This window comes from Cupriavidus sp. 30B13 (assembly GCF_049059565.2).
Taxonomy (GTDB): Bacteria; Pseudomonadota; Gammaproteobacteria; order Burkholderiales; family Burkholderiaceae; genus Cupriavidus.
The window spans coordinates 904,481-1,132,818 of sequence record NZ_CP188224.1 but is presented as its reverse complement, the minus strand read 5'-3'; the positions used below and the strand labels follow the sequence as shown (position 1 = coordinate 1,132,818).

The 228,338-nt window shown below is 66.1% G+C and carries 192 protein-coding genes, 3 tRNA genes and 5 pseudogenes (2 of these 200 running past the window's edge); 88 read left to right on the top strand and 112 right to left on the bottom strand.

Annotated elements, in window-relative coordinates; genetic code table 11:
- Positions 1-819, bottom strand: partial view of a LysR family transcriptional regulator gene (locus tag ACKI2N_RS24340; RefSeq protein WP_420997629.1) — the 5' portion only. The gene continues 96 nt to the left of window position 1, outside the view; only the first 819 of its 915 coding nucleotides appear in the window; it begins with the start codon at positions 817-819; its stop codon lies beyond the left edge, outside the window.
- Between the two features lie 307 nt (positions 820-1,126).
- Between ACKI2N_RS24340 and ACKI2N_RS24335 the strand changes: the two genes are divergently transcribed.
- The 3 genes from ACKI2N_RS24335 to ACKI2N_RS24325 all read left to right on the top strand — a co-directional run bounded on the left by ACKI2N_RS24335 (position 1,127) and on the right by ACKI2N_RS24325 (position 6,402).
- The gene (locus tag ACKI2N_RS24335) at positions 1,127-4,318 is read left to right on the top strand and encodes an efflux RND transporter permease subunit (protein WP_420997630.1); all 3,192 of its coding nucleotides are present in this window, start codon (positions 1,127-1,129) and stop codon (positions 4,316-4,318) included.
- Between the two features lie 74 nt (positions 4,319-4,392).
- The gene (locus ACKI2N_RS24330) at positions 4,393-5,613 is read left to right on the top strand and encodes an efflux RND transporter periplasmic adaptor subunit (RefSeq protein WP_420997631.1); all 1,221 of its coding nucleotides are present in this window, start codon (positions 4,393-4,395) and stop codon (positions 5,611-5,613) included.
- 126 nt (positions 5,614-5,739) lie between these two features.
- Positions 5,740-6,402 (top strand): gamma-glutamylcyclotransferase, encoded by a 663-nt coding sequence (locus ACKI2N_RS24325; RefSeq protein WP_420997632.1) that lies wholly within the window; start codon positions 5,740-5,742, stop codon positions 6,400-6,402.
- Positions 6,403-6,428: 26 nt separating this feature from the next.
- On the opposite strand, the gene ACKI2N_RS24320 is transcribed toward ACKI2N_RS24325, so the two are convergent.
- Positions 6,429-7,205, bottom strand: coding sequence for an IclR family transcriptional regulator (locus ACKI2N_RS24320; protein WP_420997633.1), 777 nt, complete (start codon positions 7,203-7,205; stop codon positions 6,429-6,431).
- Between the two features lie 245 nt (positions 7,206-7,450).
- Between ACKI2N_RS24320 and ACKI2N_RS24315 the strand changes: the two genes are divergently transcribed.
- The 4 genes from ACKI2N_RS24315 (at position 7,451) to ACKI2N_RS24300 (ending at position 11,864) form a co-directional block, all read left to right on the top strand.
- Positions 7,451-9,010: an MFS transporter gene (locus ACKI2N_RS24315; RefSeq protein ID WP_420997634.1), complete on the top strand. Its 1,560-nt coding sequence runs from the start codon at positions 7,451-7,453 to the stop codon at positions 9,008-9,010.
- Between the two features lie 11 nt (positions 9,011-9,021).
- Complete coding sequence (locus ACKI2N_RS24310) at positions 9,022-10,065, top strand: HlyD family efflux transporter periplasmic adaptor subunit (RefSeq protein WP_420997635.1); 1,044 nt, start codon at positions 9,022-9,024, stop codon at positions 10,063-10,065.
- Between the two features lie 3 nt (positions 10,066-10,068).
- Positions 10,069-11,610 (top strand): efflux transporter outer membrane subunit, encoded by a 1,542-nt coding sequence (locus tag ACKI2N_RS24305; RefSeq protein ID WP_420997636.1) that lies wholly within the window; start codon positions 10,069-10,071, stop codon positions 11,608-11,610.
- Between the two features lie 119 nt (positions 11,611-11,729).
- Complete coding sequence (locus ACKI2N_RS24300) at positions 11,730-11,864, top strand: hypothetical protein (RefSeq protein ID WP_420997637.1); 135 nt, start codon at positions 11,730-11,732, stop codon at positions 11,862-11,864.
- Between the two features lie 40 nt (positions 11,865-11,904).
- Here the strand turns inward: ACKI2N_RS24300 and ACKI2N_RS24295 are convergent, their stop codons facing one another.
- Positions 11,905-12,594, bottom strand: a complete 690-nt coding sequence (locus ACKI2N_RS24295) for a GntR family transcriptional regulator (RefSeq protein ID WP_420997638.1) — start codon at positions 12,592-12,594, stop codon at positions 11,905-11,907.
- A 195-nt stretch (positions 12,595-12,789) separates the two neighbouring features.
- Between ACKI2N_RS24295 and ACKI2N_RS24290 the strand changes: the two genes are divergently transcribed.
- From ACKI2N_RS24290 to ACKI2N_RS24280, 3 genes are all read left to right on the top strand, one after another.
- Positions 12,790-14,214: an amidase gene (locus ACKI2N_RS24290; RefSeq protein ID WP_420997639.1), complete on the top strand. Its 1,425-nt coding sequence runs from the start codon at positions 12,790-12,792 to the stop codon at positions 14,212-14,214.
- Positions 14,215-14,267: 53 nt separating this feature from the next.
- Positions 14,268-15,266, top strand: coding sequence for a Bug family tripartite tricarboxylate transporter substrate binding protein (locus tag ACKI2N_RS24285; RefSeq protein ID WP_420997640.1), 999 nt, complete (start codon positions 14,268-14,270; stop codon positions 15,264-15,266).
- Positions 15,267-15,384: 118 nt separating this feature from the next.
- Complete coding sequence (locus ACKI2N_RS24280) at positions 15,385-16,011, top strand: trimeric intracellular cation channel family protein (RefSeq protein ID WP_420997641.1); 627 nt, start codon at positions 15,385-15,387, stop codon at positions 16,009-16,011.
- Between the two features lie 12 nt (positions 16,012-16,023).
- Here ACKI2N_RS24280 and ACKI2N_RS24275 read toward each other — a convergent pair whose 3' ends face one another.
- Complete coding sequence (locus ACKI2N_RS24275) at positions 16,024-17,115, bottom strand: MBL fold metallo-hydrolase (protein WP_420997642.1); 1,092 nt, start codon at positions 17,113-17,115, stop codon at positions 16,024-16,026.
- Between the two features lie 303 nt (positions 17,116-17,418).
- Here ACKI2N_RS24275 and ACKI2N_RS24270 point away from each other — a divergent pair, with 303 nt between their 5' ends.
- Both ACKI2N_RS24270 and ACKI2N_RS24265 read left to right on the top strand, forming a co-directional pair.
- Positions 17,419-19,152 carry a dipeptidase gene (locus ACKI2N_RS24270; RefSeq protein ID WP_420997643.1) on the top strand — a complete coding sequence of 578 codons (1,734 nt, stop codon included), beginning with the start codon at positions 17,419-17,421 and terminating at the stop codon, positions 19,150-19,152.
- Positions 19,153-19,211: 59 nt separating this feature from the next.
- Positions 19,212-19,628, top strand: a complete 417-nt coding sequence (locus ACKI2N_RS24265; protein ID WP_420997644.1) for a hypothetical protein — start codon at positions 19,212-19,214, stop codon at positions 19,626-19,628.
- 25 nt (positions 19,629-19,653) lie between these two features.
- Here the strand turns inward: ACKI2N_RS24265 and ACKI2N_RS24260 are convergent, their stop codons facing one another.
- The gene (locus ACKI2N_RS24260) at positions 19,654-19,866 is read right to left on the bottom strand and encodes a hypothetical protein (protein WP_420997697.1); all 213 of its coding nucleotides are present in this window, start codon (positions 19,864-19,866) and stop codon (positions 19,654-19,656) included.
- A 7-nt stretch (positions 19,867-19,873) separates the two neighbouring features.
- Here ACKI2N_RS24260 and ACKI2N_RS24255 point away from each other — a divergent pair, with 7 nt between their 5' ends.
- Positions 19,874-20,059 (top strand): helix-turn-helix domain-containing protein, encoded by a 186-nt coding sequence (locus tag ACKI2N_RS24255; protein WP_426990960.1) that lies wholly within the window; start codon positions 19,874-19,876, stop codon positions 20,057-20,059.
- Positions 20,060-20,146: 87 nt separating this feature from the next.
- Here ACKI2N_RS24255 and ACKI2N_RS24250 read toward each other — a convergent pair.
- Positions 20,147-20,221 (bottom strand) — tRNA-Thr (locus tag ACKI2N_RS24250).
- A 267-nt stretch (positions 20,222-20,488) separates the two neighbouring features.
- Between ACKI2N_RS24250 and ACKI2N_RS24245 the strand changes: the two are divergent.
- The 3 genes and pseudogenes from ACKI2N_RS24245 to ACKI2N_RS24235 all read left to right on the top strand — a co-directional run.
- Positions 20,489-20,692, top strand: a pseudogene (locus ACKI2N_RS24245) (TIGR03759 family integrating conjugative element protein); the annotation flags it as partial.
- Positions 20,693-20,795: 103 nt separating this feature from the next.
- Positions 20,796-21,192 (top strand): annotated as a pseudogene (locus ACKI2N_RS24240) (conjugal transfer nickase/helicase domain-containing protein); the annotation flags it as partial.
- A gap of 236 nt (positions 21,193-21,428) precedes the next feature.
- Positions 21,429-22,352 (top strand): AraC family transcriptional regulator N-terminal domain-containing protein, encoded by a 924-nt coding sequence (locus tag ACKI2N_RS24235; RefSeq protein WP_420997645.1) that lies wholly within the window; start codon positions 21,429-21,431, stop codon positions 22,350-22,352.
- A gap of 334 nt (positions 22,353-22,686) precedes the next feature.
- On the opposite strand, the gene ACKI2N_RS24230 is transcribed toward ACKI2N_RS24235, so the two are convergent.
- From ACKI2N_RS24230 to ACKI2N_RS24210, 5 genes are all read right to left on the bottom strand, one after another.
- Positions 22,687-23,667: an aldo/keto reductase gene (locus ACKI2N_RS24230; RefSeq protein ID WP_420997646.1), complete on the bottom strand. Its 981-nt coding sequence runs from the start codon at positions 23,665-23,667 to the stop codon at positions 22,687-22,689.
- A 269-nt stretch (positions 23,668-23,936) separates the two neighbouring features.
- Complete coding sequence (locus ACKI2N_RS24225) at positions 23,937-25,079, bottom strand: NADH:flavin oxidoreductase/NADH oxidase (protein ID WP_420997694.1); 1,143 nt, start codon at positions 25,077-25,079, stop codon at positions 23,937-23,939.
- 30 nt (positions 25,080-25,109) lie between these two features.
- Complete coding sequence (locus tag ACKI2N_RS24220) at positions 25,110-25,457, bottom strand: putative quinol monooxygenase (RefSeq protein WP_420997647.1); 348 nt, start codon at positions 25,455-25,457, stop codon at positions 25,110-25,112.
- 122 nt (positions 25,458-25,579) lie between these two features.
- Entirely contained in the window at positions 25,580-26,047 is a 468-nt protein-coding gene (locus ACKI2N_RS24215; RefSeq protein WP_420997648.1) for a putative quinol monooxygenase, read from the bottom strand.
- A gap of 104 nt (positions 26,048-26,151) precedes the next feature.
- Positions 26,152-26,925 carry an SDR family NAD(P)-dependent oxidoreductase gene (locus ACKI2N_RS24210; RefSeq protein WP_420997649.1) on the bottom strand — a complete coding sequence of 258 codons (774 nt, stop codon included), beginning with the start codon at positions 26,923-26,925 and terminating at the stop codon, positions 26,152-26,154.
- 142 nt (positions 26,926-27,067) lie between these two features.
- Here ACKI2N_RS24210 and ACKI2N_RS24205 point away from each other — a divergent pair, with 142 nt between their 5' ends.
- Together ACKI2N_RS24205 and ACKI2N_RS24200 are read left to right on the top strand one after the other, a co-directional pair.
- Entirely contained in the window at positions 27,068-27,949 is an 882-nt protein-coding gene (locus ACKI2N_RS24205) for a LysR family transcriptional regulator (RefSeq protein ID WP_420997650.1), read from the top strand.
- Positions 27,950-28,073: 124 nt separating this feature from the next.
- Positions 28,074-28,994, top strand: a complete 921-nt coding sequence (locus tag ACKI2N_RS24200) for a LysR substrate-binding domain-containing protein (protein WP_420997651.1) — start codon at positions 28,074-28,076, stop codon at positions 28,992-28,994.
- 123 nt (positions 28,995-29,117) lie between these two features.
- Here the strand turns inward: ACKI2N_RS24200 and ACKI2N_RS24195 are convergent, their stop codons facing one another.
- The 3 genes from ACKI2N_RS24195 to ACKI2N_RS24185 form a co-directional block, all read right to left on the bottom strand.
- The gene (locus ACKI2N_RS24195) at positions 29,118-30,095 is read right to left on the bottom strand and encodes an NAD(P)H-dependent flavin oxidoreductase (protein WP_420997652.1); all 978 of its coding nucleotides are present in this window, start codon (positions 30,093-30,095) and stop codon (positions 29,118-29,120) included.
- A gap of 634 nt (positions 30,096-30,729) precedes the next feature.
- Entirely contained in the window at positions 30,730-32,229 is a 1,500-nt protein-coding gene (locus ACKI2N_RS24190; RefSeq protein WP_420997653.1) for an aldehyde dehydrogenase family protein, read from the bottom strand.
- A 242-nt stretch (positions 32,230-32,471) separates the two neighbouring features.
- Complete coding sequence (locus tag ACKI2N_RS24185; RefSeq protein ID WP_420997654.1) at positions 32,472-33,320, bottom strand: SDR family NAD(P)-dependent oxidoreductase; 849 nt, start codon at positions 33,318-33,320, stop codon at positions 32,472-32,474.
- Positions 33,321-33,745: 425 nt separating this feature from the next.
- Between ACKI2N_RS24185 and ACKI2N_RS24180 the strand changes: the two genes are divergently transcribed.
- From ACKI2N_RS24180 to ACKI2N_RS24160, 5 genes are all read left to right on the top strand, one after another.
- Positions 33,746-34,399 (top strand): NAD(P)H-dependent oxidoreductase, encoded by a 654-nt coding sequence (locus tag ACKI2N_RS24180; protein WP_420997655.1) that lies wholly within the window; start codon positions 33,746-33,748, stop codon positions 34,397-34,399.
- Positions 34,377-34,970 (top strand): flavin reductase family protein, encoded by a 594-nt coding sequence (locus ACKI2N_RS24175; protein ID WP_420997656.1) that lies wholly within the window; start codon positions 34,377-34,379, stop codon positions 34,968-34,970. The genes ACKI2N_RS24180 and ACKI2N_RS24175 overlap by 23 nt, the downstream gene beginning before the upstream one ends.
- A gap of 26 nt (positions 34,971-34,996) precedes the next feature.
- Complete coding sequence (locus ACKI2N_RS24170; RefSeq protein ID WP_420997657.1) at positions 34,997-35,257, top strand: DUF6506 family protein; 261 nt, start codon at positions 34,997-34,999, stop codon at positions 35,255-35,257.
- A gap of 58 nt (positions 35,258-35,315) precedes the next feature.
- A complete protein-coding gene (locus tag ACKI2N_RS24165; protein ID WP_420997658.1) occupies positions 35,316-36,371 on the top strand; it encodes an aldo/keto reductase in 1,056 nt (351 codons plus the stop codon).
- Between the two features lie 87 nt (positions 36,372-36,458).
- A complete protein-coding gene (locus ACKI2N_RS24160; protein WP_420997659.1) occupies positions 36,459-36,752 on the top strand; it encodes an SDR family NAD(P)-dependent oxidoreductase in 294 nt (97 codons plus the stop codon).
- 67 nt (positions 36,753-36,819) lie between these two features.
- On the opposite strand, the gene ACKI2N_RS24155 is transcribed toward ACKI2N_RS24160, so the two are convergent.
- Positions 36,820-36,895, bottom strand: a tRNA-Gly gene (locus ACKI2N_RS24155).
- 185 nt (positions 36,896-37,080) lie between these two features.
- Positions 37,081-38,484 carry a PLP-dependent aminotransferase family protein gene (locus tag ACKI2N_RS24150; RefSeq protein WP_420997660.1) on the bottom strand — a complete coding sequence of 468 codons (1,404 nt, stop codon included), beginning with the start codon at positions 38,482-38,484 and terminating at the stop codon, positions 37,081-37,083.
- A 136-nt stretch (positions 38,485-38,620) separates the two neighbouring features.
- Between ACKI2N_RS24150 and ACKI2N_RS24145 the strand changes: the two genes are divergently transcribed.
- Both ACKI2N_RS24145 and dapA read left to right on the top strand, forming a co-directional pair.
- Complete coding sequence (locus ACKI2N_RS24145; RefSeq protein ID WP_420997661.1) at positions 38,621-38,773, top strand: hypothetical protein; 153 nt, start codon at positions 38,621-38,623, stop codon at positions 38,771-38,773.
- Position 38,774: 1 nt separating this feature from the next.
- Positions 38,775-39,710, top strand: a complete 936-nt coding sequence (gene dapA / locus ACKI2N_RS24140; protein ID WP_420997662.1) for a 4-hydroxy-tetrahydrodipicolinate synthase — start codon at positions 38,775-38,777, stop codon at positions 39,708-39,710.
- 34 nt (positions 39,711-39,744) lie between these two features.
- Here dapA and ACKI2N_RS24135 read toward each other — a convergent pair whose 3' ends face one another.
- Both ACKI2N_RS24135 and ACKI2N_RS24130 read right to left on the bottom strand, forming a co-directional pair.
- Complete coding sequence (locus tag ACKI2N_RS24135) at positions 39,745-40,722, bottom strand: carbon-nitrogen hydrolase family protein (RefSeq protein WP_420997663.1); 978 nt, start codon at positions 40,720-40,722, stop codon at positions 39,745-39,747.
- A 212-nt stretch (positions 40,723-40,934) separates the two neighbouring features.
- Entirely contained in the window at positions 40,935-42,479 is a 1,545-nt protein-coding gene (locus tag ACKI2N_RS24130; protein WP_420997664.1) for a methyl-accepting chemotaxis protein, read from the bottom strand.
- 706 nt (positions 42,480-43,185) lie between these two features.
- On the opposite strand from ACKI2N_RS24130, the gene fdnG reads away from it, so the two are divergent.
- From fdnG to fdhE, 4 genes are read left to right on the top strand one after another with little or no spacing between them, the layout of a single operon-like run.
- Positions 43,186-46,236, top strand: a complete 3,051-nt coding sequence (gene fdnG / locus ACKI2N_RS24125) for a formate dehydrogenase-N subunit alpha (protein ID WP_420997665.1) — start codon at positions 43,186-43,188, stop codon at positions 46,234-46,236.
- Positions 46,237-46,241: 5 nt separating this feature from the next.
- Positions 46,242-47,165: a formate dehydrogenase subunit beta gene (fdxH, locus tag ACKI2N_RS24120; RefSeq protein ID WP_420997666.1), complete on the top strand. Its 924-nt coding sequence runs from the start codon at positions 46,242-46,244 to the stop codon at positions 47,163-47,165.
- Positions 47,166-47,169: 4 nt separating this feature from the next.
- Positions 47,170-47,820 carry a formate dehydrogenase subunit gamma gene (locus ACKI2N_RS24115; RefSeq protein WP_420997667.1) on the top strand — a complete coding sequence of 217 codons (651 nt, stop codon included), beginning with the start codon at positions 47,170-47,172 and terminating at the stop codon, positions 47,818-47,820.
- A complete protein-coding gene (gene fdhE, locus ACKI2N_RS24110) occupies positions 47,817-48,734 on the top strand; it encodes a formate dehydrogenase accessory protein FdhE (RefSeq protein ID WP_420997668.1) in 918 nt (305 codons plus the stop codon). The genes ACKI2N_RS24115 and fdhE overlap by 4 nt, the downstream gene beginning before the upstream one ends.
- Before the next feature lie 342 nt (positions 48,735-49,076).
- Here the strand turns inward: fdhE and ACKI2N_RS24105 are convergent.
- Positions 49,077-49,152, bottom strand: a tRNA-Asn gene (locus ACKI2N_RS24105).
- A gap of 264 nt (positions 49,153-49,416) precedes the next feature.
- Between ACKI2N_RS24105 and ACKI2N_RS24100 the strand changes: the two genes are divergently transcribed.
- Complete coding sequence (locus tag ACKI2N_RS24100) at positions 49,417-50,628, top strand: alkene reductase (protein ID WP_420997669.1); 1,212 nt, start codon at positions 49,417-49,419, stop codon at positions 50,626-50,628.
- Positions 50,629-50,638: 10 nt separating this feature from the next.
- Here the strand turns inward: ACKI2N_RS24100 and ACKI2N_RS24095 are convergent, their stop codons facing one another.
- From ACKI2N_RS24095 to ACKI2N_RS24060, 8 genes are all read right to left on the bottom strand, one after another.
- A complete protein-coding gene (locus ACKI2N_RS24095; RefSeq protein ID WP_420997670.1) occupies positions 50,639-53,758 on the bottom strand; it encodes an efflux RND transporter permease subunit in 3,120 nt (1,039 codons plus the stop codon).
- Between the two features lie 6 nt (positions 53,759-53,764).
- Positions 53,765-54,925 carry an efflux RND transporter periplasmic adaptor subunit gene (locus ACKI2N_RS24090; RefSeq protein WP_420997671.1) on the bottom strand — a complete coding sequence of 387 codons (1,161 nt, stop codon included), beginning with the start codon at positions 54,923-54,925 and terminating at the stop codon, positions 53,765-53,767.
- 2 nt (positions 54,926-54,927) lie between these two features.
- Positions 54,928-56,208, bottom strand: a complete 1,281-nt coding sequence (locus ACKI2N_RS24085; protein ID WP_420997695.1) for a TolC family protein — start codon at positions 56,206-56,208, stop codon at positions 54,928-54,930.
- A gap of 219 nt (positions 56,209-56,427) precedes the next feature.
- The gene (locus tag ACKI2N_RS24080; protein ID WP_420997672.1) at positions 56,428-56,880 is read right to left on the bottom strand and encodes a cobalt-zinc-cadmium resistance protein; all 453 of its coding nucleotides are present in this window, start codon (positions 56,878-56,880) and stop codon (positions 56,428-56,430) included.
- Between the two features lie 186 nt (positions 56,881-57,066).
- Positions 57,067-58,002 (bottom strand): isocitrate lyase/PEP mutase family protein, encoded by a 936-nt coding sequence (locus tag ACKI2N_RS24075; protein ID WP_420997673.1) that lies wholly within the window; start codon positions 58,000-58,002, stop codon positions 57,067-57,069.
- Complete coding sequence (locus ACKI2N_RS24070) at positions 57,999-58,856, bottom strand: HpcH/HpaI aldolase/citrate lyase family protein (protein ID WP_420997674.1); 858 nt, start codon at positions 58,854-58,856, stop codon at positions 57,999-58,001. The genes ACKI2N_RS24075 and ACKI2N_RS24070 overlap by 4 nt, the downstream gene beginning before the upstream one ends.
- Before the next feature lie 21 nt (positions 58,857-58,877).
- The gene (locus ACKI2N_RS24065; protein WP_420997675.1) at positions 58,878-59,873 is read right to left on the bottom strand and encodes a Bug family tripartite tricarboxylate transporter substrate binding protein; all 996 of its coding nucleotides are present in this window, start codon (positions 59,871-59,873) and stop codon (positions 58,878-58,880) included.
- 81 nt (positions 59,874-59,954) lie between these two features.
- Positions 59,955-60,872, bottom strand: coding sequence for a tripartite tricarboxylate transporter substrate binding protein (locus ACKI2N_RS24060; protein WP_420997676.1), 918 nt, complete (start codon positions 60,870-60,872; stop codon positions 59,955-59,957).
- Between the two features lie 184 nt (positions 60,873-61,056).
- On the opposite strand from ACKI2N_RS24060, the gene ACKI2N_RS24055 reads away from it, so the two are divergent.
- Together ACKI2N_RS24055 and ACKI2N_RS24050 are read left to right on the top strand one after the other, a co-directional pair.
- On the top strand, positions 61,057-61,968 hold the full coding sequence (locus tag ACKI2N_RS24055) for a LysR family transcriptional regulator (RefSeq protein ID WP_420997677.1): 912 nt from the start codon (positions 61,057-61,059) through the stop codon (positions 61,966-61,968).
- Positions 61,969-62,808: 840 nt separating this feature from the next.
- Complete coding sequence (locus ACKI2N_RS24050) at positions 62,809-71,769, top strand: autotransporter-associated beta strand repeat-containing protein (protein ID WP_420997678.1); 8,961 nt, start codon at positions 62,809-62,811, stop codon at positions 71,767-71,769.
- A gap of 96 nt (positions 71,770-71,865) precedes the next feature.
- Here ACKI2N_RS24050 and ACKI2N_RS24045 read toward each other — a convergent pair whose 3' ends face one another.
- On the bottom strand, positions 71,866-72,723 hold the full coding sequence (locus tag ACKI2N_RS24045) for a LysR substrate-binding domain-containing protein (RefSeq protein ID WP_426990942.1): 858 nt from the start codon (positions 72,721-72,723) through the stop codon (positions 71,866-71,868).
- A 184-nt stretch (positions 72,724-72,907) separates the two neighbouring features.
- Here ACKI2N_RS24045 and ACKI2N_RS24040 point away from each other — a divergent pair, with 184 nt between their 5' ends.
- The 4 genes from ACKI2N_RS24040 (at position 72,908) to ACKI2N_RS24025 (ending at position 77,862) form a co-directional block, all read left to right on the top strand.
- Positions 72,908-73,924 carry a TRAP transporter substrate-binding protein gene (locus tag ACKI2N_RS24040; protein ID WP_420997680.1) on the top strand — a complete coding sequence of 339 codons (1,017 nt, stop codon included), beginning with the start codon at positions 72,908-72,910 and terminating at the stop codon, positions 73,922-73,924.
- On the top strand, positions 73,921-75,798 hold the full coding sequence (locus tag ACKI2N_RS24035; RefSeq protein ID WP_420997681.1) for a TRAP transporter large permease subunit: 1,878 nt from the start codon (positions 73,921-73,923) through the stop codon (positions 75,796-75,798). The genes ACKI2N_RS24040 and ACKI2N_RS24035 overlap by 4 nt, the downstream gene beginning before the upstream one ends.
- A 58-nt stretch (positions 75,799-75,856) precedes the next feature.
- Entirely contained in the window at positions 75,857-76,711 is an 855-nt protein-coding gene (locus ACKI2N_RS24030) for an isocitrate lyase/PEP mutase family protein (RefSeq protein WP_420997682.1), read from the top strand.
- Between the two features lie 185 nt (positions 76,712-76,896).
- Positions 76,897-77,862 (top strand): LysR substrate-binding domain-containing protein, encoded by a 966-nt coding sequence (locus ACKI2N_RS24025; protein WP_420997683.1) that lies wholly within the window; start codon positions 76,897-76,899, stop codon positions 77,860-77,862.
- Between the two features lie 29 nt (positions 77,863-77,891).
- On the opposite strand, the gene ACKI2N_RS24020 is transcribed toward ACKI2N_RS24025, so the two are convergent.
- The 6 genes from ACKI2N_RS24020 to ACKI2N_RS23995 form a co-directional block, all read right to left on the bottom strand.
- Complete coding sequence (locus ACKI2N_RS24020; RefSeq protein WP_420997684.1) at positions 77,892-79,031, bottom strand: enolase C-terminal domain-like protein; 1,140 nt, start codon at positions 79,029-79,031, stop codon at positions 77,892-77,894.
- A gap of 2 nt (positions 79,032-79,033) precedes the next feature.
- Positions 79,034-80,008, bottom strand: a complete 975-nt coding sequence (locus ACKI2N_RS24015; protein ID WP_420997685.1) for an ABC transporter substrate-binding protein — start codon at positions 80,006-80,008, stop codon at positions 79,034-79,036.
- Positions 80,009-80,064: 56 nt separating this feature from the next.
- Complete coding sequence (locus tag ACKI2N_RS24010) at positions 80,065-81,123, bottom strand: carbon-nitrogen hydrolase family protein (protein WP_420997686.1); 1,059 nt, start codon at positions 81,121-81,123, stop codon at positions 80,065-80,067.
- A 92-nt stretch (positions 81,124-81,215) separates the two neighbouring features.
- A complete protein-coding gene (locus ACKI2N_RS24005; RefSeq protein WP_420997687.1) occupies positions 81,216-82,214 on the bottom strand; it encodes an ABC transporter substrate-binding protein in 999 nt (332 codons plus the stop codon).
- Positions 82,215-82,282: 68 nt separating this feature from the next.
- Positions 82,283-83,137, bottom strand: coding sequence for an ABC transporter permease (locus ACKI2N_RS24000; protein ID WP_420997688.1), 855 nt, complete (start codon positions 83,135-83,137; stop codon positions 82,283-82,285).
- A 20-nt stretch (positions 83,138-83,157) separates the two neighbouring features.
- Positions 83,158-83,928 (bottom strand): ABC transporter ATP-binding protein, encoded by a 771-nt coding sequence (locus tag ACKI2N_RS23995; RefSeq protein ID WP_420997689.1) that lies wholly within the window; start codon positions 83,926-83,928, stop codon positions 83,158-83,160.
- A gap of 329 nt (positions 83,929-84,257) precedes the next feature.
- On the opposite strand from ACKI2N_RS23995, the gene ACKI2N_RS23990 reads away from it, so the two are divergent.
- The 9 genes from ACKI2N_RS23990 (at position 84,258) to ACKI2N_RS23950 (ending at position 95,211) form a co-directional block, all read left to right on the top strand.
- Positions 84,258-84,728 carry a DUF305 domain-containing protein gene (locus ACKI2N_RS23990; RefSeq protein WP_420997690.1) on the top strand — a complete coding sequence of 157 codons (471 nt, stop codon included), beginning with the start codon at positions 84,258-84,260 and terminating at the stop codon, positions 84,726-84,728.
- Between the two features lie 81 nt (positions 84,729-84,809).
- On the top strand, positions 84,810-86,228 hold the full coding sequence (locus ACKI2N_RS23985; protein ID WP_420997696.1) for a YncE family protein: 1,419 nt from the start codon (positions 84,810-84,812) through the stop codon (positions 86,226-86,228).
- 88 nt (positions 86,229-86,316) lie between these two features.
- On the top strand, positions 86,317-86,856 hold the full coding sequence (locus ACKI2N_RS23980; protein WP_420997691.1) for an RNA polymerase sigma factor: 540 nt from the start codon (positions 86,317-86,319) through the stop codon (positions 86,854-86,856).
- Positions 86,853-87,686 (top strand): anti-sigma factor family protein, encoded by an 834-nt coding sequence (locus tag ACKI2N_RS23975; RefSeq protein ID WP_420997692.1) that lies wholly within the window; start codon positions 86,853-86,855, stop codon positions 87,684-87,686. The genes ACKI2N_RS23980 and ACKI2N_RS23975 overlap by 4 nt, the downstream gene beginning before the upstream one ends.
- Positions 87,687-87,844: 158 nt before the next feature.
- Complete coding sequence (locus ACKI2N_RS23970) at positions 87,845-90,154, top strand: NADP-dependent malic enzyme (RefSeq protein WP_426990941.1); 2,310 nt, start codon at positions 87,845-87,847, stop codon at positions 90,152-90,154.
- Positions 90,155-90,170: 16 nt separating this feature from the next.
- Positions 90,171-90,866, top strand: coding sequence for an HAD family hydrolase (locus ACKI2N_RS23965; protein ID WP_420998213.1), 696 nt, complete (start codon positions 90,171-90,173; stop codon positions 90,864-90,866).
- A 269-nt stretch (positions 90,867-91,135) separates the two neighbouring features.
- Positions 91,136-92,218: an enolase C-terminal domain-like protein gene (locus ACKI2N_RS23960; RefSeq protein WP_420998215.1), complete on the top strand. Its 1,083-nt coding sequence runs from the start codon at positions 91,136-91,138 to the stop codon at positions 92,216-92,218.
- 113 nt (positions 92,219-92,331) lie between these two features.
- Positions 92,332-93,381 (top strand): carbon-nitrogen hydrolase family protein, encoded by a 1,050-nt coding sequence (locus ACKI2N_RS23955; RefSeq protein WP_420998216.1) that lies wholly within the window; start codon positions 92,332-92,334, stop codon positions 93,379-93,381.
- A 147-nt stretch (positions 93,382-93,528) separates the two neighbouring features.
- Positions 93,529-95,211: an L-lactate permease gene (locus ACKI2N_RS23950; protein ID WP_420998217.1), complete on the top strand. Its 1,683-nt coding sequence runs from the start codon at positions 93,529-93,531 to the stop codon at positions 95,209-95,211.
- Here the strand turns inward: ACKI2N_RS23950 and ACKI2N_RS23945 are convergent.
- The 3 genes from ACKI2N_RS23945 to ACKI2N_RS23935 form a co-directional block, all read right to left on the bottom strand.
- The gene (locus ACKI2N_RS23945) at positions 95,162-96,142 is read right to left on the bottom strand and encodes a LysR substrate-binding domain-containing protein (protein ID WP_420998218.1); all 981 of its coding nucleotides are present in this window, start codon (positions 96,140-96,142) and stop codon (positions 95,162-95,164) included. The two genes, ACKI2N_RS23950 and ACKI2N_RS23945, sit on opposite strands and share 50 nt — an antisense overlap.
- Before the next feature lie 112 nt (positions 96,143-96,254).
- Positions 96,255-99,302: an FAD-binding and (Fe-S)-binding domain-containing protein gene (locus ACKI2N_RS23940; RefSeq protein ID WP_420998219.1), complete on the bottom strand. Its 3,048-nt coding sequence runs from the start codon at positions 99,300-99,302 to the stop codon at positions 96,255-96,257.
- 243 nt (positions 99,303-99,545) lie between these two features.
- Entirely contained in the window at positions 99,546-100,760 is a 1,215-nt protein-coding gene (locus ACKI2N_RS23935; protein ID WP_420998220.1) for a pyridoxal-phosphate-dependent aminotransferase family protein, read from the bottom strand.
- A gap of 225 nt (positions 100,761-100,985) precedes the next feature.
- Here ACKI2N_RS23935 and ACKI2N_RS23930 point away from each other — a divergent pair, with 225 nt between their 5' ends.
- The 4 genes from ACKI2N_RS23930 to ACKI2N_RS23915 all read left to right on the top strand — a co-directional run bounded on the left by ACKI2N_RS23930 (position 100,986) and on the right by ACKI2N_RS23915 (position 106,658).
- Positions 100,986-101,705 carry a GntR family transcriptional regulator gene (locus ACKI2N_RS23930; protein WP_420998221.1) on the top strand — a complete coding sequence of 240 codons (720 nt, stop codon included), beginning with the start codon at positions 100,986-100,988 and terminating at the stop codon, positions 101,703-101,705.
- 233 nt (positions 101,706-101,938) lie between these two features.
- The gene (locus ACKI2N_RS23925; protein WP_420998223.1) at positions 101,939-103,138 is read left to right on the top strand and encodes an efflux RND transporter periplasmic adaptor subunit; all 1,200 of its coding nucleotides are present in this window, start codon (positions 101,939-101,941) and stop codon (positions 103,136-103,138) included.
- Entirely contained in the window at positions 103,132-105,189 is a 2,058-nt protein-coding gene (locus tag ACKI2N_RS23920; protein ID WP_420998224.1) for a MacB family efflux pump subunit, read from the top strand. The genes ACKI2N_RS23925 and ACKI2N_RS23920 overlap by 7 nt, the downstream gene beginning before the upstream one ends.
- A gap of 44 nt (positions 105,190-105,233) precedes the next feature.
- Positions 105,234-106,658, top strand: a complete 1,425-nt coding sequence (locus tag ACKI2N_RS23915) for an efflux transporter outer membrane subunit (protein ID WP_420998225.1) — start codon at positions 105,234-105,236, stop codon at positions 106,656-106,658.
- Between the two features lie 27 nt (positions 106,659-106,685).
- Here the strand turns inward: ACKI2N_RS23915 and ACKI2N_RS23910 are convergent, their stop codons facing one another.
- Positions 106,686-107,207, bottom strand: coding sequence for a hypothetical protein (locus tag ACKI2N_RS23910; RefSeq protein WP_420998226.1), 522 nt, complete (start codon positions 107,205-107,207; stop codon positions 106,686-106,688).
- Between the two features lie 385 nt (positions 107,208-107,592).
- On the opposite strand from ACKI2N_RS23910, the gene ACKI2N_RS23905 reads away from it, so the two are divergent.
- A complete protein-coding gene (locus tag ACKI2N_RS23905; RefSeq protein WP_420998227.1) occupies positions 107,593-108,654 on the top strand; it encodes a porin in 1,062 nt (353 codons plus the stop codon).
- Positions 108,655-108,750: 96 nt separating this feature from the next.
- Here ACKI2N_RS23905 and ACKI2N_RS23900 read toward each other — a convergent pair whose 3' ends face one another.
- Together ACKI2N_RS23900 and ACKI2N_RS23895 are read right to left on the bottom strand one after the other, a co-directional pair.
- A complete protein-coding gene (locus ACKI2N_RS23900; RefSeq protein ID WP_420998228.1) occupies positions 108,751-109,665 on the bottom strand; it encodes a 3-hydroxyacyl-CoA dehydrogenase family protein in 915 nt (304 codons plus the stop codon).
- A 298-nt stretch (positions 109,666-109,963) separates the two neighbouring features.
- Entirely contained in the window at positions 109,964-110,350 is a 387-nt protein-coding gene (locus ACKI2N_RS23895) for a nuclear transport factor 2 family protein (protein ID WP_420998229.1), read from the bottom strand.
- A gap of 145 nt (positions 110,351-110,495) precedes the next feature.
- Between ACKI2N_RS23895 and ACKI2N_RS23890 the strand changes: the two genes are divergently transcribed.
- On the top strand, positions 110,496-111,116 hold the full coding sequence (locus ACKI2N_RS23890; RefSeq protein WP_420998230.1) for a TetR/AcrR family transcriptional regulator: 621 nt from the start codon (positions 110,496-110,498) through the stop codon (positions 111,114-111,116).
- Positions 111,117-111,201: 85 nt separating this feature from the next.
- Positions 111,202-112,026, top strand: coding sequence for an IclR family transcriptional regulator (locus tag ACKI2N_RS23885; protein WP_420998231.1), 825 nt, complete (start codon positions 111,202-111,204; stop codon positions 112,024-112,026).
- Between the two features lie 6 nt (positions 112,027-112,032).
- Here ACKI2N_RS23885 and ACKI2N_RS23880 read toward each other — a convergent pair whose 3' ends face one another.
- The 11 genes from ACKI2N_RS23880 to ACKI2N_RS23830 form a co-directional block, all read right to left on the bottom strand.
- Positions 112,033-112,752, bottom strand: a complete 720-nt coding sequence (locus ACKI2N_RS23880) for an SDR family NAD(P)-dependent oxidoreductase (RefSeq protein WP_420998232.1) — start codon at positions 112,750-112,752, stop codon at positions 112,033-112,035.
- A gap of 89 nt (positions 112,753-112,841) precedes the next feature.
- Positions 112,842-113,831, bottom strand: coding sequence for a tripartite tricarboxylate transporter substrate binding protein (locus tag ACKI2N_RS23875; RefSeq protein ID WP_426990940.1), 990 nt, complete (start codon positions 113,829-113,831; stop codon positions 112,842-112,844).
- Between the two features lie 103 nt (positions 113,832-113,934).
- Entirely contained in the window at positions 113,935-114,462 is a 528-nt protein-coding gene (locus tag ACKI2N_RS23870) for a 2,4'-dihydroxyacetophenone dioxygenase family protein (protein WP_420998234.1), read from the bottom strand.
- A gap of 110 nt (positions 114,463-114,572) precedes the next feature.
- Positions 114,573-115,025, bottom strand: a complete 453-nt coding sequence (locus ACKI2N_RS23865; RefSeq protein ID WP_420998235.1) for a DUF2000 domain-containing protein — start codon at positions 115,023-115,025, stop codon at positions 114,573-114,575.
- Positions 115,026-115,129: 104 nt separating this feature from the next.
- Positions 115,130-115,966, bottom strand: a complete 837-nt coding sequence (locus ACKI2N_RS23860; protein ID WP_420998236.1) for a helix-turn-helix domain-containing protein — start codon at positions 115,964-115,966, stop codon at positions 115,130-115,132.
- A gap of 82 nt (positions 115,967-116,048) precedes the next feature.
- Positions 116,049-117,602: an AAA family ATPase gene (locus ACKI2N_RS23855; RefSeq protein WP_420998237.1), complete on the bottom strand. Its 1,554-nt coding sequence runs from the start codon at positions 117,600-117,602 to the stop codon at positions 116,049-116,051.
- Between the two features lie 2 nt (positions 117,603-117,604).
- A complete protein-coding gene (locus ACKI2N_RS23850; RefSeq protein WP_420998238.1) occupies positions 117,605-118,165 on the bottom strand; it encodes a hypothetical protein in 561 nt (186 codons plus the stop codon).
- 45 nt (positions 118,166-118,210) lie between these two features.
- Positions 118,211-118,411, bottom strand: coding sequence for a hypothetical protein (locus ACKI2N_RS23845; protein ID WP_420998239.1), 201 nt, complete (start codon positions 118,409-118,411; stop codon positions 118,211-118,213).
- 11 nt (positions 118,412-118,422) lie between these two features.
- Positions 118,423-120,144 carry a hypothetical protein gene (locus ACKI2N_RS23840; protein WP_420998240.1) on the bottom strand — a complete coding sequence of 574 codons (1,722 nt, stop codon included), beginning with the start codon at positions 120,142-120,144 and terminating at the stop codon, positions 118,423-118,425.
- A 1-nt stretch (position 120,145) separates the two neighbouring features.
- Positions 120,146-120,571: a hypothetical protein gene (locus tag ACKI2N_RS23835; protein WP_420998241.1), complete on the bottom strand. Its 426-nt coding sequence runs from the start codon at positions 120,569-120,571 to the stop codon at positions 120,146-120,148.
- Positions 120,572-120,733: 162 nt separating this feature from the next.
- A complete protein-coding gene (locus ACKI2N_RS23830) occupies positions 120,734-121,660 on the bottom strand; it encodes a LysR family transcriptional regulator (RefSeq protein ID WP_420998242.1) in 927 nt (308 codons plus the stop codon).
- Between the two features lie 102 nt (positions 121,661-121,762).
- Between ACKI2N_RS23830 and ACKI2N_RS23825 the strand changes: the two genes are divergently transcribed.
- Entirely contained in the window at positions 121,763-123,754 is a 1,992-nt protein-coding gene (locus tag ACKI2N_RS23825; RefSeq protein ID WP_420998243.1) for an alkyl/aryl-sulfatase, read from the top strand.
- 51 nt (positions 123,755-123,805) lie between these two features.
- On the opposite strand, the gene ACKI2N_RS23820 is transcribed toward ACKI2N_RS23825, so the two are convergent.
- The 9 genes from ACKI2N_RS23820 to ACKI2N_RS23780 all read right to left on the bottom strand — a co-directional run bounded on the left by ACKI2N_RS23820 (position 123,806) and on the right by ACKI2N_RS23780 (position 133,768).
- Positions 123,806-124,495, bottom strand: coding sequence for a TetR/AcrR family transcriptional regulator (locus ACKI2N_RS23820; protein ID WP_420998244.1), 690 nt, complete (start codon positions 124,493-124,495; stop codon positions 123,806-123,808).
- Positions 124,496-124,783: 288 nt separating this feature from the next.
- Positions 124,784-126,052 (bottom strand): MFS transporter, encoded by a 1,269-nt coding sequence (locus tag ACKI2N_RS23815; RefSeq protein ID WP_420998245.1) that lies wholly within the window; start codon positions 126,050-126,052, stop codon positions 124,784-124,786.
- Between the two features lie 77 nt (positions 126,053-126,129).
- Positions 126,130-126,885, bottom strand: a complete 756-nt coding sequence (locus tag ACKI2N_RS23810; RefSeq protein WP_420998246.1) for a maleate cis-trans isomerase family protein — start codon at positions 126,883-126,885, stop codon at positions 126,130-126,132.
- Positions 126,886-126,940: 55 nt separating this feature from the next.
- Positions 126,941-127,408 carry an acyl-CoA thioesterase gene (locus ACKI2N_RS23805; protein WP_420998247.1) on the bottom strand — a complete coding sequence of 156 codons (468 nt, stop codon included), beginning with the start codon at positions 127,406-127,408 and terminating at the stop codon, positions 126,941-126,943.
- On the bottom strand, positions 127,405-128,589 hold the full coding sequence (locus tag ACKI2N_RS23800; RefSeq protein WP_420998264.1) for an FAD-dependent monooxygenase: 1,185 nt from the start codon (positions 128,587-128,589) through the stop codon (positions 127,405-127,407). The genes ACKI2N_RS23805 and ACKI2N_RS23800 overlap by 4 nt, the downstream gene beginning before the upstream one ends.
- A complete protein-coding gene (locus ACKI2N_RS23795) occupies positions 128,589-129,449 on the bottom strand; it encodes a VOC family protein (protein WP_420998248.1) in 861 nt (286 codons plus the stop codon). The genes ACKI2N_RS23800 and ACKI2N_RS23795 overlap by 1 nt, the downstream gene beginning before the upstream one ends.
- Position 129,450: 1 nt before the next feature.
- A complete protein-coding gene (locus tag ACKI2N_RS23790) occupies positions 129,451-131,178 on the bottom strand; it encodes an AMP-binding protein (RefSeq protein ID WP_420998249.1) in 1,728 nt (575 codons plus the stop codon).
- Between the two features lie 78 nt (positions 131,179-131,256).
- Positions 131,257-132,444 carry an alpha/beta hydrolase gene (locus tag ACKI2N_RS23785; RefSeq protein WP_420998265.1) on the bottom strand — a complete coding sequence of 396 codons (1,188 nt, stop codon included), beginning with the start codon at positions 132,442-132,444 and terminating at the stop codon, positions 131,257-131,259.
- Positions 132,445-132,619: 175 nt separating this feature from the next.
- The gene (locus ACKI2N_RS23780; protein ID WP_420998250.1) at positions 132,620-133,768 is read right to left on the bottom strand and encodes a porin; all 1,149 of its coding nucleotides are present in this window, start codon (positions 133,766-133,768) and stop codon (positions 132,620-132,622) included.
- A gap of 369 nt (positions 133,769-134,137) precedes the next feature.
- Here ACKI2N_RS23780 and ACKI2N_RS23775 point away from each other — a divergent pair, with 369 nt between their 5' ends.
- A complete protein-coding gene (locus tag ACKI2N_RS23775; RefSeq protein ID WP_420998251.1) occupies positions 134,138-134,338 on the top strand; it encodes a DUF3606 domain-containing protein in 201 nt (66 codons plus the stop codon).
- Positions 134,339-134,372: 34 nt separating this feature from the next.
- On the opposite strand, the gene ACKI2N_RS23770 is transcribed toward ACKI2N_RS23775, so the two are convergent.
- Positions 134,373-134,654: a hypothetical protein gene (locus ACKI2N_RS23770; RefSeq protein ID WP_420998252.1), complete on the bottom strand. Its 282-nt coding sequence runs from the start codon at positions 134,652-134,654 to the stop codon at positions 134,373-134,375.
- 298 nt (positions 134,655-134,952) lie between these two features.
- On the opposite strand from ACKI2N_RS23770, the gene ACKI2N_RS23765 reads away from it, so the two are divergent.
- Together ACKI2N_RS23765 and ACKI2N_RS23760 are read left to right on the top strand one after the other, a co-directional pair.
- Entirely contained in the window at positions 134,953-135,288 is a 336-nt protein-coding gene (locus ACKI2N_RS23765) for a hypothetical protein (RefSeq protein ID WP_420998253.1), read from the top strand.
- 329 nt (positions 135,289-135,617) lie between these two features.
- On the top strand, positions 135,618-137,789 hold the full coding sequence (locus ACKI2N_RS23760; RefSeq protein WP_420998254.1) for a KAP family P-loop NTPase fold protein: 2,172 nt from the start codon (positions 135,618-135,620) through the stop codon (positions 137,787-137,789).
- 629 nt (positions 137,790-138,418) lie between these two features.
- Here ACKI2N_RS23760 and ACKI2N_RS23755 read toward each other — a convergent pair.
- Positions 138,419-139,153 carry an HNH endonuclease gene (locus ACKI2N_RS23755; protein WP_420998255.1) on the bottom strand — a complete coding sequence of 245 codons (735 nt, stop codon included), beginning with the start codon at positions 139,151-139,153 and terminating at the stop codon, positions 138,419-138,421.
- Positions 139,154-139,669: 516 nt separating this feature from the next.
- A complete protein-coding gene (locus ACKI2N_RS23750; RefSeq protein ID WP_420998256.1) occupies positions 139,670-140,107 on the bottom strand; it encodes an Rrf2 family transcriptional regulator in 438 nt (145 codons plus the stop codon).
- Between the two features lie 83 nt (positions 140,108-140,190).
- Here ACKI2N_RS23750 and ACKI2N_RS23745 point away from each other — a divergent pair, with 83 nt between their 5' ends.
- The 4 genes from ACKI2N_RS23745 to ACKI2N_RS23730 all read left to right on the top strand — a co-directional run bounded on the left by ACKI2N_RS23745 (position 140,191) and on the right by ACKI2N_RS23730 (position 143,939).
- Positions 140,191-141,165, top strand: coding sequence for an alpha/beta fold hydrolase (locus ACKI2N_RS23745; protein ID WP_420998257.1), 975 nt, complete (start codon positions 140,191-140,193; stop codon positions 141,163-141,165).
- Positions 141,166-141,715: 550 nt separating this feature from the next.
- On the top strand, positions 141,716-142,144 hold the full coding sequence (locus ACKI2N_RS23740) for a hypothetical protein (RefSeq protein WP_420998258.1): 429 nt from the start codon (positions 141,716-141,718) through the stop codon (positions 142,142-142,144).
- A 382-nt stretch (positions 142,145-142,526) separates the two neighbouring features.
- Complete coding sequence (locus tag ACKI2N_RS23735) at positions 142,527-143,303, top strand: hypothetical protein (RefSeq protein ID WP_420998260.1); 777 nt, start codon at positions 142,527-142,529, stop codon at positions 143,301-143,303.
- Positions 143,304-143,615: 312 nt separating this feature from the next.
- Entirely contained in the window at positions 143,616-143,939 is a 324-nt protein-coding gene (locus ACKI2N_RS23730; RefSeq protein ID WP_420998261.1) for a hypothetical protein, read from the top strand.
- A 281-nt stretch (positions 143,940-144,220) separates the two neighbouring features.
- Here the strand turns inward: ACKI2N_RS23730 and ACKI2N_RS23725 are convergent, their stop codons facing one another.
- Positions 144,221-144,706, bottom strand: coding sequence for a MerR family transcriptional regulator (locus ACKI2N_RS23725; protein ID WP_420998262.1), 486 nt, complete (start codon positions 144,704-144,706; stop codon positions 144,221-144,223).
- An 82-nt stretch (positions 144,707-144,788) separates the two neighbouring features.
- Between ACKI2N_RS23725 and ACKI2N_RS23720 the strand changes: the two genes are divergently transcribed.
- Complete coding sequence (locus ACKI2N_RS23720) at positions 144,789-146,084, top strand: NADH:flavin oxidoreductase/NADH oxidase family protein (protein ID WP_426990939.1); 1,296 nt, start codon at positions 144,789-144,791, stop codon at positions 146,082-146,084.
- 121 nt (positions 146,085-146,205) lie between these two features.
- Here the strand turns inward: ACKI2N_RS23720 and ACKI2N_RS23715 are convergent, their stop codons facing one another.
- The 3 genes and pseudogenes from ACKI2N_RS23715 to ACKI2N_RS23705 form a co-directional block, all read right to left on the bottom strand.
- Positions 146,206-146,865 (bottom strand): nucleotidyl transferase AbiEii/AbiGii toxin family protein, encoded by a 660-nt coding sequence (locus ACKI2N_RS23715; RefSeq protein WP_420998550.1) that lies wholly within the window; start codon positions 146,863-146,865, stop codon positions 146,206-146,208.
- The gene (locus ACKI2N_RS23710) at positions 146,862-147,365 is read right to left on the bottom strand and encodes a helix-turn-helix domain-containing protein (RefSeq protein ID WP_420998549.1); all 504 of its coding nucleotides are present in this window, start codon (positions 147,363-147,365) and stop codon (positions 146,862-146,864) included. Before ACKI2N_RS23710 ends, ACKI2N_RS23715 begins: the two co-directional genes overlap by 4 nt.
- Positions 147,366-147,634: 269 nt before the next feature.
- A pseudogene (locus tag ACKI2N_RS23705) lies at positions 147,635-147,853 on the bottom strand (IS30 family transposase); the annotation flags it as partial.
- Between the two features lie 378 nt (positions 147,854-148,231).
- Between ACKI2N_RS23705 and ACKI2N_RS23700 the strand changes: the two are divergent.
- From ACKI2N_RS23700 to ACKI2N_RS23690, 3 genes are read left to right on the top strand one after another with little or no spacing between them, the layout of a single operon-like run.
- On the top strand, positions 148,232-149,158 hold the full coding sequence (locus ACKI2N_RS23700) for a hypothetical protein (protein ID WP_420998548.1): 927 nt from the start codon (positions 148,232-148,234) through the stop codon (positions 149,156-149,158).
- Complete coding sequence (locus ACKI2N_RS23695; protein ID WP_420998547.1) at positions 149,151-149,621, top strand: hypothetical protein; 471 nt, start codon at positions 149,151-149,153, stop codon at positions 149,619-149,621. Before ACKI2N_RS23700 ends, ACKI2N_RS23695 begins: the two co-directional genes overlap by 8 nt.
- Entirely contained in the window at positions 149,618-151,669 is a 2,052-nt protein-coding gene (locus tag ACKI2N_RS23690; RefSeq protein WP_420998546.1) for an AAA family ATPase, read from the top strand. Before ACKI2N_RS23695 ends, ACKI2N_RS23690 begins: the two co-directional genes overlap by 4 nt.
- 77 nt (positions 151,670-151,746) lie before the next feature.
- Here ACKI2N_RS23690 and ACKI2N_RS23685 read toward each other — a convergent pair whose 3' ends face one another.
- Both ACKI2N_RS23685 and ACKI2N_RS23680 read right to left on the bottom strand, forming a co-directional pair.
- Positions 151,747-152,091, bottom strand: coding sequence for a DCL family protein (locus ACKI2N_RS23685; RefSeq protein ID WP_420998544.1), 345 nt, complete (start codon positions 152,089-152,091; stop codon positions 151,747-151,749).
- A 352-nt stretch (positions 152,092-152,443) separates the two neighbouring features.
- On the bottom strand, positions 152,444-152,842 hold the full coding sequence (locus ACKI2N_RS23680) for a hypothetical protein (RefSeq protein WP_420998543.1): 399 nt from the start codon (positions 152,840-152,842) through the stop codon (positions 152,444-152,446).
- A gap of 316 nt (positions 152,843-153,158) precedes the next feature.
- On the opposite strand from ACKI2N_RS23680, the gene ACKI2N_RS23675 reads away from it, so the two are divergent.
- On the top strand, positions 153,159-153,587 hold the full coding sequence (locus tag ACKI2N_RS23675) for a hypothetical protein (RefSeq protein WP_420998542.1): 429 nt from the start codon (positions 153,159-153,161) through the stop codon (positions 153,585-153,587).
- A 222-nt stretch (positions 153,588-153,809) separates the two neighbouring features.
- Here the strand turns inward: ACKI2N_RS23675 and ACKI2N_RS23670 are convergent, their stop codons facing one another.
- Entirely contained in the window at positions 153,810-154,295 is a 486-nt protein-coding gene (locus ACKI2N_RS23670; protein WP_420998540.1) for a MerR family transcriptional regulator, read from the bottom strand.
- Between the two features lie 82 nt (positions 154,296-154,377).
- Between ACKI2N_RS23670 and ACKI2N_RS23665 the strand changes: the two genes are divergently transcribed.
- A complete protein-coding gene (locus tag ACKI2N_RS23665) occupies positions 154,378-155,673 on the top strand; it encodes an NADH:flavin oxidoreductase/NADH oxidase family protein (protein WP_426990939.1) in 1,296 nt (431 codons plus the stop codon).
- Positions 155,674-155,718: 45 nt separating this feature from the next.
- Here the strand turns inward: ACKI2N_RS23665 and ACKI2N_RS23660 are convergent, their stop codons facing one another.
- Positions 155,719-156,213 (bottom strand): hypothetical protein, encoded by a 495-nt coding sequence (locus ACKI2N_RS23660; RefSeq protein WP_420993183.1) that lies wholly within the window; start codon positions 156,211-156,213, stop codon positions 155,719-155,721.
- A 262-nt stretch (positions 156,214-156,475) separates the two neighbouring features.
- Between ACKI2N_RS23660 and ACKI2N_RS23655 the strand changes: the two genes are divergently transcribed.
- Positions 156,476-158,155 (top strand): ABC-F family ATP-binding cassette domain-containing protein, encoded by a 1,680-nt coding sequence (locus ACKI2N_RS23655; protein ID WP_420993182.1) that lies wholly within the window; start codon positions 156,476-156,478, stop codon positions 158,153-158,155.
- Positions 158,156-158,538: 383 nt separating this feature from the next.
- Positions 158,539-160,743, top strand: a complete 2,205-nt coding sequence (locus ACKI2N_RS23650; RefSeq protein ID WP_420993181.1) for an OsmC domain/YcaO domain-containing protein — start codon at positions 158,539-158,541, stop codon at positions 160,741-160,743.
- 113 nt (positions 160,744-160,856) lie between these two features.
- On the opposite strand, the gene ACKI2N_RS23645 is transcribed toward ACKI2N_RS23650, so the two are convergent.
- The gene (locus ACKI2N_RS23645) at positions 160,857-161,693 is read right to left on the bottom strand and encodes a helix-turn-helix transcriptional regulator (RefSeq protein WP_420993180.1); all 837 of its coding nucleotides are present in this window, start codon (positions 161,691-161,693) and stop codon (positions 160,857-160,859) included.
- Between the two features lie 138 nt (positions 161,694-161,831).
- On the opposite strand from ACKI2N_RS23645, the gene ACKI2N_RS23640 reads away from it, so the two are divergent.
- Complete coding sequence (locus tag ACKI2N_RS23640) at positions 161,832-165,350, top strand: autotransporter domain-containing protein (protein WP_420993179.1); 3,519 nt, start codon at positions 161,832-161,834, stop codon at positions 165,348-165,350.
- Between the two features lie 26 nt (positions 165,351-165,376).
- On the opposite strand, the gene ACKI2N_RS23635 is transcribed toward ACKI2N_RS23640, so the two are convergent.
- The 3 genes from ACKI2N_RS23635 to ACKI2N_RS23625 all read right to left on the bottom strand — a co-directional run bounded on the left by ACKI2N_RS23635 (position 165,377) and on the right by ACKI2N_RS23625 (position 169,119).
- Positions 165,377-166,888: an aldehyde dehydrogenase gene (locus ACKI2N_RS23635; protein ID WP_420993178.1), complete on the bottom strand. Its 1,512-nt coding sequence runs from the start codon at positions 166,886-166,888 to the stop codon at positions 165,377-165,379.
- A 15-nt stretch (positions 166,889-166,903) separates the two neighbouring features.
- Entirely contained in the window at positions 166,904-168,307 is a 1,404-nt protein-coding gene (locus ACKI2N_RS23630; protein WP_420993177.1) for an MFS transporter, read from the bottom strand.
- A gap of 80 nt (positions 168,308-168,387) precedes the next feature.
- Positions 168,388-169,119: an enoyl-CoA hydratase/isomerase family protein gene (locus tag ACKI2N_RS23625; RefSeq protein ID WP_420993176.1), complete on the bottom strand. Its 732-nt coding sequence runs from the start codon at positions 169,117-169,119 to the stop codon at positions 168,388-168,390.
- A gap of 66 nt (positions 169,120-169,185) precedes the next feature.
- Between ACKI2N_RS23625 and ACKI2N_RS23620 the strand changes: the two genes are divergently transcribed.
- Positions 169,186-169,947, top strand: a complete 762-nt coding sequence (locus ACKI2N_RS23620; RefSeq protein ID WP_420993175.1) for a GntR family transcriptional regulator — start codon at positions 169,186-169,188, stop codon at positions 169,945-169,947.
- 82 nt (positions 169,948-170,029) lie between these two features.
- Here the strand turns inward: ACKI2N_RS23620 and argC are convergent, their stop codons facing one another.
- Positions 170,030-170,959 (bottom strand): N-acetyl-gamma-glutamyl-phosphate reductase, encoded by a 930-nt coding sequence (gene argC / locus ACKI2N_RS23615; RefSeq protein WP_420993174.1) that lies wholly within the window; start codon positions 170,957-170,959, stop codon positions 170,030-170,032.
- Positions 170,960-171,087: 128 nt separating this feature from the next.
- Between argC and ACKI2N_RS23610 the strand changes: the two genes are divergently transcribed.
- Positions 171,088-171,972 (top strand): LysR family transcriptional regulator, encoded by an 885-nt coding sequence (locus tag ACKI2N_RS23610; protein WP_420993173.1) that lies wholly within the window; start codon positions 171,088-171,090, stop codon positions 171,970-171,972.
- A gap of 53 nt (positions 171,973-172,025) precedes the next feature.
- Here the strand turns inward: ACKI2N_RS23610 and ACKI2N_RS23605 are convergent, their stop codons facing one another.
- The 5 genes from ACKI2N_RS23605 to ACKI2N_RS23585 all read right to left on the bottom strand — a co-directional run bounded on the left by ACKI2N_RS23605 (position 172,026) and on the right by ACKI2N_RS23585 (position 176,136).
- The gene (locus tag ACKI2N_RS23605) at positions 172,026-173,522 is read right to left on the bottom strand and encodes a carotenoid oxygenase family protein (RefSeq protein WP_420993172.1); all 1,497 of its coding nucleotides are present in this window, start codon (positions 173,520-173,522) and stop codon (positions 172,026-172,028) included.
- Between the two features lie 237 nt (positions 173,523-173,759).
- Entirely contained in the window at positions 173,760-174,797 is a 1,038-nt protein-coding gene (locus tag ACKI2N_RS23600) for a helix-turn-helix domain-containing protein (RefSeq protein WP_420993171.1), read from the bottom strand.
- A gap of 13 nt (positions 174,798-174,810) precedes the next feature.
- Entirely contained in the window at positions 174,811-175,002 is a 192-nt protein-coding gene (locus tag ACKI2N_RS23595; protein WP_420993170.1) for a hypothetical protein, read from the bottom strand.
- Positions 175,003-175,220: 218 nt separating this feature from the next.
- On the bottom strand, positions 175,221-175,637 hold the full coding sequence (locus tag ACKI2N_RS23590; RefSeq protein WP_420993169.1) for a DUF1398 domain-containing protein: 417 nt from the start codon (positions 175,635-175,637) through the stop codon (positions 175,221-175,223).
- Positions 175,638-175,665: 28 nt separating this feature from the next.
- Positions 175,666-176,136, bottom strand: coding sequence for a MarR family winged helix-turn-helix transcriptional regulator (locus tag ACKI2N_RS23585; RefSeq protein ID WP_420993168.1), 471 nt, complete (start codon positions 176,134-176,136; stop codon positions 175,666-175,668).
- 207 nt (positions 176,137-176,343) lie between these two features.
- Between ACKI2N_RS23585 and ACKI2N_RS23580 the strand changes: the two genes are divergently transcribed.
- Positions 176,344-176,787 (top strand): hypothetical protein, encoded by a 444-nt coding sequence (locus tag ACKI2N_RS23580; protein WP_420993167.1) that lies wholly within the window; start codon positions 176,344-176,346, stop codon positions 176,785-176,787.
- Between the two features lie 53 nt (positions 176,788-176,840).
- Here ACKI2N_RS23580 and ACKI2N_RS23575 read toward each other — a convergent pair whose 3' ends face one another.
- Positions 176,841-179,048 (bottom strand): multicopper oxidase family protein, encoded by a 2,208-nt coding sequence (locus ACKI2N_RS23575; protein ID WP_420993166.1) that lies wholly within the window; start codon positions 179,046-179,048, stop codon positions 176,841-176,843.
- A 419-nt stretch (positions 179,049-179,467) separates the two neighbouring features.
- Positions 179,468-180,379 carry an AraC family transcriptional regulator N-terminal domain-containing protein gene (locus tag ACKI2N_RS23570; protein ID WP_420993165.1) on the bottom strand — a complete coding sequence of 304 codons (912 nt, stop codon included), beginning with the start codon at positions 180,377-180,379 and terminating at the stop codon, positions 179,468-179,470.
- 154 nt (positions 180,380-180,533) lie between these two features.
- On the opposite strand from ACKI2N_RS23570, the gene ACKI2N_RS23565 reads away from it, so the two are divergent.
- On the top strand, positions 180,534-181,367 hold the full coding sequence (locus ACKI2N_RS23565; RefSeq protein WP_420993164.1) for an oxidoreductase: 834 nt from the start codon (positions 180,534-180,536) through the stop codon (positions 181,365-181,367).
- Positions 181,334-181,612: pseudogene (locus ACKI2N_RS23560) on the top strand (hypothetical protein); the annotation flags it as partial. The gene ACKI2N_RS23565 and the pseudogene ACKI2N_RS23560, both read left to right, overlap by 34 nt.
- Before the next feature lie 278 nt (positions 181,613-181,890).
- On the opposite strand, the pseudogene ACKI2N_RS23555 reads toward ACKI2N_RS23560, so the two are convergent.
- The 6 genes and pseudogenes from ACKI2N_RS23555 to ACKI2N_RS23530 form a co-directional block, all read right to left on the bottom strand.
- Positions 181,891-183,557 (bottom strand): annotated as a pseudogene (locus ACKI2N_RS23555) (ShlB/FhaC/HecB family hemolysin secretion/activation protein); the annotation flags it as partial.
- A gap of 667 nt (positions 183,558-184,224) precedes the next feature.
- Positions 184,225-184,617 carry a hypothetical protein gene (locus ACKI2N_RS23550; RefSeq protein WP_420993163.1) on the bottom strand — a complete coding sequence of 131 codons (393 nt, stop codon included), beginning with the start codon at positions 184,615-184,617 and terminating at the stop codon, positions 184,225-184,227.
- A gap of 135 nt (positions 184,618-184,752) precedes the next feature.
- A complete protein-coding gene (locus ACKI2N_RS23545; protein WP_420993162.1) occupies positions 184,753-185,127 on the bottom strand; it encodes a hypothetical protein in 375 nt (124 codons plus the stop codon).
- A 463-nt stretch (positions 185,128-185,590) separates the two neighbouring features.
- Entirely contained in the window at positions 185,591-186,097 is a 507-nt protein-coding gene (locus ACKI2N_RS23540; protein ID WP_420993161.1) for a hypothetical protein, read from the bottom strand.
- Positions 186,098-186,380: 283 nt separating this feature from the next.
- The gene (locus tag ACKI2N_RS23535; protein WP_420993160.1) at positions 186,381-186,827 is read right to left on the bottom strand and encodes a hypothetical protein; all 447 of its coding nucleotides are present in this window, start codon (positions 186,825-186,827) and stop codon (positions 186,381-186,383) included.
- Between the two features lie 322 nt (positions 186,828-187,149).
- The gene (locus ACKI2N_RS23530) at positions 187,150-188,142 is read right to left on the bottom strand and encodes a LysR family transcriptional regulator (RefSeq protein WP_420993159.1); all 993 of its coding nucleotides are present in this window, start codon (positions 188,140-188,142) and stop codon (positions 187,150-187,152) included.
- 96 nt (positions 188,143-188,238) lie between these two features.
- On the opposite strand from ACKI2N_RS23530, the gene ACKI2N_RS23525 reads away from it, so the two are divergent.
- From ACKI2N_RS23525 to ACKI2N_RS23515, 3 genes are read left to right on the top strand one after another with little or no spacing between them, the layout of a single operon-like run.
- A complete protein-coding gene (locus ACKI2N_RS23525; protein WP_420993158.1) occupies positions 188,239-188,928 on the top strand; it encodes an HAD family hydrolase in 690 nt (229 codons plus the stop codon).
- Positions 188,915-190,048: an alanine racemase gene (locus tag ACKI2N_RS23520; RefSeq protein WP_420993157.1), complete on the top strand. Its 1,134-nt coding sequence runs from the start codon at positions 188,915-188,917 to the stop codon at positions 190,046-190,048. The genes ACKI2N_RS23525 and ACKI2N_RS23520 overlap by 14 nt, the downstream gene beginning before the upstream one ends.
- Before the next feature lie 5 nt (positions 190,049-190,053).
- Complete coding sequence (locus tag ACKI2N_RS23515; protein WP_420993156.1) at positions 190,054-190,509, top strand: RidA family protein; 456 nt, start codon at positions 190,054-190,056, stop codon at positions 190,507-190,509.
- 343 nt (positions 190,510-190,852) lie between these two features.
- Here the strand turns inward: ACKI2N_RS23515 and ACKI2N_RS23510 are convergent, their stop codons facing one another.
- Both ACKI2N_RS23510 and ACKI2N_RS23505 read right to left on the bottom strand, forming a co-directional pair.
- Positions 190,853-191,494, bottom strand: coding sequence for a DUF1109 domain-containing protein (locus ACKI2N_RS23510; protein ID WP_420993155.1), 642 nt, complete (start codon positions 191,492-191,494; stop codon positions 190,853-190,855).
- On the bottom strand, positions 191,491-192,063 hold the full coding sequence (locus ACKI2N_RS23505; RefSeq protein WP_420993154.1) for a sigma-70 family RNA polymerase sigma factor: 573 nt from the start codon (positions 192,061-192,063) through the stop codon (positions 191,491-191,493). Before ACKI2N_RS23505 ends, ACKI2N_RS23510 begins: the two co-directional genes overlap by 4 nt.
- Positions 192,064-192,374: 311 nt before the next feature.
- Between ACKI2N_RS23505 and ACKI2N_RS23500 the strand changes: the two genes are divergently transcribed.
- The 3 genes from ACKI2N_RS23500 to ACKI2N_RS23490 all read left to right on the top strand — a co-directional run bounded on the left by ACKI2N_RS23500 (position 192,375) and on the right by ACKI2N_RS23490 (position 194,159).
- On the top strand, positions 192,375-192,647 hold the full coding sequence (locus tag ACKI2N_RS23500; protein WP_420993153.1) for a pentapeptide MXKDX repeat protein: 273 nt from the start codon (positions 192,375-192,377) through the stop codon (positions 192,645-192,647).
- Between the two features lie 73 nt (positions 192,648-192,720).
- Positions 192,721-193,347, top strand: coding sequence for a cytochrome b/b6 domain-containing protein (locus ACKI2N_RS23495; RefSeq protein WP_420993152.1), 627 nt, complete (start codon positions 192,721-192,723; stop codon positions 193,345-193,347).
- A 59-nt stretch (positions 193,348-193,406) separates the two neighbouring features.
- Entirely contained in the window at positions 193,407-194,159 is a 753-nt protein-coding gene (locus ACKI2N_RS23490; protein ID WP_420993197.1) for a molybdopterin-dependent oxidoreductase, read from the top strand.
- Between the two features lie 108 nt (positions 194,160-194,267).
- Here ACKI2N_RS23490 and ACKI2N_RS23485 read toward each other — a convergent pair whose 3' ends face one another.
- Together ACKI2N_RS23485 and ACKI2N_RS23480 are read right to left on the bottom strand one after the other, a co-directional pair.
- Positions 194,268-194,789 (bottom strand): glycine zipper 2TM domain-containing protein, encoded by a 522-nt coding sequence (locus ACKI2N_RS23485; RefSeq protein WP_420993151.1) that lies wholly within the window; start codon positions 194,787-194,789, stop codon positions 194,268-194,270.
- 79 nt (positions 194,790-194,868) lie between these two features.
- Positions 194,869-195,936, bottom strand: a complete 1,068-nt coding sequence (locus ACKI2N_RS23480) for an alkene reductase (RefSeq protein ID WP_420993150.1) — start codon at positions 195,934-195,936, stop codon at positions 194,869-194,871.
- Between the two features lie 274 nt (positions 195,937-196,210).
- Here ACKI2N_RS23480 and ACKI2N_RS23475 point away from each other — a divergent pair, with 274 nt between their 5' ends.
- Positions 196,211-196,660 (top strand): Rrf2 family transcriptional regulator, encoded by a 450-nt coding sequence (locus ACKI2N_RS23475; protein WP_420993149.1) that lies wholly within the window; start codon positions 196,211-196,213, stop codon positions 196,658-196,660.
- A 75-nt stretch (positions 196,661-196,735) separates the two neighbouring features.
- On the opposite strand, the gene ACKI2N_RS23470 is transcribed toward ACKI2N_RS23475, so the two are convergent.
- Complete coding sequence (locus ACKI2N_RS23470; protein WP_420993148.1) at positions 196,736-197,611, bottom strand: LysR family transcriptional regulator; 876 nt, start codon at positions 197,609-197,611, stop codon at positions 196,736-196,738.
- Positions 197,612-197,762: 151 nt separating this feature from the next.
- On the opposite strand from ACKI2N_RS23470, the gene ACKI2N_RS23465 reads away from it, so the two are divergent.
- The 3 genes from ACKI2N_RS23465 to ACKI2N_RS23455 all read left to right on the top strand — a co-directional run bounded on the left by ACKI2N_RS23465 (position 197,763) and on the right by ACKI2N_RS23455 (position 201,370).
- On the top strand, positions 197,763-198,611 hold the full coding sequence (locus ACKI2N_RS23465; RefSeq protein ID WP_426990959.1) for an NAD(P)-dependent oxidoreductase: 849 nt from the start codon (positions 197,763-197,765) through the stop codon (positions 198,609-198,611).
- A gap of 201 nt (positions 198,612-198,812) precedes the next feature.
- Positions 198,813-199,988: a diguanylate cyclase gene (locus tag ACKI2N_RS23460; protein ID WP_420993146.1), complete on the top strand. Its 1,176-nt coding sequence runs from the start codon at positions 198,813-198,815 to the stop codon at positions 199,986-199,988.
- Between the two features lie 257 nt (positions 199,989-200,245).
- On the top strand, positions 200,246-201,370 hold the full coding sequence (locus ACKI2N_RS23455) for an FUSC family protein (protein WP_420993196.1): 1,125 nt from the start codon (positions 200,246-200,248) through the stop codon (positions 201,368-201,370).
- Between the two features lie 20 nt (positions 201,371-201,390).
- Here the strand turns inward: ACKI2N_RS23455 and ACKI2N_RS23450 are convergent, their stop codons facing one another.
- The 4 genes from ACKI2N_RS23450 to ACKI2N_RS23435 form a co-directional block, all read right to left on the bottom strand.
- Positions 201,391-202,356: a LysR substrate-binding domain-containing protein gene (locus tag ACKI2N_RS23450; RefSeq protein WP_420993145.1), complete on the bottom strand. Its 966-nt coding sequence runs from the start codon at positions 202,354-202,356 to the stop codon at positions 201,391-201,393.
- Positions 202,357-202,391: 35 nt separating this feature from the next.
- Positions 202,392-203,126: a glutathione S-transferase family protein gene (locus ACKI2N_RS23445; protein WP_420993144.1), complete on the bottom strand. Its 735-nt coding sequence runs from the start codon at positions 203,124-203,126 to the stop codon at positions 202,392-202,394.
- A 402-nt stretch (positions 203,127-203,528) separates the two neighbouring features.
- Positions 203,529-204,302: a hypothetical protein gene (locus ACKI2N_RS23440; RefSeq protein ID WP_420993143.1), complete on the bottom strand. Its 774-nt coding sequence runs from the start codon at positions 204,300-204,302 to the stop codon at positions 203,529-203,531.
- 64 nt (positions 204,303-204,366) lie between these two features.
- Positions 204,367-205,167, bottom strand: a complete 801-nt coding sequence (locus ACKI2N_RS23435; RefSeq protein WP_420993195.1) for an AraC family transcriptional regulator — start codon at positions 205,165-205,167, stop codon at positions 204,367-204,369.
- A gap of 97 nt (positions 205,168-205,264) precedes the next feature.
- On the opposite strand from ACKI2N_RS23435, the gene ACKI2N_RS23430 reads away from it, so the two are divergent.
- Positions 205,265-206,236 (top strand): quinone oxidoreductase family protein, encoded by a 972-nt coding sequence (locus ACKI2N_RS23430; protein ID WP_420993142.1) that lies wholly within the window; start codon positions 205,265-205,267, stop codon positions 206,234-206,236.
- A gap of 55 nt (positions 206,237-206,291) precedes the next feature.
- Here the strand turns inward: ACKI2N_RS23430 and ACKI2N_RS23425 are convergent, their stop codons facing one another.
- The 8 genes from ACKI2N_RS23425 to ACKI2N_RS23390 all read right to left on the bottom strand — a co-directional run bounded on the left by ACKI2N_RS23425 (position 206,292) and on the right by ACKI2N_RS23390 (position 218,275).
- Positions 206,292-209,615, bottom strand: coding sequence for an efflux RND transporter permease subunit (locus tag ACKI2N_RS23425; RefSeq protein WP_420993141.1), 3,324 nt, complete (start codon positions 209,613-209,615; stop codon positions 206,292-206,294).
- Positions 209,616-209,625: 10 nt separating this feature from the next.
- On the bottom strand, positions 209,626-210,822 hold the full coding sequence (locus ACKI2N_RS23420) for an efflux RND transporter periplasmic adaptor subunit (protein ID WP_420993140.1): 1,197 nt from the start codon (positions 210,820-210,822) through the stop codon (positions 209,626-209,628).
- A 122-nt stretch (positions 210,823-210,944) separates the two neighbouring features.
- Positions 210,945-212,600 carry an efflux transporter outer membrane subunit gene (locus ACKI2N_RS23415; RefSeq protein WP_420993139.1) on the bottom strand — a complete coding sequence of 552 codons (1,656 nt, stop codon included), beginning with the start codon at positions 212,598-212,600 and terminating at the stop codon, positions 210,945-210,947.
- Between the two features lie 315 nt (positions 212,601-212,915).
- On the bottom strand, positions 212,916-214,553 hold the full coding sequence (locus tag ACKI2N_RS23410) for an NADP-dependent glyceraldehyde-3-phosphate dehydrogenase (protein ID WP_420993138.1): 1,638 nt from the start codon (positions 214,551-214,553) through the stop codon (positions 212,916-212,918).
- Between the two features lie 280 nt (positions 214,554-214,833).
- On the bottom strand, positions 214,834-215,127 hold the full coding sequence (locus ACKI2N_RS23405) for a putative quinol monooxygenase (protein ID WP_420993137.1): 294 nt from the start codon (positions 215,125-215,127) through the stop codon (positions 214,834-214,836).
- 100 nt (positions 215,128-215,227) lie between these two features.
- The gene (locus ACKI2N_RS23400) at positions 215,228-216,292 is read right to left on the bottom strand and encodes an Ldh family oxidoreductase (RefSeq protein ID WP_420993136.1); all 1,065 of its coding nucleotides are present in this window, start codon (positions 216,290-216,292) and stop codon (positions 215,228-215,230) included.
- A 104-nt stretch (positions 216,293-216,396) separates the two neighbouring features.
- The gene (locus tag ACKI2N_RS23395; RefSeq protein WP_420993135.1) at positions 216,397-217,362 is read right to left on the bottom strand and encodes a Bug family tripartite tricarboxylate transporter substrate binding protein; all 966 of its coding nucleotides are present in this window, start codon (positions 217,360-217,362) and stop codon (positions 216,397-216,399) included.
- A 31-nt stretch (positions 217,363-217,393) separates the two neighbouring features.
- Positions 217,394-218,275: a 3-keto-5-aminohexanoate cleavage protein gene (locus ACKI2N_RS23390; protein WP_420993134.1), complete on the bottom strand. Its 882-nt coding sequence runs from the start codon at positions 218,273-218,275 to the stop codon at positions 217,394-217,396.
- Positions 218,276-218,541: 266 nt separating this feature from the next.
- On the opposite strand from ACKI2N_RS23390, the gene nanR reads away from it, so the two are divergent.
- Positions 218,542-219,261 (top strand): transcriptional regulator NanR, encoded by a 720-nt coding sequence (gene nanR, locus ACKI2N_RS23385; protein ID WP_420993133.1) that lies wholly within the window; start codon positions 218,542-218,544, stop codon positions 219,259-219,261.
- A 271-nt stretch (positions 219,262-219,532) separates the two neighbouring features.
- The gene (locus ACKI2N_RS23380; protein ID WP_420993132.1) at positions 219,533-220,600 is read left to right on the top strand and encodes a retroviral-like aspartic protease family protein; all 1,068 of its coding nucleotides are present in this window, start codon (positions 219,533-219,535) and stop codon (positions 220,598-220,600) included.
- Between the two features lie 77 nt (positions 220,601-220,677).
- Here the strand turns inward: ACKI2N_RS23380 and ACKI2N_RS23375 are convergent, their stop codons facing one another.
- The 4 genes from ACKI2N_RS23375 to ACKI2N_RS23360 all read right to left on the bottom strand — a co-directional run bounded on the left by ACKI2N_RS23375 (position 220,678) and on the right by ACKI2N_RS23360 (position 224,561).
- Positions 220,678-221,895: an MFS transporter gene (locus tag ACKI2N_RS23375; RefSeq protein WP_420993131.1), complete on the bottom strand. Its 1,218-nt coding sequence runs from the start codon at positions 221,893-221,895 to the stop codon at positions 220,678-220,680.
- 138 nt (positions 221,896-222,033) lie between these two features.
- A complete protein-coding gene (locus tag ACKI2N_RS23370) occupies positions 222,034-222,672 on the bottom strand; it encodes an NAD(P)H-dependent oxidoreductase (protein WP_420993130.1) in 639 nt (212 codons plus the stop codon).
- Positions 222,673-222,712: 40 nt separating this feature from the next.
- Positions 222,713-223,501: an SDR family NAD(P)-dependent oxidoreductase gene (locus ACKI2N_RS23365; RefSeq protein ID WP_420993129.1), complete on the bottom strand. Its 789-nt coding sequence runs from the start codon at positions 223,499-223,501 to the stop codon at positions 222,713-222,715.
- Between the two features lie 175 nt (positions 223,502-223,676).
- Entirely contained in the window at positions 223,677-224,561 is an 885-nt protein-coding gene (locus ACKI2N_RS23360) for a LysR family transcriptional regulator (protein ID WP_420993128.1), read from the bottom strand.
- 97 nt (positions 224,562-224,658) lie between these two features.
- Between ACKI2N_RS23360 and ACKI2N_RS23355 the strand changes: the two genes are divergently transcribed.
- Positions 224,659-225,471: an aldo/keto reductase gene (locus ACKI2N_RS23355; protein WP_420993127.1), complete on the top strand. Its 813-nt coding sequence runs from the start codon at positions 224,659-224,661 to the stop codon at positions 225,469-225,471.
- 11 nt (positions 225,472-225,482) lie between these two features.
- Here ACKI2N_RS23355 and katG read toward each other — a convergent pair whose 3' ends face one another.
- Together katG and ACKI2N_RS23345 are read right to left on the bottom strand one after the other, a co-directional pair.
- A complete protein-coding gene (gene katG / locus ACKI2N_RS23350; protein WP_420993126.1) occupies positions 225,483-227,666 on the bottom strand; it encodes a catalase/peroxidase HPI in 2,184 nt (727 codons plus the stop codon).
- A gap of 168 nt (positions 227,667-227,834) precedes the next feature.
- Positions 227,835-228,338 carry the 3' portion of an SDR family oxidoreductase gene (locus ACKI2N_RS23345; protein WP_420993125.1) on the bottom strand. It continues 240 nt past the right edge of the window, so only the last 504 of its 744 coding nucleotides appear in the window; its start codon lies off the right edge, out of view; its stop codon occupies positions 227,835-227,837.

Below are 228,338 nucleotides of genomic sequence, written 5' to 3'. Positions count from 1 at the left end.
GCCCGACGGCCACATGATCCGGTACACGCTGCTCTCGGTGTAGTCGTCCAGCACGGCGACCAGCTTGCCCGCCGCCAGCCACTCGCGGATGGCGAAATCGGGCAGGTAGGCAATGCCCACGCCCTGGACCGCGAAGCAGATGCGCGCCTCCAGGTTGTTGCAGACCATCGAGGTGGGCAACTGGATATCGGCCACGTCGTCGTCGCGGTGCAGGCCCCAGGCCTGCAGTTTGCCGGTGTTGGGAAAGCGGAACTGGATGCAGGCATGGTTCACCAGGTCCCGGGGCCGCGCGGGCTTGCCGTGTTGCGCGAAGTAATCCGGCGCACCGACGATCAGCATGCGGTACGCGCCGAGCCGGCGCGCGGTCAGGCGGGAATCGTCGGAGTCGCCGCTGCGCAGCACCGCGTCGAAGCCCTCCTCGATCACGTCGACCTTGCGGTCGGAGAAATCCAGGTCGAGGTCGACGCTCGGGTATGCCTTCTTGAATTGCGCCAGCACCGGCAGGAAGGGCTCGCTGACCAGCGGCAGGCTCACCCGCAGGCGCCCTTGCGGCGTCACCACGGTCTGCGACAGCTCCTGCTCCGCGGCTTCGATCTCAGCCAGGATGCGCCGGCTGCGCTCCAGGAACAAGGCGCCTTCCGCGGTGAGCGTGACGCTGCGCGTGTTGCGGTTGAACAGGCGCACGCCCAGCCGTTCCTCCAGGCGCACGATGCTCTTGCCGACCGCAGACGCCGACACGCCCAGCACCCGCCCGGCCGCCACGAAGCTCCGGGCCTCCGCGACCTGAACGAAGACGTTGAAGCTGCTGACGCTATCCATTGGCTGCTCCATTGCGGACTGTCTTGTCCGCGTTGTGCTGAACTATAGCCCAGCCACGCAAAGCGCGCAGCGGACTCCACGCGGCCCGCGTCGATCCGCACCATCCCGCACGAAAAACATTACGGAACTCGGCGTCCGTAGTGTGCGGACCGCCTCCCCCCTTTTTCCCGGCCGCGGGCACGCCTATCTTCTGCCCGTGATCCGATCCGACCGAACAGGATGCAGCCATGACCCATGTCACAACCCGGAGGCCGGGAACGCGCGCCGAGGCCCGCGCCGTCCCTGCCTCGCGCAGCAAGGCAATACCGTGAATATCTCCAAGTTCTTCATCGACCGGCCGATCTTCGCCGGCGTGCTGTCGCTGCTCATCGTGCTGGTGGGGGCGGTGGCGATCTTCCGGCTACCCGTGGCCGAATACCCGGAGGTGGTCCCCGTCTCCGTGGTGGTCCACGCGCAGTATCCCGGCGCCAACGCCAGGACCGTGGCCGAGACGGTGGCGGCGCCCATCGAGGAATCCGTCAACGGCGTGGAAAACATGCTGTACATGCAGTCCCAGGCCAACGGTGACGGGCACCTGTACCTGACCGTGACGTTCCGCCTCGGCACCGATCCGGACAAGGCCCAGCAGCTCGTGCAGAACCGCGTCTCGCAAGCGCTGCCGCGCCTGCCCGAGGACGTGCAGCGCCTGGGCGTGACCACCACCAAGAGCGCGCCCAACATCACGCTCGCGGTGCAGCTGACCTCGCCCGGCGGCAAGTACGACGTCAACTACCTCAGCAACTACGCCATCCTCAACGTGCGCGACCGCCTGCAACGCGTGCAGGGCGTGGGCCAGGTGCGCCTGTGGGGTCCGGGCGGCTACGCCATGCGCGTGTGGCTCGACCCGCAGGCCGTGGCGCAGCGCAACCTCACCGCCACCGAGGTGGTGGAGGCGGTGCGCAAGCAGAACATCCAGGTCTCGGCCGGCGCCATCGGCTCCGCGCCGGCGCCCCGGGACACGGCGATGCAGTTCTCGGTGACCGCGCAGGGCCGCCTGCGCACGCCGGAAGAGTTCGGCAACATCGTGCTCAAGACCTCCGACGACGGCGGCGTGGTGCGGCTGAGCCACGTCGCCCGCGTCGAGCTGGCGGCGGAGGACTACGGCATCCGCGCGCTGCTCGACAACAAGGCGGTGCTGCCCATCGCCATCATGGAAGCGCCGGGCGCCAACGCGCTGGACATCGAGAAGAACGTCCGACTGACCATGGAAGAGCTGAAGAAGAACTTCCCCGAAGGCATCGAATACGGCATGACCTTCAACCCCACCAAGGCCGTGCGCGACAGCATCGACTCCGTGATCCACACGCTGTTCGAGGCGATCGCGCTGGTGGTGCTGGTGGTGTTTCTGTTCCTGCATACCTGGCGCGCGTCGATCATCCCGTTGCTGGCGGTGCCGGTGTCCATCATCGGCACCTTCGGCTGCCTGCTGGCGCTGGGCTTCTCGGTCAACACGCTGTCGCTGTTCGGCATGGTGCTGGCCATCGGCATCGTGGTGGACGACGCCATCGTGGTGGTGGAAAACGTCGAGCGCAACATCGCCGCCGGCCTGTCGGCCAAGGAAGCGACCTACGCGGCCATGCGCGAGGTCAGCGGCCCCATCATCGCCATCGCGCTGACGCTGTCGGCGGTATTCGTGCCGCTGGCCTTCATCAGCGGCCTGACCGGGCAGTTCTACAAGCAGTTCGCGGTAACGATCTCGGTCTCCACCATCATCTCGGCGATCAACTCGCTGACGCTCTCGCCGGCGCTGGCGGCGCTGCTGCTCAAGGGCGAAGGCGCGCGGCCGGACCGGCTCACGCAGCTCATGGAGCGCGTGTTCGGCCGCTACTTCCATGCCTTCAACCGCTTCTTCGAGCGCGGCTCGAACCGCTACGGCGGTGTGGTGTCGTCGCTGCTTGGCCGCAAGGCCGTCACCATGGCGCTGTACGCCGTGCTGGTGGGCCTGACCGTGCTGCTCACGCGCACCGTGCCGGGAGGCTTCGTGCCGATCCAGGACAAGAGCTACCTGGTGATGTACGGGCAGTTGCCCGCGGGCGCGTCGCTGGACCGCACCGAGGCCGTGGCGCGCGAGATGACGCGCATCGCGCTGGACACGCCGGGCGTGTCGAACGTGTTCATCTATCCGGGGCTGTCGCTCAACGGCTCGACCACCAGCTCGAGCGCGGCCATCGGCCATGTGCTGCTCAAGCCGTACGGCGAGCGCAAGTCCGGCGATCTGAGCGCCGACGCCATCGCGGCCGAGCTGAACCGCCGCTTCGGCGCCATCAAGGAGGCCGCGCCGGTGGTGTTCGCCGCGCCGCCGGTGATGGGGCTGGGCACGCTGGGCGGCTTCAAGCTGCAGCTCGAAGACCGCGCCTCGCTGGGCTACGACGCGCTCGACAAGGCGCGCCAGGCCTTCATGGAGAAAGCCGCCAAGGCGCCGGAACTGGCCTCGCTGTTCTCGACCTACCAGATCAGCTTCCCGCAACTGGCCGTCAATGTGGACCGCGTCAAGGCCGAGCAGCTCGGCCTGGCCGTGGCCGACATCTACGACACCATGCAGATCTACCTGGGCTCGCTCTACGTCAACGACTTCAACGAGTTCGGCCGGGTCTACCAGGTGCGCGTGCAGGCCGACGGCAGCGCGCGCGCCTCGCCCGACGACATACTCAGGCTCAAGGCGCGCAGCCGCAACGGCGAGATGATCCCGCTGGCCGCCGTGGCCACCATCGCGCAGGGCTATGGCCCCGAACTGGTGGTCCGCTACAACGGCTATACCGCCGCCGACGTCAGCGGCAGCCCCGCGCCCGGCTATTCGTCGGGCCAGGCCAAGGAAGCCATCGAGCGCATCGCCGCCGAGACGCTGCCGCCCGGCATTTCGTACGAATGGACCGACCTGGCCTACCAGCAGATCATCGCCGGCAATTCGGGGCTGATCGTGTTCCCGATCTGCGTGCTGCTGGTGTTCCTGGTGCTGGCCGCGCAGTACGAGAGCCTGACGCTGCCGCTGTCGGTCATCCTGATCGTGCCGATGAGCATCTTCGCGGCGCTGGCCGGGGTGTGGCTCACGCGCGGCGACAACAACATCTTCACGCAGATCGGCCTGATCGTGCTGGTGGGGTTGTCGTCCAAGAACGCCATCCTGATCGTGGAGTTCGCCCGGCACCTCGAGTTGCAGGGCCGCTCCGTGGCCGAAGCCGTGGTGGAAGCCTGCAAGCTGCGCCTGCGCCCGATCCTGATGACGTCGATCGCCTTCATCATGGGCGTGGTGCCGCTGGTGCTGGCCACCGGCGCCGGCGCCGAAATGCGCCGCGCCATGGGCATCTCGGTGTTCTTCGGCATGCTGGGCGTGACGCTGTTCGGCCTGCTGCTCACGCCGGTGTTCTACGTCGTGGTGCGCAAGCTGAGCAACCGCCCGCTGCACGCCGTGGTGGCGCCCGAGGCCGTGCACGTGCCGCTGGAGAAGGCGGCCCGGCACTAGGCGACATCCTCCCCCGTTTTTCCCGCGGTGCCGCCGGTCGGCGCCGCGGGACACAACCGATACGACACCCCATCATGTACGAACAAGCCCGACGCAAGCGGATCGCGCTCGCCGTTCTCGTCCTGGCCGGCGCCGCCCTGGCCACATCCCTGAACCACGTCCGGCACGCCGGCGAAGCGCAAGCCGTGACGGCGCCGCCCGCGGCGCCGGTGGAAGTGGCCACCGTGGTCAGCCAGACCATCACCGAGTGGGACGAATTCTCCGGCCGCCTCGAAGCGGTCGACCGCGTGGAGATCCGCCCGCGCGTGAGCGGCACCATCGACGCCGTGCACTTCCGCGAAGGTACGCTGGTCAGGAAGGGCGACCCGCTCTTCACCATCGACCCGCGCCCCTACGCCGCCGAAGTCGCGCGCGCCGATGCGGCACTGGCCGCCGCGCAGGTGCGCGCCTCGCACGCCCTGACGGAACAGACGCGCGCGCAGCGCCTGCTGCAGGACAACGCCGTCTCGCGGCGCGAGTTCGACGAGCGCGACAACGCCGCGCGCGAAGCCGCCGCCAACGTGCGCGCGGCCCGGGCCACGCTGGAAGCGGCCAGGCTGAACCTGGCCTATACCCACATCACGGCGCCGGTTTCCGGCCGGGTTTCGCGCGCGGAGATCACGGTCGGCAATCTGGTGGCGGCGGGCGCGAGCTCGCCGCCACTGACCTCGGTGGTGTCGGTGTCGCCGGTGTACGGCAGCTTCGAGATCGACGAGCATGCCTACCTGCGCTATACCGCGCCCGGTGCCGGCGGCGGCAATGCGGACGCGCCGGTCTTCCTCGGCCTGAGCGACGAGAAGGGCCATCCGCACCGGGGCCGCATCCAGTCGGTCGACAACCGGCTCGACACGCGCAGCGGCACCATCCACGTGCGCGCGGTGTTCGACAACCCGGACGGTCGCCTGCTGCCGGGCCTGTACGCGCGCGTCAAGCTCGGCGGCGGCCCGCCCCACGCGGCGGTGCTGGTCAGCGATATCGCCGTCGGCACCGACCAGGGCAAGAAGTTCGTGCTGGCGCTGGACGGCGCCAACAAGCTGGCCTATCGCGAAGTCACGCTCGGGCCGTCGTACGGAGGCCTGCGCGTGGTCCGCGCGGGCCTCGAGCCCGGCGAGCGAATCGTGGTGAACGGCCTGCAGCGCGTGCGCCCCGGCGACACCGTGGCGCCCCGGCAGGTGACGATGGCGCTCCGGCCCGAGGCGGCCACGCCCGCCGCGCCCGCGGACGGCAAGCCGGCTACCGCCGGGAAGGGCGCGTGATGAAACGGCAAGGACGCTCGCGGGCGCCCGCCTACCAGGCGCCCGAGGCATCCAGCGCCTCGGCCTTCAAGGAAGCCGCGGTCGAGCGGCGCCGCGCCACATCAACCACGACCATGAGGACAGGCGATGCTGACCAGGGACCTGATGAACCGGGGCGACTACGCCGAAAGCCTGAACCTGCCTGAAGAGATGCTGTGGAGCCAGGACGCGCTCGACGGTTCGCTCGCCGCCATCATGGCGCGGCGCCCGCGCGGCGGCGTGTGGCTGTTCTGCTACGGCTCGCTGATGTGGAACCCGCTGCTGCACTTCGAGCAGCGGCAGGTGGCGACGCTGGACGGCTGGCACCGCAGCTTCTGCCTGCGCATGACCGCCGGCCGAGGCAGCCCGGGCACGCCCGGGCGGATGCTCTCGCTGGAGCCCGGCGGCTCGACGCTGGGCGTGGCGCTCAGGCTGCCCGAGGCCACCGCCGAGGCGGAGCTGCGCCTGGTGTGGATCCGCGAGATGGTCACCGGTGCCTACCTGCCGTCCTGGCAGACGGTCACGCTGGCGGACGGCACGCGGGCCCGGGCGATCGCCTTCGTCGCCAACCCGCGCCATCCCGAGCACGAGACGGATGCGAGCGTGGCGCGCGTCGCGCCGATCGTGGCCGCCGCGGCCGGCCCGTTCGGCAGCAACGCGGACTATGTGCACCGGCTGGAGGCCGCGCTGGCCGCGTGCGGCGCGGCGGACGCCTACGTCAGCGCGCTCGCCGCCGCGCTCAGGCGCCTGCCCGCGGCAACTGCCCGCTGAACCACCGGCGCCGCCCCGCGCGCGCTTCAGCGCCCGGCGGAGAGCCGGCCGATCTCGCCGTGCAGGATGTCCTTGCACTTGAGCAGTTGCTTCGAGATGCGCGCCTGCTGCCCCTCGAAGCGCGCGCTCGGCACCACCACCGAGACCGCATAGCGCCCCAGGATCGTGTCGATCGCCACCGCGACCGCGGAGATGCCGATGGCGGTCTCCTCCCTGTCGACCGCATAGCCGTCCTTGCGCACCTTGCGCAGCTCGCGCAGCAGCGCCGCCGACGTATGCAGCGTGTGCGGCGTCACGCGCTCGTAGTTGTCGCCGAGCATCGCCACCACCTCCTCGTCGGTGCTCATGGCCAGCAGCGCCCTGCCGGTGCACGTGCTGTGCAGCGGCAGGTTGGTGCCCACGCGCGGCACCACGCGCAGTTCCCGCTCCGCCACGATCACGTGCACGAAGACCAGTTGCTGGCCACTGATGCGGGTGAGCACCACGGTCTCCCCCACCTCTTCGCTCAATGCCTGCAGATGCGGCGTGACGACCGCGACCACGTCGGTGTGCTGCCGGCCCACCAGGCGCAGCAGCGCGGGCCCCAGCCGCACGCCGTCCGAGCGCTCGGCGCGGACCAGTTCCTCGGTGCCGAGCGCATTGACGATGCGCTGCACGGTGGAGCGCGGCAGGTCCACCGCGCGGGCGATCTCGCCCAGGCTCATGCCGGCCGACGAGCCGCCCAGCACGTCGAGAATCCTCGCCGCGCGGGCGATCACCTGGATGCCGTTGCCGCGTTCGTCGTCACCTGGCGTTTGGGTCATGTCGTTCCTTGCTTCATCCGATGGGCCGGGGCGAAGTGTACCGCACCGGCATGTCTTCCCCCGACAAAAACCCGCAATACGGTACGACGAATCGTATGGTAGACTTCGCCCGGATTCGAAATCTGTACCGTATAACGATATATTGAATCGTATTACGGTAGCACAAGCCAGCAGCATCGAAGGCGGGCGCGAGCGCGGCGATGCGTGGCCGCGCGCTGTCCGTCGCGATGCCCAGCGAGAGAAACATGACCCAGACACCCCCGCCGGCGCCAGCCGGCCCACCCGTACCGCCGCCGTTCGACCGGCGCCTGGCCATCGGCCTGTCCGGCGTGCTGATCGCCGCGCTGGCCTCCGGCCTGAACAACCGCGTGACGGATATCGCGCTGGCCGACGTGCGCGGCGTGCTCGGCATGGGCTACGACGAAGGCACGTGGATCCACAGCGCGTATGCCGCTGCCGAGGTCTGCGCCATGATGGTCGCCGCGTGGTGCGCGATGACCTTCTCGCTGCGGCGCTTCGCGGTATGCGTGGTGCTGGGGTTCGCCTTGCTCGGCGCGGTCTTCCCGTTCGTGCGGGATGTCGATGCGCTCGTCGCGCTGCGCATCGCGCAGGGGCTGCTGGGCGGCGCGCTGCCGCCGCTGCTGATGACGGTGGCGCTGCGCTTCCTGCCGCCCGGCATCAAGCTGTATGGCCTCGGCGCATACGCCTTGACGGCGACCTTCGGCCCCAACCTGGCGACGCCGCTGGCGGCGCTGTGGACCGACCACGCCGGCTGGCAGTTCGTCTACTGGCAGATCATCCCGCCGAGCCTGCTGGCCGCGCTGATGATCGCCCACGGCATCCCGCAGGACCCGGTGCGGCTGGAGCGGTTCCGGCAGTTCGACTGGATCGGCGTGCTGACCGGCTGCGGCGGCATGGCCGCGCTGGTGGTCGCGCTCAGCCAGGGCGAGCGGCTGGACTGGTTCCACTCGCCGCTGGTCTCGGCGCTGCTGGCCGGTGCCGCGGTGTCGCTCGCCATCTTCTGCGTCAACGAGTGGCACCATCCGCTGCCGCTGTTCAAGCTGCAGATACTGGCGCGGCGCAATTTCTCCCACGGCCTGCTCGCGCTGGCCGGGCTGCTGATCGTGTTCATGTCGGGCTCGATGCTGCCGTCGCTGTACCTGATGGAAGTGCGCGATTTCCGCGCGCCGGAGATCGGGCCGCTCGCGCTGAGCATCGCCATCCCCCAGTTGCTGGCGGCGCCGGCGGCGGCCGCGCTGTGCAATATCCGCGGCCTCGACAGCCGCATCGTCATGGCGACGGGCCTCGGCCTGCTGGCGGCTTCGTGCCTGGGCGGGTCGTTCCTGACCTCGGCGTGGGGGCGCGACAGTTTCTACCTGCTGCAAGCCATGCAGGCGCTGGGGCAGCCGCTTGCGGTGCTGCCGATCCTGATGGGCGCCACCGGCGCGGTGCAGCCGATGGAGGGGCCGTTCGCCTCGGCCATGTTCAATACCGTGCGGGGCTTGAGCACGGTGGTCGGCGGCGCGCTGATCGAGACCTTCCTCGCGCACCGCGGGCATTTCCACTCGAACATGCTGCTCGACCGCGCCGGCAACATGGCGCGCCTGCTGCCCGCCGGCCCGGACGGCACAGCCGGCACGCCGGCGCATTTCGGCGCGCTGCTGCGCGAGCAGGTGCTGGTGTTGAGCCTGGCCGACGCCTACCTGCTGCTCATGGGCATCGCCCTCGCCCTGATCCTGCTCCTGGCGGTGCTGCCGGTGCGCGCCTTCCCTCCCCAACCCCCATCCCTTCAGCCCTCGAAGTGAGGTCAACGCTCATGAAAAAGAATCTTGTCCGCATTGCCGCCATCGCCGCGGCGATCCTGGCCGCCGGCGGCACCGTGCTGGCCGTGACCGGCGGGCGCACCGGCGAGCAGTCCACCGACGACGCCTACGTATTCGCCGACTACACGCTGGTGGCGCCCAAGGTGTCCGGCCACATCGCCCAGGTACTGGCCGAGGACAACCAGGCCGTGCGCGCGGGCGACGTGGTGGCGCGCATCGACGACCGCGACTTCCGGACCGGCCTGCGCACGGCACAGGCCGAACTGGCCGCCATCGAGGCTCGCCTCGCCAGCGTGGACGCGCAACTGCAGAAGCAGCAGTCCGTGATCGGCCAGGCCAGCGCGACGCTTTCCGCGGACGAGGCGGCCGTGACCTTCGCGCAGCAGAACGCCCGCCGCTACGAGCGCCTGTCGGAAGACGGCGCCGGCACCATCGAGCAACAGCAGCAGGCCCGCTTCACGCTGCGTCAGCAAATGGCCGTGCGCGAGCGCGACACCGCGGGCCTGTCGGCCGCCCGGCGGGAAGTCACGGTCCTCGCGGCCCAGCGCACCGAGCTGGCCGCCGCGGCGGCCCGTGCCCAGGCCGCGGTCGAGCAGGCGCAGCTCAACCTCTCCTACACGCGCGTCACCGCGCCGGTCGACGGCGTGGTGGGCCAGCGCTCGGTGCGGGTCGGCGCCTTCGTCAACGCGGGCACCGCGCTGCTCGCCGTGGTGCCGCTGAAAAACGCCTACGTGATCGGCAACTTCCGCGAAACCCAGCTCACCCACGTGCGGCCCGGCCAGCGCGTCAGCATCGAGGTCGACGCCTATCCGGACATGGCGCTGCACGGCCACGTGGACAGCGTGGCGCCCGCCACCGGCCTGACCTTCTCGCCGGTCGCGCGGGACAACGCCACCGGCAACTTCACCAAGGTGGTCCAGCGCATGCCGGTGAAGATCGTGCTCGACCCGGGCCAGCAGCATCTGGACCGGCTGCGGGTCGGCATGTCGGTGGTATCGCGCATCGATACCGCCAGCGTGAAAACCAGCGCGGAGTAAGCCATGACACGCAGGCATCATCCACACCACAAGACATGGCGGCCGGCGGTGCGGACCGCCGCCGCCGGCACGCTCGCGCTGCTGCTCGCGGGCTGCGCGGTCGGACCCGATTTCGTGCCGCCCGGCGCGCAGGTCCCGCACCGATGGGCCACGCATGCGAGCGCCGGCGCGGACAGCCGTGCGCTTGACCAGCCGGCCGACGCGCAATGGTGGCGCCTGTTCGGCGACCCGCAGCTGACCGCGCTGGTGCAGCGCGCGGTGGCCAGCAACCTGGACATCCGGGCCGCCGCCGCGCGGCTGCTGCAAAGCCGCTGGGAGCGCCGCATCGTGAGCGCCGCGGGCCTGCCTTCGGTGGGCGCCAATGCCGGCTACCAGCGCTCGGGCGCCAGCGACACCGGCCTGATGAGCCTGCAGGGCGTGTCGTCGGCCGGCGTGCCGGCCGCGGCAATGGCCGACGGCACCGGGACCGGCAATGCCGGCATTCCCGGCGCGGACGCCAGCGCGCCCTTCAACCTGTACCAGGCCGGCTTCGATGCCTCGTGGGAACTGGATCTGTGGGGCCGCAACCGCCGCGCGGTGGAATCCGCCGAGGCGATGGCCGCGGCCGCCGACGAAATGCGGCACGGCGTGATCCTCGCCGTGCTGACCGAGACCGCCACCGACTATATCCAGCTGCGCGAAACCCAGGCCACCATCGCCACCGTGAACGCCTCGCTCGCGCTGGCGCGCCACAGCCTGGCGCTGACGCAGAAACGCCGCGCGGAGGGCGTGGCCACTGACCTGGAGGTATCCGAGGCCTCGGCGCTGACGGCTTCCATCGAGGCGCGGCTGCCCATGCTGGAAGAACGGCAAGGGCGCCTGGTCAATGCGCTGAGCCTGCTGGTCGCGCAGCCGCCGGGCGCGCTGGCCGGCGAACTCGACATGGCCCGGCCCGTGCCGCCGGTGCCGGCGCAGGTGCCGGTCGGCGTGCCCTCCGAGCTGGCCCGGCGCCGGCCCGACATCCGCCAGGCCGAAGCGCGCCTGCATTCGGCCACGGCCAATATCGGCATGGCGCAGGCGGACTTCTATCCGCAGGTGTCGCTGTCGGGCAGCTTCGGCCTGCAATCGCTGTCCTTCGCCTCGGTCGGCTCGTGGGCCTCGCGCCAGTTCGCCATCGGCCCCACGCTGAGCCTGCCGATCTTCGAAGGCGGGCGACTGCGCGGCACCCTGAAGCTGCGCGAGGCGCAGCAGCAGGAAGCGGCGCTGCTGTACCAGAAGACCGTGCTCAATGCCTGGCACGAGATCGACGATGTGCTGCTGGCCTACGATGCCCAGCAGCGCCGGCGCAAGAGCCTGGCCACCACGGTGGAGCACAGCCAGGCGGCGTACCGCGCCGCGCTGTCGCGCTACCGGGCCGGCGCCACCACCTTCCTCGACGTGCTGGTGGTGCAGCGCGCGCTGCTGGAGGCCGAGACCGAATTCGTGCGCAGCAACGCGGAGGTGTCGCTCACGGCGATCCGCCTCTACAAGGCGCTCGGCGGCGGCTGGGAAGAGCAGCCGGCCTGAGCGCGGGGGCCAGGGCCGGCGCCGGAAAGCCCCCCACCACTGTGTGGTAGCGCGCCGGCCGCCCCAATGCGCATACTCCACGCTCGACAGAACAACAACATCAACAAGTGGGGTCGAACATGGAAGCCATCACCTTTGCGGCATATATCCTGGTCTTTCTCCTTGCGCTGGTGATCGGTGCGCGCAGCGTGAGCCGGCACCACCCGGCTTTCCGCCAGGATGCCTCCCCCTCGCTGAAGAGCCGGCGGTCCTGACGCCGCACGCCTGACGCCGCCTGGCGCGGCGCTGGCCTCCTCAGGCCTGCGCCGCGCCCTCGTCCGCGGCGGACTGCGCCATCACCCTGAGGCGCGCCATCGAATTGCGGATGTGCAGCCGCGCCACCTGCTCGGCGTGGTCGCCGTCGGCGCTCTCGATGGCGGCCACGATCTGCTCGTGCTCGCCGATGGCCGCCAGCGCCCGGTCCTGCGGGAACACGTTGCGCGGCGCGAATACCTGCGACGTCATATGGACGATGGGCACCTGCCGCGCCAGGTATTCGTTCGACGCCAGGCCGATGATCCTGGTGTGGAATTCCACGTTGGCAGCCGTGTATGTCTCTGGCCGCCACGGCGCCAGGCTGCCTCGCTGGGCCTCGACGATGGCGCGCAGCGGCGCGCCCGCCAGCTTGCCCGCGCGCTCGGCGGCCAGCCGCGCGGCCAGGCCGTCGATGACTTCGCGCAAGGCGTAGGCATCCATCAGCTGCCGGAAATCGGCGCTGACCACGGTGACGCCGCGCGCGGTCTCGGCGCTGACCAGCCCTTCGCGCTCCAGCATGCGCAACGCTTCGCGCAACGGCGTGCGGCTGATCTTCAGGTCTTCGGAAATCTCCACCTGGCGCAGCGCCTTGCCCGGCGGATAGACGCCGCGGTAGATGCGCTGGCGCAGCACCTGCGCCACTTCTTCCACCAGCCGCACCCGCCCCTGCCATTCGAACGTTTCTGCCATTTGCCTCTCTGAGCGCCGCGGCGCAGTGGAAGTGCTGATTTTGTCGGCGCAGTTTACAAGCGCATGACACACGTCTACTATAGCCGCAAAGAATGGATTCTGGATCCAAAAACCAATGACGTGGGCGCCCCGGCGCGGCCACGCCATGGCGGCGCCTCCGATCCGCTCCGAGACGTTTTCTGGAGAAGCCCGCCGATGAGCGATGCGCTTTGCTTCCTGTCCGCCACCGAACTCCAGAGCCGCATCGCGCGCCGCGAGATCTCCCCGGTGGAACTCATGCAGGCGGTGCTGGACCGCGCGGCGCGCCTGCAGCCCGAACTGAACTGCTTCATCACGCTGTGCGCGGAACAGGCCATGGACGCCGCCCGCGCGGCCGAGCAGGCCGTCATGGACGGCAGGCCGCTGGGGCTGCTGCACGGCATTCCGTTCAGCGCCAAGGACCTGGTCAACACGCAAGGCGTGCGCACCACCTTCGGCGTGGCGCCCTACCGCGACAACATCCCCGACACCGACGCCGTTTCCGTGGCGCGCCTGCGCGAACAGGGCGCCATCCTGATCGGCAAGACCACCACGCCGGAGTTCGGCTCCAAGTGCCTGACCGACTCGCCGCTGTTCGGCCGCACGCGCAATGCCTGGAGCGCGGCGCGCACCAGCGGCGGCTCCAGCGGCGGCGCGGCGGTGGCGGTGGCCAGCGGCATCGCCCCGCTGGCGGTGGCCACCGACGGCGGCGGCTCCACGCGCATCCCGGCCGCGTGCAACGGCGTGGTCGGCATCAAGCAGAGCAACGGCGTGATCCCGCACAGCCAGGCGCAGGACCTGTTCGGCAACCAGACCTACGTCACGCCGACCACGCGCACGGTGGCCGACACCGGCCTGATGATGCAGGCCATGGCCGGCGAGCACGCCTGCGACCCGTGGTCCATCGGCGTGCCCAAACCCGATTACGCCGAGGCGGCGCAGGCGCGCGGCGACCTGCGCGGCAAGCGCATCCTGTATTGCCTGGCGCCGCCGGGGCGGCCCGTGGCGGCCGAGGTGGCGCGCGCGTTCGAGGCCAGCCTGGCCAGGCTGGCCGGCATGGGCGCGGAGCTCGAGGCATTCACGGGCGAAGGCTTCGACGTGGAGCCGATCTGGCGCGCCATCAACCATACGGTATGGCGCGCGCGCTTCGCGGCCATCGCCGCCGAGCACGGCGAGCAGCTCAGCGCCACCTTCCTGCGGCAGGTGGCCTCGGCCGCGCAGGTCAGCGGCGTGGAATACCAGCAGGCCATGTTCGACCGCTCGAAGCTGTTCCAGCGCGTGCAGGCGCTGCTCGCGCGCGCGGATTTCCTCGCCATGCCCACGCTCACGCGCACCGCGCTGCCGATCGGGCAGGACCTGTTCGGCACCATCGACATCGACGGCCGGCAGTACGAGAACGTGCGCGCGCACTGGTTCCCGTGGACCATGCTGTTCAACATGACCGGCCACCCCGCCATCAGCCTGAACTGCGGCCTTGCCGGCGACGGCCTGCCGGTCGGCTTCCAGCTGGTGGGCCAGTTCCGCGGCGACGCGGCGCTGCTGCGCGCCGCCGCGCTGTTCGAGTCCGCGCACGGCCTGCTGGACCAGTGGCCACAAGCCTGACGCTTCCTCCCCCACCCACGGCCCGCCCGTCCCTATCCCTACCTGCCCGCGCCATGATCCAAGCTTCCCGCCGCAAACTCGTGCTCCACCTCCTGGCGCTGCCGGCCTGCGCCGCCGTGCTCGCCCTGCCCCGGCCGGCATCCGCCGCGGACCCGGGCGAGCCGATCCGCATCATCGTCGGCTACGCGCCCGGCGGCGCGGCCGACAGCCTGGCGCGCCTCTACGCCGAGCAACTGCGCCAGGACGGGCAAGGCACCGTGATCGTGGAAAACCGCCCGGGCGCCTCGGCGCGGCTGGCGCTGGACTACGTCAAGCGCGCGAAGCCGGACGGCAAGACCGTCTTCATCGGCCCGTCGCCGCTGTTCACCATCTTCCCGCTGACGTACAAGAAGCTCGGCTACGATCCCGACAAGGACCTCGTGCCGGCCGCCGTGCTGACCGACGTGCCCACCGTGGTGGCCGCCGGCGCGCAGCAGCCGTACAAGAACATGAAGGAATACGTGGAGTGGGCGCGCCGCAACCCGGCCGGCGCCAGCCTGGGCCTGGCCACCATCGGCAGCGCCGGCCACCTCGGCACCGTGGCGCTGGGCAAGTCGGCCGGCATCGCCATCACGCCGGCGGCCTACCGCGGCGCCTCGCCGATGCTGGTGGACGTGATCAGCGGCAATGTCTCGATCGGCTGGGACGCGGTGGCCAGCATGATGACGCTCTACAAGGGCGGCAAGCTGCAGTTCCTGGGCGTGAGCGGCACGCACCGCGCCAAGGCGCTGCCCGAGGTACCCACGCTCAAGGAACAGGGCTTCAGCCAGTACGAGTACGCCACCAGCTGGTACGGCGCCTTCCTGCCGGGCGGCACGCCGCCGGACGTGGTGGCCAGGGTGGAGAAGATGTTCGTCGCCGCCTCGGGCAATGCCGCCACCGCCGCCAAGCTCGAAGCGCTGGGGCTGGAAGTCGCGCCCAGGTCCGGGCAGGAAGCGCGCCACCGCATCCAGGTCGAGCGCGCCGCGTGGAAACCGATCGTGGAGGCCACCGGCTTCGTGGCCGAGGACTGAGCGAGGGCGCCGCCGGGCGTCGGCGCCAAACCACACCGCGCGCCTGCCGCGCTCATACGCTGGCGCGCCGGCGCGGGGGCCAGTATGCTCTATGCGCTACCTTCGCCAAGCGCCCTCAATGAGAACAAAAGCCGAAGTCGTCGTGCTGGCAGCCGATCTGGCCGGAACCACCGTGTTTGCGCTGGAAGGCGCCATCGTCGGCATGCGGCACGGGCTCGACCTGCTGGGCGTGCTGGTGGTGTCGCTGGTCACCGCGGTGGGCGGCGGCATCCTGCGCGACCTGCTGATCGGCGCGGCCCCGCCCAATGCCATCCGCGACTGGCGCTACCCCGCGCTGGCCATGCTGACCGGGGTGGCAGCCTTCGTCTTCCACGCGGCGGCGCGCGATTTCGCCGGGATGCTGCCAACGATGCTGGACGCGGCCGGCCTGTCGCTGTTCGCCGTGGCCGGCGCGCAGAAGGCCCGGCTCTACGGCGTGCGCCCGTTCATCGCCACCCTGATGGGCGCCGTCACCGGCGTGGGCGGCGGCGCGGTGCGCGACATGCTGCTGGCACAAGTGCCCGTGGTGCTGCATGCGGACGTCTACGCCACCGCGGCGTGGCTCGGCGCGGCGGTGGCGGTCGGCACGCGCTCACTGGGCCTGCCGCCGGTGGCGGCCGCCGTGGCCGGCGGCGGCGCCTGCTTCGTGCTGCGGCTGCTGGCGGTCTGGAACGACTGGCACCTGCCCACGGTGCCGGTCTGGTAGCCGCGTGCCGCGTCAGGCGGCGCGGTACCAGGCGATGCCGGCGTCGTCCGTCTCGGCCACGGCTTCGCCCCGCTGCAGCAGGTAGTTCAGGTGCGCGATGCTCTCGCCGGTGGCCATGCCCAGCAGCCCCGGCTCCGCGCCGATGGGCCGCGAGAACAGTTCGCCGAACACGTCCACCGCCCGCTTCGGCGTGCCCAGCGCCAGGCGCAGCCGGTCCAGCGCCGCGTGCTGGCTGCGCGCCAGGTAGTCGATGCGGGCATGCAGGCCGCGGAACGGCTCGTTGTGGGCCGGCAGCACCAGCACGTCGTCCGGCACCTCGCGCCGCAGCTTGGCCAGCGAGGCCAGCCAGTCGCCCATCGGGTCGGCATCGGGCTCGGTCGGGAACACCGACACGTTGGACGAGATGCGCGGCAGGATCTGGTCGCCGCTGATGAGGATCTTCAGCGCTTCGCTGTAGAAGCAGGCATGCTCCGGCGAATGGCCGTTGCCCACCACCACGCGCCACTCGTGCTCGCCGATCCGCAGCGACTCGCCGTCGCGCAGGCGCCGGTAGCTGTCCGGCAGCGCGTGCACGAACTTGCCGAAACCGCCGAAGCGCGCGCGATAGGCCTCGATGGCCTTGTCGTCCCAGCCGGCGCGGCGGTAGAAGCGCACGCCGTCCTGCGGCGCCTCGCGCCCGGTGTCGGCCGCCAGCACGCGGCAGTTCAGGTATTCCAGCCGCGTCATCCACAGCCGGCAGCCGAACTTGCGGGTCAGCCAGCCGGCCATGCCGATATGGTCGGGATGCATGTGGGTGACGAACAGGCGGGTCAGCCCGTCGGACAGCGCGCCCTGCGCGGCGAACAGATCATGCCAGGCGGTGGCGGTCTCGGTGGTCTGCAGGCCCGCGTCGAAGCCGGCCCAGCCGCTGCCGTCGCGCGCCGCCCACAGGTTGATATGGCTCAGCGCGAACGGCATCGGCATGCGGATCCACAGCAGGCCGGGCACGATCTCGCGCACGGTGCCGGGCGCGGGCGCGTCGCCGCAGGGGTATTCGAGCACGGGCCTGGCGTCCGCCGGGGCGGACGGCGCGGGGGTGGCTGCGGGGGCGGGCTGGCTGCTCATCTTGTCTCGTTCCTTTGGTGCCGCGGGCATGCCGGCACCGGGGCCGCCGCGCTTGTGGGGTTGATGGATTCTACCGAGGTCCGGCGGTTCGCATCGGCCGATGCGGGCCGCGCGGCCAGCGTTGTGTGCGGTAGCCGCCTGGACAGCATTTGCCGCCCTGCGGACCGCCGCGCATGGGCCGCGGGTGACGTGCCGGCCCCAGCGCCGGGCCGGCTGGCGGGGCGGGGAAAACCGCATTTGCGCCCGGGCACCGGCTTGTGCGAATATCGCGCGTTTCACGCCATACCCCGACAGGCCACGTCCATGAAACGCTCGTCTTTCCGCCCGTCCTTCCTCGCGCCGCTGCTCCTGCTATCGCTGGCCGCCGCGCCGCAAGCCTTCGCCGACACGCTGAAGAAACCCGGGCTCGACGCGCTGGTGGCCGCCGGGGCGGCGAGCGCGCCGGCCAGCCTCGACGCCTTTCTCGACCAGGCGGTCAAGGCCGAGCCGATGCTGGCGCGCAGCGTGGCCGCCTATCGCCGGCACCAGCCGCTGCGCGGCGACGACCTCGTCAACGTCGGCCGCCTGCTCGGCGTGTACAACCGCCTGCACAACCATGACGCCGTGCTGGGCGCCATCGGCCGCATGGTGGCACTGCGTACCGTGCGCGACGACAAGGTGCCCCAGCACGAGAACCCGGCCATCGTCGCCTTCGGCAAGCTGGTGGAAGACATGGCGCGCGACTTCGGCCTGCAGTTCCGCAACGTGGACAACCGCGTGTTCGAAGTCACGCTGCCGGGCCGCGGCAAGGAAGCGTTCGGCCTGCTGACGCACGCCGACGTGGTGCCCGCGGCGGCCGGCGAATGGGTGCTCGACGACGGCACCCGGCTCGACCCGTTCAAGGCCACGCGCGTGGGCGACTACCTCTACGGCCGCGGCACCATCGACGACAAGGGCTCGATCGCCACCGTGCTGTACGCGATGAAGACCGTGAAGGACAGCGGCCTCAGGCTCGACCGCACCATCCGCCTGATGATCGAGACCACCGAGGAAACCGGCGGCGACGGCATGAAGTACTACCAGCAGCGCACCACGCTGCCCGCCTACAACATCGTGCTCGACAGCAAATACCCCGCCGTGGTCGCCGAAAAAGGCTCGGGCGCGCTGAAGGTGTCGTTCCCGCTGCGGCCCGCCGACGGCAAGGCCACCGCCATCGTCGCCATGAGCGGCGCGGCGGCCGCCAACGCCGTGCCGCAGACCGCCACCGCGCTGCTCAAGGGCGGCGACCTGGCGGCCGCGCGCACGCGCCTGGAAGCCGCGCGCGGCGCCTTCGTCGCCAGGTACGCGGCGCAGGGCAAGTTCAGCATCGACATCGCCCAGTCCGGCGACGGCCTCGAAGTGAAGGTCACCGGCACCTCCGCCCACGGCTCGCGCCCCGAGGAAGGCGTCAACCCGCTGCCGCGCCTGGCGCTGTTCCTGCGCCAGTCCGGCGTGCCGCTGGCCGACAACCACTACGCCCGCGCCGCCTGGTACCTGGAAGACCTGTACGGCCTGGACTATCTCGGCCAGAACATGGGCGTGGCCTACCAGGACGACTTCATGGGCCCGCTCACCGTCTCGCCCAACCTGGTGCGCGAGAAGGACGGCCAGCTGGAAGTCACCGCCAACGTGCGCATGCCGCGCGGCAGCACGCCCGAGGCGCTGCGCGCGGCGGTGGCGTCCAAGATCGACGCCTGGGCCGCCGCCACTCACACCACCCTGGCCGTCAGCCATGAACAGGGCAACTGGATGGCGCGCGACCCCAAGGGCGCATGGCTGTCCACGCTGCTGGACATCTTCGGCGACACCACCGGCCTGCCGGCGCAGCCGGTGTCCACCGCGGGCAGCACCACGGCCAAGCTGATGCCCAACGCCATCAACTTCGGCCCCGCCATGCCGGGCAAGAAATACACCGCGCACAACGCCAGCGAGTACAAGGAAGTGGCCGACCTCGACCTGGACATGCAGATGTTCACCGAGATGCTGGTGCGCGTCGGCGACCTCAAGGCCATGCAATGAGCAGGGCCATGGACCGGTACAACCGGCCAGCCGCGAGGCAGGGTAAAGTAGCGGCCATCATGAGATATCCGCTACTCGCGGCACTGCTGGCCGCCATGCCGGCGCTGGGCAGCGCCGCCTCGTTCGACGCCTTGCTGGCCTGCGGCGACACCGCCCACCAGTTCGTCGCCGGCCTGCAGCAGCAGCGCCTGATCGACGCCAGCCCGATGCGGGTGGAAGACAACTCCGTCAACGCCTTCTGGCCCAAGAGCGACGCCGGCATGACCGTGCTCGGCCGCAGCGTGTTCGCCGTGTTCGGCTACCAGCCCGGCGACGCGCTGTTCAAGGCCGGCAAGGGCACGCCGCTGGACAAGCCGCTCTACGGCGTCGCCGTGGTCGGCAGCACGGAGGCCATCGCCAAGACGCTGTCCACCTCGGGCAGCAAGGCGCGCGCCGAGCATGCGGCGCCGTTCATCACCGCGATCATCTGCGACTGACCCCGCGCCCCGGGAAGCCCCTGCTTCAGCCGCGCTCGATCACCACCTCCAGGTATTCGGACGGCAGCACCAGCGTGTGATCGTCCGAGCGGTTGCGCTCGTGCATCAGCACGCGCAGGTCCTCGGTAAGGGCAGCCTGCCCGGCGGCGTCCAGCGCGCCGAAGGCCTGTCGCGCTCCGCGCTCGCGCAGCGCTTTACCGACCTGCTCGACCAGCCGCCCATGCAATACCTCGCGCACTAGCGGCCTGCAGATCGCCGCCAAGGAACTGCTCGGCAGCGGCCGCCCGCTCGCCGCGGTCGCCGAGCAGGTTGGCTACGATTCGGAAGCGGCGTTCAACCGCGCATTCAAGCGCGAATTCGGCATGCCGCCGGCAAGCTGGAAGCGCAGCCGCGGCGCTGGCGCCGCGGCCCGGACAACCGGGCCGTCATGAACACACGAACGCAGTGGCGCCGGACATGCGCAACCCATGCCGGCGGCACGATTTCTGCCACGGCACCGCGTGAAGCGTAAAGGGAAATGGTGCCCATGGGCAGGATCGAACTGCCGACCTCTCCCTTACCAAGGGAGTGCTCTACCACTGAGCCACATGGGCGATCTTGCTGCTGTCGTGCTGACGCACTGGCGGGTGAGAGGGACATGGCTTTCCATCCCGACTCATTGATTTCCCGGGGAGTTTTCATACCGCCCCGGCAAATCGATGGGCCGAATAATGGACTAATCCACTCGCCTTGGCAACTTCTTTATCAAGAAAATGGCTGGGGAATGCTGGGTTGCCTGATTTGTAATCAGGGCAAGCGCAGGCCTGCCAAGACAAGCAGTTGCTGGTTGATGCTCATCAAGACGGCCTGCCGGGCTTCGCCGCGTGGCGAGCGACTGGGAACTGCAACCGCAGGAATGGGCGCGCTACCGCGAACTGATGGAGGGACCGCTGGGCACCTATTCGCCCAACCTGGACCCGCTTTCCGCGCTGGGCGTCGAAGCCCGGTCGGACGAAGAACGGCGTCGCTACGACGAATTGCAGGTGAAGGCCGAAGCGCGCCGCGTCGAGAAGCTGCTCGCCTACTGGACGGATTGCGCTACCTGCCCAAGGAAGAGCACTAACCGGGGATGCGACGCAGCACATTGTTGTTCCGGAGCAGAAGGTCACTGTTCCGAACAAAGCCCAAGTGTCTGGTGAACACTTCATGGATTGGCTCAAGAGGCCATCCAAAGCCGCAAACTCATCATCAACGACGCGCGTGCGCTGGTGCATACCGTGGACGGTACGGCCTTTCTAGTCAGTCCTGGGCTGTTTCATCGGTATGCCCGGGAACATCCGCAGGTCGCCAGCCTGGCAGGGCTGGAGAACGTGGTTGACTGGCAGTGGGTTCAGAAACAGTTCGAGCGGGTGCATCTGCATCGCAAGCAGGCGAGCGGCCTCAACATCTGGACGTGCGATGTGACCGGCCCGCGCAAGGCGCGCCGCTTGCACGGCTACTCCTGGATGCCCCTTCGGGGCTGTTTGAGGAACTTCCGTCAGACAACCCATACCTGTCGGTGCAAGTACGTTCGTCGGCTATCTGACCCGCTTCCAGAGCGCCATCGGTGAAGGCTTCGAGGCGGCACGGAAGCATCTCCGCCCGAGGAGTAGCGGAAGTCGACGGCAGCTCCGCGCACACAGAATTCTCGATCCGAAGCCGTCAAATGAAACTCCACGATCCTCCGAGAATTAAGTACTATTTTCCGAATTTGTAAACTTCCTGGAGCATGGATAGCCAGTATTGTGTAAATTGTGATGGCACATTCCTAGGCTAAATAGTATGGATCTACTAGATCATAAAACGCCGCTGACCTCCCGGGAGACCATCTCCAGCGAGCTCGCCTCGATCGTGGAGCGCTTCTCGCCCATCGATGGCGAGCATCGCGTTGCGATCCCATCTCTGACGTTCTGGCGCTTCTCCGCACCGTCCAAGGAAGAGTCAGCCTTCAGCAAAGTGGCACTTATCTTCGCCGCGCAAGGAGCAAAGACTGTTACTGCGGGCGATATGAGTTACGACTACGACTCTGAACGGTGTTTGGTCACATCGATTGACATCCCGATCATCGGACGAGTGACCAAAGCGAGCCGCGAAAAACCTTACCTGTGTTTCTCCTTTGAGATTGACATGGAAAAGGTCGCACATCTGGTTGCCACACGTGAACTACCACCTCCCGATGAGACCCCGCTCGGGCTCGGCATCAGCGTAGGGGATCTATCGCTGGATTTGCTGGATGCCGCATACCGGCTGGCGAGGCTCCTTGACACGCCCAAGCACATCCCAGTATTGGCGCCGTTGATTGAGCAGGAAATCATTTATCGGCTGCTGATGAGCAGTCAGGGGATGCGCCTGCGCCATGCTCTAGTGGCCGACAGCCGCGCGTTCAAAGTGGCCAAGGCTGTCGAGTGGATTAAGGCTCACTTTGATGTGCCTATGAGGATCGACGATCTGGCAGAGCACGTAAACATGAGCGTTTCCTCATTGCATCAACATTTCAAAGAAGCGACGGCACTGAGTCCTCTGCAATATCAGAAACGGTTGCGACTCTTCGAAGCGCGCCGTCTTATGCTTAAGCGCGCAAGCGATGTGGGGGTCGTTGCTTCGATGGTGGGCTATGACAACCAGTCGCAGTTCCATCGTGAATATAAGAGGCTGTTCGGTGCGCCCCCTATGCAGGATGCGATGAGACTCCGAGCGGAGTCTTGAAACATGTCGCGCCAACGTGCCATTTAGTCAACGACTTCTCCCTGGCGAACTCTCGCGGGGGCTGGACTGGTTGACTACACGTGAGGCGTCCACCGATAGCGCCACGTAGAGACAGGCACTCAGCGGGATGCGCCACGCCCGCGAGGACATGGACAACATGTTGGCAAAGAATTTCACATTCGGCTCGCATCTGCGCGATGGCAAGACCTACTACGGGATGCTGTTCGGGGCGGCAGCGCCCTGCCCATAGATCCCAGCAGCCACAGGCCGCACAGCAGCCAGCTGGCAGAATCCATGTCCTTAGTTAGCTAGCTGCCTCGTCCTCGCTCGTAGATTACCTGATCACCGTAATGCCGCTGACTTCATGAGGTGTATATGGCGCCTCCAGGTCCTTGATCTCTTCATCGGTCAGTTTCACCGACAGCGCGGCGACGGCATCCACCAGGTGTTGCGCGCGAGTGGCGCCGATGATAGGTCCCGTGACACCCGGTTTCTGGAGTAGCCAGGCGAGCGCGACCTGAGCTCGAGAAATTCCGCGCGCCTGCGCGATTGCTCCGACTCTCTCAACGATCTGAGCGTCGCTTTCGACATAGAGTGATCGTCCGATCTTGTCGGTCTCCAGTCGACTGGTGGTCTCGTCCCATGCCCGAGTGAGCCGACCGCGCGCCAAGGGACTCCATGGGATTACCGCCAGCTCCTGGTCGCGGCAGAACGGCAGCATTTCGCGCTCCTCCTCGCGGTACAACAGGTTCAGGTGATTCTGCATGCTGACGAAGGGCGTCCATCCATGGAGGCGAGAAGTGTAGACTGCCTTGGCAAATTGCCATGTCGCCATGGAAGACGCCCCAATGTATCGAGCTTTACCTGCTTTCACCACATCGTGCAGGGCCTCCAGCGTTTCTTCGATCGGCGTATCGAAATCCCAGCGATGGATCTGGTACAGATCCACGTAATCAGTGCCCAGCCGTCGCAGGCTGTTGTCGATTTCCGCGAAGATCGCCTTACGTGACAGTCCGGCACCGTTCGGGCCAGCGTGCATGCGCATGAACACCTTCGTTGCCAGTACGATCTCGTCGCGCCGAGCGTAGTCCTTGATCGCCCGGCCAACGATTTCCTCCGACGTACCGTCGGAGTAGGCATTCGCCGTATCCAGAAAATTTATGCCAGCCTCCAGCGCTTGTTTAATGATCTCCCGGCTAGCGGCTTCGTCCAGTGTCCAGGCGTGATCGCCGCGCGAGGCGTCGCCAAAGCTCATGCAGCCGAGCACCAAGCGCGACACATCCATTCCCGTCCTGCCGAATTTCACGTATTCCACGTCTGTATCCTTAAAGATGTGTGGCGCCTTAGATGGCTAGTCAGGCCGTACCTGGACGCCAGGGTTGATCAAGCGCAGTTCCCGAAAGGGGCGCGCGAAAAGTGCTCAAAGACTTCGCGCACCAGATCGACCGAGTGGACATGATCCGCTCCTGGACGAATACGGTGTTCGTCTACGAACGGTTTCATGCAATCGACGGGGATGGCAGCGCAGCCACGATACTTCGCAAGGCAGTACTCGTATCGGCCGTAGTGCGCTCGTGCCGTTGCTCACGACCGCCCACTGAATGTCTGGATCTGTACCGCCCGCCCCTGAAGCCACCAGGCAACCTGTGTGGGCCACGAGGCGAATGGGGCTTTGGGATCAACAGTGCCAAGTTCGGCTTCGGCATGTAGAGCGAAGTTCGGATCGGCCAGCGCCTCTCGGCCGATCGCGACAAGATCTGCCTGGCCGCTTTCCACGATAGCTTCCGCTTGACGACCATTGACGATCAGACCGACCGCAGCGGTGCCGATGCCTACTTCGCTGCGCACCTTCTGAGCGTAGGGCACCTGGTAGCCATAGCTCGACGGGTACTCGTAGCGCGGGGCGATACCGCCCGACGAGCAGTCGACGATGTCTACGCTGAGTGCTTTGAGACGACGGGCAAAGACTATCGTGTCCTCGATAGACATGCCCTCACGCAGGCCATCGACGGCAGAGACCCGCACGAAGAGCGGCTTATCCTGCGGCCAGATCGCCCGCACTGCTTGTATGACCTCCAGGGGAAAACGCATTCTGCCTTCGAGATCGCCGCCGTACTCATCCTTTCGGTCGTTGGTCACGGGCGACAGAAAACTGTTGAGCAGGTAGCCGTGCGCGCAATGCACCTCGATCACATCGAAGCCGGCTGCGTCGGCGCGTCGCGCCGCGTCGACGAAAGCCTGTTTAACCTCAGCCATTGTCGCGCTTGTCAAAGCCGTAGGCTTTAACCAGCCATCGGCATACGGCTTGTTGGAGGCAGAGACCACAGGCCACGGCTGCTCGCCGCGCTGGAAGTCGCTGTCATCGAGGGCCCCGTTGCCTTGCCAAGGCCGCTGGCTGGCCGCCTTCGGTCCGGCATGCGCGATCTGGATGCCTGCCACGGCGCCGTACATCTTGAGCGCCTCCGCAATGCGCCGCAGGCCGGGGATGTGATCGTCCGACCAGAGGCCGAGATCGCCATGGGTGATACGGCCCCCGGGAACGACCGCCGTCGCTTCGACCATGATCAGGCCAAAGCCCCCCATAGCGAATCGCCCGAGATTGATGAGGTGGTGATCGTTGACATGGCCCCCCTGCGCCGAGTATTGGCACATCGGGGAAACGATCAAACGGTTGCGCAGTGTCACGTCGCGCAGCGCAACAGGTTCGAAGAGCTTCACTTTTCCGATCCTTTTTAATGAGGTTCTAAGTTGCGTTGGTTATCCGGCGATATTGGTGACCATTGCGCAACGGCGCAGATCCATTTCACCTTCCAGCACTTCGGGAAGTGCCGCGACGAATGCCTTCATGTAGGGCTGCTCGAAATGCAACGTCAGATCAGCTTCTGCCTTCCAGTTTTCGTAGAGCACCCAGACATCCGGATCGTCATTCGAACGATGCAGGTCGTAATTGATGTTGCCAGCCTCGGCGCGCGAGGGTTCGACCAGGGTGCCGAGACGGCGTCCCAGTTCGTCACCGAGACCGGGCTTGGCTCGAATGAATGCGATGAGCGTGAGTTGTGCGCCGTATGTCGGCGCCGGCGTGGCGAGCGTGGATTGTGCGGTCATGATCTTCTTCCGAATCAGTAGAATTACGCTGCGTGCCTCCAAGTAGCGGCATCCTGCAGCCTTTAGTCAGGGCAACGCGCGTGGGTGTATCCAGCTTCCCGGGTGCGCTCCGCCCCCTGGGCTCAACGGCATTCGGCGGCAGAGGTGGGGTCCGTCGTCGCGGGCGCTGGGCGCGGCGCCGGGGCGAGGTCGGCGACGAAGTGCAGGCCGCCCGCGCCTTCCGTGAGCGGACGCGCCAGGTTCCGCTCGAACATCGCAAAGAGCGCCTTGGTATAGGGACGCTCGAAGTGGCTGTCCAGAGCCTCCTTGTTGCGCCAGATTTCGTAGAGAACATAGCTGCGCTCGGCGCCGAGGACCTTGTGGACATTGAAAGTCACGTTGCCAGGTTCCAGGCGGGAGCAAGTGACTGAGCGCTGGAAAACCTTCTCGAACTCGGCTTCGGCGCCCGGCTTCACGTCGAAGTTGACGACGAGGGCAACTTCGCCGGTAGGCCCTGCCTTGATGTCAATTTGGGCCGACGCGCTTTGCGACGAAATGATTGCCGTTGCGGCGACGAAAGCGCCCAGGATGTACTTCTTGAAGTGATTCATCAGATTCTCCTAGAAGGTTTTTGAGTATTCAGCGGCTTATCCCGGCACGGGATGACGTTGTAATCGGGACGAGCACCGCCGGATGTCTGGCAGGTCGTCTTCGATCAGGCGATCGAATAGCCGGCGTCGACCAGCAGGCCGTGGCCCGACACGAACGACGCATCATCGGAAGCAAGGAACGCCACCACGGTCGCTACCTCTTCCGGCAAGCCTGCCCGACCGGGGACGGTCGAGGCCGCGAAAGCGTCCTTCGCTTCAGTGCTCGGCCAGATGCGGTCCTGGAACGGCGTGTCGATGATTCCGGGATTAACGGCGTTGACGCGCACGCCTTGCTTGAACAGTTCGATCGATGCGGTCTTGGTCAGCCCCAGTACTGCATGCTTGCTGGCGATGTAGAGACCGGCGTTGGCAAAGCCGATCACGCCGCCCATCGACGCGTTGTTGATGATGGTGCCGCCGCCTTGCGCCAGCATGGCCTTCGCCTCGTGCTTCATCGACCAGAAGACGCCACGGACGTTGGCATTGAAAATCGTGTCGTAGACCTCGTTCGACTGCTCCACGAACGGCGTGAACTCGCCTTCAGTACCAGCATTGTTGAAAGCGACGTCGATCCGGCCATAGGTCGAGATCGTCGTGGCGACCAGATCGATCACGTCCTGCTCGATGTTGATGTCGGCAACAGCGGCCGTCGCTTCACCGCCTTCGTTCCGGATCTCGGCGGCGAGCGCTTCGATTTCAGGACGACGGCGTGCACTGACGACCACTTTGGCGCCACGGCCGGCGAGCTCGATGGCAGTAGCTCGGCCGATGCCGGAGCTTGCGCCGGTGATCAGCGCGACCTTCCCGGAAAGCGTCCGGGGCGAGACTTGAATGCTCATTTTTTTCTCCAGATTCAAATGGTTAGACCGTCAAGAAGCGAGATATAGGATTCCTGCTCATTTCTTTGACGATATTCTGGAGCGTTTTGATTGATATGATAAAGTCGTCAATATTTGTTACGATGATGAATGAGGCTCACCAATGGAGAACGCAGAACTCGCCGAGCTGGCTGTATTTGCGTCAGTCGCAAGGCACCTGAGTTTCCGCCAAGCAGCCACGGAACGGGGGACGTCCGCTTCGGCGGTAAGTCATTCGATACGCAGCCTCGAGGGCCGCGTGGGCGTGCGCCTTTTTCATCGCACCACGCGCAGCGTGTCTCTGACGGAAGCGGGCGAAGCGCTGCATGCCCGGTTGCAGCCAGCACTAGCTGACATGCGGAGCGCCCTGGATGGGTTGAACTCGTTCCGTGCCACACCGTTCGGCACTATCAGATTAAATGTCCCAAACTCGATCGCGCCCTATGTGTTGGGTGATGCAATGGAACTCTTGGCCGCCAACTCTGGGCTGAAGTTGGAGGTCGTTGCTACCGACGCACTAGTCGATATCGTGCAGGAAGGTTTCGATGCAGGTATTCGCTTCGGTGAGCGCCTGTCGCAGGACATGATCGCGGTGCGAATCAAGCCAAAGTTCCGATTTACCGTCGTCGGTTCACCAAGCTATTTCGAGAGGAAGCCACCTCCCATGGCACCTCACGATCTGCATGACCATGATTGCATTCGATATGCTTTTCCTAGCGGGACTACCTTTAACTGGGAATTCGCCAGGGACGGCGAGATAGTGAAGGTCGAGGTCGCTGGTCCCCTGACGGTCGATAGCCAGGAATTGATGGCGGATGCGGCGGCAAGGGGGCTGGGCCTCGCATACATATGGGAGGATCGCGCCGCACCGTATCTGCACGATGGCCGACTGCGACGCTGCCTCGAAGACTGGTGCACCGTCGACGAAAGCGTGTTTCTCTATTTCCCCAGCCGCAAACATCAATCAGCGGGGCTTAGAGCGTTGGTTGAGATCATGAAGGCGTGAGGTAACACCGGATTCGATCGGCAAATGCAGGAGTCGATACCGCGGGATGGAACAGTTCAAGCAATCCAATGGAATCGGGTGCCGCAGATCACCTTGTTTCGCTCCAGAAAAAAGCGAGAGATGAATGGAATTTATTCAACTAATGCGTGTGTTCTCGAAATTGGCAGAGCTCGGAAGTTTCACAAAGGTCTCCGATGCGATGGAAATTGGTCGCCCTCAAGTGACGATTGCCATTCAAGAGCTTGAAACGAAGCTCGGCGTCCGACTTTTCCAGAGAACGACAAGAAAGGTCAGCCTCACTCAAGAGGGAGAAAGTTTTTACCAACGAGCCGAAGAGATTCTTCGTAGCGTATCAGAGATTTCGACGATGTTCGGTACTTCCGGAGCACCGCCTACAGGTAGGGTGCGCTTAAATATATCTGCCGCACTCGCACAGCAGAAGTTCATAGATTTATTAATGCAATTTCACAAAATCCACCCTGGTATTGAGCTCATCCTGGGCGTCACTGACCGTGCGGTCGATTTGATTTCCGAAGGGGTGGACTGTGCATTGAGGATTGGCGAACTACGAGACTCCAGCATGGTGGCGCGGAGGATCGGCAACGCGGTAATGGTGACTTGCGCGTCGCCAAGCTATCTTGCGGAGTTCGGAAACCCTAGTTCGATCGAGGATCTTCCCACCCATCGAAGCGTAAGTTTCGTGTCTGGTATGAGCAACCGCCCTTTGCCATGGCACTTCAGCATCAACGGAGAAGATCGTACCTATACCGGCCGCGGAAGCATAAGCGCCAACGAGTCGAAAGCGTATATTCGGTGTGGTTTAGCGGGATTCGGCATTATCCAGGCCCCCGGCATAGCCGTCGATGAACATCTTGCCAGCGGGGCACTAGTTGCGATTCTTGAGGATATTAAACCGGCGCCCCGCCCTATATCGCTTATCTATCCGACACGTAGCCATTTAGCACCTCACATTCAAATTTTCTTCGACTGGTTAGTGGAGAGATTTGTGAGCATCGACGATACTTGGATAGAAAGCCAAACTTAGCCGCTCTGCACTCTTAGACTTGTTCTCGCGACATCCATCGCAGACAGGGTCTTCCAGGACAGCGTCACTCATAGCGATGACTGGCGCGGCTACCAGGGTTTGATTTATATGCGCGATGATGAATTATACGGCTAACTCATCCACAACTTCGGCAACAGTCTTGATGCGACGAATGTTTCCAATACCTGTTCCGAGCGAAATATAGCCATCGTCAGTATTGCCTTCCAGCATACCAATTCGCAAACCACGCAGCCCGCCCATCAGCTTGCCAAGCTCTTCGTTGCTGGCGCCCGCTTTATCCAACTCTACTAATTTATGCGCCAGCTTTCCGGGCAGGGATCGGTAGTAATCAGGCATTGTGCGGAAGAGAAGCAAATCAAGCCCGTTGGAAGAGACAATCTTGTCCTTTACAGATTGAGGAACGCGGCTTTCCACGGTGCCGATAAACGCGGAACCCACGGAAACTCCACTGGCACCCAAGGCGTGCGCTGCCCGAGCCGTGCGCTTGTCGGAGATTCCACCGGCGGCCAAGACGGGTACATCTCTTGCCGCATCGACGATCAGTGGAACAATAGAGAAAGTGCCCAGGGCCGTGCCAGGCAGAGTACCACCTTCGTCAAAACCAGTAGCGACAATAATATCAGCACCGGCATTCTCGGCGAGTCGAGTGTTTTCTGGCGTAGGGTTAAGGTCGCGGTAGATGATTTTGATCCCCGCATCCTTCAATTCGTCAAACAATTTTTGAATTACCGCTCCTGCACCGTAGCCGGTGTATAGGGTCGCTTTGACACCCTCTTCCTTCATCACTTTGAGGATATGCGGAGTCCAAATGTCGTTCTCCGGTGCCGGGATCAAGTTAACGCCAAACGGCTTATCTGTGAGTGCTTTTGTTTTTCTGATTTCGTCGCGCATCTTTTCGGCGGTCTCTTCCGGTGTCGATACTGCGGTCTCGGCAGTTAGTCCAGCGTTGGGGCCGAGGACTCCCAGGCCACCAGCATTGCCAACAGCCGCGACTAGACGCGCGTCAGTCAACCAAGAGAGAGGAGCCTGAATAACCGGCTTTTCGATTCCGAGAATTTTACAGATGCGATTGATATGCATGGCGACGTTCCAGTGTAGATTCAGTCAAAGCAAAAAATTGGGCGCTTCGGATGATCGATGAGCCTTGAACGAGAGGCTACGCCAAGTGGGGACGGAAAAAATTAGCCTGTCGGATAAAAGACTGTTATTGATTTTCTTAACAAGTGGCTTCTCGATATCCAATACGATCTTTCTTCCTTCGACTGAACCTGCCTGGGGTGCAAGCGGCTCTGATGCGTCTTAAGTAAGTCGTTTATGACCAAATGAAATCTAGATAGGAGAATCTCGGCCGAGAAGTGCCCAGCACGTCAGCACGCTCAAGTATGGCGACCGCGCGACCACCATTCCGCACACCTGCACGGATGGGACGGCCTTCGCGGCGTATCAGCAAGTCTGGAGTGCGTGTGGGGGATGACCGCTGGCCCGCAACACACAGGCGCTCACGGTGCGGTACGCGGTCTACAATCCGCATAGGCTGGCGTGGTTGGTCAAAAGCACACGTGTGTCTGCGGAGACTGTGAAAAAAATACCCACCGCGAGGAGCTGCGGCGGGTTCGATAACGACAGCAGCCTGCGGATCTATCCGTGGTTGCCGCCCTCCATGCATCAGGTCTGCCAGCGGACTTGAGGAAGTCCCTATAGACCGAATCACTTGTCAGAACGGGTAAGTTCCCTTGTTGTGCTGGATCGTGACCCAGTGGTCTCGTGTTAGTTCATGGAGAATCCACTCACCACCGAAGCGCCCAAGACCGCTGTTCTTTTCGCCGCCAAAGGGGCCTGAGCGTGAATCGTCAACACTATGATCGTTGATGTGCGTCATTCCTGCTTCGACGCCCAGCGCGAACCGGATTCCTCGATCTTGGTCTTGGGTAAACACTGCGGACGATAATCCGAATTCCGTCTCGTTGGCGACGCGCAAAGCTTCCTCGTCACCGACAACTTTGATAATCGGCGCGATTGGGCCGAACATTTCACTTTGAGCGAAGGAGGAGTCATTATTGACATCGACGAATACATGGGGTGGCAGCACCAGACCTTGAGCATCTCCTCCCAGTAGCTGCTTAGCGCCGGTATCTTGGGCGAGCTTCAGCATGGCGAGATGCGCGGTGAGCTGCTTTTGGCTAATCACCGGCCCAATCGCCACAGCCGGGTCGCGCGGGTCGCCATATTTGAGCGTCCGGACGTGCTCGACAAATCGCTCCACGAATTCATCATGCACCCTTGCGTCGACAATGATTCGATTCGAGCTCATGCATATCTGACCTTGATGCAAGAATCGCCCGACGACAGCGCTACGAACAGCATGCTCCAAGTCGGCATCATCAAGCACAACGAGCGGCGCGTTACCGCCTAGCTCAAGCGCAACGCGCTTTATCCGTGGTCCAGTCATAGCGAGAGACCCGACCCGCCTGCCAACCTGCGTCGAGCCAGTAAACGAGATCATTCTGGGTACGGGATGCAAAGTAAAAGCATCTCCAATCTCTTCGGATGGACCAATGACGACGTTGAGCAGCCCGCCAGGTAATCCTGCTTCCTCAAAGATCTTCGCCAGCAGCAAAGCCCCAGTGACAGGGGTATATTCGGCAGGCTTGACAACAACAGCGTTTCCCAGCGCCAACGCGGGCGCCACCGACCGCTGGGTTAGATAGAGAGGGAAGTTCCAAGGGCTGATCACTCCCACCACGCCGAGAGGCTGACGATACGCGCGACTCTCTTTGCCAGGCGCATCAATGGGCAACAGACGTCCCTCGGTCCTGTATGGGAAGGTCGCAGCTTCTTGGGTGATTCCAACAGAGACCTGCCACTCCATTTCAGCCTTGGTTCGGGTGCTGCCCGCCTCGCTGATAAGCCAATCCACGATTTCTTCATGCCGGGAAATCATGATGTCGGCAGCGCGGGTCAGGACTCGGGCCCGCTCGTGCGGCGCTGCGGTGCCCCATTGACGTTGGGCCTGCTCTGCTGCGCGATAGGCCTCGTCCAGATCGCTGGCGTTGGCGTTTGGGATTTCAACCAAGGTCTCGCCTGTATAAGGATCGGTATCCATCCGCACAGTGCCAAGCCTTCCCGTTCGCCAATGGCCTGAGATGTACTGATCCGCAAACCCTTCATAGCGCCGCGGTGCGGCCGCCGCAGCGGAAAATTCGACATGAGACATGATGTTTTTCTCCGGTTAAGAACCAGCCAGTGGGTGCGGCAAGGTTGGGGATAGCACCTGGCACAACTCGAACCGACGGGATGGCCTAGATGACAAGACTGATGGCACAAGACTGATGGCGCAACGCGCCATTGGAGATGGGTTGGCGCTAGAGATGTCGCCGCATCTTCAGCGGCCTTGGGAAGGGGCATATTACCCTTCGACTCGCCAATAGGCCTGCCCGCCCCTCGTATGCACCGCACTTAATCAGGGAAGTCAGTTGCGTCAGATACTTCGCGCCAAGCCGTTAGATCCTTTTCCACTGCTGCCAATTTCTGGAGTGCAAGATCGTTTGCAATCTTTCCTGCGAACAGATGCAGGGGAGGCTCAGCCGCACCTGCGGCTTGGATGACCAAGGAAGCGAGCTTGTTCGGGTCGCCCGCTTGCTTTCCGGCCATTTCATCCAGATGCACGTCGAGCAATGCTTGTGCGGCGGTGTATTCCCCGATGCCGTGCCGTGCGACTACCAGCGAACCGGACGACAGGAACTCGGTACGAACAGGCCCCGGATAGACCAAGGTTGCCTTGATACCGAATTCCGCGATTTCGGCCGCGAGAGCTTCCGTAAGCCCTGCAAGTGCGAATTTGGTAGCCGCGTAGATGCCCCACCCTGCATACCCGCCCTGAAAGCCGGCAATCGAACCGACATTGAAGACGTGTCCACTGCGCTGCTGACGCATATGAGGTAGCACGTGGCGGAGGACATGTGCTGGTGCAAAGACGTTCACTTCGAAGTTGCGACGCAGTTCTTCGTCGGATATCCCCTCTATGGTGCCCTGCAGACCATAGCCTGCGTTGTTGACGATCACATCGATTCGCCCGAATTGGGCGATGGCTTGAGCAACACAGGCCTGCACGCTGCGCTCATCGACGAGATCGACTTGTACGGGCAAGAACGTATCGGACGCAGGCCCAATCAGATCGACGAGCGAAGCCAATGTACGCGACGTAGCGACCACGTTGGCGCCGCTTTTCAGAAGCTCGCGCACAAGCGCCAGACCGATGCCCTTTGAAGCGCCGGTGACAAGCCATGTTTTCTCGTTCTTACTCATGATGATCCTCTAAGCGGATGGATAAAAGCGATGCAAGCCGCAATGGTCATCGTGCGGCAGTGTCGCTGCTGGCCGCACTCGCGGCGCGGGCTGATTCATTATCTTCTCCACCACATCCACCGGGATGCACGATCAGGGATTAATGATGCATAAAAGTCCAAATCTTCCCTAAGGCCGCACCTGACGCTCGTAGCAGACGATAGTCTTCACTGGCTTGTTCGCATCGACCTATCTGCCAGGTCAAAAATTCGGATTTTTATGCACTAACTGTGGAAGAACAGACAGCCCAACTTCGCTGCTTTACCCGATAGTAAACACGGCTACTGGGGTTGGAGACACCACATGTCGAGTCCACTTGGGCGACTAATGGTGATACTTCTCCCGCGCACGCTCCGGTTCGACTAACACGTCTATCGAGGATTGATATGAAGCATGCCTTAATTATTAATGCATTTCAGTTGTATGAAGGATTCTCCAAGGGAGAGCTCAATAAGACGATGGCCGGCGTAATTCAAGAAGAGTTGGAGCGCAGGGGCTACGAGGTCCGAACGACGAATGTCGAGCAGGGCTACGTCGTACAAGAAGAAGTCGAAAAGCATCTGTGGGCGGACGTAATCATCCTGCAGACCCCAATCCATTGGTTTGGCGCCCCTTGGATCTACAAGAAGTATGCCGACGAGATATTTACGGCAGGACTGCTGCAGAAAGTTCTGATCGTGAACGATGGTCGTGTCCTGGGCGATCCCTCCAAACAGTACGGCACTGGCGGCTTGATGCAAGGCAAGAAGTACATGCTGTCCTTGACCTGGAATGCCCCGCGCGCCGCTTTTGACGATAAAGGTCAGTACCTCTTCGAGGGAAAGTCCGTCGACGACGTCATGGTCGCCAACACCGCCAACTACCGGTTCTGCGGCGCGGAGGTTCTCCCCTCCTTCTCGTCCTTCAATGTCATCAAGGATCCGCATGTGGCCGATGACATCGTGCGGCTTCGCGAACACCTGGCGCAGCTCTTCCCGATCCCTGCGGCGGACAGCGGCGAAGAGACGGCGGCATGGCATGCGCAAGCAGCAGCTGCCTGAGCGGGGGGCCACGATGCGCCGGCTTGAAGCGTCCAAGACTTACCGGATACTTGAATCCGGCCCCATCGTCATGGTCTGCACAAACGATGGCGCACGCTCCAACATCATGACCATGGGTTTCCACATGATGGTTCAGCACGCCCCACCGTTGATCGGATGCATCATCGGCCCCTGGGACCACAGCTTCACCGCGCTCCGCGCGACCGGCGAATGCGTTCTCGCGGTGCCCGGTGCCGACCTGGCGCGCACCGTCGTTGACATCGGAAACTGCAGTGGTGCGGAAGTGGACAAGTTCGAACACTTTGGCTTGGCCACCTCCAAACCTGCGAAGGTCAAAGCTCCGCTATTGGGCGACTGCCTCTACAACATCGAGTGCGTCGTGCACGACGACACACTGGTCGACAAGTATCAGCTTTTCATCCTCGAAGCCGTTGCTGCCTGGTCCAACGATTCGCGCAAGGAACGCCGCTTCTTGCATCACCACGGCGACGGCACGTTCACTGCCGACGGGGAGCGCTTCGATTTGCGAGATCGCATGACGCTTTGGAAGCAATTCCAAGTTGACCTGTAAATGCCTACACCTTTGGAGTTTCGGATATGGACCAGACCAAGTACGCCTTCATCATCAAGGCGCCCGGCTACCGCCGGAACACGCACAAAGCACACATGAAATCGCCTGCGTTCGACGCGAAATTCATCGGTGTGGACGACTTTGACGAAGCGCTGGCTGCCATCGAAGACCTTGCCGGTGCAGGTACGCAGGTTGTCGAACTTTGCGGCGGCTTCTCGGCGCAGGAGGCGACAAAGCTGCGTCGCCGTTTCCCCGACTGTGAGATCGGGCGCGTGACGTACCCGTAGGAGATCCCACCCTACGGGCAGCTTTTTTCATCCACTTCATTCCTATTGGAGTTCCATCATGAAATACAAGACTCTAGGCAACACCGGCCTTCTCGTTTCCCAACTGTGTCTCGGCACCATGACGTTCGGTGACGGTAGCGGAATCTACAAGCACATCGGCGCCGCGGGACAGAAAGACGCCGACGATCTCGTCAAGGCTGCGCTGGACGCAGGCGTCAACTTCTTCGATACCGCCGATGTCTACTCCGCCGGCGCCAGCGAACAGGTGCTGGGCCAGGCCTTCAAAAATCTTGGCATCGCGCGCAAAGATTTCGTTCTCGCGACCAAGGTTTACAGTCGAATGGGCGAAGGCCGCAACGACGTGGGCGCGTCGCGTGGGCACATCATGGACGCCGTGGAGGCCAGCCTGAAGCGCCTGCAGACCGATCATATCGACCTGTACCAGATTCACGCCAACGACACGGTGACGCCGGTGGAGGAAACGCTGCGCGCCCTTGATGACCTGGTCCGGCAAGGCAAAGTCCGCTACATCGGCGTCTCGAACTGGCAAGCCTGGAAGATCGCTCGTTCGCTGGGGACCTCCGAACATCGGAATCTGGCGCGCTTCGAAACGTTGCAGGCTTACTATTCGCTGGCCGGACGAGACCTCGAACGGGAGCTCGGCCCACTGCTGGAAGCGGAAAAGATGGGCCTGCTGGTATGGAGCCCGCTTGCCGGCGGCCTACTCTCGGGAAAATTCACTCGCAACAATCAGAAGCCCGGCGATTCGCGTCGCTCTGAGTTCGACTTCCCGATCGTCAATCGAGATCGCGCCTGGAACATCATTGACGTTCTGCTGCCTATCGCAAAAGCCCACGGTTGCAGCCCGGCGCGCGTCGCCTTGGCGTGGCTGCTGTCCCGGCCAGTCGTCACCTCGGTGATCATGGGGGCCAAGCGCCTGGACCAACTCCAGGACAACCTCGCAGCTATCGACCTAATCCTGACCGAGGATGAATTGCGCCAGCTCGACGAAGTCAGCGCACTTCCGCCTGAGTACCCGGGCTGGATGTTGAATACCCAGGGTGCCGACAGGCTAGGCCCAGTCGATCTGTGGTCGGCAGCTAGCACTTCCTGAGACCGGTAACGAGCATCTCGCCTATATCTTCTGTCGTGTCCGAGTCGCCTGCGGTTCGGGCACGGCTGCGGCAAGGGAATCCGAATCATGACCTCTATACAAGGCAAGATCATTTTTGTTACTGGCGCAGCCAACCGCATCGGACAAGCGGAAGCCGATCTGCTCGCGCAGTCGGGTGCGAACGTCGTCTTCACCGACCTCGACGAGGTCAACGGCACATCGGCAGCCGAAGCATTTAGCGGCCACGCAATTTTTGTCCGCCACGATGTTTCCTCCGCGTCGGATTGGGAGCGAGTGATCGCTGCTACCATTGAACGCTTCGGCCGCCTGGATGGACTGATCAACAATGCTGGCATCTACCGGCCAGGATCGCTGGAATGAAAAAAGGAGCCGAAGCTCCTTTTTTCAACGACTTACAGACGTCGGTGGAAGTCTGTAGATCAAAACCTGGAGCGGGAGACGAGTCTCGAACTCGCGACCTCAACCTTGGCAAGGTTGCGCTCTACCAACTGAGCTACTCCCGCATCTTTGACGCCCGGCCTGGACTCTGACCGATGGGCCGCGGACCGACTGTCCGCAAGCCCTTGTGGCTTGAACCCCAAGCGCAAAGGAGCGCGGAGTATAGCAGAAAAGCCTGCCATTGCCAGCGTTCTTCGCGACCATCGGCGCCGCGGCTTCGGCGAGGCTACCCAACCACACAGGCCGCCGGCTAGACAATGGGCCGGGCGCCGCGCCGGCGATCCTCCTGCAGCAGATGGCTGATCTGCTGCAATGCATTGCGCAGTTGCGGCTGGCTTGCCGCCCCGCCCACGGAAATCCTCACCGCATTGCCGAGATCCGGCTCCGTGCCGAACGCATCCGAGCCCGCCACGATGATGCCGCGCTGTTCCAGCGTATCGACGAACAGCTGCGAATTCCATTGCGGCGGCAAGGGCAGCCAGATATGAAGCCCGGACGGATGTGCGCTGGCGGACTTCGGCAGTAGCGACCGCGCCAACGTCTGCCGGGCGCGCGCCTCCCGCTGGATCTCGACGAGAAGCTGCCGCGCCATCCCCGTCCGTATCCATTGTTCCGACAGCCCGAAAAGCAGCGGCGATCCCCCCATGCCCGAGGCGCGCAGATTCTCCTGCACCGCCGCGCCGTCACCATCCTCGGGCATCAGCACAAACGCGGTCCGCAGGCTTGGCCACAGGCATTTCGACAGGGATGCCATGTAATACGTGCGCTCGCCGCCCGTAAACGTGGCCAGTGGCGGTGGCGCATCGTTTAGCAGGAACCCATACGGATCGTCTTCGATCAGCGTCATTTTCAGCTTGCGCAGCATGGCGGCAATGTCCTCGCGCCGCCCCGCCGGCATTGTCCGCGTCGTGGGATTGTGCAGGGTCGGGTTCAGGTAGACGATGCCGGCGCCCGTGGAGCGCTGGGCGCTCTCGAGGGCATCCGGCATGATGCCCTCGTCGTCGGTCTGCACGGCCACGACGCGCAGGTCGAGCTTGCGGGCCGCCAGGAGGAAGCCCGGATATGTCAGCGGCTCGCACAGCACCGTGTCGCCCCTGCGGGTGACGGACAGGAGAATGGCAAAGATCGCCGCCTGCGTCCCCGCGGACATGACCAGCTTGCCGTGCGCGAGATCCCCCAGCGCGGGTCCGAGCCATGCCCGGCCCGCCTGGATCGCGGACGAATTCAGGCCGCCGGTATCGTAGGCCGACAGCCGCTCGCTGCTCTGGCGCAGGAACAGTTCGTCGACCCCCGTACGGACGAAATCGCCGAGGCTGCGTCCCGAGGGCTGGGGCGGCACGTTCATGCTGAGGTCGATCCGCGCCGCGCCGGCCGCGTTGCTCGGCGTGGCGACGAACGACCCCCGGCCACCGAACGATTCGATAAGGCCCCGGTTGCGCGCCTCGGTGTAGGCCCTCGTCACCGTGGTCAGGTCGACGCCCAGCGCGGCCGCAAGCGATCGCTGGGGAGGAACCTGGTCGCCGGGAGCGAGCTTGTCCTGCCGGATGGCATCGGCGATGAGATCGACGATCTGCAGATAGCGGGGGCCGGCGCCGGCCACCAGCGGCCTGATCCACGCCAACGGACGGGACGCCTTCGAATCAAGTTCCGGCATTCGGGCAGACTCCATTGTCAAACCATACAACAAGATTTATATTCGACATACATTATATGTATAAATCCATACATAAATCAAGTGTATGCATAAAATCGGATCCCCCAATCCACGCCGCGATCCCGCGCCTGGCGCCATGGTGCTGCAGGCCGGCCCCGTCGTCATCCGCCCGGAGCCGGGCCTGGTCATCGAGCGCGATGGAATCGACGACGGCGCGGCGCGCCCGGACAGGCCCGCGGCGCAGCACGCCGCGGAACGCACGGGACAACTTCAAGCAGAGGAGCAATGAAATGGCAGGGAAAGACCTGAATATCCGCGGCAGCCTCGTCGCCCTGGTGACGCCGATGTTTCCGGATGGCGCCATCGACTGGGCGGCTTACCGCGAACTCATCGACTGGCACATCGAGGCGCGGACCAGCGCGCTGGTCATCATGGGCTCCACGGGCGAGACCCCCACCATTCCGCCAGCCGAGCACATCGACCTCATCCGCGTGGCCGTGGCGCACGCCGCCGGCCGCATCCCGGTCATCGGCGGCACCGGCGCGAACTCCACCAGCGAGGCGATCGAGCTCACCCTGGCGGCGCAGGACGCCGGCGTCGCGGCTTGCCTGTCGGTGGTGCCCTACTACAACAAGCCGACGCAGGCCGGCCTCTACGCGCATTTCCGCGCCGTGGCCGAACGCAGCGCGGTGCCCATCATCCTGTACGACGTGCCGAGCCGGACCATCGCCAAGATGACCGTGGAGACGATTCTGGCGCTGGCCGAGGTCGACGGCATCGTCGGCCTGAAGGACGCGACCGGCGACCTCGCGCGCGCAAGCGAACTGTTCCACCGGCTGCCGCCGGGATTCTCCGTGTACAGCGGAGACGATGCCACCGCCGCGGCGCTGATCCTGATGGGCGCCTGCGGCAATATCTCGGTGACGGCCAACATCCTGCCGGGCACGATGCGCGAGCTCTGCGATGCCGCCCTCGCCGCCGACGTGCCCGCCGTGCGCCGGCTGAGCCGCCGCCTGGCCGCGATCAACCAGGCGCTTTTCGTCGAATCGAACCCGATACCGGTCAAGTGGGCCATGCAGCGGATGGGCCTGATCCGCGAAGGCATCCGGCTCCCGCTCACGCCGTTGTCACCCGAACATGCCGACAGGGTGGCGGCAGCCATGCGCGAAGCCGGCATCGTGCTGCCGGATATGGGCGGCTCGCCCGGCCTTGCCGCGCGAGCCTGAGCCATCGGGCTTCGGCTCGCTCAAGACCCGGCGCTCAGGCAGGCCGGGCAAACGGCGCTGCCTCGTGCCCCGCCTCGCCGAGGAAGGAAACCGGGGACTGGGGCGCGCGATTGACGCTCAACTGGAAGATGTCCGGCCGCGCATAGTGCCCGACCACGTCCAGGTCATATTTGCCGCGCGCGATTTCGCCCAGATCGATCTCCGCGAGAAAGATGCCTTCGCCCTCGAAGGACGGGGAAACCAGGACCTTGCCGAGCGGATCCACGATGCACGAGCCGCCGCGAATCAGCACGCTTTGCTCCGCGCCCGCCGCGCGTGCCGGATGGCCGGCGGGAAAATCCGACGACGTCATGTACTGGCACGCGGAGACGACGAAGCAGCGGCCCTCGAGCGCGATGGTCTGCATGGTCGGCAGCCAGGTGTCGCGCGCATCGACGGTGGGGGCGCAGTACACCTGCACGCCCTGCGCATACATGGCCGTGCGCAGCAGCGGCATGTAGTTCTCCCAGCAGATCACCGCGCCGATCTTCCCCAGCCCGGAATCCAGCACCGGCAGCGTGGAGCCGTCGCCGAATCCCCATACCAGGCGCTCCAGCGCCGTCGGCATCAACTTGCGGTGCTTGCCGAGCAGGCTGCCGTCGGGGCCATGGAAAAAGACGCTGCAGTACAGCGTGCCGCCGGCGCGCTCGATCACGCCGACGACGAGGTACACGCCGTTCGCGCGCGCGGCCTCGGCAATGAGCGAACACGCCGGACCGCCCTCCTCGATGGCGCCCTCGTAATAACGGCGGAATTCGTCACGCCCTTCGTCGCTGCGCGTGCCTAGCCGGGCGCCGAAATCGAGCCCCTTGGGGTATCCGCCGACGAACGCCTCCGGAAAGACCACGAGCTTCGCGCCGCGCCTGGCCGCGTCGCCGGTCAGGTCGGCCAGCTTGGCCAGCGTGGCCGGCGTGTCGTAGATCAACGATCCGGCCTGAACGACGGCGGCGCGGTACGGCGCTGGATGGGACATGGCGGGCTCTCCTTGGTTTGGGAGGTGATGGCAGGATCCATACAAGACAAACAATGTATGGCATATGAAATCACTTGTATGGCCAGCATCATACCCAAGCGAAAGCGCGGCGCCTACCCGGCATGGCCTCCGCGCACTCTTGATCCGGCCCCTGCAGCATCACGACACAAACACATACACGCGAGTGGATCGCATGGACGACCGTCCGGCCGCTATGCCGCGGCCGCCAGCGGCCGGCTACCGAGCTTGAACACGCTCACGACTTCCGCCAGATGCGCTGCCTGGTGCCTGAGCCCGTCGACGGCGCTGGCGCTTTGCTCGACGAGCACCGCGTTCTCCTGAGTCACCTGATCGAGCTGGGTCACGGCGTCGTTGACCTGCGCGATGCCTTCGGTCTGCTCGCTGGTCGCGGCGCTGATTTCCGCGATGAGCGCGGCAACCCGCTGAACCTGGCTCACGATGTCGGCCATCGTCATGCCGGTGGCGCCGACCAGGCCGGAGCCTGCCTCGACTCTGGAGACACTTGCATCGATCTGGGCCTTGATCTCCCTGGCCGCGCCCGCGCAACGCTGCGCGAGCCGGCGCACCTCTGCCGCCACCACGGCGAATCCGCGCCCCTGTTCGCCCGCGCGCGCCGCTTCCACCGCCGCGTTCAGCGCGAGCAGATTGGTCTGGAAGGCGATTTCGTCGATCACGCCGATGATGTCCGCGATCTTTTTCGAGCTCGCCGCGATCTCGCTCATGGTCGAGACGACCTGCCCGACGGCCTCGCCGCCCTTCTGCGCCGCCTCGTTCGCGGCAACCGCAAGCTGGGCCGCCTGCCGGGCGGATTCCGCATTGTTGCGGACGATGCCCGTCATCTGGTTCATCGACGCGGCCGTCTGCTGCAGGCTTGCGGCCTGCGCCTCGGTGCGCCGCATCAGGCCGCTGTTGCCTTCCACGATGCCGGTCGAATCCGTGGCCAGCACATCGGATGCCGAGCGCACGTCGCCGACCACGCCGGCCAGGCTCTCACGCATGATCGACAGCGACGCCAGCACGCTGCCCGCCGGTGCTTGCCTGCCGTCGGCATAGGGACTGAGGTCTCCCTCCGAGACATTCCGGGCGACTTCGGCCAGCGCGCTCGGCTCCGCGCCCAGTTGACGCAGGATGCTGCGCGATACCCGCCACGCCACCAACGCGCTGATTACCAGTGCAAGCGCCAGCGCGGCAAGCATCAGATTCAGGAAACCCCTGGCCTCGGACAATGCCGTGTCATTTTCCTGGCGGATGCGCTTTTCCTCGAAATCGATCAGCTTGTTGATGGTGGCCAGCCATTGCTCGTATTGCGGTTTTGCGCGCTCCCACAATAGTTCGCGAATGGCGGTCTGCGAAAGCGCATCGGCGGTCGTTCCCGCGATGATGGCATTGGTGGTGGCGACCGCGGCAGCCTCGGCCTGGCGAATATCGCGATACAGCGCCAGCACCTCCTGCGATGTCCTCGCGGATGCCAGCAACGACTCGAGGCCCGCGGTCGAATCGGCATAGAGGCGGGCTCTGGCCGCGATGAACTCGACCTGCTTCTGACGCTCGGCGGGCGTTGCGGCCAGGACCACGTCACGCACCGCGATCGACCGGTCATGCGCGGAGCCGCGGAAATCGATCGCATAGCGCTGTATCACGGCATGGCGCTCGCTATTGGCGTGCAACGCGCTCTTGATGACATCGACCTTGACCATCGCCACCGCAGTTACCGCGACGAGGACGGCGAAGATCAAACCGAATCCAGCGTAAAGCCGCGTGCTTACGCGCATTCTAGAAAACAGCATAGCGAACCCCTTGCGATCTGGTTATTTTTTTCGATTATTTCACGGGCCAATTTTTGCGCAATGAAAAATAACTTTTATCCCAATAGGCCAAATCAATTCCGTGCCGGATTAATTGCGACATTTGGACGCACCGCCGCGAATCGGATGGCCGGACCTGCCCTCGCATTCACGCATTCGCACAAGCAAGCACCGGCCCCGGGGCCACAGCGGCCCGGCAGTCATGCAAGGGAAAACGCCTGACGTCGATCGACACAGACCGGCGCGGCGGAGGCCCGATTTACACCCATACAGTGACAATATGTATGTAAAAATAGGCTATCGAGCGTAGCATTGCCTCCAATGCATGGAAATTAAACGAGTAGATGACTTGACAAAGCCAGCAACTCTCCACTCGTCTTTCCTCGGCGCGCGGGCTGATCGATAAAACCTCCCGGGCCTGCCAATATGTTCTTTATGCCATATTTCCGTAAAAAGACACGAAATATGTGTTTTTCACGCCATAAAACATCTTCACCAAGGTCTACCTCTGGCAATCCAGAGAAATTTGATCTACAGTTCTCGCAACTTTTATAGATCCATACATACGAATTTTTGTATGGATACAATTCCAATGCCAAACGAAGCCCCCAAAACACGCGCGAACACACGCGGAAACGTGCATCCAGGACGAAGGCAGTTTCTCAAGCTATGCGGCGCAGGGGCGGCCACCGCCACGGCAACGGCCCTGGGGTTCGCGCCCACTCCGGCAACGGCGGCCGAAGTCAGGCAATACAAGCTGCTGCGCGCCAAGGAAACACGCAACAACTGCACCTATTGCTCGGTCGGCTGCGGCATCCTGATGTACAGCGTGGGCGACGGTGCCAAGAATGCAAAGGCCAGCATTTTCCACATCGAAGGCGACCCCGACCATCCGGTCAGCCGCGGCTCGCTGTGCCCCAAGGGGGCCGGCCTGGTGGATTTCATTCATAGCGAGAACCGCCTGAAATACCCGGAATATCGGGCCCCGGGCTCCAACGAATGGAAGCGCATCAGCTGGGACGAGGCCACCACGCGCATCGCCCGCCTGCTCAAGGACGACCGCGACCAGAACTTCATCGTCCGCAACGAGAAAGGCGAGCTGGTCAACCGCTGGCTGTCGAGCGGCATGCTGGCCTCGTCGGCGGCGAGCAACGAGACCGGCATACTCGATTTCAAGTTCGCGCGGGCGCTGGGCATCCTGGGCCTGGATTGCCAGGCGCGCGTTTGCCACGCCCCCACCGTATCGGCGCTGGCGCCGACGTTCGGCCGCGGCTCGATGACGAACAACTGGGTCGACATCAAGAACGCCAACGTCATTCTGATCATGGGCGGCAACCCCGCCGAAGCGCACCCGGTCGGCTTCAAGTGGGTCATCGAGGCCAAGATCCGCAACGGCGCCAAGGTGATCGTGGTGGACCCGCGCTTCAACCGCAGCGCGTCGGTCGCCGACATCTACGCGCCGATCCGGGCCGGCTCGGACGTGGCCTTCCTGATGGGCATGGTCAAGTACCTGCTCGACCACGACAAGATCCAGCACGATTACGTCAAGGCCTATACCAACGCCAGCCTGATCGTCAGCGAAGGCTACCGCTTCGACGAGGGCCTGTTCAGCGGCTTCGACAGCGCCACCGGGAAATACGACAACCGCACGTGGCTCTACGAGCTGGACGCCAACGGCCATGCCCTCCAGGACCCGACACTCACGCATCCCCGCTGCGTATTCAACCTGCTGAAGGCGCACGTCTCGCGCTACACGCCGGAAATGGTCTCGGCGATCTGCGGCACGCCGCGGGAAGACTTCCTGCGGATCTGCGAGATCATGGCCTCGACCAGCGCCCCCAACCGCACCGCCACGTTCCTCTATGCGCTGGGCTGGACGCACCACAGCAGCGGCGCGCAGATCATCCGCGGCTCGGGGATGATCCAGTTGCTGCTCGGCAACATCGGCATGGTGGGCGGCGGCGTGAACGCGCTGCGCGGCCACTCGAACATCCAGGGCTACACCGACCTGGGCCTGCTGTCGCTGCGCCTGCCGGGCTACCTCAACCTGCCGTCGGACGGCCAGCAGACGCTGGCCCAGTATCTCGAGGCCAGCACCCCCGCCGAGCAGTTGCCCGGCCAGGTGAACTACTACAAGAACACGCCCAAGTTCTTCGTCAGCCTGATGAAAAGCCTCTACGGCGAGCATGCCACGCGCGCCAACGACTGGGGCTACGACTGGCTGCCCAAGTGGGACAAGAGCTACGACATGCTGGCCTTCTTCGACCGCATGTACGAAGGCAAGGTCAACGGGTACATTGCGCAGGGTTTCAATCCCATCGCCGCCATGCCGGATTCGAACAAGATCCGCGCCTCGCTGGCGAAGCTCAAGTTCCTCGTCATCATCGACCCGCTGCAGACCGAGACGTCGACGTTCTGGCGCAACTACGGCGAGTTCAACGACGTCGACACGTCCGCGATCCAGACCGAAGTCTTCCGCCTGCCCTCTTCCTGCTTCGCCGAGGAAAACGGCGCGATCGTCAATTCCGGCCGCTGGCTGCAGTGGCATTTCGCCGGCGCCGAGCCCCCCGCCGAAGCGCGCCACGACGGCCGCATCCTCGGCGGCATCTTCATGAAGCTGCGCGAGCTCTATGCCCGGGAAGGCGGCGCCTGCCCGGAGCCCGTGCTGAACATGACGTGGGACTACCGCGACCCGTACAACCCGGAGCCGGAAGAAGTCGCCAAGGAAGCGAACGGCTACGCGCTCGAAGACCTGCGCGACGACCGCGGCCAGGTCTTCGCGCGCAAGGGCGAGCTGCTGTCCGAATTCGCGCAACTGCGCGACGACGGCTCCACTGCCAGCTTCAACTGGATCTTCTGCGGCTCCTGGACCGAGGCCGGCAACCAGATGGCCCGGCGCGACAACACCGATACCGGCCACGGCGCGACACCGGGCTGGGCCTGGGCGTGGCCGGCCAACCGCCGCATCCTGTACAACCGCGCCTCGCTCGATCCGATGGGAAAGCCGTGGGACCCGGAGCGCGTCATCGTGTCCTGGGATGGCCGGCGCTGGTCCGGCAGCGACGTGCCCGACTACCCGCTCACGGCGGCGCCGGGCAGCGGCGTCAGCCCCTTCATCATGCTGCCTGAGGGCGTGGGACGCCTGTTCTCGGTCGGCGGGATGGTCGATGGCCCCTTCCCCGAGCACTACGAGCCGACCGAGAGTCCGCTCGTGAGCAACCCGCTGCATCCGGCGGTGACGTACAACCCGACCGCGCGGGTCCTGCCCAATGACCGCAAGCGCATGGGCACGCGCGACGAGTTCCCGTACGTGGCCACCACCTATGGCCTGACCGAGCTGTTCCGCCACTGGACCAAGCATTCCCGCCTGAACGCCATCATGCAGCCGGAGCAGTTCGTGGAGATCGGCACCGCGCTCGCGGCCCGCAAGGGCATCGCCCACGGCGACATGGTCAAGATCACGACCAAGCGCGGGTACATCAAGGCCAAGGCCGTGGTCACCAAGCGGGTGAAAACGCTGAAGGTCGCCGGCCAGGACCTCGAGCAGATCGGCATCCCCTGCAACTGGGGCTACGAGGGCGCGACGCGCAAGGGCTTCCTGGCCAACACGCTCAGCCCCAGCGTCGGCGATGCCAATTCGCAAACCCCCGAGTACAAAGCCTTCCTGGTCAACATCGAAAAAGCCTGATCGCCATGTCAATGCAATCCCAGAACATCATCCGGCGCTCGGCGACCAGCAACTTCACGCCGGCGCCCCGCGCCCGCGAGCACCAGACCGAGGTGGCCAAGCTCATCGACGTCTCCGTGTGCATCGGCTGCAAGGCTTGCCAGGTCGCCTGCTCCGAATGGAACGACCTGCGCGACGAGGTCGGACACAACGTCGGCGTCTACGACAACCCCGCCGACCTCGGCCCGCAGACCTGGACGCTGATGCGCTTCGACGAGGTCGAGCACGAGAACGGCAAGCTGGAATGGCTGATCCGCAAGGACGGCTGCATGCACTGCGAGGACCCCGGCTGCCTGAAGGCCTGCCCGAGCCCCGGCGCGATCGTCCAGTACGCCAACGGCATCGTCGACTTCCAGTCGGAACACTGCATCGGCTGCGGATACTGCGTGGCGGGCTGCCCGTTCGACGTGCCGCGCATCAGCAAGCAGGACAACAAGGCCTACAAATGCACGCTGTGCTCCGACCGCGTCGGCGTGGGACAGGAGCCCTCCTGCGTGAAGACCTGCCCTACCGGCGCCATCAGCTTCGGCAGCAAGGAAGACATGAAGGTGCTCGGCGCGAGCCGCGTCGAAGAACTGAAGACCCGCGGCTACGGCGGCGCCGGGCTCTATGACCCGCAAGGCGTCGGCGGCACGCACGTCATGTACGTGCTCCAGCATGCGGACAAGCCCGAGCTGTACCACAAGCTGCCGCGGGACCCGAAGATCAGCGCGGTGGTCCGGGGCTGGAAGGACTGGCTCAAGCCCGTGGCCGGCCTGGCCTTCGCGGCGACCGTGGCAGGCTTCCTCACGCACTACGTGGGCGTGGGGCCCAACGTCCCCAAGGCGCCGGACGACGAGCCGGACGACCCGCAGGCGGCCAGCCGCAAGACCGCGGCGACGGAGGAGTGACGCCATGACCGAAAAAGAACCGATCCTGCGCACCGGGTTCGCCGAGCGCCTGTGCCACTGGCTGATGGTGGCCTGCTTCATTCCCGTGGCGCTGTCCGGCCTGTCGTGGTTCTTCCCCAGCATGAGCTGGCTGGCGGGCGTGCTCGGCACCCCGCAGCTGGCGCGGGTGCTGCACCCGTTCCTGGGCATCCTGGTGTTCATCCTGCTCGCCTTCATGTTCGCGCGCTTCGCCCGCCACAACGTGCTGGTCAAGAGCGACCGCCTCTGGTTCCGCAACGTGAAGGCGGTCTTGCTCAACACCTCCGGCGCGCACAAGCTGCGGATCGGCAAGTACAACGCCGGCCAGAAGATCCTGTTCTGGCTCATCATGCTGGCCATCGCCGCGCTGCTGGCCAGCGGCCTGGTCATCTGGCGCCGCTACTTTTCCGAGTTCTTCCCGATTCCCGTCATCCGCCTGGCGCTGCTGCTGCACGCGGTGGCGGGCATCGGGCTGGTGCTCCTGATCGTCGGCCACGTGTATCTGGCGATCTGGGTGCGCGGCTCCATTTCCGGCATGCTGACCGGCTACGTGTCGCGTGCGTGGGCGCGGCATCACCATGACCGCTGGTACGACGAAGTCGCCGGCGCCGGCAAATCCAACGGGCGCCAGCCATGAACCGGCTCGTTACGGACACCGTCGCGCTGGACAAGCGCAGCCCTGGCGTCAAGGACATCGAGCCGCTGCTGCGCCCGGCACTGGACGTTCTCTACGCCCACCGCTCCGCCCGCCTGCGGCACCTGGCCAAGGACCATCCGGAAGCCGGCTACCTGCTCTTCGTCGCGGCGCTGGTCGACCGGCAGCGCGACCTGCTTCTCGGCGAGCCGCTGCAACGGCCGGCAGGCCCCGGCCCGCGCGGCGACACCACCCGCCCGGTACGCGCCGGCCTGGGCGAGGAGCCCGCGCGGGCATACTGGCTGGCCGCGCTCGGCCAGTTGCTCGACCACGCGCGCGCGGCCGCGCCGCAGAGCGTGCTTGACGCGCTCGAGCCGCTGCGCCGCGCCGGTGACGCGGCCCTGGAGCAGATGGCGGCGAAGCTGCTTGACGGAAAGTCCGCCGGGATCGGCGCGGGGGCCGCGCTGTTCCTCTGGACCGCGCTGTCGCTCACCGCGGCGCAGTATGCCGACTTCGTCCTGGACGGATCTCAGGAGCCGGGCCCGCGGCAGGAGAGCCACGTCTGCCCGCTTTGCGGCAGTGCCCCGGCCGGCAGCCTCATCCTGAACGGCGACCGCGCCGGCCTGCGGTACCTTCACTGCTCGCTCTGCGAGACCCGCTGGCACATGGTGCGGGCAAAGTGCTCCAACTGCGCCAGCGCCGCCAGGCTGGACTACTGGAGCCTCGATGACCTCAAGGCGCCGGTCAAGGCCGAAAGCTGCGGCGACTGCCTGGGGTTCCTCAAGGCGTTCTATCGCGAGCATGACGAGCACGTGGAGGTCTGCGCGGACGACCTTGCCACGCTCGCGCTCGACGCCGCCGTCGCGCAACAGGGATATGGGCGGACCGGCGTCAGCCCTTTCGCCTTCGAGGCTTAGAAGTCGTTTCGAAAAGATCCTGGCGGGCTGGTCCGGCTGCTTCCGGACTGGTATGCGGATGCCGGCGCGATAGCGCTCTACTACGCATCGCGGACGCCCATGTCGGCCAAGACGCGCGTGTTCGCCGATTTCGTCGTGGACGCCTTCAGGCGGGAGCGGCTGGATCTTCGGTTCGCCGGCAGCGTGGGCTGAACAGGCACCCGAAGGAGATGGAAAGGGAAAGGGAAAGGAAAGCCGGATCCGGAAGGATCAGGACCGGCGGGAACCGTATCCTTGGCGTGTCCCTGAATCCGCAAATGGAAAAGGGCTTACAGCGAAAACGCTGTAAGCCCTTGAATTTCTTGGCTCCCCGACCTGGGCTCGAACCAGGGACCTACGGATTAACAGTCCGGCGCTCTACCGACTGAGCTATCGGGGAACTGGAGCCGATACAACGGCGATACAACGGAGGCCGGATTGTACAACAACCGTGGCAATTGTCCAGAGGTTTTGTGAGCCCGGCGGCTTCGCCGCCCCGGCAACGGCGCCTGCGCAGTGCCCGCCATGCCGCCAGGCATTCGACCTGGCAGACCTGCAGGACGGACACTAATCTTTAGCGGTGGCCACCCGCCGCGGTTCCGTTCGCAGCGCCGACCCGCGCCGCAGGCAGTCCAGTGCGTCACATCACACAAGGAGTGAAGTCATGCCGGATACAGATACCGCCGCCGGGGCCGCCGCGCGCGCTCAGGAGCAGCGTCCGCTCAAGCTGTCCGAACCGCTCAAGGTCGGCCCTTACACGCTGCGCCACCGCGTCGTCATGGCACCGCTGACACGTTCGCGCGCGGGCCAGCCGGGCAACGTGCCGGCGCCGCTCAATGCCTGCTACTACGCGCAGCGCGCCTCGGCCGCGCTGATCATCACGGAGGCCACTCAGGTGTCGCTGCAGGGCCAGGGCTACGCCTGGACGCCCGGCATCCACAGCCGCGAGCAGGTGGAGGGCTGGCGCCGCGTGGCCGATGCCGTGCATGAGGCCAGCGGACTGATGTTCATGCAACTGTGGCATGTGGGCCGCATTTCCCACCCGTCGCTGCAGCCTGACCAGATGCCGCCCGTCGCGCCGTCGCCCGTCAAGCCCAATGCCGAGACCTTCATCGAGAACGAGCGCGGCGAGGGCGAGCTCGCGCCCTGCGTCACGCCGCGCGCGCTGCAGCTCGAAGAGATGCCCTACCTGGTGCGGCAGTACTGGCGGGGCGCCCGCAACGCGATGAAAGCCGGCATGGACGGCATCGAAGTGCACGCCGCCAACGGCTACCTGCTCGACCAGTTCATCTCGTCGGGCACCAACCGGCGCACGGACGAATACGGCGGCGCGCCGGCGCAGCGCGCCCGGCTGCTGTTCGAGGTGCTCGACAGCGTGTGCGAAGCCTGCGGGCCACAGAAGGTCGGCGTGCGCCTGTCGCCGCTGAGCACGTTCAACGACATGCACGACGACGATCCCGAGGCGACCTTCGCCTATATCGCCGGCAAGCTCAACGACTACGGGCTTGCCTACCTGCATATCGTCAATCCGGCGACGGCGTCGGTCGAGCGCGGCGTGCCGCCCGAGGAACGCGCGCAGCGCATGATCGACCTGATCCGGCGCACCTACCGCGGCGTGCTGATGATCGCGGGCGGCTTCAACGGGCAGTCCGCCGAGCACTGGCTGGAAGCCGGCACGGCGGACCTGATCGCCTTCGGGCGGCCGTTCATCGCCAACCCCGACCTGCCGGCGCGCCTGTTCGCGCAAGCGCCGCTGAATACGCCGGACCCCGCCACGTTCTACGGCGGCGGGGAACGCGGCTACACCGATTACCCGTCGCTGGCGCAGGAACGCGGCGAGGCGCCCAAGGCGGTCATCGACGACCGCTGGCGCTAGGCGCCGGGCTTCAGACCGGCGCGTCCTTGCTCGGGTCCGGCTTGCGGTTGTCGAACCAGCGGTACAGCGTCGGCACCATCACCAGCGTCAGCAGGGTGGAGGTGATCAGTCCGCCGATCACCACCACCGCCAGCGGGCGCTGCACCTCCGAGCCCGGCCCCGTGGAGAACAGGAACGGCACCAGCCCCAGCATGGCGATGGTGGCCGTCATCATGACCGGGCGGAAGCGCTGGGTCGCGCCCTGCACCACCGCGTCGTCCAGCGACAGGCCGGAGTCGCGCAGCGTGCGGATGTACGACACCAGCACCACGCCGTTGAGCACGGCCATGCCCCACAGCGCGATGAAGCCCACCGAGGCCGGCACCGACAGGTACTCGCCGGTGACGAACAGCCCGATGATGCCGCCGATGGAGGCGAACGGCAGCACGGTGATGATCAGCGTGGCGAAGCGCACCGAGTTGAACAGCAGGAACAGCAGGAAGAAGATCGCGGCGATGGTGACCGGCACGATGATCTTCAGGTGGCCCATGGCGCGTTCCATGTTCTGGAACTGGCCGCCCCACTCGAGGTAATAGCCTTCCGGCAGCTTGACCTTGCTGCCGGCCGCCTGCTGCAGCTCGGCGACGAAACCGCCCAGGTCGCGGTCCTTGACGTTGATCATCACCACCACGCGGCGCTTGGCCATTTCGCGGCTGATCTGCGCGGGGCCGTCGGTGACCTCGATCTTCGCCACGCTCTGCAGCGGCACCTGGATGCCGTTGGGCGTGGCCACCAGCAGCTGGCGGATGGCCTGCACGTTGTCGCGGAAGTCCTCCGGCAGGCGCACGGCCGCGGCAAAGCGGCGCTCGCCCTCGAAGATGTCGGTGGCGCGCTTGCCGCCGATGGCGATCTCGATGATGTCGTGGATGTCGGACACGTTGAGCCCGTAGCGGGCAATGGCCTGGCGGTCGATCTCGATCGACAGGTATTGCTGCCCGGAAATCCGCTCGATGCGGATGTCCTGCGAGCCCTGGATGCCGCCGGCCACGCGCGCGATCTCGCCGGCCAGGTCGCGCAGCTTGTCGAGGTCGTCGCCGAACACCTTCACCGCCACGTCCGAGCGCACGCCGCTGACCATTTCGTCGACGCGGTCGGAGATCGGCTGCGCCATCACGATCTGCACGCCGGGAATGGCCTTGAGCTTTTCGCGGATGCCGTTGGCGATGTCGTCCTGGGTCCAGCCGTCGGGCCACTCGTCGCGGTCCTTGAGGCTGGCGATCGGCGTGGACTCGTTCTGGCCCTGCGGGTCGGCCGGGCTTTCGCCGCGGCCCACGCCGGACACCACCGACTTCACGCCGGGCACGGACAGCACCAGCTTGTTGGCGGCCATCTCCAGCTTGATGGATTCCTCCAGCGAGATGTTCGGCACGCGGTCCAGCGCCGGCACGATGGAGCCTTCCTTCATCTCGGGGATGAAGGACGTGCCGAGCAGCGGCACGATGCCGACGGTGGCCATGAACGCCAGCACCGCGCCGGTCACCGTCTTGCGGCTGTTGGCCAGCGCCCAGTGCAGCATGCGCAGGTAATGGCGCTTCATGAACGCGATCAGGCGCGTGTCGTGCTCGGCGCCGCCCTTGAGCAGATAGGACGACAGCACCGGCGACAGCGTGAGCGACAGGAACAGCGAGATCGCCAGCGCGATCGAGATGGTGAACGCCAGCGGCGCGAACATCTTGCCTTCCATGCCGGTGAGCGTCATCAGCGGCAGGAACACCAGGATGATGATGCCCACGCCCACGATCACCGGCGTGGCCACCTCCTGCACCGCCTTGACCAGGATCTCGGTCTTGGTCAGGCCGGACTGCCCGCGGTGCCCGAGCCGCTCGAACGCGTTCTCCACCACCACCACCGAGCCGTCCACCATCAGGCCGATGGCGATGGCCAGGCCGCCCAGCGACATCAGGTTGGCCGACAGCCCCACCTGGTTCATCACCATGAAGGTCAGCAGCGGCGTGAGCACCAGCGTGGCCAGCACGATCACCGACGAGCGCACGTCGCCCAGGAACAGGAACAGCACGATCACCACCAGCACCACGCCTTCGAGCAGCACCTTGGTCACCGTCCACAGCGCGGAGTCCACCAGCTCGCTGCGGTCGTAGTACGGCACGATCTGCAGCTTGCCGGGCAGCATGCCGCGCTCGTTGATCTCGGCCACGCGGGCCTTGACCCGGCTTACCACTTCCTTGGCGTTGCCGCCGCGCATCATCATCACGATGCCGCCCACCGACTCGGTCTCGCCGTTCTTGACCAGCGCGCCCTGGCGCACCTCGTGGCCGATGGTCACCTCGGCCACGTCGCGCACGTAGACCGGCGTGCCGGCGACTTCCTTGAGCACGATGCTGCCGATGTCGTCCACTCCCTTGGCCAGGCCCACGCCGCGGATCAGGTACTGCTCGGCATAGTGCGGCAGCACGCCGCCGCCGGAGTTGGCGTTGTTGCGCGCAAGCGACTGGTAGACCTGCTGCAGCGTGATCTGGTAATGCCGCATGCGGTCCGGATTGACCAGCACCTGGTACTGCTTGACGAAGCCGCCCTGCGAGTTGATCTCGGCCACGCCGGGAATCGAGCGCAGCAGCGGGCGCACCACCCAGTCCTGGGCGATGCGGCGCTCGGAAAGCTCTTCCGTGGTCAGCGCGCGGCCGCCGTCGTCGGCGCGGTCGAGCGTGTACTGGTAGACCTCGCCCAGGCCGGTGGAGACCGGGCCCAGCACCGGTGTCACGCCCTCGGGCATGCGCCCGCCCACCTCGATCAGGCGCTCCATCACCAGCTGGCGGGCGAAGTACACGTCCGTCGCATCGGTGAAGACCAGCGTGATCAGCGACAGGCCCGCCTTGTTGAGCGAGCGCATTTCCTCCAGGCCCGGCAGGCCGGTCATGGCCATCTCGATCGGCACGGTGACGAAGCGCTCCACTTCCTCCGGCGAGCGGCCGGTGGCCTCGGTGGCGATCTGCACCTGCACGTTGGTCACGTCGGGGAAGGCATCCACCGACAATTTGGTGGCCGCGCGCAGGCCGAAGAAGAACAGCACCACCGCCAGCACGCACACCACCAGCCGCTGCTTGATGGCGGCTTCCACAAGGGATTTCATCATGGCCGCTTACCCCTGTTCCAGGCGCTTGCGCTCGTTGTCGAGATGGAAGGCGCCGTCCACCACGATGCGGTCGCCCGCCTTCACGCCGCCATGCACCACGCGCATGCCGTCGCTCTCCGCGCCGAGCTTGACCTTGGCCAGGCGGTACAGGCCGCCGGCCTGCTCCACGTAGACCAGCTCGTCGTTGCCGTCGCGCACGATGGCGGATTCGGGGATCACCAGCTGCTCGGTGGGCGCGCTGTTGATCAGCATGCTGGCCAGCATGGCGGGCTTGAGGCGCCCCTCCTTGTTTTCCAGCTCGGTGCGCACGAGCACAGTGCGCGTCTGCGGGTTGACGGTGCGGCCCACGTAGATCAGCTTGCCGGTGATCTGCTTCTGGCCGGCGCCGTTGCCCAGCGACGGCACCTCGATGTCCACGCTCTGGCCTTCGGCCACCAGCGCGGCCTGCTGCTCGGGCACCTCCGCCACCACCCACACGCGCGACAGGTCGGCCACGGTGTAGAGCGCGTCGGCCGGCTGCACCACCTGGCCCTGCGCCACGTTGCGCTCCACCACCGTGCCGCTGATGCTGGAGAACACCGGCGAGTAGGAATCGATGCTGCCGCTCCTGGCCAGCTGCGCCACCGCCGCGGCCGACATGCCCAGCACGCGCAGCTGGTCGCGGTAGGCGCGCATCTCGGCCGAGGCGATCGCCAGCTCGCTCTCGCGCCGCTGCAGCTCGCCGCGGCCGATCACGTCGGCGGCGAACAACTGGCGCGCGCGCTCGGCGTTGCGGGCCTGCAGATCGGTCTGCGACTCGGCCTTGAGGAAGGCGAGCTGCGCGGTGCCCAGCTCGCTGCTGTGCAGGCGCGCCAGCACCTGCCCGGCCTTGACCTCCTGGCCGAGGATGCCGTAGAGGTCGGTCACGCGGCCGGTCACGCTGGCGCCGATGCGAGCCACGCGCTGTTCGTCGAAATCGATGCGGCCGGCCACGCGCAGCACCTCGCTGAAGGCGCTGGTGGCGACCGGCGCCACCTTCAGCGTCTGCTGCAGGCCGGGCTCGGGCTTGACCACGCCCGGCGGCGGCTTGGGCGCCTCGGCGGCGGGCGCGGGATCGTCGGAGCAGCCGGCCAGGGAAAACAGCAAGGCTGCGGTTGCCGTCAGGGAAAGAAGGAAATGGGGACGCATGCTTAGTTGTGTTCCGTAGGTGCCGTGGGAGCAGGAGAAACCGCGGGAGCCGCGGGAGCCGTCGGTGCCTCGGCATGGCCGGGCACGCTCGACAGCAGCTTCTCGATCTGGATGGTGGCGGTCTGCAGTTCGTACTGGGCCGCGATCAGGTCGCTGCGCGCGCCGCGCAGCACGCGCTGGGCGTCCAGGTAGTCGAGGATGCCGCGCTCGCCGAAGCGGTAGGCCGACTCGGCAACCGCCAGCGCGGACTCCGCCTGGCGCACGATGCCGCCTTCCAGCGCGCTGACCTGCGCCTGCGTGATCTCGTACTGGCGGTAGGCGGTCTCCAGCTCCTGCATCAGCTCGAACTCGCGCAGCTCCAGCGCGGTGCGCGCCTGGATCGCCTGCGCGGTGGCTTCGCCCACCGGGCCCTGGCGGCGGTCCCACAGCGGGATGGTCAGGGTCACGCCGACCTGCGACACGGTGTTGTCGGGCTCGCGCGCGGCGCTGGCGCGCAGCGCCAGCTCGGGCAGCCGCAGCGAGCGCTGGTAGTCCACCGCCAGGCTGGCGCGGTCCGCCTCGAGGCGGCGCTGCGCCAGTTCGGCATTGGTGCCGCCCAGCGCATCGCGCAGCACCGGCAGGGCCGGCAGCGGCGCCTGCACGCCCAGGCTGCCGGCCACCGCATAGTCGGCCGGCATGGCGCCGCCGACCTGCTGGCGCAGCGCCGCCTTGGCCTGCTTGACCCGCAGATGGGCGCTCTGCAGCGTCTTCTGCGCGCTCAGCAGCTCGGTCTCGGCCTTGATCAGCTCATAGCGCGGCGCCTCGCCCACTTCCACGCGGAGGCGCGCGCGGTCATGGATCTGCCGCATCATGGCGAGGTCGTCCTGCGCCGCGGCCTGCTCGGTCTCGCGGCGCAGCACCTCGAAATACGCGGTCTTGACGCGCGCGGCCAGCTCGGCCTTGAAGGCCTGGCGGCCCGCTTCGGTGGCTTCCAGGCTGCGCCCGGCCATGTCCGCGCGCAGCCTGCGCTGCTGCGGATAATCCAGCTTCTGGGTGATCGCCACCGTCGGCGCGGGGCCGCCGGCCACGCCGGCGCTGCGCGGCGACAGCCGGCCGTACAGCACTTCCACCTGCGGGTTGGGATAGGCCCGCGCGCTGGTCACGGCGGCGCTGGCGGCATCGACGCCGGCCTGGGCCGCCTCGACGCCCTTGTTGGTGGACTGCGACAAGGACAGCAGTTCGGGCAGGGTGAACGTCTGCGCCGCCAGGGCCGGCAAGGCGCCGAGCGACAGCCACGCCACCATGGAATACATGGCGATGCGTCGGATGTGTTTGATTTGTTTGATCTGTTTGATCTGCATGACAAAGGGGGGCAGGCAAGACGGCTGCGCACCCGCCGCCGGCGCGCAGACGGCGCGCGCCGGCAGTCGGCCCGCGATCGCAAGCGCGACCGGGCCCGGGCGCCCAGGCAATGGGAATGCATCCCGGGCGCGCGCGATGCGCGCCCGGGACTGCCGGGGCTGTCAGATCAGGGAGATGGGGGGCTTGAAGAACGCCGCCGGCAACGGTGCCGGGTGTGGGGGGAGCTGCTGCGCGCGCTCGGTGGGCGGCAGCGAAACGCGCACGGCGGGCAGCGCGAACAGCGCGCTGGATTCCTCGATCTCGTCGAGCAGGTCGAGCGGATCGAGCAGGTCGGCGGACCAGATCTCGCAGTAGCCGGGCGGATCGTCCTGCGCCACCGCGTCAGGTTCGGCCTCGGCCATCAGGCCGTCGTCGCCGGGCGCCACCACGCGGCCCAGGTCGGCGCCGGCGTCCAGTCCGTCGAGCGCGCGCGGCAGTGCCTGGGCATGCGCCTGCGCGCGGGCCGCCGCACCGGCTGCCTCGAGTTGCGCGCTGCCCGCGTGCACGTTCGCCGCCGCCCCGAAGGACAGCAGAGACAGGCAAAACACGGTCAGCAGGAGCAGCAGGGGTCGCATGGATCGGGGGCGGAACGGAGGCGGTTCAGGTGGCGCGGCAGCCGCTCGATGCGGGCCGCGCACCAATGGTGCGCGGCAGCATTGTAACGCGGATGCACTGCATAGACAGGCAACGGCACCCGGCGTTCCCTGGGAAATGGATAAGAGTGAATTTCCCGGGAACGGCGCTATGCCGCCCGCGCAAGCCTACCGTTGCAGCAGCTCGTCTTCGAACGCCGCCTGAGCCGCCGCTGCGAACAAGGCATCGAAGCGACGCACGCCGCGCGTGGCCAGTTCGCGCTCGGGGTCGAGGATTTCCCCGTTCAGGGACCGGGTCAGCGCTTGCAGGCCCTCGGCCATGCCCTGGGCGGCGGCGCCGGGCAGCAAGGTGGTCAGGCTGACCCGGCGCACGCCGAGGCTGCGAATCCGCTCCAGCGGCAGGTTGGCCGACGACGGGCTGGGCGCCAGCCCGGTCCCGATGCTGAGCGTGACCGGGATCTCCAGCGCCCGGACCAGTTGTTCGACGTGCTCCCCGCTGCGCGGCGCAATCGGCAAGATCAGGTCCGCGCCGGCCTGCTCATAGGCCTGCGCGCGCGCGACCACCTGCGCGGCGGACTCGCATGCGAAGGCGTCCGTCCTGGCAATGATGAGGAAATTGCCGTCGCGCCGGGCCGCGCACGCCGCGCGGATCTTGGACACCATCTCCGCCACGCAGACGACTTCCTTCGCGGCCTGCGCGCCCCAGCGCCTGGGCACCACCTGGTCCTCGAGGTTGAGGCCGGCGGCGCCCGCTTCCTCGAACAGCTCCACCGCGTAATGGACGCCCCTGGCATTGCCGAAGCCGGCGTCGCCGTCCGCGGTGACGGGGATGGATGACGCCCTGGCCAGGCGGCGGCAGTGCTCGACCGTTTCGCTGAGCGTCAGCAGGCCGATGTCCGGCACGCCAAGCAGCCCGTAGGACAGCATGGCGCCGCTGATGCAGGCGCTCCGGTAGCCGGCCTGCTCGACCAGGCGGAGACTGAAGACGTCGTGCACGGCGGGCGCGACGATGAACGGCTCGTCGCGCAGCATATCGCGCAGGGACGCGCGCAGCGCGGCTGGTGTGGCCGCGCGCGCGGCCGCGGGTGGATTCGTGGCGGTCATCGGTTCCGGCTCCCGCGCGCAAGGAGCATCTCCGACCGCCTCAGTTCGAACGCCAGTTCCTGCGGCAAGGCGCCATGGTCGTCGCCCGCCACGCCCGCGCGGCGGCTGGCGGCCACGGCGCTGGCCAGTTCGATTTCGTGCGGCGCGGGCGCGTACGCGTCGTTGACGATGGCGACCTGCTCGGCGTTGACGCAGGTGGCCGCCTGGAAGCCGAAGGCCCTGGAGCGCTTCACCATGGCCGCGAATTCGGCCGGGCTCCTGTAGTCGACCACGCTCGCCAGATACCCCATCGGCACGATGCCGGCGGCCACGGCGGCGAAGATCATCTGCTGCTTCGGCAGCCGCAGCGTGTCTTCCGAGGACACCATCGCGCATTCCTTGGCGATGTCCTCGCCCCCCAGCCCGACCGCGGCGAGGCGGGGCGTTGCCCCGCAGATCTCCTGCATCCGGCCGATGGCGGCGGCCGTTTCCACCAGCGCGATCAGCCGGATGCTGCCGGCCGCGCGCCGGCCGCGCTGCTCCCACGCGCCGACCAGCTCGTCGATGAGCTGCAGGTGCTGGGCGCCCATCGTCTTGGTCACCATGATGGCGTCCACGTCCGCGCCGGCGGCGTGCTCGATGTCGAGCACGGCGAGGTCGATGCGGCGGTTGATGCGCACCACCACGCCCATGCCGGCAGCCTTGCAGGCCGCCGCGGCGGCGGGCAGGTTCGCCCTGGCCTCGGCCTTGCGCGGGTATGGGACGAAATCCTCGAGATCCAGGATGGCGGCGTGGGCACCGCTGCGCACGGCCGCCTCGGTCTTGCGCGCATCATGGACAGGCACGTACAGCAGCGATAGCCAGGAGGTTGGCATGGCGTTTCCAGGCATCTCGGGTCAGTCGGCGGTAATGTGCTGCGACACCACGATCTTCTCGCGCAGCTTGTATTCACGATGAATGATCTCGACGAATTTTTCCGTGGTGAGCGGCTGCGGCACCGCGCCGTTGCGCTGGAGCACGGCAACGAATTCCGGGCTGCGCAGCGCGTTCGTGACCGCGTCGCCCAGGATCTTCCGCACCTCGGGCGGGAGATTCCTGGGACCGACCAGGCCGAACCACGCCATATTGTTCATTTCCGGCAGGCCGGCCTCCGCATAGGTCGGGACATCCGGCAACTCGGGGATCCGCCTGGTCGACGCCACCGCCAGCGCGCGCAGCTTGCCCGACTTGATGAAAGCCAGCGAGGAAGTCACGTTGTCGAACTGCGCCGCCACCTGCCCGGCGACGGTATCGCTGAGCGCGGGCCCGGAGCCGCGGTACGGCACGTGCGTCATCTGCGTCTGGGTCAGCCGCTTGAACAGCTCCCCGTCCAGGTGGGCAATGCTGCCGACGCCGGAAGTCGCGTACGAGTACTTGCCGGGATTCGCCTTGAGCAGGGCGATGAACTCGGCCATCGAGCGGGCGGGAACGCCGGGGTTCACCGTCAGCACGTTCGGCACGAACGCGATGAGCGAGATCGGCGTGAAATCGGTCATGGCGTCGTAGCTTGGCTTGCGGGAAGTCAGCGGCGCGGTCGCCAGCGTGCTCACCGTCGCGATGCCGAGCGTGTAGCCGTCCGGGTCGGCGCGCGCCACCGCCGCGGCGCCGATCATGCCGCCGGCGCCGCCGCGGTTGTCCACCACCACCGGCTGGCCCAGCCGCTTGCCCAGTTCCAGCGCCATCGCGCGGCCGACGATATCCGTGGTGCCGCCGGAAGCGTAGGGCACGATGAGATGGATCGGCTTGGCGGGAAAGGTCTCGGCCGCGGCAACCGTGGCCGCGCAGAAGAGGAACAGGCCGAGGAACAGCCGGTGTCGCGCGGTTGCGCCGGTGGGTGCGGTCAGCTCAGGCATTTCAGGGCACATGTCGTTGCTATCGTGGAAGGGGAAAAAAAGGCTGCGGGCAAGCGCCGGCCAGGTGGCGCCATTGCGCCATTACTCTTTGGGCATGCTGCCGGCCAGCTTGCGCAGGACCGCCTGGCGCCCGGCAATCTCCCTGGCCCATTCGTCGCCCTTGAGATAGGCGAGCACAGGCGCGTCGTTGCCCGCTTTCTTCAGGTATTCGGGGTCCTTCAGCGTGGCCTCGATGGCCGCCGCCAGCCTGGCGACCGCCGGCCCGGCAACGCCCGCCGGCACCGCGATGCCGCGCTCCGCCGGCATGACGTCGTCGATGCCCTGCTCTCTCGCGGTGGGCACATTGGGCAGCGAAGCGGCACGCCGGTCGCTCATCTGGGCCAGGATCTTGAGCGGCACCGCTTCCTTGCCGGCGTCCTGCATCTCGCCCGTGGTGACGGCGGCGAAATCGATATGCCCGCCGAAGAGCGCCGTCTTCGACTGGGATGTGCCGTTGAACGGGATGTCGGTCAGCTTCACGCCGCCGGCGTTCTGCAGTTGCAGCAAGGCGAGGTGGCCGTTGGTGCCGACGCCGTTGTGGCCGAACGTCAGCGCGCCGGGGCGCTTCTTCAGCGCCGCCACGACATCGCCCAGTGTGCTGTACGGGCTGTCCTTGCGGGCCACGAGAATGGTCGGGTCGCTCAGCACGCGCGCCACCAGGCGAAGCGCGCCGGGGTCGAACTGCGTCTTGCGGTACAGCGGGCCGAATGCCATGGCAGGCAGGTTCACGACGCCGATGGTGTAGCCGTCCGCCGGCGCATGCATCAAGCCGATATTCGCGATCTCCCCCGCGGCGCCCGGCTTGTTCTGCACGACCAGCGTCGCGCGGCCGCCGAGGTACTTCTGGATATACGGGGCCATGGTGCGGGCCATGGTGTCGGTGCCGCCGCCGGCGGCAAAACCGACGTACACCTGGATGGGCCGGTCGTCAGGCCACGCGGCGACAGCCGCCGAAGACAAGCCTGTCGTCGCAAGGCACACAAGAAAGGCACGCAGACCGAATTTCATCGCAGTTCCACATTAGGCATGGCCAGATAACCGGCAAACGATACGCAGCATCCCGACATGAAGAAAGCGATAAATATTCACGGCCACTCATGAACAAAATGAATATAATCGCCATGTGCTCTTTCCGGTGGCCGTGATGACGCTGAAGCAATTGGAAGCCTTCTTCTGGGCTGCGAAGCTGGGCAGCTTTTCCGTGGCGGCGACACGCCTCAATGTGACGCAGTCCACCCTCTCGAAGCGCATCGCGGAACTGGAGGCGGACCTGGAAAAGCCCCTGTTCGACCGCACCGGGCAGCGCGCCGTCCTGACGGACGCGGGCGAGCAACTGCTCGGCCACGCCACGCAAATGCTCGAGATCGAAAGCCGCATCCGCGCCGACCTCGACGTGGTCGCGTCCCTGCGCGGCACCACGCGATTCGGCATCAGCGAGCTGGTCGCCTCGACATGGTTTCCCCGCTTCGTGGCCCGTGTCCGCGACCTGCACCCGCACCTGGTGCTGGAACCGCAGGTCGAGCTGACCAAGAACCTCGAGCGGCGCCTCGAGCGCGGCGAACTGGACTTTGCCATCGTGCCGGGCCCGATCGCCTCCACCGCCCTGTCCCACGAGGTCCTGGGCGAGCTGGAATACCGCTGGATGGCCGCCCCCCAGCGGCTCGCGCCGGGCACCCGCCTCACCCCCAGGCACTTCGAAGAGAACCCCGTCATCATGCTGAGCGCCGAAGCGGGCCTGTCCCGCGCGCTGGAAAGCTGGGCGGACAACCAGCAGATCGTGATCTCGCGCGCGGTCGTGTGCAACAGCCTCTCCGCCCTGATCGCGCTGGTCATCGCCGGCGTCGGCATCAGCCTGTTTCCGCGCACCTACGTCACGCCGTTCATCCAGGCCGGCAAGCTGGGCGAACTCGCCAGCACGCCCACACCGCAGAACCTCAGGTACTGCTTCCACTCGCGCAGCGGAGATGCGAGATCGCTGGTGTCCAACCTGAGAGCGATCGCGCGCGAAGAGGCCGACTTCTCGGTCGGCTCGGCGCTGTGGCCGGTTACGCTCTAGCCGGTTACTAGCCGGCCCCGGCAACCACGGCGCCCGCTATCGCCGGGTGCCCGCGGCAGCGGCCCGGCAACATCGCCCGGATTCCGTCCCCGCATGGCGCGCAGGCCGCGCCGACTCCGCGGCGGCTACCGTGCCGGCGCATTTTGGTTCCCCCCATTTCGGGGTCCCCCGCTTCTGAGGGGATCGGAAAACATCGCAGTACAGCAGAATTGCGACTTGTGGTTTCTGACCGGAAATCATGCCCTGGAAGGAGAAAGGGACAGCCTGCTGCCCATCCCCTGCCTTCGGAATTACGCGCAAGCTATGGCAATCGGTTTTCTATGATTTCTGCTATTCGAGACTCCGTGGTTCTTCCCCTCCATCCAGGTCTTTCCGGCCGCTCCCTCCAGCGGCCATGGCGCCGGCATGGCATTGCCGCCACCGGCCGGCCCGCTCCCTTGCGCCTTGATCGTTGCTGCCCTTCACCGGCCCGCGGCCCTGAAGACAACGTCGGCTCTGAACTGCCGGAACCCTGACGGGTAGCCGGTCTCCACGCGTTGGCGAACGGCGCGGAAACAGCCGCCGGGACGGCGCGCGTTCGTCGATCGAGAAACGGAAATGCGCGGCACCGCCGGCGCCGGCGCCAATCGGCAGGCGGGAAGACCCGAGCGCCCCGTTGATAAACCCCAGCAAGAGGAAAAACTATCGCGGGATTCCCTATTCAAGCCATCACATCAAAAAAATAAATAAATAAAAACAGCCGCGGGTACATTTTTTGATATTCCACGCATATAACGGCCGCGCCATCCAACATCTTGCGCGACAGGCCCCGGGAATATCAAGATCAATTGGGGTTTAGGAATGAACAAGATTTATCGCCTGATCTGGAACAAGGCCACGCAAATGCGGGTTGCGGTTTCCGAATGCACCAGCTCGAACGGAAAAAGCGCCGGGGAGGGCACGGTCGGGACGGGGCGGCGCCAGGGCGGCGCACCGGCCGCGCGGCTGGCCGCACGGGCGGCGACAAGCCAGCGTGCCGGACTGCGCGCGACGCCGGTCGCGCTGGTCGCCTTTCTCTATGCCGGCTGCAGCTGGGCGGCCGACTCCGTGGTCGATTTCTCCAATGGCCTGACCGGCTGGACCACCGGCGGCAACGTTCAGCTGCTTACCACCACCCAGTCCTTCGACATCAACGGAAAACCCTTCTCGCTCACGCCGGCGGAAGGCGAAACGATGGCCCGCATCGCCCCCACCGGCAGCTCGGTCATGGCGGCCCAGGCCGCCAGCCTGCTGGGACTCAACGCCTCGACCTTCCAGTCGTATCTGGGCGGCAGCGCGACCAACTTCGGTGTCCTGAGCGAATCGCTCAATCTCGCGGCCGGCACCTATTCCTTCGCCTGGGCGTATGCGGCACAGGACTACCAGCCTTACAACGACGGCGTCATGTTCTCCGTGTCGGGCAACGGCACGGAATCGGTGGACGTCCTCGCCCGCAACGGCACGGGCCAGCCGGGCGACAAGTCCGGCCCCTCGTCGGACACGCTGATCCTCGGCAGCTACGGCTCCACCACCTGGATCACCACCAGCTTCACCATTCCCGTGTCGGGCGTCTATACGCTGGGCTTTGCCTCCTATAACTGGAGCGACACCGGCGTGGATCCCGTGCTCTACGTCAGCGGCGTCGCCGGCAGCTTTACCGGAACGCCGGTCGGCACGCCGACCTCGACGGTCTTCGACACGACCAGCGGCGACGTCTCGCCCTCCGTGTTCAGCACCAGCAGCGGCGCCTATTCGCAGTCCTCGCTGTCGTTCGCCGGCGGGACGCTGCAGTATGGCGCGGACACCACCACCAGCAAGAACATCGCGCTGCAGGACGCCGGCGGCGCCCTCGACAGCAATGGCCACAACGTCTCGCTGACCGGCACCGTCTCCGGCACCGGCCCGCTGGAAGTCAAGGGCGCGGGCCAGGTCACCAGCAGCGCCGCGAACACCTACACCGGCGCCACCACCATCGACGACGGCGCCACGCTGGCCCTGTCCGGCAACGGCAGCGTCGCCGGCTCCAGCAAGGTCACCGACAACGGCACCCTCGACATCTCCGGCACCACCAATGGCGCGTCGATCCAGTCGCTGGCCGGCAGCGGCGACGTCGCGCTCGGCAGCAAGGACCTGACGCTGACCAATGCCAACGACACGTTCTCCGGGGTTATCGCAGGCTCGGGTGGCGTCAATGTCAACGGCGGGACGGAAACGCTGTCGGGCACCAATACCTACACCGGCGCGACGACCATCGGCAGCGAGGGCACGCTGGCGCTCTCGGGCAACGGCAGCATCGCCAGTTCGAGCAAGGTCACCGACAACGGCACCTTCGACATCTCGGACACCACCAATGGCGCCTCGATTCAGTCGCTCGCCGGTTCCGGCAATGTGGCCCTCGGCAGCAAGGACCTCACGCTGACCAACGCCGGCGACACGTTCTCCGGGGTTATCGCAGGCTCGGGCGGCGTCAATGTCAACGGCGGCACCGAAACGCTGTCGGGCACCAATACCTACACCGGCGCGACGACCATCGGCAGCGAGGGCACGCTGGCGCTCTCGGGCAACGGCAGCATCGCCAGTTCGAGCAAGGTCACCGACAACGGCACCTTCGACATCTCGGACACCACCAATGGCGCCTCGATTCAGTCGCTCGCCGGTTCCGGCAATGTGGCCCTCGGCAGCAAGGACCTCACGCTGACCAATGCTGGCGACACGTTCTCCGGCACCATCGCCGGCAGCGGCGGTGTCAATGTCAACGGCGGGACCGAAACGCTGTCGGGCACCAACACCTACACTGGCGCCACCACCATCGGCAGCGAAGGCACGCTCGCGCTGTCTGGCAACGGCAGCATCGCCAGTTCGAGCAAGGTCACCGACAACGGCACCTTCGATATCTCGGGCACCAATAATGGCGCGTCGATCCAGTCGCTAGCCGGCACCGGCGACGTCGCGCTCGGCAGCAAGGACCTCACCCTGACCAATGCCAACGACACGTTCTCCGGGGTTATCGCAGGCTCGGGTGGCGTCAATGTCAACGGCGGGACGGAAACGCTGTCGGGCACCAACACCTACACGGGCGCCACCACCATCGGCAGTGAAGGGACGCTGGCGCTCTCGGGCAACGGCAGCATCGCCAGTTCGAGCAAGGTCACCGACAACGGCACCTTCGATATCTCCGGCACCAATAATGGCGCCTCGATCCAGTCGCTGGCCGGTTCCGGCAACGTGGCCCTCGGCAGCAAGGACCTCACGCTGACCAATGCCGCCGACACGTTCTCCGGCACCATCGCCGGCAGCGGAGGTGTCAATGTCAACGGCGGTACCGAAACGCTGTCGGGCAACAATACCTACACCGGCGTCACCACCATCGGCAGCGAAGGCACGCTGGCCCTCTCGGGCAACGGCAGCATCGCCAGTTCCAGCAAGGTGACGGATAACGGCACCTTCGACATCTCCGGCACCACCAGCGGCGCCTCGATCCAGTCGCTCGCCGGCACCGGCAACGTGGCCCTCGGCAGCAAGGACCTCACGCTGACCAATGCCGCCGACACGTTCTCCGGCACCATCGCCGGCAGCGGCGGTGTCAATGTCAACGGCGGTACCGAAACGCTGTCGGGCACCAACACCTACACTGGCGCCACCACCATCGGCAGCGAAGGCACGCTCGCGCTGTCTGGCAACGGCAGCATCGCCAGTTCGAGCAAGGTCACCGACAACGGCACCTTCGATATCTCGGGCACCAATAATGGCGCGTCGATCCAGTCGCTCGCTGGCACCGGCAATGTGGCCCTCGGCGGCAAGGACCTGACGCTGACCAATGCCGCCGACACCTTCTCCGGCACCATCGCCGGCAGCGGCGGTGTCAATGTCACCGGCGGCACCGAAACCCTGTCAGGCACCAATACCTACACGGGCGCGACCACCATCGGCAGCGAGGGCACGCTTGCCCTCTCGGGCAACGGCAGTATCGCCAGTTCGAGCAAGGTGACGGATAACGGCACCTTCGATATCTCGGGCACCAATAACGGCGCGTCGATCCAGTCGCTGGCCGGCACCGGCAACGTGGCCCTGGGCGGCAAGGACCTGACGCTGACCAATGCGAATGACACGTTCTCCGGGGTTATCGCAGGCAGCGGCAGCATCAACGTCAACGGCGGGACCGAAACGCTGTCGGGCACCAACACCTACACCGGCTCGACCACCATCGGCAGCGAAGGGACGCTGGCCCTTTCGGGCAACGGCAGCATCGCCACTTCCAGCAAGGTGACGGACAACGGCACGCTCGACATCTCGGGCACGAACAGCGGCGCCTCGATCCAGTCGCTGGCCGGTTCCGGCAATGTGGCCCTGGGTAGCAAGGACCTCACGCTGACCAATGCCAGCGACACGTTCTCCGGCACCATCGCAGGCTCGGGTGGCGTCAATGTCAGCGGCGGCACCGAAACGCTGTCGGGCACCAACACTTACACCGGTGCCACCACGATCGACAGCGAAGGCACGCTCGCCTTGTCCGGCAACGGCAGCATCGCCAGTTCGAGCAAGGTCACCGACAACGGCACCTTCGATATCTCGGGCACGAACAGCGGCGCCTCGATCCAGTCGCTGGCCGGTTCCGGCAACGTGAGCCTGGGCAGCAAGGACCTCACGCTGACCAATGCTGGCGACACGTTCTCCGGCACCATCGCGGGCAGCAGCGGTGTCAATGTCAACGGTGGCACCGAAACGCTCTCCGGCACCAACACCTACACCGGCGCGACGACCATCGGCAGCGAGGGCACGCTCGCCTTGTCCGGCAACGGCAGCATCGCCAGCTCCAGCAAGGTCACCGACAACGGCACCTTCGATATCTCGGGCACCAATAACGGCGCGTCGATCCAGTCGCTGGCCGGTTCCGGCAATGTGGCCCTGGGTGGCAAGGACCTCACGCTGACCAATGCTGGCGACACGTTCTCCGGCACCATCGCCGGCAGCGGCGGCGTCAATGTCAGCGGCGGCACCGAAACCTTGTCGGGCACCAACACTTACACCGGTGCCACCACGATCGACAGCGAAGGCACGCTCGCCTTGTCCGGCAACGGCAACATCGCCAGTTCCAGCAAGGTCACCGACAACGGCACCTTCGACATCTCGGGCACCACCAATGGCGCCTCGATCCAGTCGCTGGCCGGTTCCGGCAATGTGGCCCTGGGCACCAAGGACCTGACGCTGACCAACGCTGGCGACACCTTCTCCGGCGCCATCGCAGGCAGCGGCGGTGTCAATGTCAATGGCGGCACCGAGACGCTCACGGGCACCAATACCTACACGGGCGCCACCACCATTGGCAGCGGCGCCAGGCTGGCGCTCTCGGGCAGCGGCAGCGTTGCCAGTTCGAGCAAGGTCACCGACAACGGTACCTTCGACATCTCGGACACCACCAATGGCGCCTCGATCCAGTCGCTGGCCGGTTCCGGCAACGTGGCCCTCGGCAGCAAGGACCTCACGCTGACCAACGCCGGCGACACGTTCTCCGGGGTTATCGCAGGCTCGGGCGGCGTCAACGTCAACGGCGGGACGGAAATGCTGTCGGGCAACAATACCTATACCGGCGCGACGACCATCGGCAGCGAGGGCACGCTGGCCCTCTCGGGCAACGGCAGCATCGCCAGTTCCAGCAAGGTCACCGACAACGGCACGCTCGATATCTCCGGCACCACCAGCGGCGCCTCGATCCAGTCGCTGGCCGGTTCCGGCAATGTGACCCTGGGCAGCAAGGACCTCACGCTGACCAATGCGAATGACACGTTCTCCGGGGTCATCGCAGGCAGCGGTGGTGTCAATGTCAACGGCGGGACGGAAACGCTGTCGGGCACCAATACCTACACTGGCGCCACCACCATCGGCAGCGAAGGCTCGCTCGCGCTGTCCGGCAGTGGCAGCATCGCCAGCTCCAGCAAGGTCACCGACAACGGCACGCTCGATATCTCCGGCACCACCAGCGGTGCATCGATCCAGTCGCTGGCCGGCACCGGCAATGTGGCCCTCGGCAGCAAGGACCTCACGCTGACCAACGCTGGCGACACGTTCTCCGGGGTCATCGCAGGCAGCGGTGGTGTCAATGTCAACGGCGGGACGGAAACGCTGTCGGGCACCAACACCTACACGGGTGCCACCACCATCGGCAGCGAAAGCACGCTCGCGTTGTCCGGCAATGGCAGCATCGCCAACTCCAGTAAGGTCACCGACAACGGCACGCTCGATATTTCGGCCACCACCAGCGGCGCGTCGATCCAGTCGCTGGCCGGTTCCGGCAATGTGGCCCTGGGTAGCAAGGACCTCACACTGACCAATGCCAGCGACACGTTCTCCGGCACCATCGCTGGCAGCGGCGGCGTCAACGTCACCGGTGGCACCGAGACGCTGTCGGGCACCAATACCTACACGGGCGCCACCACCATCGGCAGCGAAGGCACGCTCGCGCTGTCCGGCAGCGGCAGCATCGCCAGCTCCAGCAAGGTCACCGACAACGGCACCTTCGATATCTCGGGCACCAGCAACGGCGCCTCGATTCAGTCGCTCGCCGGTTCCGGCAATGTGGCCCTGGGCGGCAAGGACCTGACGCTGACCAACGCTGCCGATACCTTCTCCGGCATCGTCGCCGGCAGCGGTGGTGTCAATGTCACCGGTGGTACCGAAACGCTGACCGGCACCAATACCTACACGGGCGCAACCACCATCGGCAGCGAGGGCACGCTCGCGCTGTCCGGCAGCGGCAGCATCGCCAGCTCCAGCAAGGTGACGGACAACGGCACCTTCGACATCTCGGGCACCACCAATGGCGCCTCGATCCAGTCGCTCGCCGGTTCGGGCAACCTCGCGCTCGGCGGCAAGAGCCTGACGCTGACCAACGCCAGCGATACCTTCTCCGGCATCGTCGCCGGCAGCGGTGGTGTCAATGTCACCGGTGGTACCGAAACGCTGACCGGCACTAACACCTACACGGGCGCCACCACCATCGGCAGCGGCGCCAGGCTGGCGCTCTCGGGCAGCGGCAGCGTTGCCAGCTCCAGCAAGGTCACCGACAACGGCACGCTCGATATTTCGGGCACCACCAACGGCGCTTCAATCCAGTCGCTGGCCGGCTCGGGCAATGTCGCGCTCGGCGGCAAGAGCCTGACGCTGACCAACGCCAGCGACACCTTCTCCGGCATCGTCGCCGGCAGCGGTGGCGTCAATGTCACCGGCGGCACCGAGACCCTCTCTGGCACCAACGCCTACACGGGCGTCACCAACATCGGCAGCGGCGCCAGGCTGGCGCTGTCCGGCACCGGCAGCATCGCGGCCTCGAGCGGGGTGGTCGACAACGGCACCTTCGACATCGCCGGCAGCAGCGGGGGCGCGGCGATCCGGTCGCTGACCGGCAATGGCGCGGTGGCGCTCGGCGGCAATGCGCTGGTGCTGACCCAGGCCGCCGGCACCTTCTCCGGCACCATCGGCGGCACCGGCATGCTGGCGGTGACGGGCGGCACGCAGACGCTGGCGGGCAATAACACCTACTCGGGCGGCACCTCGGTCAGCGGCGGCGCCACGGTGAAGGTGGCGGCCGACGCCAACCTCGGCACCGGCACGCTGGCGCTGAACGGCGGCACGCTGCAGAGCACGGGCACGTTCGCCAGCGGCCGCGGCATCGCGCTGGGCAGCGGCGGCGGCACCTTCGACACCGACAGCGGCACCACGCTGACGCTGAACGGCAGCATCGCCGGCGGCGGCATGCTGACCAAGGCGGGCACCGGCACGCTGGTGCTGGCCGGCGACAACGCGGGGGCCCCGGCGCACACGCCGAATACCGGCTGGACCGGCGGCATGACCATCAACGCCGGCCTGGTCGAGGTGACCAACCCGTGGGGCCTGGGCTGGGGCAACGTCATCCTCAACGGCGGCACCATCAACACCACCGTCGACATCCTGACCGGCCAGACCATCGCGCTGGGCGGCGGCACCACGGTCAACACCGACGCGGGCACGACCACCACCTTGTCGGGCAGCATCGGCACCGCCTCGGCCGGCGGCTGCTTCGTCAAGAACGGCCAGGGCACGCTGAACCTCACCGGCTCGGCCACGCTGTCGAACGGCACCTGCGTGCAGCAAGGCACGCTGCTGGCCAACGGGCTGCTCAACGGCGACGTGGGCGTGAACGCCGGCGCCGTGCTCGGCGGCTCGGGCACCATCAACGGCACGGTCAACGTGCAGGGCACGCTGTCGCCCGGCAACTCGCCCGGCTTCCTGACCATCACGTCGAACGTCAACATGCTCGCGGGCAGCAGCTACCAGGAGGACATCTCGGGCACGCTGCAGGCCGGCGCGGCCACGCCGGTCGGCACGCCGGGCTACTACTCGTACCTGCACGTGGCCAACGGCGGACAATTCGCCATCGGCGCCAACACCACGCTGTCGCCGCGCCTGAACAACCTGTTCACGCCGAGCGAAGCCGGCTATGGCAGCCCGGCGTTCACGCCGGCGCTGGGCGACACGTTCCGCATCGTCACGGCCGACGGCGGCATCACCGGGCGCTTCGCCAGCCTGGCCCAGCCCGACGGGCTGGCCAACGGCACGCGCTTCGCGGTGTTCTACAACGTGTTCGGCAGCAACAGCATCGACCTGAAGGTGCTGCCGACCTCGTACAGCCAGTGGCTGGCGGGCGGCACGCAGAACACGCGCAGCGCCGCCGGCGTGGTGGACCGCATCCTGGCCAGCGACCAGGCCGGGACCGCCACCGTCGCGCAGGACCAGTTGCTGTACGTGACCGCCAGCCAGACCGCGGCACAGTTGCCCGGCTTCGTGCAGGCGCTGGCCGGCGAGGTGCACGGCGCCATGGCGGCGGCCGCGCCGCAGGCCGGCCAGCGCCTGAACAATACGGTGGTCCGGCAACTGGCGGACGCCGGCGCGCAGACCGTGCCCGGCCCCACCGGCGAGCCGCAGCGCCGGCAGGCGCTGTGGGTCGACATCGGCGTCGACCACGGCCGCTGGGACGGCGACCGCAGCGCCTCGCAGTTCACCACCAACCGCTCGCAGTTCGTGCTGGGCGCGGACATGCTGCGCGGCGAGTCGATGCAGTTCGGCATGGGCTTCTCGTACAGCAACACGAACGTCGGCGCCAGCGCGGGTTCGGGCTCCATCGAGGAGTACATGGGCTTTGCCTACGGCCAGGCCAGCGTCGGCCCGGTGCAGTTCGACGGCATGGCCGGCTACGGCACCAATACCTGGGACACCCAGCGCAGCGACCCGACCGGCCTGTCCTCGGGCGCGCTCAAGACCGACGCGAGCGGGCACAGCACGCAAGTGGGCCTGGGACTGCGCACGCCGCTGACGCTGGGCAGCGCCGTGGTCGAGCCGTTCGCCCGCGTGCTGTGGCAGAAGAGCACGCGCGGCGGCACCGACGAAGGCAACGCCTCGCCGGCCGCGCTGAGCCTGAGCCAGTACTCCGCCACCGGCAACCGCGTCACGCTGGGCCTGAGCACGCGCTCGAACAATCGCAATCCGCTGTCCGACACGCTGACCTACCAGTTCAGCGCCGGCCTCGGCCGCGATAACGGCAACCTGGTGCAGTCGACCGTGCAGGCCAACCTGGCCGGCATCGGCATGGGCATCGTCTCGCCCAGCGTGGGCAGGCTGTTCGGCCTGGCCAGCTTCACCGGCACGCTGCGGCTCGGCAAGCAGGCCTATGCCTACCTCGGCCTGAACGGCGAAGTGCGCAGGGGCAAGAACGACGTCGGCGTCAACGGCGGCGTGCGCGTGAGCTTCTGAGCACGCCCGCGCTGCCCTGAGCCCGGCCATGCCGTGGCTCGCCCGCCCGCCGGCCTCCCGGACCGGCGGGCGGGCAGCCTTCCTGCCGCGGCCGGCTCACGCGGCCGCGGCCTTGCTGCGGTCGCGCACCTGCCGGATGAACGCGCGCACCGCCGGCGCCTTCTCGTGGCGCCGGTGCGCCACCGCGATCTCGGTTGGCACCACGCCGCCGTGAATCTCCCGGTAGACCACGTCGGGAATCACGATGTGGTCCACCACCGAATGCGGCACCACCGCCACCCCCGCCCCCAGCGACACCATCGTGACCACCGCCACCAGGCGGCCCGGACGCGTCACGATCTGCGGATGGAACTGGCCGCGCCGCCCGATCTCCAGCGTGCCCGACTCCTGCTCCGGCAGGATGAAGCGCTCGTCGCGCAGTTGCGCCGGATGCACCACGTCCAGCCTGGCCAGCGGCGACTCCGCATGCAGCGCCAGCACGAAGCGTTCCCTGGCGATCACGATGCCGTCGATGCCGACCGGATAGGTCACGGGCGGGCGCAGGAACGCCACGTCCAGCGTGCCCGCCTCGATCAGCTGCGGCAGCCGCGCCAGCGCGCCCTCGCGCAGGTTGACCTCGAGGTCGGGATAGTGCTTGCGGTAGATCGACAGTTCCGCCTGCAGCACGCCGGAATACGCCGTCGAGGCGATGTAGCCCACCTCGATGCGCCCGATCTCCCCGCGCCCGGCGCGGCGCACCGATTCCTCGGCCTGGGCGAACTGCTCCAGCGCGCGCCGCGCTTCGATCTGGAACACCTCGCCGGCCGACGTCAGCGAGACCGAACGCGTGGTCCGGTTGAACAGCCGCACGCCCAGCATGCGCTCGGCTTCCTGGATCTGCTTGGTCAGCGCCGGCGGCGAGATGTGCAGCAACTCCGCCGCGCGCACGAAATGCAGGCAATCAGCCACGGCCATGAAGCAACGAAAATGGCGCAATTCCATGATTTACAAAGGATTTTTCTATTAACCAGACGGAAATTATTTAGCGGTACATTGATAATAGCCGCCGTCTTCCGACGGTCTAGACTTGCAACGCTGAAGCGCCCGGGCACCGCCTGCGCGCACGGCATTCCAACGAGACCAAGCGAGACAGACCGTCATGACGACACGGAGAACCTTCCTCAAGACCGCAGCCGTAGCTACCACCGCACTTTCCCCGGTAGCTTACATCCGCGGCGCCAGCGCCGCGCCGGAATACAAGCTGCGCTTCGGCAGCTACCAGCCGCCCTCCCATCCGGTGAATATTCGCGCCAAGGAAATGGCCGACAAGATCCGCACCGAATCGGGCGGGCGCGTGGACTTCCAGGTCTACCCGAACTCGCAGCTCGGCAGCGATACCGACATGCTGTCGCAGCTGCGCGCCGGCTCCATCGACTTCCTCGCCTTGTCGCCGCTGACGCTCGGCACGCTGCTGCCGGTGGTGCAGATCAGCGGCATCGGCTTCGCCTTCAAGGACTACGCGGCGGTCTGGGCGGCCATGGACGGCGAGCTCGGCGCCCACCTGCGCAACGAGATCGGCAAGACCTCGCTGTTCGCCTTCGACCGGATCTGGGACAACGGCTACCGGCAGATCACCACCAGCAGCCGCCCGATCGCCACCCCGGACGACCTCAAGGGCATGAAGATGCGCGTGCCGCCGGCGCCGATCTGGACGTCGATGTTCAAGGCGTTCAATGCCTCGCCCACCACCATCAGCATGCAGGACGTCTACACCTCGCTGCAGACCAAGGTGGTCGACGGCCAGGAGAATCCGCTGGTGCTGATCGAGGCGTCCAAGATCTACGAAGTGCAGAAGTACTGCTCGCTGACCAACCACATGTGGGACGGCTTCTGGTTCCTCGGCAACAAGGCCAAGTTCGGCAAGCTGCCGGCCGACCTGCAGCAGATCGTCACGCGCAACGTCAACGAGGCGGCCCTCAAGCAGCGCGCCGATACCAGGAAGACCAACGACGCGCTCGTCGACGACCTGCGCGGGCGCGGCCTCAAGTTCAACAACGTGGAGCAGGAAGCCTTCCGCGCCAGGCTCCGCGCCGCCGGCTTCTACGCCGAATGGCACCGCCGCTTCGGCGACGAGGCCTGGAGCCTCCTGGAGAAGTTCGGAGGAAAGATCTCGTGATCGAACGGCCCCTGATCCCGGCGGCCGCGCTGCATCCGTCGGCCACGCCCCTGCTCGGGGCGCACCGGCTGCTGATGCGCTGCGTGGGCGCGCTGGCCGCGTGCCTGGTGGTGGCGGAAACCTGCATCCTGCTGGCCGGCGTGGTGTCCCGCTACGTGTTCGACAATCCCCTGGACTGGACCGACGAGCTGGCCTCCACGCTGTTCATCTGGCTCACCATGCTGGGCGCGGTGCTGGCGCTCGACAAGGGCGAGCACATGCGCCTGACGGCGCTGGTGAACCGCCTGTCGCCGCGCTGGCAGGCGTGGCTGCAGACCATGGCGGCACTGGTGGTGTGCGCCTTCGTGATGCTCATCATCGCGCCCGCCATCGGCCACGCGCACGACGAGATGGAGATCACCACGCCCGCGCTGGGCATGCCGGCCGGCTACCGCGCCGCCGCGCTGCCCGCCGGCGCGGTGCTGATGGCGCTGACCTCGCTCGCGGGCCTGCTCAAGCGCGCCTCGCTGCGCGACGCGCTACAGGCGCTGGCCGTGCTCGCGGTGGTGGCCGGCCTGCTGTGGCTGGCCGGGCCGCTGCTGCTGTCGATCGGCAACTACAACCTGCTGATCTTCTTCGTGCTGCTGCTCGGCGCGGCCATCGCCGCCGGCCAGCCGATCGCCTTCGCGTTCGGCGTGGCCACGCTGGCCTACATCGGGCTGGCCACCGATTCGCCGTACTCGGTCGTGGTGAGCCGCATCGACGAAGGCATGTCGCACATGATCCTGCTATCGGTGCCGCTGTTCGTGCTGCTCGGCGCATTGCTGGAAATCAGCGGCATGGCCAGGTCGCTGATCGACTTCATGGCCGCGCTGATCGGCCACACGCGCGGCGGGCTGCAGTTCACGCTGCTCGGCGCCATGTTCCTGGTCTCGGGCATCTCCGGCTCCAAGGTGGCGGACATGGCCGCCATCGCGCCGGCGCTGTTCCCGGAGATGAAGAAGCGGGGCTGCAAGCCGGAAGACCTCGTGGCGCTGCTGTCGTCGACCGGCGCGATGACCGAGACCATCCCACCGAGCATCGTGCTGATCACCATCGGCGCCGTGTGCAGCGTCTCCATCACGGCGCTGTTCACCGGCGGGCTGATGCCGGCCGTGGTCGCCACGCTGGCCATCGCGGCGGTGTGCTGGGCGCGCGCGCGCCGCGAGCCCGCGCCGGGGCTGGCGCGCGCGCCGCTGCGCGTGGTGCTGCGCACGCTGCTGTTCGCCGTGCCCGCGCTGGCCTTGCCGGTGCTGATCCGCTACGCGGTGGTCATGGGCGCGGCCACCGCCACCGAGGTGGCGACCGTGGGCGTGGCCTACATCGTGCTGGTCGGCATGATCGGGTATTTCCTGTACCGCAACATCGACCTGCGCCGGCTTTATCCGATGCTGGTCGAGACCGCGACGCTGTCCGGCGCGATCCTGCTCACCATCGGCATGGCCACCGCCATGTCGTGGGCGCTGACCCAGTCCGGCTTCTCCGCCGACGTGGTGGACCTGATGGTGCGCGCCTCCGGCGGCGCGCCGGGCTTCCTGCTCATCACCATCCTGGCCTTCGTCATCCTCGGCAGCGTGCTGGAAGGCATCCCGGCGATCGTGCTGTTCGCTCCCCTGCTCTTTCCCGTGGCCAAGACGCTCGGCATCAACGAGGTGCACTACTCGATGGTGGTGATCCTGGCGATGGGCATGGGCATGTTCTCGCCGCCGTTCGGCGTGGGCTTCTATGCGGCCTGCTCGATCGGGCGCGTCTCCGCGGACGCCGTGTTCGGGCGCGTGTGGGGCTACCTGGGCGCGCTGCTGCTGGCGCTGCTGGTGGTGGCCTTCGTGCCGTGGCTGTCGGTCGGCTTTCTCTGACCCCGCACCGGGGCCCCGCGCGGCGGCCCCGGGCTTTTCTCCTCCTGATCCCATTCCCATGACTTCCAAAGCAGAACTGCGCCTGCGCTTCAAGGCGCTCTTCGACACCGGCGCCACCATCCCCGCGGTCGGCGCCTTCGATCCGCTCAGCGCCTTGCTGGTGCAAAAGGCGGGCTTTCCCGTGGTCTACGTCGGCAGCTACGGCGTGGCGTCCTCGCGCGGGCTGCCGGACGTCGGCCTGCTCACCATGGACGAACTGGTGGCGGCCGTGCGCGCGGTGGCGGACGCGGTCGACCTGCCGGTGGTCGCCGATGCCGAGAACGGCTTCTACAACCCCGCCAACATCTGGCGCGCCGTGCGCCTGTACGAACAAGCGGGCGCCTGCGCGATCCACATCGACGACCATGAAAGCGGCAAGCACTCCGACCTGCCGCGCCGCCTGCTGGCGCTCGACGAGATGCTCGCGCGGCTGCGCGCCGCGCTGGACGCGCGGCGGGACCCGAACTTCACCATCATCGCCCGCACGGACGCGGCCTGGGCCACCGGCAACATCGAAGACGCCGTGACGCGCATGGCGGCCTTCGCCAAGGCCGGCGCGGAAGTGGTGTTCGCCACCGGCATCAGCGCCACGCAACTGGGCGCGGTGCGTTCCCGCATTCCCGCCCACGTGGTGCTGGTCAACACGCCGCCCGAGACGCTGGCCCAGGAGCGCGCCGCCCGCGTGCAGATGGCGATCTATCACAACTTCTGCCTGAACGCCGCGACCCACGGCGTGGCGCGCGCGCTGGCGCAGTTCCACGCATCGCTCGACGTCTCGGCCGCGGCGGGCGTGATGGACAAGGTCGATGACGTCGAGGCGCTGCTGGACTACCAGGGCTACAACCAGCGCGGCGCCCACTACGGCATGCGCTAGCCGCGGCGGCCGGCGCGCGCGGACTTCACCTCGCGGCGCCCGTCCCGGCACGACGACACCGTGCCGGGACGGCGCGGCGCGAAGCGCGCCGCCGGCCACATGCGCCATGGTTTCCGGCAGCTTACGGCACGCTTCTTGCTAGTTACGAGGAGCCTTTCCACCGCCTGCCTCTGCGCGCATTTCCCGTGTCGACCATCTCCTCCCGCCTGCCGCCCATCCACTGCCTGCTGGCATTCGAGGCCCGCGCGCGCCTCAAGAGCGGCGTGCTGGTGGCGCAGGAGCTGGCCATCACCCCCAGCGCGGTCAGCCACCGCATACGGCAGCTCGAGGACTTCACGCGGCTGACGCTGTTTACCAAGGTCAACGGCGAGATCATCCTCACGCCGGACGGCCAGTCTTATCTCGAAACGGTGCGCAGCGCGCTCTATGCGCTGAGCTACTTCCCGACCTCGCGCGGCAGGACGATCAAGCCGCGCGCCAAGCTCAGGCTGAGCTCGCCGCCGACCTTCGCCACGCAAGTGCTGCTGCCGCGCCTGGGCCTGATCAAGGAGCAGTTCCCGCAACTGGAGATCGACATCCAGCTCTCGGTGCCGCTGATCGGCGCCAAGGCCGAGCCGGCCGACATCGAGATCCGCTTCGGCGACGGGCGCTACACCGGCCGCAAGGTGGTGCGGATACTCGACGAGCAGGTCACCGCCGCGTGCAGCCCCGCCTACGCAGAACGGCACGGGCCGTTCACGACGTACCCGGACCTGCTGCGCGCGGACCTGCTGCGCTGCTCGATCGAGCCGTGGCGCCCGTGGTTCCAGGCTGCCGGCCTCGACTGGGAGGAACCGAACAGCATGTTCCAGTTCTCCGACGTGGGCCTGTTCGTCGACGCGGCCGCCCACGGCATGGGCATCGCGCTGGCCCGCCCCGCGCTGATCCAGTCCCACCTGGCGAGCGGGCGCCTGATCACGCTTTACCCGGCCACCACCGCCACGCCCTACTACGCTTATTACGCCACCTGCCCGCCGGAAGCCTACGAACGCCCCGAGGTGGAAGGCTTCATCGAATGGCTGGAGAAAGAGCTCCACACCACCGCGCCCGGCGCATACGGCGGCGCGGGCAAGCCCAGGCGGCGCGCGCGGCCGGGCGAGCCGCGGGCGTAGCGCCGCCCGCATGGCCGCCCGGGAACCGCTCACACCAGGTACCGGCGCACCTGCTCTTCATTCCACGCCATGCCGTGGCCGGGCCGGCGCGGCACGCGCACGTAGCCGTCCGCGACCTCGACCGGCTCCGCCAGCACCGGCTCGGCCATGCGGAAATACTCGAGCAGGTGCGCGCCCGGCGTCACCGTCATCAGGTGGGCGCTGGCCTCCTGGTAGAAATGGTTGGAGACCGGCACGTTGCGCGCGCCGCACAGCGCGGCGGCATCGAGCCAGCCGCTCACGCCGCCCACCTTGCCGAGGTCCGGCATCATCAGGTCGGAGGCGCCGGCGCGCAGGCTCTCGCCGACCTGCGCCGGGCCCCACAGGTTTTCGCCAAGCTGGATCGGCGTGTCGACGGCGGCGGCGATCTGCGCGTGGCCTTGCAGGTCGTCGTAGCGCGTGGGCTCCTCGATCCACGCCAGGCCGTAGCTATCGAGCGCCTTGCAGCGGACCACGGCCTCGGCCACGGACAAGCTCTGGTTGTAGTCGACCAGCAGCGCCGCGTGTCCCTGCATCGCCGCCAGCGCGGCTTCCACGATCTCCAGGTCCGTGGCCAGCGACGGATGGCCGATCTTGATCTTGACGAAACGGAAGCCCTGCTCGACCGCCGTGCCCACATGGCGCACGATCTGCTCGCGGTCTTCCATGCCGAAGCTGGCATAGGCGCGCACGCGGTCGCTTGCCGACAGGTCCGCGCCCAGCAGCGCGGCCAGCGGCTGGCCGAGGAACTTTGCCCAGGCGTCCCACAGCGCCATGTCGATCGCGGACAGCACCATGTCGAGCAGGCCGACGCTGCCCAGCAGCGTGAACCTCGCGCGCAGGCCGGCCATGACCCGGCGCGGCGCCAGCGCGGCGCCGGCAAGCTGCGCCGTCACGTCCTCGCACAGCGCGGCCACGGCGCGCAGCACGGCGGGCGTGTAGGTGAACAGGTAGGCGTGGCCGGTCACGCCGGCACTGGTGTGCAGGTCGAGCAGGATCATCGGCGCGGCCTGCATCGTGCCGCTGGCCGTGCGCAGCGGCTGCGCGAACGGCACCACGAGCTGGCGCACGCGGCAGGCCCGGATCGTCGGCAGGTCCGCGCCGCCCGCCATGCGCTCGCCCATGATGGCTCCCCAGAAGGCATCGGCCATGGTCAGTTCCCCAGCGCGGCCTGGATGTATTTGCGCGAGACCACCTTGGCGTAGTCCGGCATGGCCTTGAGGTTGCCTAGCTCGACCTGCGTCGCCATGGCGTTCTCGAACGCCTTGGGGGAAATATCCACCGAGGTCGAATAGATCTGGCCCTGGATCATGCGGCGCACGGCGGCGTCGATGACCTTGGGCTCCAGCGACGGGAATTCCGCCCTGGCGATGGCGATGGTGCCCTCCACGTCCTTCTGCATGTAGACCACGGCCTGCTGGAGCGCCTTGACGAAGCGCGTGGCGGTGTCCGGGTCCACGCCGCGGCGGGTGCTGATGGCGGCCACCGTGTACTCGCTGGCCATGCTGGAAAAGCCGTACACCACCTTCATGCCCTTGGCCGCGACCTGGTCCAGGCCGGGCTGGTACAGCACCCCGAACCTGGCCTGCCCGGCCAGCAGCGGCCCCGGCTCGGAGCCGATCTGGACCTGCGATATCCTGACGTCCTTGCCGGGCGTGAGGCCGTTCTGCCTGAGCAGCTTCATGAACAGCGACGTGCTGGTGGTGGGCATCTGGCCCGTCACCACGGTCTGGCCCTTGAGGTCGGCAACCGAGTCGAACTTCGCGTCGGGCGCCGCGGCGATCCAGAACGACGGCCGGCTCACCACGCTGGCGATCACCTGCACGTCGGCGCCCTTCTCCGCGGCGATGGCGCTCCATTCGGGGCCATGCAGCGAGAAATCGGCCTCGCCTGCCAGCAGCGCCGACAAGGCCGCGTTGGCCGAGCCCGCGGTCTGCTTGGCCACGCTCAGGCCCTGCTTGTCGAAGAAACCGCCGTCGATGGCCACGTAGACCGGCAGCAGCTGGATGGACTGGAACAGCTGCGACAGTACGACTTTCCTGTTCTGCGCGAGCGCAAGCTGGCTCGCGCCGAGCAGGCAGGCCAGCGCGACGAGGCGGGGCAGGAAACGCTTGAGGCGAAAAATCATGATGACGCTCCGGATGGCGGGATTGGCTGGCGCGGCGCGCGGCGCGCGCCCGCGCCTCAGTTGACGGCTTCGGCTTCGGGCAAGCCCTTCCAGGCGCGCTCGCCGTACTCTCCGTTGGCGCCATTGGCGCCATCGCCGCCAGCGCCGCCGAAGTCCGCCGGCGCGTGCGCGTGGCGGCGCACCTTGAGGTCGAAGACGTCGAAGCGGTTGTAGTAGCCCACCACGTCCTGGAACTGCTTCGGCACCACGCAGCGGGCGATGTCGATGTCCGCGTAGGCAATGCCCTCCTCGTCGCGCAGCACCTCGCTGATGGGCGCGCCGTCCGGGCCGAGGATCATCGAGACGCTCCTGGACGCTTCGTCGATCATGCGGTGCACGGCGGGGTTGCCGCGCGCGACCATGTCGATCACGGCGGGCTGCAGGTAGCTCGACGACACCACGTTGAACAGCTTGCCCTCGAAGGCATGGGCGCCGGCGCGCAGCTTGATCGACGCTTCCAGATCGTAGGCGGGCTGCCCCGCCGGATGCGTGGGGAAGCGCGGCGAGAAGCTGGACACATGCACGTTCTCGCCCTGCGACATCAGCGCGAAGCGCGCCAGCGCATTGGTGTTCTCGCCGCAGATCAGCGCGCCGATGCGGCCGATGCGGGTGTCCACCACGCGCAGGCCGCTGCCGTCGCCCATGGCCCAGACCAGCTTCTCGTAATAGGTCGGCATCAGCTTGCGGTGGCGGTTGAGGATGCTGCCGTCGTCGCCGACCAGCACGTTGGTGTCCCACACGCAACCGACGCTGTTGGGCGTCGACTCGTTGATGCCGATCGAGACGAACACGCCGTGCTCTTTCGCGGCGCGGCGGATCCTCGCCATCTCGGGGCCGTCGATGTCCACCGAGGACGCCGCGAGCTTGACGAAGAACTCGTGGGTCTCCACCGGCGCCCACACGCCGGCCCAGACCGGAAAGGCCGAGACGAAGGCCTCGGGAAACGCGACCAGCGAGGCGCCGTTGCGCGCGGCCTCGGCGATCCAGTCGCAGGCCTTGTCGATGCAGGCATCGCGGTCGAAGTAGACCGAGGAGATGTGGCAGGCCGCGGCCTTGAAGGAGGGATAGGTTCTCATGATCGTTCTTGCAGGCAACAGAAGAGGTAAGCGGTGGCGCGAAGCGCCATCGCGGCTGGAAACAGGTCAGGGGTGAAGGAAACCGCGCCGGCCTAGCGGGCGGCGTCCGCGCGCGCGATGCCGCCGTCGATCAGCTTCCTGGCGATCAGCGTGTCGTAGTCGGGCTGGCTTTTCAGGTTGCCCAGCGCGATCTGCGTGTCCATGGCGATGCGCAGCGCGTCCGGCGAGATGGCGACCGTGGTGGCATAGACCTGCTCGGCCAGCATGCGCTTGACGGCGGCCTCGACCACGGCGGGATCGATGGAAGGAAACTCCGCCCGGGCGATGGCGACGGTCTCGGCCGGATGGGTGTTCATGAAACGCAGGGCGGACTCCATCGCCGCGACGAAACGCTGGGCGGTGTCGGCGTCGACGGACTTGCGCGCGGTGATGGCCGACAGCAGGTAAGGGCCATACTGCCGGGGAAAGCTGTGGACGACCTTGAAGCCCTTGGCCACCGCCTGCTCCAGCGCCGGCTGGTAGAACACGCCCACGGTGGCCTGCCCGGCCAGCAGCGGGCCCAGCTCGGCGCCGGCCTGCACCTGCTTGACGGTGATGCCGGCGGCGGCCGGATCGACCTTGTTGTCGCGCAGCAGCCTGGAGAACAGCGAGGTGCTGGCGATCGGCATCATGCCGGTCGACACGGTCTGGCCGGCGAAGTCCTTCGGCCCGCCGTACTTCAGGTCCGGCGCCGCGGCGATCCAGACCGCGGCGCGGTTCACCACGCCGGCGATCACCTGCACGTCGGCACCCTTGGAGGCGGCGATGGCGGTCCATTCGGGGCCGTGCAGCGAGAACTCCGCGCTGCCCGCGATCACCGCCGACAGCGATGCGTTGGGCGAGCCCGAGGTCTGCTTGGTCACCAACAGCCCCTGCTGCGTGAAGAAGCCGTGGTCGAGCGCCACGTACAGCGGCAGGAACATCACCGACTGGAACAACTGCGACACCACCACCTTCTTCGGTGCCTGGGCCTGGGCCGGCGCGGTGGCGGCCGCCACCAGGGCCGCGGCCAGGCCCAGCATGCATGCGGTCCGCTTGAACAGGGTTTTCATGAAAGGCTCACGGGAAATGGACGGAAGGAACGACGGGAGGAATGGACGGGACGGCAAGAGAGCGCGCCTCAGACATTGAGGCTGGCGTGGTGCACATCGTCCTTCCAGGGCAGCAGCTTGCGCTCGACGTAGTCGATGGCGAAGTACAGCCCGAAGCCGATGACCATCAGCGTGAACAGGCCGGCCCACACCGTATTCAGGTCGTAGAGGCCCGACGCGGTGAAGATCATGTGGCCCAGGCCGTGCTCCGACGAGATGAACTCGCCCACCACGGCGCCCACCAGGCCGAAGCCGATGTTGATGCGGAACGTGGCGATCATGGCCGGCAGCGAGGACGGCACGATCACCTTGAAGAACACGTCGTGCTTTTCCGCGCCCAGCGTCACCAGCAGGGTCTGGAAATCGACGTCGGCGTCCTTGGCCGCCTGGTAGGCCGCGATCAGCGCCACGATGGCGGTCAGCGAGACGGCCAGCGCGACCTTCGACACCAGTCCCGTGCCGAACCACAGGATCACGATGGGGCCGAACGCGATCTTGGGAATGCTGTTGACCGCGATGATGAACGGCTCGGTCAGGCGCGCGATGAACGGCGAATACCACAGGGCCAGCCCGAGTACCGACCCCGCCAGCGTGCCGATCACGAAGCCCAGGATCGACTCCATCAGCGTATAGCCGCTGTCGCGCAGCAGGTCGCCGCTGGCCATGCCGCGCGCCAGCGCCTTGTAGATCTCGGCCGGCGAGCCGACCATGAAGGACGAGACCCAGCCGATGTCGGCGCCAAGCTGCCAGACCCACAGGAACAGCGCCATGGCCGCGACCTGTATGGCCGAGCGCCCCCAGCCGTTGTCCAGGACATGCGTTTTCTTCTTGCGGCGCGCGCGCGCCGGGGCAACCGGCGGGGCGCCGGAAATAGCGTGGCTCATGTTCACTCCCGTTTGGAAAATCAATGCTGGCGCGTCTGGATGTCCAGCTCGGCGCATAACTGGTGGAAATACCCGGAGAAATGCGGATGGCTGCGCGCCCCGATCGGCGACTTCTCGCCGATGTCGATGTCGTAGACCTGCTTGACGTGCGACGGTTTGCCCGCCAGCACCACCACCCGCTTGGACAGGGCGACCGCCTCGTCGATGTCGTGGGTGACCAGGATCACCGTCTTCTTGAAGGTGTCGACCGCCTCCAGCAGCACGCCTTCCAGATACAGGCGCGTCTGGTAGTCGAGCGCTGAGAACGGCTCGTCGAGCAGCAGCACGTCGGGGTCGGAGATCAGCGTGCGGATCAGCGCCACGCGCTGGCGCATGCCGCCCGACAGGGTCTTGGGATAGTTGTTCTCGAAGCCGCCGAGCCCGAAGGTGTTGAGATATTCCAGCGCATTGTCGCGGGCCTCCGCGGCGGGCATCCTTTTCAGCTCGGGCGCCAGCATGACGTTCTCGAGCACGGTGCGCCACGGGAACAGCAGGTCGCGCTGCATCATGTAGCCGACCTTGCCGCGCAGGCCCGTGACCTGCTGGCCGCGATAGGTGATCTCGCCGGTGTCGGGATCGAGGAGCCCGGCGATGATGTTGAAGATGGTGGTCTTGCCGCAGCCGCTGGGGCCGATGATGCTGACGAAATCCTGCTCGTTCACGTCGAAGGTCAGCCCGCCCAGCACGTCGACCGTCTTTCCCTTGGCCGGGAAGGACTTCTTGACACCTTTGAGGCTCAGTAGCTTATGCATGATGTTGGATCCGGAAATGGCGATGGGCACGGGAAATATCGGGATTTGCGGAACGGAGGCGTTTCAAACCGACGGGTCCATCATCACGGTTCGCCGCCGCTTTGGAAATTGAAAGAGACAACCTCGGGGATGCAGGATTTTTCAATGCCCCCGCAATGCGCCGGCCGGCGCGGGCCGCGCACGCATGCCGCGCCCCTTGCGGATGTGTTCTTCTAGCCGCACCGGGAGCCGCCCCGAAAAAATATGCGCGGCGGCGGAATAAGCGCGGCCGGCCGGCGTCTACCCCCTCAACGGCCCCCCCGGGGCCTCATGACGACAAGGGGAAAAGGATGGCGACCCTCCACGATTCACCGCGCCGGCTGGCCCGTGCCTGCGCGGGCCTGATGCTGGCGCTCGCGCTGGCGGCTGCGGCCGCATCGGCCACCGCAGCCGCCAACGCAGCCGCAACCGGGTCGGACCAGGAAAGGTTCATGGCCGAGAACGACGCCGCCATGACGAAGATGATGGATGGCATGGCGGTCAAGTCCAGCGGCGACATCGACGCGGACTTCGCCGCGATGATGATCCCGCATCACCAGGGCGCCATCGACATGGCGATGTCCGAGCTGCGCTACGGCCACAACGAGCAATTGCGGCGCATTGCCCAGGAAATCATCGTCGACCAGTTGCAGGAGATCGCCGCCATGCGGCTGGCGCTCGGCCAGCCGCTGCCCCCGTCCGAGGCGGCGCCGACGCAGGCGGCCGCTCCCGGCCAGCCGGCCGGACCCGCCGCCCACAACCACGCCATGCACGCACACTGACAACAAGGCCAGACCATGACCCGCAATCCCTTCCGGAAAACCGCCTCCCTCGCCCTGCCCCTGGCGCTGCTGCTCGGCGGCATGGGCGCCGCCTGCGCCGGGCAGGCGCCCGGCGCGCTGAGCGCCGCCGACATCCCGGTCAGCCACCGCGACCGCATCTATGCCGCCGAGCAGTTCTCGAACACCGTCTCGGTCACCGATCCCGCGGACAACAAGCTGCTGGGCGTGATCCGCCTCGGCGACCCGGCGCCCGGCAATTTCAGCCCGCTGTACCGCGGCCAGGTGCTGGTGCACGGCATGGGCTTCTCGCCCGACCACCGCACGCTGGCCGTGGTGTCGATCGGCTCGAACTCGGTCTCGTTCATCGACACCGCCACCAACGCCGTCAAGCACGTGACCTATGTGGGCCGCTCGCCGCACGAGGCGTTCTACACGCCGGACGGCAAGGAGGTGTGGGTGACGGTGCGCGGCGAGAACTACATTGCCGTGCTCGATGCCCGCACCTTCGCAGAGAAGACCCGCATCACCGTCGCCGGCGGGCCCGGCATGCAGATCTTCTCGCCGGACGGCAAGTACGGCTACATCTGCTCGTCGTTCAATCCGGACACCGCCGTGGTCACCGTGGCCGACCACAAGATCGTCGGCCACGTGAAGCAGGAAAGCCCGTTCTGCCCCAACATCGCCGCCACGCCGGACGGCAAGCAGGTGTGGTTCACGCTCAAGGACGTGGGCCGCACCCAGGTCTTCGAAGCGCGGCCGCCGTTCCGCGCGCTCAAGACCCTCGAGACCGGCCCGATCACCAACCACGTGAACTTCGCCCGCACCGCGGGCGGCACCTTCGCCTACGTCAGCGTCGGCGGCCTGAACCAGGTCAAGGTCTTCCGCACCGACGACTTCTCCCAGGTGGCGACCATTCCGGTGGGCAGCCTGCCGCACGGCGTGTGGCCGTCCGGCGACGGCACGCGCATCTACGTCGGCCTGGAAAACGCCGACCAGCTCGCCGCCATCGACACCGGCACCAACCAGGTCGTGGCCAACGTGCCGATCGGCCAGGCGCCGCAGGCCATCAACTACGTGCCGGACGCCGTGCCCGAAGGCGCCGGCACGGACGGCCTGCAGCAGCTCGGCGTGGCCGGCCAGACCACGCAGTTGAAGCTGTTGTCCGTGGTGGACGACAAGCCGGCCGCGGCGGACAACGCGCCGACCAGCGTCACGCTGTTCGACCAGGGCCTGCTCCAGGTGCTGCAGGCCTCGGCGACGGGACTGCAGCCGAAGCAGCAATATGTCCTCGCGCTGGCCGGCCAGGCCGACGGCACGGGCATACTGGAGCCGCTGGCGTCGTTCATGACCAATCCCGCGGGCTCGGCCATCGTCAACGCCATCGGCCCGATTCGCCAAGTCGTGCAAGGCAGCGGCGGCACGCAGGCGCGGCGCTACCTGGTCATCGCGCCGTCCGTGGACGGCAAGCCGGCCGCGCCCGTCCAGGTGCAGGCGCTGTAGGAACGGCACCCGCGCCAGCCGGCGGCCCGCGGATGCGGCACGATGCCGCGCGGCCGGGCGTACCAGAGAGGACATTGCAGTGAAAGACATGTTGCATCAAGTCGAGCCGCTGATACCGGCGCTGCGCCGCTACGCGCGCGCGCTGCTGCGCGAGCAGGCGGCCGCCGACGATCTGGTGCAGGACTGCCTGGAAAAGGTCATCACCTACTGGGACAGCCGGCGCAGCAACGATGACACGCGCAGCTGGGTATTCGCCATCCTGCACAACCTGGCCGTCACCGCGCTGCGGCGGCGCGCCGGCGGCCTGGGCATGCACGTCGCGCTCGAGGACATCGACGAATCGCTGCTGGCGTCGCGCGCCACCCAGGAAGACACGCTGCGCTACCGCGACCTGATGAACGCGCTCGACGCGCTGCCGGCGGACCAGCGCAGCATACTGCTGCTGGTCTCGGTGGAAGACATGTCCTACGCGGACGCCGCCCGCGTGCTGGACATCCCGATCGGCACCGTGATGTCGCGCCTGTCCCGCGCGCGGGAGAAACTGTCGAGGATCATGGAGACCGGCGTGGCGAACGTGGCGAACGCCACGGCGGCGGCCACGAAGCCTGCATTGCGGAGGGTGAAATGAGCGATAACCGGAACGACAAGGGAACCGACAGCGGGAACGATGGCCGGCCGGTGCAGGAAGAAGAACTGCTGGCCTACGTCGACGGCGCGCTGGACGACGCGCGCCGCCGCCAGATCGACGAATACCTGCGGCACCATCCGGACGTCGCGCGCCGCGTCGATGGCTATATCGCCCAGCGCGCGCAACTGCGCGCCGCGTTCGCGCCCATCGCCGAGGAGCCGGTGCCGCCGCAGCTCAACCTGCGCCGCATGCTGGAGGCGCGGCGCGCGCGCACCGGCACGCCGTGGCGGCTGGCCGCGTCGGTCTTCGTCGCGCTCTGCCTGGGCGGCATGGGCGGCTGGATCGGGCGCGCCGCCACCGAGCCCGCCACCGGCGGCATCGCCGCGCTCGCGCGCGAGGCCACGGCGAGCTACCAGGTGTTCGCCTCCGACCCGGTGCGCCCGGTGGAGATCAGCGCCAGCGACAGCGCCGACCTGCTCAAGTGGGTCTCCGCGCGGCTGCGGCGCCCGGTGGCCCTGCCCGATCTCGCCAGCGCCGGCTACCGCTATATCGGCGGGCGCCTGGTGGCCACCGAGCATGGCCCGGCCGGCCTGTTCATGTACGACGACGGGCACGGCACGCGCGTGGCCATGCTGGTGCGGCCGATGGCGGTCGAGCAGAACATGCCGATGAAGGCCCACGCGCAAGCCGGCGTCGCCGGGTATTCGTGGGCGGCCCAGGGGCTGGGCTACAGCCTGGTGGCGGCGGACTCGACACGGGGCCTGCATCCGCTGGCCGACGAGATGCGGCGGCAGATCGGCGAGCAGGCGCGCAAGGCGCCGCCGGCGTAGGACGCCCGGCAGCGAATTTCAACATCGCTTGAGATCATTTCAATACCCGCGCCGGGCGTTTGCCGGATACTTGGTGCCATCGACCGGCACCGCCGGCGGCCCGCCGGTGTTCCGCCGGCGTTCCGCATCCGGCTATCGCCTCCTTTCCGCCTTCCGCAATGTCCGAAGAAAATCCCTCCAGCCAGAACCCCAGCCGCGACGCCTTCCGCCAGGCGGCGCTCGAGTACCACGAATTTCCCACGCGCGGCAAGATCTCGGTCACGCCGACCAAGCCGATGTCCAACCAGCATGACCTGGCGCTGGCCTACTCCCCCGGCGTGGCCGCGGCCTGCGAGGAGATCGTGGCCGATGCGGCCAACTCGTTCCGCTACACCGCGCGCGGCAACCTGGTCGGCGTGATCACCAACGGCACCGCCGTGCTGGGCCTGGGCGACATCGGCCCGGCCGCCTCCAAGCCCGTCATGGAAGGCAAGGCCGGCCTGTTCAAGAAGTTCGCCGGCATCGACGTGTTCGACATCGAGATCGACGAGAAGGACCCCGAGAAGCTGGTCGAGATCATCGCCTCGCTCGAGCCCACCTTCGGCGGCATCAACCTCGAGGACATCAAGGCCCCCGAGTGCTTCTACGTCGAGCGCAAGCTGCGCGAGCGCATGAAGATCCCCGTCTTCCACGACGACCAGCACGGCACCGCCATCGTGGTGGGCGCGGCCGTCATCAACGGCCTCAAGGTGGTCGGCAAGGACATCGGCGAGGTCAAGCTGGTGGCCTCGGGCGCCGGCGCGGCCGCGCTGGCCTGCCTGGACCTGCTGCTGGACCTGGGCATGAAGCTCGAGAACATCTGGGTGACCGACCTGGCCGGCGTGGTCTACGAGGGCCGCACCGAGCTGATGGACCCGGAGAAGGCGCGCTTCGCGCAGAAGACCGACAAGCGCAAGCTGGCCGAGGTCATCGACGGGGCCGACATCTTCCTGGGCGTGTCCGCCGCCGGCGTGCTCAAGCAGGACATGGTGCAGCGCATGGCCGAGCGCCCGCTGGTGCTGGCGCTGGCCAACCCCAACCCGGAAATCATGCCGGAGCTGGTCAAGGAAGTGCGCCCGGACGCGGTGATCGCCACCGGCCGCACCGACTACCCGAACCAGGTCAACAACGTCCTGTGCTTCCCGTTCATCTTCCGCGGCGCGCTGGACTGCGGCGCGACCACCATCACGCGCGAGATGGAAGTGGCCGCCGCGCACGCGGTGGCGGAGCTGGCCCGCCAGGAGCAGAGCGACATCGTCGCCACCGCCTACGGCATCCAGGACCTGTCGTTCGGCCCCGAATATCTGATCCCCAAGCCGTTCGACCCGCGCCTGATCGTCAAGATCGCCCCGGCCGTGGCCGAGGCGGCGATGCAGTCCGGCGTGGCCGCGCGCCCGATCGCCGACATGGACGCGTACCGCCTGCAGCTGCAGCAGTTCGTCTACCACTCGGGCACGCTGATGAAGCCGATCTACGCGGCCGCGCGCCAGGTCGACATGGAGAAGAAGCGCATCGTCTTCGCCGAGGGCGAGGAAGAGCGCGTGCTGCGCGCGGTGCAGGTGATCGTCGACGAGAAGCTGGCCAACCCGATCCTGATCGGCCGCCCGGCGGTGATCGCGCACCGCATCGAGCGCTTCGGCCTGCGCCTGCGCGGCGGGGTGGACTTCACCGTGGTCAACCCGGAAAACGACCCGCGCTTCCGCGACTACTCCGAGGCCTACTTCAAGATGATGGCGCGCCAGGGCGTGACCCAGCAGTATGCCAAGCTGGAAATGCGCCGGCGCACCACGCTGATCGGCGCGATGCTGGTCAAGAAGGGCGAGGCCGACGGCATGGTGTGCGGCACGGTCAGCACCACGGCGGCGCACCTGCGCTACATCGACCAGGTGCTGGGCGGCACCAACGAGGTGTACGCGGCGATGAACGGGCTGGTGCTGCCGGGGCGGCAGATCTTCCTGGTGGACACGCACGTGAACGTGGACCCGACCGCGTGCCAGCTGGCGGAGATCACCATCATGGCGGCCGAGGAGCTCAAGCGCTTCGGCATCGAGCCGAAGGTGGCGCTGGTGTCGCACTCGAACTTCGGCACCTCGGAGGCGGCCTCGGCGCAGAAGATGCGCGAAACGCTGGCGATCCTGCGCGAACGGGCGCCGGAGCTGGAGGTGGACGGCGAGATGCACGGGGACTGCGCGCTGGACCCGAAGCTGCGCGAGCAGCTGGTGCCGGACGGCACGCTCAAGGGCGAGGCGAACCTGCTGGTGTGCCCGAACATCGACGCGGCCAACATCTCGTACAACCTGCTGAAGGTGGCGGCGGGCAACAACGTGGCGATCGGGCCGATCCTGCTGGGGGTCAAGGCGCCGGTGCACATCCTCACGCCGTCGGCCACGGTGCGCCGCATCGTCAATATGACGGCGCTGGTGGTGGTGGATGCGGCGGCCAAGCGCTAAGCCGCGGCCATACACGATGCAGGCGCAGGCAACCACCGGCACCGCACCGCAAGGCGCCGCCGTCTTCGACCTCGACGGCACGCTGATCGATGCCGCGGCGGACATCGCCGCAGCGCTCGCGCCCGCGCTGGGGGCGCGCGGCCTCGCGCCGCTGGCGCTGGACGAGGCCACCTCGCTGCTCGGCGATGGCCTGCACGTGTTCGCCCGCCGCGCCTTCGCGCTGCGCGCGGCGGAAATCACGCGCACGGAAGAGAACCGCTTCGTCGAGCGCTACCTGCGCACGCCGATCGACCAGACCCGCCTCTACCCGGGCGTGGAGGCCACGCTGCACCGGCTGCGCCGGGACGGATGGAAGCTGGCCGTGTGCACCAACAAGGTCGAAGCGGCGGCGGTGGACATCCTCGCGCAGCTCGGCATCCTGCCGCTGTTCGAGGCGGTCTGCGGCGGCGACACCGTGCCGGCCTGCAAGCCGGCCCCGGTCCACCTGGCGGAAACCATCCGGCGCGCCGGCCTGCGGGCCGTGCCGGCCGTGATGATCGGCGACAACCCGGCCGACGTGCTGGTGGCCGCGGCCTGCGGCATTCCGGCGGTCTTCGCGCAATGGGGATATGGACGCCTCGGCGCGCTGCAGGGCACGTGCGCGGTTGCCGCGCGCTTCGAAGACCTGCCGGCGCTGCTCGGCGCCGCCCGGGCGCCGCATCCGGCCGGTTGAACCCGCTCGCGCCCACGGCGCGGAAAGCCGGCGTTCATTTTCCTGGCCGTCAATCGCCGATTGAATGGCGACCGGCGAGCATCGATCGGCCATTACGAAGCCATTAAGAGGCCATTAAGAAGCCCCCGAAAGACCCATCAATTTTTCGTGAAATACTTTCACGGCATCACCCGGCTCGAAACTCGTTTGCCCGAAGCATACTTTCATGGCTTCGAACAAAAGGCGCGCTCCATCAGCGCCACCGAGTCCATCAACGAGCAGAGTGAGACATGTCAGATTCCCCGCAAATCAGCGGCTTCCAGGTCCGCCCGGTAGTCGTGCCGCTCAACCCGCCGCTGCGCACCGCCAGCGGCGTCATGGCCAAGGCCCCGCTGGTGCTGGTCGACATCACGACCAATGCCGGCGTGACCGGCAGCGCCTACATCTTCACCTATACGCCGGTGGTCCTGCAGGGCGTGGCCGAGGTGCTCAGGAACCTGCTGCCGCAGCTTGAGTCCGCCGCGCTGGCGCCGCGGGCGAACATGGCGGAGCTGCGCCGCAAGCTCGTGCTGATCGGCACGCCGGGCCTGCTCGACATGGCCCTGGCGGCCATCGACATGGCGCTGTGGGACGCGCATGCGCGCTTCCTGAACGCGCCGCTGTCGCGCGTGCTCGGCGGCACGCCGTCCCGCACGCTGGCCTACGCCAGCTTCGGCATGGAGCGCCCCGAGGATGCCCGGCCCCTGATCGCGCGGGCGCTGGAGGCCGGCTTCAGGGCAATCAAGATCAAGATCGGCTACCCGACGCTGGCCGAAGACCTGCAGGCGGTGCGCGCCGCGCGCGCGCTGACCGGCGGCGACGCGAGCCTGATGATCGACTACAACCAGTCGCTCTCCGTTCCCGAGGCGATCCGCCGCTGCCAGGCGCTCGACGACGAAGGCCTGGCGTGGATCGAGGAACCCACGCGCTGCGACGATTTCGCGGGCCACGCCCGCATCGCCGAGGCGGTCAGGACGCCGCTGCAGCTCGGCGAGAACCTCTACGGACCGCGCGAGGTCTGCCGCAGCATCGGCCAGCGCTGCTCCGACCTGATGATGCTCGACCTGATGAAGGTCGGCGGCATCTCCGGCTGGATGGACGCGGCCGGCATCTGCGCCGCGGCCGGCGTGCCGGTCTCCAACCACTTCTTCCAGGAAGCCAGCGCGCACCTGCTCGGCGTCACCCCGACCGCGCACTACCTCGAATACTTCGGCATCGCGGACGCCGTGCTCGCCGACACGCTCGAGGTGGTCGACGGCCATGCCGTGCCGAGCCAGCGCCCGGGCATCGGCATCCACTGGAACGAGGCGGCCGTGCGGCGCTTCGCCATCTGATCCCCGCGCAACGCTCCCTGACAGCTTCGCCTGACGAATTCCCTGACAACTTCGCCTGCCGAGCAGGCGGCTCTTTGCCGGAAACGGCTTTCCTACCGGAGACAAACCTCAAAATGAAAACCTACCCGAAATTCAAGGCCGCGGCCTGCCATGCCGCGCCCGTCTACTTCGACACGCCGGCCACGGTGGAAAAGGCATGCGCCTGGATTGCCGAAGCCGCGCGCAACGGCGCCGAGCTGATCGCCTTCCCGGAAGCGTTCATTTCCTCGTTCCCGGTCTGGTCCGGCGTCTGGGCGCCGGTCGACGTGCATGAGTTCTTCGTCAAGCTGGCGTCGTCGGCGGTCGAGGTGAACGGCCCGGAAATCCGCCAGATCCGCGACTGCGCCCGGCGCCACGGCGTGTTCGTCTCGCTCGGCATCAACGAAGGCACGCCGACCAGCCCGGCCTGCATCTGGGACACCAACGTCCTGATCGGCGACAACGGCGCGATCCTCAACGCGCACCGCAAGCTGGTCCCGACCTACTGGGAAAAGCTGACGTGGACTCCGGGCGACGGCAACGGCCTGCGCGTGTCGGACACCCGCATCGGCCGCATCGGCGCGCTGGTCTGCGGCGAGAACACCAACGCGCTGGCGCGCTTCACGCTGCTGGCGCAGGGCGAGAACGTCCACGTCTCGTCGTTCTCGCCGCGCTGGCCGACCAACCCGCCGGGCGAGGCCGGCTACGACCTGGAGGCGGCGATCCGCCTGCGCGCCGGCGCGCATGCCTTCGAGGGCAAGCTGTTCAATATCGTGGCCTCGGGCTTCCTGCCGCCGGAGGCCATCGACATGATCAGCCGCGACAACCTGCGCGCGCGCCAGTTGCTGGAGGAATCGCCCAAGAGCGTGTCGATGATCCTCGGCCCGGACGGCCAGCCCATCAGCGAGGTGATCCGCGATGAGGAAGGCATCGTCTACGCGGACATCGACCTGGCCAAGTGCGTGGTGCCCAAGCAGTTCCAGGACGTGGTGGGCTACTACAACCGCTTCGACGTGTTCCAGCTGAAGGTCAACCGCCGCGCGCTCGCGCCGGTCGAGTTCTCGTCCCACGCCGAGGAGCGCACGCTGGGCGCGGACGAGGACGATCTCGACGACGTCATCGACAACGCATCGCTGCGCGCCTGATTCCCTCCCCGGCTCCGGGCGGCCCATGCGCCGGCCGGAGCCATGGCGGAGCGCCCGCTGCGCCGATGCCCGCCATTCATCCCCCCGGCAAAGTATCGAAGCCATATCGATTCGGCCACACACATAAAAATCCGAAGGAGACAAAACATGCCTTGGAGTCAAATCTATGACCCCTTGGGGAATCCCCTATTCTCGACGCTGGTTGCCGCCATCCCCGTCGTGGTCCTGCTGGCGGCGCTGGCGTTCTTCCATGTGCAGGCGCACCTGGCCGCCGGCCTGGCCCTGATCGCGGGCGGCATCGTCGCATGCACGGTGTTCGGCATGCCGGCCAGCGTGGCCGGCAAGGCCGCCGCCTACGACATCGCGTCGGGGCTGTTCCCGATCGGCTGGATCGTGCTCAACATCATCTTCCTGCACCGGCTCACCACGCAGAACGGCTATTTCAAGGCGCTCCAGCATTCCATCTCGGGCGTCACGGAGGACAAGCGCATCCAGCTCCTGCTGGTCGCCTTCTGCTTCGGCGCGTTCTTCGAGGGCGCCGCGGGCTTCGGCACGCCGGTCGCGGTGACGGGCGCCATCCTGATCGGCTTCGGCTTCTCGCCGCTGGCCGCGTCGGGCCTGGCGCTGATCGCCAATACCGCGCCGGTCGCGTTCGGCGCGCTGGGCTCGCCGGTGCTCGCGCTGGCCTCCGTGACCGGGCTGGACCTGCTGCAGCTCTCGGCCATGATCGGGCGCCAGTTGCCGTTCTTTTCCGTGCTGGTGCCGTTCTGGCTGATCTGGGCCTTCGCCGGCTACCGCGGCATGAAGGAAATCTGGCCCGCCATCCTGGTGGCCGGCGTCAGCTTCGCCGTGCCGCAGTACGTGGTGTCGAACTTCCACGGCCCGTGGCTGGTGGACGTCATCTCGTCGCTGGTGTCGATGGGCTGCCTGACGCTGTTCATGCGGGTATGGCGGCCGCGCACGATCTGGACCTCCACCAAGCTCAAGAAGCACCACGACGACTCGCACGTGGAGAACCACGACGCGCCGGCCGCGGCCGCCGGCACGGCCGGCGCGGCGGCGGGCACCGTCTCCGCGGCCAGGGCGTGGATGCCGTGGGTCATCCTCACCGTGTCGGTCTTCCTGTGGGGCGTGCCGCAGGTCAAGAAGGCGCTCGATGCGCTGTGGGCGTGGAAGTACAGCATTCCCGGCCTAGACAAGATGGTGCTGAAGATGCCGCCGGTGGTGGCCACCCCGGTCGCGGAATCGGCCACGTTCGCGTTCAACATCCTGTCGATGGCCGGCACCGGCATCCTGGTTGCATCGCTCGCCGGCGGTCTGCTGATGGGCTACTCGCTGCCGCGGCTGTTCCGGGAATACCTGCGCACCATCCACCTGGTGCGCTACTCGCTGCTGACCATCTGCGCGATGTTCGGCGTGGGCTACCTGACCAAGTACTCCGGGCTCGACGCCACGCTGGGCCTTGCCTTCGCGCATACCGGCGTGCTCTACCCGCTGTTCGGCACCATGCTCGGCTGGCTCGGCGTGGCGCTGACGGGGTCGGACACCGCCGCCAACGTGCTGTTCGGCGGCTTGCAGAAAACCACGGCCGAGCAGCTTGGCCTGTCGCCGTATCTGATGGCGGCGGCCAACAGCTCGGGCGGCGTGATGGGCAAGATGATCGATGCGCAGTCGATCGTGGTGGCGTCCACGGCGACCAAATGGTACGGGCACGAAGGCGACATCCTGCGCTACGTGTTCTTCCATTCGCTGGCGCTGGCGGTGCTGGTCGGCCTGTTCATCACGCTGCAGGCCTACGTTCCGCCGTTCGTCCACATGGTGATCCACTAGCGCGCCGCGGGCCCGCCGCACCGAGGCGGCGGGCCCGCGCCGATGCCGGCGGCTTGCCGAGGATCTCCGTCATCCAGCGCACGAAGGTCATGACGTCGCCGTCTTCCTCGCAGTCCGGCGGATAGGTGATGTAGTACGCGTAGATCGAGCGCACCTCGATCTCGAACAGCGGCACCAGCACGCCGGAGCCGAGCCAGCTCTGCGCCATGCGCCTGCGCGCCAGCGCCACGCCCTGCCCGTTCACGGCGGCTTCCAGCATCAGCCCCAGGTCCACGAACTGCACGCCGGTGGCGGGCTCCGGCCAGTCCAGGCCGGCCGCCACCAGCCACGGGCGCCACGGTTCCAGCGGGCAGCGCAGCAGGCGCGCGGCGGACAACGCATCCGGCGCGGGGAATGGCCCGACCTCGCGCAGGTAGGCCGGGCTGCAGACCGGAAAGACCGGCTCGTCCAGGATCTTGACCGCCTCGATGCCGGGGTAATTGCCGTTGCCGAAGCGGATCTCGACGTCCGCGTTCTCGGACTTCAGGCCCACCAGCGGCACGGAAAGCTGCAGGATCAGTTCGATGTCGGGATGGTCGGCCTGGAACGTGGCCAGATGCGGCACCAGCACCTGCCGCGCGAACGTCGGCGGCGCGGCCACCCGCAGTTGCCGGACCTCGCCGGCGAAGCGCTGCCGCGCGCCGTAGTGGCTGAGCGCGGACAGCGCCTCCTTGACGACTTCGAGATACTCCGAGCCCCGCGCGGTCAGGGTGAAGCCGCCTTGCGCGGAGTTGAACAGCTCGATGCCCATGATGTCTTCGAGCTGGCGGATGCGGTGGCTGATCGCGCTCGGCGTCACGCACAGTTCCTGCGCGGCCAGGGTCCCGCTGCGCAGCCGCGCCACCGCCTCGAACGCCATCAGGCACTGCAATGGGGGAACTCTGTAAGCCATGCGCGCTACTCTTTTCCGATGGCCCGATGCCTCGGCCGGGTCTCCGGCATCGATGATACAGGATCGCTATCGGGGGCAAAGCGGCGCAAACCCGCGCCGCCTTGCCTGGCGCTCAGCCGCCGCCGAGCATCGCCTCGGCCTCGAAATCGAGCGCCGCCGCCAGCACGCAGGCCACGTGCACCGCGTCGGCGCCGGCGCCGTCGTGGATCTGGTGGCGGCAGCTGGTGCCGTCGGCCACCACGATGGTGCCGGCCCCGGCCTGGCGCACCGCCGGCAGCAGCGACAGCTCCGCCATCGCCCGGGAGGCCTCGTAGTGCTCGGCTTCATAGCCGAAACTGCCGGCCATGCCGCAGCAGGACGATTCGACGATCTCGAGCTCCAGCCCGGGGATCCACTTGAGCACGGCCTGCACCGGGCGGAAAGCGTCGAAGGCCTTCTGGTGGCAGTGGCCGTGCACGAGCGCCTTGCCGCCGGGCAGCGCCTTGAGCTTGAGATCGCAGCGGCCGGCCTGCTGCTCGCGCAGCAGGAACTCCTCGAACAGCAGCGCCGAGCCGGCCAGCTTGCGCGCCTCGTCGCCGAACCCGTAGTTCAGGAACTCGTCGCGCAGCGACAGCAGGCAGGACGGCTCCAGCCCGACCACCGGCACGCCGGCGTCGACGTAGGGCTTGAGCGCGTCGAGCGCCCGCCTGGCCTCGGCCCGTGCTTCGTCGACGAGGCCGGCCGCGAGGAAGGTCCGGCCGCAGCACAGCGGCTTGCCGCCGGGCTGCACGCTGTAGTGCACGTCGTATCCGGCGGCGCGCAGCACCATCTCCGCCGCGCGCGCGTTGCCCGGCTCCATGTAGTTGTTGAAGGTGTCCACGAACAACAGCACCGACCTGGGCCCGAGCGGCTTGCCGCCGGCCTTGCGGCTGCCGTCGAGGAAAGCGCTGTCGAAGCGCGGCAGCGAGCGCTGCGGGGCAAAGCCGATGCGGCGCTTCATCCAGGACGACAGCAGCGGCACGCGGTCGAGCGCGTTGACCAGCGGCGCCAGCAGGCTGGCCGCCCGCGCATAGCGCGGCATGTACGCCACCATGCGCTCGCGCAGGCCGATGCCGTGGCGCTTGGCCCAGGCCGCGCGCGCCTCGATCTTGATCTTGGCCATGTCGACGCCGGTCGGGCAGTCGCGCTTGCAGCCCTTGCACGAGACGCAGAGATCGAGCACCTCCTTCACCTCGGCGCTGGCCAGGCCGTCGTCGCCGAGCTGGCCGGACAGCGCCAGGCGCAGCGTGTTGGCGCGCCCGCGCGTGACGTGCTTCTCGTCCTTGGTGACGCGGTAGCTCGGGCACATGGTGCCGGCGTCGAACTTGCGGCAGTGGCCGTTGTTGTTGCACATCTCCACCGCCTTGGCCAGCCCGTGCGCGGGATCGCCGCCGGTGCCCGGCGCCGTCTCGATGCCGGACAGCGGATCGCGCAGCACGTTCCAGGCCGACCAGTCGAGGCTGGGGGTCAGGTCGATGGCGCGGTACGCGGGCGGGAAGCGGAAGTGGCTGCTGTCGTCCATGCGCGGCGGCTGCACGATGCGGTCCGGGCTGAAGCGGTTGCCGGGATCGAACAGCGCCTTGATGTCGCGGAACGCCTGGTGGATCCTAGGCCCGTACTGCCACGCCACCCATTCGCCGCGGCACAGGCCGTCGCCGTGCTCGCCGGAAAACGCGCCCTTGTATTTGCGCACGAGTTCGGCGGCCTCCCCGGCGATCGCCCGCATCTTCGCCGCGCCGTCGCGCCGCATGTCCAGGATCGGGCGCACGTGCAGCGTGCCCACGCTCGCATGCGCGTACCACGTGCCTTCGGTGCCATGGCGGTGGAATACCTCGGTCAGCTGGCTGGTGTATTGCGCCAGGTGCTCCAGCGGCACGGCGCAGTCTTCGATGAAGGAGACCGGCTTGCCGTCGCCCTTCATGCTCATCATGATGTTCAGGCCCGCCTTGCGCACGTCCCACAGCGCCTTCTGCGCGCCGGCCTCCGCCATGCGCACCACCGCATCGGGCAGGCCGAGGTCGCCCATCAGCGACACGAGGTCGTCGAGCTTGTGCAGCAGCGCGCTGCGCTCGTCCCCGGCGAATTCCACCAGCAGGATTGCCTCCGGATTGCCGACCAGCGCTTTCTCGATGACCGGCCGGAAGGCCGGATTGCTCATGGACAGGCCGATCATCGTGCGGTCCACCAGCTCCACCGCCACCGGCCCCAGCTTGACGATGTGCTGGGTCATGTCCATGGCCTGGTAGAAGGTGGGGAAGTTCACCACCCCCAGCACCTTGTGCGCCGGCAGCGGCGACAGCCTGAGCGTCAACTGGCGGCTGTAGGCCAGCGTCCCCTCGGAGCCGACCAGGATGTGGGAGAGGTTGGGCAGGCCGTCGTCGGTATAGGCGCGCGGGTTCTGGCAATCGAAGATGTCGATGTTGTAGCCGCCCACGCGGCGCAGCACGCGGGGCATGCGCTCGGCGATCTCGCCGCGCTCGCGCGTGGCAATCTCGCGCAGGCCCGCGTAGATCTGCGCCGCGCGCCCGGCTGGCGGCGCCTGCTCGACCGGGCCGAACCGCAGCTGGCTGTCGTCGGCCAGGATGGCATCGATGGCGTGCACGTTGTGCACCATGTTGCCGTACTCGATCGAGCGCGAGCCGCACGAGTTGTTGCCCGCCATGCCGCCGATGGTGCACTGGGCGCCCGTGGAAACGTCCACCGGGAACCACAGCCCGTGCGGCTTGAGCCAGGCGTTCAGGTGGTCCAGCACGATGCCCGGCTCGACGGTGACGAGCCGGCGCGCGGGGTCGAAATCCACCACGTTGTTGAGCCACTTGCTGTTGTCGACGACGACCGCCTCGCCCACGGTCTGCCCGCACTGGCTGGTGCCGGCGCCGCGCGCCAGCAGCGGCGCGCCGGCGTCGCGCGCGATGCTCAGCGCGAGCGCCAGGTCGGCCTGGTCGCGCGGCACCACCACGCCGACCGGCAGGATCTGGTAGATGGACGCGTCGGTGGCATAGCGCGCGCGGCTGGCGCCGTCGAACAGGACGTCCCCCCTGAGCTCCTTGCGCAGGCGGCGCGCCAGCGGGCTGCCGGAGCCCACGGCGGAAGGGACGAGGTGGACAGGCTTGACTAGTGGAGACAGGTATTCGGTTTTCATGATCATCTCGCGTCCCATGCCGTTCGATACCGCTCGATACCGTTCGATGCCGCTTCATGCCGCTCCATGCAGACGCAGCGCAGCCCCTGGCCCGGCAGCATCCCGGCGACCGGGCTCATGGTTGTCTCTCGGGGAAATCCGCGCCTCGGGCCGGACCGGGGCCGGCCACTCGGCACGCTTTCCGTTGCTTTTTTTGTTTTTTGCCATCCGGGCAGGCGACCGCGGCCGCTGCCCGCCGTGCCGTCAGCCCTTGGCCAGCGCCGGCACCGCCTGGTCGGCAAGGTAGTCCAGCGCCGCGCCCACGCCGCTGCGCTCGAGCTTGACGCCGGAGATCTTCAGGCCCATCTCGCAGCCCGCCAGCGCCGCCATCAGCGTCAGGTCGTTGCAGTCGCCCAGATGCCCGATGCGGAACATCAGCCCGCGCAGCTTGCCCAGGCCGGCGCCGAGCGAGATGTCGAAGCGCTCGTAGGTGGCGCGCCGCACCATGTCGGCGTCCACGCCGGGCGGCATCATCACGCCGGTCAGCACCGGGCTGTACACCTGCGGGTCCAGGCACTGGATCTCCAGCCCCCACGCGCGCACCGCGCGGCGCGCGGCTTCGCCGAGCCGCTGGTGGCGGGCAAAGACGTTGTCCAGCCCCTCGGCCAGGATCATGTCGATGGCCTCGGACAGACCGTACAGCAGGTTGGTGTTCGGCGTGTACGGCCAGTAGCCGGTCTTGTTCATCTCCAGGATCTCCGACCAGCCGAAGAATGCCTTCGGCAGCCTGGATTGCCTGCTGGCTTCGATGGCCTTCGGCGACAGCGCGTTGAAGCTGATGCCGGGCGGCAGCATCAGCCCCTTCTGCGAGCCGGAGATGGTCACGTCGACGCCCCACTCGTCATGGCGGTAGTCGGCCGAAGCCAGGCTGCTGATGGTGTCGACCATCAGCAGCGCCGGGTGCCGCGCGGCGTCGATGGCCTCGCGCACGGCCGCGATGTTCGAGGTCACGCCCGTGGAGGTTTCGTTGTGGACCACGCACACCGCCTTGATCGCGTGCGCGGTGTCGGCCTCGAGGCGCTCCTGGATCATCTGCGCGTTCACGCCGCGCCGCCAGCCCTCGATGCCGGGCAGGCCCAGGAACTCCGGCTCGAGGCCGAGGTTGCGCGCCATCTTGTCCCACAGCGTGGCGAAATGCCCGGTCTCGTACATCAGCACCTTGTCGCCGGCGCTGAGCGTGTTGGTCAGCGCCGCTTCCCAGGCGCCGGTGCCGGAGGCGGGATAGATGATGACCGGGTGCCGGGTCTTGAAGATGGTCTTGATGCCTTCCAGCACCTTCAGGCCGAGCGCGCCGAATTCCGGCCCGCGGTGATCGATGGTGGGATAGCTGATGGCGCGCAGGATGCGGTCGGGCACGGGGCTGGGACCGGGAATCTGCAGGAAATGGCGGCCGGCGGGGTGGAAGTCCAGCTTGAGCATTGCGTTCTCCTCTCTGATGAATCGCTCTGGTAGATCGCTCCGATGAAGCGAAATGAATTTTGAATACAATCTAGCAGAACACCCCCTTAAAATCCGGCAACTTCCCTTGAAGTTTTCTCAATCTCGCTTGAGCGCGGATTTCGCCTTATTTCCGTTAGAATTTTTTCAAAAGAAATCGGAGAAAACCGCAATGCAGACGGCATCGTCTTTTTCACCCATGCGGCCATGCCGCCGCCGCGCAAGGTGACGCACGCCATCCTTCACGACACCGTGGTCGCGCACCTGCGCCGGTGCATTGTCGAGGGCGCGCTCGCGCCGGGCCAGAAGCTCAACGAGCGCGAATTGTGCGAAGTCATCGGCGTCTCCCGCACGCCGCTGCGCGAAGCGATGAAGGTGCTGTCGGCGGAAGGCCTGGTCGAGCTCTCGCAGAACCGCGGCGCCTCGGTCGCCACCATGTCGGCGGACGAGATCGACGATGCGTTCGAGTTGCTGGGCGGCCTGGAAGCCTTTGCCGGCGAGCTGGCCTGCCAGCGCATCACCGACGCCGAAGTGGCGGAAATCCGGGCGCTGCACGCCGGCATGCTGGCCTGCCGCATGCGCAACGACCTGGCCGGCTACTACGGGCGCAACCAGGAAATCCACGACCGCATCAACGCGGCGGCGCGCAACGGCGAGCTGAGCCAGGCCTACGCGGCCGTCAACCGGCGGCTGCAGGCATTGCGGTTCCGCTCCAATCACCAGACGCCGAAGTGGGACAGCGCGATCCACGACCACAACGAGATGCTGCGCGCGCTCGAGGCGCGGGATGGCGCCAGGCTGGCGCAGCTATTGCGCGACCACCTGCGCAGCAAGCGAGATGCGGTGCTGCCCGGCGCCGCGGCGGCCGGCCCGGTGCCCGCGCCGCGCCACGCAAAGCGCCGGCCCGCGTCCGCCCGTCCGGGCTGACATGGCATGGCGCCCGCGCCGGCGCGGCGGCCGTGCCGGCGGGAAAACCGTCAAACCGACATAAATCTCCGGTCCAATTCCTTCCGGCCGGCCCGCGCCCGGAGCCGGCGCCCAGCCTGCCGGCCGAGCGCCTGCCGCCGCCGCGAGGCCGGCGGGACACCGCGCGGCCGCCGCCTGCCGCCGCGCTCGCGGTATGATTTGCGGTGCACAGGAACCGCCCCAATATCGATCGCATGAGAATCCCGTCTGTTTTGCAGCGTCCCGCCACGTTCGTGGTCTTGCTGGCGTGTCTCGGGCTGTTGCTGTGGTGGTGGCTGCTGCGCACCACCGAGGTGATCGAGACCGCACCGGTGGGCCGTGGCGACATCGAATCGAGCGTGACCGCGCTCGGCCTGCTGCAGCCGCGCAGCTATGTCGACGTGGGCGCGCAGGCGTCCGGCGCCATCCGCCGCATCCATGTCCAGCCCGGCGATGCCGTCAAGAAGGGCGAGCTGCTGGTGGAAATCGATCCCGCCGTGCAGCAGTCCCGCGTGGACGCCGACCGCGCCACGCTGGCCAGCCTGCGCGCCCAGCTGGCCGAACAGTACGCGCAGCGCGACCTCGCCCGCCAGCAATGGGAGCGCCAGCGCCACATGGCCGCCGACGGCTCCACCCGCGACGAAGACGTGCAGTCCGCCCAGGCCGCCCTGCGCGTGGCGCTGGCGCGCATCGACAACCTGCTGGCCCAGATCGACGGCGCCTCTTCCGCGCTCAAGGGCGACGAGGCCCAGCTGGGCTTCACCCGCATCTACGCGCCGATGAGCGGCACCGTGGTCACGCTCGACGCGCGCGAGGGCCAGACGCTCAACGCCACCTACCAGACCCCCAACATCCTGCGCATCGCCGACCTGTCCGCCATGACGGTGTGGACCGAGGTGTCCGAGGCCGACGTGCGCCGCGTGCGCCCCGGCATGCCGGTGTACTTCACCACGCTGGGCGTGCAGGACGGGCAGGGCAGCGCGCGGCGCTGGCGCGGCAAGGTGCGCCAGATCCTGCCGGCGCCGCCCACGCCGGCCGGCGCCGCGCCCGCCGCGACCACCGCCGGCGCGCCGCCCACGCCCGCCGGCAAGGTGGTGCTCTATACGGTGCTGTTCGACGTGGACAACGCCGACCGCGAGCTGATGCCGCAGATGAGCGCGCAGGTCTTCTTCGTGGCCGCCAGCGCGCGCAACGTGCTGGTGGCGCCACTGCCGGCGCTGCAGGCCGTGAGCGGCCAGCCCGGGCGCTATACCGCGCGGGTGCTCGACGCCCAGGGCAAGATCCTGGTGCGCGAGGTGGCCACCGGCGTGCGCGACCGCCTGAGCGCCGAAGTGCTGTCCGGCCTCAAGGAAGGCGAGCGCCTGGTCACCGGCGTGCGCTACGAGCGCGCCGCCGACGGGAGGTTCCGATGGTAGACCTGCTGGCGGAGGCGCGGCCCGAGGCGGCCGGCGCCCCCGCATCCGCGCCGGCCACGGCCAGCGGCGCACCGCCGCTGATCGCGCTGCGCGACGTGCGGCGCTCCTACGCCGGCACCGACGGCGGCCCGGCCACCGAGGTACTGCGCGGCGTCTCGCTCGACATCGGCCCCGGCGAGTTCGTGGCCATCGTCGGCGCCTCGGGCTCGGGCAAGTCCACGCTGATGCATATCCTGGGCTGCCTGGACCGGCCCAGCTCCGGGCAATACCGCTTCGCCGGCCAGGACATCGCGCGCTTCGACGCCGACCAGCTGGCCTGGCTGCGCCGCGAGGCCTTCGGCTTCGTGTTCCAGGGCTATCACCTGATCCGCACGCTCGACGCGCTGCGCAACGTGGAGATGCCGGCCGTCTACGCCGGCACGGGGGCGGACGCGCGCGAGCACCGCGCGCGCGCGCTGCTGGGCCGGCTGGGGCTGGCCGAGCGCGCCGGCCACCGGCCCGCGCAGTTGTCCGGCGGCCAGCAGCAGCGCGTGTCGATCGCGCGCGCGCTGATGAACGGCGGGCACATCATCCTGGCCGACGAGCCCACCGGCGCGCTCGACAGCAAGAGCGGCGCCGAGGTCGTGGCGCTGCTGCGCGAGCTGGCCGACGCCGGCCACACCGTGGTCCTCATCACGCACGACCGCGCGGTGGCGGCGCAGGCGCGGCGCATCATAGAGATCCGCGACGGCCAGATCGTGTCCGACACCGGCTGCGCCGCGCCGCCCGCGCAGGCCGCGCAGGCCGCTGCGCCGCCCTCGCCGCCTTCGCTCGACGCGCGCCGCTTCCCCGCCGCCATGGCCGCGGGCGTGGCCCACACCGCGCGCCCGTGGACCGAGATGCGCGAGGCCTACGCGGCGGCATGGAGCGTGATGTGGGCCAACCGCTTCCGCACCGCGCTCACGCTGCTGGGCATCATCATCGGCGTGGCCTCGGTCATCGTGATGCTGGCGGTGGGCGCCGGCACCCAGGAAAAGGTCATCGCCAAGATGGCAAGCTTCGGCACCAACCGCATGTACGTGGTGCCGGGCGGCGACAATGCGCGCGGCCCGGGCGGCGTGCTGACCGAGGCCGACGTGCCGGTCGCGCGGCAGGCCCCGCACGTGGCGGCGGCCATGCCGATGCTGCGCGGCAAGGTCACGCTGCGCGCCGGCAACCTGGACAGCTTCGTCAACGTGTGGGCCGTCACCACCGACGCGCAGCGCATCATGAACTGGAAGGCCGCGCGCGGCCTGTTCTTCAGCCAGGACGACGAGCGCAGCCTGGCCACCGTGCTGCTGCTGGGCAAGAAGACGCGCGAGCGCATGTTCGGCGACCAGAATCCGCTGGGCGCCTACGTGCTGGTCAACAACGTGCCGTTCCAGGTCATCGGCGAGCTGGAGGAAAAAGGCGCCACCTCGGGCGATTCGGACGACGACGACGTGATCTTGATGCCCTACTCCACCGGCAGCCGGCGCCTGCTCGGCACCACGCAGTTGTCTTGGATCTCGGTGCTGGTGGACAAGCTGGAGAACGCCGAGGATGCCGCGCGCGGCATCACCGAGGCGCTCGAGGCCAGCCACCGCGTGCGCGACTTCCGCGTCTACAACCGCGCGGCCTCGGTCAAGGCGCAGGAAGAGACCCAGCAGACCATGACGATGATGCTCGGGCTGGTGGCGGCGATCTCGCTGCTGGTGGGCGGCATCGGCGTGATGAACATCATGCTGGTGACGGTCAAGGAGCGCACGCGCGAGATCGGCATCCGCATGGCCACCGGCGCGCGCCAGCGCGACATCCAGCGCCAGTTCCTGACCGAGGCCATCACCGTGACGCTGGTCGGCGGCGTGGCCGGCGTGATCGCCGGGCTGGCCGTGGGTGCCGCGCTGATCCACTGGGACGTGCCGGTGGTCTTTTCGGTGCGGGCCATCCTCGGCGCGTTCGGGTGCGCGCTGGCCACCGGGCTGGTGTTCGGCTTCATGCCGGCGCGCCAGGCCGCGCGGCTGGACCCGGTCGAAGCGCTGGCCAGCGAATGAGGCGCCCGATGCAACCCCGCCCGCATACCCCGAAGCCTTCCCGCATGCGCCCTTCCATTCCGCGTGCGCCGGCCTGGCTGCTGGCGCTGGCGCTGGCCGGCTGCGCCACCCCGCCCCCCGGCGGCGTACCGCCGCTCGAGGTACCCGCCACGTGGCGCCATGACGCGGGCACCGCCGCCGACCCCGCCGGCCCGGACTGGTGGCGGCGCTTCGGCAGCAGCGAACTCGCCGACCTGGTGGGACAGGCCAGCACCGGCAGCTTCGACCTCGCCGCCGCCGCCGCGCGCGTGCGCCAGGCGCAGGCGCAGGCCCGCATCGCCGGCGCGCCGCTGTTGCCGGAAGTGAGCCTGAGCGCCACCGCGCAGCGGCTGCGCGAGCCGCAGGCGAGCGTCACCGGCTATTACACGGCCGAACTGTTCGCCAGCTACGAGATCGACCTGTGGGGCGGCAACGCCGCCGCGCGCGACTCGGCGCTGGCCACGCTGCAGAGCACCGCCCGCGCGCGCGACACCGTCGCGCTGACGCTGACGGCATCGGTGGCCGCCAGCTACCTGCAGGCGGCGGCGCTGCGCGAGCGCGTGGACATCGCGCAGCACAACCTCGCCACCGCCGAGCGCATCCTGGCGCTGGTGGCCTCGCGCGCCCGCGCCGGCGCCGCCACGCCGCTGGAACTGGCGCAGCAACGCGGGCTGGTCGCCACCCAGCGGCGGGACCTGGAACAGCGCCGGCAGCAGGCACGCAGCAGCCTGACCGCGCTGGCGATCCTGCTGGGCCGCCCGGTGCAGGGCTTCGACATCGCCGCCAGCACGCTCGACGGCATCGCCATGCCGGCCGTGGCCGCCGGCGTGCCCGCCAGCCTGATCGTGCACCGGCCCGACCTGGCCCAGGCCGAGCGCGCGCTCGCGGCCGCCAGCGCCGACATCGTGGCCGCGCGCGCCGCCATGCTGCCCTCGCTGACCCTGACCGCAGGCGCCGGCGTGGGCGCGGACCGGGTGCACGACCTGCTCGACACCTCGCTGTACAGCCTCGCCGCCGGCCTCGCCGCGCCGATCTTCAACGCCGGGCGCCTGGCCGCCGGGCGCGACTTCGCCATCGCGCGGCGCGAGGAACTGCTGGCCGCCTACCGCGGCGCCATCGTCAATGCCTTCGGCGACGTGGAAAACGCGCTCAACGCCGTCGACGGGCTGACGCGCCAGCGCGACGCGCAAGCCGAGGCGCTGGCGCAGGCGAGGGAAGCCGCCCGGCTGGCCGAGTCGCGCTACCGCGCCGGCGCCGAGACGCTGCTGACCGTGCTCGACGCCCAGCGCACGCTCTACGCGGCGCAGGACGACGCGGTGCAGCTGCACCTGGCGCAGTTGCAGGCCAGCGTGGGGCTGTTCCGGGCGCTGGGAGGGGGCTGGGAGGACAGCGCCGCCGCCGGCAGCGGTAGCCTGCTGTCGCGGGAAGCGAAACCGGGCGGGCGCGGCTGACCAACGCGGCGCCGGCGCCCGCCGCCATCACTTGCTGCGGTCGTGGCGGTCTCCGCCCAGCGGATCGACGATGATCATGGTGCGGTCGAGCACGCCGCGGTCGTCGAAGTAGATGCTGAAATGCGCCGGCAGGTAGCCGTTCGTGTACATCCGGTACGACCATGCCTCGCGCTTCATGAGCGGGTAGTACTCCACCGGCTCGCGCGGCAGGCCGAAGCGCTCGGCCACGTCCTGCTTGGTCCAGACGCCCGGCCTGGCTTCGTAGATTTCCTTCTCGGTCAGCATCTGGCGGAAATTCGTCAGCTTGCCGCCGGCGTCGAAGTCCGCGGCGTAGACCTCGTGCCCGAGCGGCTGCCGCGAGTAGATCCAGCGGCTGGTGCCGCCGGCGAGCCGATAGGTCTCGGTGGGCGCGCCGAACGTCTCGCGCACGGCACTTTCCGGGCTGCCGATCATCTTCTGCGCGGTCTGGACCGGTTCCAGCGACGCGCAGGCTGACAGCACGACCGCCGCCGCCAGCGCGGCCATCCATCCGGCTAACCGATATCGCATGAGCATTCTCCAACGTCGATGCAGCTGTGCGCCCGGGACACGGACGCATTCAGCATGGTTCCTCCACAGGCGGCTGCCCTGGGGCAGGTCGCATCATGAAATCCGTAATCATTATGGCACTTTGAAAGTACCCGCGAATTCTGAATCACGATTTTATTTTTTGCAAGACAAGCCCGCAATAAATGACACAGCCTGAAGTTCCGCCCCGCATCTGCAAGACATTATCTGCAAATCAATGCGCAGAGCTGCGCCAATCGCCCTGAATCCCGCCAGCAGCAAGGCACAGCGCCACTTGTCATGCTGACGCAATCCAAACGTAATGCCCCGCCCAATAAACTCCGGTTTCCATTTTCTATTTCAATAACTCACAAGCCGGAGAACAAGAATGAGGAAGAAAAAATCCGTCCGCCTTAAGCTGGCGCTGCTGTGCGCCGCGGCGGGCGCGGCGCCCGCGCAAGCCGGCGTCACGCTGTACGGCGTGGCCGATGTCGGCATCGAATACCTGTCCAACGCGGCGTCCAGGGGCAGCGAAGGCAGCGCGTACCGGCTCTCGTCCGGCAATATGTCCACCTCGCGCTGGGGCCTGCGCGGCACCGAAGACCTCGGCGGCGGCCTCAAGGCCGTGTTCGACCTGGAAAGCGGCTTCAACCTCGACGACGGCGCCCAGGGCAACCGGCTGTTCGACCGCAGCGCGGTCGTGGGCCTGGCCGGCGGCTTCGGCCAGGTCACTCTCGGCCGGCAGACCACCCCGCTGTACGACACCACCATCCGGCTCGACCCGATGGGCTTCGCGCCGCGCTACTCGCTGTTCCGCAGCGACGCGGTGCTGGCCGGGCGCGCCGACAACGCCATCAAGTACCGCCGCAGCTTCTCCGGCCTCACGGTCACCGCGCTGTACAGCTTCGGCCGCACCGGTGCCGGCGAAGTGCCCGGCGACAACAAGGTCGACCGCAGCTATGGCGGCAGCCTGTACTACGACAACGACACCTTCGCCGCCGGCCTGGTCTACGACGAGTACCAGGGCACTTCCGTCGCCACCCGCAACCAGAAGGACCGCCGCGTGGCCGCCGGCGCCGCCGTCGCGTTCGGGCCGGTCAGCCCCTACGCCGGCTTCCGCTGGCTGAACGGCAATGTCGGCGGCGAGGTCCGCTCCAACCTCTACTGGCTCGGCCTGCGCTACAAGGCAACGCCCGCGCTCTCGTTCTCGGGCGCGGCCTACTACACGGATTTCCGGAACAGCAACGCCGACCCGATGATGTTCGCCGCCTCGGCCGACTATGCCTTCTCCAAGCGCACCGACGTCTACTTCAACGCCGCCTTCGCGCGCAACCGGAACGGCTCGGGGCTTGGCCTGAACGGCTTCAACGCCACCACCGGCGCGCCGAACAGCGTCATCCCGGGCAGGAACCAGACCGGCGTGGTCGCCGGTATCCGCCATCGTTTCTGACGAGCGCACGCATATCGACGCTCTCCGCCAAAACGGGGGCTTTCGGCCATCGCGGCACGACGCGATGGCCGTCTTTTATGGCGTCCGGTATTCCCCTCAGGCTTTCAGCATCTTCAGCCGCACCTGCGCGAGCCATGCCTCGCGTGCCGCGTCCCACGCATAGAAGCCCTGCCCGCTCGCGCGCCCGCGCTCTCCTCGTTCGACGTGCGCCCGCAGCAGCTCGAGCACGTCCTCGTCCTTGGCCAGCTCCGGCATCAGGTGGGTGGAAATGGCGAGGAAGGTATCGAGCCCGCCGACGTCGGCGCCTTCCAGCGGCCCGATCGATCCATAGCGGCGCCCCAGCGACTGCTTCATCACGAGATCGATCGTCGCGGCATCCGCCACGCCTTCGCGCAGCAGATGCAACGCCTCGCGCAGCACCGCGAACTGGATGCGGTTGCCGATGAATCCCGGCACCGCTTTCTTGAGCAGCACCGGCTCGCATTGCGCATCGCGCAGCAGCGCCATCGCCGCGTCGACCACCGCGCCGCCGGTGCGCGGCGCCGGCAGAACCTCGACCAGCGGCACCAGATGCGGCGGATTCCAGAAATGCGCCACCAGGAAGCGCTCCGGATTCGCCATCTTCTCCGCCAGGCGCTCCGGCGTGAAACCGCTCGTGCTGCTGGCGATCGGCGTGCCCGCGGGCAGATTCGCTTCCAGCGCCGCGAACAGCGCCTGCTTGGCCTCGAGCACTTCGTTGATCGCCTCGATCACGATCGCGCAGGCGGCCAGCCCGCCAAGGGCCTGCGCCAGCCCGACGCGTGCCTGCGCCGCCTGTGCCTGCTCAGGCGTCATCGCCTCGCCCCGCACCAGCTCGGCGAAGATCGCCGCACAGCGCTCCTGCACGCGCGCCAGCGACGGCGCCGCGCTGTCGTACACCAGCACGTCATAACCGGCGGCGGCAAACTTGGCGGCAATGCCGGAGCCCATCAGGCCCGCGCCCGCCACGCCGATCGTCTTCGAAAAGGTCATTTGGTTTTCTGTGTTGAACAAGGGGAATGGATGCGCATGGGCGCGCCGCCCTTCGGCAGCCCGCCCATGGCAAAGGCCGACATGTTCCCATCTGGCAGGAGCGGCTGCAAGCCGGGCCCCGCCTGCGGCCCGGCTTTTCCCCCGGCAGAGACTTTCCGGGCGAGCCGCAGAAGCACCTTCGCCGCGCCCGTGGGCGGCCAAGTGGTGGAGATTCGGGCACCGCATTAGTCCGCTACGCGCGGGTCTGCCGAGGGGCGCCTGTCTACCGGACACACCCTGAGGCCACATCCCGAGGCCATCACGCAAACATGCCGTTCCCGCTGGCCGTCTGCGCCGCCGGCACTTCCTCCTGCAATACGTCCCAGTGCTCGGCGAGCCGGCCGTCCTCGAGGCGGAAGATGTCGACGGCGACCATCGGCCGGGGGCCCCAGCCGGTGTAGCGGCCGTGGATCATGACGAGGTTGCCGTCGGCCACCAGCATGCCCGGCTCGTAGCCGAAGCCCTCGGGCAAACCCGCGATCAATGCCGGTATCGCTTCCTTCCCGTCGGGGATGACGGGATTGTGCTGGATGTAGTTGTCCGAGAAATAATGGAGCACGCGCTGCGGCTGCCGCTCGACGAAGACGGCGGCCATCACCTCGGAGACGATCTGCTTGTTGCGTTGCTGGACATGGGTTTCGCTCATTGGAAGCTCCTTTCGCGGGAAGGTGGATCTGAGTGGATCTGAATGAATCAGATGCCCCCGTTTCATAGTGTTCGCTATGAAACAGCATGGATCGGAAGCCTAGGCCATTGCCCGGGAGCCGTCAACTGATTTAATATCGATCACTATGAAAGGTGAACCCGCTCCCACGCCGCGCCCGACCGGGCGCCCCCTGTCCTTCGACCGCGACGCCGCCTTGCAGGCGGCCATGCTGCTGTTCTGGCGCCGCGGCTACGAAGCCGCGTCCATCAGCGATCTGACCGCCGCGATGGGCATCACGCCGCCGAGCCTGTACACGGCGTTCGGCGACAAGAAGCGCCTGTTCCTGGAGGCGGTGGCGCGCTATCTGGCGCGGCCCGGCCTCGACGTGGAGCCCAACCTGCAGGCGGCGCCCACCGCCCGCGAGGCCATCGGGCGCCTGCTGCAAAGCGCCACCGTCGAGCAGACCCGCCGCGGCCAGCCGCGCGGCTGCATGCTGATGAGCGCCGCGGTCAGCTCGCCGGTGGAGACGGAGGTGCAGGAAGCGGTGGTCAGGCTGCGCGGCGCGGTGGAGCGCGCGCTGTGCGAGCGGATCGCGCGCGGCATCGCCGACGGCGAGCTGCCGGCGGGCACGGACGCGGGCGCGCTGGCCGGCTTCTACCTTGCCATCCTGCAGGGCATGTCGACGCAGGCGCGCGACGGCGCCAGCCGCGGCAAGCTGTGCGCCATCGCGGACGCGGCGCTGGCGGCGTGGCCGGCGCGGGACTGATGCGCCGGCCACGCCGGCGCTAGGCGCGGCGAGCGCGATCGGCGATAATTTCCGTCCTTCCGGCCCTCCCCCGCCTCGTCACTTCATGACCGACTCTCCCCCGCATGAAACCGCGCCCGTCGCCAAGGTGGCGGGCACGGCGGCGTTCTCCAAGTTCATGCACGTGCTGCAGCTGGTGGCCGACGCGGAGGGTCCGGCCAGCATGGCCGCGCTGGTGAAGCAAAGCGGCTATCCCAAGCCCACCGTCTACCGCATCGTGGCGGCGCTGGTGGCCGAGGGCATGCTGCGCGAGGACGGCCGCGACGGCGCGCTGGTGCTCGGCCCGCGGCTGATGCAGCTGGCCAGCCGCAGTTGGTCGCGCTCGGACCTGCGCCTGGCCGCGGTGGAAGCGCTGAAGACACTGCGCGACGTGACCGGCGAGACGGTGCACCTGGCCGTGCCCAACGGCAACACCATGATCTACATCGAGAAGCTGGAAAGCCTGGCGGCGGTGCGCATGGCCTCGCGCATCGGCGCGGCGGTGGCGCTGCATTCGACCGCGGTCGGCAAGGCGTACCTGTCGATGCTGGCACCCGGCGAACTGGATGCCATCCTGGCGCAATTGCCGATGCCGCGCTACCAGCCCAACACCATGACGCAAGCCGGCGCGCTGCGCCGGCAACTGGACACCTTCCGCGCGCAGGGCTGGTCGGTCGACGACGAGGAAAACGAGACCGGCATCTACTGCTTCGGCGCGCCGATTCTCGACACGCGCGGCCAGCCGGTGGCGGCGGTCAGCGTCAGCACGCTGCGCTTCATGCAGAAGGACGATCCGCGCGCCGCCTACGTCGAGCCGCTGCTGGCCGCCTGCCGCGAGATCGGCAGGCGCATCGCGGAGAGTCCGGCGCTGTCGTCGTCGCGCGACTTGTAGCGTGCCTCATGCCACGAGATAGCCGCCATCGACCGGCAGGATCACGCCGGTGACGAAGCCCGCGGCGGGCGCGCACAGGAAAGCCACCGCGTCCGCCACGTCGTCGGGCACGCCCCAGCGCGCCAGCGGCGTGCGCTGCAGGATCGGGCCCGCGCGCGCGGGGTCGTCCTGCAGGGCCTGCGTCAGCGGCGTGGCGATCCAGCCCGGCGCCACCGCGTTGACGCGGATGCCGTCGGCCGCGTAGGCCAGCGCCAGCGACTTGGTCAGCTGCGCCACCCCGCCCTTGCTGGCGGCGTAGCCCGGCACCAGCGCGCCGCCGAAGAAACTCAGCATCGACGCCGTATTGACGATCACCCCGCGCCGCGCCGCCAGCCGCGAGCGCGCGGCGCTGCATACGCGCATGGTGCCGGTCAGGTTGACGTCGAGCACCTGCGCGAACACGTCCACGTCGTGCTCGTCGCCGCGCCGGATGATGCCGGCGCAGTTCACCACGATGTCGAGCGCGTCGAAGCCGGACACCAGCGCGTCCACCGCCTGGGTATCGGCGACATCCACCAGCCTGACTTCGACACCGGCGTCGAGCGAGCCGTCGCCGGCATCGATGCCGGTAGCGGTGACGTGGGCGCCGAGCCGCGCGAGGCGGTTGGCCACCGCGGCGCCGATGCCCTGGGTGGCGCCGGAGACAAGCGCGCGCTTGCCGCGAAAGAGGTCGGTCTGGAAAGTCATGATGGCGGGAAGGGTCTGCGAAGCAGGAATGCGGAAGGAACTAGGCAAAGGGAAGACCGCGCGCCCGGCCGGCGCGCGCGGCCGCGCCGTCAATGGCCGAGTCCGACCTTGGCGATCAGCGACTTGAAGTAGGCGTTGTCCTTCGCCATCGCGTTGCGGAACTCGTCCTGGTCCGCGTAAGCGAAGCCCAGGTTCTGCTTGTCCATCGTTTCGCGCAGCGCGGGCTCCGCGGCGGTCCTGGCCGCCGCCGTGCGCAGCACCGCCACCACCTCGGGCGGCGTGCCGCGCGGCACGCCGATGCCGCGCCAGGTGCCGATCGACAAATCGATGTTGCGCTCCTTGAGCGTCGGCACCGACTCGAAGCCCTTCACGCGCTGGTCCGCCATCACCGCCAGCGTCTTGAGCTTGCCGGCCGCCACGTAGACCGACACCTCGGCCGGGCTGACCGTGACCGCGTCGATATGCCCGCCCAGCAGCGCCAGCACGGCCGGGTTGCCGCCCTGGAACGGGATGTGGTTGAACTTGGTGCCGGTCTTGTCTTCCAGCGCGGCGGCAGCCAGGTGCCAGATCGAGCCGTTGCCGGCATTGCCCACGCGCATGGTGCCGGGATCCTTGCGCGCCGCCTCCAGGAACGCCTCCACCGTGGTGTACGGCGAATCGCTGCGCACCGTGATGGCCGACGGATCGGCGTTGAGCCGTGCGATCGGCACGAAGTTCTCGTAGGTCAGCTTGGTGAGTCCCAGGTGCGGCACGATGGTCAGGTCCGCCGTGAGCAGCGAGAGCTTGTAGCCGTCGGGGTGCGCGTTGGCCACGTCGGCCCAGCCGATCGCCCCGCTGGCGCCTGGCTTGTTGACCACCACGATGCTCTGCGGCAGGTGCTTGCGCGACGACTCCGCGAACGCGCGGGCCAGCGCGTCGGTGCCGCCGCCGGCCTGGAACGGCACCACCAGCTCCATGCCGTGCGTGGGGAATGCGGTTGCCTGCGCCATCGCCGGTGCGCTGGCGACGGCAAGCAACGCGCCCGCCACGGCCAGCAGGGCGCGCAGGCGCATCGGGGCAAAACGGGGCTGCCTGGTCATGTTGTCTCCTCTTGTGTCTTATCGTGTCTTATCGTGTCTTGTGGGGTCTTGCCGTTGACTGCTGCGACTGCGAATCCCGGCGCGGCGGCGCGCGGCGCCCCGCTCAGCGGATGAACTGGTTCACATACTCCGCGCCCAGGCCCACCGCCGCGAAATGCCTCTGGCACATCTCGATCTTGGTAAAGACGTCTTCGTAGCCCATGCCCTTGCCCCACGGGTCGGTGTAGTACATGACACCGTTGACCTGGAAATAGGTGATCATCTCCTCCACGTCGGGCGGCACGTAGAGCGTATGGGTCTCGCCCGGCGGCTCGAAGACATAGCTGCCCTCGGTGGCCTCCCAGTCATGCTCGAGATACCGCCAGCGGCCCTTGAGCACGAAGCCGTGCACGGCCTGCGGATGGCGGTGCCGGCTCAGCACGCCGGACTTGCGCACGCGCAGCAGGTTCATCCAGTAGCCCTGGCTGGCGTTCAGGCACAGCGGCCGGAACCACACGTTCTCCGCCTGCGGCACCCACAGCCGCTCGTCGGTGGGAATGGCGTGCGGCACCACGATCTCGGGCAGCGCGTGCGGCGGATTGGGGTATTGGTAGGGCGTGAGCGGTTCGGTGTCGGGCGCGTCTAATGGCATCGAAAGTCCATATTATGGAATTTAAATTTATAATATGGACTTATTGTAGGAAGACTCGCGGCGCGCCGAACCCCGGGGTTTCCCTGAAGCGGGGGCAGCTTGGCTGCGCTTTACTTCAGCAGACCCAGGTTCGCCACGATCTTGCCGACCGGCTTCTTGTCGCCCACCAGGGCGATGCCGACGTACTGCATTGCCTGCGTGGGCACCTGCCCCACGGCCGCGCGGAACGCTTGGTAGTCGGTGGTCCGCTGCCCCTCGGCAGGAAAGCCGACCACGTCGCAGCCCGCCTCCAGCCCCTTGCCGCGCAGGCTCCCCAGCGCTTCCTGCGGCGCCGCCAGCACCGCGATGCCGACCGGGATCAGGCCCGGGTGCGCGTAGCCCGACGCGTCCACCAGCGGCAGCCCGACCAGCCCCGGATGGCGCTGGCCGACGGTCAGCGCGATGACCGCGGCGGCATTGGCGGCGCGGCCCACGGGCAACTCGCTGTCCACCACGATCACGCAGCGCTGTGGCACGGCGGCCGGGACAGCGCCGGGGATGGCATTCGAAACGGCGTTCATCATCGCTAGGCTCCTTGTCCTGTGCAAACGGAAAGAGCACGATGATCCCCGCCCGCGCGGCTGCCGTCTTGAACGCTATTGCAGCCGCGCCGCGGAAAAAGCGTCGCTCAGGTCCGCACCGCCTTCTGGTAGACGCCCGGCGTGACGCCCATCGCGCGGCGGAAGCACCGCGTCAGGTGCGCCTGGTCCGCGAAGCCGGCGGCGGCGGCCACCTCGCTGAGCGCATGGCGGCCGCGGATCAGCCCCACCGCCGTGCGGATGCGCGCCTGGCGCTGGTAGGCATGCGGCGTCATGCCCATGGCCCGCTCGAATGCGCGGAACAGGCGGAACGCCGGCAGGCCGGCGGCCGCGGCGATGTCGCCCAGGCTGACCTGCTGCTCCAGGTGGCTGTCGAGGAAGTCCTTCGCCAGGCGCACGGCGCGGTCCGCCTTGCCCGGTGGCGCCGGTTCGGCCAGCTCCGCCGCATGCCGCGCATGGCGCGCGAACAGGCGCGACGCGAACGCCAGGTAGCGTTCCTCGCGGTACAGCGCCGGCCCCTGCTGCTGGGAACACCAGTGCACGCCGTAGAGCATCGACGCCAGTTCCGCGTCGCGGATGATCGGCCCGGCCAGCGTCACCGCCCGGTGCGCGCGCTCGTCGCCGGCCAGCGCGCGCAGGTGGTCCATGTCGACATAGAGCGTGCGCAGCTTCCAGCCCTGCGCGTCCACGGGCCAGCCGGCATGCGGCTCGTCCGCCGCGATGGCGTACAGGTCGCCCTTGCGCGCCACGAACTCCGTGCCGCGCGTGCGGATGCGGATGGCACCGTGTGTGAGCAGCGCGAAGCAGGCCGTGTCATGGGTGTGGGTGTCGTACGAGAAATCGGCAAAGCTGCCGCGCAGCAGTTCCGCGCCGAGGTCCGGCGCGCGCCACACCGTGACCTGGGTCTGCTTTTTTGGCTGTGCCATGGTGGATTCCCCGTGTGTCCGCGCCGCTGCGGAGTCGACCGGGGGATATTCTAGCGGCCTGCCGGCGACGGCATGCGTCGCGTCAGGCCAGCACCACCCGCCGTGAGCGTCCTTGCGTGGCGACGCCGCCGATCGGCTGGCCCGACGCTGGGACGGCGCGCTCGCGCCCCCATGTGCGGATCGATTCGATCTGCTCGGGGCTGGTCTTGGACAGCGGCACCACGTTCTGGAAGCTGAGCCGGAACAGGGCATCGGACACCGCGCCATCGCCATTGAGGTAGGCCTCCTTGACCACTTCCCGCACGGCGGATTCGAGATCGGAGCCGGCAAACCCCTCGGACGCATCGACCAGTTCGCTCATCAGCGCCGGATCGATCTGGCGCTTCAGGCCGCGCTGCACATAGATGCCGATGATCTCGCGGCGCTCCTCGGGCGTGGGCAGATCGACGAAGAAAAGCTCGTCGAACCGTCCCCGCCGCAACAGCTCCGGCGGCAGCCGCGACACGTCATTGGCCGTGGCCACCACGAACACGCGCGAGCGTGCTTCCTGAAGCCAGTAGAGGAACTGCCCCACCAGCCGCGTGGAAGTGCCACCATCGCCGTTGCCCTGCGCGCCGGCCAGGCCCTTCTCGATCTCATCGATCCACAGCACGCACGGCGCCACATGGTCGGCGGTGCTCAGCGCCTCCTTGAGCCTGCCCTCGCTCTGGCCCAGGTACTGACCATGGATGGTGGACAGGTCCAGCCGGTACAGCGGCATCTTCCAGTTGTGCGCGATGGCCTTGGCCGACAGCGACTTGCCACATCCCGGCACGCCCACCAGCAACACGCCGCGCGGCGGGCGGATGCCGCGCTCGCGCAGGTCCGCGGTCAGCAGCGGACGCTCCTTGTCGAGCCAGCCCTTCAGCCCCCCGAGCCCGCCCACGTTGAGCTCGGCGCCGCGCACCTGCACGCGCTCGATGCCCGAGATGTCGGCGAAGATACGGTCCTTGGCGTGGGTCAGCTCGGCCAGGTCGGCCTTGACGATGCGGCCGTTGGCCAGCAGCGTGGCGATGATGTTCTCGGCCTCGATGCGCGAGACCCCACACAAGATGGCGGCAGCCTCGCGCTCGTCCGCGTCGTCCCACTCGATCTGGTAGTCCGCGCGGTACGCGCCGATCTGCTCGTGAATGATCTCCAGCATTTCATCCTCGGTCGGCGGCGACAACACCAGCGACATGCCCAGGCGCTGCAGCTGGCCCCATACCGGCTTGGTGGTGATGACCGCCACCGCGCCGCCGTTCTCGGCCGCCAGCATCACTGCGTCCAGCAATTGCCGAGAGAACGGCGTGTCGTCCTCGGTGTCCGAGACCTCCGTCAGCACGAACGTCAGGTTCTGGCGCTGGCCGATTTGCTGGCTGGCAAAATCCAGCGCGCCGATCACGGAGCGGTCCTCGTTGGCGGACCGGCCGCTGACCAGCTCCTTGGTGCCTTGCGACAGCGTATGCAGGTAGACCGGCGCGTTGTTCAGCCCTTGTGCGATCTCGCGCAGGATGTCCAGCACGCGTGCGCGTTCCGCGCTGCGAATAGAGATGAAGGGGACCCGCGCCTTGAGGTAGCGGGTCAGCGTGTTCTTGAATTCCTTGGTGTCGCTCATGTCTAGGCGAGGATGTTCCTGCGGCGGCGGATGGGATCGCCGGTGGGTTGGCCGGCAGGGGACGGCGCGGCGGCGCCGGCGACCGGCGGGGGTTCCGGTACCGGCTCGGTGTCGAAGCGCACCAGCGCATTATGGCGGATGACGCTGGCGAGCTGCCCGCTGCGGTCGCCCTGCGCGCTGTCTTCCAGCGACTGCTGGGCCTGGCTGGCGTACTGGCGCAACTGACCTTGCAGGCTATCGCGCACTTCGGCGGGCAAGGCCGGCAGTTGCGCCAGCCGGCTCAACACCCACAGCTTGCGGCGCGCGTCGAGCAACGTGCGCGACAAGGCAACATGGCCTGCCCCGGCATGTCCGGCGCGCAAGGCGCGCGCCATCTCGTCGGCAACGCGCTGCAGGCGCAGGCTCAGTACCTCGCTGATGCGCCGGGCGAACAGCGGCGCCACCCCGCCGGACCAGCTCAGCGTGCCGGCACGCATGGCATCGAGGGCAATCTCGTCGCTGTCGCCCCGCCCGAACGCTTCGAGGCAGGCGGACCACTCGGCATACGTATGCGGCGGCGTCATGGGGCCGGCATCATGGGGAAACGCGTCATGAGAAAGCAGCACGCCTCAGCGCACGCGGCGCACGAACGGCGCGGCCGGCAGCAAGTCCCATGCGGGAAATGCGCCGGCCAGCGCCTGGCTCGGCGCAGCGGCGGGCGTGCCGGGTTCCGTTGCCGCCGGGATGGATGCGGCAGCATCGGGCACCACAGCGCCGGCTGCGTCGGATACCGCTTGGCCGGAGCCGGCGGCCAGGATCTGGCGTGTCATGAGAGTTCCTTTCAGGCTGCGGCCGCGATGACGCGACGCGTGCCGTCATGTGTGCTGAGGGTGTATTGCTCGGGCGAGACGGCATCGAGCAATTGCGTGACCTGAGCGGATACGGCATCGCGCGTGGCCGCCTCGCGGCGCCACTCGACGAGTTCGGCGAGCGTAGCCTTGAGCGCATCCTGGCACTGCTGGCGCTTCTTGACGGCTTCCGCCATCACCCGCTCGCGCGCCTTGGCGATCTTCCCGCGCGCCACCACCACCCAGCCGAGCGCGGCGATCCCCACCAGCGCGAAGACCATGCCGCTACTGATCGCCATCAACAAAGCCAACACGCCCACCACGCCAGCCACCCAGTGCGCGATGCCCAGCTTGAGCCCGGCCAGCGTGGCATCGCGCTCGGCGTCGAGGTGCGCGCCCAGCCCGTCAAGCAGCTCGCGCTCGTTCTCGCCGGCACGCGTCTTGCCGGCCCAGCCTTCGATAGCGAGGTCGATCTCGGCCGGTATCGCATTGCGGAATGTCGCCGTCAGATCGTCGTGCGCATCGCGGATCCACGCGCGCGACAGCGCGATGGCATAGCGTTGCGTAGCGCGGGTCGCCTTGCTGAGCTCCGGGTTCATGGCAGCATTGGTCAGCAACTGCGTAAAGCTCACGCGCTCTTCCAGCGCGGCATTCTCCAGGGCCTGGCGGCGCTCGGCGGCGGGGCGGTCGCCGGATTCGTTGATGATGAGCTGGTTGAGCCGGTCCTCGCGGCGCAGCGGAAGCTCCTCGTCGTCGAACTGGCTGACCAGGGTGTCGAGCAGGCCGTCCACCGCCGCGCCGATGCTTCTCGCGCTGGGCAGCGGGCCGTCGAAGATGCCGCGGAAATGCGCCAGCACTGCCGCGTGCGTGCCGACCTGGTTCATCGACGCGTTCAGGCGCGGCCACGTCGGGCTGAAACGCGAGAGATGGCTATACCGGTCCGCATGGTCCAGCTCGCGCATCTTGGTCAGCAGGCCGTCGGTCCACTGGCGCCGCTGCGTGTCCACGAAGCCGGCCTGCTCGCTGAGTTCGCCCACCCATGATTCGATGCGGCGCGTGCATTGCAGGCGAATATCGCCACCGAACACGCCGCTGGCCACCGCGTCGACCATGATCACGGTCTGGCGGTCCAGGCTGGCAGGGTCCTGCATGCCGAAGAAACGGTCCATCCACGTGCGGCACGCCTCGCCGCGCCCGGCGCGGCGGCTGACCAGGGCGAAGAACAGCGAGGTCTTTTCGTCGTCGCGGCGGATGGCCTCGGCCAGCGCGCGGCGGGCCAGGTCTTCATGGTCGTTGAGCCATGCGGCCAGCGCCACCAGCGCCGGCGCCAGCCAGTAGCGGGGCGCCGACAGCATCAGCCCTTCGGTGGCGGCCTTGATGGTCTCGGCGCGCACCACGTTCACGTCGGCAGCCTGCAGAATGCCGGTGGCCTGACGGCGTACCTCGGCGTAGTAGCCGTAGGTAGTCTCCAGCTCCTGCCGGATCTTGACCTGGCGCGTCTCGGCCAGCGACAGTTCCTTGGCCTTCAGGTCGGCGGCCACGAAGCGCAGGAATGCCTCTTCCAGCCGCGCCAGTTCAGAGCGCGTGTTGGCCAGCACGTTGCCGACGTCGGTCACCTGGCCGGATACGGTCTCGATATCCCGGTTCAGGCTGTGCAGGCTTTTGGTGATGTAGGTCAGGTCCGCGACCTGGATAATGCGTTCCGTCGTACTCATGTCATCCCTTGACGATGGCGGTGTCACCGGCGGCCGTGACCGCGATGACTTTGTCCGTATAGATTTCGACGAAGGCGTAGTGCGGGTGCACGGCCAGCGCGCGCCCCTTCGCCAGCAGCGGCGGCAAGGGTTCGAAGGTCTTGTAGTGCTGGATGATGTTGCCCTGGCGGTCCAGCGTATGGACCTCGTAGGGTGCGCCGAGATGGCACCGGGCCACGATGCCGACGGGGTACTGGTCGATGGCGATGTCGGGCAGTTCCTCGCGGATGGCCGCCACCAGCGCATCCACCGCATGGCGGTCATGCACGTGGCCACCGGCATCGAGCTTGTGAACGGCCGCCACATAGGCAACGGAGCGCTTCTGCCGCAGCCGCGCCTCCACCTGCGCCGGCGCGAGCGCCGCGCCCGCGCGCGGGCGAGTGCTCACCAGTAGCCCAGCTTCCGGCGCGGCACCCGGCACCAACAACTTACGAACCATGACAGCTCCGGCGGCAGGCGGCCGCCCTCGAGGGCCTGATCCGCTGCGGGTCAAGAATCGGCAACATGTTAAATATCGTTCACACCCGCGTCAATCGCACTGCAGTGGGGTTCAGAACGTGCCGGCCCTGCCGTCACCCTCCCGCCGCCCGCCCGCCGCCATCACCGCGGCCACCGCTCGCTCGGCCGCCGGCGACAGCGTGCGCTGGGCCAGGTGCGCGATGACGAAGTGCAGCGGCGTGCCGGCGGCGCCGGGCAGTTCCAGCGCTTGCAGCGCGCCGCTGGCCAGTTCCTCGCGCAGCGCGCGCTCGGGAGCGAGCAGGATGGCGTCGGAGCGGCACGCCAGCAGTGTCAGCGCGCGCAGGTCGTTGCTCTCCACATGGAACGGCAGGCTTTCGCCGGGCCGGCAGCCCAGCAGGCGGCGCAGTTGCCCGTGGCCGTACTCGGGAAACGGCACCGATACCAGCATGGCGTCGCGCAGTTGCGCCGGCGTGACCCGCGCGCCGGCCAGCGGGTGGGCGGGCCTGACGAACCAGCCGGAGGGCTCGGGCGGCATGGCGCGCACGGTGAGTTCCACGTCCTGCGGAATGGTGCGGCGTTCGGCCACCAGGAAATCCAGCGTCTCGGCGCGCAGCGCGTCCAGCAGCGCGGGCGCGTTGCCCACCTCGGCCGCGATGCGCAGCTTGGGCCAGTCGCGGTTGAGGGCGCCCAGCACCTCGGGCAGCAGGATGGCGGCGGGAAACGGTCCCAGGCCGAAGCGCACGCTGCCGATCTCGTGCTCGCGCACCAGCGTCAGGTCGCGCGACAGGCAGCGCGCCTCGAACAGGATGCGGCGCGCGCGCTCGGCCACCATGCGGCCGGCGGCGGTCAGCGTCACGCCGCGCGCGCCGCGGTCGCACAGCGGCATGCCGGCCTCGGCCTCGAGCGCCTGGATGCTGCGCGTGAGCGCCGGCTGGCTCAGGTGCACGCGGCGCGACGCGGCCGCCAGCGAGCCTTCTTCGGCCACCGCGATCAGGTGTTCCAGGCGCTTGAGGTTCAAGCTATACGCTCCCTGCATGGATGTGATGAAAAACTTGCAATTGAATTATATGCAGCACTCGACTCCAATAGTCGTCCTGTTTGTCCTCCTGCGAGCTTGTCCATGTCCTTTCGCCGCGCCACGCGCCTTGCCCTCGTTCCGCTCGCCGCGGCCGCCGCCCTGCATGGCGGCGCCAGCCTGGCCGCCGGCGCCGCCACGCCGGCCACCGCGCAGGCCAATGCCGCCTGGCTGCAGGCGCTGCCCTTCGCCGACCGGCAGGATTTCGAGGACGCCCGGCGCGGGCTGGTGGCGCGCTTCGCGCAGACCGCCATCCGCACCGCCGACGGCCGCACCGCGTGGGACTTCGGCGCCTACGGCTTCGAGCGCGCCGAGGCCGCGCCGGCCACGGTCAACCCGAGCCTGTGGCGGCTCGCGCAACTGAACAACGAGGCCGGCCTGTTCAAGGTCACCGAGCGCATCTACCAGGTGCGCGGCGCCGACCTGTCCAACATGAACATCATCGAGGGCGACACCGGCCTCATCGTGATGGATCCGCTGATCTCGGCCGAAAACGCGCGCGCCGCGCTGGACCTGTACTACGCCAACCGCCCGCGCAGGCCGGTCGTGGCGCTGATCTACACGCACAGCCACGTGGACCACTTCGGCGGCGCCAGGGGCATCGTCAGCGAGGCCGAGGTGAAGGCCGGCAAGGTGGCGGTGATCGCGCCGGCCGGCTTCATGGAAGAAGCGGTGAGCGAGAACGTGCTGGCCGGCAACGCCATGAGCCGGCGCGCGCAGTACATGTACGGCACCAACCTGCCCAAGAGCGAGACCGGCCAGGTGGACGCCGGCCTGGGCAAGGCCACCTCGCGCGGCACCATCACGCTGCTGCCGCCGACCGACCTGGTCGCCAAGGCCATCGACACGCGCCGCATCGACGGCGTGGACATCGAGTTCCAGCTCACGCCGGGCACCGAGGCGCCGGCCGAGATGAACCTGTATTTCCCGCAGATGCGCACCCTGTGCATTGCCGAGAACGCCGCGCGCACCCAGCACAACATCCTCACCATCCGCGGCGCCCAGGTGCGCGACGCCAAGGCGTGGTCGTACTACATCGGCCAGGCGCTGCAGCGCTACGGCGAGCGCAGCGACGTGCTGATCGCCCAGCACCACTGGCCCACCTGGGGCCAGGCGCGCATCGCCGAGTTCCTCTCGGACCAGCGCGACATGTACGCCTACCTGAACGACCAGACCCTGCGCCTGCTGAACCAGGGCCTCACGCCGATGGACATTGCCGACACCCTGCGCAAGCTGCCCGAGCCGCTGGCCAGCAAGTGGTATGCGCGCGATTACTACGGCTCCGTCAGCCACAACGTGCGCGCGGTCTACCAGCGCTACCTGGGCTTCTACGACGGCAACCCGGCCCACCTCGACCCGCTGCCGCCGGTGCAGGCCGCACGGAAGACCATCGAATGGATGGGCGGCGCCGACGCGGTGCTGGCCCGCGCGCGCGCAGCCTACGCGCGCGGCGAATACCGCTGGGTCGCGCAGATCGGCAACGAGCTGGTGTTTGCCGATCCCGCCAACGCCGCCGCGCGCGCGTTGCAGGCCGACGCGCTGGAGCAGCTCGGCTACCAGACCGAGAACACCACCTGGCGCAACGCCTACCTCACCGGCGCGCAGGAACTGCGCAACGGCGTGGCGCGCGCGGCCACCCCCGGCACCGCCTCGCCCGACCTGGTGCGCGCGCTGACGGTGCCGCATTTCTTCGATTACCTTGCGGTGCGCCTGAACGCCGGCAAGGCCGCCGGCAAGACGCTGACGCTGAACTGGCACTTCACCGACCTGCAGCAGCGCTACGCCATGACCCTGCGCAACAGCGCCCTGACCTACCTGGCCGACTCGCAGTTCCCGCAGCCCACCGCCGCCATCACGCTGGACAAGGCCACGCTGGACAAGATCAGCCTCAAGCAGCTCACGCTGCCCGAGGCCGTGCAGAACGGCGGCATCCGCATCGAGGGCGACCCGCGCGCGGTGGCGTCGCTGTTCGGCATGCTCGACACCTTCGACGGCTTCTTCGATATCGTCACGCCGCAGGCCGCGCCGGCACCGTAGCGCGGGCGGCCGGGAACACTGGGAACACCGGGAAAAACATCGGGAAAAACGTCAGGCGGCCTTGGCCCGCGACTTGCGCGCGGGCTGGGCCGCGCGCTTCCATGCCGCAATGCCGTCCAGCGTGATGCGCAGGCCTTCCTCGAAGGCCGTGTCGGAGGACAGCCGCGAAAACGCCTTGCTGACGAAGCGCGCGCCGGGATATTGCAGCGCGGAGACCGAGCCGAGCTTCTTCTCGATGAAAGCCTGGTGGTAGGCCGGCAACTGGTGCGAGGCCTCCGCCATGCTGGCGGAGACCAGGTATTGCGCGAGCAGGTGGTAGGCCAGCGCGACCTGCTCGGCGGTAAAGCCGCCCTGCATGAAGGCGGAGGTCATGCGGTTGAAGAACTCCATGCCGTAGTCGGTCTCGCCGGGCTCGACGTCCTGGAACAGGCGGAAACGGTTGTGGGACGCCACGTAGATGCTGACGCCGGGATTCTCCACCGCCACCTCGAAGCTCAGGCGCGCAATGGCCTCCACATCCGCGCGCCAGTCGCCGGTCAGCGACGGGATGCGCGTGAGCCGCTGCCGGTAGTAGTCGTTCAGCACGCCAGACACCAGCTGGTCCCGGCCGCCCAGGTAATAGTGGATCAGGCCCGGCGCCACGCCGAAATCCTTCGCCAGCTGGACCATCGAGATCTGGTCCAGCGGCACCGACTTGGTGAGCTGGATCGCGTGCTGCAGGATCGCCACGCGGCTGAGCATCGGCTCCGCGCCGATGGCGGAGTCCGTCTTGGGCGGCCGCCCGCGGCGGCGCGGCGGGTTCGGCGCGGCCGGCGTGCCAGGCGCGCCGGTCGCGTTCGGCGCGCTCCTCGCGGTCGGGGTCCTGGAGTCGGGTTCGGCGGCAGGCTTACGGGCAGCAGTACGGGCGGCGGGCATGGGAATCGGCAGCTCAGTGGACGCGCGGTGGACGCTTGGTGGACGTCGTCAGACGCCGGGCGCGACAAAATTGCGCCCCTGCTAATTCTACCCGCCCGCCCCGGCGATGGCGAGTCAGGCGCCGGCGGGTTCGGGCACCGCCTCGGCCTGGCCGCCCGGGCGCAGGTAGCGGCCCAGCGACAGCGTCAGCACGCCGGCGGCCAGCAGCATGCACGGCAGCACCAGCAGCGGCACGTCGTAGCTGCCGTGCCGGTCGAACCACGCGCCCAGCCCCACCGGCCCGATGACCGCGCCGAAGCCGTAGCCCGAGAACGCGATGCCGAACAGCGCGCCGAACGCGCGCAGCCCGAAGTAGGAGCGCACCAGGTAGGAGATCAGATCGCCCTCCGCGCCGATGGTCAGGCCGATCAGCGTGGTCGCCACCAGCAGCATCTGGTAGTCGTGCGACGCGCGCAGCAGGAAGATGCCCAGCGCGCCGCCGACGAAGAACACGCAGGCCACGAACGGCGCGTGGATGCGGTCGATCAGGATGCCCGTCAGGATGCGGCCCGCCAGCAGGCCCACGCCCACCATCGACGCGCTGCGTGCGGCATCGGCCGGGCTGAAGCCGCGGTCGGCGAACATCGCCGGCAGGTGCGGCCCGAGCGACAGCGTGGCCGACGAGGCCAGCACGAAGACCGCCCAGATCGCCCACAGGCGGTAGCTGCGCAGCGCCTGGCCGAACGATACGCCCTCGCCGGCCGGCGCCTTCGCCGTGCCCCCGCCCCCCGCCGCGCCGGGCGCCCTGCGCTCGCGCAGCAGCGCGCAGGCCACGAGCGACAGCGCGATGGAGCCGATGCCCAGCACCACATACGCCGTGCGCCAGCCGAAGCCCGTCACCAGGTACTGCGCGGCCGCCGGCATCAGCACGGTGCCCGCGCCCAGCCCGCACATGGCGATGCCCAGCGCCAGCCCCAGGCGCCGGTCGAACCATTGCGGCAGCACGGCCAGGTAGCCCAGCACCGAGGTGGCCGCGCCGAACACGCCCACCACGGCGGACAAGCCGATCCACAACGCCTTGCTGCCGTTCTGCAGCGCCATGCAGGCGGTGGCGGCGCCGAACACCAGCGCCGACACCGCGATCACGCGGCGGATGCCGAAGCGGTCCATCATCGTGCCCACCAGCGGGCTGACCACCGCCAGCCCGAACATCGACGCCGCATACGACAACGACGCCTCGGAGCGGCCCCAGCCGAACTCCGTGGCCAGCGGCCGCACGAATACGCCGGCGGTGGCGTTGAACAGGGGCGCGTAGCCTGCCAGCATGCCGAGCGCGGCGCCGAAGATCACGGCGATATAAGTCCATCGGCCGGCGGCGCCGGCCGGTTGGCGGGAATGCTGCATGGTGGTTGTCTCCGTTTCGTGTGATGGCCGCCTCTGCGGGCGGCTGCGATGAAGCGTTGCGGATGAAGCCGTGGCCGTCAAGCGAGGCCCGTCCGGCTGCCGAGGTAGGCGCCGGCATGCGGCGCCACCGCTTCGATGCCGAGTCGGCGCATCATCTGGCGCGCGGTGCAGACCGCCGTGGACGTGACCGGGATGCCGAGCGCGAGTTGCGCGGGCTCGATCGCCGGCAGCGACGGCATCTGCACGCAGGCGGAAAGCACCACCGTATCCACGCCGGCGGTGTCGAGCCGCCTGACGTCCTCCAGCAATTGCATCGGGTCCCGCTCGCCGACCGCGAGGTTGTCGAGAATCGAGAAGTTCAGCACATCCTTGACCTCGATGCCCTCGCTCTCCACGTACTCGACCACCGTGCGCGTGAGCGCGTCGCTGTATGGCGCCAGCAGCGAGATGCGCCGCGCGCCGAAGTCCTTGAGTTCTTCCACCAGCGCGCCCGCGGAGGTCATGATGGCCGGCCGGTACGGCACGCCCTCGATCGCCGCGAGCAGGTCCTCGACCACCCGGCGGTGATAGCCCTTGCCCATGCACATGGTGGCCACCAGGCATGCGGTGCTCATGACGTCCACGCGCGCGTCGGCCAGTTCCAGCGCGCAGCGGCCCATGTCCTGGTTCATCCGCGCCAGCTCCTCCGCCACCACCCGGTGCATGCGCACGCGGCTGGCGTGGAACGAGAACCGCTCGGCAAGCACCTGCATGCGGCCGGCGAAGATGGCCGGCACCTCGCGCTCCATGGTGATGTTGGAGCTGGGAACGATCTGTCCGATTCTGTATTGCATGATGTCGTGAATGTGATGCGCGGTTATGCGGTTATGCGGTTATGCGCTTATGCGGTTATGCGCTTTCTGCCGCGTGGCCCGCGGTGCGCTGGAAGGCCGCGAGCGCCGCGCGCAGCGAATCCGGGACCGGCGTGCCGACACGCTCGTCCAGCCGCACGCAGATCGGCGAGAACATGGCGTCGAACACCGGCGTGCCGTCCGGGCGGCGCGCCAGGCAGCGGATGTCGTAGGAGCGCGTGCGGATGGCCTCCACCCAGCATTCGATGTCGATCACGTCGTCCGGCCACAGCGTGCCGATGAATTCGAAGCGCATGCCCTTGCAGGGCGTGCCCACGCCGTGCACGGCACCCAGCCGCCCGGCGCCGCCGGCCAGGTGGTCCGAGAACAGGCCGACCGCGCCGAGCAGGTAGTCGGTGAAGCGGCCGGTATAGACCACGCCGGCCGGGTCGCAGTCGCCCCAGCGGACCACGCGGCGCACCACGAAGGGCTGCTCGCTGAGCACGTACTCGGTGGCGCGCATCATGGCTGCGTCGCGGCGGACCCGCCCATGCCACCCATGCCACCCATGCCACCCACCCCGCCCGCGGCCAGCTCGGCCATCAGGCTGGGATACTGCTCGCGCAGGCGGTTGAGGTCCACGCGGCCGGTGCGCGTCATGAAGCGCAGCACGAACTCGTGCGGCGTGGGCAGCTCCATCCATTCGCGGATGCGCTCGTACCAGTTGTACGAGGCCTCCGACGCGCTGATCAGCTTGGCCTTCTCCGGGCGGCGCACTTCGTCGTAGCGCCGCAGCGCCGCCGGCACGTCGCCGGGGAACGCGACCACTGCGTCGGCCAGCGCGATGGCGTCCTCCATCGCGATGCGCGTGCCCGAGCCGATCGAGAAATGCGCGCTGGTCAGCGCGTCGCCGATCAGCACCTGGTTGCCGCAGTGCCAGGTCTGATTGACGATCACCGGGAACTGGCGCCACACGGAATTGTTGGACACCAGCTTGTAGCCGCCCAGCTCGGCGGCGAAGATCCGCTCGAACAGCGCCTGGCGCGCCTCCTGCGGCATCGCCTCCATGCCGAAGTCGGTCCAGGTCTGGTGATCGCACTCGGCCACGAAGGTGCTCATGGTGTCGGAGTACGGGTAATAGTGCGCCACGAAATAGCCGCCCTCGTATTTGCGGAACACCAGCGCCGGGTTGGCGAACGCCTTCTCCACGCCGTACCAGGCGAAGTGGTTGGTCAGGTTGCGCCGCGTGGTGCCGAAGCCCGCCTCGTTGGCCGCGCGCAGCAGCGAATTCACGCCGTCGGCGCCCACCACGAGGTCGGCGTCGAGCGCGGCGAAATCCGTGATGCGCGTGTGGTAGGCAATGCGCACGCCCAGCTCGCGCGCGCGCGCCTGCAGGATCGCCAGCAGCCGGATGCGCGGGATCGCGCCGCCGCCCGCGCCCGGGCGCTTCATGGTGATCGGGTGCTCGTGGCTGACGATGGAATGCCGATCGCTGAAGCGCATGGCCCCGGCCAGCGCGTCCACCACCGTGGGCGACGCCGCCCGCAGGCTGGACAAGCCGGTGTCGGCCAGCACCACGCCGAAGCCGAAGGTGGCATCCTCCGGGTTCTGCTCGTAGATGTCGATCTCCACCTCCGCCAGACGCTCCTTGAGCAGGATGGCAAGAAACAGCCCCGACGGGCCGCCGCCGATGATCGCGACCTTCATCATGCCTCCCCTGGCGAAATCAGCAAGGCATCCATGTCGAACTGCTCGATGCGCCCCGCCAGGCCGCCGGTCAGCGCGCCGTACCAGACCGCCGGCTTGAAGCCGAGCGCCTTGCGCCGCAGCGCGATGTGCGGGCTGCCGTCGATGCGCACATAGCCGTTGCCCAGCGCCGTGGCGGTGTAGCCCTCGGTGCCGCGCGCCACGTCGATCAGCGCGGCGAACTCCGGCACGTCCAGCACGTAGACCGAGGCCTTGCCGCTCGGCTGCGGCGCGGCGCCGATGCGCGCGGCCTTGCGCTGCCACACGGGCTCGATGGAGCCGAAGCCCGCGCCCTCCTCCTCCAGCTCGATGGCGGCGTCGATGGTGAGCTGCGCGTCGCGCGCGTCCGCCGCGCTGAACGGGCGCACCTGCCAGGTGATCTCGATCGGGTAGCCGTTGGGGTCGTTGAAATAGATCGACTCGATGACCTCGTGGCGGATCTGGTAGCGCAGCGCAATGCCCACCGCCTCCACGCGCTGGCGCCATTGCAGCAGCTCGGCCTCGTCGCGCACGCGCCAGGCGGTGTGGGTGGCGCGGTCCTGGTAGTGCTCGCGCACGGTCAGCCAGTCCGGCCGCTCGGTGCCGATGTAGTAGAAGAAAGCGATGGTGCTGCCGTTGCCGCTGTCGAAGAAGAAGTGCAGGAAATCGGCATGGTTGTCCGGGCCCCAGCCCTTCGCCGAGATCGCGTGCACCAGCGGCAGGCCCAGCAGGTCGCGGTAGAAGTGCACGGTCTCGCCCAGCTTCCAGGTCGGGCGCGCGGTGTGGTGCACGCCGTGCAGTTGCACGGACGGCGCCGCGCCAAGGTTTTTCGCTTCTGTCATGTCACTTCCCTTCGGTTGTGGTGCTTGTCTTGCCAATCGCGCTGCCGGTGCCGCCGGCCGCCTCGGCCTCCAGCGCCTGGACGATCTGCTCGCGCAGCAGCGCCTTGCTCAGCTTGCCCGAGGCCGTGAGCGGAAATTCGCGGACGACTTCCAGCCGCTCCGGCCACTTGAACTTGGCCAGCCCGGCTTCCTGCAGATACGCCGTGAGCTGCGCCAGCGTGAGGTCCGTGGCCGGCGGCTTCGGGATGACGAAGGCGCACACGCGCTCGCCGTACACGCGGTCGGGCATGCCCACCACGGCGCAGGCCAGCACCATCGGGTGCAGGTTGATGACGTTCTCCAGCTCCTCGGCGTTGATCTTCTCGCCGCCGCGGTCCACCACGTCCTTGATGCGCCCGCAGAAGAAGTAATAGCGCTTGCCCTCGACCACGCGGGACGACATCAGGTCCCCCGAGCGGTAGAAGCCGTCCGCGGTAAAGCGGGTGACGTCCTCCTTCTCCGACTTGTAGTAGCCGCGGATGGTGTACGGCCCGCGGAACAGCGCCTCGCCCACCTCGCCGTCGGCCACCGGGTCCTCGGTGCCGGGGTGGACGATCTTGACTTCGTCGTGGGCGCAGACCGGGCTGCCGACGGAGGTATCGCGAATCTCCTGCGGGTCGTCGCGGCGCGCGAACATGATCACGCCCTCGGTCATGCCGAAGATGTGGTGGGCCGGCGAGCCGGTCAGCCGCGTGAGGCCGGCGGCATTCTTCGGCGCGACGAAATTCCGGCGCGCGCGGCCCGCCGCGTCCGCGCGGGCGAGCTCCGGCGCAATGCGCGTGAGGATCGGGCCGGCCACGCCGAACCACGTCGGCTGGTAGTTGCGCACCAGCGCCCGCAGGCTCTCCTCGCCGATGTCCGGCGTCACGGTCACGGTGGCGCCGGTCAGCAGGAACGGGCCGAAGAAGCAGCCCATGTTCAGGTTGTGCATGTACGGCGTGGGGAAGAACAGCACGTCCTGCGCCGTGTAGCCGTTGCAGGCGGCCACGGCCCGCATGTTGTAGAGGTACTCGTTGTGAAAGCGCGGAATGATCTTGGGCACGCCGGTGGTGCCGCCCGAGAGCTGGAACACGGCGGCCTGGAACGGGTCATGCCTGACGTCGGCGAGCACGGCGCGGGCGCGCTCGGGCGGCATCCCCTCGATCAGGTCCGCCAGCAGCACGGCGCGCCCGCGGCGCGTGCCGCGCGCCTGCAGGATGTGGGCGAAGCTGGGCACTTCGGCCTGCATCTCCTCGGCAAAGGCCACGTCGTCGAACTTCGGGTCGTCGCCTTGCACGAAGTGCAGGCGCGCCTCGCACAGGTTGCCCAGGTAGCCGATCTCCAGCTTGCGGAACGCCTGCAGCGAGCACAGCGGGATGATGCCCGCCTTGAGGCAGCCGAAGAAGGCCAGCAGCAGCTCGTTGCAGTTGCCGCACTGGAACACCGCGCGGTCCAGCGGCTTCAGGCCCAGCGCCAGCAACGCCGCGCCGAGGCGGTCGGTGCGCTCGTCCAGCTCGCCATAAGTGATGTCGCCCTCGGGCCCGGCCAGCGCCACGCGGCCGGCATGCTGCCGGAACGACGCCTGGAAGCCGCCAGTCAACGTCTCCTGCGTCAGCACGCCCTCGGCGACGTAGCGCCAGAGGCGCTGCTCGTCCGGGTATCTCACGCCCGCCAGCGGCTCGGCGGGGCGCACGGTTCGAATCTGCTGCATGTTCTGTCTACCTTGTCTGTTTTTTCTCGCGGGCGCCGGCGATGGCGAGAGCGCACCGCGTTGCCCGCATTGTTGCGCCTACGCCATCGTTTCGCGCAACCACGCCACGATGTGGCGCCCGGCGACGAGCTGGCCCGGTTCCTCGTCGCGGCTCAGCGCCATGCCGTGGTGGTTGCCGCGCACGCGGATATGGTGCTTGTGCTCGCTGGGAATCTGTCGATAGATCGCCTCGATGTCCGCCGGGAAGGTGCACTGGTCGCCCGTGTATTCCAGCAGCAGCGTGGGCTGGTGGACCGCGCCGAGCGTCTTGTCCAGCGCCGCGTTGGACGCCAGCCCGGACCACGTCGACAGCCATGACTCGGGCGTCACCACGCGCGCAAAGCCCACGCTGCCCCAGTTGGAGACGAACGGGTCCTTGCCCCACAGCGAGCCGGTCTTGCGGTCCGACGGATCGAGCGAGATGTCCCACGAGCGCAGGTCCGCATCCGTGCGCCAGACCTCGAACACCGGCGCGTGCGCGGCGAGGCGGCGGTCTTCGTCCGCGCCGCTGCCCGCCTTGAGGCGCTGCCGCGCCTCGTGCTTGGCGCGCAGCATCTGCCGCGCGCGCGCGTCGATGCGCGCCACGCGCTCGGCCTGCGCCTGCCGGTAGCGCTGCACGAACGCCGGCGCATACTGCCCGCGCCCGCTGGCGGCATCGAAGCCGTTGGCGGCGGAGAACGGATCGAGCGACGGGTCCGTCTGCATGGGATCGTCCTCGTCGACGACCGAAGGGTCGAGCCCGCTCATCAGCAACTTGCCCTGCCCCGGGTGCGGCGACACCAGGATGATGCCGTCGGCCTCCGGCATGTGCAGTTCGCCCAGGTTGGTGGGACGGCCGCCCGGCGTGCGAGCAATGCGCAGCTCGCGCGGCGTCAGCGCCTGCTGGTTGTAGAAGGTGTAGAGCCCGGCGCCGCCCGAGTTGCCGAGCAGGACGATGCGCGCGTAGCCCAGCTCGCGCAGGTGCGACATGCCCGCCGCCACGTCGAACAGCGCGATCTCGTGCTCCAGCCGCAGGTCGTTGCCGATGGAGCGCGGCCCCTGCACCCAGCAGGCGCAGCCGGCGTCCAGGATGAACGGCACGAGGTAATGCGTGATCGCCATCTCGCGCGGATGCATCAGGCAGACCACGGTCTTCTCCGCGCCCGTCACCGTGAACAGGAAGCCCAGCGTGCGCTGGCCGTCCGCGGTGCCCAGCGCGTAAGGCACCATCTGATAAGGGCGCGCCATCAGCCTTGCGTCCCACGACGCCCCCCGCATGCCCGCAGTCACCTGCGCCTTGCCGTTGTCTGTCACGACGTCTCCTTTTGCATCTTCTCGTTTAAATGCCACCATCTCAATAATCTAGGCTTCATTTGATATGCTGTCAATTAATAACGCACCGCGGGCCGGCGAACCGCGCGCCTCAGAACTTATGGCGGATGCCCAGCGCAACGCCGAGCATCGCGTTCCTGCCGTTGGCCAGCGCGTAGCTGTTGCCCAGCGACAGGCTGTTGGCAAACCCGATCGACGCGGAATCCAGCATCAGCCCGGCATTGCGCGCATAGGCCGTGGTCACGTAGACATCGGTGCGCTTGGACAGGTTGTAGTCCGCGATCAGCGAGACCTGCCACGGATTGGCCACCTGGCTGCTGCCGTACAGGTTCTTGAGATTGTCATAGTCGTACTCCACGGTCAGCCCGAAAGCCGGCGTGACCTGATAGATGGCGCCCACCCAGTAGAAATCGTCGCGCCCGGCCAGCGTGCCGTTCTGGTCCCGGTTCTGCCCCCAGCGGTAGCCGCCCATGATCCGCGCCTGCCCGAACGCATAGCTTGCCGCCGCCACCGCCTTCTTGACCGTGCCGCTGCCCGCGCCGATGGTCGGGTTGAACTGGTCATAGCCCAGCGTCATGCTCAACGGCCCGGCGGAATACGCCGCCGACACGCCATAAGCGCTGTCGCGCCGGAACTGCCCCGGCACCTCGCCATTGCCGCCGATTGCCGTGCCCGCGGCCGCCACCTGCGGCAACGCCAGCCCGATGCCGAACGACCAGTGCGCCACCGCCGTGAGCGGGCCGAACGTGCCCGTGTACTTCACCACGTTGTCCTCGCGGAAGTTGGCGCCCGTGAGCATCACGATCGGCTCGTACTGCGTCGCGAAGTACGCCGGCACGAAGTTGGCGATGTTGTCGAACAGCGAGGTGTACTGCCGCCCCAGCGTGATCTGGCCGTACTGCGCGCTCTGCAAGCCCACGTACGCCTGGCGGCCGAACAGGCGGCCGCTCTGCTGCGTGGTGCCGGTATCCAGGTTGAACCCCGTCTCCAGCACGAACAGCGATTTCAGCCCGCCACCCAGATCCTCCACGCCGCGCAAGCCCCAGCGCGAGCCGGACAAGCCGCCGGAACTCAGCCGGTACACATTGTTGGACGCCCCCGGATTGAAGCCATTGGCCGCCGTCGGCACCACGCCCGCATGATTGACGAACTCCAGGTTCATGTCCGCCACGCCATACAGCGTCACCCCCGACTGCGCCCACGCCGCGCCCGAACCGGCAAGCAGGCAAGCCAACGCCATCCGTCCGTACCGCCCATATCGCCCATACCGTCCGTACTGCCCATGCCGCCCGTACTGTCTGCACTTCATGTCTGGTCTCCTCCTTTGATTTATGTTTTGTCCGCGCCTGCTGCCGTCCCCATCCGCCACTCATATTGATAGTATGGCAATTAATGTAGGTTAATTTTGACAGGCACTCAATTTATGGTTTTCCCGGATACGGGCGACGCGCAGTTCCAAGCCCGCCCAGAGCCCGGGCGATGAAAGCGCCCCGCACGGTGGCCAGTGCACTGAAGGGAAGCACTTCGACGATATCCGCCGCGCGCGGGCGGCTACAATGCAAGGCGCGACGAGGCCTCCGGCGAGGCCCGCAACCGCCCGGAGAACCGCATGCCTCACGATCCAAGACACTTCAGGCCCCTGGACCCGGGCCGCGTGAACACCATGGACGGCGTGGAACTGCAATACTGGTGCGCGGAACTCAACTGCACGCCCGCCGAACTGCAGGAAGCCGTGGCCAGCGTGGGCGACCACATCTCCGCCGTGCGCGCCCGGCTCGAAGCGCTGTACCCCGACAGGCGGCACGGGTAAGCCCCGGCCGCCCGCGGTACGGCTCAGCGGCCGGTCAGGGCAGCGCCTGCTGCGCGTGCGGCGCAACCATCTCGCTCAGCACCAGCGTCTCCTGCGCCAGCCCGGCCGCCAGCGACAACAGCCGGCCGTGCAGCTCCGCCGCCGGATTGTTCCCGCCCGACGCGGCGTAATCGCTCGCCACCGACAACAACGCATGCAACTGCGCCGCCTTCTCGGCAGCCAGGCTCAGCGGCGGCTCGCACGGCATGTGGGCGGTCACGAACATGTCGGCACCGGTGTGCTCGACGGTGATGCCCTGGCGGGTGTGCTTAGGCATGGGTGGCCTCCGCTTGGGGGATGGGCGGGTGGGCGGGGGTGGTGAGGGATAGATAGTGCCCGGGACGGGCGAACGAAGACTTTGGCATGACTGCCTCCTGCGTTAGCGATATGGAAAACGCCGCCTTGCGACGGCTCTCTCGCCTACGTTTTCAGGCTGTCATTCCTGGTCACGGCTGTTTCTGCGACTTGAAAAGTATAGCCATCCAGTTGGCCGCTTACAACATACCGAGGGGCGCCCATACCTCCCCCAGTGCCGGCCTGCTAATTTAGAGGCTCGAACCACGCGAAGGACACGCATGCCCAAGCAACAACACCCCTGGACCCGACACGCCGCCGCCATCGCACTCGCCACCCTCATCGCAGGCTGCGCCGCCCAATCTCCCATGACGCCTATCCCCAACCCCGGCCCCCAAGGCGCCCGTGGCACCGCTGAAGGCTGCCAGGCCGACAAGCTCGGCGACGACGCACTGATCGGCAAGACCGAAGCTGATGCCATCGCCCTGCTCCAGGGCTGCGCGTGGCGCTTCGGTAATCGCGAAGGGCAGCATATGCCCGGGACAATGGATTACAACCCGCAGCGGCGAACGTTGGATGTTAAGGATGGGAAGGTGGTGGGGATTAGGCGGGGGTGAGGGATGGGGATAGTTGCTGGGTGAGGATGGCTGATATCGGCCAGTTTGAGTCAGTCGCCCTTGGATCGTTAAGGACAGCGTTGGCCGCCTTGCAGCCGTCCGATCCGCGACAAGCAAGGGCCGTAACCGCCTAATAAGAGCCGCTCGACTCTTGCTCTAGAATGATCGCTGCGGTTTAGGGACATTCTTCGGGTCGGCGGCCCTTGGGAGTCAGCGTGATCCTATAGAAACTATCATGGAGCTCGAACGAAGACTCACCGTGGGAACATCTGTGCCATTTTCCTCTTCACTTGAACGGTAAGCGTTCAAGTAACCACTGAGAAGTGAGCATGAAAGTACCAACCTACAGTCCAGACCGCCCCGCTGAACTTGACGCACTCGGACGCAAGCAATTCGCGAGGCACCTCGCTAAAGCACTTCTTTCAGTTAGCGCAAATGAGGGTTTAGTTGTCGGAATCGAAGGCGGATGGGGAACGGGGAAAAGCACAGTAATCGGCTTCGTGAAGACGGAATTGGACGCATGCAGCGATGCAGCGACAAAAGCAACTGTTGTTGAGTTTAACCCTTGGATGGTCAGTAACACTGGAGCGCTCATCGACGCGCTGGTGACGCAGATCGCTGCCACGATCAACTTTGATGCAGGCACTCCCGCGAAAGCAATCAAGGCTGGAGAGAAGCTACTCGGCTACATTGGACTGATCAGGCATCTCAAGTACCTCAAGTACGTGCCAGGAACCACGTTTGCAGGGAATATCGCTGAGGACATTGCCGAGATTGCCGATACCGCCGCCGACGCCACGAAGGAAGCAGGTGACGCGCTCAGTGACGTGAAGAAATTGCTACCGGCACTGGATCTCGCGAAAAAGAAGGCAGAGGTCGCCAAAGCCTTGCGTGATCTTGATCGCCCAATAGTAGTGATTGTGGATGACGTCGACCGACTTCCTGCGGACGAGATCCGTACGCTGGTCCAGGTAATCAAAGCAGTCGCCGATTTTCCAAGGACGACCTACCTTGTAGCTTATGATCGAGACGTTGTGGCGACGGCCCTTGGGAACGGTAATGCCACTTCGGGCCAGTCTTACCTCGAGAAGATTGTCCAAGTGGCTTACCCGATCCCACCGCTGTTTGAGTATCAACTAAGAAATTTCGTAGACAAGCAGCTACGGGCCCTATTCTCGACACTTAACATCGAGCTTAGAGACTTCGAAACATTCAGCTACCCGAAGGCGGCAACTCTTCTTACTCGGCTTGCTCGGCATCCGAGAGATGTGGTCCGCCTTATGAATCGTCTTATGTTGAGCCTTCCAGCTACGAAAAATGAGGTGAATGTCACGGATGTTCTTGTGTTTGAGGCCATCTCACAGCGTTTTCCGCAGATCCGAGAGAGCGTCCACTGCCACCCGACTGATTTCACGGGACATGCGTTCCGCGGCGACTCTGGCTTCGAAGATGAGGACTTCGATTGGGCCCAATGGGCTAGACTTGAGGCCGACCGGGAAAGCGATCAACCTGCATGGGCAAAATATCTTCCTAAACAGGAACCCGACCTAACAGTAGCCACGAAGGCTTGCGCGTTCCTGTTTTCGGATAACCCTCGAAATCACGATCGCGTACCCGAGGATGAACTACATTTAGCAGATCCCGATCGGTTGGCACGCTATTTCCGTATGATGTCCCTTGAAAATGTCCCCGAAGTCAGCGACATTCACAGGAAACTGCAACAGCCAGACCTTCTTACCGAAGCGGTTGTGAACATCGAGATCCCGGAGCTGGTTTTCTTACTCGAATGGATTTACAGTTACCTTCCCTCATGCACTGCACCGGATTTGATAGGATGTTCGGTAGTCTTTGTCGAGCGCGCCATACAGGCCGAATTTGCTTCGGAACTGACAAAAGATTTGGCGGAACTCTTTGCGAAGGTCCTGGCGCGGCTAGTGAGGAAAGCCGGTGCGGGAACTCAAAAGAACGACTGCTTTAAGCAGATCGTTGTCAAAGCTCCACTCTCCATAGCGGAGAGCGTGCTGCTCGAAGCTGCTGCCGAGCAAGGAAAATGGATCATACGACCGGATCTAGTCAAAAACATGGAGGCTCAACTGGTGGGCGACGGCAGCGTAGTCGACAAAGCGTTAGCATCTTGGTCGGATAGGGTCAGAGATTCCGTCTCCTTGGACAAACTCGCCAAGGAGCCGAGGCTGCACGCGATACTCCACCGCTTCGCTCAGTTGAATTTCGCGTACGAAGAGATGTTCGCCGCAGTGAACCAGATTTGCTCCACCGACGAAGGGTTGCGGAGGTTTCTTTCGCGCCACGTGAGAAACAGCCCGTTCAATGCACTGGACGAGTACAGTCTTGTGGAAGACGCACAAGCGCTTGCCGACCGAATTAACTCATCGGGTTTACGGGATGAGTATTTGTGGCTAACGTCTCATATTACGTCACCTGAGTTGTCGAACAAAATTAGCGCACAGTCCCTCAGGCTAAAAGGACTGAGACGCGCGTAATTCACGATCGTCCAAGTAAAAATCATTCGCACAATTTCCTGGTGACGCAGGTAGGTGCGTAAGTTCGTAAGCCAGGATTGGAAATGACGGATGGTCGAATGTCTCCTCCTAGCCGCTGGCCCTAGCTGGCAATGCTGCCAACTGGCGACTCTGTAGATCCCGGCCGCCCGGCCGCCACAGGTGGCGCCTCTGCGCGTCAGCTCGGTCCCAGCCTCGAGGTCGGGCCCGGCGTGTTGCCAAACTGGTGGCCCCGGCCCAGATCGGCCGCTGGCTGGCGCCGGCGGCGCTGTGAGGGCACTTCCGAGGCTCCGGTCTCGTGGTGTCCTGCAAGCGCTGGATGGCCGCCTCGTGCACGCTCGGCGATTGTGGCCAATGCCCGATGGCCACGGCGACGACGCCGGCACCGGTGTGCAGTCGGTGGCTGGACCGGTCACAGAATTCTAAGCAGCGCGAGCGGGGGGGGCCGGGCACGCCGCTACAATGGCCTTGCCGGCCCGAAGTGGCCGTTTGAAATCGGCCCCACATTGCGTGCAATCCGCCGTAGAAGTGTATCTCCAGCGCCTCCGTTGCCCGTGCACTGCCGCGATGCCTTAGACGAAACAGCACCCACGATTTCCGGGGTGATTCAATCAATTGGGCATGTAGCGACCGTAGTCTTCCAGCAGATCCTTGTGCAGTTTGTCAATCCGGTGCTGCTCATCCAGTGTAAGCAGGCCACGGTCGTACGCGCGGTGCAGGTCCACGCGAAGCAGAATCCCGTCATCCGCCGTGTTGTCACCGGCCTCCCAGCTCTTACCTTCCAGATGTGCCGCCTCTAGGAGCTCCGGTACGCTACCGCCGGTAATGACGCACTTCGGCATGGGCTGGGCGAACAGCGCCTTTCGAAACGCCTTCTGGTGCAGTCGCCGCTTCACCTGCGCCATCGTGTAAGTGGGGCTGTCGCGGCTGTCCGGGAGACGGGCCTCGGGATCGAAGTATGACAGCGTCACCGGTCCGTTCTGCTTGAGGATTTCCTGAAGACCCCTCTGCTTCCGGCTGCTGAGATCCAGGTCGGTGATTTCGAAGCACTCCACGTCGCCGACGATCAGGGAGATTTGTCCAGTAGGCTCGTCTTTGAAACCGAGGTATGCCCCGAGCCAAAGCCGCTTGTGACGTTCTACGAAGTGAATTGCAAAGCCAGCGCTAGGCGTCACCTGCGCGGGTGGCTTCGGCCAGAAGCCATCCAGCATCTTTCCGGGATGCCGGGGATACGGCCGGTAGTTCTCCTCCGAACTGTCCTTCTTGTTCTTCGTGATAACCGCCTTCAAGCCCAGCGACTTTAAGATGATAAGCATCTCGTCTGCGGTCGTGGAAATTACGCTCATGTTTAACCTCTGTATCTGTGTCTTACCGTCAATCCAAGCGACTTTTGCCCGGGCATTCTAGCGTCTGAGCTATTCGACCGCGCCCCCCCCCAACTTAAGATCGTCTTTTACAGTCATGGGTTGCTCACCGTTGGCGTCGCTGCGAAGGGCCGTGGCCGCTACCCTGGCATTGACTAATCAGCCGGCGGCGCATGCCCGAGAGGGGTGTAATCACAGCGCCATAACTCAGCAGCGCATTTTGTTAAAACCGAGGTGCGTGGTTACCCCCCTCTGACCGGTCGCTTACGCTCAAAAATGAATGCGCCAAGGTCATAGGACAGATGGCCGCTAAGGGTCGGCTACGGAAGTCCGGCCCTGAAGCAAGGCCTAGTGGGAGGCCGATTTCCGGATTCGGCCAAGAAGGGGCATTGACAGCGTTCAAATCAACGGCTGCAGCTGACACCCGTTCGTCCGAGAAGTCGTTGTCAAGCAAGCCCGCGACTTGCCTCCATTGATATCTATTCCATGGCCTCCGAATTAGCTGGTCGTCTTGCCCGACTTTGACGAGGTCACGTCGTGCGCGATCTGCGAGAGTCGCTTTTCGCCAAACAGTTGAAGCAACGCATTTTCTGCTGAACGCAAGGCCTCATTGATGTGCCGATTTACCGCCGCCTCTACCGGGCAATTACGATTGTCGTCAGCCGGGCCGACCGCGAACAATGCGGTGTGCGCGATGGCCACGTAAACGTCTCTCACCGTAAGAGCGTTGAGGTCGCATGCGAGTGCCCAACCTCCGCCTGGACCGCCTGTAGACCTTGCATATCCGGCTTCGCGTAGCGCGGCCATTGTGCGGCGAACAACAACGGGGTTCGTATGCAGCATCTGCGCGATCGTCTCCGAAGTGGTCGCGCCGCCGCGGAGATGCATGTGGATGAGTACGTGCAGAAGTCGAGCCAGCCGGGTATCACGTTGCATAACATTTGAAAATGTGGAAATGAGTAACTTTAGATGTTACGATATGCCGAGACTTTTGTGTCCAACTGTCTCTTCGAGCAAGCATGAGTGCATACCGTCAAACCTACGTTGAAACCAACGGCATCCGCCTGCACGTCGCTGAGCAGGGCGATGGTCCGTTAGTGTTGCTTTGTCACGGCTTTCCCGAGACCTCGCATGCCTGGCGCCACCAGCTGGGGGCACTTGCGCGCGCCGGCTTCCGCGCAGTTGCTCCAGATTTGCGTGGCTACGGATTAAGCGAATGTCCAGCGATGATCGGACAGTACACAGCCTTGGACGTTATTGCTGACCTGGTTGCGCTCGTTGATGTGCTCGGAGAACGCGACGCAGTTGTGGTGGGAAATGATTGGGGCGCAACCATTGCCTGGCAGGCCGCGATGCTTCGGCCCGACCGCTTTCGCGCGGTCGCTGCGCTCGGGGTGCCAATGATGGGCCGCGCGCCGATGGCGCCGAGTCGGCTTTTTCCGCAGACCGACCGGACGTGGTTCTACACACATTACTTTTCCCAACCAGGGTTGGCCGAAACGGAACTTGAGCGTGACGTTGCGGCCACATTGCGCAAGATCTATTTCTCTGCATCGGGCGATGTAGGTGTCCGCGAGGCGAATACACCTAATCCCTTTGGACTTCTGTTACGGAGTGGCGGACTCCTTGACTCTCTGAACGATCCGTCCTCGTTGCCCGCGTGGCTCGCCCCCGCCGACCTGGAAAAATTTGTTCAGGCATTCAGCGTTTCTGGCTTTCACGGCGGCTTGAATTACTATCGCAACCTCGATCGCAACTGGGAGGTGCAAGCCGCTTTCGAGGGCCTGCGCGTCGAGGTCCCGGCGCTTTACCTTGTCGGCGAGCGCGACACAGGGCTGGCAATTCCAGGCATGCACGAGGTCATCGGCGCCATGCCCCATCTCGTGCCAAACCTACGCGCCTCCCAAGTGATTCCGCGAGCAGGGCACTGGCTACAACAAGAGGCACCGGATTTGGTCAACTCCGCATTGATTGCGTTTCTTCGCGGTCTTTGAGTGTGGCCCGGCGTGATCCGACGGTTCAACTGCGGATAGCGGACATTCCGCGCTCAATGAGGAATGTCGGAGACGGCTCGGCTAAAGCCCGTCGCCGCTGGGTTCGCCAGCCGCCCTGGGCAATCGGGCACTTACCGGCCATCTGCGAACCTTGGCGAGCGATTTCGTGTAAACGTTGTGGCGACCGATATGGCTCAGCGACGGAACTCCGACTGCGACCGTATTCGTGACATTTACGATTGAAGCGACAGTCCATCACTCTAAATAAGCATACGGGCTCAGTACAGGCTCTGTCCGCGCCCCTCTGATTGCCCGCCGTGCGACCATGGATCAGTCAAATCGCCATTTCTTGTAGGAGTCGGGATCGACGCGTCGACGGTAGCGCGATTCGCCATACCTTCTGCCACGAGGGACTTTCGCTTACTTCTTGCCGGTTAGCCAGCGAGTACTGTATATTTATACAGTACTCGCCGCACCCCGGATAAGTTGGCTCCTGAAGTCAAGCTCGTGCGGTGCCCGTGCTTTCTCTCCCCTACTTCGAAAGGCAATCATGTTCGTGGACCGCACCGAAATCATTAACGCCGCCAAGGCACTGCGCGCCAGCCAGGAAGAATCCAGGTACAGCAAGCTCGTCGCGCTGGCGAATAAGCAACTCAAGGCAATGCAAACGGCAATCCAGAGGGGCAAGGAAGAATTCGAGACCAGACTGGTACTCGACATCAGCGAAGACAATCCGCAAGCAGCGCTGGAACCGCGGGCGCATCGGCTAGCCGACGACCTCAGATCGCAGGGCTACACCGCAACGGTAACGACGTTTGCCGAGGTCAGCACCGACCGCAAGAACTGGACGCCGAATATCACGGTCGCCATCGGTCTGGGCGACATGGTTTCCGAAGTCGACAATGCGATAGCGAAAGGTACGGTGACCAACGAGACGGAAGTCGCGCTGGCTGGCGAAGCTGCCAATGAAATGGTCTGACAGCAGGCGGGCGATCCGGGATAGGGCCCGGCATCACGGGTTCGTGCACAGGCGCGTGAGTGATGACTGTTCCTACGAAGGAAATCCGCGCGCGATCGCTGCTCGAATCGCGCACAAATGGCTGACTGCTTTTGAGTCTGTCGAGAGACCGCTCGGCGTCGGTGACGAGCAGTGGAGCTCGCTGCACACCGCCAATCCATCGGATAGGCGACGTTCGTGACGCGCGTATAACAGTTTGACTTCTTAATGTTCCAGAAGCGGGGACCGCTAACCGCTTTAGTCCTACGCACATTGACAATAGAACATAATGGATCGAGAAGGATTCATCTACCTCGACATTGAACACCCAGTGGTCGCCTGGAACACTTACAGGGGTGTCCTCATGTCGCGGGAACAGATATGGGCGCAGCACGGACATGGCACCGTATCGCTACGCCTTGCAGGCATTTTTGACTCCGGTAATTTTCAGCGCTTGCAGTCAGAGCTTGCCATCGATGCAATTCGCGGGCTCAATTTCCCCAATGCCGTCTCCCGGCTGTCCGGCATGTTCGTCTTCGATGAGGTCGAGAGCGCGCTTGCTGCCGAACAAGCTGCTTGGGGCGGACACATCAACTCCGACTACTTGACGGACGTTGGGCTCACCTATGGCACTGCAACTCGAGTCGACGCTAACTGGATTACAAAGATGCTCGATGCCGATGCGAATCTTGTTCATGGCTGGGAGCAACTCGCCGTGAAGTACTGGAACGGGGAGGCTTGTGGCGCGACCCCAATCTGGGAGCTCTTGGTGGACGGAAGTGTGACTGTGTGGGGAACTCGTATTCGCAATCGGGCGTATGAGGTCATCCGGTCACGATATCCACAGTCTCTCGGCCTTCTAGAAGAAAGCCGAATAGCTGCACTGCTGGGCTTTTCACTCGGCCACATTTCCTCTTGGCTCACGCGCGAAGGAAATCACGCCGAGCTGGCATTCTATTTGGACAATACGTTGGATGGCGACCCGAGGTACCGTGCTGCAGTGGAACAGTACCTCAGGACTGCTCCACCGGATTCGGTGAATACACGCGCTCTTCTCGCTTCGCCCGATGTGGCGAGGCTTCCTAACCTGACCTCGTATTCCAAGGTACTACCTTTGACTGTCCCGGGATCCATCACTTAGGCTGGGTGATGGCTGCTCCAGGGCTGCGCGTGGCGCTTCGGTAATCGGGAAGGCCAGCATGTGCCTGGGACGATGGATTACAACCCGCAGCAGCGGACGCTGGATGTTAAGGGCGGAAAGATGGTTGGAGTGAGGCAGGGGCGAGGGACGGGGGATATTCGCTTGGTGAGGATGGCTGATATCGGCCAGGAGCGGTCATCGACGGTTTGCTGTCCACTTGGCTTTACAGCGCCTCAATCGATTTTCCTATGTAGAAGCAGTCTAAAATGTAAGCTTGGTCCTGAGATCGACGCGCCTACCCTGGGGGGCTTCATGAATCCACGACGCGTTCACGAACTTATGCGTCAGCATTTTCCATCTGTGGACGCGGCATCAAGAGAATGGATTCATATCATCGCTCCTGATGGTCTTCGCGAACCAGAACTACTGCATCTACTAGAGAGATTTATCCCAGCAGACTTTGTTCTCATCGAAGTACATCGAAAGCTTGGCGACTATATTGCCAGAGATGAGGCTATTAAATTTGCTGCCGCTCACTGGGGTGAAGGCGAGATCCACATAGCCGACCGGGATTTTCGTGGTTTCGTTGTCATTGGCCATAATGGCGTTGCAACTGGTTGGTCCGACAAAAAGTAGCGCCCAGTCCTTCTCTCGTTCGTCCTTTCGGCTTCCTGCGGCGACGGTCCGCTAAGGCTCGTCAGCCGCCCTCCATGTCACCTGGCAATGATTGTCGCCTTAATGCAGATGGAAGCGCCGCCCGTCAAGCGGCCAGCATGCGAGCCGGCCAGTGCCAGCAAGCTGACTCACAATGAGGCAGGAGACGAGGCGATTCCGGCACTGACCAGTTGACCACCCCAGGGCCAGCACCACCAGGCGCCGGCAGCATGGACAGGCGTGGCGAACAGGTTCCCAACCGGCTAGCGGGCCTGGCCCGATCGACGCCCGCCAGCCTCGCCTGGCAGCTTGACTTCGCTGGCCGCCATGGCCGCCCCCTCTTTTTCTTTACCCAGCACGCGCGACAGTACCCGGCGTGCATTGGCGGCACAGTCCATGTCGCCGGGCGTTGCCTCGATGTCTTGAATGAGGGCGACCAGTTGGGCTTTGCTTTGGGCAAGTCTCGCTTCGAGCGCTTCGATATCGTCCACTTTCCGGCGCAGCGCCCCGATCAAGGCCTCGTGCTCCCAGTGTTGCAGATCAGCCGGCAGGAGCGTACGGATTTCATCCAGGCTGAAACCGGCTTTCTGCGCGGTCGTGATCAGTTCCAATGCCAGTACCGCCTCGGGCGGGTAAGTCCGGTACCCATTCGGCCGTCGATCCACTGTCTTCAATAAGCCAGCATGCTCGTAGAAGCGAATGCGCGAACTGGTCAGCCCGGTGCGCTTCGCCAACTCCCCGATATTCAAGTCGGATCTCCTCAAGACTTACTTGACCTTCAACTTAACTTGAAGGTTATGGTGTGTCAAATCCTCGTGATTGGAGATTTCCGTGTCCCTTTTTTCCCGACTGACGCTGCCCTGCGGCGCCATGATCCCGAACCGCATCGCCAAGGCTGCGATGGAAGAGAACATGGCCGACGACGACCATGCGCCCTCGGCCGGACTGCTGCGGCTCTACCAAGCCTGGGCCGAGGGCGAAGCGGGACTGATCATCACCGGTAACGTGATGGTCGACGCCCGCGCCATGACCGGCCCCGGCGGCGTGGTGCTGGAGGATGACTGCCACCTCGACCGCTTCCGGGCCTGGTCCCACGCCGCACGCTCGCGCGGCGCCGGGGTGTGGATGCAGATCAACCATCCCGGCCGGCAGATGCCGGCCGCGCTCGGCCAGGAGACGCTGGCGCCGTCGGCCATCGCGCTGGACCTCGGCAGGCAGTCCAGCCGGTTCCGCATGCCGCGCGAGATGACGGAGCACGACATCGCACAGGTCGAGCGCCGCTTCGTGGCCACCGCGCGCCTGGCGGAGCGCGCGGGATTCACCGGTGTGGAAATCCATGCCGCGCATGGTTATCTGCTGAGCCAGTTCCTGTCGCCCCTGTCGAACCGCAGGCGCGACCGCTGGGGCGGCTCCCTAGAGAACCGCGCGCGCCTGCTGCTTGACATCGTGCGTGGCGTGCGCGCTGCCGTCGCGCCCGGTTTCGCCGTCGCCGTCAAGCTCAACTCCGCCGATTTCCAGCGCGGCGGCTTCTCGCCCGAGGATGCGCGAGCCGTGGTCGAGATGCTCGCTCCGCTCGGCGTCGATCTGGTCGAGCTTTCCGGCGGCAGCTACGAAGCACCGGCGATGATGGGCCCTGGCCGGGACGAGCACACCTTGGCGCGCGAAGCGTACTTCCTCGAATTCGCCCGCGAAATCGCCACGGTGGCGCAGATGCCCCTCATGGTCACCGGCGGCATCCGGCGGCGCGAGGTAGCGCAGAAAGTGATCGACAGCGGCATCGCCATGGCGGGAATCGGTACCGCGCTCGCGATCGAACCGGGCCTGCCCCGCAATTGGCGGCTCGGCCGGCCGGATGTCCCCACGCTCAAGCCGATCACCTGGCAAAACAAGCCGCTCGCCGCCACCGCGCACATGGCGACCGTCAAATACCAACTGACCCGCCTCAGCCGCCAACGGCGCACGGCTCCCGGTGTTTCGCCGGTCTGGGCGCTGATCGTCTCGCAAGCGGACGCCGGGCGCCGCGCTCGCCGCTATCGCCGCTGGATGGAAAGACGGGCCGCCGGGGCCGGGCATGAAGAATTGACCATGCCAAGGAAGACGGATCGGCATCTGGATGCCGGACCTTGAGGTCAATTCCAACCTTGCCGACCCGGTGAAAGCAGTAATTGATCGCGCGATAGGTTGCTGAGAACTGCTCCCGCGTGCCGAGATCGACGGGATTGAGCCGCATTTCGTTTAAATCATCCACCTAACGCATCCCGCCAAGCCCCAACAGAAAATCACCTGCCAGTTCCACACACGAATCAAAACTCAATTGAAACCCTAGCCGCCGGATGCTGTTGAACTGCTCCCGCATGATCGGCACGCCAGCCCTTACTTGCTCGACAAAAGCCCGCGCATGCCGACCCAGATACGGCGCGGCGGCACTCAACGCTTGTGGCTCCCGCTCGATCACCATAGCCAGATCGAACAAGTCCCGCGCCGTCGCACGGTCGCCCCGATGGTAGAGCTTCTTGGCCACGATTTCCGCCGCGGTCTCGACCTTGACAGGCTGTCCCATGATTTCCCAGACCTCGAAGGGGTTTTCGGTGAGGTTCTGAGCGGCGACGATATCGATCTCGCCCGCATCGAGGACCAGCTTGACAAAGTTTGCTTGCTCCAGATAGTCGGCCGAAATCGCTTCTGCCACATCGCTTAGACGGGGCGTCACATAGCCAATATATTGCGGGTCTGGCACAAACAGATCGATATCGCGGGACAGCCGATGGTCATAGCGAAGCATCAGAACGGTGCCACCGCCAAATGTCCAGAACGGCTCGATCCCACCATACTTACGCACCTCATCCATCAAGGTAAAGGCATGCGGAAACAGGCTTTCCCAGCTGTCGCCTCTCAGTTTCACCTTCATGCCCACAGACCTCCGCGCGTGGCCGTCAACGCCTGTGCCAACTTGCGCAAGTTCTTCCAGATCTCAGATGGTTTGCGCTGCTGCCTGGTGGCGACTTCCGCCACGACCTTGGTAACTAGCTGGAGCGGGGCTTCGTCGAGGACCTGGGCGAGATGCGGACGGAAGGCCGGCGGCACCTGGCCAGTGACCAACGCCTGCTCAAGTTCCTCGGGCGTCAGTTCTCCGACATAGCTGACACTGGCCCCTTTCGCGGCCATCCACAGCGCCCTGGTTGGCCTTCCCTCGGCTTGCCGTTTGGATTCCGGATCGCCCACCTCTAGCGACAAGCCAAGCACATCCAGCAGCCGTTCCAGGGTATCGAGCGTGGCATTGACGTGACCCTGCTCTATCCCATTGAGTGACTGACGCGATACATTAGCCATCTCCGCCAGTTGTCGCTGCGTGAGGCCCAAAGCGATCCGCTTGCTCTGGACGGCTGCGCCGAGCGTTGCTGCGTTCATTTTGCCCTCCGATTTTGTCAAGTATAGACGACAAAATCGGCCGACCTATGACCTATGCTTTCTGGGCCGCAGCATATCCCTGCGCCGTCTCGGACGTCGCCGCATATCATTTCAGCCAACCAAAGCGAAAGCGAGTTTGATGATTGCCCCGATGAGGCCGCCATGCCCGCCCTAACCGATATGACCGCCAACGGCCATTCTCGGCCATACGCCCTTGCACCGTCGGATGGCAGATTTGGCCTGCGGATTCAACCGGTCAATGCAACAGATTAAGGGAATCGTTCAGCCTGTGTATCGAAGTCCAGTGTCTTGCGTGGGCGCTCGTTGAGGCTCCGGGCCACGGCGTTCAGTTTTGCTTGGGAATAGACAGAGAGATCGTCGTCTTTGGGGAAATACTGTCTCAGTAGGCCATTCATGTTCTCGCTCGAGCCACGCTGCTAGGCATTGCGAGGATCACAGAAGTAGACCTGTATGTCCGTAGCCACAGAAAGTCATCAGATCTGTAGTTTTGTACAGTATTCGGCATGACGAGATCCGCCCTCGCACGAACTGTGTGCTGCCCGGTTTAGCAATCTCACGCAGTTCGATCATCGATAAGCAAGCCACGCAGTTCCAGGAGCACCAAATGTACTGCCTTTACAAGTAACTAAATGTAATGAACAATACGCCGATAGCAAACACCGCAGGGTTAAAAAGCGTAGCACCTGGAGCGGTGAAACAATTGGGGAGCGTCGCTTGCGCATTAGACTGCACGCCTTGTTAGGCATTCACCGAAACCGAAATGCAGGTACACCGCTTCGCTTGAGGCGGGAGATAGCCGACTTCTCGTTTCGGGACGGAAAGTAAGCGCGAACAAAGCCGACGCCGTGTTCAACACCCCTTATGGCCCCTTCGACGGTGATAGCTGGGAACGTCTCTGCCAGCAAGTATTCAAGAAAAAATTTCTCGGCGATGGGTATCAACACATTCCAGCCACGCCAGGTGACTTCGGACTGGAAGGCTTTACCACGACCACAGGTTGTGGCTTCCAGTGCTACTGCCCAGACAAGCTCTACCCGGACAAAGAACTTCACGAAAAGCAGCGCGACAAGATCACCGAAGACCTCAAGAAGCTTCGGACCTACCAAGAGGACCTGAAGAAGCTGCTAGGCAACACGAAGCTGCGACGCTGGTACTTGGTGACGCCCACCATCGCCCGCAATGAGTTGCTCAAGCATGCTCGTACGAAGGAAGCCGAAGTCAGGGCTTGGGATCTCTCGATCTTGACACCAGACTTCGAAGTGCTGGTCCACGACGGTGACCACTACGCCGCTGAGATTCAGGAACTACAGTTCGCGCTGGGCAAGGCGCTGGATTTCGGTGGCCTACCTACGACCCTACCCCCGCTCGGCAGTAGCCCCGAGGAGTACGAAGAGAATGTGTTGCGCAAGACAAAGGCGAGACTCGAAGGTCGTGTGGCCGCGGACAAGCTGGCTGCGAAGGTCGCGGGGCTGCATCAGCAGACGCTTCGAGAGTTTCTTGACCATGACGCGCACTTCAAGCGCATCAATGACCAGGCTCCGGCCGTTCACTCGCGCCTGGTGAGGCTCATCAATGGATACGAAGCCCATGTCGTAGAGACATGTTCGACGTGGGAAGACTCGCCACAACAACTCACAGAGAAGATTCGCGACGGCTTGACCAGACGCATCGCGAAAGACCTCGCCCCGCACATCGACGAGACGGAAGCTGCCCACATAGCGCGGCTCATGGTCTCGAGGTGGATTGCCGTTTGTGAACTCGACTATGGATGAGTTCAACGTTCAGCGGCGTCGCCTTCGCTTTGAACGCAGGCCCTCGCCCGTCTTGGTTGAGCACCGCCCTCTATACAAGATTTGCCAGCTTCTCCTTGTCCTCCACATCTCGTCACGAGGCGGCAAGTCCTCGCTGCCGAGACTGCATTTATTCAACTGGGCGCTGAAGCGTACCGACCGGATACAGAAGCTGGTCGAAGCGGCAAAGGCGAAGGTGCTGCACGTCACCGCATGGGGATTCGATCCGGCGCTTGCCATCGCGATTCGCTACGCCATAGCCGATGGCCTGCTGCGACCGACGTCTACCGGCTACCAAATTGCCGAAAAGGGTCGGTCATTCATCGACACGGTTCTTAAGGACGCTGGTGCCTTTCCAAGTGAGCGAGTCTTCCTGAAGGAGATTGGGAAGGACATTACAGAGAACATGGTCGAAGCCGTTGCGAAGGGATGGGAGTCAGCATGATTATCAGAGCCATCAAGCTAAGAATCGAGACAGTCAAGGGCGACTTTGGCTTCAAATTCGAGTTCGGCCATGGGTTGACTGTCATTCGCGGCAGCAACTCAAGTGGGAAGAGCACCCTTTTCAATTGCCTGCTGTATGGCCTCGGGATGGAAGAGCTGATTGGGGGCAAAGGGGAGAAGGTTTTGCCCTACGCCGTCAAAGAATACTTCCTACAAGGCGAGGTTCGCGTCGCGGTCGAGGCATCAGAAGTGTTCATCGAGATCGAGAATGAAAGTGGCAGAAGCGTCACGCTCCGACGAGCCATCCGCGATGCCATTCGCAGCCCCAAGCTAGTCGAAGTGTTCGAAGGAGCCCACCTAACGACGGGAGGCGAGCTTGGTACACCATGGCCGACCTATCTCTTCGACGCGGGGAGTGCTCAGAAACAGAAAGGCTTCTTCCAGTTCCTTGAGAACTTCATGGGCTATCGCCTTCCCCAGGTTGCAACGACGTCTGGCGGGATGACCAAGCTCTATCTACAGACTATCTTCGCAGCACTCGCGGTGGAGCAGAAGCGGGGCTGGACCGACTACATCGCCAACATTCCTTTCTTTGGGATACGGGATGCACGTATTCGAGTCACCGAGTTCTTGCTTGCGCTAGGCGTTTTTGATCGACAAGCAAAACGTGCCCAGTTGGATGCAGAATCCTTGGCCATTGACTCGGATTGGCGGAAAATCTATGACACATTGCGTCAGGCTGCTCTAACCAACGGCGTCATTGTCGAGGGGCTTCCAGCGACTGCGACCTCGGTGCTTAACGTGGCGACGGTTCTCTTCGTGAAATCGGACGGCAAGTCTCAAACATCGCTTATTGAGTATATCCGCCAGATGCGGGCGGAGCATGCGACGTTGGGTGACAAAGCGGAGGCCTATGGGAGAGCATCCGGCGCGGAAGCTCTTCAAGAGCTTGAGTCAACGACAGCGGAGCTTCAGCGCCTAAGCGTTCTGCATGAGCGCGCTACAGCCAACCTCACGCTGCAAAAGGCGTCGCTGGAAGAGTTGCGCCATCTTCTCGCAGAAGCAAACGAAGACCTAGACCGCAACAAAACTGCGCTCAAGCTACGCATGCTTGGGGCGCAGATGGAGGTTGAAATTGCGACTGATCACTGCCCGACCTGCCATCAGTCGGTCGACGATACGCTGCTATTCGGTATCGTTTCGGGTCCACAAATGGACCTGAATACCAACATCGAATACCTAGAAAGTCAGCGCCGAATGCTGCGGAGTCAGATCAACGGAACACTAGAAGAAATTCGGCAGTCTGAGATCGCGGTAGCTGATGTGGCGAATCGTCTAGCAGCAACGCATGACTATCGAAACTCCTTGCGCGGCGATGTCAGCACCGGTGCCGTGGAGTCCAAAGCCATCGTGCGCCGACAAATCCAAATTGAACTGGAGCTATCAAATCTCCAGGCGTTTGAAGCCCAGTCTGCAATCCTGCTAGGAACTCTCGGCGAGATCGCCGAGCGAGTAGTGGCAAACCAAGCCGAAAGAAAGGGCCTTCCCAAAGAAACCTATGGCGCTGATGACCTCTCCAGAATTTCGCTGTTCGAGAAGAACTTCCGTAGCAACGCGAGTTCATTCGGGTACGAGAGCGCTGAGATCGCCGACATCCGGATTAGTCTCGATACTCTTACCCCTATCCTCTCGGAGCTTGAGCTGCGGGAAATCCGGTCCAAGGTCCAAACCAGCCTCACTGCGGATTCGAGCGCTAGCGACTTCGTTCGCCTAATCTGGAGCTATCTCCTCGCGCTGCACCAAACGTCTTCTACGTGGGGGTTCGAAGGCCACCACCCGGGGATGCTTCTCATGGATGAACCCGGTCAGCACTCCATGCGTTCCAGTAGCCAGCATGCCCTGCTACAGTTGCTGAGCGGAGAAAGCCGCCTGCAGTCGATTGTCGCCGCTTCGTTCGACGAGAACGAGTCTGTTTTTCTCGAAGCGACGGCAGGCCTTAAATTCAAGCTCATCCGCTGGGATGGCAAACTAGTTCAACCCCTATCCTAACGACTTTGGGGCAGAGTTGACACGGCGCATCCCTTCGCCGCCCGAGTTGCAGAGCCGATGGACGAGGTTTTACTACTTCACCAGCCTCGAGCACCTGCGACGTCGAGCGCACGACGGGTACTGAAGTCAATGCTCGACCCGTCAGTGCGAACGACAAAGAAGCACGACGTGCGCCCTGGATGATCGCGATCCGGCCGACGCTCGAAATGCCCAACTCCTGAACCCGTTTTTGTCGGCCCACCTGCCGGAACCACCGCATCGTAAACCTTCAGCAGTGCGGATAGATCATCGTGGTCGGTTGCATCTAGCACGCGATCCCCGTCGGCGTAGCGCGCAAGAATGGCTTTGAAGTGCTCAACAGCATCGCCCTTCTTTAACCACTGGCGGCCATTTGGTAAGCTAATTGGAACAGGTCTTCCCATGGTACCCCCTACTATGATGTGACCCCCAAGAGCCGCATCGTAGCAATATATAGCCGTCAATACCAACTGACGACAGGCGTTCGCTTCCAACCTCGCCAGTGGTCCGCTTTGGGTCGACTACAGCCCGTCGCCGCTGGGTTCACCAGCCGCCCTGGGCAATCGGGCACTTACCGGCCATCTGCGAACATTGGCGAGCGACTTCGCGTAAACGTTGTGGCGGCCGATATGGCTCAGCGACGGAACTCCGACTGCGACCGTGTTCGTGACATTTACGATTGAAGCGACCGCCCATCACCCTAAACGTACAGGCTCAGTACCCGGCTGCGGTTGGAAGCAGTCATGCTTCGCGTGCTCAGTCCCTGCAGTAGCCTTCGCCCGCCCGGACCGTCAAACAGTTCTTCTTGTCGGCGAGCCATTTCATTCCGGTCTCGGCACCGTCGGTGGCGCGAATGACCTCCCTGGTCCCGTCGCGGTCGAATTCGATTCCGCCATCGGCATACCTGCCCTCGAACTTGCGCGGACCATCGAGATTCTGCACGGTGACATCGTACTTACCATGGCCACTGGCCAGCTCGAGGAACGTGCCTTCCGGTCCGGTCCACTTGCCGAGCCATTCATCAGTGCGCGGTGCGCTGGCGGTAGCTGGCGTGTTTTCCGCATTCTTCTGAGAGGACGAATTGCGATCCGAGCATCCGGCCATGGATACGATGGCGACCAGCAATGCGGCGAGGAAGATAAGGGGTGTCTTCATCAGTCGACTGACATGGGAATACATATGCGGATTTTCGCACGGCTGTCGAACAGGCTCTGTCCGCGCCCCTCTGATTGCCCGCCGTGCGGCCATGGATCAGTCAAATCGCCATTTCTTGTAGGAGTCGGGATCGACGCGTCGACGGTAGCGTGATTCGCCATACCTTCTGCCACGAGGGACTTTCGCTTACTTCTTGCCGGTTAGCCGGCGAGTACTGTATATTTATACAGTACTCGCCGCACCCCGGATAAGTTGGCTCCTGAAGTCAAGCTCGTGCGGTGCCCGTGCTTTCTCTCCCCTACTTCGAAAGGCAATCATGTTCGTGGACCGCACCGAAATCATCAACGCCGCCAAGGCACTGCGCGCCAGCCAGGAAGAATCCAGGTACAGCAAGCTCGTCGCGCTGGCGAATAAGCAACTCAAGGCAATGCAAACGGCAATTCAGAGGGGCAAGGAAGAATTCGAGACCAGACTGGTACTCGACATCAGCGAAGACAATCCGCAAGCGGCGCTGGAACCGCGGGCGCATCGGCTAGCCGACGACCTCAGATCGCAGGGCTACACCGCAACGGTAACGACGTTTGCCGAGGTCAGCACCGACCGCAAGAACTGGACGCCGAATATCACGGTCGCCATCGGTCTGGGCGACATGGTTTCCGAAGTCGACAATGCGATAGCGAAAGGCACGGCGACCAACGAGACGGAAGTCGCGCTGGCTGGCGAAGCTGCCAATGAAATGGTCTGACAGCAGGCGGGCGATCCGGGATAGGGCCCGGCATCACGGGTTCGTGCAGATGGAAGCGCTGCCCTTCAAGCGGCCAGCATGCGAGCCGGCCAGTGCCAGCAAGCTGGCTCACAATGCGGCAGGAGACGAGGCGATTCCGGCACTGGCCAGTTGACCACCCCACGGCCAGCACCACCAGGCGCCGGCAGCATGATCAGGCGTGGCGAACAGGTTCCCAGCCGGCTAGCGGGCCTGGCCCGATCGACGCCCGCCGGCCTCGCCTGGCAGCTTGACTTCGCTGACCGCCATGGCCGCCCCCTCTTTTTCTTTACCCAGCACGCGCGACAGTACCCGGCGTGCATTGGCGGCACAGTCCATGTCGCCGGGCGTTGCCTCGATGTCTTGAATGAGGGCGACCAGCTGGGCTTTGCTTTGGGCAAGTCTCGCTTCGAGCGCTTCGATATCGCCCACTTTCCGGCGCAGCGCCCCGATCAAGGCCTCGTGCTCCCAGTGTTGCAGATCAGCCGGCAGTAGCGTACGGATTTCATCCAGGCTGAAACCGGCTTTCTGCGCGGTCGTGATCAGTTCCAGGGCCAGTACCGCCTCGGGCGGGTAAGTCCGGTACCCATTCGGCCGTCGATCCACTGTCTTCAATAAGCCAGCATGCTCGTAGAAGCGAATGCGCGAACTGGTCAGCCCGGTGCGCTTCGCTAACTCCCCGATATTCAAGTCGGATCTCCTCAAGACTCACTTGACCTTCAACTTAACTTGAAGGTTATGGTGTGTCAAATCCTCGTGATTGGAGATTTCCGTGTCCCTTTTTTCCCGACTGACGCTGCCCTGCGGCGCCATGATCCCGAACCGCATCGCCAAGGCTGCGATGGAAGAGAACATGGCCGACGACGACCATGCGCCCTCGGCCGGACTGCTGCGGCTCTACCAAGCCTGGGCCGAGGGCGAAGCGGGACTGATCATCACCGGTAATGTGATGGTCGACGCCCGCGCCATGACCGGCCCCGGCGGCGTGGTGCTGGAGGATGACTGCCACCTCGACCGCTTCCGGGCCTGGTCCCACGCCGCACGCTCGCGCGGCGCCGGGGTGTGGATGCAGATCAACCATCCCGGCCGGCAGATGCCGGCCGCGCTCGGCCAGGAGACGCTGGCGCCGTCGGCCATCGCGCTGGACCTCGGCAGGCAGTCCAGCCGGTTCCGCATGCCGCGCGAGATGACGGAGCACGACATCGCACAGGTCGAGCGCCGCTTCGTGGCCACCGCGCGCCTGGCGGAGCGCGCGGGATTCACCGGTGTGGAAATCCATGCCGCGCATGGTTATCTGCTGAGCCAGTTCCTGTCGCCCCTGTCGAACCGCAGGCGCGACCGCTGGGGCGGCTCCCTAGAGAACCGCGCGCGCCTGCTGCTTGACATCGTGCGTGGCGTGCGCGCTGCCGTCGCGCCCGGTTTCGCCGTCGCCGTCAAGCTCAACTCCGCCGATTTCCAGCGCGGCGGCTTCTCGCCCGAGGATGCGCGAGCCGTGGTCGAGATGCTCGCTCCGCTCGGCGTCGATCTGGTCGAGCTTTCCGGCGGCAGCTACGAAGCACCGGCGATGATGGGCCCTGGCCGGGACGAGCACACCTTGGCGCGCGAAGCGTACTTCCTCGAATTCGCCCGCGAAATCGCCACGGTGGCGCAGATGCCCCTCATGGTCACCGGCGGCATCCGGCGGCGCGAGGTAGCGCAGAAAGTGATCGACAGCGGCATCGCCATGGCGGGAATCGGTACCGCGCTCGCGATCGAACCGGGCCTGCCCCGCAATTGGCGGCTCGGCCGGCCGGATGTCCCCACGCTCAAGCCGATCACCTGGCAAAACAAGCCGCTCGCCGCCACCGCGCACATGGCGACCGTCAAATACCAACTGACCCGCCTCAGCCGCCAACGGCGCACGGCTCCCGGTGTTTCGCCGGTCTGGGCGCTGATCGTCTCGCAAGCGGACGCCGGGCGCCGTGCCCGCCGCTATCGCCGCTGGATGGAAAGACGGGCCGCCGGGGCCGGGCATGAAGAATTGACCATGCCAAGGAAGACGGATCGGCATCTGGATGCCGGACCTTGAGGTCAAGTCAGTTGGCGAATATGCCTTCGGCAGAATGCCGCCCTGTTACTGCGCCGGCGGCTGCCCCGAGGAAAGTATCGTCTTCAGTTTTGTGCCGCCAATGGATTCGCAACCGGAAGGCTTCGGATCGGTCCACTGGACTGCGACGCCACGGACGACAGGCCGAACCATACGCCACGGCCAGAAGCCAAATCGCTGTGATCCGGTGTACTGGACAATTGCGTCTGCTCCGCGCAATTGGGCGTACTCCGCCATTTTCGGGAGAATGTCCTGCACGCTGCCGTAGGTTCCCTTGCCGATCTTGATGTTCTTGACGATCTTGTATTTCTGACTAGCCGGAGGGAGGTGCGCGAAGAAGCAGAATTCACCGAGGTCGCTGTGAAGATCGTTCGTCGGGGCTTCGCCGTCTTTGGAGATATCCACTTCCGCGTCGGCGCTGGCATCCGAAGCCGGCTCCGCCGAATATGCGCTATTTCCGGCTACGCCGATAGCGAACAATGACGCGATCAACGCAACTGCGAATTGCCGTGCAGGGTTCATGGGGCGATCTCGACGATTGGCGTCGGGTGGTGTCTTGTAGTGGGAGACGAGATAGTAACTAATTGTAAGCCCGACGACCAACGGATCGTTGTAAGTTCACCCGGGTCGCGCGCGGTGGCGGCAATCCCAGGTCATGGCGGCAGCCGGTCGCTGACCTGCTCGCTGGTTACTGCGACCGGCCGGCGGGCGCAGCGGCTCAGAAAAGAGACGGCCCTGCACGTCCGGTCGGCTATGATGCCAATCCTCTCCGAAGTGGCTCCTTATGATTTCCGTCCGTCATGTCACGCTGCGCCGCGGCGTTAATGTTGTACTCGACCGCGCATCCGTCACCTTCACGCCCGGCGAAAAGATTGGCCTCGTCGGCCGCAATGGCGCTGGCAAGTCGTCCTTCTTTGGCCTTCTCAACGGCACGCTGCACGAAGACAGCGGCGAGTTCTCGATTCCCGCCGCGTGGAAGATGGGCCAGGTCGCGCAGGAGATGCCGGAGACCCAGCAGAGCGCGACCGACTTCGTAGTCGAGGGTGACACCGTGCTGCTGGCCGCGCAGGCCGAAGTAGCCGCCGCCGAGGCCGGCGACGACGGCATGCGCATGGCGCACGCCTACATGAACCTGCACGACGCCGGTGCGCACGATGCCCCCGCACGTGCCCAGGCGCTGATCCTGGGCCTTGGCTTCAGTGCCGCGCAGCTTAGCCAGCCGGTCAATAGTTTCTCCGGCGGCTGGCGCATGCGACTGCAACTGGCGCGCGCGCTCATGTGCCCGTCCGACCTGCTGCTGCTCGACGAACCGACCAATCACCTCGACCTCGACGCGCTGGTCTGGCTGGAAGCCTGGCTCAAGCGCTATCAAGGAACCCTGGTGGTGATCAGCCACGACCGCGAATTCCTCGACGCGGTGACGCAGGTGACGGTGCACGTCGACAACGCCAAGCTCGTGCGTTATGGCGGCAACTACAGCAAGTTCGAAGACATGCGCGCCGAGCAGATCTTGTTGCAGCAGGCCGCGATGGCCAGGCAGGCGGACAAGATCGCCCACCTCCAGAAATTCATCGACCGCTTCAAGGCCAAGGCCTCGAAGGCAAAGCAGGCGCAGAGCCGGGTCAAGGCGCTCGAACGCATGGAGAAGATCGCACCGGTGCTTGCCGACGCAGAGTTCAACTTCGAGTTCAAGGAGCCGCTCAACGTCCCGAACCCGCTGTTGTCGATGCTGGACGCGAGCTTCGGCTACCCGGCGCCGACCGGCGCACTGCCGGGCACGCCGCCCACGGTCATCGTGCGGGGCATCAGCCGTTCCGTGCTGGCCGGGCAGCGCATCGGCATTCTCGGTGCCAACGGGCAGGGCAAGTCCACGCTGGTGAAGACGGTGGCACACGCGCTGGCGCCGATTGCCGGCGAAATCAGCGAAGGCAAAGGCCTGAACATCGGCTACTTCGCACAGCAGGAACTCGACGTGCTGCGCCCGCTCGACACGCCGATGGAACACATGATCCGCCTTGCCAAGGACACGCCGGCCCACCTGCGCGCCCCTGGCCAGAGTGGAACCGAACAATCGCTTCGCACCTTCCTCGGCACCTTCAACTTCAGTGGCGACATGGTCCACCAGGCGGTGGGCACCATGAGCGGTGGCGAAAAGGCGCGGCTCGTGTTGTGCATGATCGTGTGGCAGCGCCCCAACCTGCTGCTGCTCGACGAGCCGACCAACCACCTCGACCTGGCCACACGCGAAGCGCTGGCCATGGCGCTCAACGAATTCGAGGGCACGGTGATGCTGGTCAGTCATGACCGGGCCCTGCTGCGCGCCGTATGTGACGAGTTCTGGCTGGTCACCAAGGGCGGCGTCGAGCCCTTCGACGGCGATCTGGACGATTACCAGCAGTTCCTGCGCGACGAAGCCCGCCGCATGCGCGAGCAGGCTGCCGCAGAGCAGAAGGTCATCGCCTGAGATGCCCCCGGCGGGCAGCGGGCGTTGCATGGGAGACGACGCGCGGACGTTCGCCAAGGATTTCGGCGATCATGCGGACAAGCGCGCTCCAGCGCGGGAATCGGCCTGAAGGGACATTCGCCTTGTGGCGAAAAGCGTTTCAGGCGTTTCAATCGTTCCAATCGTTTCAACCGCGATCTGAACGTCGTTCCAAACCCGATCCGGGCGGCAAGGCGAACATCGCAGTCACCGGGGACATCGCGGAGGACCCGAGCGCGGTGGTGTCACGGCAAAGGGCCGGCTTCACCATCACATTCCGTCCCCACGACGAATAAGGCACCTCCAGCACGGCGCCGGACAGTAGCGGTCACATCATTTTTAGCACCATTTTTTGGAATTCCCCCATGGAAATCAAGGTCAACTTTCTCGACAAGCTACGTCTTGAAGCCAAGTTCGATGACTTCACGGTAGTAGCCGACCAGCCTATCCGCTATAAGGGCGACGGCTCCGCACCGGGTCCGTTCGATTATTTTCTGGCCTCGTCGGCCTTGTGCGCGGCTTACTTTGTTAAGTTGTACTGCGTAACCCGCAACATTCCAACCGACAACATCCGCCTGTCGCAGAATAATATTATCGACCCGGAAAACCGCTATCAGCAGATTTTCAAGATTCAAGTCGAGCTGCCGACGGATATTTCCGCCAAGGACCGCCAGGGCATCTTGCGTTCCATCGATCGCTGTACGGTAAAAAAAGTGGTGCAAACCGGACCCGAGTTCGTGATCGAAGAAGTAGAGAACTTGGATGCCGATGCCCAGTCGTTGCTGATGTTGAAGCCGGCAGCGGACGCCAGCACCTATATTGCGGGCAAGGATCTGCCATTGGAGCAAACCATCGCCAATATGTCGGGCATTTTGGCGGGCCTGGGGATGAAGATAGAAATCGCTTCATGGCGCAATATCGTTCCCAATGTCTGGTCGCTGCATATCCGTGACGCGCACTCGCCAATGTGCTTTACCAATGGCAAGGGAGCGACCAAGGAAAGCGCGCTGGCGTCGGCGCTGGGGGAATTTATCGAGCGCCTGAATTGCAATCATTTTTATGCCGGTACGTTTTGGGGCGAAGACTTCGCCAATGCGGCATTTTTACATTACCCGAACGAGCGCTGGTTCAAGCCTGGACCTAAAGATGCGCTGCCGGCTGAAATTCTCGATGAATACTGCCTGCCCATCTACAATCCCGATGGCGAGTTACGTGGCTCGCACCTGTACGAAACCAACTCGGGAAATGTGCAGCGCGGCATCTGTTCGCTCCCGTATGTACGGCAGTCGGATGGCGAAGTGGTGTATTTCCCCTCCAATCTGGTCGAAAACCTCTACGCCAGCAATGGCATGAGTGCCGGCAATACGCTGGCCGAAGCGCAGGTGCAATGCTTGTCGGAGATTTTCGAACGGGCGGTAAAGCGCGAAATCCTGGAAGGCGAAATGGCGCTGCCCGATGTGCCCCACGACGTGCTGGCGAAATACCCTGGCATTCTGGCTGGCATTCAGGGGCTGGAAGAGCAAGGCTTTCCGATATTGGTGAAGGACGCTTCGTTGGGCGGAATTTATCCGGTGATGTGCGTCACCTTGATGAACCCGCGAACTGGCGGTGTCTTTGCTTCGTTCGGCGCGCATCCCAGCTTCGAAGTGGCGCTGGAACGGAGCCTGACAGAATTGCTGCAGGGTCGCAGTTTTGAAGGCCTGAACGATTTGCCGCAGCCCACCTTTGTCACTAACGCCGTGACTGAGCCCAACAATTTCGTTGAACACTTCATTGATTCCAGCGGCGTGGTGTCGTGGCGCTTTTTCAGTGCCAAGGCGAGTTTCGATTTTGTCGAGTGGGATTTTTCCGCCCGGGGCGAGAACTCCAATGCCGAGGAAGCAGCGACCTTGCTCGGCATTCTTGAGGACATGGGCAAAGAGGTGTACATGGCGGTGTATGACCAGCTTGGCGCCGTTGCTTGCCGGATTTTGGTTCCGGGCTATTCGGAAGTTTATCCTGTAGAAGATTTGATCTGGGATAACACCAACAAGGCACTGTCGTTCCGCGCAGATATCCTGAACCTGCATTGCCTGGACGACACAAGCCTGGAGGCTCTGCTTGAGCGTCTGGACAACAGTGAGCTGGATGAGTACGCCGACATCGCCACGCTGATCGGCATCGAATTTGACGAGAATACGGATTGGGGGCAGTTGACAGTGTTGGAGCTGAAGCTGCTCATTCATCTCGCCTTGCAGCAATTTGAGGCGGCGCACGAACTGGTGGGCGCCTTCCTGCAGTACAACGACAACACGGTCGAGCGCGGACTGTTTTACCAGGCCTTGAATGTGGTGCTGGAGGTGCTGTTGGATGACGACCTGAACCTGGACGACTACGCGGTCAACTTCCGCCGGATGTATGGCGATGCGCGGATGGACGCGGTGCTGGGTTCAGTGGACGGCAGCGTGCGTTTCTTTGGTTTGACGCCAACCAGCATGAAATTGGAGGGCCTCGACAGGCATCACCGCCTGATTGACAGCTACAGAAAATTGCATTCGGCACGGGCAAACGGGGCGGCTACCGCCGGTTAAAGCCAAGGCCCTCCGTTCTGCGGCGCGCGGATGCCGCCGGAAATGCAATACCCGGCGGGAGCGCGCGGCCAGCAAGCGGGTAGCATCCTGGCGAGGGTCGGCAGGACTCGCGCCTACCTCGCGTTCGCAACAACCGGTACCGTCTGCGTCTTCCACGACTGCGTCGGCAGCTTCCACAACGGCGGCATCTGCGAAAACGGCGGCACGGTATGGACGAGCCTGGCCAGCGCAAGGCGACTGTCGGTGCCGATCTTGCTGAAGATGGCCTTCAGGTGTGCCTTGACGGTATCGAGGCCGACGTTCATGGCGGCAGCGATGGCTTCGTTGGATTTGCCCTCGGCCAGCCATACGGCCGCTTCAATCTGCCGTTGCGTCAGGCCGGGAAAGGCAAAGTGAAGACGGTCCGCGGCGGAGAGCTTGTCGACCGTGCGCTGCTGTGCCTGGCGATAGACGCGCAGCACGTGCCCGCGGTAGGTCTGGAGCCGGTCGCGCTCGGCATCGCTATACGCCGGCCGGCCAACGATGCGATGCGCGCTCAGGTCCAGCGAGTACTCGCCGTGCTGGATCAGGACGCCCATGATGCGGCGAGCGCCCGATGGCAGGAACACTTCCTGGGCCATCGGCAGCGCCATGAATTCGTCGTCGCTGAAGAGATCCGACTCGCGAATGGCCCGCTCGCCGTAGAAGGCCGGGTCTTTCTGCCAGAACGGGTGGCTGCCGGCATGGCGTGCGTAGGCCGCGAAGGCCTGCTCGCGCCGGCCGGGCGCGTCTTCGATCGACAGCAGCGCGCGCAGCTCTCCGCTTCGATGGTGAATCTCCGTCCAGGCGACGACGTCGGCGTCGGTCAATCGGGCGACTCCATCGAACAGGACGCCTGGCAACGTCAACAAATCCGGCTCGGTTTCATACAGACGCACGATTTCCTGCAACAGGATGGGGTCGGTGTGCATGACTACTCGTTCGGGTAATGGCATTTTTCTGCGACAAATCTTACATTAGCGCGCCGTGATGTGCTGGCCGCGCCCATGTCGCGGAACAAACGTGGCCATGATCACGCAGCCCAAAAAAAGAAACGAGGGGTTACCGGGATGAATCGTATTTATCGACTGGTATGGAACGGGGCGTCGGGTGTCTGGCAGGCTGTGTCGGAACTGGCGGCGCCGCGCGCAAAGGGGGCCGGCACGGGAGGGAGACGCCCTCTCCGGCGGCGTGCCGGGGCGACTGCGGTAATGACGCTCTCGCTGAGCCTGGCCGCGCCAATGGCGCACGCGGCCGATGTGCTTCTCGTGGGTGCCGGGGGCGTGGGTGGCGGCGACGGCGGCAATGGCGGCATCAGCGGCGGTGGCGGCGGGGCAGACTTTTTCCTTCCGGGCTCTGGCGGTGCCAGCGGCGTTCCCGCTCCGACGCAGACGATTCCCGGCACCGCCAATGGCAGTAGCCTCCTGCCGACTTACGATTACGTCGGCATCGGAGGCGGTGCCGGCGGCGGGGACGGCGCCAACCTGGGCGGCATCAATGGCGGCGACGGCGGCGCTGGGGTGCTGGACCTCAACGGGACGACACTGAACGTTGCCAACGCACTGCTTATCGGAGGCGCTGGTGGCGGTGGCGGCTCGGGGGGCGCCGGTGGTACTCGCGGCGGCAATGGCGGCACGGGCGGCAGTGGAACGCTGACGGCCACGGGCGGCACAGCCATCACGGTCGGCACTCAGTTATACATTGGCGGCCTGGGCGGCGCGGGCGGCAACTGCGGCTGCTCCGGCAACGGCGGCGCTGGTGGCGCAGGCGTGTTCAACCTTGGCGATGGCAGCACGCTGAACCTGGCGGGCGCCACCTTCACCATCACCGGCAACGGTACGCTGAACATCGGCAACGCCACGGCCAATGGGGCGAGCGCCGGCACGATCAACGGGCTGGCCGGCAGCATCAACAATGCCGGCGCGATCAACTTCAACCAGTCCGACGCGGCATATACGTTTTCCACGGCGATCTCCGGCACCGGCACGGTGACGCAGAACGGCAGCGGCACGACCTTCCTGACCGGCGCGAATACCTACTCGGGTGGCACCATCGTCAACGCCGGCCTGATCAATTTCAGCAATGGCGGCAACCTTGGATCGGGCAACATCACGCTGAATGGCGGTGGCCTGCAATGGGCTTCGGGGAACACGGCGGACATTTCCGGCCGGCTGAATGCGCTGGGCACGGCCGGCGGCACGTTCGACACCAATGGCAACGATGTGACCATGGCAGGCGCCCTCGCCGGCGTGGGCGGCTTGACGAAGACGGGTGCCGGCACGCTCACGCTGACGAACCTGAGTGCCTATACGGGCGTCACCACCATCAGCGCCGGCACGCTGGCGTTGACCGGCACGGGCAGCATTGCCAGTTCCAGCGGTCTCGTCAACAACGGCATTTTCGATATTTCCGGCAAGTCCGGCGGTGCAACGATCGGGGCGTTGTCTGGCACCGGTGCCGTCGCGCTGGGTGGCCAGACGCTGACCGTGGGCACTGGCGGCGGCACGTTCGGCGGCGTGATCGACGGTACGGGCGGCCTCACGCTTGGCGGCGGCACGCAGACTTTGTCCGGCTTGAATACCTACACCGGCACCACCACGGTCAATGCCGGCACCCTGGCATTGACGGGCGCGGGCAGCATTGCGGGCTCTGGCGGATTGGTCAACAACGGCAGCTTCGACATTTCCGGCACGACGAGTGGCGCAACGGTGCGCGCGCTGTCGGGCGGCGGCATCGTGGCATTGGGCAGCCAGACGCTGACGATCAGCAATGCCGCCGGCACGTTCAGCGGCGTGATTGGCGGCACGGGCGGCCTCACGCTCAATGGCGGCACGCAGACGCTGTCCGGCGTCAACACCTACACCGGCGCCACCACCATCAACGCCGGCACGCTGGCCCTGGCCGGCGCGGGCCGGCTGGCCGCGGATACGGGCGTGGCGCTGGCGGCTACCGGTGCGCGGCTGGACCTGTCGGCCGGTGGCAGCCAGTCGGTGGGGCACCTGTCGGGCGCGGGAGGGAGCCAGGTGGCGCTGGGCGCCAATACGCTCACGCTGACCGACAACACGTCGCAAACGTTCGGCGGCAGCCTGGCCGGTACCGGTGGCCTGATCAAGCAAGGCACCGGCACGCTCACGCTCAACGGCGTCAGCGGCGCCTTCGCCGGCACCACCACCGTGGCGGGCGGCGCGCTGGCCGTGGGCGATGCGGCCAACGCCAGTGCAACGCTTGGCGGCAACGTGCTGGTCAACATGCCGGGCACGCTGCGTGGCCACGGCACGGTGTTGGGCAATGTCGACAACAGCGGCGTGGTGGCGCCGGGCGGCTCCATCGGCACGCTGGCGGTCGGCGGCAACTATGCCCAGGCGGCGAGCGGCACCCTGTCGATTGAAGTCAGTCCGACGGACGCGTCGCAGCTGCGCGTGAGCGGTTCCGCCGCACTGGGCGGCACATTGGCTGTCGTGTTCACACCGGGTACCTACTCGGCGCGACAGTACACCGTATTGAGCGCGGCAAATGGCGTGACGGGCCGCTTCGCCAACGTCACCACCGCGACGGCGGGCGCCAATCTCGGCACGCTGCAGCCGTCCGTCACCTATGGCCTCGGCGACGTTGCCCTGACATTGGCGGGGGCCGCGCCGACAGACCCCTTGGTGGTGGCACCTGCCAACACGTCGATCTACACGGCGCTTGGCACGGCGGCACTCTTGCAGGCGCAGGGCGCCAACGCGACGCTGCTCGAGCGGCTGGCCAGTGTGCAGCACGGCCTGGAAACGTCCAGGGATGTGTGGATCAAGGCCAACGGCACCCGCAACAAGGTGGGTGGCTCCGGCAGCGCACCGGGGTTCCAGACCCACGCCTACGGTTTCCTGGCCGGCGCCGACGGGCGGCTTGGCAGTGCCACGGTCGGCGCGGCCGGCGGCTATACCCATACGTCCATCGGCGAAGACGGCACCGGCTCGTCCGGTGACATCGATACGCTGCGGCTGGCGCTTTATGGCAACCAGCCTGTGGGCGCGGTCAACCTGTCGGCCACATTGGGTTATGGGCTGGATTTCCTGTCGCAGAAGCGGCCGTTTGCCGGGACGGGCACGGCCGAGGGCGACCATATCGGCCACGAATTCACCGCGTCGATGCAGGCGAGCCTGCCCATGCAGGCCGGCGGATTCGTGCTGACGCCGCAAGCGGGCTTGCGCTATGCCTACATGCGCGCCAATGGCTTTGGCGAGAGCGGCGCCGGCGGCCAGAACCTGCAAGTCGATGCGGACAACGCACGCAGCCTGCAGCCCTACGTCGGCGTGACGCTCGACAAAGCCTTGGGCGATGCCGTGCGCCCCGTCAACGTGCAGTTGCGCCTGGGCTATGCGCACGAAGCATTGGGCGGGGGCCGCGTTGCGCTGGTGCAAAGCCAGGATGGCACCGTATTCGCCGCGCCGGGGACGGACCTGCCGCGCTCGTTCCTGACCACCGGCGCCAGTGTCAGCCTGCTGGCGTCGAAGGCGACCACCGTGGCGCTGGGGGTGGATGCGGTGCTCAATACCGGCCACGTGTCGGCGCAGTCGGTGTACGCGCGCGTCGACCACCGGTTCTGAAGCGTGGCGGACCGTCAGCCGTCGGGTCAGTTCAGGCGCTTCGGCTCGCCATCGTCGGCGTACCAGTCGACTGTCTCGCCCGTGGTGTTGATCGTCACGGCGCGCGGCTCGCTGAACTGGTCGAACGATTCGACACCCGTCTCGCGACCGACGCCGCTCATCTTGAATCCGCCCCAGGGCGACGCCGGATCAAGCCGATGATGGTCGTTTATCCACACCATGCCGAACTCCAGCTTGCCGCCGATGCGATGGGCGCGGGCGACGTCCTGCGTCCAGACCGATGCCGCAAGGCCAAATTGCGTATCGTTGGCAATGCGCACGGCGTCGGCCTCGTCGTCGAACGGCATCACCACGGTCACGGGGCCGAACACCTCTTGCTGACCGATCTCGCATTTCGGGTCGACGTCATAGAGCACGGTCGGCTCGATGAAGAAGCCGCGCTCGAGTCCTGCCGGTACGCGGGCGCCCGTCAGCACCTTTGCCCCGTCCGCCTTGGCGCGCCCGAGCATGGCGAGAATGCGCTGGCGTGACCGCTCCGAAATGACCGGGCCGAGCTGGGTTTTCGGATCGCGCGGGTCGCCGATGCGAATGCTGGCGATCTTTTGGCGAAACCGCTCGAGAAACGCCGGGTAGACCGGCTTGTGGACGAGAATGCGCGCGCCGCAGACACAGGTCTGCCCCGCGCCGATGAACGCGGCGAAGGCCGCGCCGTTGACGGCGCGCTCCAGATCGAAGTCGTCAAACACCAGGACGGCCCCTTTGCCGCCCAGCTCCAGCGTCGTCAGCGCGAAGTTGCGGGCGGCCGCTTCGCCGATGGAGCGCCCCACGTCCGTGCCGCCCGTAAAGACGACCTTGCGAATCAACGGATGCCGCGCCAGCGCGGCGCCTGCCTCGTGTCCAACGCCGTTGACCACGTTCACCACGCCTCTCGGCACCCCGGCCTCCACCAGCAGCCGGACCAGCCGCACGGTGGTGAGCGGCGTCTGCTCCGACGCCTTGATCACCACGCTATTGCCGGTGGCAAGCGCGGGCGCGAGGCTCTTCGACAGAATCATCAACGGGTGGTTAAACGAAGTCATGAGCGCGACAACGCCGAGCGGCACGCGCTGCGTGTAGCAGAGGTACGGGCCTTCCACCGGAATGACGTCGCTGCGCCGTGTGAGCGAAAGCGCGGCAAAGTACCGGTAAAACTGGGGCAGGCGCGCAATCTGTGCGCGCGTCTCGGCGATAGGCCTTCCGTTGTTCAGCGTTTCGAGCCTGTAGAACTGCTCGAGGTCCGCTTCAAACAGATCCGCGAAGCGGTTGAGCACGCGCGCCCTTTGCTGGACCGGCATATCGCGCCATGCGCCTCGCTCAAATGCCTGGTGACCCGCGCGCACCGCGCGGTCGACGTCTGGCCCGGAAGCCGCCGCGAGGGCGCCGATGACTTCGCCTGTCGCGGGATTGACGATATCGAGCGTACGGCCGTCTTCCGCTCCGGTCCATTCGCCGTCGATGAAGAGCTGTGCTTCGAGATGCTGGGTGTTGACTGTGTCCATGGAAATCTCCTTCGATTACTTGAACAACGATGCGCTGGCGTCCGCGCCCATGGCGCCGGGAACCTGTCGAGGCGCGGCGCCGGGCGGCGTCAGGTCCTCGAGTCCCCGTCCGCTTGGCTCGACGCCGAGCCAGGCCACCACGGCGACTTGCACGGCGAGCAAGCTCACCATCAGCGCCTGCACGCCGACGATGCCGTACCTGCCGAACAGGGCGACGACGAGAAACGGGGTAACGATGGTGGCGCCACGCCCGAGCGAGTTGCAGATCCCCGAGGCGCGCAAACGCACCGCGGTCGGGAACAGTTCAGGCACGTAGATGGCAATGAGCAGCGCCACCAGCACGTAGATCGGCACGGTCAGCAGGAAACCGACGACGGGAATCAGCAGTGGATTCGTGACGAACGGATACAGCGCGCCGAAGACGATGGCCGCCAGCGATGCGCCGATGATGGTCGGCTTTCGGCCCCAGGTATCCGCGGTGAGCGCCCCGATCGCGGAGCCGACCGGCGCGCCGAACGCCATCACGAGCGCGTAGCCGAACGACTTCGCGATGCTCAGGCCCTGGTGCACGAAGAACGTGGGCAGCCAGGTGATGAATCCGTACAGCAGTGTATTGACGACGATCAGCGTGATGCAGCCGACGATCATTCGCCGCAGCATGGCGCCGCCGAAAAGCGAGCCGAGGCCGAGCGGAGCCACGGCGGCTGCCGAGGGCGCCGCGGCGGCAGGCAGCGGTGCCCCGCCCCGGGACGCCATGACTTCGCCTTCGATACGCTGCAGCAGCGCCTCCGCTTCGTCGTGCCGGCCAACCGAATCGAGCCAGCGCGGCGACTCGGGGAGCGACTTGCGCGCATACCAGACGGCGAGCGCGCCCATGCCGCCGAGGACGAACATGGCACGCCAGCCGAATGCCGGAATCACCAGCAGGCCGGCAAGCCCGGCGACGGGAAGCCCCGTGACGACGAAGACGGCCATCCATCCCTGCAGCCTTCCGCGCGAACGCGGCGGCACGAACTCGGCCAGCGTCGAGTAGCCCACGACATTCTCCGCGCCAAGCCCGAGGCCCATGACGAACCGGCAGGCAATGAGCACCGCCATCGACGGCGCAAATGCCGCACAGAGCGAAGCCAGGCCGAAGATGGCGAGATTCGCCTGATAGGTAAAGCGCCGGCCGAAGCGGTCGCCGAGAAAGCCCGTGCCAAGCGAGCCGAGCATCATGCCCAGGAACGTCATCGAGACAAAGAGCGCGTTCTGCTCGAGCGTGGAAAAGCCCGTGTTCAGCGTTGCGCCGAGCACGGTGGAGGCAACGTAGATGTCAAAGCCATCGAAGAACATGCCCAGGCCGATCAACCCCATGATGCGCCGGTGAAACGGCGACATCGGCAAGCGATCGAGCCTGGGACCTGCGTTGACGTGCATGGTTGTCTCCGGTCGGCGCGCCCCATGCCGGAATCGGCCCTGGCGGGCGCCGTTCATTGTTCTGATGGATGAGGAACGCGTCAGCGGCGTTGCATGAGACGCAGACTTGTGGCGGTGAGCATTTCGGTCGCGCAACGGAAGTTCTGCTCGACCGAGCCTTCCTGCGCTGCCTGGAAGAACGCCTTGCACTGGCGTGCCCCGGCTTCGTCGAGCTCGACAAGGCGGGCAATCAGCGCGTCCGTGTCTGCTTGCAGACGCGCCGGCTCCACAACCTGCGTGATCAGGCCGGCCTGCAATGCCGCGGCCGGCGTCAAGGCATCGCCAAGCAGGACCATCGGAAACAACTGCTTGGGAAGGCCGTAGCGCCCGAGGTAGGCCATGATCGCTGCCGGGGGCAGCCCCTTGCGCATTTCGGGAAAACCGAGGGAGGCGCGCGACGACACCAGGGTGAAGTCGCAAAGAATGGCGATGCCGAAGCCGAACCCTTGTGCGTCGCCTTGCACTTGCGCCACGGAAATGAGAGACGTGGAACGCAAGAGCCGCTTCAGCTCGATGAGCCGGCTCACCTCACCGTGCACGGACTCGGCATCGCGCCCCGCCCGTTCGCGCCCGGTGCAAAAGACGTCGCCGGCCGCGCGCAGGCGCAGCACGCGGGCCGCCGGGCGCTCGACTTCACCGCGCAAGGCGGCCATCATGGCCTCGAACATCGGGCCCGACACCTCGTTGCCGGCTTCCGGCCGATTGAGGGTGAAAGTCAATATGCCACCGCTGCGCTCGATGCGCACCGGCTGCGAGAACGATTTGGGCTCCATGTGGGCTCCTTCGTGTATACTTCGTATACCCTGTATACAGCGTATGCAATGACCCGGGAGAAGTCAATGGCCTCAGCTGCAACCATGAGATCGCAAGGGGCTGCGAAACGCAGCAAGCAGACACGGACGCTCGAATCGATCGCAAGCAAGTATCGCGAGCGCCAGCGGACCGCCGATGGATCCAGCGATTCGCTCAGTGAGGGGCTGGTCGTGCCCGCGCTGCGCGAAGCCATCGTGGAGGGCGTACTGGCGCCGGGCAGCCGCCTGTCGGAGGTTCAGATTGCAAAGCAACTGAATGTCAGCCGCACGCCCATGCGGGAAGCGTTTACCCAGCTTGAGCGCGAAGGCCTGGTGACCATTCTGTCGCGCGTCGGCGCCCATGTGCGTTCCGTGACGCCGCGCGACGTGGAAGAAATCTATACGGTGCGGGCCGCTCTCGAATGCCTTGCCGTGCAGGTGGCATCGGAACGTATCAATCCACTGGGCACGGCGCAGCTCGATGACGTGCTCGACGCGATGCGAATGGCGGTAGACGCCGACGATGCGGGGTCCTACGTCGACGCGCTGGACCGCTTCTACACCATCGTCATGGTGATCGCGGATAACCGGACGCTGCAGGAAACGCATCAGAGCCTGATCGGGCCGGTACGGCGCCTGCGGCGCATCGCCATGGCGCGCGGCGGACGCATGCGCGCCTCGTTCGAGCAGGCAGTGCGCATTCGCGATGCGATCGTCCGGCGGGCCGACAATGTCCAGGCACTGATGCGAGAGCAATTGCGCGGCGCGTGCGCCGCCGCACTCGACGTGCTTAAAGAAGGCGAAGGCTGAAAGGATCGGGCAAGCCAGGAGGCGATGCCCGCCCGATGGCGCCGCCGCCATGCGACGGCCGCCACCGGACTGGCGTCGGCCACTATTGCCGCGCGAGCATGAGGTTCAGGTTCTGGACCGCAGCGCCGGATGCGCCTTTGCCGAGGTTGTCGAAAACCGCGGACAGCAGGACGTGGCCGTGTTCCATGTTGGGAAATACGCTCAAGCAGATGTCGTTCGTGCCGTTCAGCACTTGTGGATCCAGGTGCTTCACGGCGGACGATTCGTCCAGCGGCAAGACACGTACGTGGGCCGCTCCGGCGTAGTGGCGCGCCAGGCATGCGTGCAACGTGGCGCCATCCACGCCGGGCGCCAGCAGCCGCAGCGCCAGGGGCACCGTCAGCACGATGCCCTGGCGGAACGCACCCAGCGCGGGGACGAAGATGGGACGCTGCGCGAGCCCGGCGTGGCGCTGGATCTCCGGCGTGTGCTTGTGCGCGAGTTCCAGGCCGTACACCTGGTATGAAGGCGCGTTGACGGCGCCCTGCCCTTCATATTCCTCCACGCCGGCACGCCCGCGTCCGGAGTAGCCGGACACCGCATGAATGCTGACAGGGTAGTCGCCAGGCATGAGCCCGGCCTGCAACAGGGGACGCAGCGAGGCAATTGCGCCGGTCGGATAGCAGCCGGGATTGGTGACCCGGCGTGCGTTCGCAATGCGCTCGGCCTGTCCCGGCGCCATTTCCGGGAAGCCGTATGTCCAGTCCGGCTGCGTGCGGTGGGCGGAGCTTGCGTCGATGACTCTGACGGCGGGATTGACGATGGCGTCCACCGCCTCGCGCGCGGCGGCATCCGGCAAGCAAAGAACGGCGATGTCGCAGGCGTTGATGGCTTCCGCGCGGCGCCGCGGGTCTTTGCGCTCCGCGGCGGCAAGCGTGGACAGCCGAAGGTCGGTCCGGCCGCGCAGCCGTTCGTGGATCTGCAACCCGGTGGTGCCTTGGTCGCCGTCGATGAAAACAACAGGAGAGCGCATACGGGAAATACTCCGGTGACTGTGGTTGTGACAAGTACAACGAGCCCCTATGTTCCCCGGACCGCTAGAATAGAGAAAGTTGAATTTGATAACGCTGATATTCAGCTTTTCTGAATCTGGATGCCGACATGCGAGAGATCAGCCTGGACCGTTTGCGCACTCTGGTCGCCATTGCCGACCGCGGCTCGTTTGCCGATGCGGCGCGTGCATTGCACCTGGCGCCGCCCACGGTCAGCCTCCACATCGCTGAACTCGAAGACCGCATTGGGGCGCCTCTCCTGTCCCGCAAGCGCGGACATGTCAGGCCGTCGGCGATCGGCGAGGTGCTGGTGGAGCGCGCGCGCCGGCTGCTGGCCGATGCAGAGCAGGCGTTGGACGATATTCAACGCCAGGTGCAGGGGCTCGAAGGGCGCGCGCGGCTCGGGGCGTCGACTGGCGTGATCGCGCACCTGTTGCCGCAAGCGCTGGAGGTGCTGCGCCAGCACCATCCCGCCATCGACATTCAGGTTGCGATCCTCACTTCGCAGGAAACGCTGTCCCGGCTGGCCGATGGAACGCTGGACGTCGGGCTGGTCGCACTGCCTCAGCCGCCGGCGGCAGGACTGGTGATAAAGCCTTGGCGCCGCGACCCGGTGATGGCCTTTGTGCCGGCGCATTGGCGGTCTCCGGCCCGCGTCACGCCCGACTGGCTAGCCGCCCAGCCGCTCATTCTCAATGACGCGACCACGCGCCTGTCGCGCCTGACCGCGGAATGGTTCGCGGCCGGGGGGCACCATCCCACGCCGCGCATTCAGCTCAACTACAACGACGCGATCAAGAGTCTGGTAGCGGCGGGCTACGGCGCGGCGCTGTTGCCCCATGAGGCCACTACGCCATCACCCGACGCGCGCATCGTCATGCGGCCGCTGCGCCCGGCGTTGTGGCGCCGGCTCGGCATTGCACATCGTGCGGGGTACGTTGAGCGCTCCACGCAACACGTGCTCGACGTGCTGTGGGATCTGCGATTGGCGTAGGCGTCGCCCCGATTTCGCCACCACGCCCGCGCGATGGCCGCCCGGCAGGCGCATCAGGCGCGGGGGATCCAGTTGCCGTGCAGTCCCTGCGGCACGCGCTGGGGCATCTCGATCACGGCGACCGGGGGCTCCTCGATCCGGCGCGCATCCAGCAGCACCAGGTTGCTGCCCTGGCGCACCGGATCGTAAGCGAAGGCCGCCAGGTAGCCATCGTCCTCCGTCCGGCCGCCTGGCTTTGGCACGAAGGCGGCCTCGCCGACGATCTGGTTGCCCAGCTCATGGCGCGTGTATCGGCCGGTCTCGGTATCGAGCTTGAGCACCGTGTTGAACACCGCCGAGGGCGGGTTGGCCACCTTGAGCGAGGAAGTCAGGGTCGGCATGTAGACGAAGCGAGTGGGCAGCGCCTCGCGCAGGTGATTGAAGCGCGGGAATTCGGTGATCTCGTCCGAGAAGCCGGCGACCTTGAAGCTGCGGCGCGCCGGATCGATGGTCATGCGCTTGAAGGTGGGCACGGGGCCGTTCGCCAATGCAAACTTGTCGTGCTGCACGTAGTCCACGACGATCTGCCGGCCGCGTTCGAAGCCGTTGGCGAAGTGGAAGACAAAAAAGGGCTCGCCCTCGATCCAGACGGGCGCGCCGCCGTCCAGCGGCAGCAAGGCGATCCGCATGCCCAGATCGGGGCGCCATTGCAGCATCGACTGGCCGGCTTTCGCCGCCTGGGCGTCGAACACCGCCGGCCCGGCAATGAGGACCACGTAGTGCTCCGTCAGGATGAAGTCATGGATCATCGTCGGCATCGGCAGTTCCACGGACCGCGTGTTCACCAGCACCCCCGCAGGGTTGATGCGGTGAAACTTCACCGTCGGCGTGCGCCAGCTGTATTCGAGCGCATAAAGATCACCCGTGCGCGGGTGGTGCCGGTTGTGGGCGCCCAGGCGCAGCGGTTCGGTCCCGCCTGCGGTCCACTGGCCGACGGTGTCCAGCTCCGCGCTCATCTCATAGCTGGTCGTGGCTTCGTTGAGCGCGATCAGGCGGCCGCCGTGCCGGATGATGTTGACGAAGGCGCCGTTCTTGATTTGCGAGGGGACTTCACCCGGCAGGAACACGTCGGGATCGACCGGCACCGGATGCGTGAAGCTGCCGAAGACGGCCCGGCCGGCGCGGCGCTCCACCGTCAGGCTTTCCGTCTTCACGAAGCGGTTGCGGTAGCGGGCCTTCCCGCCCTCGATGTAGACGGCATGGATCATGCCGTCGCCGTCGAGCGGATAGGCATAGCCGATTGGCTTGAATTCCGGGTTGGGGCCGTTGCGCATGTAGACGCCGCGCAAGTCGGCGGGAATCCGCCCCGAAATCACCCGCAGGTCGCCAACGTCGACCTCGCGCCGCACCGGCAGGAAGTTGCCGCCGAGATGCGGATCGTCGGAAACCCAGGGCACATCGGCCGGCTCGTCGGCACGGGCCAGCAGAGGCCACAGTGCATGGCTGCCGATGAGTGCCGCGCCGCGGACGGCCAGACGGTGAAACGAGCGGCGTGTAAGTTGAAGCGACATGCAGGATACCTCGATGAATGGAGACAGTACGTTCCCTGTCGGCGCGGCCGTGCCAGGGGGACTTCAGTGCTTTGGGAGCGAACTCCTGGCCTGGAAGATACGGTTGCCCGATCTTCCGGCGGCAATCGCCCGGGCATGGTCAGAATGTAGGAACCGCCGGCCGCAGCGTGAAGGGTGCGCCGTCTCAATTCATGGCAATCCGTCTCAAAGCAGGAGGCCCTGATCTACGTCAATGCCTCAGCCGCGCAAGGACCGCAGCCAGTCGGTCAGCACCGTCGAGGCCGATACCTCCGAAGTGGACGCGGCCGGCACCGCCATCGACTGCCCGTGCGTGCGCGCCTCGCTCGGGCTGTAGCCGAACTGCTGCCTGAAGGCGCGGCTCAACGCCGACGCGTCGGAGTAGCCGTGCGCCTCGGCCAGCGTTGCCAGGTGGTGCCGCGCTCCGGGCGAAGCGAGCATGCCATGCACGCGCCGCAGGCGCCGCTCCTTGACGAAGGCGGCCACGCCGCCCAGCGGCTCGAACAGCCGATAGAGCGTCGCGCGCGAAATCCTGAAGGCGGCGGCGATCGCCTGCGGCGACAGGCTCGGGTCAGTGAGGTGCAACTCGATGTAGCGGCATGCCTGGCGCAGCAGCGCGGCTTCGATCGCCGGACGCGCCTCCAGCGTGCGCGCGGCCGGCGCCACGGCGGCAGCCACCAGGTGCAGCGTCGAATGCGCGATCGGGGAAGCCTCGGAGCGCCGCACGTCGTTGACCTGGCTCACCAGCGATCTGAGGTGGGCCACCAGCATCGACGCCGCGGCGCCCTGCAGTACCACGCCATGCAGATTCAGCGGCGAGGGCAAGGCCGCGTCGAGCATCTCGCGCGGCAGGAACAGAATGATGTTCGATCCGGCATCGATGGAATAGCGTTCGGGCCGCGACATGTCGGTCAGCAAGAGCTGACCTGGATTGATCTGCACGCGGCGCCCGTCTGCATCGACGCGCAGCGCGCCTTCCAGTTGCAGGATCAGCCGATAGTGGTCAACCTGGTCGGCGCGGATCTTCTTCACCGGCCGTGCTTGCTCGCGCGTCGAGTAGCGCGCATGGACGGCCAGCAGCTCGCCCAGATGCCAGGACAAGGTCTCCATGCGGAATATCTCGTCGCCGGCGGGGCTTTTCAGCGTCTCATAGAAGCCTGAGACACGCTCATGCCACAGTTCGAACGCGCCGCGCTCGGTCAGCGAGTCTGTGATGAAGCGCAGGTGCGGCACGACCGGGTCTCGCGCATCGTCCATGGCTCGCCCCGCCTCAGTGGAGAGTGACGCCGGCGTCGGCGATCACCTGGCGCCGCACGGTGATTTCTTCGTGCCACAGCGTGTCAAACGCCTGGTGGCTGAGCGTGGCGGGTTCCAGCGCCGTGGAGGGCGGTGCCACCCGCGGCGGTGCCATGACTGTTGTGGACGGCGTGGCCCGCAGCCTGGCTTTTCTGGTGCTTGGCATCCACCCTCCTCGCACATCGGCTCCGGGGATGGCGCCATTTTGCTTTCCGGCGGAGTTTTCGTAAACCACGGCATCACCGTCTCGTAACGTGGGACTGCGCAAGGCGGGCCGGCGTGGCGGCCCCTACACACCCGGGGCGCCGGATTGCGGCAATGGGCCTCGACGACATTGGCCTCGACGACCCGGGCATCCCGGAAGTGACGTGCCGTTCCTTCTCGTCAGATCGCCGCTTCCGGGTAGTGCTCAAGGTAGTACTTGCCGAGACTGCCGAAATAGGTCACGCAACGCTTGGCCAGATCCACCTCGTAGCGAATGACCCCGGCTTGCCACGCTGCCGAAAGAAATTCCGGGAACGTTGTTTTGCCGGACTGATCCGCTCTGAGGGCTGCGATCAGCGCGTCGCTATCGAAGGACGGGACCTCGACCGTCCCCGTGGCCAAGGGCTCCCACTGCTGGACCACGGTGCCGAGCTCCGTGACATAGGTGCTTTGGCACGAGGGCAGATGCCACACGTTCGACGTCACGCCGGCCCGGCGCAAGGTTTCGGCGAGATATGGAAATCCGCCCACCTCCGGCCGTCCTTCCGTGGCCCGTCGCTGCGCCGACACAAGATTCTCGATGGCTTTGCTCATCATGTCTCATCTATCCTTGAACAGCGAACAGTCATTCAATCGGCACATTGCGGAACGCATGGATGTCCGCGAGTTTTTGCAGTGCCAGGCGAAGAGCAGTCCGCTCGCTCTCGTCCAGGACCGAAAAGAACCGGTCATCGTTGCCGTTCGCAACTTCCGTCAGAACGGGCAACAGGCGCCGGCCATCGCGTGTAAGCGACAAGAACTGGACCCGGTTGTCATCGCGGCTCGCACTGCGCTTGATCAAGGCCTTGGATTCCAGCTTGTCGAGGATTTTCGAAACCGCGCCTCGCGTCATGCTCATGGATGCGGAAAGCGTGGAACTCGTCAGATCCTGCGTCCGCTCTATCCTGTTCAGCGCGACCCACTCGGCTGTCGAAAGATCGTATTGGCTGAGCGAGTGCGCGAACGCGCCCGATACCTGGTTTGAAACCAGCCTCATCCAGTAGCCTAAATGCCTCTCCAGCGGGTCATCGTGCATGGCATCCGTATTCATGGTCATCCAATTTGTTTCCTCGGAAACATAATATTGTTTCCACGGAATCAATGTCAAGACTTTTATTGGAGATTCATCGTGATGCGTTCGGCTCACAAAGGCCGGGCCAAACCCCGGTAACCGGGTACAGCGCGCCGGGGCAATCATGCTAGGATTATTCTGTGTAAGGGACCGCGAGCCTGTTGCTGGGCATCCTGAGGGAGGTGCTGCGGAATGGATCGGCTAATTGCTTATGTCATGGTCGCCGCAAGCGCTTGGGTCTTGCCCAACACGACAGCTGCCTGGATTCCCTTCGAAAATGAAGTGACTGTCTACATGTTGTCTTGTGATGGAGAACAGGTAAGCGACGTTTGCCACGGCAAGGAAAAAACGGACATCCCTTTCACTTATCGGGTTTTGCTGGATCAACGTTCCGTGTGGTATTGGAGGACGGATGATCCGAGTAAGCCACGCCGCTTCCCCCGCTGTACGATCCATGACGCGAAGAGCTGGTTGTGCCAACTGGAAAGCGATGAAGTTCCAAAGTCGAGGTTCGGGATGGTGGCCGGCAAATACGTGGAAATCGCGACCTGTGTGACTGGCGCAACCACTCCGTTTTTTTATCAGGTGCCCATGTGGCGGTGGTGGCTCGTACGGCTGCATGAGAAGCTGTCCTGAGGGCTCGGCCCCTCATGGACGGCTCCGGTTCGGCGTTCTACAAGTATCCGCCGTCAATTCGTCACACGGTACGGCCGCATCATCTCGCTGTCTTCATGAGTGAGGACATGACAGTGCCAGACATAGTATCCCTGTGTCGGATCAAACTCGTAGAGATTCTGTCCTGCGTAGGATTGGTTGGGAACTACGGGAACGCTTGAAGGCGTCCAGCGCACCAGGATTCTCAGAACCTGTCCTGCATGCGCATCCGCCGTATCCTTCCATCCCGACTCCCCGGACGTTGGCGGTATGGTGGCGCCCTGGAGGTAGCCGCTGAAGGGGGGATTGCCGCCAAGCGCACCGTCTTTATTGGGCGTCAAATAGTCCAGCGGAGGCCCATAGTCGGCGCAATATGTACCCGTCTTGCATCCCTCTGGCAGAGGCGCCGGGCTGCTGCCGGTCGCGCCGAATGATTTATTCCAGTCTGCCAGATATTGACTTGCATCGATGGCCTGGCGATTGAGAACCTGGAATTGCGAGAGGTGGAGGTGAACCGGATGGCTAGCCCCGGCCATCGTCGAGAGATAGACGATTTCCCACATTTCAACCGACCCCACGCGCGGTAGTTCGCTGATGCCGTCGCTCGGAAAATCATGGACAATGCTCGGCGATTCCAGACCGTTCCACGTCGTGTTATTGACATACTCTTTGATATCCGTGGGAATCGGGCCGCCCGACGTCTCGACATGATCGAAAAGGATCATCTGCCTGACTCTGTCGACTTTCACCGTGGGCAGTACATTGCCGTTTCCATCTGTCAGGCGAGCCATCGGGCTTTTCCTGGCACAGAGGCCAGTAGACGCGTTCGGATTTGCGGGATCGCAACTCGTGTCAGGTGTCGACGTCGACGCCGCCACCCGGAACTGCATGATATCGGGCAGTTGAACATCCTGGCCTGGCTGCGTATTGGTGAGCTCGATCGTCTGGCCGGCAAAGTGGGAGAAATCGACGATGATGTCGGCCCGCTCACCCGGCGAGACCGGCAGCCCCTCGGAAACGCCGCTAGAGGAAACAGCAAGGGGAACGGGGCTATCAAAATAGTTGTCATCGGCCCCGACCAGGTAGACCGGCGCGTTGCCGAAGACAAATGTATATCCCCGATTCAGGCTGCCGTTCAAAATATGGAAACGGTAGCGTCGCGGCTCGACGTTCAGGAACGGAAAGGCGGCCCCATTTACCACTGCGACATCGCCCTCGAAGATGGGACTCCAGAACGGATGGTTGAGGGAGGCCTGCTGAACCGGCAAATATAGCTGGCCGTTCGTATCGAACATCCGATCCTGTACCGCCATCTCGATTTCTTCAGCACCGCCCGGATATCCCTGCGGCTCTGTATTGGAGTCCTTGAGAAAATAGAAACCCGCGAGTCCGGCGTAAACGTTGAGGCGCGTAATTCCCAGAGCATGATCGTGGAACCATAGCGTCCCCGGTTCCTGCGAATTGGGATATTCATAGATCGCCGTGCCCGGGCCTCGGTTGCCGGTGGTGTGATAGTCGGAACCTTTCAGGCCATTTGGGGTGAACCACGACTCCGGATCGCCGTCGTAGGCCGCGGGCAGTTCGGCGCCATGCAAGTGCACCGTGGCGGGAACCGGACCGATGTAGTTCTGCCTGCATGAAGAACCAGGGCTCACGCCATGCAACTGCATCCCACAACCGCTCTTCATGGGATCGGCCCAGTGCACTGTCTGGTCGAATGGCAGTTCTCCCTGCACCAGTCCCGGGCCGGTCGGATGCGATGGATCGAAGCTCGGCAGCTCATTGACGTATGTGGTCCGCGTCGAAGTACCGCGCTGGGCAACGATCGTGACCGCCGGCCAGTGAGCCGGACCCAGCACTGCGCCGGTGTTGGAATCCGTGGTCTGGTATGTCCAGACGCGCGTTTGACCCAACGTGCCGCCTGAACCGCATTTGGCGTAGGAGCCCGGCGGCAGCACCTGCTGGTCGGTCTCCATCATGGTTACGGTCAGGTTGGGGTGAGCCGCTGCGTCCACGCGCGGTACTGAACCGGCCGGCCCGAACACCGGCATGCTGATCGCAAACTTCGCGAAACAGTCCGCGGCCAGTTTCGTCTGCGGAACGAGAATATGGCCAATGGTACCGTCTCCGGTATTGCAGCCATGTGCCAGGAAAATCAACGAGATGGAAGCCACAGTTAAAGCGATCGCACTCCAGCGAGACCGTGTCGCATGCTTGCGATGCTTTGCCGCATCCTGGGACATGGTGTCTCCCTTTACTGGCTGCTTGCTTCGGCGAGGATCGTATATTGCTGACGATCACGCGTTGATGTGACCGCGCTAAAAGATAAGGCGCGCCCAAGACTGGCGCTTTGCCAGTGCGCGTTGCACTCATACCGCATGAGATACAGGATGCCTGCGCACTGCGCGGATTTCGAAGATAGGCCAAGGCCATAAAAAAGGCGAGAATTTTACGGATCAAACCCCTATCCATAGTGTGCGGAATCGCACATTCCAGTTCTTTCGAAGTGATCGAGTCCTTTAACAATCCGCCCCAAAAATGGGCGCCATGCCGAATCCAGTGCGGCGCTTGATGGCGGAAGCCTCTTGCTCCCCGACTCTCAAAACTGGCCATACCGAAGAGATGTTGCGGTGATCGCCGATCAGATCGAACCGCAGCAATCTCAGTGCGACGAGACGTAAGCCGCATCAGCGAATGCCGGGGGAACGGCGAAGCTTTCGCGCATACGCTTCGCCTCCGCAGCGGGCGTCAAGCCGAACAGCCGCTTGAATTCCCTGGTGAACTGGGACGCGCTGGCGTAACCCACGGCGTGTCCCGCCGCTTCCGCGGTAAGGTCGTTGCGCACCATCAACAGGCGAGCCTGATGCAATCGCGTCGACTTCACGTACTGCATCGGCGAGACCTGTGTAATTGCCTTGAAGTGGCTGTGGAAACTCGGAATGCTCATGCCCGCTTCGTCGGCCAGCTGCCTTACGTCGAGGGGCTGCGCATAGCTGGCATGGATCAGGCGGAGCGATCGACCTACCCGCCCGAACTGTCCCCGCATCGCCAAAGCCTCGCGCATCGGACCTCCCTGGGGTCCGGTGAGCACGCGGAAATACAGTTCACGCAGCAGCCCGGTCCCCAACACGGCAGCTTCGAGCGGCCGGCTCATCGCCTCAAGGAATCGCAAAACGGATACCTGCATCGCGTCATCGATTGGCGTCGAAATCATGCTCTGAGGCGCGTGCGCGCGCTCCGTTGCGCCTTCGCGGTCGATCTGCGCCGCGAGTTCGGCGGCCAACGTGAAATCGAGGTGCAAATATAGTGCGAGCAGCGGGCGCTCATCGGTCGCATCGGTCTCCATGCTGAACGGCACCGGCACAGACACGGCCAGGTAGTGACACTCATCGTACAGATAGAGTCGGTCGCCGAAATAACCTCGCTTGCGACCCTGGCAGACGATCACGATACCGGGATCGTACAGAACGGGCGTGCGCGACATTGCCCGGTTCGACCGCAGGATGCGGACGCTCGGCAGTGCCGTCAGGTTGTAGCCCTCGTCGGGTGCCAACGCGCGCAGCAGGGCAATCATGCGTTTCCGGCCTGGGTGGGACGAATCCATGCTGTGACTGTCGGGGCTCTTCGGCTTCATAGCTTTATGCAAGAAAAACAGCAAATCATGGCTTATTCTGCCAACCTCTCCAGACTAACATGCATGCTCCAATCGACATCTGGGAGAAGCTTCGATGGCATCCAGCAAAATCCTCCTCATCACCGGCGTCGGCAGCGGCTTTGGCCGTGCGCTGGCACGAGAAGCACTGGCGGCGGGCCACAAGGTCGTCGGTACGGTGAGAAGTGCGCAAGCAAAGCGAGATTTCGAATCCCTGTCCGCGAATGCCGCCTGGGGACGTGTGCTCGACGTGACCGACTTCGGCGCGATCGACGGTTCGGTGGCGGAAATCGAAGCCGAGGTCGGCCCCATCGACGTGCTGGTCAACAACGCCGGCTACGGCCACGAGGGGATCATGGAAGAATCGCCACTGTCGGAAATGCGCCGGCAGTTCGACGTCAACGTATTCGGCGCGGTCGCCATGATGAAGGCCGTCCTGCCATTCATGCGTGAGCGCCGTCGCGGGCATATCCTCAATATCACGTCAATGGGCGGCTACATCACGATGCCGGGAATCGCCTACTACTGCGGGAGCAAGTTTGCGCTGGAGGGCATCTCCGAGGCGCTTGGCAAGGAGGTCAAGCCCTTCGGCATTGCCGTGACAGCGGTGGCTCCCGGCTCATTTCGAACCGACTGGGCGGGCCGCTCAATGACGCGGACGCCCCGCTCGATTGCGGATTACGACGCCATCTTCAACCCCATCCGCAAAGCCCGCGAGGAAAATAGCGGCAAGCAACTGGGAGACCCCGGGAAAGCGGCACGCGCCATGCTGGCAGCCATTGCTGCGGATCACCCGCCCGCGCATCTTTTGCTCGGTAGCGACGCACTCGGCCTCGTGCGCGGCAAATTGTCGGCATTGAACGCTGAAATAGATGCGTGGGAGGCCACCACCGTTTCGACGGACGGCTGACGACCACTGAGACGCGGAATCTGTCGCTGGTCCGCATCGAGACGGACAGCGGCGTCGTCGGCTGGCGCGAGGCGTTCTCGCGCAACAAGGACCGGGCACTGGCCGAAACCATCCGCACGAAGATCCTGCCACTGATCATAGGCAAGGATGCTTCGGCCATTGGCCAGATCAAGCACGACCTCGAATTCAACCTGCGCAACTTCGGGCGGGTGAGCGGCGTCATGAACGGCATCTCGGCCGTGGATATCGCGCTGTGGGACATCCTGGGAAAGTCCGTGAACCGTCCGGTGGTGGACCTGATCGGCGGCGCGTTCGCCGACACCTTGCCGGTATATGCGAGTCTGCTGCGCTACGCCGACGAAACACATCTCGGCGATGCCATCGAGCAGGCGATCGGGCGCGGCTACCGGTATATCAAGCACGTCGAGGTTCAAGGTCCGGACGGCTGCTTAAAGAGCAGCCGGGCCCGTTCTCTCTCGCGTTCAGCCGCTGCCGTCTGGCTCATGCGTCCCCATTGTCCAACTCAATATTGGTACGTCAGTTGGACGCCAGCCGTGACACCCGCCGTATGGAAAGCGGCAGGCTTGTACACGGGCGTACCCAAGAACACGTCATACGAAGCCCCTCCGAGTTTCTGCGTTCCGATGGCCCCCCGCATGCCGATGACCGCGCCTGCCAGTTGCGTGCCAACCAGGCCCTGCGTGGAAGGTCCATGCACCCTTCCGTAGTCCAACCCGACATACAATGCTTGCCCGCTTCCACCGAGCGGCGCCTGCAGTTCATTGCGCCAGTAGAACCCGCGTTCGCCCGCGAGCTGGTTTTCGCCATCGAAGCCACGCACCGTATAGCGACTGCCGATGGTCAAGTCATCGATGTAATAGAGTCGGTCGTTGGTGAACTGGCCGCGCAGCGTGGTCACATACCGGAACGGCTGGTCGGCCACCTTGAACGGCACGGACAGGTTGGCATCGAGCACCATCATGCGGAAGCGCCACGTCGGGCCATCGTCGGCGGCCAGCGCATCGGATTGTGCACCGAATGCGCCGATGCCCTGGCGGAATGCCAGCGTGGCGTCGAGCTGCGACTGGCCGAAGTAATGGCGATCCGTGACGCCAAATTCCAGCATCGTGTTGTTCCGGTGCTGCTGCGGGATCTCCGTATCCTCGATGAAGCTCTTTCCGAAACGACGCGTCAGGCGCACCTGCATGCCGAACACATCGTTCTGGCCCCGGCTCAGCACGCGATGCAGCTTCAGGTCGACGGTCTCTGATTGCCCGCTGGAAACGAACGTCGTATTGACGCCGGCAATCTGCTGAAAGTAATTGCTGCTATAGGCGGACAGCGTGGCCGTCCAGTACCCCCACGGCACAGAATAGAAACCATTCCAGCCCCGCGTGCCGTGCGCCTTGTTGCTGAACATCAGATCCTGGTTGTAGCCGACGTTGAACATGTCGTTCAGGCCCAGGGGGTTGTCGATACCGACGCTGAGGTTGCCCTGCCACTTTCCGGTGGAACGCGAGCCCGAGTTATCGACCGAGGCCACCAGCGTCCAGGCCAGGGCTTGTTGCGTTTCACCGCGATCACGATATCGCTGCGGCCCGGCACTGAGGTGGGCACGATCTGCATATCGACGTCCTGGTTCGCCACGCGCTTCATCTGCTCGAGCCCCTGCTCAAGATCGCGCAGGTTCAGCAGCTCACCCCGGGAGGTCGGGAACGCGGTCTTCCACGTGCCCCAGATATCCGGCTCCGCAAAGCGAATTTCTCCGATCACGCCCGGAATCAACGCCAGTTTGAGCGCACCGGAAGATAGATCCTGCTGAGGCACCAGTACCCGCGTGGTGACATAACCCCTCGACAGGATCGTCTGCGATAGACCCTTGACCAGCATCTCCACGCCCTGCTGGCCGACACATTCGCCCTGATAGTGATTGAGCCATTGCAGCGCAAACGCAAACGGGTCCATCGGCAGCGCCGACGCACCGCGCGCCTGAAGATCTGTGGGCAGGTCCCGTGGGACTTCGAGCAAGAACTGGCTGATGCGGAAGCACGGCGTCTCCGTCGGCAACTCAGGAAACTCCGCGCGGGCAATCGTTTCGGCTCGGACCGTCGGCTTTTGCACGAGCGCGGCGCGCTCGCGCGCTTCCTGCTGCTGGCGAGTGCGTTGATCTTGTTCGGCATTAGACAGCGCGGCGGCCTGTCCTGGGCTGGGTGGAACCTAAGCCATCACATGCGACGGGATACTCGAAAGACCCATCGCGAGTGATGCAGCAGTTGCAATGTGCAGCGGTTTGAAAGACATCGGAGTAATGAAGACCCGGCGGATGCCTTTGCACCCGCTCAAACAGCGGAAAATGGATTTGATCAACAAGGAGCCAGAACGGATACGCTTCTCTAGAACGTGACGCAGGCGAAGCTGGCTTGTTGCGACTCAGTTGCCTTGGGTATCTAAATTGCCCACCGCGGCTCCCACGCTTCTACAAGCGAGAACTCCCCATTGGAGAATTCTCCTTCTATCTCATCGTAGGTATACGAAAACGATTGGTATGGGCGCAGGCCGTGCCCGCTAATAGCCGAACTAAATATTCCCCTTACCAAGTTGCACAAGGAGGAATAGGAGTCAGATGCATTCATTATTTCATGAATATATTTAGTTGAATGTTCGGATACATACTACGGAACTGCATGCAATGCGGACTGGTGCGGCATCGCACCTACTAACCAAGTCGCCCACAAAACCCACAGGAGGCCTGGCGATCACAAGAGTCAAGCGTAATCGCTTACCCCATCGCAAGTGAGGCACGTGAATCTTAAGGCTGCGATCTTTGATGGACGCCTCTCTCATCATTGACCTCAAATCATTTTTTTGAATAGTTGTAGACCTCCGGAATCTTATAATCATCAGGAAAATCAGGCCAACCGAATCTACTATCTGAAGAAATCTTTATCAAATCCTCGCGAATATCATCGAAGAAATTCATCAGATCGTGAGTGGCTAATCGCACGTCCTGCAAGCCGGCGCGTGCAGCCAACAGGTCCCCCTGCTTAGTTGCCGCCTCATAAAGCTCAATGGCATCACAAATGCGCTGCATCTTCATCTCAAACCAATCGTCAAGATTTCGTTTCCAGTTTATATGCCAATTGAACTCGTCCCTAGCCTCATCATATCCATCCAGATCATCCTCTGTTATTCCTTTCGATTCTGCCAAATCTAATAATAGTGATTTAAAAATCTCAAAATTTCTCCTCACTTTATCACCCTCCCTTGACCTGATGTTGTTTTGGCCTCATTTATCGTCCCATCGAGATTGAGTGATTCCATTGATTTTCAGTTTCTGTCGAAAACATCAACAGCAATGACGATTTTTTATTATCAAAATTCATATTCATTTAATAATCTTTGGCTCATCGAAAGAAATCACATCCACCGCTGTATTGATGCCCGCAACCAAGAAGTGCTTGATCGTAATGGCCGAGCGTGTGTGGCAACTTTCTTCAACAAACCAATTCAAAAAAGGAGAATTTTCTACCATGTAGAGCATCTTTCCTGCACCGCCCGTACTGCCAATCTCCGGCAGGGTCCGCAGCATATCTCCCTCATCCATGCGGCGCACAACTAAGGCACCATCAAAAACAAGTGTCAATTTTGCATCGCTACCTTCAAGTTCAATGCTTACAGTAAACCCGTCGTCGGTAATCTGCTTGCAATCAAAGCAGCGCCCTTGAAAGACATTTTGCATAACAGGGATAAAAATTCTCATGATCCGTACCTTACCTTTGTGCGGCTCTTATCTTGCTGGAACTCTAACGTCGGGGCACCGGAGTCGCTTGTCGGCCTCACGATTACTGCACGCCCATCCGGAAGTTCACCGACACGTATATCGCCTGGGTACGTTTTGACATTGGAAGGATTTAGGGCATCAAAATCCTTGTTAGCCGTGTCAAAAGAACCTTGTTTTTCCCATTGGGTCGTTCGCCCCCGGGTTGGATCGCCGGGAGTGGCGCCAATTACGGGCGGCTCCGACGCAGCGCCGCCGCCAGCACTTCCATTTCCACTGCTTACTATTGCTCCCAGCCCCGGCACCAAGTTAAATGGATTCGGCAGAATCTTGCCTGCAACGGCCGCCATCGTACTGCTCGCATCCACGAACTTGTCCACCGCATCCACAACTGGCTGGAACATCGGCCCGAGCGTATTCTGTTCCGACTGATCCGGCGTCCCAGTCAGCACACTCCCGTCCCCATCATACTTCGGCTTGCCGGGCACCGAACCCGGCTTCTGTGGCTGTGCCGGAGTAGGTGGAGGAGCGGTAGGGCCATGCCCAACGCCCGCAAAGTTATACTGCGTCCCCAGCCCCCCGCTGCCCCCGCCGCCGCCGCATCCTGTGTCGTACCGCCCACCGCAGCGCCAGCCCCCGCCGCCACGATGGTCCCCGCGATCTGCACCAGCGCCTTGCGGTCCTGCTCGGACAGTGTCTGCAAGTCCGGGTTATTCAGGATCTGCTGGCCCACCAGTTCGGCTGCCGCAGTGGCCACCGCGTCGCCAGCGGCTCCCGCCGCGAAGCTACCACCCATCGCTTGCGCCAGCAGGCCGCCGATGACGGTATGGACCGCCACCTTCACTTCCGGCGGTTGATCCCGCGTCAACATGCCGACCTGGTCATACACCATCGGCGCCAGTTGCTGTGCCACCTGGCTCTGCAACTGGTTCAGCTCCCGCTGATCCTTCACCTTCTGCGCATCAAAGATCTTGTCGATGCTCTGGTTGGCGTTGGCCGTGTCGCGATTCAGACTGGCAACGGTCTCCTCGGCGCTCTTGCCCGTCTTCGCCTGCTGGCCCGCGCTGTCGGTAATCTCGACAGCGCCCGCCGCAAGCTACCCACAAATCCGACTTGTTACCGCTTGACCGCCGCTCAAGATCCTTGAGCGATTGGATAAACAGCTACAACGTATTCCGTACATACCGTTTCATTGGTTCGGCCAGCACGCTACTATCCTTGGTTGAGTCGAATCGCTAAAATTGAATCGGCACCAGAGAGAATCTTTCGATGCCAACGTCGTGCTTGCGGAATATCTCTTCGAGCTCTCGCCTGAAAGACAAATCTAGGGGGCTATCCCAGTCAACATGATGTCGATTGATCAAGTCGATACACGCATCTGTTCCATAGATTTGCAGCTCCAGCCAATATCCCGGCTCTAATTGCAAAGGGGGGGTTCTTGCAAGCGATTCAAATAGCTTCGGGAAACTTCGCTCGATTTCACCGACCCAGGTAATGCTCGCAAGTTCGCATGTGATTAGTCTATAGACAAAGTCCAGCGCGGATTGCCACCGCTCTCTAGTAGGGACATGATTCTGATACTCCAACGACGCAAGTAGATTTGCAAGTGGAATATCATCTTCAGACATGAATTTCATATCCCACTGATAAGCGAGTAGGAGTTTTTCGTTGCTAATTTTCATGGCTTTGGCGGAAATTTCAGTTTTACCGGGAGCCCTGCATTGGCAGCATTTACAGAGGGGCCGTTAATATCGACGCTTGCGGTATCCGAAGCGGTCCGACTAGCCTGTCCAGCAGGGCGGTAGACAACGTACGTTCCGTCTGGCAACTCGGCGCTCCAGCCACCCAATTGGCATGAAGACCACAACGCTTGTGTCAATACTGTTCGCTTTTGCATTTGCACTGGCGGGTTGCGCAGCCAAGTATCAGGAGCCGGTATCCGGCGAGCGTGCAAGATTGCGCGTGGACTGAGATCATCACCGCAGTGATCACGGCCCCACCCAATCACGCCCGCGGCCCTCTACGCCACGGCGGCCGCGGCCCCAGCGCCTTGCGCAACATCTCGACAAACAGCCGCGTGCGCATCGACGACTGGCGCGATTGCGGCACCAGCGCCATCACGTCGGCATCGGGCAGGCGGTACGCTTGGAGCAGCGCGACCAGGCGGCCGGAGGCCAGTGCATCTGCCACATCCCATTCCGACCGCGCCATGATGCCTTTGCCGGTCAGGCACCAGTGATGGACAACGTCGCCATCGTTGCTCTCCATCGTCGGGCGCACCCGCACCGTCAGTTCCCGCGATCGCGCATGGCGCGGGTTCTTGCCTTGGCTGTTTTCGCCATCCCTGGCGCCGTCTTCGCCCCGCGCAAAGCGCCACAGCGTCACATCCTCCTCGTTCTCCCTGAGAACCAGGCAGGCATGGCGCTCCAGGTCCGCGGGCGTCTCCAACGGCGGTGCCTTAGCGAGGTATTCGGGCGCCGCGCACAGGATGCGCCGGTTCGGCGCGATGCGATGCGCAATCCAGCGCGAATCCGGGATCGCGCCGATGCTGACCAGCACGTCGAAGGCATCGCGGCCATGCACTGGCTGGCGCGGCAGCATCAGGTTGTCCGACAGGTACAACTGCACCTCGAGATTGGGATGCGTGCCGTGAAACTGCGCCAACAGCGGACCAAGGTAGCGGCGTCCGAAGCCAAACGGCCCGTGGACTTTAAGTTTGCCCGCCACGGCCTGGCTGCGCTGCTGCAGCGCCTCTTCGATCGCCTGCATCTGCTCCAGGACGCCGATGGCGTGCTGCGCCAGTAGATGTCCTTCGTGCGTCAGCTGGAGGCGCCGTGTGGTCCGCTGGGCCAGCCGGAGACCGAGGCGCGCCTCCAGTTGGCTCAGGCGCTTGGTCACAGCCGGCGGGGTGACGTTTTCCTCCCGGGCCAAAGCGGCCAGGCTGCCCAGGCGGTCCAGCGCCAGGACGAACCGCAGATCTTCGATGTCTAGCTTCATTCTTAACCATCAGGTGAACTAAGAAATTCTAAAGCATTAACCACCTGAGGGCGTGGCGTACCTACACTGGCGGTTCGATAACAGGAAGCCGCCACCATGCCACAGCCAACCCGACCGCCGCTGCAGACACCGCAAGCCCGCCAATACGATTTCGTCCTGTTCGACCTGCTGACCGCTTTGCTCGACTCCTGGTCCCTGTGGAATCGCGTCGCCGGCGGCGAGGCGGCAGGCCGGGCCTGGCGCGCCGCCTATCTGAAGCGCACCTACGCGTGCGGCGCCTACCGTCCCTACGAGACGCTGGTGCGCGAGGCCGCGGTCGAGACCGGCCTGCCACCGTCGCTGGCCGGCGCGCTCGAAGAGCGTTGGACGGAGCTTGCGCCGTGGGACGGTGCCGCCGCTGTCCTGGGCGCCCTGCGGGCATCGCACGGACTCGGTGTCGTGACCAATTGTTCGGAGCGTCTCGGGCGGCTGGCGGCCGAGCGCCTCAATGTGCCCATGGACGTGATCGTGACCTCCGAGCGCGCCGGCTTCTACAAGCCGGATGCGCGCCCCTACCGGCAAGCGCTGCGCGAACTCGGCGCGCAGGCTGCCAATACGCTATTCGTCGCCGGCTCCGGCTTCGACCTGTTCGGAACCTCGGCGGCAGGGCTCGACACCTACTGGCACAACCGCGTGGGGCTGTCTTTGCCCGACGGCGCTCCGGCACCGTTGCTGCAGGGCCCGGACCTCCAGCCCGTGCTGGACCTCGTCGCGGCGCCGGCCAAGGATTCCCATGACTTTGCATGAACTGGAAACGCCGGTCCTCGTGCTGGACCGAATCAAGATGGAGCGCAATATTGCGCGGCTGTGCGGCCGCCTTGCGCCATTCGGCGTCACGCTGCGGCCGCACGTCAAGACCAACAAGTCGGCCGAGGTCACGTCACGCATCGGTGCGCCCGGTACACCGGTCACCGTGTCCACGCTGAAGGAGGCCGGCTACTTTCTTGACCACGGCTGGAACGACATCCTGTACGCGGTGGGCATCGTGCCGTCCAAGCTGCCGCATGTCGAAGACCTGATGCGGCGCGGCGCAAGGCTGACGCTGCTGCTCGACAACGTCGAGGCGGCCCGCGCGCTCGCGGTCTGGTGCCGCGAGCGCGCGCTCAGCGTGCCGGTGCTGATCGAGATCGATACCGACGGTCACCGCTCGGGCGTCAAGCCGGAGGACCCGTCGTTGCTCGATATCGCCGCCGCGCTGGGCGACGAGGAGATAACAGGCGCCCGGCTCGCGGGTGTGCTCACCCACGCGGGCGACTCGTACAACTGCCGCTCGGCCGAGGCAATCGAAGCCCTGGCAGAGCAGGAGCGCGCCGGCGCGGTACGGGCGGCGGAACGTTTGCGCGCGGCCGGCCATCGCGCGCCGGTGGTGAGCGTCGGCAGCACGCCGACCGCCCATTTCGCGCGCTCGCTCGCGGGCGTGACGGAGGTACGCGCAGGCGTGTTCGTGTTCTTTGATCTGGTGATGCGGGGGATCGGGGTCTGCGACACCGATGACATTGCGCTCTCCGTGCTGTGCACGGTCATCGGGCACCAGCGTGAGAAAGGCTGGCTGATCACGGATGCCGGCTGGATGGCGATGTCGCGCGACCGGGGCACGGCGAAGCAGCCGGTCGACCAGGGCTATGGACTGGTTTGCGATATCGACGGCAAGCCGCTGTCCGACCTGGTGATGATCGACGCCAACCAGGAGCACGGTATCGTCCGCCACCGTGCGGATCCGGCCGCCACGCCGATGCTCCCGATCGGCACGCTCTTGCGCGTGCTGCCGAACCATGCGTGTGCGACCGCGGCCCAGCACGGAGCCTACGCGGTAGTCGCGGGCGGCACCGCACTGGAAGCACAATGGACCCGTTTCGGGGGATGGTGAGAACGATGACGAAAGACAATGCGGCAAAAACCGGCGCTACCGCGAATGCGCCGACGACCGGGACCGGCAACGGCATCGTCCACCCCGACGTGCCGGCGCTTGCCAGGCCGCGCGGGCACTACTCGCACGTCACAATGGCCAGGGGCCTGGTCTTCGTCTCGGGCCAACTGCCGCTGGACGCACAAGGCGAGCCGCGCGCCGACCTGCCGCTACGCGGGCAGGCCGAGCTGGCGCTGCGCAATACGCAAGCCGCGCTCGCGGCCGCAGGCTGCGGCTGGCACGACGTGATGAAGGTGACCGTCTATCTGGCCGGCGTCGAGCATTGGGGCGATTTCGACAAGGTTTATCGCCATGTGCTTGGGGACGCGCGTCCGGCGCGTGCCGTGGTGCCGGTGCCCGCGTTGCACTATGGCCTGCTGGCGGAGATCGAGGCGATTGCCCTGCATCCTGGCAAAGACTGAGCGTGGTGGACGGTTACGATTATGTCTGCGCGATCAGAGGCGATGGCTGCGCCGGGCCTTTGACCTGTCATCCAGCCAGCACTCTTCTGCTCGGCAACGCACGTTCCCGCCCCGACGCCGCCTTTCGGAAAATCCGCGCCGCAAGCAGCGTTTCATGGCTGCGCCTGGATGGGTGCCGATTCGCGGCAGGTACGAACCGGCTTGAGCTAGTCAGCTCTCGTTCTCCGGCATGCGAACCGGATTTCCTTGAACTCGTGACTTTCCAACATGTGGTTGGGCGTGATGCGAATCTGAAATACACAAGCCAGCAAAGAAAGAGACTCTTCGAGACGGCATCGCCGGCTTACCAGCGCAGCAGCCGCGGCCCGAGCACGGCACCGGCCGCGGTGGGCAACAGCATGCCGAGCACATACCAGACGCCCCAGAACGCGACGCCCATCTCGGGACAGTGCAAGCAGTAGGCCAGCGTGGCCACCGCGCCGGACAGCAGGCCGCCCACGGCGCCGGTCAACGCCAGCCGTGTCGGGGCCAGGCCGCGCAGCGCCAACAACACGGCGATGAACACCGGCACGGACAACATGACGATATTGAACGGGCAGACCCGCCAGGTCTGCCCCAATACCGCCGCCGCCCGTTCGCTCTCCGGCGTCTGCGCAACCACATACAGCGCGGCCAGCCAGATCGACGCGAATGGCACCCCGATGCCAAGCCAGCTGAAACCCGGCGCCACGCCGGGCCGCGCCAGCCGCGTGGCCATCCACAGCGCGCCCAGCAGCAGCGATAGCGGCAATGCCACCTTCGCCCAGAACAGCGGCGTGGCCGCGACCTCGGCGAGGTCGGCGCGAATGTGGAGCGCCGCGGCGACCAGGGCGACCGCCACCACCGCTCCGGCGGCAACCGCAATGCCGAAGCGGCGCGCGAGCGGGTGCCGCTCCACCGGCGCGACGCCGGTGGCAAGCATGGAAATCAGGTCGTCCGTTTTCATCGCGTTCCTCGAATCTTCGCCGCGAGCGCCTTCAGCCCGCGATGCACCCCCACCTTCACCGCCGATTCCGACAATCCCGTCATGCGCGCGGCTTCGCTGACCGAGAGCCCTTCCAGCTTGACATGCACGATCGGCAAGCGTTGCTTGTCGGGCAGTTCGTCGAGCAGCACGTTCAAGTCCCGCCGGGCCTGCGCCGGCTCCAGGTCGGGGGCTGCCAGCAGGTCGTGCGTGTCGTCCAGCGGATCGTTCAGCGCGTCGTGACGCGAATGCGCGCGCAAATGGTCCGCGAGCTTGTAGCGCGCGATGGCGTGCACCCATGCCGTCAGCGGCTGGCCCGGCAGGTAGGTGTGCCGTGCATTGTGCACTGCAAGCAGGACCTCCTGTGTCAGATCCTCGACATCTTCAGGGCGCCCCCGCAGCCGGTTGCGGAGATAGCCGCGCAGCAGCGCGGCCAGGTCGGTCAGGAATCGTGCGTACGCTGCCCGGTCTCCCGCCAGACCGTTCGCGAAGAGAGCCCGCAGGTCTGCCTCGCGCCTTCGCAGTACTCCCTGGTCTGTAGTTCGGTCCATCGATCGCGTTGGTTACACCGGGCCGGTCAATTTGCACGGATTCTACGCCGCGCCTGCGGCGGTGTGTGGTGCGAGGCGCTTCTTCGTGCAAGGTCGGCTTCCGAGCGGGGAGAAAACCCGGCCCGGCCGGTCATTGCGGCAGGTCCGCAAAAAATATCCGCTTGCTGTAACCGCGCGCGCCGTGGCGGCGAATTCCCCATCAGGCGCACACAACCGTGTGTGAATCTGGCGCCAGCCGCCCTGAGGCTGGCGCGATGTTTTCCGGAGGCCTGGGAATTCCTGGCCGACGTCACCACAATGAGGAGTTACGAATGAACAAGACCGCAATCGCCGTGTTTTCCGCCGCCTTCCTGCTGGCGGGTGCTCCGGCATTCGCCCAGACCGGCGGATCGATGGCGAAGGATTCGATGGCCAAGGAAAGCATGCCGAAGGACGCGATGTCCAGGGATGCCGTGTCGAAGGATGGCATGGCCAAGGACGCGATGTCGAAGGACGGCATGCATAAGGACAAGATGGGCAAGTCGAAGCCGCACGACAAGATGGGCAAGGACGGCGACGCCATGTCCGGCGGCGCGGGCAAATGAGGCTGCACGAGTAAGCTGGACCGGGTGCCGCAGGGGCATGTCTCTCGCGCGGCACCCGATTCTGGAGACCGAGATGGAAACCGCTCATCACGCGATCGCATCGCCCCCCGCCCCGCGCGTGGTCCAGCCCGGCTGGGTGCGCATTTCGCACTGGCTCAACGCGCTGGCCGCCGTGGTCATGATGCTGTCGGGCTGGCGCATCTACAACGCTTCGCCGGTTTTCCCGGGCTTTCGCTTTCCGGACGGCATCACCCTGGGCGGCTGGCTGGGCGGCGCGCTGCAATGGCACTTCGCGGCCATGTGGCTGCTGTTCTTCAACGGGCTGTTCTATCTGGCCATGAACGTCGTCACCGGACGGCTCGCCACGAAATTCTTTCCGGTGGCGCCGCGCGCCGTGCTGCGCGATCTGGCCGCCGCGCTGAAGGGCCATCTCTCCCACGCCGACCCCAGCCGGTACAACGCGGTGCAAAAGCTGGCCTACCTGTTCGCGATGGTCGTGCTGCTCGTGCTGGTGCTGTCGGGTATCGCGATCTGGAAGCCGGTGCAGTTTCCGCTGCTGCGCGAGCTGATGGGCGGCTATGACTTCGCGCGCGTGGTCCATTTCTGCGCCATGTCGCTGCTGGCAGCCTTCGTCGTCGTGCATCTGGTGATGGTGGCGCTGGTGCCGCGCAGCCTGCTGACAATGATTCGCGGACGCTGACACCGCGTTGCCGCCCAAGACACAGGACCTGAACCGTGAATACGAAACCTCCAGGGCGCATGGCCATCGACCGCGCGTCGCTGATCATCGACGTGCGCCGCCAACTCGACCAGCCGTCGCGCCGGCTGTTCGGCAAGCGCATCCTCACTCTCGGCGGCCTCGCCATGCTCACCGGCTGCAGCCTGAGCGACGATGCATCTGTCGAGACGTTCCTGACCCGCGTCTCGCGCATGAACGACAAGGTGCAGGCGTGGCTGTTCGACCCGAACCGGCTCGCGCCGACCTACGCCGAAGCGCAGATCACGCGCCCGTTTCCATTCAATGCGTTCTACGGCATCGACGAAGCCCCCGTTGTGAACGGCGACGACTTCCGTCTCAAGGTGAGCGGCCTGGTGCAGGACAAGCGCGGCTGGACGCTGGACGCACTCTACGCGCTGCCGAAGGCCGAGCAGATTACCCGGCATATCTGCGTGGAGGGCTGGAGCGCCATCGGGCGCTGGGGCGGCACGCCGTTCGCGGGCTTTCTCCGGCGCATCGGCGCGGATACCACGGCGAAATACGTGGGGTTCAAATGCGCGGACGACTATTACGAGAGCATCGACATGGCCACGGCGCTGCATCCGCAGACCTTGTTGACCTTCACCTACGACGGCGAGCGCCTTCCGCCCAAGTATGGCTATCCGATGAAACTGCGGATGCCGACCAAGCTCGGCTACAAGAACCCCAAGCACATCATGGAGTTGTTCGTGACCAACACCTATCCGGGCGGGTATTGGGTGGACCAGGGCTATAACTGGTTCGGCGGCTCGTGAAGACAATCCGCCCGGGAAGCGCGTGATGCGGTGGCCGCTATCGCGGCTGCCGCATCACGCACGCATGCCCACGGCTTGACTGCCCGGCCGGCCGCAGGCTGCACCGCCTCACGACGCCACGCGCGTCGTCCCGTCGGGCGCGGTCTGCAGCTGCACCGGCTGGCCATGGTAGAAGTTGCCTTCCGATGCCGGCTGCGTCACGGTCTGGAAGCGGCCGTCGGGCATGCGCACGGTGATCTCGAGGCCGGCAATGCGATTGGCGTGGCCTTCGAGCTCGTGCCCGGCGAACCCGCCGGCCAGGCCGCCCGCGACGCCTGCCAGCAGCGAGCCGTGGCCATGGCCGATGGCGCTGCCGGCGACGGCGCCGAGCAGGCCGCCGCCAAGTTCGCCGATCAGGCTGGAGGTGCGGGTGCTGGCGTCGATGGTGACCGGCCGCACGTGTTCCACCGTGGCCCTCGCCACCGTGTCGGCCCGGTGCGTTTCGGCCATCGAATACATGTCGCCTTGCGTATCGAGGTTGGCGCAGCCGGTGACCAGCGTGGTGGTGGCCGCGAGTGCCAGCACGCAAGCGGCGGCGCGGAACAGGCTATGGCGCTTGGCATGGGCGGCGGTATGGGTCGGATGGTTCATGTCGGTTCTCCTCGGGAGTTCGGTGTTTGGATGGTTCCACTCTATTCACCGAGAATGAGCCGAAAATGAGATACCGGCCTCAGACCGCCTCGTCGAGCAACGGATAGTCGTTGTAGCCGGTTTCGTCGTCCGTGTAGATCGTTTCCGCGTTGATCGCGTTGAGCGGCGCGCCGCGCCGGAAGCGTTCCACCAGGTCGGGGTTGGCGATGAACGGACGCCCGAATGCCGCCGCGTCCGCCTCGCCGCGCTCGATGGCGGCTTCCGCGCTCTCCCTGGTCAGCCCTTCGTTGAGGATGTAGGCCCCCTTGAAGATGCGCCGCACGTCACGGCCGATGCGATCGTCGCCGCGGTCGAGCGACTCGCGCGCGAAGATGAAGGCGATGTTGCGTGCGTTGAGCTGCTCGGCGACATAGGTGAACAGCGCGCGCGGATTCGAGTCGCGCATCGAATACGAACTCGACATCAGGTTCAGGTGCACGCCGACGCGGTCGGCCGGCCAGACCGTGAGCAAGGCATCGACCGCTTCCAGCAGGAAGCGTGCGCGGTTCTCGATCGAGCCGCCGTAGCGGTCGGTCCGCTGGTTGGAGCCGTCGTGCAGGAATTGGTCGAACAGGTAGCCGTTTGCCGCGTGCAGTTCCACGCCATCGAACCCGGCGCGTTTCGCGTTGGCGGCGCCGACCCGGAAATCCTCGACGATGCCGGGGATTTCCTCGGTCTCCAGCGCGCGCGGCACGGTGTACGGACGCTGCGGCCGCACCCGGTTGACGTGGCCTTCCGGCGCAATGGCGCTCGGGGCGACCGGTGGCTGGCCGTCATGGTAGACGGGATCGGACACGCGCCCGACGTGCCACAACTGGGAGACGACCAGGCCACCCGCGGCGTGTATTGCCGCGGTCACCTCCTGCCAGCCGGCAATCTGCTTCTCGGTCCAGATCCCCGGCGTGTTGGGATAGCCGACGCCCTGGGCGGTGACCGAGGTGGCTTCGGTAATGACGAGTCCGGCGCTCGCGCGCAGCGCGTAGTGGCGCGCGTTGAGCGGGCCTGGGCTGCGCTCGGCGAACGCGCGCATGCGCGTGAGCGGCGCCATGATGATGCGGTTCGGCAGCTTCAGCGCGCCAATCTGGACAGGGTCGAAGAGTGTGGACATCTGCGGGCTTCTCGTTTCGATATGGAAGGTGGACAGGGATGGTGGTGCCGTATCCGTCGGCGATGGAACAGGTGCAGGTGGACCGTCGCATCGCATCTGATGTAACAACAACGGTTACAACATAAACCATCGCGGCCATCGGCACAAGTCTTTCGTCATGACGGCCGGTCCCGGCAAGCCGCATCGATCACGCCCGCCGGATTGACAACCCCTACCGTAACGAATATGGTTACAACCAAACCGACTAATACACACCTGCCATGAGCGCCAACACATGAGCGCCAACAGCCGCCTGACCGTGGCGACCCACATCCTCGCGTGGATGGCGCTCGTTGCGCGGAACCATCCCGAGCCGGTCACTTCCGACCGGATCGCCGCCAGCGTCAACACCAATCCGGTGGTCATCCGCCGCACGCTCGGGCTGCTGGCGAAAGCCGGCCTGGTCGAGAGCTACCGCGGCGCCAATGCGGGATGGCGCCTGGCCAGGAGCGCGGACGCCATCACGCTGCTCGACGTCTTCGATGCCCTCGACGAGGGCGAGCACTTCGCGCTGCACCCTTCGAAGCCCAGCCAGGCGTGCCCCATCGGGAGAGGCATCGGCTCGACGCTGGGCCACGTCTATGCATCGATCGACGATAGCGTTCGAAAGACGCTTGCCACCACGACGATCGAAGCGGTGCTCGCGGACACGCTGGCATCGCAATCGGCCAGGAAAAGCCGCTGAATGCGCAGGCGCTCGTGGAACCCCGCGATCGCCCGGCGCGAAGGCTTTGCGAGCGGGCTGCGCCGAGAAGCCGCGTCAGGAAGCGCCTGAGATGCGCGCGCGCGCGACCGCCTCGACGATCTCCTGAAACGCCTGCGCGGCGGGCGGCGGGTTGCTGCGCGCGAACACGCGCAGGTCGAGCGCGGGCAGCCGCGGCAGGCCGGCACCGGTGAGCCTGCGCACGCCGCGCGGCACACCGTGCGCCGTGCGCACGGTCACGCCATGCCCGAATTTCAGCGCCGCCCAGACGCCGGCCAGGCTCGGCGTGGTCAGCGCCAGCCGCCACGGCCGGCCGCTGCTTTCCAGCACCTGCAGCGCGCTCTGCCGGAACAGGCAGGGATGATCGAACAGCACCAGCGGCAACGCATCGGCGCGCGGCGGCACGGCCGCCAGGCGCGTGCCCGCATACCAGAACATCGGCATGGTGGCCAGCAGCGTGCCCGTCCGGCTGCGGCCCGGCTGCGCGAACGCGAGCGCCATGTCCAGCTTGCCGCTGTGCACCTCGTCCTCCAGCGCGTAGTTGCGGCCGGCCCTGACCTCGACGTGAACGTCCGGGCGCAGGCGCGCAAAGCGCGTCATGGCCTCCGGGATGACATCCTCATAGAAATCCTGCGGCAGGCCCACCCGGATGGCGGGCCCCTGCGCCGCGGCGCCGAGCGCTGCCGCCGCTTCATCGTGCAGGGCGACGATGCGGCGCGCATAGGCCAGCAGCGCATCGCCCGCCTCGGTCAGCGCGAGGCCGCGCCCCTTGCGCTCGAACAGCGCCTGGCCGGCCTGTTCCTCGAGGCGTTTCAACTGCATGCTGACCGCCGACTGCGAGCGGCTCAGCTGCACGGCCGCGCGCGCGAAGCTGCCGGCGTCCACCCCGGCCACCATCGTCCGCAGCGCATCGATATCGAATCGCGTGCTCATGGATCTATTCGAAATAAGGAAGTCACGCTTTCATATTATTCGATATACATAAGCCTTGCGGGTCCCTATAGTTCACGTCATCTCAGCAATGTTCGGCCGGAGTCGCCTTGTGACTGCTATCGCCCCCGTCGGTTTCATCGGTCTCGGCACCATGGGAACGCCCATGGCGCTCAACCTGCGCAAGGCTGGCATCCCGCTGGTGGTGTGGAACCGCAATGTCGACAAGTGCGCCCCACTTGCCGGCGCGGGCGCCAGCATCGCGGCGGCACCGGCCGAGGTATTTGCACAGTGCGCCACCGTCGTGCTGATGCTGGCGGACGGCGACGCCATGGATGCCGTGCTGGCGCGCGGCACGGCGGACTTCGCGTCGCGCGTGCGGGGACATACCGTCGTCAGCATGGCCACCGTTCCGCCCGCCTATTCGCGCCAGCTCGCCGGCGAATTGCGCGCCGCCGGCGGCAGTTACGTCGAGGCGCCGGTGTCCGGCTCCCGCAAGCCCGCCGAGGCCGGCCAGCTGGTGGCCATGCTGGCGGGCGCGGCCGAGGACATCGACCGCGTGCGCCCGCTGCTGGCGCCGATGTGCCGCGACAGCTTCGACTGCGGCCCGGTACCGGGCGCGTTGCAGATGAAACTGGCGGTAAACGTCTTCCTGATTACGATGGTGACCGGGCTGGCCGAGGCGGCGAACTTTGCCGAACGCCACGCGCTCGACATGTCCCGCTTCATTGCCATCCTCGACGCCGGCCCGATGGCGAGCGACGTGTCCCGCATCAAGGGCGCCAAGCTGCGCTCCGGCGACTTCACGCGGCAGGCCGGCATCTCGGACGTGCTAAAGAACAGCCGCCTCGTGGTCGAAGCGGCCCGCGCCGCCGGCGTCGCCTCTCCGCTCATGGACGCCTGCCTCGCGCTCTATGGCGAGACCGAGGCCATGGGCCTGGGCGAAGACGACATGGTCTCCGTGGTCAAGGCCATCGCGCATCGCGCCGGCCGCGCGCGCTGAGCCGTTCCGGTTTTCCCAGCGGCGCGCCACCCGCATCGCTCGGCGCGGCGGCGCCATCCCGCCGGCGGGAGCCGGTGGAATCCGCGCGGGGCGCCGGAGCCTGACGAGCTCAAGCAATGCGCACCCGGCCCGCTGCCGGGTTTCCCACGTAGAATTCGACTGCCGCCGCGATGCCCCCGGCGCCATGTCTCTACATCTGGGATGCACGTCGACCTCCTCACTCTCTATTTCCTTGCGATCGGAACACTCCTCGCCAGCGCCGCAATGACGTTCTGGGAGCGGCGGGCCAACCCCAGGCGCGACAAGGCACTGCGGATCCTGGCGGCCGGCTTCGCGACACTCGCCGCCGGCTGCGCGGCGGTGCTGCTGCGGCGCGAACTGCCCGGCGCGACCGGCTCCGCACTGAGCAATCTCATCCTTCTCAGCGGCTATTTCCTGATCCTCGGCGGCGTCGCCTCGCTAAGCGGCCGCCGGCGCCTCGCCGGCCCGGCGGGCCTGCTGGCCGGGATGGCGCTGGTGTGGGTGGTCTGGGGTTCCCGTTGGCAGGACGCCGTGTGGTACTACGTCAGCGCGTTCCCGATCGCTGTCGCAAGCGCCATGACGGCCTGGGAGATGTGGCGATGCGACGCGATGAAAGCGCTGCATTCGCGGCACATCGTGGTGGCGGTGACGGGCATCCATGCGCTGCTGTATGCCGCCAGGGCCTGCGTCCTGCCGTGGCTGGTGGCGGCATACGGCCCGGCGACGCAGTTGACAGCCAGCAAGATCACGATCTACGAAGGGGTCCTGTATTCGGTCATCCTGCCGATGGCCCTGCTCAAGCTCGTTCGCGACGAGACCCACGTCCAGCTCTTGCGGGAGTCCCGGACGGACTACCTGACCCGCCTGGGCAACCGCCGGTGGTTCTTCGAGCAGGGCGCGCGCATCCTCGGCGAGGGCGGCGGGCAGGGGCCGGTTTCCGTGCTCGCGTTCGACCTCGATCACTTCAAGGCCATCAATGACCGATACGGCCACCAGGCGGGCGACAAGGTGCTGAAGGCATTCGCGGAAATCGCCCGCGGCGTGATGGGAGCCGACGCGGTTCTCGCCCGCACCGGCGGAGAAGAGTTCGCCGCGCTGCTGGCTGGCGGCGACGCGCGCCGCGCAGCCGCACTGGGCGAGGCCGTCGCGAAGCGTTTTGCCGGGACGATCCGCAACCGGCCCGACGGCCTCGGCATACCGGCCACGGTCAGCATCGGCCTGGCGCAGTTCGAGCGCGAAGTGCCGGCGCTGGCCGACGCGCTTGCCGCCGCGGACCAGGCGTTGTACCGCGCGAAGTCGCTGGGCGGCAATCGCCTGGAACTGGCGCAGATGGCGGCGCGCCCGGTCGATGCCTGAATGCCGGCGCGGAGGTCCCCGGCACCTTCCAGATGACCTCGAACTTCGGTTCCGGGTCGACCATGAAGATGGTCACCTCGGCCACGCCAGGGCGCCTGCCGGCGTAAGATATCCGGCATCGGTACGGCAGGCGATGCGGCCCGCGTGACGGTGCTTCACACCGCGTTCCGCGCGGGGCACGCGCGACGGCCGCTGTCTGGCGGCATACCGGCCCGGCGCCCGCCACGGTGCCTGCCAACCAGGAAAACGGGGCCAGCATGGGCAGAGAACACCGCAACGCCAGCGACCGCCGGCCCGCCGCGAGGCTGGCGCACCGGCACCTGGCGCGCTTCGTTGCCAGGATCGAACATGTCGACCCTGGCGCGCACCGCCGCATCAAGGGGCTGCGGCTGGTGACGGCTTACGGCATCGCCGCTGCGCTCGGCTCGCTGCCGGCGGTCGCGCATGGCTTCTCCAGCGGGAGCGCCATCGCCATGCTGGCGGCGGGCTTTGCGCTTTGGGCGAGCGTTTCCGAAGCGCGCATGGCGCGTTTCGAATCGAGCCGCGACCTGGCCGTACTGTGCCTTGCCGCCGCGCTCGGCGCCGCCAGCCTGGCCGCCCTCGCGCCAGCGATGAGCGGCTTTGGCCGGGCCGGCCCGGAGTGGATCCTCCTCAGCGGCGCGTTCCTGGCGGGCTTTTGCCGCAAGTACGGCGTGCTTGGCACCGGCGTTGGCTCGCAGTTCTACATCGGGCAGCTGCTCGCATTCGGCGCCGGGCTGGGGCCCGCCGACCTCGGCGCGATCGCCGTCGCCGGCGCGGTGGCCGCCGTGGCCTGCATCGTGCCGCGCTTGCTGAGCGGGCCCGCGGAGCGCCCGGCGGCCGTGCCGCAGCGCATCGAGGCGCTGGTCGACGGGCCGGCCGCATGGCTGCGGCCGTCGCCGGAATTCGCGATGGGACTGCAGGCGGCCAGCGCGGCCCTTGTCGTCTTGCTGCTGAACAGCGCCTGTCACCTCACGGAATCCGCGTGGGCGATCACGGCCTGCGTGTACGTCGTCGCCGGTTCCGCCGCGGGCACGATCGACCGCGTGCGCCGGCGCATCGCGGGCACGCTGGCAGGCGTGCCGCTGGGCCTGATGTTCCTGCCGGTCGCGGGGGACTACCCGCTGCTGGTGTGGGCCGCAGCGTCGCTGGCGATGATCGTCTACGCGATGGCGCTACCCGAGCGCTATGACATTGCCTGCGCGGCGTTCGCGTTCACGCTGGTGGTGACGCTGGCGGCCACGGGCGAGCATTCGGTGGCGTTGCTGGCCTCGCGCACGTGGGAAACCATTCTGGGCGGCGCGCTCGGCGCCGCGGCGGCGAAGTGGATCTTTCCGCTGCGACCTGCCAGGGCCGAAACCTGAGGCCGGGTCTTCCTGGGGCCTCAGCGCGCCGGCGCCCGGTCTCTGGGCCCGGCCGCGATGCCCGCCTTGGCCCTGGGCCGCTGGGCGGGGTCCAGTTCGTCGAACATCTCGACAAGCCAGTCGATGAATATCCTGACCCGCTGGCTCAGGTGCCGGTTCTGCGGGTAGACCACGTGAAGCGGGTACGACGGTGGCCGCCAGTCCTCGAGAAAGGCGACCAGCCGGCCGGTTTCGAGAAACGGCCTGACCTTGAAGGAAAAGAGGTGGATGACGCCGATGCCGGCCAGGCCCGCCGCCAGGTGCGCGTTGCCCTCGTTGACGCTCAGGAAGGCGTTCGGCTGCACCTCGGTGGCCGCGCTGCCGACGCCGAACGGCGACGGCGCGACGCGTCCGGTGCGCGGCGATATGTATCCCACCAGGATGTGATTCCGCGCGAGGTCTTCGATGTCGGCGGGAATGCCGTGGCGCTGGATATATTCCGGCGTCGCGCAGGTGGTCCAGTTGGCACGGCCGACCTCTCTCGCCACCAGGGACGCATCGGTCATCGGCCCGCCCCGGACCGTGCAGTCTATGCCTTCCTGGATCATGTCGGTGAAGCTGTCGCGCACGCACAGCTCGACCTCCACGTTCGGATAGCGCTCGTGGAACGCGGGCAGCGCCGGGATCAGGAAGCTGCTGGCCAGCGACGCGCTCACGCCGATCCGGATCTTGCCGGCGGGGGTGGCGTTTTCCACGCCGAACGACGCATTGACCTCGTCCAGCGCATGCAGCAGCGGCAGCGTGCGGTCATAGTAGGCGGCCCCTTCCGGGGTGACGGCGACCATGCGCGTGGTGCGCCGCAGGAGCTTGACCTTCAGCTCGGACTCGAGGTCCTGGATGATCTTGCTGGCGCTCGCCAGCGGAATGCCAAGCGAGTCCGCCGCCTTGGTGAAACCGCCGGTCTCGACGACGCGTGCAAATACGCGTATCGCCATCAGGTTGTTCAATCCAGTCCCCTTGTCGCGCCCTCTTGCGAAGGCATTCAGCCAGCAGCCACGGCCGGCGCCGCCTTGCTGTTCAGATAGGCGATCAGCGGCTCCAGGTACGGCAGGTCCTCGGCGATCAGGTCTTGCCCGCTGCGGTTCTTGACGCTCGGCCGCTCGTTGATCCTGGCGCGCCATTCGAGCAGGGCGGTGTGATCTTCGGGTACCGCGAGCCCCGCGTAGTCGCCATGCATCAGCGCGGCCCACACGGTGATGTCCGCGACCGAGAACTGCTCGCCGGCCACGTAGGGCTGCGCGCGCAGCACGCCGTCGAAGTACTTCATGCCCGCCATCGCGCGTTCCCCGTGCTTGTCGCCCCACTGCTTCCTGAAAGCCCAGTCGGCGCTCTTGAACGCTTCGTTGGCCTTGCCGAGCCCGGGTGTCGAATGATGGAAGAATACGCCTATCCCGTTGATCAGCTGATCGTCGGCCCGCTTCTGCATCATGTGGATGACCGCTTTCTCGCGCGCGGTGCGCCCGGTAAGGATGGGATTGCCGTCGAGATTGTCGAGATATTGGGTAATCGCGATGCACTCCGCGATGAACGTGCCGTCGTCGAGTTCGAGCACGGGGACGGTCGAGGTGGGGTTTTTCTCGCGAAACGCGCCTTGCTGATGTTCTGCGCCATAGAGATTGACGCGCACGAACTCGACCTGCGATTCCATTCCCTTCTCGGCCAGTACGATACGGATGCGCGCCGGATTGGGAAAACCGGCTATGTCGTGGACTTTCATGTGAATTACCTTTTTGCGGAGCCTTGCGGCGGAAAATCGGGAGACAGGAGGCGTGCGACGCACGGCCCCTGGCCCGCTGACGTTGCGGGGGACTGTACTCATGACGGACTGAGGGAGTCGGTGCCGGCTTTTCCTGGCCGGCAGCAGCATTGAATTCCGGATTGCCTGCCTGGGCGCATCTCACGCGCTTGCAAAGCGAATCGGACGCTGCCGGCGCGGCACTGCCGCCTTCGCCCGTGGCCGGGCATGCAACGCTTCAACTGCGTCGAAGTGTAATGGCGCCGGCAATGGAGATAAATGCCGCGCGGTGGAAACATCCTCCATCGCTATGGATAGTGGCCTGGCGCACCGGCCTTCGAGCCGGATCCGCCTCCGACCAGGACCGCCGCCCGGCCCCGGCGGCTAGTCCGCCGGGTGCCACCGGCCGGAATCCGGGCACACGCAGACCCTTGCACCGTCGAGCCGGACTTGCTCCTCTTGCCCCTCTTCTTCCTCTTCCAGTTGCAGCGCGGTCGACGGGTCGGTGTCGAAGGCAACCTTGAGTGCCTGTCCGACGCGGGCGTCTTCGATGGGAAGCTCCCAGGTCAGGAATAGCTGGGTGCAATCCTCGCCGGCGGGGAAGTCGGCCGCATGGAAACCGCTGCTGCCGCGCCGGATGACACCATGAGGCTGGCACGTGTCGAACAGGATGGCCGTGCCCCGGCGGAGCGGAATGCGCAGATCCAGCGCGGGAAAATGCACGTCCTGCCCCTTGTCCTCGCTCACGAAGAGATTGCAGAAAGCCGCGCCGCCATATTGCGTGCCGTCATGGTGATACCTCGCGCCGCGGCACGCCATGAGGGCAATGTCGCCGGCGGCGAGCACGCCGGGCAACCCGAGCGCGCCGGCCCAGCCGGCCATCGCCTGCACGCAGCGCGCGTAGTCCGGCCAGCGCGTGCGTGCCCGCGCCAGCGGCATTGCCTCGACATCGCCGGGCTCCAGGACCAGGCGCGACGATATCTCCCGGGCCCAATCCGCCAGCAGCCGCGCGGGCGGCATGGGGATGTCGACCGTGCCCGCCAGCACGATGTCGCTGACGCGCCGGCTGCGGATGGCGTCGCCGCTGCGGAAGTAGGAAGTGAGCTGGTCTGGCACCGGATGTCGTGGAGGGCGGTGGTTCATCGGGGTCGGGGTCATGCGGCTGCCTCGGCAAGGTAACGGATCATAGCGCGCCGGGCGTGCCGGACCGCCGATGCGCGCGCTACGCGCCGCGGCCGTTCTCCGGCGTGGCGGCCGCCGCATAGCGCCCGGGCGTCGTCCCCAGCGCGCGGCGGAACATGTCGATGAACGCGCTGACGTTGTCGTAGCCGAGATCGAGCGCAATCGTCGTGACGGGCAACCCGTCCGCGATCAGCTCGAGCGCGCGCAGCAGGCGGGCCTGCTGCCGCCATTGCGCGAAGGTCAGGCCGGTCTGCGCCACGAAGCGGCGGCTCAGCGTGCGCGGCGCGACGCCGGCCCACGCGGCCCATTGGCCGAGGTGGCGGTTGTCCGCCAGATCGCCGGCCAGTGCGTCGGTGATCCGGATGAGCCGGGGATCTGCGGGAAGCGGCAGGCCCAGCGATGCCGCTGGCGAGGCGGCCAGCTCGTCGAGGATGACCTCGGCAATGCGCGTCTGTGCCGGATCGAGTCCGGCGCCGGGCCAGGTGGCGGCGCGCCGCACGGCCTCGCGCAACAAGGGCGTGGCGCGGATGGCGCGCGGCTCCCGCGGCAACGGCGCGCAGCGGTCTTCGGCAATGAACACGCTCCAGCCCGAGAACGGGCCGTATGAGCGCACCGCGTGGACGCAATGCGGCGGAATCCAGATCGCATGGATCGCGGGAACGACCCACTGGTGCTTGTCCAGCCCGACCGAGACAAGCCCGCTCAACGCCCCCATGAGCTGCCCGCGCGCATGGCTGTGCGACGACTTCGTGCGCGCCTCGCTTTGCGTGAGCTCGGCCGCGACGAGGAACGGACCGGCCGGCGAGGTCATGAGGTCCGGGCGAATGATAGGAGTGAGCATGGCCAAAACACGGTATGGAATGGCATTTATACCGGAGACCGGTCGCTTCCGCACGCCTAGACTGGCCGCACCTGATCGCCATTTCCAAGGAACCGCCATGAAAGCCGCTGTCGTCACGGAAGCCGGACAGTCCCCTGTCTACGATGACTTCCCATCCCCCGCTGCGCAGGGCGGCCATCATCTGGTCGAGGTCACCGCTTCCGCGCTGAGCCGCGTCACCCGGGCCAAGGCGGCGGGCGCGCATTACTCGTCGCCGGATGCCCTGCCGTTCGTGGCGGGCATCGACGGCACCGGGCGCCTCGAAGACGGCCGGCGCGTCTATTTCTTCGGGCCGCAGGCGCCGTTCGGCGCGATGGCGCAACGCAGCCTCGTGCGCGCGGCACACTGCATTGCCCTGCCCGATGCGCTCGACGACGTCACCGCCGCCGCGATCGCGATCCCGGGCATGTCGTCCTGGGCAGCGCTCACCGAGCGGGCCCGCTTCGTGCGGGGCGAGACGGTGCTGGTCAACGGCGCGACCGGGGCCTCGGGCCGGCTGGCGGTCCAGATCGCCAAATATCTCGGCGCCGGCAAGATCATCGCGACGGGCCGCAATGCGGCCGCGCTGGACATGCTCGGACACCTCGGGGCCGATGTGGCGATTTCGCTGGAGCAGGACGAAGACAGCCTGAGCCAGGCCTTCGCAGCGCACTTCCGCGCAGGAGTGGACATCGTGCTGGACTACCTGTGGGGAGCCAGTGCCCGCTCACTGCTGCTCGCCGCGGCAAAGGCCTCGGCGGAGGCTTATCCGGTCCGCTTCGTCCAGATCGGCTCGGTCGGCGGCGCCGACATCGAGCTGCCGGGCGCCGTGCTGCGCGCCGCCGCGATCACGCTGACGGGCAGCGGCATCGGCAGCATCGCCTTGCCGCGCCTGCTGCATGCGGTGAAGGAAGTGCTCGATGCGTCGATGCCCGCCGGGCTGCGGATCGCGACCGAGGCCGTGCCGCTGGCCGAGCTGAGCCGACATTGGGAAAACGTGGACAGTCCGGTGCGGACTGTCTTCACGCTGCCATCGTATGCACCTCGATAAAGTGATACCCAAGCCGCAATTCGGTGATGATGGGTGCCTGCGCTTCGACGCCCCGCTACACGGGCGCGCTCTCGTCATTCGCTCCGCGGCTGCCGCCACCTCCGCCACCTCCGCCACCTCCGCCACCTCCGCCACCTCCGCCACCTCCGCCACCATGATGCGATATCTTGTGCGTCACCTCGTCGAGCTTGTCTCCGAGCAGCCGTCTCACCGTGACATAGAACACGGGAATCAGCAGCAGGCCGAGGAACGTCGCGAACAGCATCCCGCCGATCACGCCGGTGCCGATCTCGTGCCGCGACGAGGCGCCGGCGCCGGTGGACACGATCAGCGGGAACACGCCGAGAATGAATGCCATCGACGTCATCAGGATCGGGCGCAGGCGCAGGCGTGCCGCGGTCACGACCGCGTCATAGAGCGTCATCCCGCGCGCCTGCCCCTCGACCGCGAATTCGACGATCAGGATCGCGTTCTTCGCGGCAAGGCCGATGACCGTGACGAGGCCGATCTTGAAGTAGATGTCGTTCGGCACGTCGCGCAACAGGCAGAACACCAGCATGCCGAGCATCCCGACCGGCGCCACGAGCAGCACCGAGGCGGGAATCGACCAGCTCTCGTAGAGCGCGGCCAGGCACAGGAACACGACCACGATAGACAGCGCCATCAGCGTGGTCGCCGAACTCCCCGACAGCAGCTCCTGATAGGACTGCCCGGTCCAGTCCGCGGCGAATCCGCGCGGCAGCTTCTCGTCGACGATGCCCTGCAGCGCCTGCATCGCCTGGCCGGTGGAATACCCCGACGCCGAATTGCCGACGATCTCGATCGCGGAATAGCCGTCGTAGCGCGGCAGCACCGTCGGCCCGATGTCCCAGTTGGACTTCACGACGCTCGACAGCGGCACCATGTTGTACGGGCTGATCGACGTATTGCCGACGGACGGATTCACCTGCGTCAGATAGCCGCTCGTGTTGGTCGCCGTGGCCGCCGTGTTCGCCGCCCCGCTCGCGGGACTCACGATGCCCGCCGGCGTATAGAGGTGCTGGAACGCATCCAGCCCCATCCGGTATGGCGCATCGGCCTGGATGTACACGCGCTTCACCCGGCCGGCGTAGGTGAACTGGTTCACGAAGAACGGCGCCAGCTGCATCTGGATGGTGTCATAGACGTCCGTCAGCGACAGCCCCATCGACTGCGCCTGGGTGCGATCCACCGCGATCCGCAATTGCTGCGCGCTCGGCAGCGAGTTCGCCCGGATCCCGTAGAGAATGGGACTCTTGACCGCATTCTCGAGCAGCGTCTGCTCGGCGGCGCCCAACTCCGCGCGTGACTGCCCGGCACGCGCCTGCAGGTACATGTCGACGCCGCCGAACTGGCTGAGCCCGCGGATCGTCGGCAGATTGGTGGCGAAAATCTGCGCGTCGGAGACGCTGTGCAGGATCTGGTTGACCTGCGGAATCAGTTCCATCGCGCTCAGCGAGCGCGCCCCCCAGTCGGTCAGCTTGATGAACGTCATGCCGACGTTCTCGCTCGTGCCGACGAAGCTGAAGCCGACCGGCTGGAACATGGCGTCGATGTCCTTCCCGATCGGGCTGCGCAGCAGCTTTTCGCGCACTTCGCCCATCACGCGGTTCGTGCTCTGCAGCGTCGAGCCTGACGGCAGGTTCACGAGCACCAGGATGAAGCCCTGGTCCTCGTCGGGAACGAAACCCGTCGGCAGCTTCGTGTACAGGAATCCGGTCAATACCACGACCAGCACGAAAGCCATCATCCAGCGCGGCGCATGCCGCACCGCCCGCCCGACATGCCCCAGGTACGTGTGCGAGATCCGGTCGAAGCCGCGGTCAAACCAGCGGAACACCACGTTCTTCTTGTCGGGGTGGACAGGCTTCAGGATGGCGGCGCACAGCGACGGCGTGAACGACATGGCGAGAAACGCGGAAAACACCATCGAGATGGCGATGGTCAGCGCGAACTGCGCATAGATGATCCCCGTCGCGCCCGGCTGCAGCGCGGACGGCACGAACACCGCCGACAGCACGACGGTGATCGCCACGATGGCGCCGGTGATCTGCTCCATGGCCTTGCGGGTTGCCGCCCTCGGCTCTGCGTGTTCCTCGCTCATGATGCGCTCGACGTTCTCGATCACCACGATCGCGTCGTCCACCACGATCCCGATCGCCAGCACCATCCCGAACAGCGTCAGCTGGTTCAGCGTGTAGTGCAGCAACGAAAGGCCGATGAAGGTGCCGAGCAGCGCAACCGGAATCACGAGTGTCGGGATGATCGTGGCCCGGATGTTCTGCAGGAAGATCAGCATCACGAGAAACACCAGCACGATCGCTTCGATCAGCGTGCGGACCACGTCGGTGATCGAGGCGGTGATGAACGGCGTGGTGTCGTAAGGGACGCTCCATGTCACGCCCGGCGGCAGATCCCGCGCGAGCGTCGCCATCCCGGCCTTGACCGCATTCGCCACCGAAAGCGCGTTGGCGCCCGGCAGCAGGAAGACCGCCATGCCGCCGGCGGGCTTGCCGTCATAGATCGGCGCGATCCCGTACGTCTGCGCGCCGAAACTGACGCGCGCCACGTCGGAGAGCCGCACCGTCGTGCCGTCGCTGTTCGCCAGCAGGATGATGTCGCGGAACTGCTGCAGCGACGAGAACAGGCTGTCGCCGGACACCGTCGCGGTGAAGACCTGCCCTTTCACCGCCGGGTCCGCGCCCAGCGAGCCGGCCGCGAACTGCGCGTTCTGCGAATTCACGGCGTTGAGCACCTGGGTGGTCGACAGCCCATAGCCTTGCAGCTTGTCGGGATCGAGCCAGATGCGCGCCGCGTATTCGGAGCCGAGCAGGGTCGTGTTGCCGACGCCGCTGATCCGCCCGATCACCGGCTGGATCTGCGACGCGAGGATGTCGCTGAGCCGCGCGGCGTCCACCGCCGGGCTGTTCGAGCGCAGCGCAATGAACATCAGGATGTCCGGGCTCGCCTTCGCGACCACCACGCCCTGCTGGGTCACCTGCGCGGGCAGCAGCGGCGCGGCGAGCGTGACCTTGTTCTGCACCTGCACCTGCGCAATGTCGGGGTTGGTGCCGGTCGCGAAGCTGAGCGTGATGACGGTCTGGCCATTGGAGCTCGACGTGGAGCTGAAATACAGCAGGTTGTCGATGCCGGTGAGCTGCTGCTCGATCACCTGGGTCACCGTCGATTCCATCGTCGCGGCGCTTGCGCCCGGATAGTTCGCGGTGACCGTCACCTGCGGCGGCGCGATGTCCGGATACGAGTCGATCCCCATGCTGCGCATGGCGATGATGCCGAACAGCGAGATCAGGATGGCGACCACCCAGGCGAATACAGGTCGTTCGATGAAGAAACTCGGCATGGACGACCTCCTACTTGTGCGGCGCGCCGGCCGGCTGGCTGGCGGATGCCGCTACGGCCGGCTGGGCCGGCTGCCACGGCGTCGTGGTCGCCTGGCTGCCCTCCTGCACGGCCTGCACGCCCGTGACGACGACCCGGTCGCCGTCCGCGAGGCCCTTCGTGATGATCCAGTCGGTGCCCCGGCTGCCGGTCGCCTCGACGTCCTTGCGCACGACCTTGCCGTCCGGCCCGACCACCAGCAGGTAGGCCCCCTGGGTATCGCGCAGCAGCGCCTGCTGCGGAATCAGGAAGATGTTGTTCTGCTGGCCGAAGTTCGCCGTGAGCGTCACGTACATGCCGGGCAGCAGCAAGCGCTGAGGATTGGCGACGAGCGCGCGCAGGTTGACCGCGCCCGTGGTCGCGTTGACGGCCACATCCGAGAAGTCCAGCGCGCCGGTGCGGCCGTATGGCGCGCCGTTGGGCAGGCTCACCTGCACCGTCGTGGCGCTTTGCTTGGCCAGGTCGACCGATCCGTCGCCCTGGGACAGCCGCAGCGTCGTGAGGTCGGCGGAGCTCATGGTGAAGTTCACGTAGACCGGGTCGATCTGCTGGACCGTCGTCAGCAACGTGCCGCCCGAGCCGGTGTCGTTCGTGCTGCTGCCGACCACGGCGCCCGCCGTCACCAGCTGCTGCCCCGCGATGCCGTTGATCGGCGACGTCACGCGGGTATAGCCGAGGTTGATGCGCGCGCTCTCGACCGCCGCCCGATCCGCCTGAACCTTGGCGGCGGCGCTGCGCTCGGCGGCATCGGCGTTGTCGACCGTCTGCTGCGACACGGATCCGACCGGCAGCAGCTTGCGATTGCGCTCGGCGGTGATGCGGTCGTTGACGTAGGTGGCCTGGTCCTGCGCAAGCTGCGCGACAGCGTTGTCGAGCTGCGTCTTGTAGAACGCCGGATCGATCTCGAACAGCACCTGCCCTTGCCGGACTTCGCTGCCTTCGGCATAGACGCGCTTCGTCAGCACGCCGGACACGCGCGCGGTGACGTTGGCGCTGTAATACGGCGAAAGGCGCCCGACGAACTGCCGCGTGAGCGGCACGCTCTGCGCCCGGGCCGTGACCACGGCCACCTGCGGCGGGGGCGGCGCGGGCGGCTTGCTCTTGGAACAGGCCGCGAGCGCAATGACGCCCAGACACAGCACTGGCACGATCGAAGGGAGTGACTTCATGACATGGAAACTCCAGTCTGGCTCGGCGCCGAAAACGCCGGCACGGCACCACCCGCGCCGGCGCGCCGGTGGCCGCGCGCGGCGCCTGCGGCGACACCCCCGGGCAGGCACGAAAAAATCTTTCAGTCGGACGGCGGGCCGGCGGTCTGCCGGAACGCCGGCGGAATGTCCGGCGAAGCGTTCGAAGAGACGTTCGAAGACAGCGGACGGCCAGCCGCCGATGCCGCCATTGCGTCATCCCATTGCCAGCCACCGCCGAGGTTCCTGATGAGCGCGACGCTGCTCTGTGCCAGCGTCGACTGCGTGTCGTGCAGGCTCTGTTCGGCCTCGATCAGCGTGAGCTGCTGGGTAAGCAAGTCCTGCTCGCTCGCGGTGCCGACGTCGCGCTGTGCCTGCACACTGGCGAACAGCTGCCGGTTGCGCTGCAGGATGTTGGCGAACGCCCGCTCCTGCGTGCGCAGATGGTTGACCGACGACAGGCTGTCTTCGACGCTCTGAAAGGCGCTGAGCACCGTGTTGCGATACGTCGCCACCGCCTGGTCGTAACTGGCACGGGCCTCGCTCACGGCGGCGGTACGCGCGCCGCCGTCGAAGATCGTCTGCGCGAGATCGGGGCCGAGCGTCCAGAACCGGCTCGGCAGGGAAAACAAATGCGCGAACGTGTTGTGCTGGAAGCCGCCTTCGGCGGACAGCGTCAGGCTCGGGAAGAACGCCGCCTTGGCCGCGCCGATTTTCGCGTTCGCCGCCGCGGCCATGCGCTCCGCGCTCACCACGTCGTAACGCCGCTCGAGCAGCTGCGACGGCAACTGGAGCGGCACGTCGGGGACCGGGAACGGGTACGCCGGGTCCGGCGCGATGTCGAGACTTGCGGGCGGTACGCCAACCAGCACGGCGATCGCGTGCTCGGTCTGCTCGCGGGATATCTTTGTCGCCTGCAGGTTGGCCACGACGGTTTCGAGCACGTCCTGCGCGACCAGCACATCATCGCTCGACGACTCGCCTTCGCGGTACGAGGCACGGGTCATGTCGAGGATCTTGCTGTCGATGTCCTGCTGCCGCGTGAGCGACAGGATGTCGTAGTCGGCCTGCCGCAACGCGAGGTAGTCGACGACGACGCTTGCGGCGATCGACAGCCGCATGCCGGCGAGCTGCGCGTCGCTCGACTGCGCGCTGTCCTTCGCGGATTCGATCTGGCGGCGAATCGCGCCCCACAGGTCGAGCTCCCAGCTTGCCGAAGCGGACGCGCTCACGCTGTTGAAGACGCCCGGGATGGCCGCCCTCCCCGACGACGAGACGCCCGACGCCCCCTGGGTCACGCCCGTGCCGATGCCGCTGCGGGCACCCGAAAGCCCGGCCGCCACAACGGGGAAAAGCGTCGCGGTGTTGGCCTGCACGGTCGCCAGAGCGAGACGATAAGCCGCCTCGGCGGCGACGATCGACTGGTTGGCGTTCAGCGAGCGCTCGACGAGCTCGTTCAGCGTGTCGTCGCGATACATGCGCCACCATGTGCCCGGTATCAACGCTGCCGGATTGGCTTCGGCGCGTTGCCAGTCGACGCCTTCCTTGAAACTCTGCGGGATCTGCACCTCGGGCTTGCGATAGTCAGGCCCGGCCATGCAGGCCGCGAGCAGGAAAACGAGCGAGAGCGAGAGCGAACGCGCGAACGCGAGCGGAGAATGCGCGAACGCGCGCGCGGCGCCGCCATGCGCGAGGAGCCGGCATCCCAACCCTATGGTGCCGCTCTCCACAAGGCCCGCAGTCTGCGGCTCTGTCTTCACGCGCATTCCTCGAGGGCCTCATGACGAAACCGAAAAGATGCCTACATATGACCCTCAGACGCGTGCCGCGACAACCGGCCGTCCGCACCGGAGTCCGCACCGGACTTACGGGGCGGCCCTGTCCATGCCGCTCCCGGTTCGGTTCATGGCAAGCGCGATCGCTGCGAACCATGCAGGTGCGCTTCAAATAAACTAGTCGACAGTAGGCCGGAGGTCAATGAGACATGCAAAAGAACAATTCGCCCGTCCCGGCAGGAAGAAATGCGCGGTGGCGGCCCTGCCCTTCCCGGCCGGGCGAGCGGGCAGCCGCGGCCTTCAGAAGATGAAGCGCGTGTTGATGAACGCGGACTTGTGGCCGAGCACGATCTCGTCGAGCAGCGCCTTGGACGCGGCCGTCGACTTGGCGGCGACCATGGTGCGGATCGAGAACGCCCGCAGCGCGTCCGACACGGAGAGCGTCCCTTCCGCCGAATCCTTGCGCCCCGTAAACGGGAAGATGTCCGGCCCGCGCTGGCATTGGCAATTGATGTTCACGCGGCAGACCTGGTTGACCAGCGGGTCGACAAGCGTGGCGATGGTGTCGGGGTCGGAGCCGAAGATGCTGACCTGCTGGCCGTAGTCGGAGCTCTCCACGTAGCACAGCGCGGCGTCGATCTCGTCGAACGGCACGACCGGCACCACCGGGCCGAATTGCTCCTCCCGGTACAGCTTCATGGTTTCGTTCACGGGATACACCACCGCGGGAACAAAGAAGGACTCGCAGCTCTGGCCACCGTGGCCGTTGCGGATGGTCGCGCCCTTCTCCTGCGCGTCGGCCAGGCACTGCGCGAGATATGCCGGCTTGTTGCGATCGGGCAATGGCGTAATGAAGACGCCCTCCTCCCACGGCATGCCCATGCGCAACGCCGAGACGGCGGCGCAGAATTTGGCCAGGAACGCCTCGGCGATGGTCCGGTCGACCATGATCGTCTTCAGCGCCGTGCACCGCTGGCCGTTGAAGGACAGCGAGCCCAGCACGCATTCGCGTACGGCCAGGTCCAGGTCGGCGTCGGCCAGGACGATGGCGGCATTCTTGGCATCCAGGCCGAGCACGGCGCGCAGGCGATTGGTCTTCGGATGCAGCTTCTTGAGCTTGTCGGCCACGCGGGACGACCCGATGAGCGCCAGGACGTTGATCTGTCCGGACTCCATCAAGGGTGGCACGACCTCTTCGCCCCGGCCGTAGACGGTGTTCACGACACCCGTGGGAAAGGCGTCCCGGAAGGCTTCCAGGATGGGAGCGAACAGCAGCGTACCGAACCTGGGCGGCTTGAACAGGACCACGTTGCCCATGATCAATGCCGGGATGAGCGTCGTAAACGTCTCGTTCAGCGGATAGTTGTAGGGCCCCATGCAGAGCACCACGCCCAGCGGCGCGCGCCGGATCTGCGCGATGGTTCCTTCGGCGACCTGGAACCGCGAGTTGTTGTTGTCCAGTTCCTTGAGCGCATCGATGGTCTGCCGGATGTAATCGATGGTGCGATCGAATTCCTTGGCCGAATCGACGGCCGATTTGCCGATCTCCCACATGATCAGTTTCACGATCAGCTCGCGCATCTCGCACAGGCGGCAGGTGAAGTCCTGGACGTGCGCGATGCGCCGGTCGACGGACATGGTCGGCCAGAGGCCGGTGCCCGATGCGTACGCCTGCACGGCTGCCGCCAGCGCCTCGCGGCTTTCCGCCGCGGTGGTGATCGGATAGCTGCCGACCTCGAACGGCCGCAGGCCGCCGTCCGCGTCGCGCACGTGAACCGGCGAGAGCACGGTGTGGAAAGGCCCTTCCCACTCCCGCAGCCGGCCATCGATCAGAATGGCGCGTTGATGCAGCGGCCCGGCGAGGCGGTATTCCGGCGGGATGTCCTCGGGGCGCGGAAACCGCGCCGCCAGCTCGGCGTATTGTCGGAGAGCAGTCATCTGTACCACCATCGATGAGCGGAACGGGTTGGAGGGAGAACGATGCGCGGCAGGTTCGTCGGCCCGGCGCAGGCATCCACACCATCATAGACCGCCATTGCGACATCGGACGGCTCGTTCAAGCAGGTGCGGGCGCACCCGCCGCCGAACCGGTCCGTCGCGGCGCTTCGAGGTCCCGGGCCGGCCGCCCGCGCCGCCTTGCAGCCCGGCCGCCCCGGCGCCGCCACGATCCCGGTGTGGCGCCCGCGACGCACTCACCGAGAAAAGCGGCCTGGCGCCCCTACGGCTTGCCCTCGAGCCGCCCATATTCCGCGACCTGCTTTTTCACCACCCATTCGCTGCTGGCGCGATCGAAATCGTGAAAATGGCGCATTGCCAGATGTTCCCTGAACGCCTCGGCATCGCGGTAGATTTCGTACAGCAGGAATTCCGGGCTCTTCGGGTTCTCGAGAACATCGAATGTGAGGCAGCCGGGCTCCGCGGCAAGGGACTGCGCGGCATTGGTCAGGATCGCATCCCGGAATGCATTGCGCTTTTCCGGGAGCACCTCAATAGTCACGACGACTGCATGCATGCGTAACCTCGTTGTCGGTGGAGGTTCAAGGGAAAGACGGATCGCCGCGGGGGTTGCGCGCGCCGAGCCGCCCGGCGCGCGCGGCCGCGCGGCCGGGCGGTCAGGCCAGCGCCAGCGGAACGTCGTATCGCGCGCCGAGTTCCTGCAGTTCCCTGAGCAGGGAAGTGCCCAGCGGAATGCCGTCCCTGCGGCGCGCGCCCAGGCTGAGGTACTCGCGCTCGCCGGGCAGGTAGATGCGCTCCACGCCGGTCGCGCGCCTGGCGCCGGTGACGTCGTCCATGGCCTTCTGCATGCGCTGCATGTAGGCATCGACATCATCGAATGCGTCCACCGGCAACACGCCGAACAGGTGGCCGCTATTCTGCGCCGTGGTCGTCTTCTCGTAGAGATCGCCCACGTCGCGGCCGAAGAAGGCGCCGGACAGCATGGTGCTGAGCAGCCCGACGATCAGCGTCAGCGCATATCCCTTGGGGCCGCCCACCGGCACGACGAAGCCCTTCAGCGCCTCGGCCGCATCGGTGGTCGGCAGGCCATCGGGGCCCGTGGCCCACTCCGCGGGAATCGGCGTGCCCTCCTTGGCGGCGACGATGATCTTGCCGCGCGCGGCAATGCTGCACGCCATGTCCAGCACGATGGGGAACGCCCCCGGGGTGGGGAGGGCGATCGAGAACGGGTTGTTGCCCAGCACCGCTTCCGCGCCGCCCCAGGGGGTCATGTGGTTGATCGCGCCGATGGTGAAGCTCAGGCCGATCATGCCGTTGCGCGCGGCCATCTCCGAGTAGTACGCGGCGGCGCCGAAGTGGTTGCTGTTGCGCACCGCCACGAACGCGCAGTTTCCGCCCTTCCCTTTATCGATGGCGAGTTCCATCGCGCGGATGCCGACCAGATGGCCAAGCCCGTTGTCGCCGTCCATGACCGCGCTGGTCAGGCCATCGCGCACCAGCGAGATCTTCGGCGTGGCATTGGTGCCCCCGTCGAGGATCCGCTTGATATAGATCGGAAAGCGCACGACCCCGTGCGAATCGACGCCCCGCAGGTCCGCTTCCACCAGGTTGTCGGTGATCTCGGCTGCCTCGCCGGCCGGCACGCCCACGCGCCCGAGAATCTCCACGCAGTATGTCTTCAAGCTCGATTCGCTGACGCGAACTGTATTTGCGGCTTCCATGCTTCGCCCGTCCTTCCCACACATTGACTATTCCCAAGGCGCTCCGGCCGTGCCGGAGTGCCCACGACGACCGGCGCGCTCCCGCGCGCCGTCGAGATCGCGCGCTACTCCGCGGTGATGTTTGCCGCCTTCATGACCTGGCGCCAGTTGTTCACTTCCGTCTCCACGAACCTGGTCGCCTGCGCCGGGTTGTCGCCGATCACGTCCATACCGATATCGGCGAAGGTCTTCTTGTCCTCCGGATCCGCGAGCCCCGCAAGCACGGCCTTGTTCAGCTTCGCCACGACGGCCGGCGGCGTGTTGGCCGGCGCGGCGATGCCCACCCAGAACTTCAGCCCCATGTCCGGCACGCCGGCTTCCTTCGCGGTCGGCACGTCCGGCAGCATCGGCACCCGCTTGTCGCCGGTGACCATCAGCGCGCGCACCTTGCCGGACTGGATGAAGTTCAGCGCGGTCGGCAGCGCGGTGAAGATGACCTGGATGCGGCCGCCGAGCAGGTCCTGCATCGCCGCCGACGCGCCCTTGTACGGGATGTGCGTGAGATCGGCGCCGGTCTTCAGGCGGAAGAGCTCTCCGCCCAGGTGGGTATTGGTGCCGCGCCCGGCCGACCCGTAGTTGATCGAACCCGGAGCGGCCTTCGACAGCGCGACGAACTCCTTGACGGTGTTGGCCTTCACGCCGAGATTGACGACCATGACGAACGGCACCGACGCCACCGTCGTGATGTGCGAGAAATCCTTGACCGGATCGAACGGAAGATGCTTGTACAGGCCCGGCGCCATCGCGAAGGACAGGTCCGTGACCAGCAGCGTGTATCCGTCGTTGGGGGCCTTCGCCACGTAGTTGGCCCCGATGGTGCCGCTGGCGCCGGGGCGGTTTTCCGGGACGATCGACTGCTTCAGGGTGGTGGACATGTCCTTGGCCACCAGCCGGCCGACGATGTCGTTGGTGCCGCCGGGCGAGAACGGCACGATGAGCGAAATCGGCTTGCTGGGGTAATCCTGCGCGGCAGCCGCCGCGCCGAAAAAGGACAGCGTTACGGCGGCCAGCATCTTTTGATATTTCTGCATTGCCTTGTCTCCTTTATTTTGATTTTCCCGCTTACGCCATGCCGAACATCTCGCGGGTTTCTGCGGGCGTCGCGATGTCGCGGCCCATCATCCTGGCGATCTTCGCGAAATGGTGGATCACGTCGCCGTTGTTGGGCGTTCCGAGTTCCGGCCAGCCGTAGTCGCCCAGGCCGATCGCAATGTGGCCGCCAAGCTCCATCGCCGCGACCGCCGGCCCGGTGGGATTGCCGATCTTGTTGCAGACGGTCCATTCCAGCGGCGCCCTGGGCAGGAACGGCAGATGCGCGTAGAGGCCCTGGATGGTCCCCGGGTGGCCGCCCAGGATGCCGTGGTCGGTCAGCTCGAACATGAAGTACGGCGTGTCCTTCACCAGCCCCATGTCGCGCAGCGCGCTGAAGCAGCGCGTGAAAGCCACCGTCCAGCTCACGAACTGCGGCTTGACGCCGAGCTCCGGCAGGCGGCGCGCAAATGCCTCGAGAATCCTGGTCTCGTTCTTGTAGGTGAGATGGCCCGTGAGATAGCGGTTCGCGACGTAGTCGAAACGGTCGATGTTGGTGCTGCCGCAATCGATCGGCGCCAGATCCGGCTGCGTTTCCGGCGACTGCGACAGCACCTCGATATGGGCCAGCCGGCTCATCTCGCCTTCGTTGGAAATCTGGCCGAGCGTCGGAAATACCAGGCAGTCGCAATTGGCGCGAATGGCGCGGATGCAGGCGGCAAAGGTCTGCGCGTCATGGGCCGGCTTGCCGTCGGGCTGCCGCGCGTGGAAATGGATGATGCTGGCCCCGGCCTCGCGCGCCTTGGCGGCCTCCCGTCCGATTTCCTCGGGGGTGTAAGGGATGTTCGGATTCTCGGACCTGGGCATGTATTCGTTGATACGTGCCTCGATGATCAGTTTCTTCTGCGCTTTCATGCCGTCTCCAATGCGTGCCAGCGTGTGTTTAACGAACCTATCAGACCATATGCTATCCACCTATCAGACCAAGTGCGAGAAATCTTTGCCTGAAATCGGGTATACCCTTGCCGCAATGCAGATCGCCACATCTTATGTGGCGATTAATACCCTCGATCGCCGATGATTACGTCAGCGTCTGGCCCGAAATCCATGTTTCCACCCAGGCAGACATAAGGGTGCGCCTATGGTCTAATAGGCAGATAGCCGACATAGTGACCGCACAAATGGAATCTTCGATCCCCAGCCAGCCGATTCGCCGCAAAAAGCTCTACGAAGAGGTCGCGTCGCGCCTCGAATCGATGATGCTGAGCGGTGCGTTGCGGCCCGGAGATACCCTTCCTCCCGAGCGCGAACTGATGGACACGTTTCAGGTAGGCCGCTCGTCCATCCGGGAAGCCTTGTTCGCGCTGCAGAAGATGGGGCTGGTGGTGATCCGCAACGGTGAGCGCGCCTATGTCACGCGCCCGTCCGCGGACGCCCTCGTGGGCGAACTGTCGGGCGCCGTGCGCCATTTGCTGTCGACCGCGGAAGGCGTGCGCGATTTCCAGCAGGCGCGGACGATGCACGAGATTTCCCTGGTGCGCTACGCCGCAAGCCACGCCTCCGACGATGACATCGTCACGCTTGGCGCGGCCCTCGAGGCCAACCGGAAAGCGCTGGGCAACGCCGCGGAATTCACCCGGACCGACGTGGAATTCCACCTCGCCATCGCCCGCATCCCGGACAATCCCATTTTCCTGGCGCTGCATACCGCGATGGCCCGCTGGCTCGAAGAACAGCGCGCGACCTCCCTGCAATCGGCCGGCGCGGAGCAGGCAGCCTTCCAGGCCCACAGCAGGATCTATTCGGCCATCGCCGCGCATCAGCCGGATGCGGCGGAAGCCGCGATGCTGGCGCATTTGCGGGAAGTGGAGTCGCATTACTGGGCGGCGAAAAACGCTTAGCGAAAAGACGGGCTTCTTCCCGCTCCCTCCGCCCGGGCAAGCGGACGGCCTCTTGCCGCGCCAGAGCGATTCCCGATATGGCCCGCGTGGTTGTCCCGCGGCCCCCGGACAGCGTGGTGTTCGTGCGGTCCCCCCAACGCCGATGGCCCGCGCCCTGCCGTCTCGAGGTAGCAAAGCCATCACGTTTCCAGTAGCCTGATACGCGATCGCAAGCTGCGCCGAATGGGGCGAAAACCACGTAAATATGACAAGGTCATTTACCACCCGATATTTGCCTTCCGCATGCATTGGCTTCGCCATCCAGGGTCTCCTGCCCGGCTGTTCGGACGAGACGGGCCGCTACGCGCAGACCATCGGCGCCTATGAACTCCAGGCCGTGCCCGCGCGGCAGATTTCCCGCGCGGAGATCGCGAAGCCGCTCGACGAACTGACCCGCGAGGCGTGCGACAGGCAGGCCGCCTCTTCACTGGCCCGGGCACTGCTCGACGCGGGCTATCGGCGCGAGGCCGCCAACGTGCTGGTCAAGTTCGCCGGGAAATGCCCCCAGGGCGTGGCGCTGCTGCCCGGCGCCGTGCCGATCCTGTCGTCCATCGGCGACCTGTCCGCGGCGCTGGAGGTGGCGACCCGCGTCGTGGCCGAGAACGGCACGAGCGCGCAGGCGCGGTTCGCGCGCGGTGAAGTCCTTCGCCGCGCCGGCCGCTATGGCGAAGCGCTCGACGACTATATGGCGGTGTTGTCGCTCGCCGATCAGCCTTCCCGTTTGTCCGGCGACGTGTTCGCCGGCGCCGCCGAGGCAAGGGCAAAAACCGGGCAGCCATGCGAGGCGAGCGGCCTGGTCCGCATGTGGATCGGCTGGGATCCGGCCCGGCGCGATACCGCGCAGGCGCGCGCGCTGGCGGAAAAGTACGCGCAGGAAGGCCAGTGCGAGCGCGCGACCGCCACGCGGCCGCAGGTGTTCGCGCGCAAGCGCGGCGAAGTGGTGACGGCGCGCGTCTCGGTCAACGGCCTGCCGGGCACGTTCATCGTGGACACCGGCGCCAGCTTCGTGTCGCTCAGCGAAGGCTTTGCGCAACGGGCCGGCGTGTCCGAGGAAAAGGCGCGCCGCATACAGCTGCGCACGGCGAACGGCGTGACCGACGCCATGCTGGCCACATCGAAGACCGTGACGCTGGGCACCGCCGAGGCGGCAAGCGTTCCCGTCGCGATCATGAAAGGCATGCCGTTCGGCCCGAAGATCGACGGCCTGCTGGGCCAGTCGTTCCTGTCGCAATTCGAGGTGAACTTCCAGCCGGACCGCTGGACGCTGAGCGAACGGTCCGCGAATACCGCGCGGCATTGACGGGAAAGGCGCGGCGGCCGGCGGCCATGCGTCGGCCATGTGCTAGCCATGGTTGCCACGCAGGCGGCGGCAGGCCGCTACTGCCCGCCGCGCCCGGTCCTCACGCTGATCCAGGCCACGGCCAGCCCGGCCGCGGTAAGGACGGCGGCAGCCCACGGCAGGCGGGCCAGGCCGGGACCGTGGTCGATGACGGCGCCGCCGAGCCAGGCGCCCAGGGCATTGCCGAGATTGAAGGCGGCGATGTTCAGGCTCGACGCCATGCTCTGTCCGTCGCCGTGGGCGCTGTGCAGCACGCGCAGCTGCAGCGGCGCGACCGTGGCGAAGCCGGCCGCGCCGAGCAGGCCGACAAAAAGCACGGCCGCCACGCGGCTCTCCATGGCGAAGCCCATGAGCAGCAGCACCAGGGCCAGCACGGCCAGCGAGCCGAGCAGGGTCGGCACGAGGGCCCGGTCCGCCAGGTGGCCGCCGGCGATATTGCCGACGATCATGCCGCAGCCGAACACCAGCAGGATGGCCGAGACGCCGGCCTCGTCGAAGCCGCTGACCTGCGTCAGCAGCGGCTGCACGTAGGTGAAGACGAGGAACACGCCGGCGAAGCCCAGCACCGTCGACAGCAGGCCCAGCAGCACGTGGACGCGGCGCAGCACCTTGAACTCTTCGCGCAAGGACACGGCGCTGCCGTTGCCGGCCTCGCGGCGCGGGACGAACAGCGCGATCACGGCCATGGCGATCAGGCCAATCAGGCTGACTGCCCAGAAGGTCGAGCGCCAGCCGTGGTGCAGGCCCAGCCAGGCGCCGGCCGGCACGCCGAGCAGCGTGGCCACGGTCAGGCCGGTGAACATGGTCGAGATGGCCGATGCCTTGCGGTCGGCCGGCACGAGGCTGGTCGCCACGACCGCGCCGACACCGAAGAAGGTGCCGTGGGCAAGCGAGGTGACGACGCGCGCGGCCATCAGCACGCCATAACCGGGCGCCAGCGCACAGGCGAGGTTGCCCAGCGTGAAGATGGCCATCAGGGCCAGCAGCGCGGTCTTGCGCGGCACGCGGCTCATGGCCGCGGTCAGCAGCGGCGCGCCGACGAAGACGCCCAGCGCGTAGCCCGAGATCAGCAGGCCGGCCGTGGCCACGCTGACGTGCAGGTCGGTCGCCAGCTGCAGCAGCAAGCCCATGATGACGAATTCGGTCGTGCCGATGCCGAAGGCGCCCACCGTCAGCGCATAGAGCGCCAGCGGCGAGCGGCCTTGATGTTGCTGCTGCGCCGGTCCCGGCGCGGGTGCGGTGGAAACGGTTTCCATGATCGAAGGCCTTGCGGGCAATGCCTTGGCCGGGAAGGCGCGCCGGAGCACAAGCCGGCAGCCTGGTCCTCGCGGCAAAGGCGGATGGTTCGAAGCGGACCGGAGCGCGGCGCCAGGCGCCGCGCTCCTCATCGGCAGTCACGCCAGGTCGGTGACGAAGTCCTCGCGCGGGCGGCGCACCTTCTTCAGGCCCACGAGCCAGTCGCCGGCCGCTTCGCGGTACCCGAGCGCCAGCATGCTGACGCTGCGCAGCTGCCTGGCGGGCAGCCCGAGCAGCTCGTCGAGCGCGGCCGCATCGAAGCCCTCCATCGGCGTCGAGTCGACCTCCTCGAACGCCGCGGCGATCAGGCCCGCCCCCAGGCCGATATACGCCTGGCGCGCGGCGAACTGGAAATTGGCTTCCGCGTCCTGCCCGGTGTGCCTGGCAATCAGCACCTGGCGGTACGCTTCCCAGCCTTCGTTGGTCGACCCGCGCTCGGTATTGGTCAGGTCGAACATCATGTCGATGCGCTCCGCCGTCACGTCGGCCCAGGCGGCCAGCACCAGCAGATGGGAGCACTCCGCGACCTGCGGCTGGCCATAGGCGAGCGGCAGGATCTTGCGGCGCAGTTCAGGATTGCGGATGACGATCAGCTCGAACGGTTGCAGCCCGCTGGAGGTGGGCGCCAGGCGGATCGCCTCGACGATGCGTTCCAGCTTGTCGTGCGGCACGACCCTGGCCGGGTCGTATTTCTTGGTCGCGTAGCGCCATTGCAGCTTGGAGATCAGTTGCGTCATGTCTTTGTACCTTGATGAGGCTGGGAGATGCGCGTCCCGTTCAGGCGATGGTCTCGACGACGCCGCCGTCGACCCGCAAGGCCGCGCCGGTGGTGGCCGACGCTTGCGTCGAGCAGGCATACACCACCATGTTGGCGACCTCCTCCGGAGTGGCGACCCGCTGGATGATGGACGAGCCGCGGTGCGTCTTGACGAACTCGTTCGCCAGGCGCTCGGCCGTGGCCTTGTCGCTGCCCGGCGCCACCATGTCCTGCACGCCTTCGGACAGGGTCGGCCCTGGCAGCACCGCGTTGACGGTGATGCCGGTGCCCGCCACGCTCTTGGCCAGCCCGCGCGAGATGGCCAGGTTGCTGGTCTTGGTGAAACCGTAGTGGATCATGTCCGCGGGAATGTTGAGCGCCGACTCCGACGAGATGAAGACGATGCGGCCCCAGTTCTTCTGCTGCATGCCCGGCAGGTAGATGCGGCTCGCGCGCACGCCGGACATGACGTTGATTTCGAAGAAGCGGGTCCATTCCTCGTCGGGAATCTCCGCGAACGGCTGCGGGTTGAAGATGCCGACGTTGTTGACCAGGATGTCCGCATGCGGCTCGGCGGCCTTGAGCACATCGAAGCCGGCCGCGCTGCCCAGGTCGGCCGCCACGCCGCGCACTTGCGCGCCCGGCACCGCCGCGCGCAGCGCGGACAGCGCGCGCTCGACCTCGGCCTGCCGGCGGCCCGTGATCACCACCGTTGCGCCCGTGCGGGCCAGCCCGGCGGCGATGGCGTAGCCGATACCCCGGGTGGAGCCGGTGACGATGGCGGTCTTTCCAGTCAAATCGATATTCATGATGAATCCTTTTGCAAGTGATATCGCCCGGCGGGACACAACGTCAGCGCGAACAATGGATTCATCGTAGTGCCCGGAGGAGTCCTTGATAACGGGGCACCATCGCAATACACCTTTTGAGTTTTCACGAAGATGGCGCGGCCGGGCATGACGGTGCCCGCTTGCATGCCCCGCCTCAGGACACGGCAAGTTCCGCGGCCAGGAAATCGATCAGCGCCGTCACGCGGCGGCTCGGCGAGGCGGCCGGATAGACCGCGTACAGGTCGATCTGTTCCGCCACGTAGTCGTCCAGCGCCGTCTCCAGCGTGCCCGCCGCCAGTTCCTCGCGGATGTCCCAGCGGTTCTTGATGACCACGCCCTTGCCCTCCACCGCCCATTCGCGCAGCACGCCGCCGTCGCTGGCCTGACGGTCGCCGGACACCTTCACGTTCAGCGGCTTGCCCGCCACGCGAAACGGCCACGCCGCCAGCGGCGCGCCGGGGCGCGCCAGGATCAGGCAGTTGTGGCCCGCCAGGTCGCCGGGAAGCGCGGGCTTGCCGCACCGGCGCCAGTAGTCCGGCGACGCGCAGACCAGCCGCTCGCCGCGCACCAGCAGGCGCGCATGCAGGGCCGAATCCACCAGCGGGCCGTTGCGCAGCGCCAGGTCGATATGCTCGTCGATGAGGTCGATGGTGCTGTCGCTCAGTACCAGGCTCATGTGGATGCCGGGATGGAGGTCCTGGAAGCGGTCCAGCAAGGGCCGCAACTGCATGCGGCCGAAGTCGTTCGTCGACGTCACGCGTATCGGCCCGGCCAGCGGCCCGTCCGCTTTCAGGCCCGCGAGCGCCGTGTCCCAGTCGGACACGATGCGGCGCGCATCCGCCAGCAGCGCCAGGCCCTCGTGCGTGAACACCAGCCGCCGCGTCGAGCGCGTGATCAGCGTGGCGCCGAATTCCTGCTCGAGCTGGCCCACCGCCAGCGTCACCGTCGATGTCGCCACCGTGCGCTGCCGGGCCACGCCGGAGAAGCTGCCGGTCTCGGCAACATCGATGAACAGGCGCAGCGCATCGATTCGATCCATCGTTTCAGTTCCTCAAAAGCTGAATTGGACTGCGCAGCGATTATCGCGTGCCCACCCCGTCAATACAATCGCAGCCATTCCAGAACGGAGCAAGCACATGCAGGACCACATCGTCTATGGCACCTATCCGCTGCGGGGCGCGGCGCTGGAAGCCGCCGTCCGCCACGCCGTCGAGGCGGGATTCCGTGCCTTCGACACCGCGCAGATCTACGGCAACGAGGCAGACCTCGGCACGGCGCTGCGCCGCACCGGCCTGCCGCGCGACCGGTTCCGCGTGACGACCAAGATCGCGCCGCCGAACTTCAGCGAACGGGACTTCCTGCCGTCGCTGCGCCGCAGCCTGGACAGCATGGAGCTGGACTACGCCGACACCGTGCTGGCCCATTTCCCGGTGGCCGACCAGGAGATCCCCGCGCTGATGCGGTGGCTGGCCGAAGCGCGCGACGCCGGGCTGGCGCGCGCGGTCGGCATCAGCAATTTCACGCCGGCGCAGATGCACCTGGCGGCGGCCGCGGCGCCGGTGCCGCTGGCGCTCAACCAGATCGAGTTCCACCCGCTGCTCGACGGCGCGGCGCTGCTGCGCGCGTCGGCAAACACGGGCATCGCGCTGCAGGCGTTTTCCCCGCTGGCGCGCGGCGCCGTGTTCGCGCAAGCCAACGGCGCAGCGCTGCTGGCCGACATCGCCCGCGCGCACGGCAAGACGCCCGCGCAGGTGGTGCTGCGCTGGATCCTCCAGCAGGGCCTGGGCGTCGTTACCCAGTCGGCCCGGCCGGCGCACATCGATGCCAACCTTGCCAGCGCCGGCTTCGACCTGAGCGCGGACGAGATGCGGCGCATCGGCCAGTTAAGGCGGCGCGACCTGCGCCTGATCGGCCGGCGCAGCATCGCGTGGGCGCCCGCCTGGGACTGACCGGCTCCCGCTCACGCGAGGTCGAAACGATCGAGGTTCATCACCTTGGCCCAGGCCGCGACGAAGTCGCGGACGAACTTTTCCCCGGCGTCCGCGCTGCCGTAGACTTCCGCCAGCGCGCGCAACTGCGGGTTCGAGCCGAAGACGAGATCGACGCGCGTGGCGGTCCAGCGGAATCCGCCAGTCGCGCGCTCACGCCCTTCGAATACGTTCCCGGCATCGGACACCGCTTTCCACTCCGTGCCCATGTCGAGCAGGTTCACGAAGAAGTCGTTGGTCAGCGTCCCGGGCCGCCCGGTGAACACGCCGTGCGGAGCCTGACCGAAGTTGGCGCCCAGCACGCGCATGCCGCCAACGAGCACCGTCATCTCCGGCGCGGTCAGCGTCAGCAACTGCGCCTTGTCGACCAGCAGCGCCTCGGGCGAAGCGGCGCACGTTCCGCCGAGGTAGTTGCGAAAGCCATCGGCCATCGGTTCGAGCACGGCAAAGGCCTGCGCGTCGGTCTGCGCCTGCGCGGCGTCCATGCGCCCCGGCGCGAACGGCACCGTCACCGCATGGCCGGCATTCCGCGCGGCCTGCTCGACGCCGGCGCAGCCCGCCAGCACGATCAGGTCGGCGAGCGAGACTTTCTTGCCGCCGGACCGGGCGCCGTCGAATGCAAGCCGGATGCCCTCGAGCGTCTCCAGCACCGCGGACAGCCGGGCCGGCTGGTTGACCTCCCATGCGTTCTGCGGCGAGAGGCGGATGCGGGCGCCGTTGGCACCGCCGCGCTTGTCGGAGCCGCGGAACGTGGACGCCGACGCCCAGGCGGTCGACACCAGTTCCGGCACGGACAAGCCTGACGCCAGGATCTTGCCCTTGAGCGCAGCGACGTCCTGCTCGTCTATCAGCGCATGGTCGACAGCGGGGATCGGGTCTTGCCAGATGAATTCTTCCGCCGGCACGTCCGGGCCGAGATAGCGGGCGCGCGGGCCCATGTCGCGGTGGGTCAGCTTGAACCACGCCCGGGCGAACGCGTCGGCGAACTGATCCGGATGGGCATGGAAGCGCCTCGAGATCTTCTCGTAGGCCGGATCGAAGCGCAGGGCAAGATCGGTGGTCAGCAGCGAGGGGGCGCGGCGCCTGGCCGGGTCGACCGGATCCGGCACGGTCCCGGCGCCGGCATCGCCCTTCGGCTTCCACTGGTGCGCGCCGGCCGGGCTCCTGGTCAGCTCCCACTCGTAGCCGAACAGGTTTTCGAAGAAGTTGTTGCTCCACCGCGTGGGCGTGGTGGTCCAGATGACTTCGAGGCCGCTCGTGATGGTGTCGTCGCCGTTGCCGGCGCCGAAGCTGTTCTTCCAGCCCAGCCCCTGCTCCTCGACGCCGGCCGCTTCCGGCTCGGGCCCGAGATGCGGCGCGGGGGCGGCACCGTGAGTCTTGCCGGTGGTGTGGCCGCCGGCGATCAGCGCCACCGTCTCTTCGTCGTCCATCGCCATGCGGGCAAACGTCTCGCGGATGTCCGCGGCCGCGGCCAGCGGATCGGGGTTGCCGTCGGGGCCTTCCGGATTGACGTAGATCAGGCCCATCTGCACGGCGGCCAGCGGCTTCTCCAGTTGCCGCGCGCCCGAGTAGCGCCTGTCGTCGCCCAGCCAAGTGGTTTCCGAGCCCCAGTAGACGGCTTCGTCCGGCTCCCAGGCATCGATGCGGCCGCCGGCGAAGCCGATGGTCTTGAACCCCATCGATTCCAGCGCGACCGTGCCGGTCAGGACAATGAGGTCGGCCCACGAGATGTGGCGGCCATATTTCTGCTTGACCGGCCAGACCAGCCTGCGCGCCTTGTCGAGGTTGACGTTGTCGGGCCAGCTGTTGAGGGGCGCGAAGCGCTGCTGGGCAGATCCGGCGCCGCCGCGCCCGTCCCCGGTGCGGTATGTGCCGGCGCTGTGCCATGCCATGCGGACGAAGAAGGGGCCGTAGTTGCCGAAGTCCGCCGGCCACCAGTCCTGCGAGGCCGTCATCAGTGCCCGCAGGTCCTGCTTCACCGCCGCGAGGTCGAGGCGCCTGAATGCCTCGGCGTAGTCGAAGTCCTCGTCCATCGGGTCGGACAGGGGCGAGTTCTGGCGCAGGATCCTCAGGTTCAGCCGGTCGGGCCACCAGTCGCGGTTCGACGTGCCGCTGCCGGCGGCATGGTTGAACGGGCACTTCGTTTCGGTCGACATGCACTTGCTCCGTTTCTCGGGGGAATGAACGGAGCATGGTCTGCGCAAGTCCGCGCCGATTGCACGGGAGGCAACGGCGTTTCCGATTCGCACGGCGGCGTCTTTCGGAACCCGGGCCGGCGGGGTGCCGCCTGCCCCCGCGCGCCGGCGAAACGGAATGCCGCCGGGCTATCTCGAATTGGCCAGCGCCACCGCGTCGGCGCCGGCCGGAAACCGCAGCAGCCCCGACCTGTCGTTCGCGGCACGCCATACCGCCTCGGCCACGTCGGCCTGGGTCGTCAGCGCGGCCGGCTGCGCCAATGCAGCGAAGATGCGCTGCGCCACGGGTGCGTAGGCTTCGGGAACCAGGCCCGCCATGCGCGCGCCCCCGTTGGCCGTAAAGCGCGTGCCCGGCCCGTAGCCCGGCTCGACCAGCTTCACGCTCACGCCGAACGCCGCGAGCTCGAGCGCCAGCGACGCGGTGAACCCCTCGACAGCCTGCTTGCTCGCGGTGTAGGCGGCGACCATCGGCAGCGGCGCCAGCGTCGCGCTCGAGGTCACGTTTACCACCACCCCCGACCGGCGCGCGCGGAACTGCGGCAGCACCGCCTGCGTCATCGCCATGGCCCCGAAGGTGTTGGTCTCGAACACCTCGCGCACCGTGGCCATCGGGGTAGCCTCGAACGCGCCGAA

Bases quoted from the DNA above. Each gene is read 5' to 3' on its own strand.
- ACKI2N_RS23360 (WP_420993128.1), bottom strand. From the start codon at position 224,561: ATGGATCGAATCGATGCGCTGCGCCTGTTCATCGATGTTGCCGAGACC.
- ACKI2N_RS23985 (WP_420997696.1), top strand. From the start codon at position 84,810: ATGGGCGCCGCCTGCGCCGGGCAGGCGCCCGGCGCGCTGAGCGCCGCC.
- ACKI2N_RS23760 (WP_420998254.1), top strand. From the start codon at position 135,618: ATGAAAGTACCAACCTACAGTCCAGACCGCCCCGCTGAACTTGACGCA.
- ACKI2N_RS23940 (WP_420998219.1), bottom strand. From the start codon at position 99,302: ATGAAAACCGAATACCTGTCTCCACTAGTCAAGCCTGTCCACCTCGTC.
- ACKI2N_RS23855 (WP_420998237.1), bottom strand. From the start codon at position 117,602: ATGAGCGACACCAAGGAATTCAAGAACACGCTGACCCGCTACCTCAAG.
- ACKI2N_RS23695 (WP_420998547.1), top strand. From the start codon at position 149,151: ATGGATGAGTTCAACGTTCAGCGGCGTCGCCTTCGCTTTGAACGCAGG.
- ACKI2N_RS23935 (WP_420998220.1), bottom strand. From the start codon at position 100,760: ATGCTCAAGCTGGACTTCCACCCCGCCGGCCGCCATTTCCTGCAGATT.
- ACKI2N_RS24180 (WP_420997655.1), top strand. From the start codon at position 33,746: ATGAAGCATGCCTTAATTATTAATGCATTTCAGTTGTATGAAGGATTC.
- ACKI2N_RS23375 (WP_420993131.1), bottom strand. From the start codon at position 221,895: ATGGAAACCGTTTCCACCGCACCCGCGCCGGGACCGGCGCAGCAGCAA.
- ACKI2N_RS24165 (WP_420997658.1), top strand. From the start codon at position 35,316: ATGAAATACAAGACTCTAGGCAACACCGGCCTTCTCGTTTCCCAACTG.
- ACKI2N_RS24325 (WP_420997632.1), top strand. From the start codon at position 5,740: ATGCTGACCAGGGACCTGATGAACCGGGGCGACTACGCCGAAAGCCTG.
- ACKI2N_RS23435 (WP_420993195.1), bottom strand. From the start codon at position 205,167: ATGCTCACTCCTATCATTCGCCCGGACCTCATGACCTCGCCGGCCGGT.
- ACKI2N_RS23475 (WP_420993149.1), top strand. From the start codon at position 196,211: ATGAGCGCCAACAGCCGCCTGACCGTGGCGACCCACATCCTCGCGTGG.
- ACKI2N_RS23490 (WP_420993197.1), top strand. From the start codon at position 193,407: ATGGCCATCGACCGCGCGTCGCTGATCATCGACGTGCGCCGCCAACTC.
- ACKI2N_RS24270 (WP_420997643.1), top strand. From the start codon at position 17,419: ATGAAACGCTCGTCTTTCCGCCCGTCCTTCCTCGCGCCGCTGCTCCTG.
- ACKI2N_RS23715 (WP_420998550.1), bottom strand. From the start codon at position 146,865: ATGAAGGTGAAACTGAGAGGCGACAGCTGGGAAAGCCTGTTTCCGCAT.
- ACKI2N_RS24075 (WP_420997673.1), bottom strand. From the start codon at position 58,002: ATGACCGCCACGAATCCACCCGCGGCCGCGCGCGCGGCCACACCAGCC.
- fdxH (WP_420997666.1), top strand. From the start codon at position 46,242: ATGTCAATGCAATCCCAGAACATCATCCGGCGCTCGGCGACCAGCAAC.
- ACKI2N_RS23470 (WP_420993148.1), bottom strand. From the start codon at position 197,611: ATGAGCACGCGATTCGATATCGATGCGCTGCGGACGATGGTGGCCGGG.
- ACKI2N_RS23640 (WP_420993179.1), top strand. From the start codon at position 161,832: ATGAATCGTATTTATCGACTGGTATGGAACGGGGCGTCGGGTGTCTGG.
- ACKI2N_RS23880 (WP_420998232.1), bottom strand. From the start codon at position 112,752: ATGACTTTCCAGACCGACCTCTTTCGCGGCAAGCGCGCGCTTGTCTCC.
- nanR (WP_420993133.1), top strand. From the start codon at position 218,542: ATGGAATCTTCGATCCCCAGCCAGCCGATTCGCCGCAAAAAGCTCTAC.
- ACKI2N_RS24135 (WP_420997663.1), bottom strand. From the start codon at position 40,722: ATGTCCCATCCAGCGCCGTACCGCGCCGCCGTCGTTCAGGCCGGATCG.
- ACKI2N_RS23995 (WP_420997689.1), bottom strand. From the start codon at position 83,928: ATGCATAAGCTACTGAGCCTCAAAGGTGTCAAGAAGTCCTTCCCGGCC.
- ACKI2N_RS23520 (WP_420993157.1), top strand. From the start codon at position 188,915: ATGACTTTGCATGAACTGGAAACGCCGGTCCTCGTGCTGGACCGAATC.
- ACKI2N_RS23465 (WP_426990959.1), top strand. From the start codon at position 197,763: ATGGGAACGCCCATGGCGCTCAACCTGCGCAAGGCTGGCATCCCGCTG.
- fdhE (WP_420997668.1), top strand. From the start codon at position 47,817: ATGAACCGGCTCGTTACGGACACCGTCGCGCTGGACAAGCGCAGCCCT.
- ACKI2N_RS23925 (WP_420998223.1), top strand. From the start codon at position 101,939: ATGAGAATCCCGTCTGTTTTGCAGCGTCCCGCCACGTTCGTGGTCTTG.
- ACKI2N_RS24320 (WP_420997633.1), bottom strand. From the start codon at position 7,205: ATGACCCAAACGCCAGGTGACGACGAACGCGGCAACGGCATCCAGGTG.
- ACKI2N_RS23845 (WP_420998239.1), bottom strand. From the start codon at position 118,411: ATGACACGCCAGATCCTGGCCGCCGGCTCCGGCCAAGCGGTATCCGAC.
- ACKI2N_RS23535 (WP_420993160.1), bottom strand. From the start codon at position 186,827: ATGAAAATTAGCAACGAAAAACTCCTACTCGCTTATCAGTGGGATATG.
- ACKI2N_RS23420 (WP_420993140.1), bottom strand. From the start codon at position 210,822: ATGAAGTCACTCCCTTCGATCGTGCCAGTGCTGTGTCTGGGCGTCATT.
- ACKI2N_RS23810 (WP_420998246.1), bottom strand. From the start codon at position 126,885: ATGCAATACAGAATCGGACAGATCGTTCCCAGCTCCAACATCACCATG.
- ACKI2N_RS24020 (WP_420997684.1), bottom strand. From the start codon at position 79,031: ATGGCCGATGCCTTCTGGGGAGCCATCATGGGCGAGCGCATGGCGGGC.
- ACKI2N_RS23600 (WP_420993171.1), bottom strand. From the start codon at position 174,797: ATGGACGATGCGCGAGACCCGGTCGTGCCGCACCTGCGCTTCATCACA.
- ACKI2N_RS24220 (WP_420997647.1), bottom strand. From the start codon at position 25,457: ATGACCGCACAATCCACGCTCGCCACGCCGGCGCCGACATACGGCGCA.
- ACKI2N_RS24195 (WP_420997652.1), bottom strand. From the start codon at position 30,095: ATGCATATCAATCGCATCTGTAAAATTCTCGGAATCGAAAAGCCGGTT.
- ACKI2N_RS23365 (WP_420993129.1), bottom strand. From the start codon at position 223,501: ATGAATATCGATTTGACTGGAAAGACCGCCATCGTCACCGGCTCCACC.
- ACKI2N_RS24285 (WP_420997640.1), top strand. From the start codon at position 14,268: ATGATCCAAGCTTCCCGCCGCAAACTCGTGCTCCACCTCCTGGCGCTG.
- ACKI2N_RS23895 (WP_420998229.1), bottom strand. From the start codon at position 110,350: ATGAGCGAAACCCATGTCCAGCAACGCAACAAGCAGATCGTCTCCGAG.
- ACKI2N_RS23990 (WP_420997690.1), top strand. From the start codon at position 84,258: ATGGCGACCCTCCACGATTCACCGCGCCGGCTGGCCCGTGCCTGCGCG.
- ACKI2N_RS24205 (WP_420997650.1), top strand. From the start codon at position 27,068: ATGGAGAACGCAGAACTCGCCGAGCTGGCTGTATTTGCGTCAGTCGCA.
- ACKI2N_RS23755 (WP_420998255.1), bottom strand. From the start codon at position 139,153: ATGAGCGTAATTTCCACGACCGCAGACGAGATGCTTATCATCTTAAAG.
- ACKI2N_RS23605 (WP_420993172.1), bottom strand. From the start codon at position 173,522: ATGTCGCTTCAACTTACACGCCGCTCGTTTCACCGTCTGGCCGTCCGC.
- ACKI2N_RS23970 (WP_426990941.1), top strand. From the start codon at position 87,845: ATGTCCGAAGAAAATCCCTCCAGCCAGAACCCCAGCCGCGACGCCTTC.
- ACKI2N_RS23805 (WP_420998247.1), bottom strand. From the start codon at position 127,408: ATGATGCGCGCCACCGAGTACGTGCTCAGCGAGCAGCCCTTCGTGGTG.
- ACKI2N_RS24040 (WP_420997680.1), top strand. From the start codon at position 72,908: ATGACGACACGGAGAACCTTCCTCAAGACCGCAGCCGTAGCTACCACC.
- ACKI2N_RS23595 (WP_420993170.1), bottom strand. From the start codon at position 175,002: ATGCCAAGCACCAGAAAAGCCAGGCTGCGGGCCACGCCGTCCACAACA.
- ACKI2N_RS23910 (WP_420998226.1), bottom strand. From the start codon at position 107,207: ATGCGATATCGGTTAGCCGGATGGATGGCCGCGCTGGCGGCGGCGGTC.
- ACKI2N_RS23400 (WP_420993136.1), bottom strand. From the start codon at position 216,292: ATGGAAGCCGCAAATACAGTTCGCGTCAGCGAATCGAGCTTGAAGACA.
- argC (WP_420993174.1), bottom strand. From the start codon at position 170,959: ATGCGCTCTCCTGTTGTTTTCATCGACGGCGACCAAGGCACCACCGGG.
- ACKI2N_RS24000 (WP_420997688.1), bottom strand. From the start codon at position 83,137: ATGAGCCACGCTATTTCCGGCGCCCCGCCGGTTGCCCCGGCGCGCGCG.
- ACKI2N_RS23765 (WP_420998253.1), top strand. From the start codon at position 134,953: ATGCCCAAGCAACAACACCCCTGGACCCGACACGCCGCCGCCATCGCA.
- ACKI2N_RS24005 (WP_420997687.1), bottom strand. From the start codon at position 82,214: ATGAAAACCCTGTTCAAGCGGACCGCATGCATGCTGGGCCTGGCCGCG.
- ACKI2N_RS23525 (WP_420993158.1), top strand. From the start codon at position 188,239: ATGCCACAGCCAACCCGACCGCCGCTGCAGACACCGCAAGCCCGCCAA.
- ACKI2N_RS24275 (WP_420997642.1), bottom strand. From the start codon at position 17,115: ATGAGCAGCCAGCCCGCCCCCGCAGCCACCCCCGCGCCGTCCGCCCCG.
- ACKI2N_RS23395 (WP_420993135.1), bottom strand. From the start codon at position 217,362: ATGCAGAAATATCAAAAGATGCTGGCCGCCGTAACGCTGTCCTTTTTC.
- ACKI2N_RS24310 (WP_420997635.1), top strand. From the start codon at position 9,022: ATGAAAAAGAATCTTGTCCGCATTGCCGCCATCGCCGCGGCGATCCTG.
- ACKI2N_RS23860 (WP_420998236.1), bottom strand. From the start codon at position 115,966: ATGGCACAGCCAAAAAAGCAGACCCAGGTCACGGTGTGGCGCGCGCCG.
- ACKI2N_RS24080 (WP_420997672.1), bottom strand. From the start codon at position 56,880: ATGCGACCCCTGCTGCTCCTGCTGACCGTGTTTTGCCTGTCTCTGCTG.
- ACKI2N_RS23950 (WP_420998217.1), top strand. From the start codon at position 93,529: ATGCCTTGGAGTCAAATCTATGACCCCTTGGGGAATCCCCTATTCTCG.
- ACKI2N_RS24215 (WP_420997648.1), bottom strand. From the start codon at position 26,047: ATGAATCACTTCAAGAAGTACATCCTGGGCGCTTTCGTCGCCGCAACG.
- ACKI2N_RS23675 (WP_420998542.1), top strand. From the start codon at position 153,159: ATGTTCGTGGACCGCACCGAAATCATCAACGCCGCCAAGGCACTGCGC.
- ACKI2N_RS23505 (WP_420993154.1), bottom strand. From the start codon at position 192,063: ATGGACCGAACTACAGACCAGGGAGTACTGCGAAGGCGCGAGGCAGAC.
- ACKI2N_RS23410 (WP_420993138.1), bottom strand. From the start codon at position 214,553: ATGACTGCTCTCCGACAATACGCCGAGCTGGCGGCGCGGTTTCCGCGC.
- ACKI2N_RS23975 (WP_420997692.1), top strand. From the start codon at position 86,853: ATGAGCGATAACCGGAACGACAAGGGAACCGACAGCGGGAACGATGGC.
- ACKI2N_RS23460 (WP_420993146.1), top strand. From the start codon at position 198,813: ATGCACGTCGACCTCCTCACTCTCTATTTCCTTGCGATCGGAACACTC.
- ACKI2N_RS23485 (WP_420993151.1), bottom strand. From the start codon at position 194,789: ATGAACCATCCGACCCATACCGCCGCCCATGCCAAGCGCCATAGCCTG.
- ACKI2N_RS23495 (WP_420993152.1), top strand. From the start codon at position 192,721: ATGGAAACCGCTCATCACGCGATCGCATCGCCCCCCGCCCCGCGCGTG.
- ACKI2N_RS23580 (WP_420993167.1), top strand. From the start codon at position 176,344: ATGGATCGGCTAATTGCTTATGTCATGGTCGCCGCAAGCGCTTGGGTC.
- ACKI2N_RS23785 (WP_420998265.1), bottom strand. From the start codon at position 132,444: ATGGCGCGCCCTTATCAGATGGTGCCTTACGCGCTGGGCACCGCGGAC.
- ACKI2N_RS24115 (WP_420997667.1), top strand. From the start codon at position 47,170: ATGACCGAAAAAGAACCGATCCTGCGCACCGGGTTCGCCGAGCGCCTG.
- ACKI2N_RS23690 (WP_420998546.1), top strand. From the start codon at position 149,618: ATGATTATCAGAGCCATCAAGCTAAGAATCGAGACAGTCAAGGGCGAC.
- ACKI2N_RS24085 (WP_420997695.1), bottom strand. From the start codon at position 56,208: ATGGTGGCGTGGCTGTCGCTCGGCGCCTTGCCGGCCCTGGCGGCGCAG.
- ACKI2N_RS23790 (WP_420998249.1), bottom strand. From the start codon at position 131,178: ATGCAGCAGATTCGAACCGTGCGCCCCGCCGAGCCGCTGGCGGGCGTG.
- ACKI2N_RS23390 (WP_420993134.1), bottom strand. From the start codon at position 218,275: ATGAAAGCGCAGAAGAAACTGATCATCGAGGCACGTATCAACGAATAC.
- ACKI2N_RS23825 (WP_420998243.1), top strand. From the start codon at position 121,763: ATGTCCTTTCGCCGCGCCACGCGCCTTGCCCTCGTTCCGCTCGCCGCG.
- ACKI2N_RS23455 (WP_420993196.1), top strand. From the start codon at position 200,246: ATGGGCAGAGAACACCGCAACGCCAGCGACCGCCGGCCCGCCGCGAGG.
- ACKI2N_RS23515 (WP_420993156.1), top strand. From the start codon at position 190,054: ATGACGAAAGACAATGCGGCAAAAACCGGCGCTACCGCGAATGCGCCG.
- ACKI2N_RS23480 (WP_420993150.1), bottom strand. From the start codon at position 195,936: ATGTCCACACTCTTCGACCCTGTCCAGATTGGCGCGCTGAAGCTGCCG.
- ACKI2N_RS24300 (WP_420997637.1), top strand. From the start codon at position 11,730: ATGGAAGCCATCACCTTTGCGGCATATATCCTGGTCTTTCTCCTTGCG.
- ACKI2N_RS23800 (WP_420998264.1), bottom strand. From the start codon at position 128,589: ATGAAGGTCGCGATCATCGGCGGCGGCCCGTCGGGGCTGTTTCTTGCC.
- ACKI2N_RS24010 (WP_420997686.1), bottom strand. From the start codon at position 81,123: ATGAGAACCTATCCCTCCTTCAAGGCCGCGGCCTGCCACATCTCCTCG.
- ACKI2N_RS24065 (WP_420997675.1), bottom strand. From the start codon at position 59,873: ATGCCTGAGCTGACCGCACCCACCGGCGCAACCGCGCGACACCGGCTG.
- ACKI2N_RS23625 (WP_420993176.1), bottom strand. From the start codon at position 169,119: ATGGAGCCCAAATCGTTCTCGCAGCCGGTGCGCATCGAGCGCAGCGGT.
- ACKI2N_RS24175 (WP_420997656.1), top strand. From the start codon at position 34,377: ATGCGCAAGCAGCAGCTGCCTGAGCGGGGGGCCACGATGCGCCGGCTT.
- ACKI2N_RS23815 (WP_420998245.1), bottom strand. From the start codon at position 126,052: ATGCAGCATTCCCGCCAACCGGCCGGCGCCGCCGGCCGATGGACTTAT.
- ACKI2N_RS23630 (WP_420993177.1), bottom strand. From the start codon at position 168,307: ATGCACGTCAACGCAGGTCCCAGGCTCGATCGCTTGCCGATGTCGCCG.
- ACKI2N_RS23585 (WP_420993168.1), bottom strand. From the start codon at position 176,136: ATGACCATGAATACGGATGCCATGCACGATGACCCGCTGGAGAGGCAT.
- ACKI2N_RS23565 (WP_420993164.1), top strand. From the start codon at position 180,534: ATGGCATCCAGCAAAATCCTCCTCATCACCGGCGTCGGCAGCGGCTTT.
- ACKI2N_RS24095 (WP_420997670.1), bottom strand. From the start codon at position 53,758: ATGATGAAATCCCTTGTGGAAGCCGCCATCAAGCAGCGGCTGGTGGTG.
- ACKI2N_RS24235 (WP_420997645.1), top strand. From the start codon at position 21,429: ATGGATCTACTAGATCATAAAACGCCGCTGACCTCCCGGGAGACCATC.
- dapA (WP_420997662.1), top strand. From the start codon at position 38,775: ATGGCAGGGAAAGACCTGAATATCCGCGGCAGCCTCGTCGCCCTGGTG.
- ACKI2N_RS23920 (WP_420998224.1), top strand. From the start codon at position 103,132: ATGGTAGACCTGCTGGCGGAGGCGCGGCCCGAGGCGGCCGGCGCCCCC.
- ACKI2N_RS23795 (WP_420998248.1), bottom strand. From the start codon at position 129,449: ATGACAGAAGCGAAAAACCTTGGCGCGGCGCCGTCCGTGCAACTGCAC.
- ACKI2N_RS23645 (WP_420993180.1), bottom strand. From the start codon at position 161,693: ATGCACACCGACCCCATCCTGTTGCAGGAAATCGTGCGTCTGTATGAA.
- ACKI2N_RS23440 (WP_420993143.1), bottom strand. From the start codon at position 204,302: ATGACCCCGACCCCGATGAACCACCGCCCTCCACGACATCCGGTGCCA.
- ACKI2N_RS23900 (WP_420998228.1), bottom strand. From the start codon at position 109,665: ATGACCTTTTCGAAGACGATCGGCGTGGCGGGCGCGGGCCTGATGGGC.
- ACKI2N_RS23685 (WP_420998544.1), bottom strand. From the start codon at position 152,091: ATGGGAAGACCTGTTCCAATTAGCTTACCAAATGGCCGCCAGTGGTTA.
- ACKI2N_RS23960 (WP_420998215.1), top strand. From the start codon at position 91,136: ATGTCAGATTCCCCGCAAATCAGCGGCTTCCAGGTCCGCCCGGTAGTC.
- ACKI2N_RS24045 (WP_426990942.1), bottom strand. From the start codon at position 72,723: ATGGCCGTGGCTGATTGCCTGCATTTCGTGCGCGCGGCGGAGTTGCTG.
- ACKI2N_RS23890 (WP_420998230.1), top strand. From the start codon at position 110,496: ATGAAAGGTGAACCCGCTCCCACGCCGCGCCCGACCGGGCGCCCCCTG.
- ACKI2N_RS24170 (WP_420997657.1), top strand. From the start codon at position 34,997: ATGGACCAGACCAAGTACGCCTTCATCATCAAGGCGCCCGGCTACCGC.
- ACKI2N_RS24190 (WP_420997653.1), bottom strand. From the start codon at position 32,229: ATGTCTCATGTCGAATTTTCCGCTGCGGCGGCCGCACCGCGGCGCTAT.
- ACKI2N_RS23650 (WP_420993181.1), top strand. From the start codon at position 158,539: ATGGAAATCAAGGTCAACTTTCTCGACAAGCTACGTCTTGAAGCCAAG.
- ACKI2N_RS23955 (WP_420998216.1), top strand. From the start codon at position 92,332: ATGAAAACCTACCCGAAATTCAAGGCCGCGGCCTGCCATGCCGCGCCC.
- ACKI2N_RS24305 (WP_420997636.1), top strand. From the start codon at position 10,069: ATGACACGCAGGCATCATCCACACCACAAGACATGGCGGCCGGCGGTG.
- ACKI2N_RS24090 (WP_420997671.1), bottom strand. From the start codon at position 54,925: ATGCGTCCCCATTTCCTTCTTTCCCTGACGGCAACCGCAGCCTTGCTG.
- ACKI2N_RS23445 (WP_420993144.1), bottom strand. From the start codon at position 203,126: ATGAAAGTCCACGACATAGCCGGTTTTCCCAATCCGGCGCGCATCCGT.
- katG (WP_420993126.1), bottom strand. From the start codon at position 227,666: ATGTCGACCGAAACGAAGTGCCCGTTCAACCATGCCGCCGGCAGCGGC.
- ACKI2N_RS23545 (WP_420993162.1), bottom strand. From the start codon at position 185,127: ATGAGAATTTTTATCCCTGTTATGCAAAATGTCTTTCAAGGGCGCTGC.
- ACKI2N_RS24030 (WP_420997682.1), top strand. From the start codon at position 75,857: ATGACTTCCAAAGCAGAACTGCGCCTGCGCTTCAAGGCGCTCTTCGAC.
- ACKI2N_RS24050 (WP_420997678.1), top strand. From the start codon at position 62,809: ATGAACAAGATTTATCGCCTGATCTGGAACAAGGCCACGCAAATGCGG.
- ACKI2N_RS23750 (WP_420998256.1), bottom strand. From the start codon at position 140,107: ATGCAACGTGATACCCGGCTGGCTCGACTTCTGCACGTACTCATCCAC.
- ACKI2N_RS23870 (WP_420998234.1), bottom strand. From the start codon at position 114,462: ATGCCATTAGACGCGCCCGACACCGAACCGCTCACGCCCTACCAATAC.
- ACKI2N_RS23635 (WP_420993178.1), bottom strand. From the start codon at position 166,888: ATGGACACAGTCAACACCCAGCATCTCGAAGCACAGCTCTTCATCGAC.
- ACKI2N_RS24290 (WP_420997639.1), top strand. From the start codon at position 12,790: ATGAGCGATGCGCTTTGCTTCCTGTCCGCCACCGAACTCCAGAGCCGC.
- ACKI2N_RS24185 (WP_420997654.1), bottom strand. From the start codon at position 33,320: ATGAGTAAGAACGAGAAAACATGGCTTGTCACCGGCGCTTCAAAGGGC.
- ACKI2N_RS24150 (WP_420997660.1), bottom strand. From the start codon at position 38,484: ATGCCGGAACTTGATTCGAAGGCGTCCCGTCCGTTGGCGTGGATCAGG.
- ACKI2N_RS23500 (WP_420993153.1), top strand. From the start codon at position 192,375: ATGAACAAGACCGCAATCGCCGTGTTTTCCGCCGCCTTCCTGCTGGCG.
- ACKI2N_RS24200 (WP_420997651.1), top strand. From the start codon at position 28,074: ATGGAATTTATTCAACTAATGCGTGTGTTCTCGAAATTGGCAGAGCTC.
- ACKI2N_RS23590 (WP_420993169.1), bottom strand. From the start codon at position 175,637: ATGATGAGCAAAGCCATCGAGAATCTTGTGTCGGCGCAGCGACGGGCC.
- ACKI2N_RS23680 (WP_420998543.1), bottom strand. From the start codon at position 152,842: ATGAAGACACCCCTTATCTTCCTCGCCGCATTGCTGGTCGCCATCGTA.
- ACKI2N_RS23655 (WP_420993182.1), top strand. From the start codon at position 156,476: ATGATTTCCGTCCGTCATGTCACGCTGCGCCGCGGCGTTAATGTTGTA.
- ACKI2N_RS23905 (WP_420998227.1), top strand. From the start codon at position 107,593: ATGAGGAAGAAAAAATCCGTCCGCCTTAAGCTGGCGCTGCTGTGCGCC.
- ACKI2N_RS23610 (WP_420993173.1), top strand. From the start codon at position 171,088: ATGCGAGAGATCAGCCTGGACCGTTTGCGCACTCTGGTCGCCATTGCC.
- ACKI2N_RS23820 (WP_420998244.1), bottom strand. From the start codon at position 124,495: ATGCTCAGCCGCGTGGCGATCCTGCAGCACGCGATCCAGCTCACCAAG.
- ACKI2N_RS23660 (WP_420993183.1), bottom strand. From the start codon at position 156,213: ATGAACCCTGCACGGCAATTCGCAGTTGCGTTGATCGCGTCATTGTTC.
- ACKI2N_RS23865 (WP_420998235.1), bottom strand. From the start codon at position 115,025: ATGATGAACGCCGTTTCGAATGCCATCCCCGGCGCTGTCCCGGCCGCC.
- ACKI2N_RS24145 (WP_420997661.1), top strand. From the start codon at position 38,621: ATGGTGCTGCAGGCCGGCCCCGTCGTCATCCGCCCGGAGCCGGGCCTG.
- ACKI2N_RS23405 (WP_420993137.1), bottom strand. From the start codon at position 215,127: ATGCATGCAGTCGTCGTGACTATTGAGGTGCTCCCGGAAAAGCGCAAT.
- ACKI2N_RS23930 (WP_420998221.1), top strand. From the start codon at position 100,986: ATGCCGCCGCCGCGCAAGGTGACGCACGCCATCCTTCACGACACCGTG.
- ACKI2N_RS23775 (WP_420998251.1), top strand. From the start codon at position 134,138: ATGCCTCACGATCCAAGACACTTCAGGCCCCTGGACCCGGGCCGCGTG.
- ACKI2N_RS23355 (WP_420993127.1), top strand. From the start codon at position 224,659: ATGCAGGACCACATCGTCTATGGCACCTATCCGCTGCGGGGCGCGGCG.
- ACKI2N_RS23770 (WP_420998252.1), bottom strand. From the start codon at position 134,654: ATGCCTAAGCACACCCGCCAGGGCATCACCGTCGAGCACACCGGTGCC.
- ACKI2N_RS23370 (WP_420993130.1), bottom strand. From the start codon at position 222,672: ATGACGCAACTGATCTCCAAGCTGCAATGGCGCTACGCGACCAAGAAA.
- ACKI2N_RS23850 (WP_420998238.1), bottom strand. From the start codon at position 118,165: ATGACGCCGCCGCATACGTATGCCGAGTGGTCCGCCTGCCTCGAAGCG.
- ACKI2N_RS23875 (WP_426990940.1), bottom strand. From the start codon at position 113,831: ATGACCAGGCAGCCCCGTTTTGCCCCGATGCGCCTGCGCGCCCTGCTG.
- ACKI2N_RS23740 (WP_420998258.1), top strand. From the start codon at position 141,716: ATGTTCGTGGACCGCACCGAAATCATTAACGCCGCCAAGGCACTGCGC.
- ACKI2N_RS24015 (WP_420997685.1), bottom strand. From the start codon at position 80,008: ATGATTTTTCGCCTCAAGCGTTTCCTGCCCCGCCTCGTCGCGCTGGCC.
- ACKI2N_RS23780 (WP_420998250.1), bottom strand. From the start codon at position 133,768: ATGGCGTTGGCTTGCCTGCTTGCCGGTTCGGGCGCGGCGTGGGCGCAG.
- ACKI2N_RS23735 (WP_420998260.1), top strand. From the start codon at position 142,527: ATGTCGCGGGAACAGATATGGGCGCAGCACGGACATGGCACCGTATCG.
- ACKI2N_RS24295 (WP_420997638.1), bottom strand. From the start codon at position 12,594: ATGGCAGAAACGTTCGAATGGCAGGGGCGGGTGCGGCTGGTGGAAGAA.
- ACKI2N_RS23745 (WP_420998257.1), top strand. From the start codon at position 140,191: ATGAGTGCATACCGTCAAACCTACGTTGAAACCAACGGCATCCGCCTG.
- ACKI2N_RS24210 (WP_420997649.1), bottom strand. From the start codon at position 26,925: ATGAGCATTCAAGTCTCGCCCCGGACGCTTTCCGGGAAGGTCGCGCTG.
- ACKI2N_RS23915 (WP_420998225.1), top strand. From the start codon at position 105,234: ATGCGCCCTTCCATTCCGCGTGCGCCGGCCTGGCTGCTGGCGCTGGCG.
- ACKI2N_RS23710 (WP_420998549.1), bottom strand. From the start codon at position 147,365: ATGAACGCAGCAACGCTCGGCGCAGCCGTCCAGAGCAAGCGGATCGCT.
- ACKI2N_RS23980 (WP_420997691.1), top strand. From the start codon at position 86,317: ATGTTGCATCAAGTCGAGCCGCTGATACCGGCGCTGCGCCGCTACGCG.
- ACKI2N_RS23885 (WP_420998231.1), top strand. From the start codon at position 111,202: ATGACCGACTCTCCCCCGCATGAAACCGCGCCCGTCGCCAAGGTGGCG.
- ACKI2N_RS24160 (WP_420997659.1), top strand. From the start codon at position 36,459: ATGACCTCTATACAAGGCAAGATCATTTTTGTTACTGGCGCAGCCAAC.
- ACKI2N_RS23730 (WP_420998261.1), top strand. From the start codon at position 143,616: ATGAATCCACGACGCGTTCACGAACTTATGCGTCAGCATTTTCCATCT.
- ACKI2N_RS23430 (WP_420993142.1), top strand. From the start codon at position 205,265: ATGAAAGCCGCTGTCGTCACGGAAGCCGGACAGTCCCCTGTCTACGAT.
- ACKI2N_RS23530 (WP_420993159.1), bottom strand. From the start codon at position 188,142: ATGAAGCTAGACATCGAAGATCTGCGGTTCGTCCTGGCGCTGGACCGC.
- ACKI2N_RS23425 (WP_420993141.1), bottom strand. From the start codon at position 209,615: ATGCCGAGTTTCTTCATCGAACGACCTGTATTCGCCTGGGTGGTCGCC.
- ACKI2N_RS23840 (WP_420998240.1), bottom strand. From the start codon at position 120,144: ATGAGTACGACGGAACGCATTATCCAGGTCGCGGACCTGACCTACATC.
- ACKI2N_RS24100 (WP_420997669.1), top strand. From the start codon at position 49,417: ATGCCGGATACAGATACCGCCGCCGGGGCCGCCGCGCGCGCTCAGGAG.
- ACKI2N_RS24315 (WP_420997634.1), top strand. From the start codon at position 7,451: ATGACCCAGACACCCCCGCCGGCGCCAGCCGGCCCACCCGTACCGCCG.
- ACKI2N_RS23510 (WP_420993155.1), bottom strand. From the start codon at position 191,494: ATGAAAACGGACGACCTGATTTCCATGCTTGCCACCGGCGTCGCGCCG.
- ACKI2N_RS24055 (WP_420997677.1), top strand. From the start codon at position 61,057: ATGACGCTGAAGCAATTGGAAGCCTTCTTCTGGGCTGCGAAGCTGGGC.
- ACKI2N_RS23570 (WP_420993165.1), bottom strand. From the start codon at position 180,379: ATGATTGCCCTGCTGCGCGCGTTGGCACCCGACGAGGGCTACAACCTG.
- ACKI2N_RS24280 (WP_420997641.1), top strand. From the start codon at position 15,385: ATGAGAACAAAAGCCGAAGTCGTCGTGCTGGCAGCCGATCTGGCCGGA.
- ACKI2N_RS23620 (WP_420993175.1), top strand. From the start codon at position 169,186: ATGGCCTCAGCTGCAACCATGAGATCGCAAGGGGCTGCGAAACGCAGC.
- ACKI2N_RS23965 (WP_420998213.1), top strand. From the start codon at position 90,171: ATGCAGGCGCAGGCAACCACCGGCACCGCACCGCAAGGCGCCGCCGTC.
- ACKI2N_RS24070 (WP_420997674.1), bottom strand. From the start codon at position 58,856: ATGCCAACCTCCTGGCTATCGCTGCTGTACGTGCCTGTCCATGATGCG.
- ACKI2N_RS23575 (WP_420993166.1), bottom strand. From the start codon at position 179,048: ATGTCCCAGGATGCGGCAAAGCATCGCAAGCATGCGACACGGTCTCGC.
- ACKI2N_RS24265 (WP_420997644.1), top strand. From the start codon at position 19,212: ATGAGATATCCGCTACTCGCGGCACTGCTGGCCGCCATGCCGGCGCTG.
- ACKI2N_RS24330 (WP_420997631.1), top strand. From the start codon at position 4,393: ATGTACGAACAAGCCCGACGCAAGCGGATCGCGCTCGCCGTTCTCGTC.
- ACKI2N_RS23945 (WP_420998218.1), bottom strand. From the start codon at position 96,142: ATGGCTTACAGAGTTCCCCCATTGCAGTGCCTGATGGCGTTCGAGGCG.